This window comes from Pseudonocardia sp. C8 (assembly GCF_014267175.1).
Lineage (GTDB): Bacteria > Actinomycetota > Actinomycetes > Mycobacteriales > Pseudonocardiaceae > Pseudonocardia.
Window position 1 is genome coordinate 373,251 of the sequence record NZ_JACMTR010000002.1, and the last position, 227,177, is coordinate 600,427.

The 227,177-nt window shown below is 73.3% G+C and carries 213 protein-coding genes, 5 tRNA genes and 1 CRISPR repeat array (2 of these 219 cut by a window edge); of the genes, 125 read left to right on the forward strand and 93 right to left on the reverse strand.

All coding sequences use genetic code 11. From position 1 onward, the window contains the following. The 3 genes from H7X46_RS02450 to H7X46_RS02460 form a co-directional block, all read right to left on the reverse strand. Positions 1-917, reverse strand: the 5' portion of a protein-coding gene (locus H7X46_RS02450; RefSeq protein WP_186357844.1) for an amidohydrolase. It extends 307 nt beyond the left edge of the window; 917 of the gene's 1,224 nt are visible here — the first part of the coding sequence; its start codon is at positions 915-917; its stop codon lies beyond the left edge, outside the window. A 118-nt stretch (positions 918-1,035) separates the two neighbouring features. Next, positions 1,036-1,782 (reverse strand): TIGR02206 family membrane protein, encoded by a 747-nt coding sequence (locus H7X46_RS02455; RefSeq protein WP_186357845.1) that lies wholly within the window; start codon positions 1,780-1,782, stop codon positions 1,036-1,038. A gap of 7 nt (positions 1,783-1,789) precedes the next feature. Continuing rightward, positions 1,790-2,746 (reverse strand): DUF808 domain-containing protein, encoded by a 957-nt coding sequence (locus H7X46_RS02460; protein WP_186357846.1) that lies wholly within the window; start codon positions 2,744-2,746, stop codon positions 1,790-1,792. A gap of 169 nt (positions 2,747-2,915) precedes the next feature. Here H7X46_RS02460 and H7X46_RS02465 point away from each other — a divergent pair, with 169 nt between their 5' ends. Beyond that, on the forward strand, positions 2,916-4,265 hold the full coding sequence (locus tag H7X46_RS02465) for a glycoside hydrolase family 140 protein (RefSeq protein ID WP_186357847.1): 1,350 nt from the start codon (positions 2,916-2,918) through the stop codon (positions 4,263-4,265). Between the two features lie 28 nt (positions 4,266-4,293). Here the strand turns inward: H7X46_RS02465 and H7X46_RS02470 are convergent, their stop codons facing one another. Both H7X46_RS02470 and H7X46_RS02475 read right to left on the reverse strand, forming a co-directional pair. After that, positions 4,294-4,905 (reverse strand): protein-L-isoaspartate O-methyltransferase, encoded by a 612-nt coding sequence (locus H7X46_RS02470; protein WP_186357848.1) that lies wholly within the window; start codon positions 4,903-4,905, stop codon positions 4,294-4,296. Beyond that, positions 4,902-5,141: a hypothetical protein gene (locus tag H7X46_RS02475; protein WP_186357849.1), complete on the reverse strand. Its 240-nt coding sequence runs from the start codon at positions 5,139-5,141 to the stop codon at positions 4,902-4,904. Before H7X46_RS02475 ends, H7X46_RS02470 begins: the two co-directional genes overlap by 4 nt. A 144-nt stretch (positions 5,142-5,285) precedes the next feature. On the opposite strand from H7X46_RS02475, the gene H7X46_RS02480 reads away from it, so the two are divergent. Further along, positions 5,286-7,229, forward strand: a complete 1,944-nt coding sequence (locus H7X46_RS02480) for an aconitate hydratase (protein ID WP_186357850.1) — start codon at positions 5,286-5,288, stop codon at positions 7,227-7,229. A 28-nt stretch (positions 7,230-7,257) separates the two neighbouring features. Here H7X46_RS02480 and H7X46_RS02485 read toward each other — a convergent pair whose 3' ends face one another. The 5 genes from H7X46_RS02485 to H7X46_RS02505 are packed head-to-tail and all read right to left on the reverse strand — an operon-like array spanning position 7,258 to position 14,250. Next, positions 7,258-9,033 carry an acyclic terpene utilization AtuA family protein gene (locus tag H7X46_RS02485; protein WP_186357851.1) on the reverse strand — a complete coding sequence of 592 codons (1,776 nt, stop codon included), beginning with the start codon at positions 9,031-9,033 and terminating at the stop codon, positions 7,258-7,260. Next, the gene (locus tag H7X46_RS02490) at positions 9,030-9,842 is read right to left on the reverse strand and encodes a TIGR03084 family metal-binding protein (RefSeq protein WP_186357852.1); all 813 of its coding nucleotides are present in this window, start codon (positions 9,840-9,842) and stop codon (positions 9,030-9,032) included. Before H7X46_RS02490 ends, H7X46_RS02485 begins: the two co-directional genes overlap by 4 nt. Before the next feature lies 1 nt (position 9,843). Beyond that, positions 9,844-10,605 (reverse strand): enoyl-CoA hydratase/isomerase family protein, encoded by a 762-nt coding sequence (locus tag H7X46_RS02495; protein ID WP_186357853.1) that lies wholly within the window; start codon positions 10,603-10,605, stop codon positions 9,844-9,846. A 1-nt stretch (position 10,606) separates the two neighbouring features. Then, positions 10,607-12,640, reverse strand: a complete 2,034-nt coding sequence (locus tag H7X46_RS02500) for a biotin carboxylase N-terminal domain-containing protein (RefSeq protein WP_186357854.1) — start codon at positions 12,638-12,640, stop codon at positions 10,607-10,609. An 8-nt stretch (positions 12,641-12,648) separates the two neighbouring features. Beyond that, positions 12,649-14,250, reverse strand: coding sequence for an acyl-CoA carboxylase subunit beta (locus H7X46_RS02505; RefSeq protein WP_186357855.1), 1,602 nt, complete (start codon positions 14,248-14,250; stop codon positions 12,649-12,651). A gap of 246 nt (positions 14,251-14,496) precedes the next feature. On the opposite strand from H7X46_RS02505, the gene H7X46_RS02510 reads away from it, so the two are divergent. The 6 genes from H7X46_RS02510 (at position 14,497) to H7X46_RS02535 (ending at position 19,203) form a co-directional block, all read left to right on the forward strand. After that, entirely contained in the window at positions 14,497-16,164 is a 1,668-nt protein-coding gene (locus tag H7X46_RS02510) for an AMP-binding protein (protein ID WP_186357856.1), read from the forward strand. A gap of 6 nt (positions 16,165-16,170) precedes the next feature. Further along, positions 16,171-16,749: an ATP-binding protein gene (locus H7X46_RS02515; protein WP_186357857.1), complete on the forward strand. Its 579-nt coding sequence runs from the start codon at positions 16,171-16,173 to the stop codon at positions 16,747-16,749. Between the two features lie 137 nt (positions 16,750-16,886). Then, positions 16,887-17,282: a DUF2267 domain-containing protein gene (locus tag H7X46_RS02520; protein WP_186357858.1), complete on the forward strand. Its 396-nt coding sequence runs from the start codon at positions 16,887-16,889 to the stop codon at positions 17,280-17,282. Between the two features lie 5 nt (positions 17,283-17,287). Then, positions 17,288-17,728: a hypothetical protein gene (locus H7X46_RS02525; RefSeq protein WP_186357859.1), complete on the forward strand. Its 441-nt coding sequence runs from the start codon at positions 17,288-17,290 to the stop codon at positions 17,726-17,728. A 144-nt stretch (positions 17,729-17,872) separates the two neighbouring features. Beyond that, positions 17,873-18,655: a TIGR01458 family HAD-type hydrolase gene (locus H7X46_RS02530; RefSeq protein ID WP_186357860.1), complete on the forward strand. Its 783-nt coding sequence runs from the start codon at positions 17,873-17,875 to the stop codon at positions 18,653-18,655. Between the two features lie 125 nt (positions 18,656-18,780). Next, a complete protein-coding gene (locus H7X46_RS02535; RefSeq protein WP_186357861.1) occupies positions 18,781-19,203 on the forward strand; it encodes a DUF6069 family protein in 423 nt (140 codons plus the stop codon). A 24-nt stretch (positions 19,204-19,227) separates the two neighbouring features. Here H7X46_RS02535 and H7X46_RS02540 read toward each other — a convergent pair whose 3' ends face one another. From H7X46_RS02540 to H7X46_RS02565, 6 genes are all read right to left on the reverse strand, one after another. Further along, on the reverse strand, positions 19,228-21,030 hold the full coding sequence (locus tag H7X46_RS02540) for an FAD-dependent oxidoreductase (protein WP_186357862.1): 1,803 nt from the start codon (positions 21,028-21,030) through the stop codon (positions 19,228-19,230). Continuing rightward, positions 21,027-21,884 carry an NAD(P)-dependent oxidoreductase gene (locus H7X46_RS02545; RefSeq protein ID WP_186357863.1) on the reverse strand — a complete coding sequence of 286 codons (858 nt, stop codon included), beginning with the start codon at positions 21,882-21,884 and terminating at the stop codon, positions 21,027-21,029. Before H7X46_RS02545 ends, H7X46_RS02540 begins: the two co-directional genes overlap by 4 nt. Then, positions 21,881-23,113 carry an acyl-CoA dehydrogenase family protein gene (locus H7X46_RS02550; protein ID WP_186357864.1) on the reverse strand — a complete coding sequence of 411 codons (1,233 nt, stop codon included), beginning with the start codon at positions 23,111-23,113 and terminating at the stop codon, positions 21,881-21,883. Before H7X46_RS02550 ends, H7X46_RS02545 begins: the two co-directional genes overlap by 4 nt. Before the next feature lie 20 nt (positions 23,114-23,133). After that, positions 23,134-24,492: an NAD(P)/FAD-dependent oxidoreductase gene (locus tag H7X46_RS02555; protein ID WP_186357865.1), complete on the reverse strand. Its 1,359-nt coding sequence runs from the start codon at positions 24,490-24,492 to the stop codon at positions 23,134-23,136. A 99-nt stretch (positions 24,493-24,591) separates the two neighbouring features. Continuing rightward, positions 24,592-26,313: an NAD(P)/FAD-dependent oxidoreductase gene (locus H7X46_RS02560; RefSeq protein ID WP_186357866.1), complete on the reverse strand. Its 1,722-nt coding sequence runs from the start codon at positions 26,311-26,313 to the stop codon at positions 24,592-24,594. Positions 26,314-26,455: 142 nt separating this feature from the next. Continuing rightward, positions 26,456-27,421, reverse strand: coding sequence for an alpha/beta hydrolase (locus H7X46_RS02565; protein WP_186357867.1), 966 nt, complete (start codon positions 27,419-27,421; stop codon positions 26,456-26,458). A 173-nt stretch (positions 27,422-27,594) separates the two neighbouring features. Here H7X46_RS02565 and H7X46_RS02570 point away from each other — a divergent pair, with 173 nt between their 5' ends. Genes H7X46_RS02570 through H7X46_RS02605 form a run of 8 tightly spaced genes read left to right on the forward strand, consistent with a single transcriptional unit; the run spans position 27,595 to position 36,350 of the window. Then, positions 27,595-28,257, forward strand: a complete 663-nt coding sequence (locus tag H7X46_RS02570; RefSeq protein ID WP_186357868.1) for a hypothetical protein — start codon at positions 27,595-27,597, stop codon at positions 28,255-28,257. Then, the gene (locus H7X46_RS02575; RefSeq protein WP_186357869.1) at positions 28,250-29,620 is read left to right on the forward strand and encodes a glutamine synthetase family protein; all 1,371 of its coding nucleotides are present in this window, start codon (positions 28,250-28,252) and stop codon (positions 29,618-29,620) included. The genes H7X46_RS02570 and H7X46_RS02575 overlap by 8 nt, the downstream gene beginning before the upstream one ends. Before the next feature lie 23 nt (positions 29,621-29,643). Continuing rightward, positions 29,644-30,426 carry a gamma-glutamyl-gamma-aminobutyrate hydrolase family protein gene (locus H7X46_RS02580; protein ID WP_370588572.1) on the forward strand — a complete coding sequence of 261 codons (783 nt, stop codon included), beginning with the start codon at positions 29,644-29,646 and terminating at the stop codon, positions 30,424-30,426. Continuing rightward, positions 30,423-32,012: an AMP-binding protein gene (locus H7X46_RS29330; protein ID WP_186357870.1), complete on the forward strand. Its 1,590-nt coding sequence runs from the start codon at positions 30,423-30,425 to the stop codon at positions 32,010-32,012. The genes H7X46_RS02580 and H7X46_RS29330 overlap by 4 nt, the downstream gene beginning before the upstream one ends. Continuing rightward, a complete protein-coding gene (locus H7X46_RS29335; protein WP_186357871.1) occupies positions 32,009-32,782 on the forward strand; it encodes an enoyl-CoA hydratase/isomerase family protein in 774 nt (257 codons plus the stop codon). Before H7X46_RS29330 ends, H7X46_RS29335 begins: the two co-directional genes overlap by 4 nt. Continuing rightward, a complete protein-coding gene (locus H7X46_RS02595; RefSeq protein WP_186357872.1) occupies positions 32,779-33,876 on the forward strand; it encodes a Zn-dependent alcohol dehydrogenase in 1,098 nt (365 codons plus the stop codon). Before H7X46_RS29335 ends, H7X46_RS02595 begins: the two co-directional genes overlap by 4 nt. A gap of 38 nt (positions 33,877-33,914) precedes the next feature. After that, entirely contained in the window at positions 33,915-35,378 is a 1,464-nt protein-coding gene (locus H7X46_RS02600) for an aldehyde dehydrogenase (RefSeq protein ID WP_186362397.1), read from the forward strand. A gap of 27 nt (positions 35,379-35,405) precedes the next feature. After that, positions 35,406-36,350 (forward strand): alcohol dehydrogenase catalytic domain-containing protein, encoded by a 945-nt coding sequence (locus H7X46_RS02605; protein ID WP_186357873.1) that lies wholly within the window; start codon positions 35,406-35,408, stop codon positions 36,348-36,350. Between the two features lie 28 nt (positions 36,351-36,378). On the opposite strand, the gene H7X46_RS02610 is transcribed toward H7X46_RS02605, so the two are convergent. Beyond that, entirely contained in the window at positions 36,379-36,990 is a 612-nt protein-coding gene (locus tag H7X46_RS02610) for a TetR/AcrR family transcriptional regulator (RefSeq protein ID WP_186357874.1), read from the reverse strand. Positions 36,991-37,202: 212 nt separating this feature from the next. Here H7X46_RS02610 and H7X46_RS02615 point away from each other — a divergent pair, with 212 nt between their 5' ends. The 8 genes from H7X46_RS02615 (at position 37,203) to H7X46_RS02650 (ending at position 44,147) form a co-directional block, all read left to right on the forward strand. Beyond that, positions 37,203-37,562 (forward strand): hypothetical protein, encoded by a 360-nt coding sequence (locus tag H7X46_RS02615; RefSeq protein WP_186357875.1) that lies wholly within the window; start codon positions 37,203-37,205, stop codon positions 37,560-37,562. 241 nt (positions 37,563-37,803) lie between these two features. After that, positions 37,804-38,808 (forward strand): SIS domain-containing protein, encoded by a 1,005-nt coding sequence (locus H7X46_RS02620; protein ID WP_186357876.1) that lies wholly within the window; start codon positions 37,804-37,806, stop codon positions 38,806-38,808. Continuing rightward, positions 38,808-39,650, forward strand: a complete 843-nt coding sequence (locus H7X46_RS02625) for a PfkB family carbohydrate kinase (RefSeq protein ID WP_186357877.1) — start codon at positions 38,808-38,810, stop codon at positions 39,648-39,650. Before H7X46_RS02620 ends, H7X46_RS02625 begins: the two co-directional genes overlap by 1 nt. Positions 39,651-39,660: 10 nt before the next feature. Beyond that, complete coding sequence (locus H7X46_RS02630) at positions 39,661-40,074, forward strand: pyridoxamine 5'-phosphate oxidase family protein (protein ID WP_186357878.1); 414 nt, start codon at positions 39,661-39,663, stop codon at positions 40,072-40,074. Positions 40,075-40,114: 40 nt separating this feature from the next. Beyond that, positions 40,115-40,735, forward strand: coding sequence for a TetR/AcrR family transcriptional regulator (locus tag H7X46_RS02635; protein ID WP_186357879.1), 621 nt, complete (start codon positions 40,115-40,117; stop codon positions 40,733-40,735). Positions 40,736-41,130: 395 nt separating this feature from the next. Then, complete coding sequence (locus H7X46_RS02640) at positions 41,131-42,030, forward strand: phytanoyl-CoA dioxygenase family protein (RefSeq protein ID WP_186357880.1); 900 nt, start codon at positions 41,131-41,133, stop codon at positions 42,028-42,030. Positions 42,031-42,048: 18 nt separating this feature from the next. Beyond that, complete coding sequence (locus tag H7X46_RS02645) at positions 42,049-42,804, forward strand: transporter (protein ID WP_186357881.1); 756 nt, start codon at positions 42,049-42,051, stop codon at positions 42,802-42,804. Then, complete coding sequence (locus H7X46_RS02650) at positions 42,801-44,147, forward strand: FAD-dependent oxidoreductase (protein ID WP_186357882.1); 1,347 nt, start codon at positions 42,801-42,803, stop codon at positions 44,145-44,147. Before H7X46_RS02645 ends, H7X46_RS02650 begins: the two co-directional genes overlap by 4 nt. A gap of 68 nt (positions 44,148-44,215) precedes the next feature. Here the strand turns inward: H7X46_RS02650 and H7X46_RS02655 are convergent. From H7X46_RS02655 to H7X46_RS02665, 3 genes are all read right to left on the reverse strand, one after another. Further along, a tRNA-OTHER gene (locus H7X46_RS02655) sits at positions 44,216-44,289 on the reverse strand. 95 nt (positions 44,290-44,384) lie between these two features. Continuing rightward, positions 44,385-44,849, reverse strand: a complete 465-nt coding sequence (locus H7X46_RS02660) for an NUDIX hydrolase (RefSeq protein ID WP_186357883.1) — start codon at positions 44,847-44,849, stop codon at positions 44,385-44,387. Between the two features lie 112 nt (positions 44,850-44,961). Then, positions 44,962-45,759 (reverse strand): aminotransferase class IV family protein, encoded by a 798-nt coding sequence (locus H7X46_RS02665; RefSeq protein WP_186357884.1) that lies wholly within the window; start codon positions 45,757-45,759, stop codon positions 44,962-44,964. A 64-nt stretch (positions 45,760-45,823) separates the two neighbouring features. On the opposite strand from H7X46_RS02665, the gene H7X46_RS02670 reads away from it, so the two are divergent. Further along, positions 45,824-46,171: a MerR family transcriptional regulator gene (locus H7X46_RS02670; protein ID WP_186357885.1), complete on the forward strand. Its 348-nt coding sequence runs from the start codon at positions 45,824-45,826 to the stop codon at positions 46,169-46,171. Positions 46,172-46,252: 81 nt separating this feature from the next. Here the strand turns inward: H7X46_RS02670 and H7X46_RS02675 are convergent, their stop codons facing one another. After that, positions 46,253-47,461 (reverse strand): helix-turn-helix domain-containing protein, encoded by a 1,209-nt coding sequence (locus tag H7X46_RS02675; protein ID WP_255426069.1) that lies wholly within the window; start codon positions 47,459-47,461, stop codon positions 46,253-46,255. A 145-nt stretch (positions 47,462-47,606) separates the two neighbouring features. On the opposite strand from H7X46_RS02675, the gene H7X46_RS02680 reads away from it, so the two are divergent. The 11 genes from H7X46_RS02680 (at position 47,607) to H7X46_RS02730 (ending at position 60,293) form a co-directional block, all read left to right on the forward strand. Beyond that, positions 47,607-47,879 carry a helix-turn-helix domain-containing protein gene (locus tag H7X46_RS02680; protein WP_186357887.1) on the forward strand — a complete coding sequence of 91 codons (273 nt, stop codon included), beginning with the start codon at positions 47,607-47,609 and terminating at the stop codon, positions 47,877-47,879. Then, positions 47,879-48,145 (forward strand): hypothetical protein, encoded by a 267-nt coding sequence (locus H7X46_RS02685; protein ID WP_186357888.1) that lies wholly within the window; start codon positions 47,879-47,881, stop codon positions 48,143-48,145. Before H7X46_RS02680 ends, H7X46_RS02685 begins: the two co-directional genes overlap by 1 nt. A gap of 287 nt (positions 48,146-48,432) precedes the next feature. Next, positions 48,433-48,669 (forward strand): hypothetical protein, encoded by a 237-nt coding sequence (locus H7X46_RS02690; protein WP_186357889.1) that lies wholly within the window; start codon positions 48,433-48,435, stop codon positions 48,667-48,669. Continuing rightward, positions 48,666-49,055, forward strand: a complete 390-nt coding sequence (locus H7X46_RS02695; protein ID WP_186357890.1) for a hypothetical protein — start codon at positions 48,666-48,668, stop codon at positions 49,053-49,055. Before H7X46_RS02690 ends, H7X46_RS02695 begins: the two co-directional genes overlap by 4 nt. Then, entirely contained in the window at positions 49,052-49,651 is a 600-nt protein-coding gene (locus tag H7X46_RS30490; protein WP_370588573.1) for a WhiB family transcriptional regulator, read from the forward strand. The genes H7X46_RS02695 and H7X46_RS30490 overlap by 4 nt, the downstream gene beginning before the upstream one ends. Further along, the gene (locus H7X46_RS02705; RefSeq protein WP_186357891.1) at positions 49,648-50,205 is read left to right on the forward strand and encodes a hypothetical protein; all 558 of its coding nucleotides are present in this window, start codon (positions 49,648-49,650) and stop codon (positions 50,203-50,205) included. Before H7X46_RS30490 ends, H7X46_RS02705 begins: the two co-directional genes overlap by 4 nt. Beyond that, on the forward strand, positions 50,202-52,097 hold the full coding sequence (locus H7X46_RS02710; RefSeq protein WP_370588574.1) for a type IV secretory system conjugative DNA transfer family protein: 1,896 nt from the start codon (positions 50,202-50,204) through the stop codon (positions 52,095-52,097). Before H7X46_RS02705 ends, H7X46_RS02710 begins: the two co-directional genes overlap by 4 nt. 44 nt (positions 52,098-52,141) lie before the next feature. Next, positions 52,142-52,738 carry a hypothetical protein gene (locus H7X46_RS02715; protein ID WP_370588576.1) on the forward strand — a complete coding sequence of 199 codons (597 nt, stop codon included), beginning with the start codon at positions 52,142-52,144 and terminating at the stop codon, positions 52,736-52,738. After that, the gene (locus H7X46_RS02720; protein ID WP_186357893.1) at positions 52,735-53,691 is read left to right on the forward strand and encodes a hypothetical protein; all 957 of its coding nucleotides are present in this window, start codon (positions 52,735-52,737) and stop codon (positions 53,689-53,691) included. Before H7X46_RS02715 ends, H7X46_RS02720 begins: the two co-directional genes overlap by 4 nt. A gap of 232 nt (positions 53,692-53,923) precedes the next feature. Then, positions 53,924-58,297, forward strand: coding sequence for a MobF family relaxase (mobF, locus tag H7X46_RS02725; protein WP_370588577.1), 4,374 nt, complete (start codon positions 53,924-53,926; stop codon positions 58,295-58,297). A 655-nt stretch (positions 58,298-58,952) separates the two neighbouring features. Then, entirely contained in the window at positions 58,953-60,293 is a 1,341-nt protein-coding gene (locus H7X46_RS02730) for a pentapeptide repeat-containing protein (RefSeq protein WP_186357895.1), read from the forward strand. Between the two features lie 167 nt (positions 60,294-60,460). Here H7X46_RS02730 and H7X46_RS28995 read toward each other — a convergent pair whose 3' ends face one another. The 3 genes from H7X46_RS28995 to H7X46_RS02740 form a co-directional block, all read right to left on the reverse strand. Beyond that, the gene (locus H7X46_RS28995; protein ID WP_222131175.1) at positions 60,461-60,640 is read right to left on the reverse strand and encodes a hypothetical protein; all 180 of its coding nucleotides are present in this window, start codon (positions 60,638-60,640) and stop codon (positions 60,461-60,463) included. Then, complete coding sequence (locus H7X46_RS02735) at positions 60,637-61,023, reverse strand: hypothetical protein (RefSeq protein WP_186357896.1); 387 nt, start codon at positions 61,021-61,023, stop codon at positions 60,637-60,639. Before H7X46_RS02735 ends, H7X46_RS28995 begins: the two co-directional genes overlap by 4 nt. A 78-nt stretch (positions 61,024-61,101) precedes the next feature. Continuing rightward, complete coding sequence (locus H7X46_RS02740; RefSeq protein WP_186357897.1) at positions 61,102-61,338, reverse strand: hypothetical protein; 237 nt, start codon at positions 61,336-61,338, stop codon at positions 61,102-61,104. Positions 61,339-61,658: 320 nt separating this feature from the next. Between H7X46_RS02740 and H7X46_RS02745 the strand changes: the two genes are divergently transcribed. Next, on the forward strand, positions 61,659-62,048 hold the full coding sequence (locus H7X46_RS02745) for a hypothetical protein (protein ID WP_186357898.1): 390 nt from the start codon (positions 61,659-61,661) through the stop codon (positions 62,046-62,048). A gap of 192 nt (positions 62,049-62,240) precedes the next feature. On the opposite strand, the gene H7X46_RS02750 is transcribed toward H7X46_RS02745, so the two are convergent. Beyond that, the gene (locus tag H7X46_RS02750; RefSeq protein ID WP_186357899.1) at positions 62,241-62,447 is read right to left on the reverse strand and encodes a hypothetical protein; all 207 of its coding nucleotides are present in this window, start codon (positions 62,445-62,447) and stop codon (positions 62,241-62,243) included. Between the two features lie 262 nt (positions 62,448-62,709). Between H7X46_RS02750 and H7X46_RS02755 the strand changes: the two genes are divergently transcribed. The 14 genes from H7X46_RS02755 (at position 62,710) to istB (ending at position 80,356) form a co-directional block, all read left to right on the forward strand. Then, entirely contained in the window at positions 62,710-63,582 is an 873-nt protein-coding gene (locus H7X46_RS02755) for a thermonuclease family protein (protein ID WP_186357900.1), read from the forward strand. Positions 63,583-63,981: 399 nt separating this feature from the next. Further along, positions 63,982-64,401, forward strand: coding sequence for a hypothetical protein (locus H7X46_RS02760; protein WP_186357901.1), 420 nt, complete (start codon positions 63,982-63,984; stop codon positions 64,399-64,401). A gap of 62 nt (positions 64,402-64,463) precedes the next feature. Further along, a complete protein-coding gene (locus H7X46_RS02765) occupies positions 64,464-64,847 on the forward strand; it encodes a hypothetical protein (protein ID WP_186357902.1) in 384 nt (127 codons plus the stop codon). Next, complete coding sequence (locus tag H7X46_RS02770) at positions 64,844-66,463, forward strand: hypothetical protein (RefSeq protein WP_186357903.1); 1,620 nt, start codon at positions 64,844-64,846, stop codon at positions 66,461-66,463. Before H7X46_RS02765 ends, H7X46_RS02770 begins: the two co-directional genes overlap by 4 nt. 337 nt (positions 66,464-66,800) lie before the next feature. Beyond that, positions 66,801-67,364, forward strand: coding sequence for a hypothetical protein (locus H7X46_RS02775; protein WP_186357904.1), 564 nt, complete (start codon positions 66,801-66,803; stop codon positions 67,362-67,364). Positions 67,365-67,430: 66 nt separating this feature from the next. Next, the gene (locus H7X46_RS02780) at positions 67,431-67,691 is read left to right on the forward strand and encodes a hypothetical protein (protein ID WP_186357905.1); all 261 of its coding nucleotides are present in this window, start codon (positions 67,431-67,433) and stop codon (positions 67,689-67,691) included. Between the two features lie 409 nt (positions 67,692-68,100). Beyond that, the gene (gene cas7u, locus H7X46_RS02785) at positions 68,101-69,339 is read left to right on the forward strand and encodes a type I-U CRISPR-associated RAMP protein Csb1/Cas7u (protein ID WP_222131176.1); all 1,239 of its coding nucleotides are present in this window, start codon (positions 68,101-68,103) and stop codon (positions 69,337-69,339) included. 4 nt (positions 69,340-69,343) lie between these two features. Further along, positions 69,344-70,900 carry a type I-U CRISPR-associated protein Csb2 gene (csb2, locus tag H7X46_RS02790; protein WP_370589045.1) on the forward strand — a complete coding sequence of 519 codons (1,557 nt, stop codon included), beginning with the start codon at positions 69,344-69,346 and terminating at the stop codon, positions 70,898-70,900. Further along, positions 70,897-73,713, forward strand: a complete 2,817-nt coding sequence (locus H7X46_RS02795; protein ID WP_186357907.1) for a type I-U CRISPR-associated helicase/endonuclease Cas3 — start codon at positions 70,897-70,899, stop codon at positions 73,711-73,713. Before csb2 ends, H7X46_RS02795 begins: the two co-directional genes overlap by 4 nt. Then, entirely contained in the window at positions 73,710-74,717 is a 1,008-nt protein-coding gene (locus H7X46_RS02800) for a hypothetical protein (RefSeq protein ID WP_186357908.1), read from the forward strand. Before H7X46_RS02795 ends, H7X46_RS02800 begins: the two co-directional genes overlap by 4 nt. Further along, complete coding sequence (cas1, locus tag H7X46_RS02805; protein ID WP_186357909.1) at positions 74,714-76,309, forward strand: CRISPR-associated endonuclease Cas1; 1,596 nt, start codon at positions 74,714-74,716, stop codon at positions 76,307-76,309. Before H7X46_RS02800 ends, cas1 begins: the two co-directional genes overlap by 4 nt. Next, on the forward strand, positions 76,306-76,605 hold the full coding sequence (gene cas2, locus H7X46_RS02810; RefSeq protein ID WP_186357910.1) for a CRISPR-associated endonuclease Cas2: 300 nt from the start codon (positions 76,306-76,308) through the stop codon (positions 76,603-76,605). Before cas1 ends, cas2 begins: the two co-directional genes overlap by 4 nt. 181 nt (positions 76,606-76,786) lie before the next feature. After that, positions 76,787-77,907: a CRISPR direct-repeat array (repeat unit 36 nt; unit sequence GTCGCCGTCCCTCCGGGGACGGCCCTTCATTGAGGC). 386 nt (positions 77,908-78,293) lie between these two features. After that, positions 78,294-79,547, forward strand: a complete 1,254-nt coding sequence (gene istA / locus H7X46_RS02815) for an IS21 family transposase (protein ID WP_186357911.1) — start codon at positions 78,294-78,296, stop codon at positions 79,545-79,547. Continuing rightward, complete coding sequence (gene istB / locus H7X46_RS02820; protein WP_186357912.1) at positions 79,547-80,356, forward strand: IS21-like element helper ATPase IstB; 810 nt, start codon at positions 79,547-79,549, stop codon at positions 80,354-80,356. The genes istA and istB overlap by 1 nt, the downstream gene beginning before the upstream one ends. Positions 80,357-80,362: 6 nt before the next feature. Here istB and H7X46_RS02825 read toward each other — a convergent pair whose 3' ends face one another. The 3 genes from H7X46_RS02825 to H7X46_RS02835 form a co-directional block, all read right to left on the reverse strand. Continuing rightward, entirely contained in the window at positions 80,363-81,871 is a 1,509-nt protein-coding gene (locus H7X46_RS02825; protein ID WP_370588578.1) for a tyrosine-type recombinase/integrase, read from the reverse strand. 154 nt (positions 81,872-82,025) lie between these two features. Beyond that, a tRNA-Arg gene (locus tag H7X46_RS02830) sits at positions 82,026-82,098 on the reverse strand. Between the two features lie 145 nt (positions 82,099-82,243). Next, positions 82,244-83,038 carry a metalloregulator ArsR/SmtB family transcription factor gene (locus H7X46_RS02835; protein WP_186357914.1) on the reverse strand — a complete coding sequence of 265 codons (795 nt, stop codon included), beginning with the start codon at positions 83,036-83,038 and terminating at the stop codon, positions 82,244-82,246. A 58-nt stretch (positions 83,039-83,096) separates the two neighbouring features. Between H7X46_RS02835 and H7X46_RS02840 the strand changes: the two genes are divergently transcribed. Beyond that, positions 83,097-83,915 carry an SDR family oxidoreductase gene (locus H7X46_RS02840; RefSeq protein ID WP_186357915.1) on the forward strand — a complete coding sequence of 273 codons (819 nt, stop codon included), beginning with the start codon at positions 83,097-83,099 and terminating at the stop codon, positions 83,913-83,915. Positions 83,916-84,231: 316 nt separating this feature from the next. Further along, on the forward strand, positions 84,232-85,179 hold the full coding sequence (gene puuE / locus H7X46_RS02845; protein ID WP_222131178.1) for an allantoinase PuuE: 948 nt from the start codon (positions 84,232-84,234) through the stop codon (positions 85,177-85,179). Between the two features lie 116 nt (positions 85,180-85,295). Here the strand turns inward: puuE and H7X46_RS02850 are convergent, their stop codons facing one another. Next, positions 85,296-85,694, reverse strand: coding sequence for a hypothetical protein (locus H7X46_RS02850; RefSeq protein ID WP_186357917.1), 399 nt, complete (start codon positions 85,692-85,694; stop codon positions 85,296-85,298). 147 nt (positions 85,695-85,841) lie between these two features. Here H7X46_RS02850 and H7X46_RS02855 point away from each other — a divergent pair, with 147 nt between their 5' ends. Then, positions 85,842-87,038, forward strand: coding sequence for an MFS transporter (locus H7X46_RS02855; RefSeq protein ID WP_186357918.1), 1,197 nt, complete (start codon positions 85,842-85,844; stop codon positions 87,036-87,038). Here H7X46_RS02855 and H7X46_RS02860 read toward each other — a convergent pair. Next, complete coding sequence (locus H7X46_RS02860) at positions 87,035-87,721, reverse strand: SGNH/GDSL hydrolase family protein (protein WP_186357919.1); 687 nt, start codon at positions 87,719-87,721, stop codon at positions 87,035-87,037. The two genes, H7X46_RS02855 and H7X46_RS02860, sit on opposite strands and share 4 nt — an antisense overlap. Before the next feature lie 76 nt (positions 87,722-87,797). Here H7X46_RS02860 and H7X46_RS02865 point away from each other — a divergent pair, with 76 nt between their 5' ends. From H7X46_RS02865 to H7X46_RS02880, 4 genes are all read left to right on the forward strand, one after another. Next, positions 87,798-88,496 carry a response regulator transcription factor gene (locus H7X46_RS02865; protein ID WP_186357920.1) on the forward strand — a complete coding sequence of 233 codons (699 nt, stop codon included), beginning with the start codon at positions 87,798-87,800 and terminating at the stop codon, positions 88,494-88,496. Between the two features lie 95 nt (positions 88,497-88,591). Further along, on the forward strand, positions 88,592-89,959 hold the full coding sequence (locus H7X46_RS02870; RefSeq protein WP_186362401.1) for a cell wall metabolism sensor histidine kinase WalK: 1,368 nt from the start codon (positions 88,592-88,594) through the stop codon (positions 89,957-89,959). A gap of 55 nt (positions 89,960-90,014) precedes the next feature. Next, the gene (locus H7X46_RS02875) at positions 90,015-91,568 is read left to right on the forward strand and encodes a S1C family serine protease (protein WP_186357921.1); all 1,554 of its coding nucleotides are present in this window, start codon (positions 90,015-90,017) and stop codon (positions 91,566-91,568) included. Between the two features lie 197 nt (positions 91,569-91,765). Next, complete coding sequence (locus H7X46_RS02880; RefSeq protein ID WP_186362402.1) at positions 91,766-92,257, forward strand: molybdenum cofactor biosynthesis protein B; 492 nt, start codon at positions 91,766-91,768, stop codon at positions 92,255-92,257. A gap of 98 nt (positions 92,258-92,355) precedes the next feature. Here H7X46_RS02880 and H7X46_RS02885 read toward each other — a convergent pair whose 3' ends face one another. Continuing rightward, on the reverse strand, positions 92,356-92,721 hold the full coding sequence (locus H7X46_RS02885) for an antitoxin (RefSeq protein WP_186357922.1): 366 nt from the start codon (positions 92,719-92,721) through the stop codon (positions 92,356-92,358). Positions 92,722-92,813: 92 nt separating this feature from the next. Here H7X46_RS02885 and H7X46_RS02890 point away from each other — a divergent pair, with 92 nt between their 5' ends. Beyond that, a complete protein-coding gene (locus H7X46_RS02890) occupies positions 92,814-92,981 on the forward strand; it encodes a hypothetical protein (RefSeq protein WP_186357923.1) in 168 nt (55 codons plus the stop codon). A 13-nt stretch (positions 92,982-92,994) separates the two neighbouring features. Here H7X46_RS02890 and H7X46_RS02895 read toward each other — a convergent pair whose 3' ends face one another. The 3 genes from H7X46_RS02895 to H7X46_RS02905 form a co-directional block, all read right to left on the reverse strand. Then, positions 92,995-93,648 (reverse strand): SAF domain-containing protein, encoded by a 654-nt coding sequence (locus tag H7X46_RS02895; RefSeq protein ID WP_186357924.1) that lies wholly within the window; start codon positions 93,646-93,648, stop codon positions 92,995-92,997. Positions 93,649-93,758: 110 nt separating this feature from the next. Further along, positions 93,759-94,106 (reverse strand): FmdB family zinc ribbon protein, encoded by a 348-nt coding sequence (locus H7X46_RS02900; RefSeq protein WP_186362403.1) that lies wholly within the window; start codon positions 94,104-94,106, stop codon positions 93,759-93,761. Between the two features lie 118 nt (positions 94,107-94,224). After that, entirely contained in the window at positions 94,225-94,872 is a 648-nt protein-coding gene (locus H7X46_RS02905) for a 5-formyltetrahydrofolate cyclo-ligase (protein WP_186357925.1), read from the reverse strand. Between the two features lie 36 nt (positions 94,873-94,908). Between H7X46_RS02905 and H7X46_RS02910 the strand changes: the two genes are divergently transcribed. From H7X46_RS02910 to H7X46_RS02930, 5 genes are all read left to right on the forward strand, one after another. Next, positions 94,909-95,811 carry a UTP--glucose-1-phosphate uridylyltransferase gene (locus H7X46_RS02910; RefSeq protein ID WP_186357926.1) on the forward strand — a complete coding sequence of 301 codons (903 nt, stop codon included), beginning with the start codon at positions 94,909-94,911 and terminating at the stop codon, positions 95,809-95,811. Position 95,812: 1 nt separating this feature from the next. Continuing rightward, entirely contained in the window at positions 95,813-97,033 is a 1,221-nt protein-coding gene (gene glp, locus H7X46_RS02915) for a gephyrin-like molybdotransferase Glp (protein WP_186357927.1), read from the forward strand. Between the two features lie 5 nt (positions 97,034-97,038). Then, positions 97,039-97,704 carry a GNAT family N-acetyltransferase gene (locus H7X46_RS02920; RefSeq protein ID WP_370588579.1) on the forward strand — a complete coding sequence of 222 codons (666 nt, stop codon included), beginning with the start codon at positions 97,039-97,041 and terminating at the stop codon, positions 97,702-97,704. Between the two features lie 191 nt (positions 97,705-97,895). Then, the gene (gene glpR, locus H7X46_RS02925) at positions 97,896-99,263 is read left to right on the forward strand and encodes a gephyrin-like molybdotransferase receptor GlpR (RefSeq protein ID WP_186357928.1); all 1,368 of its coding nucleotides are present in this window, start codon (positions 97,896-97,898) and stop codon (positions 99,261-99,263) included. Positions 99,264-99,307: 44 nt separating this feature from the next. Further along, positions 99,308-99,380: transfer RNA gene (locus H7X46_RS02930), tRNA-Ala, on the forward strand. A 178-nt stretch (positions 99,381-99,558) separates the two neighbouring features. Here H7X46_RS02930 and H7X46_RS02935 read toward each other — a convergent pair. Next, complete coding sequence (locus H7X46_RS02935; RefSeq protein WP_186362405.1) at positions 99,559-100,113, reverse strand: TetR/AcrR family transcriptional regulator; 555 nt, start codon at positions 100,111-100,113, stop codon at positions 99,559-99,561. A 186-nt stretch (positions 100,114-100,299) separates the two neighbouring features. On the opposite strand from H7X46_RS02935, the gene H7X46_RS02940 reads away from it, so the two are divergent. Further along, positions 100,300-102,084, forward strand: a complete 1,785-nt coding sequence (locus tag H7X46_RS02940; RefSeq protein WP_370588580.1) for a BCCT family transporter — start codon at positions 100,300-100,302, stop codon at positions 102,082-102,084. A gap of 129 nt (positions 102,085-102,213) precedes the next feature. Continuing rightward, on the forward strand, positions 102,214-102,831 hold the full coding sequence (locus H7X46_RS02945) for a DUF5701 family protein (RefSeq protein WP_186357929.1): 618 nt from the start codon (positions 102,214-102,216) through the stop codon (positions 102,829-102,831). Here the strand turns inward: H7X46_RS02945 and H7X46_RS30495 are convergent. The 4 genes from H7X46_RS30495 to H7X46_RS02965 form a co-directional block, all read right to left on the reverse strand. After that, the gene (locus tag H7X46_RS30495; protein WP_186357930.1) at positions 102,828-103,841 is read right to left on the reverse strand and encodes a CopD family protein; all 1,014 of its coding nucleotides are present in this window, start codon (positions 103,839-103,841) and stop codon (positions 102,828-102,830) included. The two genes, H7X46_RS02945 and H7X46_RS30495, sit on opposite strands and share 4 nt — an antisense overlap. Positions 103,842-103,960: 119 nt before the next feature. Beyond that, positions 103,961-104,611, reverse strand: coding sequence for a copper resistance protein CopC (locus H7X46_RS02955; RefSeq protein ID WP_370588581.1), 651 nt, complete (start codon positions 104,609-104,611; stop codon positions 103,961-103,963). A gap of 50 nt (positions 104,612-104,661) precedes the next feature. Continuing rightward, entirely contained in the window at positions 104,662-106,083 is a 1,422-nt protein-coding gene (locus H7X46_RS02960; RefSeq protein ID WP_186357931.1) for an NAD(P)/FAD-dependent oxidoreductase, read from the reverse strand. After that, entirely contained in the window at positions 106,074-107,669 is a 1,596-nt protein-coding gene (locus H7X46_RS02965; protein ID WP_186357932.1) for a dolichyl-phosphate-mannose--protein mannosyltransferase, read from the reverse strand. Before H7X46_RS02965 ends, H7X46_RS02960 begins: the two co-directional genes overlap by 10 nt. 16 nt (positions 107,670-107,685) lie before the next feature. Between H7X46_RS02965 and rsmI the strand changes: the two genes are divergently transcribed. Then, the gene (gene rsmI / locus H7X46_RS02970; protein WP_255426297.1) at positions 107,686-108,540 is read left to right on the forward strand and encodes a 16S rRNA (cytidine(1402)-2'-O)-methyltransferase; all 855 of its coding nucleotides are present in this window, start codon (positions 107,686-107,688) and stop codon (positions 108,538-108,540) included. Between the two features lie 11 nt (positions 108,541-108,551). On the opposite strand, the gene H7X46_RS02975 is transcribed toward rsmI, so the two are convergent. Beyond that, positions 108,552-109,727: a cation:proton antiporter gene (locus H7X46_RS02975; RefSeq protein ID WP_186357934.1), complete on the reverse strand. Its 1,176-nt coding sequence runs from the start codon at positions 109,725-109,727 to the stop codon at positions 108,552-108,554. Positions 109,728-109,745: 18 nt separating this feature from the next. Next, a complete protein-coding gene (locus tag H7X46_RS02980; RefSeq protein ID WP_186357935.1) occupies positions 109,746-110,228 on the reverse strand; it encodes a cation:proton antiporter regulatory subunit in 483 nt (160 codons plus the stop codon). A 111-nt stretch (positions 110,229-110,339) separates the two neighbouring features. On the opposite strand from H7X46_RS02980, the gene metG reads away from it, so the two are divergent. From metG to H7X46_RS03020, 8 genes are all read left to right on the forward strand, one after another. Then, positions 110,340-112,130 carry a methionine--tRNA ligase gene (gene metG, locus H7X46_RS02985; protein ID WP_186357936.1) on the forward strand — a complete coding sequence of 597 codons (1,791 nt, stop codon included), beginning with the start codon at positions 110,340-110,342 and terminating at the stop codon, positions 112,128-112,130. 14 nt (positions 112,131-112,144) lie between these two features. Next, on the forward strand, positions 112,145-112,972 hold the full coding sequence (locus H7X46_RS02990; protein WP_186362408.1) for a TatD family hydrolase: 828 nt from the start codon (positions 112,145-112,147) through the stop codon (positions 112,970-112,972). Between the two features lie 266 nt (positions 112,973-113,238). Next, entirely contained in the window at positions 113,239-114,168 is a 930-nt protein-coding gene (locus tag H7X46_RS30340) for a resuscitation-promoting factor (protein ID WP_222131180.1), read from the forward strand. A gap of 44 nt (positions 114,169-114,212) precedes the next feature. Further along, the gene (gene rsmA, locus H7X46_RS03000; protein WP_186357937.1) at positions 114,213-115,121 is read left to right on the forward strand and encodes a 16S rRNA (adenine(1518)-N(6)/adenine(1519)-N(6))-dimethyltransferase RsmA; all 909 of its coding nucleotides are present in this window, start codon (positions 114,213-114,215) and stop codon (positions 115,119-115,121) included. A gap of 51 nt (positions 115,122-115,172) precedes the next feature. Beyond that, positions 115,173-116,735, forward strand: a complete 1,563-nt coding sequence (locus H7X46_RS03005; RefSeq protein WP_370588582.1) for a DHA2 family efflux MFS transporter permease subunit — start codon at positions 115,173-115,175, stop codon at positions 116,733-116,735. A 362-nt stretch (positions 116,736-117,097) separates the two neighbouring features. Beyond that, a complete protein-coding gene (locus H7X46_RS03010; RefSeq protein WP_186357938.1) occupies positions 117,098-118,075 on the forward strand; it encodes a 4-(cytidine 5'-diphospho)-2-C-methyl-D-erythritol kinase in 978 nt (325 codons plus the stop codon). A gap of 17 nt (positions 118,076-118,092) precedes the next feature. Next, entirely contained in the window at positions 118,093-119,919 is a 1,827-nt protein-coding gene (locus H7X46_RS03015) for an ABC-F family ATP-binding cassette domain-containing protein (protein WP_186357939.1), read from the forward strand. A gap of 226 nt (positions 119,920-120,145) precedes the next feature. Then, a complete protein-coding gene (locus tag H7X46_RS03020; protein WP_186357940.1) occupies positions 120,146-120,973 on the forward strand; it encodes an alpha/beta fold hydrolase in 828 nt (275 codons plus the stop codon). On the opposite strand, the gene H7X46_RS03025 is transcribed toward H7X46_RS03020, so the two are convergent. Further along, positions 120,945-121,775, reverse strand: a complete 831-nt coding sequence (locus H7X46_RS03025; protein WP_186357941.1) for an LLM class F420-dependent oxidoreductase — start codon at positions 121,773-121,775, stop codon at positions 120,945-120,947. The genes H7X46_RS03020 and H7X46_RS03025 overlap by 29 nt on opposite strands. Before the next feature lie 23 nt (positions 121,776-121,798). Next, positions 121,799-123,166 carry a M20/M25/M40 family metallo-hydrolase gene (locus tag H7X46_RS03030; RefSeq protein ID WP_186357942.1) on the reverse strand — a complete coding sequence of 456 codons (1,368 nt, stop codon included), beginning with the start codon at positions 123,164-123,166 and terminating at the stop codon, positions 121,799-121,801. A gap of 67 nt (positions 123,167-123,233) precedes the next feature. On the opposite strand from H7X46_RS03030, the gene H7X46_RS03035 reads away from it, so the two are divergent. After that, complete coding sequence (locus H7X46_RS03035; RefSeq protein ID WP_186357943.1) at positions 123,234-124,922, forward strand: fatty acyl-AMP ligase; 1,689 nt, start codon at positions 123,234-123,236, stop codon at positions 124,920-124,922. Between the two features lie 226 nt (positions 124,923-125,148). Here the strand turns inward: H7X46_RS03035 and pth are convergent, their stop codons facing one another. The 4 genes from pth to glmU form a co-directional block, all read right to left on the reverse strand. Continuing rightward, on the reverse strand, positions 125,149-125,742 hold the full coding sequence (gene pth / locus H7X46_RS03040) for an aminoacyl-tRNA hydrolase (RefSeq protein ID WP_186357944.1): 594 nt from the start codon (positions 125,740-125,742) through the stop codon (positions 125,149-125,151). Next, the gene (locus H7X46_RS03045) at positions 125,739-126,401 is read right to left on the reverse strand and encodes a 50S ribosomal protein L25/general stress protein Ctc (RefSeq protein ID WP_186357945.1); all 663 of its coding nucleotides are present in this window, start codon (positions 126,399-126,401) and stop codon (positions 125,739-125,741) included. Before H7X46_RS03045 ends, pth begins: the two co-directional genes overlap by 4 nt. An 813-nt stretch (positions 126,402-127,214) precedes the next feature. After that, positions 127,215-128,195, reverse strand: a complete 981-nt coding sequence (locus tag H7X46_RS03050; RefSeq protein ID WP_186357946.1) for a ribose-phosphate diphosphokinase — start codon at positions 128,193-128,195, stop codon at positions 127,215-127,217. Further along, positions 128,192-129,676 (reverse strand): bifunctional UDP-N-acetylglucosamine diphosphorylase/glucosamine-1-phosphate N-acetyltransferase GlmU, encoded by a 1,485-nt coding sequence (glmU, locus tag H7X46_RS03055; protein ID WP_370589046.1) that lies wholly within the window; start codon positions 129,674-129,676, stop codon positions 128,192-128,194. Before glmU ends, H7X46_RS03050 begins: the two co-directional genes overlap by 4 nt. Before the next feature lie 387 nt (positions 129,677-130,063). On the opposite strand from glmU, the gene H7X46_RS03060 reads away from it, so the two are divergent. From H7X46_RS03060 to H7X46_RS03075, 4 genes are all read left to right on the forward strand, one after another. Next, positions 130,064-130,507 (forward strand): OsmC family peroxiredoxin, encoded by a 444-nt coding sequence (locus H7X46_RS03060; protein ID WP_186357948.1) that lies wholly within the window; start codon positions 130,064-130,066, stop codon positions 130,505-130,507. 35 nt (positions 130,508-130,542) lie between these two features. Then, complete coding sequence (locus H7X46_RS03065) at positions 130,543-131,481, forward strand: cyclase family protein (RefSeq protein WP_186357949.1); 939 nt, start codon at positions 130,543-130,545, stop codon at positions 131,479-131,481. A 252-nt stretch (positions 131,482-131,733) separates the two neighbouring features. Beyond that, positions 131,734-132,810, forward strand: coding sequence for an acyltransferase family protein (locus H7X46_RS03070; RefSeq protein ID WP_186357950.1), 1,077 nt, complete (start codon positions 131,734-131,736; stop codon positions 132,808-132,810). A gap of 151 nt (positions 132,811-132,961) precedes the next feature. Further along, positions 132,962-134,137 (forward strand): acyltransferase family protein, encoded by a 1,176-nt coding sequence (locus tag H7X46_RS03075; RefSeq protein WP_186357951.1) that lies wholly within the window; start codon positions 132,962-132,964, stop codon positions 134,135-134,137. 41 nt (positions 134,138-134,178) lie between these two features. Here H7X46_RS03075 and H7X46_RS03080 read toward each other — a convergent pair whose 3' ends face one another. The 4 genes from H7X46_RS03080 to H7X46_RS03095 form a co-directional block, all read right to left on the reverse strand. Continuing rightward, a complete protein-coding gene (locus H7X46_RS03080) occupies positions 134,179-134,613 on the reverse strand; it encodes a MerR family transcriptional regulator (RefSeq protein ID WP_186357952.1) in 435 nt (144 codons plus the stop codon). Positions 134,614-134,720: 107 nt separating this feature from the next. After that, positions 134,721-136,208 carry a SulP family inorganic anion transporter gene (locus tag H7X46_RS03085; protein ID WP_186357953.1) on the reverse strand — a complete coding sequence of 496 codons (1,488 nt, stop codon included), beginning with the start codon at positions 136,206-136,208 and terminating at the stop codon, positions 134,721-134,723. Between the two features lie 259 nt (positions 136,209-136,467). Further along, positions 136,468-136,647: a hypothetical protein gene (locus H7X46_RS03090; protein ID WP_186357954.1), complete on the reverse strand. Its 180-nt coding sequence runs from the start codon at positions 136,645-136,647 to the stop codon at positions 136,468-136,470. 108 nt (positions 136,648-136,755) lie between these two features. After that, a tRNA-Gln gene (locus tag H7X46_RS03095) sits at positions 136,756-136,826 on the reverse strand. A 201-nt stretch (positions 136,827-137,027) separates the two neighbouring features. On the opposite strand from H7X46_RS03095, the gene H7X46_RS03100 reads away from it, so the two are divergent. The 5 genes from H7X46_RS03100 to H7X46_RS03120 are packed head-to-tail and all read left to right on the forward strand — an operon-like array spanning position 137,028 to position 141,197. Beyond that, positions 137,028-138,266: a methyltransferase domain-containing protein gene (locus H7X46_RS03100; protein ID WP_370589047.1), complete on the forward strand. Its 1,239-nt coding sequence runs from the start codon at positions 137,028-137,030 to the stop codon at positions 138,264-138,266. A gap of 1 nt (position 138,267) precedes the next feature. Continuing rightward, positions 138,268-139,107, forward strand: coding sequence for a sugar phosphate nucleotidyltransferase (locus tag H7X46_RS03105; protein WP_186357955.1), 840 nt, complete (start codon positions 138,268-138,270; stop codon positions 139,105-139,107). A gap of 24 nt (positions 139,108-139,131) precedes the next feature. Further along, positions 139,132-139,818 carry a PIG-L family deacetylase gene (locus H7X46_RS03110; RefSeq protein ID WP_186357956.1) on the forward strand — a complete coding sequence of 229 codons (687 nt, stop codon included), beginning with the start codon at positions 139,132-139,134 and terminating at the stop codon, positions 139,816-139,818. A gap of 33 nt (positions 139,819-139,851) precedes the next feature. Beyond that, positions 139,852-140,874, forward strand: coding sequence for an NAD(P)-dependent oxidoreductase (locus tag H7X46_RS03115; RefSeq protein ID WP_186357957.1), 1,023 nt, complete (start codon positions 139,852-139,854; stop codon positions 140,872-140,874). A 53-nt stretch (positions 140,875-140,927) separates the two neighbouring features. Continuing rightward, entirely contained in the window at positions 140,928-141,197 is a 270-nt protein-coding gene (locus H7X46_RS03120) for a DUF2277 domain-containing protein (protein ID WP_186357958.1), read from the forward strand. A 19-nt stretch (positions 141,198-141,216) separates the two neighbouring features. Here H7X46_RS03120 and H7X46_RS03125 read toward each other — a convergent pair whose 3' ends face one another. The 3 genes from H7X46_RS03125 to H7X46_RS03135 are packed head-to-tail and all read right to left on the reverse strand — an operon-like array spanning position 141,217 to position 143,374. Next, complete coding sequence (locus H7X46_RS03125; protein WP_186357959.1) at positions 141,217-141,621, reverse strand: RidA family protein; 405 nt, start codon at positions 141,619-141,621, stop codon at positions 141,217-141,219. After that, the gene (locus H7X46_RS03130) at positions 141,618-142,382 is read right to left on the reverse strand and encodes an IclR family transcriptional regulator (protein WP_186357960.1); all 765 of its coding nucleotides are present in this window, start codon (positions 142,380-142,382) and stop codon (positions 141,618-141,620) included. The genes H7X46_RS03125 and H7X46_RS03130 overlap by 4 nt, the downstream gene beginning before the upstream one ends. Further along, the gene (locus H7X46_RS03135) at positions 142,379-143,374 is read right to left on the reverse strand and encodes a sugar kinase (RefSeq protein WP_222131181.1); all 996 of its coding nucleotides are present in this window, start codon (positions 143,372-143,374) and stop codon (positions 142,379-142,381) included. The genes H7X46_RS03130 and H7X46_RS03135 overlap by 4 nt, the downstream gene beginning before the upstream one ends. Before the next feature lie 120 nt (positions 143,375-143,494). Between H7X46_RS03135 and H7X46_RS03140 the strand changes: the two genes are divergently transcribed. The 3 genes from H7X46_RS03140 to H7X46_RS03150 are packed head-to-tail and all read left to right on the forward strand — an operon-like array spanning position 143,495 to position 147,887. Further along, a complete protein-coding gene (locus H7X46_RS03140) occupies positions 143,495-144,778 on the forward strand; it encodes an alanine racemase (RefSeq protein ID WP_186357961.1) in 1,284 nt (427 codons plus the stop codon). After that, positions 144,778-146,388, forward strand: a complete 1,611-nt coding sequence (locus tag H7X46_RS03145; RefSeq protein WP_186357962.1) for an amidohydrolase family protein — start codon at positions 144,778-144,780, stop codon at positions 146,386-146,388. The genes H7X46_RS03140 and H7X46_RS03145 overlap by 1 nt, the downstream gene beginning before the upstream one ends. Beyond that, positions 146,388-147,887: a GntP family permease gene (locus tag H7X46_RS03150; protein ID WP_186357963.1), complete on the forward strand. Its 1,500-nt coding sequence runs from the start codon at positions 146,388-146,390 to the stop codon at positions 147,885-147,887. The genes H7X46_RS03145 and H7X46_RS03150 overlap by 1 nt, the downstream gene beginning before the upstream one ends. Before the next feature lie 23 nt (positions 147,888-147,910). Here H7X46_RS03150 and H7X46_RS03155 read toward each other — a convergent pair whose 3' ends face one another. Genes H7X46_RS03155 through H7X46_RS03170 form a run of 4 tightly spaced genes read right to left on the reverse strand, consistent with a single transcriptional unit; the run spans position 147,911 to position 150,388 of the window. Further along, on the reverse strand, positions 147,911-148,243 hold the full coding sequence (locus H7X46_RS03155) for a nitrile hydratase accessory protein (RefSeq protein WP_222131182.1): 333 nt from the start codon (positions 148,241-148,243) through the stop codon (positions 147,911-147,913). After that, positions 148,230-148,889, reverse strand: coding sequence for a nitrile hydratase subunit beta (gene nthB / locus H7X46_RS03160; RefSeq protein WP_186357964.1), 660 nt, complete (start codon positions 148,887-148,889; stop codon positions 148,230-148,232). The genes H7X46_RS03155 and nthB overlap by 14 nt, the downstream gene beginning before the upstream one ends. Then, entirely contained in the window at positions 148,886-149,467 is a 582-nt protein-coding gene (nthA, locus tag H7X46_RS03165; protein ID WP_186357965.1) for a nitrile hydratase subunit alpha, read from the reverse strand. Before nthA ends, nthB begins: the two co-directional genes overlap by 4 nt. A 39-nt stretch (positions 149,468-149,506) precedes the next feature. Continuing rightward, positions 149,507-150,388, reverse strand: coding sequence for a hypothetical protein (locus H7X46_RS03170; protein ID WP_186357966.1), 882 nt, complete (start codon positions 150,386-150,388; stop codon positions 149,507-149,509). Between the two features lie 596 nt (positions 150,389-150,984). On the opposite strand from H7X46_RS03170, the gene mfd reads away from it, so the two are divergent. From mfd to H7X46_RS03190, 4 genes are all read left to right on the forward strand, one after another. Next, complete coding sequence (mfd, locus tag H7X46_RS03175; RefSeq protein ID WP_222131567.1) at positions 150,985-154,605, forward strand: transcription-repair coupling factor; 3,621 nt, start codon at positions 150,985-150,987, stop codon at positions 154,603-154,605. 42 nt (positions 154,606-154,647) lie between these two features. Continuing rightward, the gene (locus tag H7X46_RS03180; RefSeq protein ID WP_186357968.1) at positions 154,648-158,130 is read left to right on the forward strand and encodes a S41 family peptidase; all 3,483 of its coding nucleotides are present in this window, start codon (positions 154,648-154,650) and stop codon (positions 158,128-158,130) included. A 72-nt stretch (positions 158,131-158,202) separates the two neighbouring features. Beyond that, entirely contained in the window at positions 158,203-159,105 is a 903-nt protein-coding gene (locus tag H7X46_RS03185; protein WP_186357969.1) for a SurA N-terminal domain-containing protein, read from the forward strand. Further along, a complete protein-coding gene (locus H7X46_RS03190; RefSeq protein WP_186357970.1) occupies positions 159,105-160,031 on the forward strand; it encodes a MazG family protein in 927 nt (308 codons plus the stop codon). Before H7X46_RS03185 ends, H7X46_RS03190 begins: the two co-directional genes overlap by 1 nt. A gap of 128 nt (positions 160,032-160,159) precedes the next feature. Here H7X46_RS03190 and H7X46_RS03195 read toward each other — a convergent pair whose 3' ends face one another. Next, entirely contained in the window at positions 160,160-160,579 is a 420-nt protein-coding gene (locus H7X46_RS03195; protein ID WP_186357971.1) for a tetratricopeptide repeat protein, read from the reverse strand. Between the two features lie 137 nt (positions 160,580-160,716). On the opposite strand from H7X46_RS03195, the gene eno reads away from it, so the two are divergent. The 3 genes from eno (at position 160,717) to H7X46_RS03210 (ending at position 163,334) form a co-directional block, all read left to right on the forward strand. Next, positions 160,717-162,012: a phosphopyruvate hydratase gene (gene eno, locus H7X46_RS03200; RefSeq protein WP_186357972.1), complete on the forward strand. Its 1,296-nt coding sequence runs from the start codon at positions 160,717-160,719 to the stop codon at positions 162,010-162,012. Positions 162,013-162,202: 190 nt separating this feature from the next. Next, positions 162,203-162,805 (forward strand): septum formation initiator family protein, encoded by a 603-nt coding sequence (locus tag H7X46_RS03205; RefSeq protein WP_186357973.1) that lies wholly within the window; start codon positions 162,203-162,205, stop codon positions 162,803-162,805. Positions 162,806-162,809: 4 nt separating this feature from the next. Further along, positions 162,810-163,334: a DUF501 domain-containing protein gene (locus H7X46_RS03210; RefSeq protein ID WP_186357974.1), complete on the forward strand. Its 525-nt coding sequence runs from the start codon at positions 162,810-162,812 to the stop codon at positions 163,332-163,334. A 16-nt stretch (positions 163,335-163,350) separates the two neighbouring features. On the opposite strand, the gene H7X46_RS03215 is transcribed toward H7X46_RS03210, so the two are convergent. Beyond that, entirely contained in the window at positions 163,351-164,958 is a 1,608-nt protein-coding gene (locus tag H7X46_RS03215) for an acyl-CoA dehydrogenase family protein (RefSeq protein ID WP_186362414.1), read from the reverse strand. Positions 164,959-165,102: 144 nt separating this feature from the next. Between H7X46_RS03215 and H7X46_RS03220 the strand changes: the two genes are divergently transcribed. Together H7X46_RS03220 and H7X46_RS03225 are read left to right on the forward strand one after the other, a co-directional pair. Further along, entirely contained in the window at positions 165,103-166,056 is a 954-nt protein-coding gene (locus tag H7X46_RS03220) for a Ppx/GppA phosphatase family protein (RefSeq protein ID WP_222131183.1), read from the forward strand. Beyond that, complete coding sequence (locus H7X46_RS03225) at positions 166,053-166,775, forward strand: uracil-DNA glycosylase (RefSeq protein WP_186357976.1); 723 nt, start codon at positions 166,053-166,055, stop codon at positions 166,773-166,775. Before H7X46_RS03220 ends, H7X46_RS03225 begins: the two co-directional genes overlap by 4 nt. A gap of 179 nt (positions 166,776-166,954) precedes the next feature. Here H7X46_RS03225 and H7X46_RS03230 read toward each other — a convergent pair whose 3' ends face one another. Continuing rightward, positions 166,955-167,773, reverse strand: coding sequence for a class I SAM-dependent methyltransferase (locus H7X46_RS03230; protein ID WP_186357977.1), 819 nt, complete (start codon positions 167,771-167,773; stop codon positions 166,955-166,957). Between the two features lie 32 nt (positions 167,774-167,805). Here H7X46_RS03230 and H7X46_RS03235 point away from each other — a divergent pair. Continuing rightward, positions 167,806-167,878, forward strand: a tRNA-Leu gene (locus H7X46_RS03235). Positions 167,879-168,042: 164 nt separating this feature from the next. After that, positions 168,043-168,339, forward strand: coding sequence for a DUF1905 domain-containing protein (locus tag H7X46_RS03240; protein ID WP_186357978.1), 297 nt, complete (start codon positions 168,043-168,045; stop codon positions 168,337-168,339). Between the two features lie 69 nt (positions 168,340-168,408). On the opposite strand, the gene H7X46_RS03245 is transcribed toward H7X46_RS03240, so the two are convergent. The 3 genes from H7X46_RS03245 to H7X46_RS03255 are packed head-to-tail and all read right to left on the reverse strand — an operon-like array spanning position 168,409 to position 170,325. Then, positions 168,409-168,834, reverse strand: coding sequence for an arsenate reductase ArsC (locus tag H7X46_RS03245; protein ID WP_186357979.1), 426 nt, complete (start codon positions 168,832-168,834; stop codon positions 168,409-168,411). A gap of 19 nt (positions 168,835-168,853) precedes the next feature. Next, complete coding sequence (gene arsB, locus H7X46_RS03250) at positions 168,854-169,951, reverse strand: ACR3 family arsenite efflux transporter (protein WP_186357980.1); 1,098 nt, start codon at positions 169,949-169,951, stop codon at positions 168,854-168,856. Continuing rightward, on the reverse strand, positions 169,948-170,325 hold the full coding sequence (locus tag H7X46_RS03255; RefSeq protein ID WP_186357981.1) for a helix-turn-helix transcriptional regulator: 378 nt from the start codon (positions 170,323-170,325) through the stop codon (positions 169,948-169,950). The genes arsB and H7X46_RS03255 overlap by 4 nt, the downstream gene beginning before the upstream one ends. A 77-nt stretch (positions 170,326-170,402) precedes the next feature. Here H7X46_RS03255 and H7X46_RS03260 point away from each other — a divergent pair, with 77 nt between their 5' ends. Then, the gene (locus tag H7X46_RS03260; protein WP_186357982.1) at positions 170,403-170,849 is read left to right on the forward strand and encodes an ArsI/CadI family heavy metal resistance metalloenzyme; all 447 of its coding nucleotides are present in this window, start codon (positions 170,403-170,405) and stop codon (positions 170,847-170,849) included. 6 nt (positions 170,850-170,855) lie between these two features. Here the strand turns inward: H7X46_RS03260 and H7X46_RS03265 are convergent, their stop codons facing one another. Next, positions 170,856-172,064, reverse strand: a complete 1,209-nt coding sequence (locus H7X46_RS03265; protein WP_370588583.1) for a cation diffusion facilitator family transporter — start codon at positions 172,062-172,064, stop codon at positions 170,856-170,858. Between the two features lie 86 nt (positions 172,065-172,150). On the opposite strand from H7X46_RS03265, the gene H7X46_RS03270 reads away from it, so the two are divergent. Then, positions 172,151-172,465, forward strand: a complete 315-nt coding sequence (locus H7X46_RS03270) for an ArsR/SmtB family transcription factor (RefSeq protein WP_370588584.1) — start codon at positions 172,151-172,153, stop codon at positions 172,463-172,465. Positions 172,466-172,524: 59 nt separating this feature from the next. On the opposite strand, the gene chrA is transcribed toward H7X46_RS03270, so the two are convergent. The 4 genes from chrA to H7X46_RS03290 all read right to left on the reverse strand — a co-directional run bounded on the left by chrA (position 172,525) and on the right by H7X46_RS03290 (position 176,672). After that, entirely contained in the window at positions 172,525-173,964 is a 1,440-nt protein-coding gene (gene chrA, locus H7X46_RS03275; protein WP_186357984.1) for a chromate efflux transporter, read from the reverse strand. Next, the gene (locus H7X46_RS03280; RefSeq protein WP_186357985.1) at positions 173,961-174,425 is read right to left on the reverse strand and encodes a chromate resistance protein ChrB domain-containing protein; all 465 of its coding nucleotides are present in this window, start codon (positions 174,423-174,425) and stop codon (positions 173,961-173,963) included. The genes chrA and H7X46_RS03280 overlap by 4 nt, the downstream gene beginning before the upstream one ends. Then, positions 174,422-174,916 (reverse strand): Chromate resistance protein ChrB, encoded by a 495-nt coding sequence (locus H7X46_RS03285; RefSeq protein ID WP_186357986.1) that lies wholly within the window; start codon positions 174,914-174,916, stop codon positions 174,422-174,424. The genes H7X46_RS03280 and H7X46_RS03285 overlap by 4 nt, the downstream gene beginning before the upstream one ends. Positions 174,917-175,034: 118 nt before the next feature. Beyond that, the gene (locus tag H7X46_RS03290) at positions 175,035-176,672 is read right to left on the reverse strand and encodes a cytosine permease (RefSeq protein ID WP_186357987.1); all 1,638 of its coding nucleotides are present in this window, start codon (positions 176,670-176,672) and stop codon (positions 175,035-175,037) included. A gap of 550 nt (positions 176,673-177,222) precedes the next feature. Here H7X46_RS03290 and H7X46_RS03295 point away from each other — a divergent pair. Beyond that, on the forward strand, positions 177,223-178,410 hold the full coding sequence (locus tag H7X46_RS03295) for a transporter substrate-binding protein (RefSeq protein WP_186357988.1): 1,188 nt from the start codon (positions 177,223-177,225) through the stop codon (positions 178,408-178,410). After that, complete coding sequence (locus H7X46_RS03300; protein WP_186357989.1) at positions 178,407-180,026, forward strand: helix-turn-helix domain-containing protein; 1,620 nt, start codon at positions 178,407-178,409, stop codon at positions 180,024-180,026. Before H7X46_RS03295 ends, H7X46_RS03300 begins: the two co-directional genes overlap by 4 nt. A 68-nt stretch (positions 180,027-180,094) precedes the next feature. On the opposite strand, the gene H7X46_RS03305 is transcribed toward H7X46_RS03300, so the two are convergent. Both H7X46_RS03305 and H7X46_RS03310 read right to left on the reverse strand, forming a co-directional pair. Next, positions 180,095-182,107, reverse strand: coding sequence for a hydantoinase B/oxoprolinase family protein (locus H7X46_RS03305; RefSeq protein WP_186357990.1), 2,013 nt, complete (start codon positions 182,105-182,107; stop codon positions 180,095-180,097). Between the two features lie 24 nt (positions 182,108-182,131). Beyond that, the gene (locus H7X46_RS03310; protein WP_370588585.1) at positions 182,132-184,153 is read right to left on the reverse strand and encodes a hydantoinase/oxoprolinase family protein; all 2,022 of its coding nucleotides are present in this window, start codon (positions 184,151-184,153) and stop codon (positions 182,132-182,134) included. A 235-nt stretch (positions 184,154-184,388) separates the two neighbouring features. Here H7X46_RS03310 and H7X46_RS03315 point away from each other — a divergent pair, with 235 nt between their 5' ends. Continuing rightward, positions 184,389-185,018 carry a histone-like nucleoid-structuring protein Lsr2 gene (locus H7X46_RS03315; RefSeq protein ID WP_186357992.1) on the forward strand — a complete coding sequence of 210 codons (630 nt, stop codon included), beginning with the start codon at positions 184,389-184,391 and terminating at the stop codon, positions 185,016-185,018. A gap of 9 nt (positions 185,019-185,027) precedes the next feature. Here the strand turns inward: H7X46_RS03315 and H7X46_RS03320 are convergent, their stop codons facing one another. Continuing rightward, positions 185,028-185,462, reverse strand: coding sequence for a VOC family protein (locus H7X46_RS03320; RefSeq protein ID WP_186357993.1), 435 nt, complete (start codon positions 185,460-185,462; stop codon positions 185,028-185,030). Between the two features lie 67 nt (positions 185,463-185,529). Beyond that, positions 185,530-186,951 carry a proline--tRNA ligase gene (gene proS, locus H7X46_RS03325; protein WP_186357994.1) on the reverse strand — a complete coding sequence of 474 codons (1,422 nt, stop codon included), beginning with the start codon at positions 186,949-186,951 and terminating at the stop codon, positions 185,530-185,532. A 143-nt stretch (positions 186,952-187,094) separates the two neighbouring features. Between proS and H7X46_RS03330 the strand changes: the two genes are divergently transcribed. Next, positions 187,095-187,493: a VOC family protein gene (locus tag H7X46_RS03330; protein WP_186357995.1), complete on the forward strand. Its 399-nt coding sequence runs from the start codon at positions 187,095-187,097 to the stop codon at positions 187,491-187,493. Between the two features lie 6 nt (positions 187,494-187,499). Here H7X46_RS03330 and H7X46_RS03335 read toward each other — a convergent pair whose 3' ends face one another. Next, a complete protein-coding gene (locus H7X46_RS03335) occupies positions 187,500-188,255 on the reverse strand; it encodes a decarboxylase (RefSeq protein ID WP_186357996.1) in 756 nt (251 codons plus the stop codon). 120 nt (positions 188,256-188,375) lie between these two features. Here H7X46_RS03335 and H7X46_RS03340 point away from each other — a divergent pair, with 120 nt between their 5' ends. Beyond that, on the forward strand, positions 188,376-188,894 hold the full coding sequence (locus H7X46_RS03340) for an SRPBCC family protein (RefSeq protein ID WP_186357997.1): 519 nt from the start codon (positions 188,376-188,378) through the stop codon (positions 188,892-188,894). Positions 188,895-188,933: 39 nt separating this feature from the next. Here H7X46_RS03340 and H7X46_RS03345 read toward each other — a convergent pair whose 3' ends face one another. Further along, on the reverse strand, positions 188,934-191,858 hold the full coding sequence (locus H7X46_RS03345; RefSeq protein ID WP_186357998.1) for a nitroreductase family protein: 2,925 nt from the start codon (positions 191,856-191,858) through the stop codon (positions 188,934-188,936). 170 nt (positions 191,859-192,028) lie between these two features. On the opposite strand from H7X46_RS03345, the gene H7X46_RS03350 reads away from it, so the two are divergent. Further along, positions 192,029-192,619 (forward strand): dihydrofolate reductase family protein, encoded by a 591-nt coding sequence (locus H7X46_RS03350; protein ID WP_370588586.1) that lies wholly within the window; start codon positions 192,029-192,031, stop codon positions 192,617-192,619. Here H7X46_RS03350 and H7X46_RS03355 read toward each other — a convergent pair. Next, complete coding sequence (locus tag H7X46_RS03355) at positions 192,604-193,098, reverse strand: hypothetical protein (protein WP_186357999.1); 495 nt, start codon at positions 193,096-193,098, stop codon at positions 192,604-192,606. The genes H7X46_RS03350 and H7X46_RS03355 overlap by 16 nt on opposite strands. 39 nt (positions 193,099-193,137) lie before the next feature. Between H7X46_RS03355 and H7X46_RS03360 the strand changes: the two genes are divergently transcribed. Beyond that, positions 193,138-194,172, forward strand: a complete 1,035-nt coding sequence (locus tag H7X46_RS03360) for a crosslink repair DNA glycosylase YcaQ family protein (RefSeq protein ID WP_186358000.1) — start codon at positions 193,138-193,140, stop codon at positions 194,170-194,172. 3 nt (positions 194,173-194,175) lie between these two features. Here the strand turns inward: H7X46_RS03360 and prcB are convergent, their stop codons facing one another. Next, complete coding sequence (gene prcB, locus H7X46_RS03365; RefSeq protein WP_186358001.1) at positions 194,176-194,967, reverse strand: proteasome subunit beta; 792 nt, start codon at positions 194,965-194,967, stop codon at positions 194,176-194,178. A gap of 101 nt (positions 194,968-195,068) precedes the next feature. On the opposite strand from prcB, the gene H7X46_RS03370 reads away from it, so the two are divergent. Next, positions 195,069-196,118: a nitronate monooxygenase gene (locus H7X46_RS03370; protein ID WP_186358002.1), complete on the forward strand. Its 1,050-nt coding sequence runs from the start codon at positions 195,069-195,071 to the stop codon at positions 196,116-196,118. Positions 196,119-196,125: 7 nt separating this feature from the next. Here the strand turns inward: H7X46_RS03370 and H7X46_RS03375 are convergent, their stop codons facing one another. Beyond that, entirely contained in the window at positions 196,126-196,359 is a 234-nt protein-coding gene (locus H7X46_RS03375) for a DUF397 domain-containing protein (RefSeq protein WP_186358003.1), read from the reverse strand. 163 nt (positions 196,360-196,522) lie between these two features. On the opposite strand from H7X46_RS03375, the gene H7X46_RS03380 reads away from it, so the two are divergent. Continuing rightward, positions 196,523-196,813, forward strand: coding sequence for a hypothetical protein (locus H7X46_RS03380; RefSeq protein ID WP_186358004.1), 291 nt, complete (start codon positions 196,523-196,525; stop codon positions 196,811-196,813). Positions 196,814-196,827: 14 nt separating this feature from the next. On the opposite strand, the gene H7X46_RS03385 is transcribed toward H7X46_RS03380, so the two are convergent. Then, complete coding sequence (locus tag H7X46_RS03385) at positions 196,828-197,052, reverse strand: hypothetical protein (protein WP_186358005.1); 225 nt, start codon at positions 197,050-197,052, stop codon at positions 196,828-196,830. A 162-nt stretch (positions 197,053-197,214) separates the two neighbouring features. Between H7X46_RS03385 and H7X46_RS03390 the strand changes: the two genes are divergently transcribed. From H7X46_RS03390 to H7X46_RS03400, 3 genes are all read left to right on the forward strand, one after another. Beyond that, the gene (locus tag H7X46_RS03390) at positions 197,215-197,490 is read left to right on the forward strand and encodes a hypothetical protein (RefSeq protein WP_186358006.1); all 276 of its coding nucleotides are present in this window, start codon (positions 197,215-197,217) and stop codon (positions 197,488-197,490) included. 143 nt (positions 197,491-197,633) lie between these two features. Further along, positions 197,634-198,446, forward strand: a complete 813-nt coding sequence (locus H7X46_RS03395) for a Bax inhibitor-1/YccA family protein (protein ID WP_186358007.1) — start codon at positions 197,634-197,636, stop codon at positions 198,444-198,446. A 147-nt stretch (positions 198,447-198,593) separates the two neighbouring features. After that, entirely contained in the window at positions 198,594-199,052 is a 459-nt protein-coding gene (locus tag H7X46_RS03400) for a hypothetical protein (RefSeq protein ID WP_186358008.1), read from the forward strand. Between the two features lie 13 nt (positions 199,053-199,065). Here H7X46_RS03400 and H7X46_RS03405 read toward each other — a convergent pair whose 3' ends face one another. Continuing rightward, the gene (locus H7X46_RS03405; RefSeq protein ID WP_186358009.1) at positions 199,066-200,286 is read right to left on the reverse strand and encodes an acetyl-CoA C-acetyltransferase; all 1,221 of its coding nucleotides are present in this window, start codon (positions 200,284-200,286) and stop codon (positions 199,066-199,068) included. A gap of 109 nt (positions 200,287-200,395) precedes the next feature. Here H7X46_RS03405 and H7X46_RS03410 point away from each other — a divergent pair, with 109 nt between their 5' ends. The 3 genes from H7X46_RS03410 (at position 200,396) to H7X46_RS03420 (ending at position 203,480) form a co-directional block, all read left to right on the forward strand. Further along, positions 200,396-200,857 carry a pyridoxamine 5'-phosphate oxidase family protein gene (locus tag H7X46_RS03410; protein ID WP_186358010.1) on the forward strand — a complete coding sequence of 154 codons (462 nt, stop codon included), beginning with the start codon at positions 200,396-200,398 and terminating at the stop codon, positions 200,855-200,857. Between the two features lie 19 nt (positions 200,858-200,876). Then, positions 200,877-202,244 carry a cystathionine beta-synthase gene (locus tag H7X46_RS03415; protein WP_186358011.1) on the forward strand — a complete coding sequence of 456 codons (1,368 nt, stop codon included), beginning with the start codon at positions 200,877-200,879 and terminating at the stop codon, positions 202,242-202,244. Positions 202,245-202,334: 90 nt separating this feature from the next. After that, the gene (locus tag H7X46_RS03420) at positions 202,335-203,480 is read left to right on the forward strand and encodes a cystathionine gamma-synthase (RefSeq protein WP_186358012.1); all 1,146 of its coding nucleotides are present in this window, start codon (positions 202,335-202,337) and stop codon (positions 203,478-203,480) included. A gap of 138 nt (positions 203,481-203,618) precedes the next feature. Here H7X46_RS03420 and H7X46_RS03425 read toward each other — a convergent pair whose 3' ends face one another. Beyond that, positions 203,619-203,846 (reverse strand): hypothetical protein, encoded by a 228-nt coding sequence (locus H7X46_RS03425; RefSeq protein WP_186358013.1) that lies wholly within the window; start codon positions 203,844-203,846, stop codon positions 203,619-203,621. 97 nt (positions 203,847-203,943) lie between these two features. On the opposite strand from H7X46_RS03425, the gene ilvA reads away from it, so the two are divergent. Further along, complete coding sequence (ilvA, locus tag H7X46_RS03430) at positions 203,944-205,182, forward strand: threonine ammonia-lyase (protein ID WP_186358014.1); 1,239 nt, start codon at positions 203,944-203,946, stop codon at positions 205,180-205,182. Positions 205,183-205,249: 67 nt separating this feature from the next. Here ilvA and greA read toward each other — a convergent pair whose 3' ends face one another. Beyond that, the gene (greA, locus tag H7X46_RS03435; protein WP_186358015.1) at positions 205,250-205,738 is read right to left on the reverse strand and encodes a transcription elongation factor GreA; all 489 of its coding nucleotides are present in this window, start codon (positions 205,736-205,738) and stop codon (positions 205,250-205,252) included. Between the two features lie 474 nt (positions 205,739-206,212). Here greA and mca point away from each other — a divergent pair, with 474 nt between their 5' ends. The 4 genes from mca to H7X46_RS03455 all read left to right on the forward strand — a co-directional run bounded on the left by mca (position 206,213) and on the right by H7X46_RS03455 (position 210,113). Next, positions 206,213-207,136: a mycothiol conjugate amidase Mca gene (mca, locus tag H7X46_RS03440; protein WP_186358016.1), complete on the forward strand. Its 924-nt coding sequence runs from the start codon at positions 206,213-206,215 to the stop codon at positions 207,134-207,136. Positions 207,137-207,199: 63 nt separating this feature from the next. Further along, positions 207,200-207,469, forward strand: a complete 270-nt coding sequence (locus H7X46_RS03445; protein ID WP_186358017.1) for a hypothetical protein — start codon at positions 207,200-207,202, stop codon at positions 207,467-207,469. A gap of 23 nt (positions 207,470-207,492) precedes the next feature. Further along, a complete protein-coding gene (locus H7X46_RS03450; RefSeq protein ID WP_186358018.1) occupies positions 207,493-209,514 on the forward strand; it encodes a thioredoxin domain-containing protein in 2,022 nt (673 codons plus the stop codon). 38 nt (positions 209,515-209,552) lie between these two features. Next, on the forward strand, positions 209,553-210,113 hold the full coding sequence (locus H7X46_RS03455; RefSeq protein WP_186358019.1) for a hypothetical protein: 561 nt from the start codon (positions 209,553-209,555) through the stop codon (positions 210,111-210,113). A gap of 32 nt (positions 210,114-210,145) precedes the next feature. Here the strand turns inward: H7X46_RS03455 and H7X46_RS03460 are convergent, their stop codons facing one another. Next, positions 210,146-210,775 carry a hemolysin III family protein gene (locus H7X46_RS03460; RefSeq protein ID WP_186362417.1) on the reverse strand — a complete coding sequence of 210 codons (630 nt, stop codon included), beginning with the start codon at positions 210,773-210,775 and terminating at the stop codon, positions 210,146-210,148. Positions 210,776-210,908: 133 nt separating this feature from the next. On the opposite strand from H7X46_RS03460, the gene H7X46_RS03465 reads away from it, so the two are divergent. After that, a complete protein-coding gene (locus H7X46_RS03465) occupies positions 210,909-211,679 on the forward strand; it encodes an isoprenyl transferase (protein ID WP_186358020.1) in 771 nt (256 codons plus the stop codon). Between the two features lie 134 nt (positions 211,680-211,813). Here H7X46_RS03465 and H7X46_RS03470 read toward each other — a convergent pair whose 3' ends face one another. Both H7X46_RS03470 and H7X46_RS03475 read right to left on the reverse strand, forming a co-directional pair. Beyond that, positions 211,814-212,254 (reverse strand): hypothetical protein, encoded by a 441-nt coding sequence (locus H7X46_RS03470; RefSeq protein ID WP_186358021.1) that lies wholly within the window; start codon positions 212,252-212,254, stop codon positions 211,814-211,816. A gap of 762 nt (positions 212,255-213,016) precedes the next feature. Further along, positions 213,017-213,406, reverse strand: a complete 390-nt coding sequence (locus tag H7X46_RS03475) for a hypothetical protein (protein WP_186358022.1) — start codon at positions 213,404-213,406, stop codon at positions 213,017-213,019. Between the two features lie 315 nt (positions 213,407-213,721). Here H7X46_RS03475 and H7X46_RS03480 point away from each other — a divergent pair, with 315 nt between their 5' ends. Next, positions 213,722-214,978, forward strand: coding sequence for a DUF885 domain-containing protein (locus H7X46_RS03480; RefSeq protein WP_186358023.1), 1,257 nt, complete (start codon positions 213,722-213,724; stop codon positions 214,976-214,978). A gap of 458 nt (positions 214,979-215,436) precedes the next feature. Next, entirely contained in the window at positions 215,437-216,717 is a 1,281-nt protein-coding gene (locus H7X46_RS03485) for a PhoH family protein (RefSeq protein WP_186362418.1), read from the forward strand. Between the two features lie 75 nt (positions 216,718-216,792). Here the strand turns inward: H7X46_RS03485 and H7X46_RS03490 are convergent, their stop codons facing one another. The 5 genes from H7X46_RS03490 to glpX form a co-directional block, all read right to left on the reverse strand. Then, entirely contained in the window at positions 216,793-218,238 is a 1,446-nt protein-coding gene (locus H7X46_RS03490) for a GuaB1 family IMP dehydrogenase-related protein (protein WP_186358024.1), read from the reverse strand. 31 nt (positions 218,239-218,269) lie between these two features. Next, positions 218,270-219,796 (reverse strand): ATP-dependent DNA ligase, encoded by a 1,527-nt coding sequence (locus H7X46_RS03495; protein WP_186358025.1) that lies wholly within the window; start codon positions 219,794-219,796, stop codon positions 218,270-218,272. A gap of 63 nt (positions 219,797-219,859) precedes the next feature. Next, positions 219,860-221,383: an EAL domain-containing protein gene (locus H7X46_RS03500; protein WP_186358026.1), complete on the reverse strand. Its 1,524-nt coding sequence runs from the start codon at positions 221,381-221,383 to the stop codon at positions 219,860-219,862. Positions 221,384-221,521: 138 nt separating this feature from the next. After that, entirely contained in the window at positions 221,522-222,931 is a 1,410-nt protein-coding gene (locus H7X46_RS03505; protein WP_186358027.1) for an aspartate ammonia-lyase, read from the reverse strand. Positions 222,932-222,993: 62 nt separating this feature from the next. Then, a complete protein-coding gene (glpX, locus tag H7X46_RS03510; RefSeq protein WP_186358028.1) occupies positions 222,994-224,052 on the reverse strand; it encodes a class II fructose-bisphosphatase in 1,059 nt (352 codons plus the stop codon). Between the two features lie 97 nt (positions 224,053-224,149). Here glpX and H7X46_RS03515 point away from each other — a divergent pair, with 97 nt between their 5' ends. Then, entirely contained in the window at positions 224,150-224,827 is a 678-nt protein-coding gene (locus H7X46_RS03515) for a DUF4245 domain-containing protein (protein ID WP_186358029.1), read from the forward strand. A 7-nt stretch (positions 224,828-224,834) separates the two neighbouring features. Here H7X46_RS03515 and H7X46_RS03520 read toward each other — a convergent pair whose 3' ends face one another. From H7X46_RS03520 to H7X46_RS03530, 3 genes are all read right to left on the reverse strand, one after another. Continuing rightward, entirely contained in the window at positions 224,835-226,109 is a 1,275-nt protein-coding gene (locus H7X46_RS03520; protein WP_186358030.1) for an MFS transporter, read from the reverse strand. 81 nt (positions 226,110-226,190) lie between these two features. Then, positions 226,191-226,940 carry an SDR family NAD(P)-dependent oxidoreductase gene (locus H7X46_RS03525; RefSeq protein WP_186358031.1) on the reverse strand — a complete coding sequence of 250 codons (750 nt, stop codon included), beginning with the start codon at positions 226,938-226,940 and terminating at the stop codon, positions 226,191-226,193. After that, positions 226,937-227,177, reverse strand: partial view of a sugar phosphate isomerase/epimerase gene (locus H7X46_RS03530; protein ID WP_186358032.1) — the 3' end only. Its footprint extends 608 nt past the window's final position; the window shows 241 of its 849 coding nt (coding positions 609-849); the start codon falls outside the window, past its right edge — the gene reads right to left on this strand; its stop codon occupies positions 226,937-226,939. Before H7X46_RS03530 ends, H7X46_RS03525 begins: the two co-directional genes overlap by 4 nt.

Consider the following 227,177-nt stretch of genomic DNA (forward strand, 5'->3'; position numbering starts at 1 on the left):
GCGTCGGCGTCGTTGAGCACGGGCGGGAACGACTCGACGATCCGGATCTCCGGTTCCTCCGGCGCCCCGGACGCCGACGCCTCGCCCCGCACGATCCGCTCGATCGCGGCGAGGACCCGGTCCCGGACGGGTGCCGTGTAGCTCCGCACGGTCAGCCCCAGCTCGGCGGAGTCCGGGATGATGTTCTCCTTCGTCCCGGCCCGCAGCAGGCCGACGCTGATCACCGCGGTCTCGGTGGCCGGCACCTCGCGGGAGACCACGGTCTGCAGCCGCAGCACGGTCGCCGCCGCCAGCACCACCGGGTCCACGGTGGTCTCCGGGCGGGACCCGTGCCCGCCGGAGCCGTGCAGGGTCACCCGGATCGTGTCGCTGGCGGCGAACGCCGGCCCGGCGGTCACGGCGAGCATCCCGGCGGGCAGCGGGGCGACGTGCTGGCCGAGCACGACGTCCGGGGTCCCGAACCGGCCGAACAGGTCGTCGTCGAGCATGGCGTCCGCGCCCGCGCCTGCCTCCTCGGCGGGCTGGAACACGACCAGCAGCGTCCCGCGCCAGCGCTCCGGTGTGGACGCCAGCTCGGCCGCGGCCCCGACCAGGCAGGTGACGTGCATGTCGTGCCCGCAGGCGTGCGCGACGGCGGTCTCCTCGCCCTCGCGACCGGTGGCGCGCACGGTGCTGGCGTAGTCGAGGCCGGTGTCCTCGGCGACCGGGAGCGCGTCCATGTCGGCGCGCAGCAGCACCGTCGGGCCGGCACCGTTGCGCAGGACGCCGACGACCCCGGTCCCGCCGACGCCCTCGGTCACCCGGTACCCGGCATCACGCAGCCGGGCGGCGGCGATCGCGGCAGTGCGGGTCTCGGCGAACGACAGCTCGGGGTGGCGGTGCAGGTCGCGGTAGAGGTCCGCGAGATCGGGACTCACCCCTCGAACCTAGGACACGCCCCGGTGCGACGCTGCCGGAGCCGGGTGAGAACCCGGGTGATCGACGGTTGTGGAGTGTGGCGTTCGCGAGGCGAGCGCTGCACTCCACAACCGGCGATCATCGTGGGGTCGGTGGTGCGGGCGGCGTGGCGTCCGCCCGGTCCCGCCGGCGCACCCACGGCCAGGTGATCAGGCTCCAGCCGGCGACGACGAGCACGAACTCCACCGCGACGTACCACGGCCACGGCCCGAGCAGGTCCAGCAGCGACGGGTTGTCCGGCTTCCGGTTGAGGAACCCGTAGTTGGTGCCCGCGACGGCGTTGAACACCACCGTCACCGCCGCCCAGGCCGCCGTGACCCCGAGCGTGGTCCACATCCCGCGCCAGGTCGGGCGGATGCCCGCGCCCCAGGTGAGCACGACGGCCACCCAGGTCAGGAACAGGTGCTGTCCCCAGAAGGAGACGAAGTCGACGTGCGGGAAGTCGGGCGCGTCCAGCGCCGGCGTGAGCATGGCCTGCGGGGTCAGGGTCAGGCCCCAGTAGTAGGTGGCCGCGCACGCCCACCGGCGGCCGGACCACAGCGCGTACGCGGCGACGACCCAGGCGAGATCGGACAGCTGCAGCGGCAGCGAGAACTCGAGGTTCCAGTGCGCGGGGGTCAGGCGCCGGACCTGCAGCGGGATGTGGAAGGCGAGGATCGCGACGGCGAGCCCCCTGGCGAACGTCGTCGCCGCGGGCCGGCCGCGGAGCCGGCGGGCGACCAGGACGAGCAGCACGCCCACGACGGCCCCGACACCGAGCGCCCACCAGTGCGTGGCGCCGTAGGGCACGAAGACGTCCGGCGCGGTACCCCCGGGCACGCTCATCGCCGGGTCAGGCGTGCGCCGTGCCCTTCCGCCGCTTCGGGATCAGGTGCATGAGCGCCACGACGAGCGCACCCACGACGATCCCGAGGATCGCCGAGCCGACCGTGTTCGTCAGCCAGCCGAGGAAGCCGCCGAGCGCGCCGGTGGCGTCGTGCACGAGCACCTCGAGGTGGTGCACGAACGCGTACGGCGGGTGGAAGCCCAGCTCGTCGATGCCGACGAGCAGGATGTGCCCGCCGACCCAGAGCATCGCCGCGATCCCGACGACCGACAGGGTCGTGAGCACGATCGGCATGGCCCGCACCAGCCCGCGTCCGACCGTGCTCACCGCGCCCGTGCCGCGGGCGGCGAGCGCGAGGCCCAGGTCGTCCATCTTCACGATCAGCGCGACCACGCCGTAGACCAGCACCGTGATCGCGACGGCGACGAGCGCCAGGATGAGCGCGCGCGGGACGAAGCCCTGCGAGGCGACCTCGTTCAGCGCGATGACCATGATCTCGGCGGAGAGGATGAAGTCGGTCCGGACCGCCCCGGCGACGACCGTCTTCTCGTGCTCCGCCGGCTCGGTGGCCGCGTGCTCGTCCTGTTCCTCCGGTGCGGGTTCGTGCCCGGCGAGCTTCTCCCAGATCTTCTCCGCGCCCTCGTAACACAGGTAGATGCCGCCCAGCATGAGGATCGGGGTCAGCAGCCACGGGGCGAACTGGCTCAGCAGCAGGGCGACCGGGAGGATGATCAGCAGCTTGTTGCGGAGCGAGCCCTTCGCGATCCGCCAGATGATCGACAGCTCGCGCTCGGGCTTGAGCCCGTGCACGTACCGCGGGGTGACGGCCGCGTCGTCGACGACCACGCCCGCGGCCTTCGTCCCGGCGCGCCCGGCCGCACCGGCGATGTCGTCCAGCGAGGTGGCGGTCAGCCGGACGAGCGCCGCGACGTCGTCGAGCAACGCGAACAGGCCGCCGCTCACCAGGTCACCGTCCGTCGCAGGGCCGAATCCGTGGTCCGCACGGAGGAAAGCCTAGAGGCTGCCCGTCGGGCGCCGACACCACACGGACGAGACGGGCGAAATGTCCGCTCGCGGGTCCGGTGGCCGGTAGCTTCGAGACGATCATGACCGGGAGTCGTACGGAGGGCACATGCCAGGCCCGACACCGAGCCACACCGGACGGACCCTGCGAGCGCTGGGCCTCGCGGCGGCGCTCGCCGTCCTCGCGGCGGCGTGCGTGACCGGGGCCGGCACGCCGGGCCCCGCCGAGCCGCCCGGGCCGGCCGAGCCACCCGCCGTGCCCGCACCGCCGCGGCTGGAGACCGACGGCCGGTTCTTCACCGCAGGCGGGAAGCCGTTCTTCTGGCTGGGCGACACGGCGTGGGCGCTGCTGGGCAAGCTGGACCGCGACGAGACGCTCCGCTACCTCGACGCCCGCCGGGCGCAGGGCTACAACGTGATCCAGACGGTGGCGATCTTCCCGCAGGGCGGGGCACGGCGGCCGGTCAGCGGGGACGTGAGCACCGCCGAGAAGCACGGTGCGTTCTGGGATCACGTCGACTTCGTCATCGACGCCGCCGCACAGCGCGGCATGTACCTGGCGATCCACCCGGTCTGGGGTGACGACCAGACCGGCTCCGTGGTCGACGAGGGCAACGCCGAGGAGTACGGCCGCTTCCTGGGCGAGCGGTTCGGCGGCCGGTCCAACATCACCTGGACCCTCGGCGGGGACCACCCGGCCGACGGCGAGGAACGGCTGTGGGGCAACCTCGCGAAGGGGCTCGACGCCGGCGGCGCCACCCAGCTGAAGACCTACCACCCGCAGGGCGACCAGAGCTCCGCCCAGTGGTTCGCCGGCGCGGAGTGGCTGGACTTCCACATGATCCAGGGCGGGCACTGCCTGCGGTACGCGAGCCGGCAGAAGCTCGTCGACACCACCTACGCCGCGAAGCCGGTCAAGCCGTTCGTCGACGGCGAGCCGATCTACGAGGACCACCCGTACTGCTGGAAGCCGGAGAAGGGCTTCTCCACTGCCCAGGACGTCCGCCGGGACGCCTACTGGGCCGTCCTCGGCGGCGCAGCCGGGCACACCTACGGCGCCCACGCGGTGTGGCAGTTCAACGACGGCGGGAGCGGGGAGCTGGGTGCCCGGGGAAGCTGGACCGACGCCCTGAAGCTCCCGGCGGGCGGCCAGATGGCCCACCTGCGGGACCTGATGACGTCGTTGCCGTTCACCCGGGGGACGCCGGACCAGTCGGCGATCACGTCGGAGGCCGGGTCCGGGAAGGACCGGATCGTGGCCAACCGGGCCTCCGACGGGTCCTACCTGCTGGTGTACACGCCGTCCGGGCGCGGGTTCTCGCTGGCCCCGGCCGCGACCGCGGGCAAGCCGCGGGCCGAGTGGTTCGACCCGCGGACCGGGAAGTCCCGGCCGGCGCCCCCGGCGCAGCGGTACGAGCCGCCGACGGACGAGGACTGGGTGCTCGTGCTGCGGCGGTGACGGCTTACACGGTCCTGCACGGTCCTGCCTAGTCCCGCGTGCCGCGGACCAGCGGCACGAACGTCACCTCCGCCAGCCCCACCGACTCGCCGTGCTGGTAGCGCACCAGCGTGCCGACCCGGTCGTCGCCGACCGGGCAGACCAGCACCCCGTCCGGGGTCAGCGCGCCGACCAGCTCGGTCGGCAGCCTGCTCTGGGCCAGCGCCGTCACGACGATGCCGTCGAACGGGCCGAGCTCCCCGGCCAGCTCGAGGCCGTCCCCGGTGCGGACGTCGACGGTGGGTGCGATCTCGGACAGGATCGTGCCGGCCCGCCGGGCGAGCTCGGCGTCGCGTTCGACGGTGACCACCTGGCCGACGCAGCGGGCGAGCACCGCGGCGGCGTAACCGGAGCCGGTCCCGATCTCCAGCACCCGCCCGTCGGTCAGCGGGCCGAGCGCGGCGATGCTGCGGGCCACGATCCACGGCGAGGAGATGGTCTGGCCGCGGCCGATGGGGAGCGCGATGTCGTGGTAGGCCCGCTCCTCGTCACCGGGGGCGACGAACAGGTGCCGCGGCACCTCGGCGACGGCCGCCAGCACCCGTTCGTCGGTGATGCCCTGGCGCCGCAGGTCGGCGACCAGGTCCGCCTGGACCCTCATGCCCGGTCGACCACCGCCGTCGTCTCGGCCCCGCCCCGGCTCGCGCAGTGCGCGCAGCAGAAGTAGCTGCTGCCGCTCTGCACCCCGTGACCGACGATGGTGCAGCCACAGTGCTCGCAGCGGGGCGCGACCTGGTGGATCGCGCACTCGAAGCTGTCGAACGTGTGCACCCCGCCGTCGAGGCGGACCTCGAAAGCCCGGTCGAAGTCGTTGCCGCAGACCTCGCACACCGCCATCAGTGGACCTCCTTCATCGGGTTGGCGCCACGGGCGGGTACCCGATGCCCGGGCGTTGATGCACGCGCGCGCATGCGTGCGCCCGGGGTAACCGCCGGGCGGGCCGGGTATCCCCCGGGGAGGCACGACGTGGGGAGGGCTCTCATGACGGCACGCACCCTGACCCGCCGGCTCGTCGACGAGCACCTGGTCGGCGGCGAGCCGGTACCCGGCCGGGAGATCGCGCTGCGGATCGACCAGACGCTGACCCAGGACGCCACCGGCACCCTGGTGATGCAGGAGCTGGAGGCGCTGGGGTTGGACCGGGCGCGCACCGGCGTGAGCGTCCAGTACGTCGACCACAACCTGTTGCAGGCCGACGAGCGCAACGCCGAGGACCACGAGTTCCTGCGCACGGCCGCCCGGCGGTTCGGGCTGTGGTACTCCAAACCGGGCAACGGCGTCTCGCACCCCACGCACATGCAGCGGTTCGGGAAGCCGGGCGAGACGATGGTCGGCTCGGACTCGCACACCTGCGCGGCCGGGTCGCTGGGCATGCTCGCGATCGGGGTCGGCGGGCTGGAGGTCGCCCTCGCGATCGCCGGCGAGCCGCTCCACCTGCGGATGCCCGAGGTCTGGGGCGTCCGGCTGACCGGCGAGCTGCCGCCGTGGGTGTCGGCCAAGGACGTGGTGCTGGAGATGCTGCGCCGGCACGGTGTCGGCGGCGGGCGGAACCGGGTGATCGAGTACCACGGTCCCGGCCTGGACGGGCTGACCGCGATGGACCGGCACGTGATCGCGAACATGGGCGCCGAGCTGGGCGCGACCACCAGCGTCTTCCCGGCCGACGACCGGGTGGCGGAGTTCCTGCGCGCCGAGGGCCGCGCCGGTGACCACCGCCCGCTGGCCGCCGACGACGGCGCCACCTACGACGTCACCGACGAGATCGACCTGTCCACGTTGGAGCCGCTGATCGCGCGGCCGTCCTCGCCGGGCAACGTGGTGCCGGTCCGCGAGGTCGCCGGCGAACCCGTCGGGCAGGTCGTGATCGGGTCCTCGGCCAACCCCGGACTGCGCGACTTCGCCGTGGCCGCGGCGATCGTGCGGGGCCGCCAGACCGCGGACGCCGTCAGCTTCGACGTCAACCCGTCGTCGCGGGAGATCCTGTCCGACCTGACCCGGATGGGCGCGACGTTCGACCTGATCGCGGCCGGGGCCCGGATCCACCAGGCCGGATGCATGGGCTGCATCGGCATGGGGCAGGCACCGGCGACCGGTCACAACTCGCTGCGGACCTTCCCGCGCAACTTCCCGGGCCGCTCCGGCACGCGGGAGGACGCGGTCTGGCTCTGCTCACCGGAGACCGCGGCGGCGTCCGCCCTGACCGGGGTGATCACCGACCCGCGCCGGCTCGCCGAGGAGCTCGGCCTCGACCCCCGGCTCGACCTGCCCGCCGACGCGAGCGTGAACACGCAGATGCTCGTCGCGCCACCGCCGCCGGAGGAGGCCCGCCGCCAGGAGCTCGTCCGCGGGCCCAACATCTCGGCGCTGCCGGACCTCCCGCCGCTGCCCGACACGCTGGACCTGCCGGTGCTGCTGGCCATGGGGGACGACGTCTCGACCGACGAGATCTCCCCGGCCGGGGCCGCCGCGCTGCCGTACCGGTCCAACATCCCGGAGCTGGCCGCGTTCACCTTCACCCGGATCGACGAGACCTACCCGCAGCGGGCCCGCGAGACCGGTCCGCACGCCGTCGTCGCCGGGGACAACTACGGGCAGGGTTCGTCCCGCGAGCACGCCGCCATCACCCCGCGCCACCTCGGGCTCGCCGTGGTCGTGGCCCGGTCCTACGCGCGCATCCACTGGCAGAACCTGGCCAACTTCGGCGTGCTGGCGCTCGAGTTCGCCGACCCCGCGGACCGGGACCGGATCGGGCCGGGCACGGTGCTGCACCTGAGCGGGCTGCACGGGCTGGCGGACACCGACCGGATCACCGCCACCGACGACGAGGGCAACCGGTTCGAGCTGACCCACCGGCTGTCCGCGCGGCAGGTCGAGGCCGTCCTCGCCGGCGGCATCATCCCGGAGCTGGCCCGCCCGAAACGATGAACGGGGGCGCCGGGCTACCCGGCGCCGCTCAACCCTCCAGCAGCGCGACCGGCACGTCGACGAGCCTGCTGCGCAGGTACTCGCCCAGCCCCTTGGCCTGCGGGTCCGGCCGGGTCGCGGACGCGACCCCGGCGCCGAGGAGGCCGACCACCACGACGTTCACCGCCCGCAGGTTGGGCAGCTCGTAGCGGCGGATCTCCAGGCCGGCAGCCTCGGGGAGGAGCTCGCGGACCTTCCCGGCGGTGAGCAGGGTGCGCAGCCAGGCGTACTCGGCGTCGGTGCGGGTCCAGAGGCCGATGTTGGCGTTGCCGCCCTTGTCCCCGGAGCGGGCCCCGGCGATCTCGCCGAGCGGCAGCCTGCGGGTCGGGCCGGTCGCCGGGGACGCCGCTGCGGGGTCCGGCTCCGGGGCCGCGGGCAGCGGGGCCGTGACCGGGCCGTGCGGGATCGTCCGCACGGTGCCGTCGGGCAGCGTGACCTGGTGGGTCACCTCCGCGGCCGGGACGAGCGTGGGCCAGTACACCCCGTAGGCGCTCTCGCCCGACGGCGGGGTGGTGGTGTGGAAACCCGGGTAGCCGCCCAGGGCGAGCTCCATGGTGGTGTTGGAGAACGCCCGCCCCACCTTGGACCGGTCGGGATCCTTGACGGTCACCCGGAGGTGCGCGGTGGCCTCGGCGTTGGTGGGGGCGTCGGGGTGGTCGAAGCGCAGCAGCTGGACGTCGAACCCGGCGAAGCGGTCCCGCCCGCCGAGCAGCTCGACGAGCTGCTGCTCGGCCCAGGCGGCCTTCTCCTCGATCCGGGTCCCGGTGAGCACGAGGGTCATCGTGTTGCGGTAGCCGCCCTCGTAGTTGAGCGCGACCTTGAGCTGGTCGGTGGGCGGGCTGCCGCGGGTACCGGAGATCCGGACCCGGTGCGGGCCGTCCTGGTCGAGGGTCACGGTGTCGAAGTGCGCGACCGCGTCCGGGCCCGGGTAGGCGGGTTCGGCGATCTCGTAGAGCAGCTGGGCGGTGACGGTGCCGACCGAGACCAGCCCACCGGTGCCGTCGTGCTTGGTGATCACCGAGGAGCCGTCGGCCTCGACCTCGGCGATCGGGAAGCCGGGGTAGCGGCGGTCGGTGATCTCGTCGAAGAAGGCGTAGTTGCCGCCGGTCGCCTGCGGGCCGCACTCGATGACGTGGCCGGCCGCCATCGCGCCGGCGATCGCGTCGTGGTCGGTCGGGGACCAGCCGTGCCACCAGGCGGCGGGGCCGACGACCACCGACGCGTCGGTGACCCGCCCGGTGACGACGATGTCGGCGCCGGCGCGCAGCGCCTCGGTGATGCCCCACGCGCCGAGGTAGGCGTTCGCGGTGACCGGGGTGACGCCGGCGTCGGCGAGGGGGCGGCCGGTGTCGAGGTGGGCCAGCGGGTGCCCGGCGGCCTGCAGGTCGTCGAGCCGGTCGACGAGGTCGTCGCCGTGCACGTGGGCGATCCGGGGCGCGAGCCCGAGCCGCGCGGCCAGCTTCCCGAGGTCGGTGGCCAGCCCGGCCGGGTTGAGCCCACCGGCGTTGGAGACGATCGTGATGCCGCGGTCCAGGCAGGTGCCGAGGACGTGCTCGACCTGGGTGAGGAAGGTCCGGGCGTAGCCGCCGTCCGGGTCCTTCCGCCGGGCCTTCCACAGGATGAGCATGGTCAGCTCGGCGAGGTAGTCCCCGGTCAGGACGTCGATCGGCCCGCCCTCGACCATCTCCCGGGCGGCGGCGATCCGGTCGCCGTAGAAGCCCGAGCAGTTCCCGATCCGGACGGCGCGGCGGGGCTCGGCGGTCATGTGCGTCCTCCCGCGGGCGGCACGGCACCGGGGGCCCGGCCGGGACCGGGGGTACCGGCGAAGGCCTGGGCGATCGAGATCCACTCGGTGGCGACCGGCCCGGTGACCTGCAACGCCGTGTCGGAGACGTGCCGGCGCTGGGTGACGGTCAGGCAGAAGTCGAGTGCGGGCCCGGTCACCCGGTCGGCCGCGTCCGCGGGTCCCCACTCCCAGCGCGCACCGGAGGGCGCGTCGAGCTCGACCCGCACCGGCGTGTCCGGCACGGGCCGGCCGTTGAGGGTGAAGGCGAAGCCCGCGGTCCGCACGCCCAGGTGGGCGACGTGCCGGAGCCGGTCGGTGGGTTCGCGCAGGATGCCGAGGGCGTCGGCGACGTCCTGGCCGTGCGCCCAGGTCTCCATCAGCCGCGCGGTCACCGAGGACAGCGCGCTCATGTCGGGCCCGTACCAGGGCAGCCGGGTGCGGGGCTCGATCCCGCGGAAGGTGTCGACGAGCGCGGTGCGCGCCCGGGCGAACCAGTCCCGCACCGCCCCGGCCCCCAGCCCGGCGTGCTCGGCGGCCACCTGGTCGGGGAAGTCGTCGCCGCGCCCGGCGAGCGCGGCGGCCTCCCGGCGGAAGGCCTCCGGGTCGGTCGCGGCCAGGGTGGCGGTCTCGTCGAAGTACGCGAGGTGGGTGAGCTGGTCGCGGATGCTCCAGCCCTCCGCCGGGGTGGCCGCCGCGATGCCGGTGTCGTCGAGGCCGGCGACGAGGGCCTGCAGCACCCGGGACTCGGCGACCAGGTCGTCGAGGACCTGGTCCATGGACACGCCCATCTCAGACCCCCTGCCAGACCGGGGTGCGCTTCTCCCGGAAGGCCAGCGGGCCCTCCTGGGCGTCCCGCGACCGGTAGACCGGTTCCCAGATCTCCTCGGCCCGGTCGTAGGCCTCGGCCCGCGGGTGGCTCGCGGACAGGTAGGCGGTCCGCTTCGCGGCGAGCACCGACAGCGGCGCGTTCGCCGCGATCCGCTCGGCCAGTGCCTGGGTGTGCGCGTGCAGCTCGGCGAGCGGGACGACGTCGTTGACGAGGCCGTACCGCCGGGCCCGCTCCGCGTCGACCGGGTCGCCGGTCAGCAGGATCTCCATCGCGATGCGCGGCGGGACCAGCCAGGACAGCGGCGCCGCCCACGGCGCGCCGCGGCCGAGCTTCACCTCGGACACCGCGAACCGGGCGTGGTCGGCGGCGACGACGAGGTCGCACTGCTGGGCGAGCAGGAACCCGCCGCCGTAGGCGATGCCGTTGACGGCGGCGATGGTCGGTTTCGGCACGTCGATGTTGCGGCCCGGCTGGGGCAGGAAGTCCGGCGGCGGCACCTGCAGCGCGGTCTCGTTCATCTCCTTCAGGTCGCCGCCGGCGCAGAACGCCGTGTCCCCGGCGCCGGTGAGCACGAGGACCCGGGCCTCGGCGTCGTCGTTGAACCGGCGGACGCCGTCGAACAGTCCGTCCCGGACGGCCCTGCTCAGCGCGTTGCGCGCCTCCGGACGGTCGATGGTCAGCCAGGCGACGCCGCGGTGCACCTCGTAGGTCACGGGAGTCATCTCAGCCCTCCTGTTCCTCGATGACGGCCAGGACGTCGCCGGTGTCGACGGTCCGGCCCGGGGCCACGGACAGCTCGGCGACGGTGCCGGCGACGGGGGCCCGGACCGCGTGCTCCATCTTCATGGCCTCGAACACGACGATCACCGCGCCCTCCTCGACGTGCTGGCCGGCCTGCGCGGCGACCCGGACGACGGTGCCGGGCATGGGCGCGAGCAACGACCCCGGCGCGGCGTCGAGGCCGGGTTCGGGGAGCCGCGGCCGCTCGACCAGCGCGGTGGCGCCCAGCACGCTGTCGACGTGGAAGGTGTCGCCGACGTGGTGCACCCGGATCGTGCGGCGCACGCCCCCGACGCGCAGGTCGACGCCGTGCGCGTCGGCGCGGAGCACGGCGACGCCGTCCAGGGGGGTGCCGTTCACGGCGGCGTGGACGGTGCCGCGGCCGAACCGGTAGGCCACGTCGACGTCGGTGTCCCCGAGCCGGTACCCGGCGTGCTGGTCCGCGCCCGGCACGTTCCGCCAGCCGGTGGGCACGACCGGCTGGACCCGGGCGGTGGCCCGCCGGGACGCCTGGTCGGCCAGCGCCGCCGCGAGCGCGTGCACGGCGACGGTCGCCTCGTCCGGGGTCCCGACGAGCGCGGCGGGCTCGTGCCGGGTGAGGTAGCCGGTGTCGGTGTGCCCGGCGAGGAACTCCGGCTCCCGCAGGATCGCGACGAGCAGGTCACGGTTCGTGGTGAGGCCGTGGAGCTCGGCCTCGGCCAGCGCGCGGGCCAGCCTGCGGGCCGCCTCGGTCCGGGTGCGGCCGTGCGCGATCACCTTGGCGAGCATCGGGTCGTAGCTGGTGCCGATCACCGAGCCGTCCCGGACACCGGTGTCGACCCGGATCCCGGGCAGGTCCGGGATGTGGAAGCGGTGCAGGGTGCCGGACCCGGGCAGGTAGTCCGCGGCCGGGTCCTCGGCGTAGAGCCGGGCCTCGACGGCGTGCCCGGTGATCCGGGCCTGGCGGACCTCGGCGGGCAGCGGCTCGCCCTCGGCCACCGCGATCTGCAACGCCACCAGGTCGAGCCCGGTGACCTCCTCGGTGACCGGGTGCTCGACCTGCAACCGGGTGTTGACCTCGAGGAAGAAGAACTCGCCGTCGGGTGCCATCACGAACTCGACGGTCCCGGCGCCGGTGTAGCCGATCGCCGCACCGGCGGCGACCGCCGCGTCCCCGAGCCGGCTGCGGAGCGCGTCGTCGACCGCGGGGGAGGGGGCCTCCTCGATGATCTTCTGGTAGCGGCGCTGGATGGAGCACTCGCGTTCGAACAGGTGCACGACCGTGCCGTGGGTGTCGCCGAAGATCTGCACCTCGACGTGGCGCGGGTTCTCCACGAGGCGCTCGAGGAACACCGTGCCGTTGCCGAACGCGGACGCGGCCTCGCGGCGCGCCGCGGTGACCGCGTCGACGATCTCGCCGGCGGAGCGGACGATCCGCATGCCGCGCCCGCCGCCGCCGAAGGCCGCCTTCACCAGCAGCGGGTAGCCGACCCCGTCGGCCATCGCGGTGACAGCAGCGGCGTCGATCTCCCCTGTGCCGATCTCTCCTGTGTCGGTCTCCGCTGTGTCGTCGACGGTCGCGCCGGGGAGCACCGGCACGCCCGCCTTCTCCATCAGCTCCTTCGCGGCGATCTTGGAGCCCATCGCCTCGATGGCGTCGGCGGGCGGGCCGACGAAGACGATCCCGGCCGCGGCGCAGGCCCTGGCGAACTCGGCGCTCTCCGAGAGGAACCCGTATCCGGGGTGGACGGCGTCCGCCCCGGTCAGCCGGGCGGCCTCGATGATCAGGTCGGCCCGCAGGTAGGTGTCCGACGGGGCGGCGCCGGGGAGTCGCACCGCCTCGTCGGCCGCCTCGACGAACGGGGCGTCGGCGTCGGGATCGGAGTGGACGGCGACGGTGGCGATGTCCAGCGCGCGGGCGGAGCGGATGATCCGCTCGGCGATCTCGCCCCGGTTGGCCACCAGGAGCTTGTGGATGGTCGGCTTGTGGGTGGTCACTGTGTCCCTCACATCCGGAAGACGCCGTAGCCGCGCCGGCCGGCGACGGTGTTGGAGTGCGCGGTCGACAGGGCGATCCCGAGCACGGTACGGGTGTCGCGGGGGTCGATCAGGCCGTCGTCGTAGAGCCGGGCAGTGACGAAGAAGGAGTGCGACTCCTCGTCGATCTGGGCCTCGATCGCGGCGCGGGTGCGCTCGTCGGCCTCGGCGTCGAACTCGCGGCCGGCCGCGGCGGCGGACTGCCGGCCGACGATGGACATCACGCCGGCGAGCTGCGCGGCCCCCATCACGGCGAGCCGCGACCCGGGCCAGGCGAACATCAGCCGGGGGTCGTACGCGCGGCCCGACATCCCGTAGTTGCCGGCACCGAACGAGGCGGCGAGGTTGATCGTGATGTGCGGGACCGTGCTGTTGGTCACCGCATTGATCATCTTGGCGCCGTCCTTGATGATCCCGCCCTGCTCGTAGGTCGTGCCGACCATGTACCCGGTGGTGTTCTGCAGGAAGATCAGCGGGGTGTCGGTCTGGTTGGCCAGCTGGATGAACTCCGTGGCCTTCTTCGCCTCCTCGCTGAACAGCACGCCGCGGGCGTTGGCGAGGATGCCGACCGGGTAGCCGTGCACGGACGCCCAGCCGGTGACCAGGCTGGTGCCCCACAGCGGCTTGTACTCGCCGAACCGGGACCCGTCGACCACCCGGGCGATGACCTCGCGGGGGTCGAACGGGACCTTGATGTCCGACGGCGCGATGCCGAGCAGCTCGTCCGGGTCGTACAGCGGCTCGTCGGCGGACAGGGTCGGGCCGGGGCCCAGCTTGTGCCAGTTCAGCTCGGCGACGATCCGGCGGCCGATCCGGATGCAGTCGTGCTCGTCGACGGCGAAGTGGTCGCACAACCCGGAGACCCGGGCGTGCATCGAGGCGCCGCCGAGCTCCTCGTCGTCGGCGTCCTCGCCGGTGGCCATCTTGACCAGCGGGGGCCCGCCGAGGAACACCTTGGCCTGCCGGTCGACCATGACCGCGTAGTCGCACATGCCGGGCACGTACGCGCCGCCTGCCGTGGAGTTGCCGAACACGAGCGCGATCGTCGGGATCGCCATCGACGACAGCTCGGTCAGGTCGTGGAAGATCTTGCCGGCGGGCACGAACAGCTCGGACTGGGTCGGAAGGTCCGCGCCGCCCGACTCCACGAGGTTGATCACGGGGAGCCGGTTGGTGCGGGCGATCTCCAGCGCCCGCAGCACCTTCCGCAGCGAGTACGGGTTCATCGCGCCGCCGCGCACGGTCGGATCGTGCGCGATCAGCATGCACTCGACCCCCGACACCACGCCGATCCCGGTCACCACGGACGCCCCGACCGGGAACTCGGTGCCCCACGCCGCGAGCGTGGAGAGCTCCAGGAAGGCGGCGTCGCGGTCGAGCAGCAGCTCGATCCGCTCCCGGGCGAGCAGCCGTCCGCGGTCGTGGTGGCGCTGCTGGTAGCGCGGGCCGCCGCCGGCGATGGCGGCCCGGACCTGCTCGTCGAGCTCGGCGAGGACCTGCTCGGAGCGCTTCCGGTTGGACAGGTAGGTCTCGTCCGAGGTGTTCAGCGCTGAGCGCAGGACGGTCGGCATGTCGGAACCCTTCGATCGGCTCCAGTGCATCATGGTTCACTAGTGCGGTCCTCGGCAAGAGCATCCTGCCCGGACGTCCGGAGCGGCCCATATCGGGGAAGAATGCACGGGTGGCGGGCTCACGACGAGCGCCGGTCCACCGACCTCCCTCGGCGACAAACGTGAATCGCTGGTGACTAGGGGGTTGTCCTCTGCCCCGCCGCCCGAGATGCTGTGACCCGTCACGCGGACAGCGAGGAGGCTGGTGTGGACGCACTCGGGAACGTCGACGTCACGCGGCTGCGGGGGCGGCGGGCCGTCAACCGCTGGGAGCGAACCTCGGTCGGCGACGTGTTCGAACGGCTGACCTGGAGCTACCCGGACAAGATCGCCATCACCGGCCGCGCCGGCGCGTACGGGGAGGAGCGGTTCGCCTCGGTCACCTACCGGCAGGCCGACGAGATCGCCAACCAGGTCGCGCACGCGCTGGCGGCCCGTGGCCTCGAGCCCGGCGACCGGGTCGTCCTGTTCTGCGAGAACTCCGTGGAGGCGTTCCTCGCGAAGATCGGGATCGCCAAGGCGGGCATGGTGGCCGTGCCGATCAACCCGGCGGTCGCGCCGGACGTCCTGGAGTACCTGATCGACCGGGCCGAGCCCGGGGTGGCGATCGTCGACGCCGAGCTGTGGCCGCGCGCCGAGGCGTCGTTCGCCTCCCGCGGCCTGCCGGTCGCCGCCGCGGTCGCGGTCGGTGGCGTGATTGCGGGCGTCCCGTCGTTCGGCGAGTTCGTCGAGGGCCACGACCGGACCGAACCCGATGTGGAGATCCACGGCGACGACATCTGGCAGCTGCTGTTCACCTCGGGGACCACGGCGATGCCCAAGGGCGTGATGGTCTCCCACAGCGGCAGCCACCTGGCGGCGCTCAACTTCTCGGTCTCGCTGACCCGCCGGCTCCCGGTCGAGGCCGAGCTCGAGGTCGCCACGTTCCTGCCGATGATCTACCACGTCGGTGACCAGATCTTCACGTTCCCGGCGTTCCTCGCGGGTGGCTCGCTGGTCCTCGGGCGCCGGCCCGTCCCGGACCAGGTCGTGGCCGCGGTCGCCGAGGAGCGGCCGACCGCGCTCTGGGCGGGTTCGCCGCAGTTCGTGTCCGCCCTGGTCGGCGAGGCGGACCGGACCGGCGCGGACCTGTCGAGCCTCACCGTGCTCGTGTACGGCTGGGGTGCGCTCGCCCCCGAGGTGTACTCGTCGCTGCAGGACAAGGCGCCCGGGCTCGTCGCGCTCGGCATCTTCGGCCAGACCGAGTCGATCGCCTGCCACCGGTTCTGGCCGCTCGCCTGGCCGGAGGTCCACGAGCGCACCGCGCCCGCGGTCAACTACGTCGGCGTTCCCAGCCCGATGCTGGCCTCCGACGTCGTCGACGAGTCGGGGGCGTCGCTGCGGGACACGCCGCACGTCCCGGGCGAGGCCGTCTACCGGAGCCCGATCGTCACCCCCGGCTACTACCTCGACGAGGAGGCCACGCGCGAGGCCTTCCGCGGCGGCTGGTTCCACTCGGGCGACAGCGTCGCCGTCGACGAGGACGGGCTGCGGATCATGGTCGACCGGTTCAAGGACATCGTGAAGTCCGGCGGGGAGAACGTCTCCAGCCTGCGTGTGGAGTCCGTCCTCCACGGCCATCCCGCCGTCGAGAAGGCCGCGGTCGTCGGCCTGCCGCACGAGCACTGGGGCGAGGCCGTGACCGCCGTCGTGGTGCCGCGGCCCGGTGCCGAACCCGACGAGGCCTCGATCCTCGCGCACTGCCGGGACCGGCTCGGCGGGTACGAGACCCCCAAGGCCGTCGTGTTCACCGACGCCCTTCCCGAGACGGTCGGCGGGAAGGTCCTCAAGTACAAGCTGCGCCAGCGGCACGCGGACCTCTTCGAGAAGGCCTGAGGCGGGGTGGGGCTCGCGGACGCGTGGGTGGTCGCCGGGCCGCCCGGGTCGGGCAAGAGCACCGTCACCGACCACCTGCTGGCGCTGCTCTCGCCGGTGCCGGCGCTGCTGGACAAGGACACCCTCTACGGGTCGTTCGTCGCGGCGACGCTGGCCGCCGCCGGTCGTCACCCCGGTGAGCGGGAGGGCGACTGGTACGACGAGCACGTCAAGCGCCACGAGTACGCGGGCATGACCGCCGTGGCCCGGGAGATCCGCGAGCACGGCTGCCCGGTGCTGCTGACCGCGCCGTTCACCGGCCAGATCCACGATCCCGAGCGCTGGCGGGCGTGGGTCGGGGAGCTGGGCGGCGAGCCGGTCCGGCTGGTCTGGGTGCGCTCGGACGCGGCGACGCTGCGGAGCCGGCTCGAGCGCCGCGGGCTGCCGCGCGACCACGGCAAGCTGGAGGCGTTCGACGCCTTCGTCGGCCGGATGCGCCCGGACGTCGCACCACCGGTGCCGCACCTCGCCGTGGACAACCGGCTCGGCGCCCGGGAACCGCTCGCCGACCAGCTCCGCGCCGGGCTCGCCGCCGTCACCACATGATGATCGACGGTCGTGGAGTGGAACGTTCGCGACGCGAACGCTGCACTCCACGACCGTCGATCACCGAGCTGCATGGTGCGTCCCGCGCCGGGTACGCCTACGGCCACGATGTCGTCGACACAGGCTGGGGAGTCCTGATGCAGGAGCACGAGATCGTCTCGGCGGTACAGCAGAGCGCGGCGATCGCGGAGCCCGGGCAGGCGCAGCAGGCGGTCCGCGCGACGCTGGACGTGCTGGGGCACCGGCTGCGGGGCGGGGAGACCGCAGACCTGGCGTCGCAGCTGCCGGATGCGCTCGCCGACGTGCTGCCCGCGAGCGGGCCCGGTGAGCGATTCGGGATCGAGGAGTTCTACGACCGGGTGCGTGACCGTGAAGGCGGGGACACGACCCCGCAGCAGGCCCGCCAGCACGCGCGGGCCGTCGGGGTCGCGTTGAAGGTCGCGCTGTCGGAGGGCGAGTTCACGCAGCTGGTCGCCCAGCTGCCCGACGAGTACCGCGACCTGTTCGGCACGGAGCCGGTGCAGCACCACTGACCGTGATGCGGGCACGACACGGACGGGTGCTGCGCCGCGCGGCCGGTGCGTGGGCCGGGCTGCGGGTCGGCCTGGGGCTGGCCGCGCTGGCCGCGCCCCGCGCCGCGGGCCGGTTCTGGGTCGGGCCGGTGGCGGAGACGCCGGGCGGTGCGGTGCTCGGCCGCGCACTCGGGGCCCGGGATCTCGCCCTCGGCGCCGGCACGCTGCACGCCGTCCGGTCCGGCGCGCCGCTGCGGACCTGGGTCGTGACGGCGGGGTGCGCCGACGCGCTCGACGCCCTGGTCACCGCCGGTGCACGTCCCGCGCTCCCACCCGGCCGCCGGGACCTGGTCGTGGCCGCGTCCGCCGGTTCGGCGGTGCTGGCGGCCGTGCTGGGCGTGGCCATGGGGCCGGACCGTCGATCGGACGGCCGCGGTGCGTGGACGCCCGCGCGGCGCCGTGGGTGACCCGGTCGCCGTCCGCGACCTCGCACCTGCTCGTGCCGCGGCCGATCGTCGAGAGGACGATGCACTGCGCGCGATCCCGCCATCGGTGCGCTGCTGGCCGGTCCGCCGCGCCCTGTGCTATCTGTTGCGTCGAGGTGAGAACGGGTGGCGACACTGCCGGGACTGCTGGTCGACATCGACGGCGTGCTGACCGTGTCCTGGCAGCCACTGGACGGTGCGACGGAGGCGTTCGCGCAGCTCAGGGCCGCCGGGCACCCGATCAAGCTGGTCACCAACACGACGTCGAGGTCGCGAGCCTGGATCGCCGATGCGCTGCGCCGCGGTGGTTTCGAGGTCGCCGAGGACGACATCGTCACCGCTCCGGTGGCCACCGCCGCCCACGTCGCGCAGCAGTACCCGGACGCCGGGGTGCTGCTGCTCAACAGCGGCGACATCCGTGACGACCTGGGCGACCTCCGGCTGGTCGACGACGAGGCACCGGACGTCGTGGTGGTCGGTGGCGCGGGCCCGGAGTTCGACTACGCCGCGCTGAACCGGGCGTTTGCCCACCTGCAGCGCGGCGTGCCGCTGATCGCGATGCAGCGCAACCTGTTCTGGCGCACCGACGACGGGCTGCAGCTCGACTCGGGCGCGTTCGTCACCGGGCTGGAAGCGGCCGCCGGGGTACGGGCAGAGGTGGTCGGCAAGCCCGCCGAGAGCTTCTTCGCCAGCGCGCTGCGGCTGCTCGGGGTGACGGCCGCCGACGCCGTGATGGTCGGCGACGACGTGGAGTCCGACGTGCTGGCCGCACAGCGGGCCGGCATCACCGGCGTGCTGGTGCGCACCGGGAAGTTCCTCCCGCGCACCCTGGAGGAGGCGTCCGGTACTCCCGACGCGGTGCTGGACTCGTTCGCCGACCTGCCGGCATGGCTGGGGCAGCGGGCGTAACGGGTCGGCTGCCGGCCGCCCGGCCGGCGAATTCCTCGCGGGCACACCGAACAGTTCCGGGCCCGCTCGGGGTCGGAATGGGAGAGACCGGCGCCGGGCCGGTCGGCTCACCACCGGAGGCCACCATGTCCACCACCCACATCACCGCCGCCCCCGCCCGCACGATCGCCGCGCCGTCGGCGGGGTCGTTGCTGCGGGACGGGGCCCTGGCCACCGTCGTCGCCGCGGCCGCCACCGCGGTGGTCGCCGCCGCCGGCCAGGCGGCCGGGATCAGCCTCGCCATCGCCGGCACCCCGATCCCGCCGTCCGGGTTCGCGACGATGACGGTCATCTTCTCGGTCCTCGGGCTGGTCATCGCCCTGGGGCTGCGCCGGTTCGCCCGCAGCCCGCGCACCGCGTGGATCCGCACCACCGTCGTCCTGACCGTGTTGTCGTTCGTGCCCGACGTGATCGCCGACGCCGCCGTGGCCACGAAGGTGTTTCTCATGCTGACCCACGTCGTGGCGGCGGCGATCGTGATTCCCGCGGTCGCCCGCCGGTTGTCCTGAGGCGACCTCGCACGAGGGTCTCCCTCAGACCGGATGTCCGACCGACCCACCGAGCGTCTCGACCGTCTTCCGGAGTTCCACCAGGTGGTCGTCGCAGAGCTCGCTCGGCGTGACGCCGTACTCGAGACAGAGCTTGGCTGCGGCTGCCGTGGCGATCGCGTGCTGGCCCCCGTTGCCCATGAACTTGGTGACGGAACCGGCGATGTGGGTCACGCTGATGTGCTTCCCGGCCATCATCAGGTTGTCGAGGTGGGCCGAGTACAGGCACCGGAAGGGCACCTCGAAGGGCCTGTCGTCGCGGGTGTCCCACGTCCAGTCCCGGAGGCGGAAGTCGTACTTCTCGTGGCCCGGGTGGTGCAGGCAGAACGCGCCGGAGTTCCAGGCGACCGTGTCGTCGAACCGACGGTGTTCCCGGATGTCGTTCTCGGTCAGGACGTAGGCGCCCCTGTATCGACGGAACTCGCCTTGTCCGGGGACGAAGGCGACCCAGTCGAGTGCGAGATTCGCATGGGTCTCGGGTTCGAAGGTCTTGACGTTGGAGAACGTGCCGTAGACCGCCCGCAGGAGGTGGTCACGGATGTGCTCGGCGTCGGTGTACGGGTCGAGGTCCTGGCCGTACTCCCAGAAGTGGGTGAACGGCTTGAGCATCCGCCGGCGGATGCTCGGGTCAGGAGTTCGGGCCGGCCCGGCGACCGGTCCTGCAACGTTGTCGATGCCCGGACGTTCGAGCTGTCCGCCCAGGTCGGCGTAGTCCTGGGCGACCTCGATCGCCCACGGAACATCCGGGAAGCCGCACGGGTGGTTCTCTTCACGGGTCCGGAAGAACAGGGTGTTTCCGTGGTGCGACTCGACACGCTCCTCCGGAGCGAGTGGTTCGCCGAACTCACCCCGGCTCTCGTACCCGAACATCGTCTCGACGCCGGCGAGCAGGCCGAGGATCGCGGTACCGGTGCAGTCGATGAACATCGCGCCACGGAACCGGGTCTCGCGTCCGGAGCGAGTGTCGCGGGCGACGACCGAGACGATCCGGTCGCCGTCACGGGCGACGTCGAAGATCTGGTGCTCGAGGAACACCGACACGGTCGGTTCCGCACGCAGGAGATCGAGAGCCGCAAGATCGCCGTCCGCGGACCGCGCGGAGAGTGCCTTGACGAGTGCCCCCGTCTCCCCGCGGGGAGTGAGCCCGATCTCGGTGCTCGCGTTGCCACCCAGGACCGGGCGGTTCTGGACGAGTGCGACCGTCAGGCCGAGACGACCTGCGGCGAGCGCGGCCGCCGAGCCGGTGACGCCCCCGCCGGCGACCACCACGTCGAACGATCCGCCCTCGACCGGCTGGTCCGGCAGCCCACGGAGCCGTCGTCTCCAGGCACGAGTGCCGGGATCGACCCCGTCGGGTGGCTCGGCGTCGCCGGTGGTCAGGTAGACGGCGTCACATCGGCCGTCGAAACCGGTCAGGTCGGTGAGGACGATCGTGGCTCGGCCTTCGGCCAGGTCGATCCGTCCGGCGTTCTCCCAGGTCCAGTCGCGACCGTTCGCGCCGAACTCGACCGGCAGCCGCTCGCCGTTGATCGACACGGCGAAGCGGCCGGGATGGTGGGAGGGCACCCAGTCCTTGGCACGCACCCAGACGCGATAGGAACCGGCCCGTTCGACGTCGATCGTCGTGGTGGCATCGGCGACGGGGACACCGAGACCGTGGGCGAGGAGGTACGGCGACCCCATCTCCACCTCGAACTGGGAGTCCAGCGTCCACCCACCGAAGTCGTCGAACTCCTCGGCCTCGACGAGGATGTGATGGCCGGCGGCCACGGGCTGGTTCCCTGTCATCCGACTCTCCCTCGTGTGCGGGTCGCGCCTCCCGGGGGCGGGTCGACGAAGATGTCGTAGGCCAGGTCGCCGTTTCCGCCGTACGGCGACAGGTCGGTCGTCCCGGCGTCGCGGAGCACGTCCACGTCGAGGAAGGTGTTGCCGGTGCACTCGCGCGCCGGCCGCTCGAGGATCGCCACGGCGGCATCGGCGACGATCTCGGGCGAGCGTGACCTCTCCATCGCGGCGTCGCCGCCGAGGATGTTCTTCACGGCGTCCGTGGCGATGTAGGTCTCGGGCCACAGGCAGTTGGCGGCGACGCCGTGTTCGGCGAACTCCGCGGCCCACCCGAGCGTCAGGAGGGTCATGCCGTACTTGGCCACCGTGTACGCCGGGTGAGCGCCGAGCCACGCCGGCGACAGGTTGAGGGGCGGGCTGAGCGAGAGGACGTGCGGGTTGCTCCCCTTGCGCAGGTGCGGGAGCGCCTTGCTGGTGAGCAGGTACGTGCCGCGCAGCTGGATCGCGGTCATCAGGTCGAACCGCTTCATGGGCAGCGTGTCGGTGCCGTCGACGGCCAGTGCGGAGGCGTTGTTGACGACGACGTCGATGCCGCCGAACCTCTCCACCGCCTGCTCGACGGCGCGCTCCACCGAGGCTTCGTCGCGGACGTCGCCCACCACGGGCAGCGCGTTGCCGCCGGCGGCCTCGATCTCGGCTGCGGCGGTGTGGATGGTGCCCGAGAGCCGCGGGTCGGGCGTGCCGGTCTTCGCCAGCAGGACGACGTCGGCGCCGCGCCGGGCGGCCGCGACCGCGATGGACAGCCCGATGCCGCGGCTGCCGCCGGACATGAGCAGGGTGCGCCCGGCGAGGCTCATCCGGTGAGGTCCTTCCCGAAGATGGTGCGGGCGACGACCCACTTGAGGATCTCGTTGGCGCCCTCGTAGATCTCGCCGATCTTGCTGTCGCGGTAGATCGCCTCGACCGGCCCGGGCGTGCCGTCGGCGCTGAGCTCGCGTGCGAAGCCGAGGCCGCCGAACGCCTGCACGGCGTCACGGGCCATGTCGACCGCCAGCCGGCTGCCGTAGAACTTCGCCATCGAGGCCTCGGGCTCGGGGAAGGTCTCGCCGGCGTCGCGCCGCAGGGCCGCCTTGAGGTAGAGGGTGCGCGCGTTCTCGATCTCGGTCGCCCGCTCGGCCATGAGGAACTGCCAGTGCTGGTTGGCGGCCAGCGTGCGGCCGAACGCCTCGCGGGTCGAGAGGTGCGCGACCGCGTGGTCGAACGCGGCCTGCGCCATGCCGACGCCCGCGGCCGCGATGCCGACGCGGCCCAGGGTGAGGGTGGCGAGCGCGTGGCGAAGTCCCTGCCCGTGGTCACCGCCGAGCAGCGCGTCGTCGGTCAGCTCGACGTCGTCGAACCAGACGTCGGCGGTGAGCTGGCCCCGGTTGCCCATCTTCCGGTCGGGCTCGCCCACGCGAACGCCCGGCAGGGAGGTGTCGACGATGAACATCGACAGCCGGTCCTCGGTGCGGGCGAGCGTGACGATGAAGCCGGCGACCGGCGAGTTGGAGATCCAGCGCTTGCGGCCGTTGAGCACCCAGGTGTCGCCGTGCCGGACGGCCACGGTCCGCACGGCCTGCGGGCTCAGGTCGGAGGAGGCCTCCGGCTCGGTGGTGGCGAAGGCCCCGACCAGGCTGCCCTTGGCCACTGGTCGCAGCCAACGCTGCTGCTGGGCCTCGGTGCCGTGCGTGAGCACGTTGCCGGCGAGGATGCAGTGCACGTCGAAGACCGCCGCGACGCTGCTGGAGTGGTAGGCGAGCTCCTCGATCGCGACCGCGGTGGCGGTGACCGGGTGGGCCAGCCCGTCGCCGCCCACCTCGGCGGCGAAGGGCACGCGGAAGAGGCCCGCGGTGGCGAGGCCGTCGAAGACGTCGCGGGGGAAGCCGTCGACGCGCTCGTCGCCGTTCGCGATCCGGCGGGCCGCCGGCGCCACCACGTCGGCGGCGATCTTCCGCGCCCGCTCCCGGACCTCGACGGTCTCGGCGGGGGACAGCAGGTCGTGGTAGAGCCGATCGGCCTGACGCGTGGGGGTTCGTGCGTGGGACATGGGGACCTTTCGTCGAGGGATCAGGTGTCCAGGCCGGCCAGGACGCGGTGGGCGGCCTGCTCACCGGAGGCCGCGGCGTCGGCGAGCGAGGGCATGTCGAGCTGGTAGTCGCCGGCGAGGTGGACGGGTCCGAGTGGGGTGCGCAGTGTCGGCAGGGTGGCGCGGCCACCGGGGGCCCAGAACGGCACCACCCGAGGGTGGCGGCGGAGGATGCCGTTGTCGAGCTTCCCGTCGAGCTCGGGGTAGAGCCCGAGGAGGTCGGCGGTGAAGCGGGCGACGATCTCCTCGTCGGTGAGCCGGAACAGCTCGTCCGCCTCGGCTCCGCCGGCGAAGCAGGCCAGCGCTCCACCGGGCTTGCGCGGGCCGCCTCGCCGCAGCGCTGCCGCGTGGTTGAACACCGCCTGGAACGACAGCCCGGGGGTGGACACCGCGAGGTGGTCGTCCCACCGCTGGGGGCCGTCCTCGCGGGTGAAGAAGCCGACCACGACGTAGCGGCCGTAGCGGATCGCCTCGAACGCCTTCCGGTGCTCGGGCGGCAGGCCCGGCATGATCCTCAGAGCGATGTCGGCGGGCACCGCCACGATCGCCCGGCGGGCCGTCAGGCGGGCAGGGCCGTCCGCGTCCGCGTAGTCGACGACGACGCCGTCGGCGGTCCACTCCAGGGTGGTCACCGGTGAGTTCAGCCGGATGCGGTCGCCGAGGTCCTCGGCCAGGACGTCGGTGAGGGTCTGGTTGCCGCCCTCGGGCAGGGTCAGGTTGGGCACCTTCTCCGGGTCCGTCAGCAGGATGCCCATGGAGATGACGAACTGCGTGGCGGCCGTCTCCTCCGGCTCGCACCCCATCCACTGGCCGGACCAGGACCGGACCATGTCGCGGGCGAGCTCGGACGACACCCCGCGCAGCACGAAGTCGGCGCGACGGTGGTCGAGCCTCGCGCGCACCGACCGCGCGAGCCGGTTCTCCGGGTTCATCTCCAGGAACGGCACGTTCGCGAGGATGCGGGTCCCGACCGCCGCCAGGCCCAGCCGATCGCGCCACGTCATCGCCGACCGGAACATGAGGCCGAACGGGTTGGAGGTGTCGACCTGCTTCCCGCCGAGCGAGAGGGCGACGGACTTCCCCTCCAGCGTCCCCAGGGGCACCTGGTGCCGGTGCAACGCATCGATCAACGGCCCCGTGCCCTCGGTGAACTGGGTGCCGAGGTTGATCCAGTAATCGCCCTGGCGAACCGAGTCCACGCGTCCCCCGGACCGGCCGGACGCCTCCAGCACGACGACGTCCCGGCCGGCGAGGGTGGTCGCGGCTATCAGGCCGGCCATCCCTGCGCCGACCACGACGACCTCGCAGGTCTCCTCGCGGATGCCGGATGGTGTGGACATGTCGGGCCTACTCCCGTTCCTCGGCGATCCGCGCGGGAACGACACCCGTTCCGCGCGCCCTGGTGGCGACGATGGGCTCGTACCGCTGGTGGACGACCTTCATCCGCCGACGACGGTGGCGACCTCCGCGTGCACCTCCCCGGACGCCGTGGCGATGTCGGTGTGGTCGACCTCCTCGTCGATGCGGCCGATGCGCGGCGCGACGGCCCGTCCGTCGAGGGCGACGCCGGGGTAACCGCGCCGGGCGATCTCCTCGCAGATGCGGCGGTAATGGCCGACGCCGCCGACATAGCCCATGAAGGTCGTCGGCTTGCCGGCGACGTTGGACCCGCGGTACCAGGAGTCGGTGGCGGCGTACAACGTCTGGCCGACCGTCCGCTCGGTGATCTCCACCCAGTCGTCCTGGGCCTCGGGGGTGGTCTCGATGACATCGTGACCGGTTGCGCGGGCGTGGGCGATCAGGTCGGCGATCCAGTCCACGGCCTGCTCGATGGTCATGACGACGTTGCTGGCGAGCGCGGGGCTCTGCGGGCCGGCGATCATGAAGAAGTTGGGGAACCCGGCGGTCATCAGGCCGAGGAACGTCCGGGGTCCCTGAGCCCAGACGTCCTGCAGCCGGCCGTGGTCGGGCGTGGTGACGTTCAGCCCGAAGAGCGGGCCGGTGAAGGCGTCGAAGCCGATCGCGAGCACGATGGCGTCGACCTCGTAGGTGCCGCCCTCGGTGACGATGCCGGTCTCGGTCATCGTGGTGAGCGGCTCCTCGCGCAGCGAGACCAGCGAGACGTTCGGGCGGTTGAACGTCTCGTAGTAGTCGGTGCCGAAACAGCTCCGCTTGGCGCCGAGCGGGAAGCGGGGCTCCAGCAGGGTCGCGGTCCGCTGGTCGTGCACGATCTCGTGGATCTTCCCGCGGAAGAACTCGGCGGCCGTCTCGTTGGCCTCGAGGTCGAACAGCAGGTCGGCGAACTCGGCTCCGACCCCCAGGAAACCGCTCCTCTCGTACGCCGCCTCGTAGCGACGGCGGCGCTCCTCGTCGTCGACGTCGAACGCCCGGTCGGTCACCGGTCGGTCCGGGATCCCGCCGGGGGAGTACCGGCACTCCTCGCGGATGTCCGGGTACCTGCTCTTGACCTCGTCGACGACCTCGGGAGCCAACGGGGCGTTGCGCGCCGGGAAGACGTAGTTGGGGGTCCGCTGGAAGACCGTGAGGTGGTCGGCCACCTCGGCGATCAACGGGATGCACTGCACCCCCGACGATCCGGTCCCGATCACGGCGACGCGCTTGCCGGTGAGGTCGTCCAGCGAGATGTTCCACCGGCTCGTCGACACGGTCGTTCCGGTGAAGTTCTCCAGGCCGGGAACGTCGACCTCCTTGGGTGTCGACAGGCCGCCCGAGCCGGCCAGCAGGTAGCGACCGCGCCGGGTCTCACCGGAGTCGAGCGTCAGTTCCCAGACCTGCTCGTCCGGGAGCCAGGTCGAGGCCACCACGGTGCTGGTGAACCGGAAGTACCGACGGAGGTCGAAGCGGTCGGCGACGTGGTTGATGTAGCGGAGGATCTCGGCCTGGGGCGCGAAGCGCTCGCTCCAGGTCCATTCCTTCTGGAGCTCCTCGCTGAACGAGTACGAGTAGTAGATGCTCTCGACGTCGCAGCGCGCGCCCGGGTAGGTGTTCCAGTACCAGGTGCCACCGACGTCCGGGGCCTTCTCGAAGCCTGCGAACGTCCAACCTCGCTCGCGAGCCTGGTAGGCGGTGTACAGGCCGGAGAAGCCGGCCCCGACGCACAGAACGTCGACGACTTCGCGGGGTGAGTTCGGGTCGGTCATGTCCCTGCCTTCTCGTCTCGCTTCGTCGAGGTGAGCGCCCGATCTCTTGATCAGACGACTGAGGCGAATGACTAAGAAGGTATCCCCGGATGTGACCTGCGTCAATGCCTCAGTGGTGATCAGCTGGGAGGGCCGCCGTCGTCTACCGGCCGATGGCCCGGAGGTACCGGACCACGTCGGTGATCGCCGCCTCGGTCTTCGCGAAGGTGCCGATCTCGGTGAAGAAGCCGTGGAAGACGCCCAGGTGCCGGACCGAGGTGACGGGGACACCGTCGTGGCGCAGGCGGTCGGCATAGGCTTCGGCGTCGTCCCGCACGGGGTCGACCTCGGCGGTGAGGATCAGAGCCGGCGGCAGGCCGCGCAGGGACCTGGCGTTGAGGGGTGCTGCGTACTCGTCGCTGCCGGGCTGGTGACCGGTGCCCACGTACTGCTCCCAGAGCCAGCGCGCGTCCGCCGCGGTCAGCAACGGGGCATCGGCGAACTCGCGCCACGACGGTGTCGAGAACTGGTCGTCGACCGCCGGGTAGACCAGGACCTGGGCGACCGGCAACGGACGTCCGTGGTTCCGGCGGTGCAGGCAGATGGCGGCGGCGAGGTTGCCGCCGGCGGAGTCGCCGCCGACGGCGATCCTGCCCGCGTCGATCCCCAGGTCGCCTGCCGACCGGCGGAGCCAGGCGAGCGCGTCGAGCGCGTCCTCGAGCGCTGCCGGGTAGGGGTGCTCCGGTGCGAGCCGGTACTCCAGGGACAGCACGTCCCAGCCCGAACGAGTGGCGAGGGCGCGGCAGGCCTCGTCCACCCCGTCGAGGGTCCCGAGCACGAAACCGCCCCCGTGCAGGTACAGGAGGGCGGGTCTCGGGATCGCGCCGGCCGGTTCCCGCGCGTGGTAGCGCCGCACGCGGAGCCCTCCGGCGCGGGTCGGGACGACGAGCTCCTCCACCCGGCGCAGTGGGGTGAGGGGGCGATCGGACGGTGGGGTCGCCAGGAGCTCCCGAGCCCGTGCGGCACCCAGTTCACGAACGGGAACGGGCATCGACCCGGCGATCAGCTGTGCGACCTGCAGGGCGTCGCTGTCGAGGCGGTCCCAGCAGCGCGGGACGGGTGCGGTCATGTGCGGGCGCCTTTCGGGGTGGTTCCGCGTCAGGTGTTGACACGGTGTGACCTGGGCCGCACTATCATAGTCATGCGTTTGAGTCAGTCGACTAAGAAGCGCCCGGGGCCACTGACAACGAGGTGTGGCGCCACCGTGTCGCGCGAAGGCGCGCAAGCCGAAAGGACCGAACGATGACCGAGACCATGACGGCCGCCGCGCCGACGTCCGCCGGTGCTGCGGACGTCGACGTCCGGATCGAGGACGATGCGACACCCCTCGTTCGGTTGCTCGGCCGCACGCTGCGTGACGCCGTCCGCGCCGGACATGCGCTCGAGACCCTGACCAGGTCGAGCGGCGCGGTCGCCGTGCGCTCCCACGACACCCCGCAGGCCGCGACCATCCGCTTCGGCGAGACCGGCGTCGACATCTCGGACGGGGTCCTGGTCGAGCCGGATGCCGTGGTCACGGTCGACCTCCACGCACGCTTCGCGTCGACCACGGAGCCTGACGGTGACGCCGATCTGGCCGCAGGAGTCCTGCATGCGCTCACCCCGCCGGTGCCCTGGTGGCGCGAGGCGGCCCAGCGGTTCTGGGACCTGACCCGGACGCTGCCCGGCATGCCCGAGACGCTCGTCGTCGTCACCGAGGGGCCGGAGGGCGTCGAGCAGCTCGTCCTCGGCGAGGGGCCCTCGCAGTACCTGGTCGCCTCGGACCCCGACTCGCTCGCGGGCATCTTCTCCGGCGCCGACGACCTCTTCGCAGTTCTGTCCTCCGGTGCGCTGGGCCTCCAGGGCACCCTCTCCCAGCTGTCGGTCATGACCGGCGCCTCCTGGAAGGTTCGCTTCGATGCCTGAACCCACCACCGTCACGAGCACCCCCGGCGGACGCTCCGTCAGGCTCGAGGCGACGAACCCCGAGGGGTGCTTCCTCGGCAAGAACGTGTCGCAGAAGAAGTTCGAGTCCGGTAACGCCGACGCCGGGTTCCCCGGGTTTCCCTTCGCCGACCTTCTCTTCGGGCTCGACCTCGGCAACGCCCCCGTCCTCGGAGCGCCCTACCCCGCCTGGCGCGGACACCTCGACGACGTCTACCTGCGCCCCGACATGTCGACCCTCGTCGAGTGGGAGCCCGGCCTGGACTCGGTGATCGGCGACTACTGGCTCAAGGACGGCACACCGGTGCCGCTGTGTCCGCGCAACCTGGTCCGCAAGATGGTCGAGCGCCTCGCCGCGCACGGATACACCGCGACCGTGGCCGTCGAGATCGAGGCCACCGTCTTCGAGGAGTCCATCCACGAGGCCCGTGCCCGCGGATACCGGGACCTCACGCCACTGGGCGGCACGGCGGGGACGGCCTACCACCTCGCCAAGTCCAAGGACTGGGTCTCCTACATGAAGGCCGTGGCCCACCGCCTCGACGAGGTCGGCATCGAGTGGGACGCGTGGAGCGACGAGGACGCCGCGGGTCAGATCGAGCTCAACCTCGCGATGGGTGACCCGATCAAGGTCGGCGACGACTGGGCGCGCACGCGCCAGGTGATGCGCGAAGTGGCCTTCGAGCTCGGGCACAGCGTGACGTTCATGGCCAAGCCCACCGCCGGCTACGGGCAGGCCTCCCACATCAACATCTCGCTGCAACGCGACGGGGCCAACGCCTTCCACGCCGAGCACGGCCCCTCGGAGACGATGCTGCACGCCATCGGCGGGCTGCTGGCGACGCTCGCGGGCACCACCTCGATCGTGCTGCCGCAGATCACCTCCTACCGGCGGCTGGTGGACCTCAGCGGCCCGCCGGTCACCATCAGCTGGGGGATCAGCAACAAGACCACCGCGGTGCGTGCGGTCGTCGGCCACCCGAAGTACTCGCGTCTGGAGTACCGCCTCCCCGGCGCGGACGCCAACCTCTACCTCGCGCTGGCCGGTGTGCTCGCCGGGATCATCGCGGGCCTCGAGCACAAGATCGATCCGCCGGAGCCGGTCAGCGACATGGCGTGGTGCATGCCGCCCGGCCTCGGGATCGAGCGCATCCCCGACAGCATCACGAAGGCGGCGGCGGCCCTGGACGCCGACCCGCTGCTGCGGGAACTTCTCGGTGACGAGTTCGTCGACTGCTGGATCGCCTCGCGCAAGTGGGAGTGGATGCAGTTCCACACCGCCGGGGGCGACCGGTACGCCGAGCTCTCCGAGTGGGAGTCGGCCCGCTACTTCGAGCTGCCGTGACGGCCGGTGCGGAGGGCGTTCCGGTGCGACCGCTGGTCGGCATCACCGGACGGCGCTACCGGCTGGGGCTGCTGCAGGGAGCCGACGAGCGGTACGGCGACCGTTGCCTGGACAGCTACATGTCCGACTTCGCGACCCGGGTCGCGGAGGCCGGCGGGCTGCCGGTGCACCTGTCCTACGACACCGACGCGTCGTCCGTCTGCGACTGGCTGGCCGGCGTCGTGATCACCGGTGGGCAGGACGTGCATCCGTCCTGCTGGGGCGGCGATCCCGGCGTGGTCCGCGACGTCGACCCCCGGACCGATCCCATGGTCCACGACCTCGCCCGGGACGAGTACGAGATCGCGCTGGTGCGGGCCGCCCTGGACCGGGGCATCCCCGTGCTCGGTGTCTGCCGGGGGTTGCAGGTGCTCAACGTCGCCCTCGGCGGCACCCTCGTCGCCCATCTCGAGCCCGGCACCGTGAGCCATCTGTCCGCCGAGACCGCGCCCACCGACGGCACCGCCGACCACCTCGTCACCTTCGAGCAGGGGTCGCTCGCGGCCGAGCTCCTCGGCCCGAGCGCGACGACCAACTCCTGGCACCACCAGGCGGTCGACCGCTGCGGCGCCGGGCTGGTCGTGACCGGCCGGACGAGTGACGGCGTGATCGAGGCCGTCGAGCTCCCCGGCGCCCAGGTGCTCGGGGTCCAGTGGCACCCCGAGTGGATGAAGGGCGCGGACCCGACGCTGGCGTGGATCGTGCACGCCGCCAGGTCCTACCTGGCGGCCACGCGTCACGCCGAGACCGCGAGGAGCATGTCGTGACTCCGACCGTGACGCACGAGCAGGCCGGCGAAGCGCCGACCGTCCGCACCCTGACCGCGCTGCTGGCGCAGCGAGCCCGGGACTCGGCGGACCGCGAGTTCCTGCGCTTCGGCGAGACCTCCTGGACCTTCGGCCAGGTCGACGCGTGGACCTCCCGGCTCGCCCACCGGTTCGTCGAGGTCGACGGCATCGCGCCGGGCGACCGGGTGGCGATCATGCTGCCGAACGTCGTGCACTGGCCGGTGACCTGGCTCGCCGCCCAGAAGGCGGGCGCGACCGTGGTCCCGGTCAACTCCTCCTACCGGCGCGCCGATCTCGCGTTCGTCCTGCGTGACTCGGGTGCGCACGTCGTCGTCACCGACGGCGAGCACGCCGGGTTGGTCACCGACGTCCTGGAGGCCGAGGACCGGCTCGGCGACGTCCGCGTCGTCGACGTCGCCGACGACGGGTCGGAGCCCTTCCCGGGCACCGCTCCGGCCGTGCGGGTCGACGCCACCACGCTGGCGAACCTGCAGTACACCTCGGGCACCACCGGGTTCCCGAAGGCCTGCATGCTCACCCACGACTACTGGGTCCGGCTCGGGTGGCTGTGCGCCGGCGCCACCGGCCTCGGCGGCGACGACGTCCTGCTCACGGCCCAGCCGTTCTCCTACATGGACCCGCAGTGGAACGTCGCGCTGGCCCTCACGGTCGGCGCCCCGCTCGTGGTACTGCCGCGGTTCTCGGCGTCGACCTTCATGGCCGACGTACGCCGTCACCGCGCCACCTTCTTCTACGTCCTCGGGTCGATGCCGACGCTGCTCGTCAAGCAGCCGCCGGCACCGGACGACCGGGAGAACGCCCTCCGCGTGGTCTTCTGCTCGGGCATCCCGGTCAGCCTGCATGTCCAGCTGGAGGAGCGGTGGGGTGCACCGTGGCGCGAGGTCTACGGGATGACCGAGACCGGGATCGACCTGTTCAGCCCGTTCGGTGACACCGCCGCCGTAGGGAGCGGGAACCTGGGGCACCCGGTCGCCACCAAACGGGTCCGCGTCGTCGCGCCCGATGGAACCGACGTTCCCCACGGCGATCCCGGGGAGCTGGTGGTCTCGGGGGTCCCGATGATGAGCGGTTACTGGAACCGGCCCGAGGCGACGGCCGAGGTGCTGCGCGACGGTTGGCTGCACACCGGCGACCTCGCGGTCCGCCGACCCGACGGCGGCATCCAGCTGGTCGGGCGGATCAAGGACATGGTGCGCCGCGGCGGCGAGAACGTCGCCTGCGTCGAGGTCGAGGCCGCCCTCGAACGTGACGAACGGGTGGTCGGCGCCGCGGTCGTCGCCGAACCCGACGACACCCTCGGCGAGGAGGTCAAGGCGTTCGTCCAGCTGGCTCCCGGTGTACCGGAGGGCCGGGAGACCGCCCGGAGCATCGTCGAGCGGGCCGGCTCGCAGCTGGCCCGGTTCAAGGTGCCCAGGTACGTCGCGTTCGTCGCCGACCTCCCGCGGACCCCTTCCGAGCGGGTCTCCAAGCCCGCCCTCAAGGCCCGGGCGAAGGAGAACCCCGGCGTCACCCACGACTTCGCCGTCCGGAGGAGCCAGGCATGAACGACCCGACGACCGGCCCCGGGGTCATCGACGTCGACATCGACCGGGATGTCGCCGTCCTGACCCTGCGCCGTCCCGACAAGCTCAACGCCCTCGACGTCGCCACCCGGGTCCAGCTCGCGCAGGCACTGCGCGAGCACGGCACGGGCGAGACCGCCCGCGGGATCGTGCTCACCGGCGAGGGCCGCGCCTTCTCGGCGGGGCAGGACCTGCGGCGGACGCCGACCACCGAGGCCGAGTTCCTCGAGGAGTTCGCGAGCTTCCACGACATCACCCGCGCGATCCTGGAGACCCGGGTTCCGGTGGTCGCCGCGGTCAACGGCATCGCGGTCGGGGGAGCCTCCGAGATCACCCTCTGCTGCGACGCGCGCATCGGCACCCCGGCGACCGTGTACTACCAGCCGGAGAACGGCCGGGGCATCACGATCTCCAACGCCTCGAGCGTGCTGCTGCGGCGCCTCGTCGGCAACCATGCGATGCGCATCGTCCTCGGCTCCCCGCGGATCGGTGCCGAGGAGGCGCTCCGTATCGGGCTCATCGACGAGGTGGTCGAGCCCGAGGCCCTGGTCGACCGGGCCATCGAGACGGTCCATGCGTGGACGCCCGAGTCCAACACCACCGCCCTGCACCTCACGCTGCTGCGCCCGCTCGCCGAGGAGGTCGAGGCGGCCTTCGCCCGCGAGGACGTCGCCGCCAAGGCCTCCTGGGAGAGCGGCGTGTTCACGGCCGGTGTCGCCGGCTTCTGGACGACCAAGGAGACGACATCATGATCGAGACCCGAGCCGCCGTACTGACGGAGATCGGCGAGCCGCTCGAGCTCACCACCATCCGGGTCGACGAGCCGGAGCCGCACGAGGTGCGCGTCGCGGTCACCCATGTCGGCCTGTGCCACAGCGACCTCCACTACATGACCGGCACGGTGCCGACCGGCCTCCCCGTCGTGGTCGGCCACGAGGTGGCCGGCGTGGTCGAATCCGTCGGCTCCGACGTCACCTCGCTGCGCCCGGGCGACCGCGTCACGGGCGCGCTGACGCCCTCGTGCGGTCGCTGTTCCTACTGCGAGGCCGGCCGGTCGACGCAGTGCCTGCGCCTGGACGAGGTACGGCGCCGGAACCGCGCCGCCTTCGAGACCACCGACGGGCGGCCCATCGAGCGCCTTGCCGCCATCGGTGCCTTCTCCCGCCACATCCTGCTGCGGGAGAACGCCCTGGTGAAGCTGCCCGACGACGTGCCGCTGCACGTCGGTTGCCTCCTGTCCTGCTGCATCATCACCGGCGTCGGAGCGGTGTTCCGCGGCGCCGAGGTGCGGCCCGGCAGCACCGTCGCGGTCGTCGGATGCGGCGGTGTCGGATCCGCGATCATCCAGGGCGCGCGGCTCGCCGGTGCCTCGGCCATCGTCGCCGTCGACCTGGACGATGACCGGCTCAAAGCCGCCCGCGGCTACGGCGCCACCCACGTCGTCAACGGCGGCGCGGGCGACACCGTCGAGGAGCTCCACCGTCTGCTCGGCGACGGAGTCGACTACGCCTTCGAGGCGGTCGGGTCCGCCCGTACCGCGCAGCTGGCGATGGCACTGGTGCGGCCCGCCGGCACCGCCTGCCTCGTCGGCATCGCGCCGGCCGGCACGGAGCTGAGCGTGCCGGCCCTCGACTTCTTCTTCGCCGAGAAGCGGCTGATCGGCTCCTACATGGGGTCGGGCCAGGCCCGCGAGGACATCGCCCAGTTCGCCCGCCTCTACCAGCAGGGCCGCCTGCTGCTCGACGAGATGGTCACCCGCGTCATCCCGTTCGCCGAGATCAACGAGGGCTTCGAGCTCATGAAGTCCGGCGACGTCACCCGCGTCGTCGTCGACCTCCGGTCCTGACCGTGCCCGACCAACGAGATCCTGCAGAGGTGAGCTCCATGCCCGGCCACGACACCGCAGGGCCGCAGCCGGTGAACTACATCGCCGACGAGTGGTGCGCGTGCGCGACCGTCCCCGACAGCTGGAACCTAAACCCCAACACGCGCGAGCCGGTCCATCGAACGGTGACGACCACGCCCGACGACGTCGAACGAGCGCTCCGGCACGCCGAGCGGTCGTACGACGTGGGCCGCTGGGACGAGGAGTCCCGCCGGGAGCGCGCCGCGATGCTCGACCGCGTCGCGACGCTCCTGGACGGCCGCGCCGAGGACATCGCCCGCACGGACGCCCTCACCAGCGGCACACCCATCGGCGTCACGCGAACGGTCGCGGCGTTCCTGCCTCACCGGATCCGGGCCGCCGCTGCCGACCTGGTCGGCATCCCGCGCGTCACCGCCCTGGACGCCGGCGGCCGCGATGTCCGGCTCTACAAGGTTCCCTGGGGGCCGGCGGCGATCCTCACCCCGTGGAACGGGCCGAGCTTCATCCCCGCCGCCAAGGTGGTCAGCGCGATCGCCGCCGGCTGCCCGGTGATCCTCAAGCCGTCCGAGCACGCGCCCGCCAGCGCGCAGATCGTCGCCGAGTGCTTCGTCGAGGCCGGCCTGCCGAGCGGCGCCCTGCAGCTCGTGCACGGCGCGGGTGACGTCGGCGCGCGCCTGACCTCCGACCCCCGGATCAAGGTCGTCTCGTTCACGGGCGGCCCGGGTGCCGGTCGTGCCATCGCGCGCGCCGGCGCGGAGGACTTCAAGGTCCTGCAGCTCGAGCTCGGCGGGAACAACCCGGTGATCGTGCTCGACGACGCCGACATCGACGTCGCCGCGGACGGGATCCTCGAGGGAATGACCAAGATCAACGGCCAGTGGTGCGAGGGCCCGGGCAAGGTGCTGGCGCCCCGCAGCCTGGTCGACCCGCTGGTCGAGGCACTGACCGAGCGGATCTCGAAGGTCGTCGTGGGTCACTCGCTGGACGAGGACTCGCAGGTCGGGCCGATCTCCAACGCGCCGCACTTCGCGACCCTCCGGAGCCGGCTCGACCGGCTCCGCGAGCTCGGCGCCGTCATCCACCAGCCGGCGCAGCTGCCGGAGCTCGACGGCTTCTTCATGTCGCCGACGGTCGCGGCCGGCGCCGACCCGCGGGAGGCCACCGCGGAGCTCTTCGGTCCGCTCGTCTCGCTGCACGCGGTCGACTCCACGGACGAGGCGCTGCGCATCGCGAACGTCGCCCCGTCCGGTCTCGACGCCTACGTGTTCGGCAGTGACACCGACCGGGCCATCGAGGTCGGCTCGCGGATGGTGGCGGGGGAGGTGCGTGTCAACGGCGCCAAGCTCGCGGACCTCGGCGACGACTCCGCCCAGAGCTTCTGGGGTCCGGCCGGTCTCGGTGGACATGGTCCGGCGGAGTCCGTGCGCGTGTTCTGCGGCGACCGGGTGGTGGGAGTGGACTCGCCCGACCTGCCGCTGTGACACCCCAGGCCAAAGGAGAGTTGGCGCATGAAGGCATGGCAGCTGGTGGGAAAGCGCCGGCCGTTGGTCCTCGACCGGGAGTTGCCGGACCCTGCGCCGACCTGGGGAGAAGTGGTCATCGACGTTCGCGCTGCGGGCCTGTGTCACTCCGACATCGGCTTCATCGAGCATGACGGGTTCCGGCCGCCGCACCTGCCCTTCATCCTGGGCCACGAGATCGCGGGGGTGATCTCGCAGATCGGACCGGGCGTTGCCGGCTGGTGCCCGGGGGATCGGGTCAGCGTGTCGGGGCCCGGCGATGACTTGCCTGGACTCGACCGTGACGGCGGATACGCCGAGCAGGTCGTCGTCAGAGCGGACCATGTCATGGGTCTGCCGGGCTCGCTACCGTTCGAGCTCGCGGCGGTTGCCATGGACGCGGGCGCCACCTCACATGCGGCTGTGATGACCGGGGCGCAAGCCGCCGCGGGAAAGAAGATCGGAATCATCGGCTTCGGCGGATTGGGACAGTTCGGCGTACGCCTCGCTCGTCATGCCGGTGCCGAGGTGTACGTGTCCGAGATTCGTCAGGACGTGTGGCCGAGCGCGCTGGCGGCAGGTGCCGTGGCAGTCGCTCCACGCATCACCGACTTCGCCGACCGGGATCTCGATGCGATCGTCGATTTCGCCGGGTTCGGCACGACAACGACGGACGCGATGAAAGCGGTGCGTCGTCATGGCCGAGTCGTGCAGGTGGGGCTCGGTGTGACTGAGGCGACGTTGAGCATGCTGGACCTGACGCTGGGCCGGATCACGCTCGTCGGGATCATGGGTGGTGAACGCGAGGACAGTCGGAGAGTCTGCGACCTGCTGGCGACGAGAGACATCCACGTCGATGTTCAGCGCGTTCGCTTCGACGAGATCCCGCGTGCCTTGGACCGATTGCGCCGCGGAGACGTGGTCGGCCGTGTGGTGGCAATGATGGACGGTTGAACGAGTCCCGAGCCTCTCACCGGATCCATCAGGCTGTGACGGCCTCGTGCCGGAGCCGAACCGCGAGCCACGAGGCGAGCACGGACTGGGCGATCTCCATCTGCTGCTGCGCGGCCGCCTTGTCGCTGTAGGTGAGCCAGTTCACGGCGAACCCGTCTGCCAGCGTGGCCACGACGTAGGCGATCTCGTCGACGGTCGACGGCTCGACCGGGTGGTCGGGGTCGGCGGCGGCTCGCAGCGCCCCACGCACCGCGTCGAGGGCTTGGTCGAAGACCGCGATGCCGCGATCTCCGTGCTGGCGTCGCGCCCAGTTGACCAGTTCGACGGTGGCGGCGGTGAAGCTGGGGGAGTCGACGTACCACTGCATCACTCCGTGCAGGATCTGGCGGGCAGCGTCGGCCACGGTCGTGTGCGGATCGCTGCCCTCGACGACCTCTCGGTACTTGCCGGCGACGTACTCGTAGACGTCGGCGAAGAGGTCCTCCTTCGAGTCGTAGCAGTAGTGCAACATTGCCAGGTTGGCCTCGGCCTGGTCCGCGATCCGGCGGGTGGTGGCGCCGTCGATGCCGTGGGTGGCGATCACCTCGACGGCGGCCTGGATGAAGTCACTGCGGCGCTGGGCGGCAGGGATCCGTGGCATGACGCGGTCCTCCCCGATACGGCGTCCCGTTGATTAAGACGTTTGATTAAGTCATCGCCACCCTAGCAGTGGGCACCTCGGCCTGGAAGCCGCGGATACCTGTTGACCAAAGTAGGTCATGTGACTAGGTTTGCTGACCAACACTCAGCACGTCGGCGGCCCCAGCGGCAGCACGTGGTCTGGACGCGCCGATGCGCACGACAAGGAGCACGATGAACCTCGCTCGCAAGGACGTCTTCGCCACGGTCGTGGCTCGCGTCAAGGTCCCGAATGCCGACGACCTGCCCCGATTCCGCAGATTGGTCGCCGAGTACGACGAGGCAGCCGGCCGCTATCCGGAGATGATCCTGTTCACCGCCACCTACGCGGCGACCGACGACGAGTTCCGGTTCCTGGAGGTGCTCGCCCACCGCGATCACTGGCCGCCAGAGGGTACGCCGGAGACCGACGCGATCACCGAGCAGATCATGGCCATCAGCACCTGGCACGACGTCGAGGTGCTCGGTGACGCCGATGCGGAGTACCTCGACGCCTATTCGGAGCTGGCCGCGGTGCACCGTCCCTACCTGTAGCCGCGGATCCGTAGCCCGGCTTCTTCTTCCGGCCCCTGCGCCCGACCGCGATCGTCCTGCTGGCCACCACGGGTGCCCGTCCTCGGAGGAAGGCTCCACGGAGGACCGCGAGAACGCAGAGCGCGCCGAACGTCGCCGACCGGCGATGAATGACCACCAGGCGTCCGTGAGCGACGCCGCCGAATCGAATCGAAGGGTAACCGTCACCATGTCACTCCGGTCAGCCCAAGGAGTCGCGCCGGTGTGGACCGAGCAACGTGAGCAGGTCGCCGCGCACTTGCTCGGACAGTTCCACCGCCTGGCCGAAGAGATCAAGGCGTCCGCCAACGGCGTCTCCAACGTCTTCCTCGTCGCGTCCGGCGGTACTTGGGCAGGGATGATCTCCCTGAAGTACCTGCTCGACCGGCAGAGCCCCGTGCCCGTGTACCACGTTCAGGCCGAGGAGTTCCTGGCCAACGTGCCGCCCCTGGTCGGTCGGGGGAGTCTGGTATTCGTCACCTCCTACGGCGGTACGTCGGCCGGGATCGAGGCGGCACGACACTGCGCCGACGCGGGGGCCACGGTGCTGGGCATGGCCGGGGACGCGTCCAGTCCGCTGTACTCGATCTGTCAGGAGTGCGTCACGATCGACGCCCCGATCGGTGGCTTCCTCATGGATGCCACCGCCTTGGTGTTCAACCTGTTCGGCTACACCTTGCTCGACGCGTTGAACGGCAGCAACGACCATGCACCCCACCTGGATGTCGTCCGCCGCTCGCCGGAGGTGATTCGCCATGTCCGTGAGGAGGCGGACGAGACCGCACGCCAGATCGCCGAGAATGTCGCGGACCTGGACATCGTCTACCTGGTGGCCTCCGGCCCGAACTACGGCGTTGCCTACTCGGGTGCGATGTGCCTGTTCGAGGAGTCCCTCTGGCGTCACGCCTCCAGCCGTCAGGCGGGCGAGTTCTTCCACGGCACGCTGGAGATCGTGACGCCCGACTTCCCGATCTTGACCTTCATCGGCGAGGACGAGACGCGGCCGTTGTCCGAACGAGTGGTGCGGTTCGCCGAGCGCTTCTCGCCGCAGTCCCTCGTCGTCGACACCCGCGATCTGACCCTCCCCGGCGTGCCGCAGGATCTGCGGGCCGTGCTCTCCCCTGCGCTCCTGGGATCGATCATGAGCAGGATCGGCGAGCACCTTGCTTCGTTCACCGGTCACGACCTGCTCGAGCGCCGCTACATGTGGGGCAAGGAGGATTACTGATGTGGATCAACGCTTTCGGAGACTGCTGCGTCGACCGGTATCGCGACATCGGACGGCAGTTCCCGGGCGGAGGCTCTCTCAACGTGGCTCTCCACCTGGCCAGGCTCGGAGCGACGACGCGGTGGATCGGCAGGCTCGGCAACGACGACAACGCCGAGATCGTCGCCCGCGCGTTCGTCGAGCCGCGCCTGGATACCTCACGAGTCCAGCGAGTGAACGGTGAGACGACCGTGGTCGACGTCGACCTGGTCGATGGCGAGCGCACCTTCACCGGCTGGGTCGAGGGCGTCGGCCTCGGCGTCGAGCTCACCGACGAGGATCTCCGCTTCCTGTTCGCCGATGCCGACCTGGTCCACACTGCCTGGTCCGCCGAGTTCAGTACGCAGCCTGTGCCCTGGTGCAGCGGAGGAGCGGGTCTGTCGGTCGACTTCGTCAAGGACCAGTTCGCCGACGCCCGGCCCGTGCTGGAGACCGTGCCGGTCACCGTGGCGACCTTCTCGCGGACCAGCGAGGACCAGCCGAAGCTCGACCGGTTGATCGCCGACGTGCATTCACTCGGCGTGCCGTGGGTCCTCGTCGGGATGGGAGAGTCCGGCGCCGTGGTCTCGCACCGTGGCGCCAGGTGTTTCCAGCCGGCCGAGTCGATCGAGGTCGTCGACACGCTGGGTGCCGGTGACTCCTTCATCGCTGCGGCCCTGACCGAGATCGTCAAAGGCTCGGAACCGCCGACCGTCGCGCGTGTGGCGAGCCAGTACGCGGCGCGAACCTGCCTGAGCTACGGCGGCGGCGCCGAAGGTCTGCCGCTCACCGACGTGAACGAACCGAGGCCGACCGAGCGATGAGGGGAAGGGCATGACCACCGGATCCACCGCCGAAGAGGACTGGGCCTACCTGGCCGAACCACACATCGGGATCCTTTCCATCCACCGCAAGGACAAGCCCCCGCTGACCTCGCCGATCTGGTATCGCGTGGTCGACCGAACCATCGAGTTCACCGTCAAGGAGACCTCGCTCAAGGGCAGGTTGCTCCGCGACGGAGCACCCGTCTCGCTCGCGGTGAACGACGACCACTTCCCCTACCGCTACCTCGTCGCCCAGGGAACAGCCAGGATCGTCGGCGCTCCGGAACCGGACGCCGGTCTCAAGATGTCGGTTCGGTACCTTGGTACGAAGATGGGGGAGAGCTTCGCGCCGACGTTGACGGGCTACGGTGCGCTGGTCCGGCTGGAGGTCGATCGGCTGAACGGCGTGAACTTCCGGTCGTGAGCCCCGCCCACACCGGGCAGGACAGGGAATGCGAGCGGGCATGACGTACATGTCGAGCGGCGAGCGTCGTGCTCGCCTCGTCGAAGCGGCTGTGCTGGTGATCGCTGAGGTCGGCGTCAGCGCTGCGACGACCCGGAAGATCGCCGAGCGTGCAGAGTCGCCGTTGGCGGCAGTGCACTACTGCTTCGGGTCCAAGGCCAACCTGCTCTCAGCTGTTCAGCGACATCTGACCACGACCGGTCTGGCGGACATCTCGGAGTCGGAGGCCGATGCCCCGACGCTCGCCGAGGCAGCCACCGGGATTCTCACCGCGGCCATGCGAAGTGTCGTCGAGTCGCCCGAGCGGACACGAGCGACCATCGCCATCTCGTCGTGGGCCAACCGACACGATCCTGCCCTGGCCGTCCGGCTCGCCGACGACTTCATCAGCCGGTGGCAATCGCAGCTGGCCAGGTCCGCGCCCGAGTTGGCGGCCGATCAGTTGGAATCGACGACCCGTCTGCTGGTGGCGCTCGCTGACGGTCTGGTTGAGCAGTGGCGTGTCTATGACAACGCGGAGCGGCTGCTCCATGACACCGAACGGGCTTGCGAGATGGTGGAGGCGTATCTCTCGAGCCCGGAAGCCTCCGCCTGCAGCGCCGACCGCGCCCGCGACCGTTGAGCCCGTCCCGGTTCCGTCCTATCGGGTGACAAGCGTCGAGTTCGACACCGACACCGACCGTGCCGTCGATGGCGGATGGTGGCGGTGGAGTCCGTGTCGACGGCGCCGAACAGCCGGGCCGATGCCACATCGAGCCCGGGGAGCATGTTCCGGGCCCCCAGCGGTTGGAGGTTGCCCGTGGAGGTCGGGCTGTCGCGCCATGTCGATCGCCTCCGACGGGGCGAGGCGCTGGCAACGGAGGAGCCGGCACCGGGTCGTGCGAGGCGAGGGCGGCAACTTGGTCAAACATCTTGGTCATAAATCTTGATCGGATGACTAAGTTCGGGTTAGCATGACCCGGATCACATGCCTGGGCTCGCGAACGGCGCGACCCAGCAAGTCCTCGGAGGACGAACATGACCCAGAGCCAACTCGCCCGGCTCGCCCCCGACGCCACGCCGGAAGCCGTGGTCGAGGTGATCATGCGGGACGGCGGCGTCGTCATCGAAGGCCTGTTCGGCGACTCGACCATCGAAGGCATCAAGAAGGACCTGGACCCCGTCCTGGACGAGGTCGACAACGGTCACGACGAGGTCTTCGCCGGCAACAGGACCAAGCGTGCGAGCGGCCTGTTCGCGCGCACTGAGCACATGGCGACCATCGCGCTGAATCCGCTGTACCGAAGCGTCGCGGAGCGCATCCTCAACAAGCCGATCAACATCTTCTTCGGTGAGGAGTCGGTCCCCAACCCGACGGGAATGCATGTCGGCGCCACGATGGCGATCAAGATCGGCCCCGGACAGGGTGCGCAGCCGCTCCACCGCGACGACTCGGTCTGGTTGTGGCGACACCCCACCTACCAGCGGGAAGCGCGGGTCCAGATCATGGTGGCGGTCAGTGACTTCACCGCCGGGAACGGCGGCACCCTCGTCATCCCCGGCTCGCACCTGTGGGACGACGAACGACCGCCGCGCCTCGACGAGGCCGTGCCGACCGAGATGAAGGCGGGCTCGGCGCTCATCTGGATCGGGTCCACCTACCACGGTGGCGGTCGGAACACCACCGCAGACCAGTACCGGTTCGGACTGTCGATGGGGTACGACCTGGCCTTCCTGCGCCCCGAGGAGAACCCGTTCCTCACCTACACCCTCGACCAGATCCGGTCGTTCCCCGAGGAGATCCAGCGAGCCCTCGACTGGTCCTCGGAACACTACGTCGGCTGGGTCGAGGTCGACGGGCAGATGTCCGACCCGATGGACCTGCTCGGCCGCGACGACTACACCGCCATCGGCGCCGGGTTGCCCGGTCGCGCCTGAGATCAGGAGAGAACGGACATGAGGGACGACATATACGCGCTGGCGTTCTTGATCGGCGACGTGATCATGATCGTCGGCGGTTACTGGGCCGGCTGGAAGTTCATCAAGCAGTACCGCAACTACCTGCTCGGCATCGAGTGGTTCATCATCGCCACTTCGGGCGTGAACTTCCTCGTCTGGGCGCTCCGATTCCCCGAGGACAAGGAGGCCGGCCAGGCCAGCCTGCAGTACTCGGTCGCCTTCTTCCTCGATGCCTTCTCGCGCTCGGTCGGCATCACCCTGTTGCTCGTCGTCGGGTTCATGGCGGTGACCCACCGCTACAAGTCGAGCATCGCGGTTGACGCCGTCATCTTCACCGTGGGTATCGGCGCGGGCCTCTACCTGGGGCAGTCGAAGTTCCAGGACCATGTCGACGACGCCGGCCACCACATTCTCCACCCCGGTCCGGCAACGATCTATCTCGTCGTCAACCTGCTGACGCTGATCTTCCTGCTGTACCTCACCAAGCGGCTGTGGGACATCGGTGCGACGAAGGTCGGCATCGCCACCCTGCTGGTCAGCCTGGCGGCCACGGGGATCGCTCTGATCTACGACTTCTTCCCGTTCCCGGACGCCGTCGACCCGCTCGAGGATCGTCCGCTGTTCTACGCGCTGGCGCTCACGGTGTGGGGCCTGCAGATGATCACCTATCTGTTCGCCTACCGCGCGTTGCACGACCACAACGTGCGAACCGGTCCGGAGCCGGCCCACCGCGGGGCAGGAGCGGCGAGGTGACGACCGCCAACGTGCAGTACACCGACTTCACCGGATGGGTGGACCCGCCCACCGACCTGCTCCCGGCCCTGGCCGAGGACCTGACGTGTGAGGTCGCGGTCGTCGGAGGTGGACTCAACGGCATGTCCACCGCCCTACGGCTGGCCGAGCGTGGGCAGGACGTGGTGCTCCTGGAAGCCGAGTTCTGCGGACACGGGGCCAGCTCCCGCAACGCGGGTCAGCTGGCGGGCGCGCCGGGCGGTGACCTGCAACTGATCAACCTGCTGTTCCCGAAGAAGATGCCCGGCATGGTGCGGCTGGCCGAGCGTGCCGCGCACTTCGTGGAAGGCCTCATCACGACACACGACATCGACTGCGAGTACGAGCCGACGGGCAACGTCTTCGCGGCGGTGTCGCGCGGGCAGATGGGGCGGGTGCGTCGGGTCGCCAAGATCCTCCGTCGCGTCGGCGGTCACGTCGAGCTCGGCTCGAGCGCGGAGCTCGGCATCCCGCACGGGTTCCTCGGCGGGATGCGCGAGCAGGTCGGGGGCATCATGAACCCGGGTAGGTTCACGCTCGGGCTGCGTCGAGCCATGCTGGCCTCGTCCGCCCGGGTCTTCGAACGGACCCGGATCACCGACATCACGCGCGGGCCGGGCCAGGTCGTCCTGTCCACGTCGCAGGGCGAGGTGCGCGCGGACAAGGTCGTCATCGCCACCAACGCGTTCGCCGGTGAATGGGGGATCACCCCCGACCGGCTCGCCGTGCCGATCTGGGTCGTCGAGGTCGAGACCGAGCCGGTCGACCCGGAGCGCCTGGCGGCACTCGGCTGGACGAGCCGGGCGGGGCTCGTGACCCAGCACAACATCATGGAGAACTACCGGCTGACCTCCCGCAACACGATCGTCTTCGGAGTCCGCCGGCTGGAACGGGGAACCTCGTACCCGCTTCCGCAGAAGCAACCGGACCCGGACCTGGTCGCGGAACTGGCGGAGGCCTTCGCGACCCGGTTCCCCGACCTCGCCGACGTCGCCGTCGAACGCGCCTGGGGTGGCTGGATCGCGATCACGCCGTCATGGCTCCCGGTGGCCGGGCAGATCGGGGACGACGTCTTCTACTCGATCGCGTGCAACGGGCACGGGCTGGCGCAGGCCCCATACGTCGGATCGCTGATCGCCGATCTGGTCGTCGACGGTGAACGCCCCGAGGACCTGGAGGTCCTGTGGGCGAAGGAGCCGCGGTTCCCTCGTCCGATGCTGATGGGGCGGCTGGGACTGCGCTTCATCTGGGCCGTCGACCGGTTCAACGACCGTGTGAACGGAAGCCGGCGCCAGGCCCGGCGAGCGGCGACATCCGCGCACTGAGTCGCCCGGGGATGCGTTCGAGGGCCGGACCCGGAGGTTCGGCCCGTGCCGATGTCCTGAGACATCACTGGTGCCCCCGGCAGGATTCGAACCTGCGACACCCGCTTTAAGGAGTCCTGGTGGAGGTTGGTTCTACGGGGACCTACCAGGGACGGAACTGTCATCAACGGTTCTGACGGTGGCTCCACGGTGCCTGAACTTCTCCAGTTCGCTCCACGACTGGCTCCACGAACAGCCCTACCGCCCGACCCGGGCGACCGCCTGACCGTGTTCGAGGTAACCCGGGCCGTCCTGCGCGGTCGTGCGCAGCCGTCGGGCGAGCCGCGGGATGACGTAGGACTCAAGGTCGTCGAGCGCGACCCACTCCCAGCGATCAAGCTCGTTGGTCGCCAGCCGGATCCGCTCGGCATCGTCGCCGAGCCGGCCGCAGTCGAAGACGAACAGCAGCTTGTCGCCCTCCTTGTCGCTGGGTGCCCAGTCCACGGAGAGCAGTGCCACCGGCGCACGATCGAGGTTGAGCTCCTCAGCAACCTCGCGCCGGCAAGCTGTCGCGGGCGACTCGCCGCGCTCGACGTACCCCCCGGGGATATCCCAGGTGTCCTTGTAGGTGGGGTGCACGAGGAGGATCCGGCCGGCGTCGTCGAGGAAGAGCGCGCCTGCGGCGACGCGGGGGGTGGCGAATGCTTCGCTCGAATCTGGCACATCGCGGAGTTTACGGCCGCGAAGTGGGAGCGAGCGGATCGTGCCCAACCGGCTGCGACCGCCGCATGTCTCAGTCTGGGGCCGAAACCAGCGCGGCGAGAGTGGGAGAGGTTCACAGCTGCTCGGGGGCCTCGACGTCGAAGGCGTTTCGCAGCCGTCGTTCGAACTCCGGGTCGGGGGTGAGGGTCCGGTCCCCGATGCTCGTGACCGGCACGGCGGGTGTCCAGGAGTTCATGAGGACGGCGGACAGGCCGCCGAGGTCCGCCGGACGGACCTCGCGCTCGTCCTGGGGGACGCCGGCGCGGTGCAACTGTCGGCGCACGACCTGCATGGTGGTTCCGGTGAGCAGGTCGGCCCGGGGCCAAATCACGGTGTCGCCGTCGGAGAACGCGAGGTTCCAGATGGTCCCCTCGCTGATCCGGCCGGTCCTGTCGAGGAACACGGCGTCGTCGAACCCGTGGTGCCTCGCCCGTCGCAGGTAGTAGGTCTTCGCGCCTTCCCCCACGTGCTTGACGTGGGGGAGGAACCGTTCGTGCTCGACGACGTCGAGCCGCAGCGGCCCGCTCGGACCGTCCGACGGGGCACCGGTCTGCACGGTCACGTCCAGTGGGCGGCCGACTTCGGCGGGGACGAACTCGCCTTCGGCTGCTCGTATCGTCACCACGAGCGACAGGGACCGGGGACCGGTGGCGGCTGCCTGACGCATCCGGTCGCGGAGCAGTCGGTTGTCGACCTCGCGTCCGAACAGGTCGCGTGAGGCGCTCTGCAAGCGGGTCAGGTGCAGGTCGAGCCCGCGCACCGCGCCGTCGCGGACCTGCATCGCGGTGAAGTGCGCGAACCCGGCGAACGCCAGGTCCCTCGCGTCGTCGGAGGTGAGGGGCTTGCCGTTTCGCCACAGTCTCGATGCCATGGCCTCGACCGTAGAATCTGACATCGTTGTCAGATTCAACCCGGCAGGCGGAGAGGCGAGTCACATGCGGATCGGGGAGCTATCCCGTGTGACCGGGGCCAGTCCCCGGTCACTGCGGTACTACGAGGAGCAGGGACTGTTGCGGGCCCACCGCGACGACTCCGGGCACGGACATCGCCGCTACGACGACGACGCGGTCGACACGGTCCACGCGATCAGGGCCCTCCTCGCAGCAGGGGTGCCGACCGGGTTGATCTACGATCTGTTGCCCTGCGCGCAGGGGCCGGGACCACGGTTGGAGCGCTGCGCCGCGCCGATGTTGCAGGAGCAGCTCGCACGAGTCGACGCCCAGGTCGTGGCCCTGACCGAGGCCCGTGACCGGCTGCGCACGGTCCTCGACATGGTCGGATAGCTCGTCCTCGGAGCACTGCGCGCCGGCAGAGCTCCAACCCCTGGACGCTGACCGGCCATGGTCGTGCGGCCAGGCACCAGTTCACACCAGCCGCAGGCGACCAGCGAGGCCGTCGAGAGCCGGGTCTCGGTGCGAACGGTTGCCCTTGACCCAGCCGAGGACGAGCTGCCGGCTCAGGGCGTGGTGCCGGACCTGCTCCGGAGCGACTTGCTCGGCCTGCAACAGCACTGCCAGAGCTTCATCCCGCCGGTTCCGTGCCGTGTACGCGCGAGCCGTCTCGATGGCGTGGCGAACCTGCCGTTCGACCGGGAGGCCCGAGACGTCGATCGACGGGGCGAGGTCGACCGCTACCTGGACGTCGCCGAGTTCGAGAGCTGTCGTCATGCGGTGCAAGGACACGTTCGTCGGGCCGAAGGCGGTCCACATCGCATTGGTGTCCCGGCCGACCCGGTGCGCACTGTCCTCCGCCTCCCGGAGGAACGTGGTCACTGACGCACGGTCCTCGGCGCGCGCGGCCGCCACCGCCCCGGTGAGGAACAGCGTGCCGTAGACAGCGAGGAACGATTCGTCCGACCGGGTGCTGAGGTGCGTTTCGAGCACGCCGGCCGCTGTCCGCACCAGGTCGACCCCTGCGGCGAATCGGCCGGTCGAGTGCAGCGCGTACGCGACGGATCGGAACAGCGACCCCAGCACCACGGGATTCTCGGACTCCTGCGCAGCGGTCAGACCGCGCTCGGAGGCGATCCAGGCGAGATCGGTCTCTCCGAGCTTGGTGAGGACGGAGACCGCGACCTGGTAGGTCAACGCGAGCAGTGCGAGAGCCCGGTGGCGGTCGCCTGGTCCAGCGTTTCGAGTCGCGTTCAGCGCGTCGGACAGCACGAGCGGTGTCCGACCGGTGACGTAGCCGTAGCGACTCGCCTGGTAGGCCTCGAAGATCGCAGAGACATCCGCTTCCAGTGAGTTGATCTCGACCGCGTCACCGGCGGCCGCGGACGACGCCAGCAGCGGAGTGATCTGCCGATAGTCCATCAGCGCAGCACGGAGCGCCGGGACGGTCTGCACGCCGCTGTCCGCTGTCCACTCCAAGAGCGTCGGCTCGCCGACGAGGTCGCTGATGGTGATGTCCAGGGCCTCGGCGACCCGCCGGATAACCGACAGCCGGTCGAGGTCGATGCGTCCGTTCTCGACCTTGCTGAGCCAGTCCTCGGTCCGGCCGACGAGGCCGGCGAGCACGAGCTGCGACAGTCCACGCCTGCGCCGGTAGAAGGCAATCCGTTCGCCGATGGTCATCGCCGGTGTCATTCCACGCATGACAACCACTCTCCCCGACTGCTCCGTACGTACCCCGGAATTTCCTTCCGGGCTCCTCGTCCGGACTGCACTCAGGCTAGCTGCACTGACCGACAGAGGTCAGTGGTTCCGAGGGGAGAGCGGCATGAACATCTCATCTACCAGGGAAGGCGGCGCCGGTCCGGAGGCGCGCGTTCCGATCTTCTACAGCGTTCCCGAAGCGGCGAAGTTGATCGGGACTTCGTCGGTCACGCTCTACCGCGCAATTCGCGATGGCGAATTCCCGGCCCTCCGAGTCCGTGGTCGACTGATCATTCCTGCACGAGTGCTGGACGAGATGGTGAGCACCGCTGTCGGCCAGCAGAGCGTCGTCGATGTGGCTGCTTGGGTGCCGAGCCCGCGTCGGAGTGCGGACTGATGGGCAGCGTCGGGGTGCTGATTCTTGGGGCGGCGCTCGGGGCGTTCATCTGTGCCAAGGCGCGGTCGGCGGGTGGTGCGGTGGTGTTCTCGCTGCTGGCGTTGGTGTTGTTCCTGACGACGCCGGTTGGGCAGGGGGCGCCGGAGGCGTTCGCCAAGGTCGTGTCGGCGTTCGACCGGGCGGCCACGCCGGCCCTGAACGGCGAGCAACCGGCCGCGGACTCGGGCGAGGGACTGCGGGCCGAGTCGGGTGGTGGTGACCGGTGAGACCGGCCGCCGGCGAGGGCTGTGAGGGGTGTGCGCTCAAGGCCGCGCAGGGCCAAGACCTGGTTGGTCCCGCCTTCGGCGGGGCGGAGGGCCGTCCGGTCCGAGTTTGGCCCGGCCTCACTCCCCATCAAGGGCGCTGCGCGTCGCCTTCGGCGACCGGACTTCGTCCGGCCCTTGACGGCGAGCCTCGGAGGCCGTGCGCGCTGCGCGCGAGGTGGCGGGGCGAGCGCCCGCCACCCGTGGGCCGGACCGGCCGACCCTCCTCTCTATCGATCTCGGAGGCCAGCATGAACGCAAGCGTGGTGCAGGACCCGCCGGTGGTGGATCTGGCGGACGACCAGAGTGATCTCGTCGACGTGACGACCCTGGTGTGCCCGGGGTGCCGGGGCCCGGTGGTGGACGTTCCGCCGTCGGGGTGGCCGGCCCGCGCCGGTGTGGTGCCGGAGTTCTCGCACCCGGACGGGTCGGTGCTGTGCCCGGATGAGCTGGGGCGGGTTCCGGAGCCGGTCGAGGTGCGGTTGTGACCCGGCGGACGGCGGTGGAGTGGAGGGTTCCGGACCGGCGCCCGCAGGCCACCGAGCTGGATGCGCGGCTGTTGGAGCCGACCGGGCGGACGGGCCGGTTACAGGTGCTGGTGGATCACGACTCCCCGGCGGCCGGGCGCTGCCCCGGCTGCGGGTGGGTGTCGACGTCACGCCGGGGGGACTGCCCGTCGCGGGTGATCGCCCTGTCCCTGTTGGAGCGCAAGCCGTTGCCGGCGTGGCTGGCGCACCTGGTCGGGGTGGTGCCGGGGGCGCGGGTCAAGCGCGACAGCGCCGTGGATCGGCGGGCCGAGCGTGAGGCGCTGGACGGGTGGCCGGGGTTGTTCGAGGCCCCGGTGCGGGTCCCGGAGCCGCGGAGGCCGCGATGAGCAGCAAGAACAGCGGGAGCAGCAGCGGGATGGTGCGGCCCGGCGACGGGATCTTGGCGGACACACGACGCCGGGCCGCTCTCCCCACCAACAAGCATGTGGAGGCAGGAGAGATGACGAGGATAGAGCGCCGGCCGCGGGTCGGCGAGGGTCGGGGCTGGCGCGCCGACGCGGCGTGCCGGGGCACCGACCCGGAGACGTTCTTCCCGGTCGCCGAGGCCGGTCCGGCCCGGGAGCGGGCCGAGGCGGCGGCGAAGGCGGTGTGCGCGGGCTGCCCGGTGCGAGCCGAGTGTCTGGCCTGGGCCCTGGAGTCGTTGCCGTTCGGGGTGGCCGGCGGGATGGGCGAGGACGAGCGGGCTGCCCTGCGGCGCCGTCCGCGGGGCGGGCACCGGCCGAGGCCGATGACCCCGGCGCCGGCTCGACGTGGGAGCGGGCCGGTGTCGCCGGCCCGCGACGCCGGCTACGCCGCGCTGGCAGCGGGTCGAGACCGGACGACGATCGCCGCCGAGTGCGGGGTGACCCGGCGGACGGTGGACCGCTGGGCCGCCGACCTGCGCGCCGCCCAGATGCACGCGCCGGTCGGGGGTGCGCGATGAACCGCAGCGAGCAGGACGAGCGTGAGCGGTTGTTCGCGGCGCAGGTGCGTGCCCTGGTGTGGTCCGGTGCGGTGGAGGCGTTCGGCGCGGTCCGCCACGAGGACCCGATCGAGGGCTATCAGGTCCTGACCCGCTCGCGCCTGGATAACCCGCTCGCCGGAGTGACGGCGGCGCTGGTGGCCCGCAACGCCGCGGCCCGCCAGCTCGCAGAGTTCGCGGAGTCAGCGCGTGCGGCGGGTCGGTCGTGGGACGAGATCGGCGCCGCCCTCGGCCTGGACAGCGCGGGCGACGGCGGGGGCCGGTCACGGGCCGAGCTGGCGTTCGAGTGGCTCGTGGAGGGCCGCGAACCCCAGCCGGAGCCGGATCGGTGGCCCTCGTTCCGGGCGCCGACGACGTCGTGGCGGTGCGCCACCTGTGGGCAGCGGGTGACCGACCGGGGCCCGTACGAGTCACACCCCGACGACAACGAGGACGGCCACGCCGAGGCGTGCGCCCGCCACCGCGCCGACGTCAGAGCGTGGGTGCGCCGGACCGGATGGGAGGACGATCAGTGATCACCGTGTTGGCTTCTCTGGGTGCCACGCTGGTGGTGCTGCTGGTGTTCGCCGCCGGCGCCGCGCTGGCCTGGGGGCGCGGGGCCCGTTTCCTCGCGGTCGGGCTCGGGGTGATTGCGGTGTTGCCGGCGGCGACGTTGCTGCAGGCGTTGTCGTGGCCGGCGTTCGCCCTCGCCGCGCTGATCGTGGTGGCGGTGGTGTGGCACCGGTGGTCGCGGTCGTCGGCGACGGTGCACCGGTGGGCGGCCCGTAGCCGTCGCAAGGTCGGCGTTGCCTCGTCGCTGGACATCGTCCGCCACGCCGGCACCCTCGCGGTCCGCCGCAAGGCCACGACGGTGCGTCCGTCGCTGGCTGCGCTGTCGCGGTGGGAGCGTCTGCGGTTGCCGACCGCGGCGGCGGGTACGGAGTTGTGCCGGACCGGTGGGTTGCGGGTGTGGTCCTCCACCGAGGACGTCGTGATCGTGGTCGGCGGGCCGCGGACCGGCAAGACCGGCTGGCTGGCCGGCCGGGTCCTGGACGCGCCGGGCGCGGCGCTGGTGACCTCGACCCGTACCGATCTCGTGGAGCTGTGCGGGCCGTTGCGGGCCGGGCGGGGCTCGGTGTTCGTGTTCAACCCCGCCGGCCTGGGTGGGCGGGCGTCGTCGATCACCTTCGACCCGCTGACTGGCTGCACGGATGCGGTGACCGCGACCGAGCGGGCCACGGACATGATCGCCGCTGTCTCGCGCGGTTCGGGTGGGGATCGGGCGTTCTGGGACGGTCAGGCCCGTCGTGTGCTGGCCGCGTTGCTGCACGCTGCGGCCCTCGGCGACAAGCGGATGCCGGACGTGCTGGGCTGGGTGGCTGACCCGGATCTGGCCGGCCGGGAGGTTCCGGCTCTGCTCCGTAGGTCGGGGGTGGAGGCGTTCGAGCAGGACGCGATGCAGTTCATCACCACCAACGACCGCACCCGCTCGTCGATCACCTCGTCGGTGATGCCCGCGCTCGGGTGGCTGACCCACCCGGCCGCCGCCGCGGCCGCGGAGCCCGGCCAGGGCTTCGACGTCGCCCGCCTGCTCGACCAGCGGGCCACGGTGTTCCTGCTCGGCGCCGAGGAGGCCCAAACCGCACCGCTGGTGTGCGCGCTGACCGGCCACATCGCCCGTGAGGCCCGCCGGCTGGCCGCGTACCAGCCCAAGGGTCGTCTGGATCCGCCGCTGGGGTTGTTCCTTGACGAGGCCGCTCTCATCTCACCCGTGCCGCTCGAGAGCTGGACGGCGGACATGGGTGGTCGGGGTGTGAACATCGTCGCGGCGTTCCAGTCCCGCGCCCAGATCCTGGGGCGGTGGGGTGAGCACGGGGCGGCGACGATCCTGAACAACACCGCCGCCCTGATGATCTTCGGTGGGACCCGCGACAAGGCGGACCTGGAGTTCTGGTCCACCCTGGCCGGGGAGCGGGACGAGCGGATCACCACCACCGACACGAACGGCAAGGTGGCCTCTCGCACTGTGCGCAAGGTTCCCGTTCTGGCTCCGGCGCAGATCGCGAACCTGCCCGCCGGGCGGGTCGTGGTGATCCGCCGCGGGATCGCGCCGGTGATCGGCCGCACCCGCATGGCGTGGCGGCGGCGCGACGTGCGCCGCCGGGTGCGACTGCTCGCGCGGATCGAGGCCGAAACCCGGTGGCGTCGGCGCGTGGATCGGTGGGCGACCTGGCGCGACCACCAGATCGAATGGGTCCTGGTCGTGTTGGCGCGGCGGTGGCCGGCCCGGTTCGCCGAACCCGCCCGGCGAGCCGCGGAGGCCAACGCGATGTTCGCCGAGCTGCGCCGTATCCACACCAGCACCGACCCCACGGTGGCCGCGCTACCGGCCGGCCGGGACGACGTCGCGGGTGGTGAGCCGCGGTGACCGGCCCTATGCACCCGGAACCGCCGGAGGCGACGGATCGGTCGGTGTTGGCGGGACTGGCCCGTGAACTCGACGCCCTGCGCCGTGCGGTGGCCGAGCTGGAACCGGTCCCCGGGCAGGTCGAGGCGCTGGCGAAGCTGGTCGGCGAACTCTCCCAGGCCCTGGCTGCGGTGACCGCGCGCCGGCGGATCCCGGCAGCACCGTCCTGGCTACTGGCCCCCACCGACCCCGACCACGTCGCGCGGCTGCTCGACGAGCTGTGCGCCTGGCTGGAGACGGTTTTCCTCCGGTATCCGGACGGGGCGCAGGTGCTGCCCGAGTGCTGGCTGTGGCACCCCGAGGTCGTCGAGGAACTCCTGTGGCTGATGCACGCCTGGTGCGCCGCCTACCAAGGCCCCGGCGCCTCGGTCGGAGCAGCAGGCGACTGGCACGACCGCCAACGCCCCGGCGTCGTCGCCCGGGTCAAGAAGCAGGCCGGCGGCTGCTCATCCGAGCGACACCAGACCCGCCCGGGCTGGAGCAGCGCCCCGAGCGGCCCGATCGAGGTGCCCGGCCGGGGCGCGGTCGAGGCGATCACCCAGTGGTGGGCCCACGACCGCGACGCCGCCGCGCCCGAGCCGGTCGGAGGTGGCCGGCGATGAGCACCGGGCAGACGACGAACCTGTGGGGCAGCGACGCCCCCGTGACCGAGCCCGCGACGGCGCGGTCGGGGCGGTGGTCGCGGGCCGGGCTGTGGCTACCCGGCCTGGCGGTGGCAGTCGGTGCCGCGGTCGCGACCGCCCACGGCCTCTACGAGGTCGCCGTGGCTGCGCGGGTCCCGGCCGGGATCGCGTGGCTGTACCCGTTGATCACCGATGGGCTCGCGCTGGTCGCCTACACCGCCACAGCGCGGCTGTCCGGTCGGGCGGCGCGCTACGCGTGGGCGGTTGTGATCGTCGCCGCCGGGCTGTCGGGGGTCGCACAGGCGGTGTTCCTAGCCGGGCCGGCGCCGGTGCCGGGTGCGCCAGCGGTAGAGGCGGCGGCGATGCTGCGGTTCGGGGTCGGCGCGTGGCCCGCGATCGCTGCCGCGGTCGTGGCGCACCTGCTCTACCTACTCGCCGCCGACGATCACGCCCGCCGCACCACCACGCCCAGCTCCACGGTCGCCACGCCGGCCTCCTCCGGTGGTCTGGTGCCGGCCGTGGCAGAGGTGGCGCTGCGCAGTCGTGAGCCGGTGGTGTCGGGCCGGGCGGGCTGGGACACGGGACAGCCTGACCGTCCCGCCCTGGACACGCCGGGTGTCCCAGCGCTGTCCCGCCCGGTGTCCCACCCCGGGCCGTCCCAGCGTCCCGAGCTGTCCCAGCCGGTGCCGGACGGCGGCGGGGTGGGGGAGGCCGGGGCGGTCGCCCCGGCTCAGGACCGCGCCCGCGACACCGCCCGCGCCCACCAGCAGCGCCACGGGGACCTACCCACCGTGCGCGAGCTACAGGACCTCGCCGACGTCGGCCGGGGAACCGCAGCACGGGCTCTCCAGCAGCTCCGCGAACAGCCCCAGCAGGCCACCACCGGCCTGCACCTCGTCACCACCGAGCAGACCACCAGGACCCAGACATGACCACCAGCAGCGAGACCACCCAGCAGACCAGCACCACGAGGACCGCGACCGAGCACATCACCAGCAGCGAGAGCGACTACACCGAACAGACCAAGAGCACCCCAAGATCCAAGGCCTCACACCGAGGCATCACGATCCGAGGGGGCGGGCCGGCCTCCGGCCGGCCACGCCGAACCGCCCGCGTTGTCGATCTTGACGGGGCCGGTCGGAAGATCGTTTCGGGGTGGTCGGGGTGTTGAGGATCGCGACGGGCTACTCGCCGGACTACCTGTTGAAGGAGGTCGCGACCGGGCGGGAGAACTACTACACCGGAGCGGTCGCCGAGGGCGAGCCACCGGGCCGGTGGTGGGGTGCCGGCGCCGAGCGGCTCGGTCTGGCCGGTCTGGTCGATGCCCAGGACATGCGCGCGCTCTACGAGCGGTTCCTCGACCCCCGGGACGAGGGGTTCGGTGATCCGTCCCGGTGGGACGAGGTTGGGACGCTGGGACACACCGGACGCAGGTACCTGTCCGAGGACGATCTGTATGTCCAGGCGTTGGAACGGGAGCCGGACGCGGCGGCGGAACGCCGCGCCGAGCTGCGGACCGAGGCCGGGAAGGCGGCCCGGCACAACGTGGCGTTCCTGGACGCCACGTTCAGCGTGCAGAAGTCGGTGACGCTGCTGCACACCGCGTTCGAGGCCCGCGAGGTCGCCGCCCGTAAGGCTGGCGAGGAGGAGACGGCGGCGGCGTGGGGCGAGTTCCGGCAGGCGGTCGAGGACGCGATCTGGGCGGGGAACAACGCCGCGCTTGCCTATCTGGAGGACAAGGCCGGCTACGCCCGTATCGGCCATCATGGCGGTGCGGCGGGGCGGTGGGTGGACGCGCACGCGTTCACCGTGGCGTCGTTTTTCCAGCACGACTCCCGGGATCGGGACCCGCAGCTGCACGTCCACAACGCGATCCTGAACCGGGTGATGGGCCCGGACGGGGTCTGGCGGACCCTGGACTCGCGGGCGATCCACCGCTGGCGGGCGGGTGCGGGGGCGGTGGGGGAGCGCACGACCGAGGAGCGGCTCGCCGCGACGATCGGGGCCCTGGTCGCCACGCGCCCGGACGGGAAGTCCCGCGAGGTCGTCGGCGTGAGCGCCGAGGCGATGTCGCTGGTCAGTACCCGGCGGCATGCGGTGACGGCGAAGGCGGCCGAGCTGATCGGGGCGTTCGAGGCCCGCTACGGCCGCGCCCCGAACGGTGTCGAGCGCGACCGCCTGTCCCAGCAGGCCACCCTCGCCACGCGGGCGGCGAAGTCCCACGACGGCGAGAGCCGCGAGCAGCTCCTCGACCGTGTCGCGGACCGGCTGCAGGCCGACATCGCCGGCGGTCTGGCCGGGATCGCGGACACCGCGCTCGCCGCGCGGCGGGAGGGCGTGGCCCCGCAGGCGTTCAACCCCCAAGCGGTGATCGAGATAGCCCTGGAGGACGTCGCGTCGCGCAAGTCCGGGTGGACCCGCTCGGACCTGGTCCGCGCGGTGAACGCGGCGCTGCCGGACTATCTCGGTTGCCCCGACGGCGGCGACGTCGCGGCGCTGCTCGATCAGCTCACCGACCACGCACTCGAGTACGCGGTCGCGCTGGAGGCCGACAACCCCGCGACGGAGGTGCTGCCCGACGAACTGCGCCGCGCCGATGGCGAGTCGGTGTATTCCGCCCCGGGCGGGAAGGTCTTCTGCACCCCGGAGCAGGTCCGCTCCGAGCGGATCCTGCTCGCCGCCACCCAGTCCCGTGACGGGGCGGCGCTCACCACGGCCCAGGCCGACCGGTTCCTGGGCACGCTTCGGGGCGAGGGGATCGAACTCGGCGTCGACCAGGCGACGGCGGTGCGCGGGATCCTGACCTCCGGCGCGCGGGTCGAGACCCTCGTCGGGCCGGCGGGCACCGGGAAGTCGTTCGTGGTCGGGACCCTCGCCCGCGCCTGGACCGACCCCACCCTGCACCCACCAGGCGGCCCAACAAAGGGACCGGGGCGGGTGTTCGGGCTGGCGACCAGCCAGCAGGCGACCGAGGTCCTGACCGCGGAGGGGCTGGCCGCGTCGAACATCGCCCGGTGGCTCGTCACGCAGGACCGGCTCGCCGCCGCACCCGCCGAGCGGCGGGCAGCCGACGGGGACGAGGCGTGGCGGCTGGGTGAGGGGGACCTGGTGGTGATCGACGAATCCGGCATGACCGACACCGCTGCGCTGGCGGCGATCCACCGACGAGCGGACCAGGCGGGGGCGAAGCTGCTGCTGGTCGGCGACCACCGGCAGCTGTCCGCGGTGGGTGCCGGCGGCGGGATGGACCTGCTCGCCGCGGCCGGGTCACGCTACGAGCTGGCCGACGCCCGCCGGTTCAACGCCGAGTGGGAACGCACCGCGTCGTTGCGGCTGCGTGACGGCGACGAGGCCGTGCTGCGCACGTACCACCAGCAGGGCCGGCTCCTCGACTCCGGCACCCGCGAGGCCGCCGAGGCCTCGGCGGCGCGCGGGTGGCTGGCCGACCACCTCGCCGGGCGTCGGTCGCTGCTGCTGGTCGACACCAACGAGCAGGCCGCCCGCGTCTCGGCCGCGATCCGCACTGAACTCGTCGCGCTCGGCCGGGTCGCCGAGGATGGTGTTCGGCTCGGGTTCGACGGCACCACCGCCGGGATCGGGGACCTGGTCGAGGCCCGGGACAACAACTGGGACCTGGCCGGCTACGAGGGCAACCGCCGCGGCCCGCTCAACCGCGACCTCTACCGGGTCACCGCCGTCCGCGACGACGGCGCCCTGGAGGTCACCACCGACACCCACGGCGAGGGCATCGGCGTCCGGATGGTCCTGCCCGCCTCGTATGTCAGCGAGCACCTGGCCCTCGGTTATGCCGGGACCACCTACGCCGGGCAGGGCGCCACCGTGCACACCACCCACACCGTCGTCACCCCGACGACCCGGGCGAACTCCCTGTATGTCGCCATGTCCCGCGGGCGGGACCGCAACACCGCTCACGTCACGACCCGGGTCGCGCCCGAGGACCCCGCGGACGGCAGCGCCGAGCGGCACGAGCTGCACCGCGACCCGGTCGCGGTACTCGCCGGGATCCTCGACACCGCCGACCTGGCCCTCGACCGGTCGGCGTCGGCGATCGAGGCCGAGTCCGCCGAGTACGCCGGCAGCGCCCGGACGGCGGTCGAGCTGCTCGCCGACGCCGCCCAGCTCGCCGCCACCGAACGCACCGGCGCGTCACTGGACCGCCTCGTGCACGACGGTGCCCTCACGGACGAACAGCGCGCCCGGATCGCCGCCGAGGACGGCACCGCCGCCCTCACCCGGGTCCTGCGCCGCGCCGAGCTGGCCGGGCACGACCCGCACACGGTGCTCACCGAGGCCGTCGAACGCGGCCCCCTGACCGGGGCCCGGAACCTCAGCAACGTCGTCTACTCCCGCATCCGCGACAGCCACCGCCTCGACCCAGTCGGGGAACGGTGGACCGACTGGATCCCACGCACCGACAACCCCGAGTGGAACACCTACCTGCACCGCTTGGCCGAGGCCGCCGACCAGCGCGCCGACCAGCTCGGCACGGCCGCGGCCGACGAGCCGCCCACGTGGGCGATCGAGGCGTTCGGCGCGGTCCCGACCGAACCGCTGGCCCGGCAGCAGTGGTGCGACGACGTCGGGCGGGTCGCCGCCTACCGTGAGGTCCGCGACCACCACGACCAGGCCGACGCGCTGGGCCCAGCGCCGAAGCCCGGGCAGGCGGAGGAGTTCGCGGCTCACCGCGCGGCGTGGCGGGCGCTCGGGCGGCCGGAGATCGACCGCGAGCACCTGGAGCTGTCCAACGGCCAGCTCCGCATGAGGGTGCGCGCCTACGAGCGGGAACTCGCCGCGGCACCGCGCTACGTCGCCAACGAACTCGCCGGCACCCGCCAGGCCGCCGAAGCCCAGCGCCAGAACGCCGCAGTCACCCGCGCCACCATCGACACCACCCCCGACCACGCGGAGCGGGACCGGCTCGCCGAGCAGGCCGCCGACGCCGAGGCAATGGCCACGGTCCTGGAGCAGCGAGCTGCCCAGCTCCAGGAGATCGACGACGCCCGCAGCGCCTGGCTCGCCCACACCGCCCAGACCCGCGTGCAGGCCGAACTGTCCAAGGCCGAGCTGTCCGCCCGCGATGCAGCCGACGACCCCGACGACCGGGTCACCGCCGCGCAGTGGAAGGCCGCCCACGACGCCGCGATGGCTGAGGATGAGCAGCACCGCGAGGTCACAGAGGACGACGTCCACGACGCTCCTGAGGACGTTGAGGCCGTTGGGTGGTGCGAGGACGAGGCCGGCGAGGTGGCCGACAGTCTCCGCGAGGACGTCCGCGGCATCGCTGATAGCCGCCCGGCGCCGGTGCTGGAGGACGCGGTCCGGGTCCCTGAGGCAGCCGAGACGACCGACCACCTCAACCACGCCGGCCGCATCCTCGACGAGATCCGCTACCGCGACACCGCCGTGGACGACCAAGAAGAGCGGGCCGCCGAACTGGCCCGCTGGCACACCGACCAGCACATCGACGTCAACGACACCGCCGACGACTACGACGAACCAGCACTCGCCGACACCTGATCGTGACGGTGGCCGACAGCGGGGCCTACCCCGCCGCCGACCACCCCGAGACATCGACCGGCGGTGGGCCCTCGCGCCGCCAGGCCCACCGCAGCGTCGCCCGCGCCCCATCACCCCAACCCGGAGCACGATCCGCCCTACCGGGGTACAGCTCCTCGAACCGCTCCGCGGCGAGATACTCGGCCTCGATCAGCTCCTCGTACGCCGACGCTCGCGTGCGAGTCACCGGCGCCTCCGCCGGATGCGGCCGGCCCCACGGCGGCCGGTAGATCGCACACGCCATCCAATTGCACGTCGCCACCACCGCCGCGGCGTACCAGTCCAGGAGGCCACGGTCGGACTGCTCGGATGAGCGGCACTCCGCCGCTGCCCAGACCGCGGCGAACTCAGCACGCGGCACCCGAATATTCCCCACTGGAATCCGCGCGACCTGCTCAGCCGTAGTCGCCATGCACCCCAGGGTGACAGCAACCTCCGACAACAACGACGCATGAATCGCCCCGGACTCCGGGCTGACCAGGAAAGCGGCGCGACGAGGGCTCATAGCCAGATGTTGATCGTGGCGCGGTCGGCGGCGTTGAGTCGGTCGTGTCGATCGGGTCCCGCTGCTCGGGACCCGACGGTGGACCGGGTGCCCGTGTCGTCTCGTCACTCGATGTGCAACAAGAAGACGGTGAGGCGCGACGTATCCGGGGTGGGTGATCAGGTGTCGGCACGGGTGACGCGCTGGGTCGCCGTGGCCGGACTCGTGCTGGGCGTGGCGCTGGGGGTGGGCGTGGCGGTGTGGGGGTGGGTATCGGTGCCCGCCCTCTACCCGCCGCTCCCACCGAGCGCGACCGAGTCGGTGGACGCGACTCGGGAGGCGACCCGCTCGCAGGCAATCGTGACCACCCGGGCGAGCGTGCTGGCGGCGTTGGCCGGGCTCGGGGCGCTGGTCACGATCGGGATCAACTACCGGAATTCGCGCACCGCCGCGCAGAGCCTTCAGGTGGCGAACCGGACCTTCGAGATCACCGCACGTGGGCATCTCACCGACCGCTACGCCAAGGCAATCGAACACCTCGGCACGACGGAGGGGGAGGGCTCACTGGCGATCCGGCTCGGCGGGATCTACGCCCTGCAGCAGTTCGCCGTCGAGGCCGCCAACCCCGAGGACCAGACCACCGTAGTCGAGGTGCTCAGCGCGTTCGTGCGCACCAACCTGCCCCGACGCGGCACCCCGCTTGATCCACTGTCCGGCCCGCTGCCGGACGGGACACCGGACGCCCCGTCTGGCAGCGCACCCGCGCCTGCACCACGGCCGGCTGCGGGGGGACCGGTGGAACCGCCCCCGGACGTGCTCGCGGCCGTCTCCGTATTGGCCCAGCTCCCGGACCGGATCGAGCTGCGTGCCGATTTCGCCGGTGTCGATTTCACCGGTCTACATCTGGGCCGGGTCCGCCTGTATGCGGCCAATCTCGGCGGCGTCAACCTCGGCGGCGCCGTCCTCAGCCGTGCCGTCCTCAGCAACGCCGTCCTCCGCGACGCCGTCCTCCGGGACGCCGACCTCGGCCTCGCCAACCTCAACGACGTCACACTCAGCCACGCCGACCTCCGCGGCGCCGACCTCCGCGGTGCCGTCCTCCGCGGCGCCGTCCTCAACGGCGCCAAACTCAGCGGCGCCAAACTCAGCAGCGCCGTCCTCCGCGGAGCCGACCTTCGCCGCGCCGACCTCGGCCTCGCAGACCTCCGCCGCGCCAAACTCCGCGACGCCGACCTCCGCGACGCCGACCTCAGCGGCGCCGACCTCAGCGGCGCTAAACTGAGCGACGCCGACCTCAGCGGCGCCAGACTCAGCGGGGTGCGCGGGCTGGAGACCTCCCAACTCAGCGGCGCCAACCTCAGCGGGGTGCGCGGGCTGGAACCCGCTCAGCTGTCAGAGCTGGCAGAGTTCCAGCGCGCGGCATGGCGAGATGTGCCGGCAGGGTGGGGCAGGCCGGGGCCGGGCGCGGGCTGAGCCGCTCGGGGGCCACCGGCGGGTGCATCAGACACGGGTGCCCCGCAGGCCACCACAGCCCCTCCTCCTGGCTGATCGCCGGGAGCAGAGCCGGGCCGACACACGACCGACCATCGCGGCCCAGCGGTGTCCGGGATTCCGGCGACCACCCCAAGAGGGTGGGTCGATCACTGGCTGGCCGCGATGTGGATCCGGGTGTCGCTCGGGGCCGGTGTCTCGAGATCGGTCATGACCTCGCCGTCGAGCCGGAGCGTGCCTCGCTCCAGATGCTCGGCGAGCCGCTCCTCGGACATGCCGAAGGCGAGAGCGCGGCTCCGAACGGTCGGGGTCGGGTCTTCGGCGGTCACGGGATCAGCCCTTCCGCTGCTTCGGCGTGGGCGGCAGCCCAGCGCAGCGCCTTCGCGTGCAGCTCCCTGGCGTCCCGGCCGAGCGCCAACGGCTGCGGGCGGGTGTAGGGCCGACCCGACCGCGCGGCCTGCTCGTTCCTGTGTCTCTCGTCCCGCGCCGCCTCATCCCGCGGCAGCATCCGCCGCGGTGCGTCGAGCTGATCGGCGTGCTCCGCGCAGGCGAACGCCAGCCACAACATCTGCTTCTGCTCCGTGGCAAACATGACGACGCCGGCGTACGTCGCGCCCCCCGTGCAGCGGCCCGGCGGGCCCCCGAACCCGCTGACCCTCGCACCGCACCCGGAACCTGCGACATAGAACGGCTCGCGTCGCTGCTGGTCCATGTCGACCTCCCGGAAGCGTGTCACGCACGGGCCGATAGCCCGGCCAGCCAGGATAATCGTACAACTGTTCGAGCTGTCCTACAGTCCCAGGTTGGTCGCGGCTTTCTTCCCCCAGGCCGTGGCGACCCGCACGTACCCTCCGACCGAGGCCAAGGAACGGTGCCGGGTCTGGGCGGCGATCTCGCGATCCGACGCTCCGCGCAGATGGGCCCAGGTGACGAAGCCCGCGCGCAGCGAGTGCGGGCTGTAGTTCGGCTTGTTCGGGAGCTGGTCGAGCCCGGCAGCCGACACGAGCGCGGTGATCCGGCGGTGCACGAGGCCCGATGGCGCCCGCCCGGAGTGGCCCGGTTCCCGGTGGAGACCCGGCGCAGCACCGGCCTGTCTGTGACGCCGGCCAGCTCGAGCCACGTGTCGAGAGCCCTCACCGGGCAGGCGTCGGGATGCGTGGCATAGGGCAGGATCGCGGAACTGCTTGAGCTCAGCAAGGAGCCCTGTCGCTCCGGGGGCCGGCGGTCGCACCGCGTGCGGTGTGAGTCGCGTGCGTGGGGCGTTAGGGGCTGTGGTGGTGTTCGCGTTCGCGAATGAGTGGCGGCGATCCGGCCTGTGGATCCGGCGGGGCGCGCATCCTCGCGGACATGCGTGCTGTTCGGTTGTGGTTCGTCGTGGGGGTGACCTGCGTGCTCGTTGTGGTGTTCCCGGCCGGCGTGGCGTGCGCTCAGGAGATCGGGGAGCCCGACCTGGGCAGTCATCCGGGCTGGTATTTGGTCGATTCGGCGATCTATGCCGACTCGGTTGACGGCTGGGGCTGTCATTTTGTCGACGACTGTCGCAGCGATGAGCGGTTCCGTGGTGATCCGTTGCCGATCGCGGAGCCGGCCCGCGGTGAGCGGGTGGAGGTGTCGTGCCGGTTCGGGGCCTACTACCTGGTCACGACCGAGCGTGGGGTGCGCGGCTGGTCCCCGGCCCGCGAGGTCAACTCGCCGTGGCGGCAGTGGACCTGCACCGCTCTCGACTGGATGTGGTGAGACACCCCGGAGGTGCCCGCCCGCGCGCGGCGCGGGGCGGCCATGCACGGGAGCGCCGCGACCGTGACGGCGCCGCCGGTGGCCGGCTCCGGCCGTCCAGCCGGGCGAGGTGTTCTGTCCTGGCGGTACCGACCGGGGCCGAAGAGGCCGGCCGGGAGCGCTGGCGCGCGCGGGCCGGCCGGCCAGGGGGTGTCAGTCGGCGAGCTTGGCGATGGCCTGGGCCCAGAGGAAGTACTTGTTGGTGCCCAGCTCGCGGATGGTGGTGATGTTGAAGGCGTCCTTGAGGTGCTGGGCATCTGAAGCCGAGACGCCCTGGAGCGCGTCCACCGGTGCGTCGGCGAGCTCGGCGAGCGGCTTGTCCTCGTAGGCCTTGTCGAGCTTGCTGGCGATGTCGCCCACTGTGTCTCCTCCGAATCGGGGGCGGCCCCTGCAGGGGTCGCGCCGGGTCGCGTGCGGTCACCACCCTGGCAGGAGCCGGGACGCGAGTCCGGCGGCGACACCCGGGGCTCGGCGAGCGGTCGCGGCCCGGCCGGTGATCGGCCAAGGCCTGGGCGGTGATCACCAGTGTTGACGACGCACCCGGGCCCGACGGTTGTCTAGGCTTGTCGCGGCTGACCACTCATGTGCCTGGTGTTCGGACTCGGGAAAGTCGGTGCCCGCTGTGGCTGAGATCGCGTTCGGTTTCCGGCCCGAGACCCGGCGGGTCTATGACGCGCCGCTGCTGCGCGGCGTCGACGGGGACACGGTCAACATCGACCAGTCGGTGCGGATGGTCTCGATCGACACCCCCGAGACGCATGTCGGCGGCAGCGCACCGACCGCGCAGTCCACCCTCGATCGGTGTCGGCAGCGGCTCGCAGACGGCGTCTACGACGCGATCGGGCCGGGGCTACGCGCGCATCTGCTCAACCGGCTCACTGCGGACGCGGCGGCCCGGCACCTGGGCGCCGGCGCCCGGGCCGGGCAGGAGTTCGCCCGGATGCGCGCCGAACGCCTGACCATCGACCCCGTCAGTGGGGTGGGGAAGGTCGGGATTGTGGTGACCGGGGAGGTCATCGAGGAGAACGGGCGGCTGCTGGCCTACGTGACTCCGTGGCTCACGGCACCGCTGCCACCGCCGGATGACCCGCAGCGGCGAACGTTCAACCTGCAGCTGGTCGAAACCGGCTGGGCGGCATTGTTCCCGATCTACCCGTCGCTGCCGCGCGACGCCGACCTCGCCCGCGCCGTCCACGCCGCCGAGACCGCGTGGGAGCAGAAGCTGGGTGCGTGGGCGGAGTTCGGGGCGGACCTGCTGCTGGGCTACGAGTACCGGGCCTGTATCAAGCTGGGCGCCGCCGACCGGCCGAACGAGGCCCCGGTCCCACCGGGCGAGCGGATCGATCAAGCCTTCCGGCGGGTCTGTATCGACGTCCGCACTCGCACCATCCTGGGGCGCTTCAGCTACCACCAGATCGACCCGCCGTACCGGCTCTGGGTGTGGCAGGACGACCTCGACGAGGCCCGCAGGGTTTTGCAGCTCGTCGACCCCTGAGCGCGCGCCGGAGCCTGACCGACGCGCGCGTGCTGGCGCCGCGACACGCACCGGCGTTAGGTCTCGAGCAACTCCGATGCCTGCGACCGCCCGTGTCCGGGCGACCCGTGCAGCCTCGTCGTCGAGGTTGTCGGCCGGCGCACCGAGCTGGTCGTCGGTAGCACCGGGAGGGCCAGCCGCGCTGGCAGGGCCCCTGCGGCGCGCGCGGGTCGCGATATCCGCGGCGGGGCGCCCTCGACGCCGCCATGGCCAGCGGCGTCGACTACGCACGCGCGTCGACGACTGCGTCCGGCGAGTGGGCCGGCGGGGATGGGTGCCCTGGGTCGACCGCACCCCGCCTGTGTCTGCGATGTCCGCATGTTATTGCGATCATCGCAAATCTGGGTATCGTTCGGAGCCATGAACAACGACGTGTTCGATGCCCTCGCGGCGTTGGCGTGCGCGGACCCGGTCTCGGTGGATCCGCCGGAGGCGTGGGCCGATGTGGCCGACGAGCTGGCTCGGGAGCGGGCCGAGTTGGCCGACGAGCTGCGGCACCAGTGGGAGGTCGCGCCGGAGCCGGAGGATCCGTTGTTGGCCGAGTTGGCGGGGGCGCGGGCGCGGGAGTTGGCGGCGCAGCGGCACAAGCGACGGTTGTTGGCCTATGCGCGGGAGTTCAGTTCGCCGGGCCGGACTCGGCCGTACACGCTCGAGCAGCTCGCCGCCGCGGCCGGGCTGTCGATCTCGGGGGTGCGGACGGCCTACGACGGTGATGACGTCGACACCGTGGCCCGCGCCACCGGGGCCCGGCGGCACCCGAGCGCCCGGGACGGCTCGTGAACCGCGCCCCGTCCGACACGACCAGCCCGCCGGCGCGGCCGGGTTCGTTGACATTGGAGGAGTTGCGGGCTCGGCGTGACCGGCTGCGTGGCGAGCTGGCCGAGGTGATCGCGCGGCGCCGGCAGGCCGAGGCGACCGCGGCGCGTGGGGTGGGGTGGGAGCGGGCGATCGCGGTCGTGCGTCGGGACCGCGATTCGGGCCGGTCGCCGGTGCTGCTGCGGCAGCGCGCGGTGTTCGAGCAGGTCATGGACCAGTTCGAGCAGGTCGACTATTTGATCGCCCGTCTGGCCACCCGCCTCTCCGACGCGGACGCGGACGCGGGGGAGCGGCGCCGTGGTCAGGCGGCGTGCGAGCGCGGCCTGGCCGCGATCCAGGGTCTCGCCGACGCACTCCGCGCCAGCGCGCGCGAGGACGCCGACACCGTGCGGGGGAGGGGTGGGTGGTGAGTCGGGGCAAGCACGCCCGCCGCCGCGTCAACCGGGACCGGGCTGCGCTGGAGGGCGAGATCGCAACGCTGGCGGCACAGCTGGTGCGGGAACGGGACCGCCTGGACCGGGCCCAGGCCGGGGTGCGGCGCGCCGACACCGCACAGGCTCGGCTGGCCGCTGAGACCGCCGCGGCGGCGCGGGTGATGGCCCCGGTCGAGGCTGAGGTCACGCGGGCCGCGGCCGGGTTGGGGGAGGCGTGCGCGGCGTTGACCGAGGCGCAGATCGAGCTGGGCCGCTGTGATGCCCGGCTGTCCCGTATCGCGGGGCGCAGCGCGGACCCGGCGCGGTTGCGCACGGCCCTGAACACGGGGGTGCGCGCGAATCTCGACTCCGTGCACCGCAGCGCGCCGCTGGCGTACCATCACCTGGCGTTTCGGCGCCGGGCAGGCGCCGACACCCCACTGTGTCGCACCCTCGAGGTGGGTGGGTGGATCCCGCCCGAGGTCCCCGCCACCGACCACGACCGGATCGCGGCGCACATGGCGTCGCGGGCCGGCGAGCACAGCCGCGCCGCGCTGTGGTGCTGGGCGGTGCCGCCGTGGATGGGCCTGCCCGACGGCACCGACGCCGCCGAGCTGCGCGCCGAGCTCGGCGCGACCACGACCGGCGCCCCCGACCTCCCGCACGGGGACTTCCCTGCGCGGCCGCGGGCCCACCCGGTGGTGAGTACACCGTGGCGGCACCGCCCCCTGCTCTCCCTGCCCGAGGACGCGGTGGATCTGGCGTACTGGTATCGGCGCAGCGCCTGGACCCAGAACTGGCACTCCGAGAGCCGGGCGGTGCCGTTGTGGCTCGGCAACGAGCACGCGAACGGGTTCCCCCGCTCCCAACCGTTGCCGGCCGGCACCGACCGGCGGCTGCCCTTCCCCACGGTGATCGTGGTCTTCGAGTCCGGGTGGGAGCTTCCCGCCCGACACCCCGACCCGCCCGACACCCGCGCCCCGGTCGAGATCTTCTACGCCCGCGGCCGCGCCACCGCGGCACCGCTGCTGGAGGAACCGCTCTACCGGCTGGCCCCTGGTACCCGCCGCGCCGACCTCGCCACCCCACTGCAGCTCGTCGAGCGCTACGGCGCCACCGTGGAAGGGCTGATCTTTACCGCCGACCCCGACGGCCACCCCGCCGACGAGTTCGCCTGGTGCCTGGCCATCCACCACCCCTGGGGCCTGCCCCTGGGCCGGATCACCGTGCCCGCCTCCCGCTGGGCCACCCACTGGACGACCGCCATCGACAACACCCTCGCCGGGGTGTGCCTGGCCCACTTCCACCCCACCGCGACCAGCACCCGCATTCCCGGCACGGACCCGCGGCCCACCGACGCCGAGCTATCCGAGCATGACGACGCCGGCGTGCACGTCCTCGACATCGCCACCACATCACCCACCACCGGCCCGCACCGGACAACAACACGATCACCGGCCGGGCGGGCGGCCCACCTGCGTCGCGCGACCTGGCGCTACCAGCCGGTCGGCCCCGGCCGGCAGCAACGACGCTGGACCTGGGTCCGCGCCACCATCGTCGGAAACCGATCCACGCCGACCCGCTCGACGGTTTACCGACTCACCGACCAGTAGCTGCCCATCGGCGGCGGTGGGCATCTGCGCCAACAGACTGGGCGGTCGTGGCCTGAACCGGGCCGCGACACGCAAGACCCGCTCAAGGCCGCGCGGCCGAGAACACCAGTGGAGCGCCTTCGGCGCGGCCTGACGGCCCGGTGGCTTCGCACGGCCGGTCTCCCGGTCAAGGGCGCTCCGCTGGCGCTGCGCGTCGCTGCGCGACCGGACTGCGTCCGGCCCTTGACCGCGAGCCTCGCCGGCCGTGCCCGGACGCCTTGCGGCGGCGGGGAACAGCGCCCCGCCACCCCAAAGGGGTACCCGGGCCGACAGGCCCGACGACGATCGGGAGGCCAGCATGGGCACCAGGACCACACCGACCACCGGCACCGGCACGGGCACGGGCACGGCGATGAACCCCATCACCCCGGCCCCCGTCGAGCGGGGGCAGACCGCCTACGGCGCCGCGGCGGTGATGAGCATGGCCGTTCGGGTCGCCGGACAGGTCCCGACCCGCGTCGACCTGCAGAACGCCGGGACGGCCGAGCAGCAGCTCGGGCTGACCCTCGGCGCGGTCCTGGTCTACCTGCGCAGCAGCTTCACCGCCCGCATCGTCGAGCAGGGCTGGGCCCAGGCAGCACCTCTGGCCCGCTCGCTGGTGCCGGTGCTCGGTGGGCGGGCCCGCGGGGTGATGGCGACCGGGCCGTGGTCGGCGACGGCGCTGGTTCGGCTCGGCGGAACGCCGAAGGTCGACATCGCGTTGCTGCCGGTGCGGCCGGGCAGCGACCGGCCGTCGATCCTGCACATCGAGATCGGGCCGATCTCGTGGGAGATGTGCGACGCGAACTCGTACACCGCCCTGCTGCACGGGTGGCGTACCGCGGCGAACCTGCTGACGGTGCAGGAGGCACTCGACAAGTGATCGACTTGTGGATGGATCGGCCCGGCCGCTGGCGCGGCCGGGCCGATCCGCGCCAGTCTCACCGGCATGGGTGTCGCATGGCGCGTCGGTGTCCTCCGCCGGGGGACCGAGAACGTCGCGTGGGAACGGGCGGGCGTCGCCGGTGGGTGGGCCGAGGCGCGCTCTTATGCCGTCGCGGTCCTCACCGACCTCGCCCGGTCGGAGGGGCGGCAGGAGTATCGCGTGGAGGTCGGTGACGTCGTCGGGATCGTCAACCCCGGCCTGGACGAGAACGGCGAGGTCGACACAACCGACCTGGGAAGCGCACTACGGCTGCATCGCGAGTAGATAGAACACCACGCGGTGTTCAGCGTGAGCCGTAGTCAAACGCGCTACCTTGGCTACGCCAGGCTCTTCTGCCGTGCCGACGAGGTTCTGGCGCACAAGCGTCAGGTCACAACGCCTGAGCAGCGGGAGAGTTCGGTCAGCTCGCGTAACGTCGGCGGCGAAATTGTCATCTGTGGATCGGGGCTCCCGGACGATCGGTGCGCCGATGGTGGAGGCGGGCGAGCGTGTTTCCGCTATGCGGCAGGCCAACGATGAGTCCAGGATGAAGGGCCTGCCTCCGAGGGGAGAGTACAGCGCCGCGGGCGACATACCTCATAGTTGGACTGCCTCTACCCGATTTTGACGATGATGTTTCCGAGACCGTATCGGATAGTTGGTGTCTTCACCGTTCACTGGGTTTGGAGTGCAGGTGTCCTCGATCATCGGCTTGGAAGATCTTTTGGCGGCGTGTCGAAGTGGCGGGGCCAGCTGTTTGACGTCGGTCACGGAGTTGGCGCCGGCGGCCGGGTCGCATGCGTCGGTGGCTCCGGCGAAGTTCGCGGTCAGAAATTCGGACGTCGGTACCTACGCGTACGAGACGAGATTCGACGGTGGCGTGGCGGCGGACGCGGTGGTGATCGATTCGAAGCAGTCCCAGAACAATCGTTGTGAGCAGGGGTTGGTTGCTGCGATCGTCGACGGCCACGACGTGCTCTCCCGGTTGCCGCGAGTGGCCGTCAGCTACCGGGTCGGTGATCGGGTCGTGGAGTTGTCGGATCTGGAGCTGCCCCATCGAGTGTTCGACGGGCACATCCGGGCGGCGACCATCAGCGGGGCGCCGCTGACTCAGGACGAGCGGTACCGACGTGTACGCGACGCGCACCCGGGTGACGCGTTCGCTCTGCTGCAGACCAGCCCGGCCAGCCTGGTGTTCGGTTCGTGGGATTCGAGTCGGGCCACCCGGCAGGGGCGCTGGCGCAGCGTCCTGGTGGGGGAGATCGTCGGGTTCTGTTCCGGTCGTCCCGAGCCGGAGGGCCCCGAACCGAAGGGCCCCGAGCTGAAGGGTGGGGCGCGGATCGACCCGCTCGGGATGCGGATCGAGCTGACCGGGCCGGCTTTGAAGGAGCTCGCCGACCGTCAGCGTTCGGAGCTGAGCCGGGGAACCTACGACAAGATCGTGAAGTCTGCTGGTGCGGCGAAGGGGGAGCAGCGGGTCAAGGCGTCACCGGTGGGTTTGGGTGGTATTCCGCCGACGTTGGAGGCTCTCGCCGGTGTGGCCTGCAGCAAGATCGTGCGCTCGCACGTGCTGAGTTTCGCGGCTCTGCGCCAGGTCCGGTTCGGGAAGGGCGCCGAGGGTGATGCGGCGTGCCGGGCGCTGTTGGCGGCGCTGGCGCTGGCTGCGCTGGCACGGTCGGACGGCGAGCTGGTGCTGCGCGCGAACTGTGACCTCGTGGAATCCGGTCCGACCGCGGTGGTTCTGCACGGTCGCGGGGGGACCCAGACGCAGCTGTCCGCGCTGAGCGTTGAGGAAGCCGACGCGCTGCTGGCTGCGGCGTTGACCCGTGCCGAGCAGGAAGCCGGCGTCTCCTGGAACGGGGTCGTGCTCGCGGTCGACGGCGACCCGGCGATCCTGGCCGGCGCCGTCGAGGACGAGGCCGGAGGGAACTGAGGTGGTGTTCACCTTGCGTGCTACTCCGCTACTCGGGACCTACCGGGGCCACCGGCCCGATGCGACCCCGGAGACGATCCCGTCGGTGGCGCGGCTGCATGCTGCGCTGCTGTGCGCGGCCGGGTTTGGTCCCCGGGCGGTGGCCGGAGAGGACGGGTGGGTGCCCTGCGAGGCCGACGAGGCGGCGCTGCGCTGGGTCGAGGAGAACCCGCCGACCGAGATGCGGATCCCGCAGCTTCGGGTGAGCCGGCAGGACGCGGTCGCCTATCGCAACGACGGCACGATCGGGCCGGTCGGCGGCGCACGTGGGATCCGCACCCTGGCCAAGCACGAATCGGTCACCGCGGTGGATGGCCCGTTCACTTGGACCTGGCGGGAGCCGCCACCGGAACCGGTCGCCGAGGCGTTGCGGGCGTTGTGCCCGGACGTGCCGCATCTGGGCACCGCTGAATGCCCGGTGACGATGGAGGCCGCCGAGGACGATCCGGAGCCCACCCACGTTCTCGACCGGGAGGCGATGCCGTTCTCCGGTGGTCCCGGGACGATGCTGGACGTCCCGGCTCCCGGTCGGCTCGACGAGCTCGTCGAGGCCCACCGCCTGCGGCGCACGGGCCGGCTCGGGTCCGATCGCGCCGGTTCGAGCGAGCGCTCGGCCAGCCCGGTACCGCCGCGCGGGGCGGTGCGTCCCGCGATGTATCGGCCGGCCGGCCGCACCGTCGCCGAGGTGCCCTGGCCCGAGGTCCTGCTCGTTCCCCTCGATCGCCGGATCCATGAGCGGGACCGGGTGCGGTGGTGCGTAGCCGCGCACAAGGCGTTGATCAAGATGTTGGATGCGGCGGCGCCTCCGCTGCTGACCGGCGTGTATCCCGACCCGGGTACGCGTCCGGCGAACCGGTTGGCTCTGCAGATTCTCGACCGGGATGTGCCGGCGCGGCTGCCGGCCGGGGCCCGCAGCGCGCTCGCCGTGTTGTTGCCGCCGGCCGCGCCCAGCGAGTTGGAGCTGATCTACCGCGCTGTCGCGGCGTTGCGGAACCTGACTGTCGGGCGCCGCCGTGGCGAGGCGGGCGAGCACGCCCGTCAGGCTCGGGTGTCCGGAGCGGTGGAGGTCGTCCACGGGGACGCGCTGTGGCTGGAGCCGGCACCCGGGACGGTCCGGGTCTGGCGAAGCGACCCGCCGGCGGTACCGGACACCCGGGGGCAGCGAGGTTGGACCTTCACCCACGCCGCGCTGTTGTCGCTGGGGTTCGTCTGGCAGGGCTCGGGCATTGCGCGGGTGCACGGTCGCGGGGCAGAGCGGGACCATGCGCTGGTCGATGCTGTGAATGCGGCCGGGGCGGTCGTGCTGCGCACCGATCCGGTGCGGCGCAGCACCGTCCAGCACTATGCCCATCACGTGCACCACGACGCCGTGGTCCGCCCGTACCGGGTGGCGCTCGGACTCGGTCAGCTCGGCGGACCGTGCACCGTGCAGGCGATCGGGCAGAGCCGCCATCTGGGCGGAGGCCTGCTGGTCCCGCTCGACGTCGCCGAGGGTTCGCCCGTTCCGGAGCACCCGTGGTGAGGCTCAATCGCGGTGACTTCGCCGCCTACTTCGCCGCGCTGCACGAGGGCAGCGCCCCGTATGCCTGGCAGGAACGGCTTCTGGACTCGGTGCTAGACGCCGGCCGCTGGCCCGAGGCCCTCGTGGCTCCGACCGGGGCGGGCAAGACTAGCGTCATCGACGTCCACGTGTTCGCGCACGCTCTCGCGGCCGCGCGGGGCCTGGCACGCCCGCCGCGGCGCCTGGCGATGATCGTCGCACGACGGGTGCTGGTCGACGACCAGTACCGCTACGCGTGCCGGCTCGCCGAGGAGCTCGACTCCGCGCAGGAGGGTGTGCTTGCCGAGGTGGCGCACCGTCTGCGAGCCGGACGGGCCGGGGCGGACCAGGTCCCGCTGCTGGTTGCCCGGCTCCGCGGCGGGGAACCGCCGTCGCGGCGCTGGGTAGACCATCCGACCGCGGTGGCCGTTCTCTGCGCGACACCGGAGATGTGGGGAAGCCGCCTGCTCTTCCGCGGGTACGGCTCCTCCTCGCGTGCCTGGCCGCGCGAGGCCGGCCTGCTGGCCCTCGACACGGTCGCCGTGCTCGACGAGGCCCACCTGTCACGCCAGCTGCTTTGCACCGCCAGACGCGTCGCCCAGCTGGTCCCGGTCGCCGACCACGCATGGGAAGGACCGCCGCCGCTGCAGGTGGTGGAGACGACCGCGACCCCGGCATCGGGGGAGGGGCGTCGTCTCGGGGTCGACGAGACCGATCTGGCTGACGGGTCGTCGCTGCGGGAACGGCTGTGCCGGCCGAAACCGATCTCGCTCGTGCCGCGGAAGGACTGGCGGACGACCCGCCCACGACACACCGTCGTCGACGAGATCGCGCGCCGCGCCGTCGAGCTGATCGCACAGGCAGATCGGGAACACCCGACCGTGGGATGTTTCGTCAACACCGTCGAGCGGGCGGTCGCCCTCACAGCGGCACTGCGCGACAAGCGCATCGGTGAACGCCCGCTGAGGGTCGTCATGCTCTGCGGCCAGGTTCGCCCGGTCGACGTCGAGCTTCTCGAGACCCGCTATCCCCGGTTGCTGACCCCGGCCGGCAATTCCGACGTCGACGTCCTGGTGTCGACCCAGACCCTCGAGGTCGGAGCCGACCTGGACCTGCACGCGATCGTGACCGAACTGGCCAGCGGTACCGCCCTGGTCCAGCGGGCCGGGCGGGCCAACCGGCGTGGACTCGCTGCGGCCGGGCCGGTCGTGGTGATTGTGCCGGACGGGGACGTCTCCGCGCGGGACCGATCGGGTCCCTACGACTCCGACGACCTGAGCAGCGCCCTCGCCTGGCTGACCGGTCGGGCCGAGGATGAGCTGGGTCTGGCCCCGTGGGCCGTCCGGGGTGACCCGCCACCCCAGCAACGCCACACCCGACGACTGCTACAACGCCTCGAGCTCGGCCAGGTCTGGCACTGGGACCGCACGAGCGACCAGCTCGCCGCCGAACCCGAACTGGACCTGTGGCTCTCCGATGACCTCCGGCCCGAGACCTCGATCAGTCTCGTCGTCCGGGACGACCTGCCCACCGACAGCGCGGACGCGGTCGAGCAGATCCGCGTACTTCTCCCGCGCCGGCATGAGGCCTTCGGTGTCCCGATCCAGACCGCGGCCGAGATCCTGTCGGAGGAACTCGCACGCCTGCGCACCCACGACCGGCACGCGCAGCTCCCGGCCGTGCTCGTCCGGGGCGACGACGTCGGGCCGCTGACCTGGACCGGGCCATCGGAGCAGCAACGGGCGCGGATTCGCCCAGGTGACGTGGTCGTCCTCAGCGCGGACCTCGCCCTGTTCACCCCCGGCGAGCAGGGAAGCCCATCCGTCGCCGTGACCGAGTCGAGCGGTATCCGACGTGCTCGGGCGACCGACGTGCTCGAAGCCATCGCCCACCGCGCCGGAGGGCCCCGCACCGGTGAGATCGTCCACCGCGTCACCCTCGCGGACCCGGCACTGATCGACCAACTGGCCCCCATCGACGACCCGGTCGACGACGCAGGCCCACCGGTCGACCCCTGGACGGTCGCCGAGAAATGGCTCACCGACCACCAGACCGACAAGGACCCGATGGCGGCCGCGGCCGCCGGCCTGCTGGCCGCCGGCGACCGGCGTGCCGCCGACGTCGTGGTGCTGCCCAGCCACGGGCCACCGCGACAGCTCGTGGTGATCGACGGTCGCCGACGTGACGCCGACGACAGCATCCGCCAGGAGTGGACCCCGGCCTCGGGGCGGGTCACCCTCGCCGCGCACCAGCGCGACGTCGCCGAGCGTTCCGGGGAGCTCGCAGCAGCGGTCGGCCTGCCTGCGCCGCTGACATCGGCGCTCACCTCCGCGGCGCTCCACCACGACGACGGCAAGGCCGATCCGCGATTCCAGGTCCGCCTCGGTGGCCGGCCCGCGGGCCCGCCACTGGCCAAGAGCCATGGAGGTGTCGGTCCGGAAACCCAGCGACGCCGACAGGACCGCAGCGGCCTGCCGCCACGCTGGCGACACGAACAACGCAGTGTGATCGACGCGTGGCCGCACATCGGCGACACCAACGAACGGGACCTCGTCGCGCGCCTGATCGGATCCACCCACGGGCACGGTCGTACCTCGTTCCCCCACACCGCATCCGAGCTCCTCGGTCCCGGCGCCGGACCGGTCCTCACCCGGCTTGCCGAGGAGCTGTTCGACGCGGGCGGGTGGGACGAGCTGATCGAGCGGACCCGGCTCCGTCACGGCGTCTGGTGCTGCGCCTACGTCGAGGCCTTGTTGCGCGCGGCTGACGGGCAGATCTCCGGGGAGGGGCGATGACCGGGTTCGTCATGGCCGGCTCCGAGCCCTCCGTGCTCCTGCACCATCTCGCCTTCTACGGACTCGCCGACATCCTCGACGACGCCGGCGCCCACGAGGTCCGTCTGACATGGGAGGGATCCCGACCGACGGTGCATGCCGAGGGACTTACCGCCCGCGTCGTCGATGACGCCGTGCGTGCCCACGTCGATGCGCGACGCAGCTGGGTGGACGTGGCTTCCGGCAAGGACCGGCGTGGCGTCATGAGCCCGCGGCTGAGCGCGTTCAAGGACGACGCGTCGTGGACCGCGCTCCAGCGTGCGCGGCACGGCGTCTTCGACGCCCTGATCGATGCACGCGCGTGGCCGGACCTGCGCTATCTGGCCGCGCTCGGTGAGCCCAGCTACTGGAGCTTCAACCAACGTGACGAGCCACTGCAGGACGACGGGGCGAGCCGGTGGGAGATGCAGCCGCGCAACCGCGGATCCGAGTTCGTCGGGAACCGCCTGCGGCCAGTGGCCGAGGCGGTCTCGGCCCGCGGCCCGGGAGGAATCGCTGCGGGAATCGACGGGTCGAAGCCCGTCGACGAGATCGGAGGCCGCTCCGACAGCGTCTCGGCGACCGGGCTCTCCACCCCCGGCCCGGTCGACAACGCCCTGGTGTGGTGCGCGTTGTGGGGACTCGGGTGGTTGCCGACCGCCTTGCGGGTCGCCGAGGCGGCCCTGAGCAGCGGCCACTTCGGCCGCCCGCACCAGGAGTACTTCTTCACCCCGTACTGGACGGGTGCTCTGCGGCCGGCGCGGGTCCGCTCCCTGCTGGCCTCGGAGCACCTGCGGGTCGCGGCCACCGACGGCGTCGAACGGTACGCGGCCGACCCGCTCGTGCGGCAGACCGCGCACACCTGGCTGCGGGCGCGACGGGTCGTCGGAGTGTTGCGCTTTCCCATCGGTCGCTTCGGCAGTGACAACGCTCCCGAGCGCCGCGCCCTGCGCGCGGAGGCCGTACAGATCGGGGACTCACCGTGACCAGCGTCGACGAGCAACCGATTCCGATCCGCCTGGTTGCCCACCATGCTTTCTGCCCACGGAGGGCCTGGTTGGAGGCGTTGGGCGAGACGACTGACACCCACCAGGTCGCCGTGGGCGTCGCCGCGCATCACGCCGTCGACGATCCTGGGCGCTCCCGCGCCCAGGCCATGCGCTCGGTCGACGTGCTCAGCGCCGAACACGGCCTCGTCGGCCGCTGCGATTCAGTGCAGATCGACGACGACGGGCGGACGACGGTCGTCGAGTACAAGTCGACTCCCGTCCGGCGTCGGCCGGCCGTCACCGACGCCATGCGGGTCCAACTGGCGCTCCAGACGATCGCGCTACGAGAACAGGGCCGCACGGTCGACGCCGCCGCGATCTGGTTCGTCGACCACCGGCAGTACGCCGACGTCGCGATCGGACCGGACGAGCTCGACGCCGCACTCGAACAGCTTCGCCGGCTGAGAGCGGTGCTCGACGCGCAGACCGCGCCCGAACCGCTCGTCGACGACCCGCGATGCCGCACCTGCTCGCACGCGGGAGTCTGCCTGCCCGACGAACGGGCGCTGGAACCGGTCACGCGACGCGTGCTCGTCGCCGACCCCGACTCCCAGGTCCTGCACCTCGCCACTCCCGGCGCGCGCGCCGCACTACGGTCCGGCCGCGTCCGGGTCGTCAAGGGCGACGACGAGCTGCGCACGGTACCCATCGAACGGGTACTCGCCCTCGTCGTCCACGGCAACGTCGACGTCTCCAGCGGACTGCTTCGCGAGCTCCTGTGGAGACGATGCCCGACGGTCTGGTGCTCGGGGACCGGCCGGGTGATCGGGTGGGCATCGTCGGCCAACTCGCCGAACGGCGGACCCCGAGTCCACCAGCACGTGGCCTCCGCGAACGGCCACCTCGGGCTCGCCCGCGGATTCGTCGCCGCAAAGATCGGCAACCAGGCGACCATGATCCGGCGACACGGCGAAGGCGACGCCCACGCAACCCTTCGCCGGCTCCAGAGACGCGCCGACGACGCGACGTCCACGGCGGAGCTCTACGGCATCGAAGGTGACGCCGCTGCCAGGTACTTCGAAGCCTTTACGACGATGCTCAGCCCGTCCGTGCGCCAGTGGGCGTCGTTCGCCGGCCGTACCCGCCGACCGGCGAGCGATCCGGTCAACGCTGCGCTCAACCTGACCTATGGTCTGCTCCTCTCTGATGCCATCCGAGCGATCGTCGCCTGCGGGCTCGACCCGCACGCCGGATTCCTCCACTCCAGTGGCCGGAACAAGCCCGCCCTCGCGCTCGATCTCATCGAAGAATTTCGTGCTCCGGTCGCCGACTCGGTCGTGATCGGAACGTTCAACAACGGCGAACTGAAACCTGCCTCGTTCTCGCACGTGACCGGCTCGACCCGGTTGCGTGATTCCGGGCGAGCCGCAGTGATCACAGCCTACGAACGACGGGTCACCACCTCCTTCCGGCACCCGATCTTCGGATACGACGTCACCTGGCGTCGAGCGATGGAGGTCCAGGCCCGGCTCATCCTCGGAGTCCTGGACGGAACCCAGCACCGCTACAAAGGGGTCACTGTCCGATGAGTGACGCCGTTCACCGATACCTGCTGGCCTACGACGTCGGATCCGACATCCGTCGGACACGCGTCGCGAAGCTGCTCGAGGCGCACGGTGATCGGATTCAGTACAGCGTCTTCGTCGTCGACACGAGACCTGCCAAGATGCTCCGTCTCAAGGTGAACGTCGTCGCCCGGCTGCACCTCGACACGGACTCGTTGCTCATCTGTGATCTCGGCCCGCTTGGCGACGAATCCCGCCGACGCCTCGAGCGGGTGGGCGCGAGACGGGTGCTGACAGGCGACAGCGCACTGATCATCTAATCCGCGAGCGCTCCAACGGCTCGAAAACCCGGCGACCGCTCGCACGCGGCGCGAGCTGGGAATCTCTGTCGGTTGAACACAGTGACGGAGGACGATCTTCACCCGATCGGCTACCGGACGAGCAAGGCTTCGCAGAACATGCACGACGACGCAGGTCAAAGGTGGTCAACTTGGCACCCTGGTCGCCGTCCCTCCGGGGACGGCCCTTCATTGAGGCGCCCGCAACGTCCTCGGGCAGTGGGTCGCCGCTGAGGGGTCGCCGTCCCTCCGGGGACGGCCCTTCATTGAGGCGCGCCCCGCAGCCCGGGCGCGAACCCGGCCCACGGTCGCCGTCCCTCCGGGGACGGCCCTTCATTGAGGCAGCGCCACGAACGCGACCGGGACCGGCAGCGACGAGTCGCCGTCCCTCCGGGGACGGCCCTTCATTGAGGCCGGGAGAACCGCGACGTCATCGGGTCTAACCCGCACGTCGCCGTCCCTCCTGGAACGGCCCTTCATTGAGGCTCGTGGACGGCGGTGCGCGACTCCCTGCCCGTCGCCGTCCCTCCGGGGACGGCCCTTCATTGAGGCCCGGTCGACCGGACCCGGCGGTCGTTGACGACGACCGTCGCCGTCCCTCCGGGGACGGCCCTTCATTGAGGCCCGACGGGCACCGCACCACCGTGGTCGCGTTCCACGACGTCGCCGTCCCTCCGGGGACGGCCCTTCATTGAGGCAAGTCGCAGGTGGGTGCGTGGCGCCGGATCCCGTCGATGTCGCCGTCCCTCCGGGGACGGCCCTTCATTGAGGCACGAACGCCCGCTCCGGCTTGATGATCGAGTACCCCGTCGCCGTCCCTCCGGGGACGGCCCTTCATTGAGGCACGAACGCCCGCTCCGGCTTGATGATCGAGTACCCCGTCGCCGTCCCTCCGGGGACGGCCCTTCATTGAGGCCCGCTTCAACGCGAGCTCCCACGAGCTCGCTGCGCCGCGTCGCCGTCCCTCCGGGGACGGCCCTTCATTGAGGCATCCTGGGCGCGACGGAGCAGGACTTCCAGGACGCCGTCGTCGCCGTCCCTCCGGGGACGGCCCTTCATTGAGGCGGCACGAAGACCGGCCGCGTCACGCACAACCTGCGGCGGTCGCCGTCCCTCCGGGGACGGCCCTTCATTGAGGCTAGGACCTGCCGCAGGGTGACTCCGGTCCACTCAGGTCGCCGTCCCTCCGGGGACGGCCTTCATTGAGGCTTCCTGGACGGCGCAGGCGGGGTCAACCCGGTGCTGCCGGTCGCCGTCCCTCCGGGGACGGCCCTTCATTGAGGCGCGCCGAACGCGCCCGGCTGAGCGCCGACACGGGCCTGCAGGCGCTGGTGCAGCACAAGCTCGAGCAGGAGTGGAGCCCGGAGCCCGATCAGTGAGTGGATGCGCCTGAACTTTCCAGACCGGCCCGACTCATGAGCCGGAGCCAACGGGAATGCCAACGCTTACTGCCGGTTTGGGTTGACCTTGGTCGAGCACGGCTCGACATCCACACCGCTCGTGACCAGGATCGATGTCGATAGCTGATCACCGGTGATGGCCATCGTGGAGCCCACCCGGGACCGGTCAGGTTACCGATCCACGCGTTGTGCAGACGGGTGCTGACGGCGCCTGAATCCTGACCCCGTGGCGACGGGTGAACCCGGACCCCCTTCTCGCCATAGTGAGGGGTGCTGAAGGTGGAGGACTGGGCGGAGATCCGTCGGCTTCATCGGGTGGAGCAGATGCCGATCAAGGCTATCGCCCGCAAGCTCGGGATCGGCCGGAACACGGTGCGCCGGGCCCTGGCCAGCGATGAGCCACCGCGCTATCAGCGTCCGGCGAAGGGCTCGATCGTCGACGTCGTGGAGCCGCAGATCCGGGCCCTGCTGGTGGAATGGCCGCAGATGCCGGCGACGGTGATCGCCGAGCGGATCGGCTGGACACGCTCGCTGACGGTGCTCAAGGAGCGGGTCCGTGAGCTGCGCCCGCAGTTTGTCCCGGTCGACCCCGCGTCGCGCATGGACTATCGGCCCGGTGAGCTCGCGCAGTGCGATCTGTGGTTCCCACCGGTCGATGTTCCGCTCGGGGCTGGGCAGCTCGGGCGCCCACCGGTGCTGGTGATGGTGTCGGGCTACTCGCGGGCGATGACCGCCCGGATGCTGCCCTCCCGCCAAGCCCCGGACCTGCTGGCCGGGCACTGGGCCCTGCTGGGCGGGTGGGGACGGGTGCCTCGGGCGCTGGTGTGGGACAACGAGTCCGCCGTCGGGTCCTGGCGCGGCGGGCGTCCGCAGCTGACCGAGGCGATGAACAGCTTCCGCGGCGCGCTCGGCATCCGGGTGATCCAGTGCAAGCCCGGCGACCCCGAGGCCAAGGGGCTGGTCGAGCGCGGGAACCGCTATCTGGAGACCTCGTTCCTGCCCGGCCGCCGTTTCGTCTCTCCGGCGGATTTCAACGCCCAGCTCGGGGTCTGGCTGGCCCGGGCGAACACCCGCCAGCACCGCCGGCTCGGCTGCCGTCCGGTCGACCGGTGGGCAGCCGATCACGGCCACATGCTCGTCCTGCCACCCCTGGCTGCGGGGTCGGCGCTGGTCGGCTGGGCGCACTCGCTGCGGCTGCCCCGCGACCACTACGTCCGCCTCGACGCCAACGACTACTCCGTGCACCCCTGCGCGGTCGGACGCAGGGTCACCGTCACCGCCGACCTCGACCACGTGCTCGTCGTGTCCTGCGACGGCCGCCGCGTCGCCCGCCACCACCGCTGCTGGGCGCGGCATCAGACCCTCACCGACCCGGCCCACGCGGCCGCCGCCGCGGCGATGCGCGCCGCCCGCACCGCCCAGCTCGAGCGAACCCCGACCGGGGTTGAGGTCGAGCAGCGCACCCTGTCCGACTACGACCGCATCCTCGGCCTCGAGGGCCTGGACGAGGAGGTGCCGGCCTGATGGCGGCCAAGAACACCCCCACCACCGCGGCGGGTGGGCGCCACGTCGCCTCGGAGATCGCATTCCTGACCCGGGCGCTCAAGGCGCCGTCGTTGGCGGCGGCGGTCGAGCGGTTGGCCGAGCGGGCCCGCTCCGAAGGATGGACGCATGAGGAGTTCCTGGCCGCCTGCCTGCAACGCGAGGTCGCCGCCCGCGAGGCCCACGGCGGCGAAGGACGGATCCGGGCGGCCCGGTTCCCGGCGCGGAAGTCGTTGGAGGAGTTCGACTTCGACCACCAACGCTCCCTCAAACGCGACGTCATCTCCCACCTCGGCACCCTGGACTTCATCACCGGGAAGGAGAATGTGGTGTTCCTCGGCCCACCCGGCACCGGGAAGACCCACCTGGCGGTCGGGCTCGGGATCCGGGCCTGCCAGGCCGGGCACCGCACCGCGTTCGCCACCGCCGCCGAGTGGGTCGCCCGCCTCGCCGAGGTCCACCACGCCGGACGGCTCCAGCAGGAGCTGGTCAAGCTGGGCCGGGTCCCGCTGCTGATCGTCGACGAGGTCGGCTACATCCCGTTCGAAGCCGAAGCGGCGAACCTGTTCTTCCAGCTCGTCTCGTCCCGCTACGAACGCGCCAGCCTGATCGTCACCTCCAACAAGCCCTTCGGCCGCTGGGGCGAGGTGTTCGGCGACGACGTCGTCGCCGCAGCGATGATCGACCGCCTCGTCCACCACGCCGAGGTCATCTCCCTCAAGGGCGACAGCTACCGACTCAAGGACCGCGACCTCGGCCGCGTCCCCGCCGCCACCAAGACCAACGACTGACAACCATCAACCACAGGGGGTCCGTTTTCGGCCGTCGCACAGGGGTCCAGATTGAGCCGCCGTTGACAACGGGCTGATTCGCTGAGCCACCCGCGCTCGACGGCCCCGGGCCGCTTCCACCAGACCGGCTTCCTTGAGCAGTGCGACCGCTCGGTTCGCTGTCCCGGCAGACACCCCGTAGCGCTGCCGGAGAGCGGCCACGGTCGGTAACTCTTGGCCCGCCTTGAGAACTCCACACGTGATTGCGCCCTGCAGGTCCGAGGCAATCCGCTGGTACGGGCTGTCACCGGAGGGAGGACGCTGGGGAGAAGGGACGAGTTGGCCGCCGTTGTGAACGCCAGTCGGAAGCCCCGGCATCCGGACCCCCGACTTCATCGCACGCTGATCGGCCTCCGCGACCCACGCCGTATACGCACGGAGAGTCAACGAGCCGCCGCCCCCATGGCCGAGACGTCCCGCCACGGTCCGGACATCCACTCCCGCAGAGATCAACTCGGTGGCCGAGTAGTGGCGAAGCTGGTGCAGATGCATGTCCCACCCGAGCTTGGCGCACATCCGCACGTAGCGGTTGGAGACCGACGACGGCCGGCGCCAGGTGCTCCCATCGAAAGCGTCGGAGAAGACCCGTGCCTCGGCCGCCAGCGGGATACCCAGAGCCGCCGCATCGGACTCGCATTGCACCCTGTACGCACGGAGAAGAGCGACGGTGTCAGCGTCGAGCGCGATCCGCCTCTGCTGATGGGTCTTGGTGTCCTTCTCCCATGTCTTCGTGTTGTGCTGCGCAATGCTGGTCCGGATTGTGATGACGGCTCGGTCGAGGTCAACCCGGTCCCAGCGCAGCGCGCACAGTTCGCCACGTCGAGCGCCGGTCGTCATGGCGAGCCAGAGGAAGGTACCCCACCAGGCATCGCGGAACGCCGCGTTGAGGATCGTCGCGGCCTGCTCGGCGGTCGGTGGGTCCGGCTCGTTGCGGGAGCCGCGAGGCGGCTCTGCCTGATCGAGGGGGTTGACCGTGACCCAGCGCCAGCGGACGGCCCGGCTCAAGGCGCCGCTGAGGCAGTAGTGCACCTTCCGGATCGACGACGTCGCGAGCGGCTTGCAGACGTGTGGACGGCAGGCTTCGGAGCAGTCATGCGGGCCTTCAACGGCGTGCGCGATCTTGCGCCGGCCATCGCAGTGGTCCCGGCAGCGGCGGAGGATGGCCTGGTGGCTGTCAAGCGTCTCGCCGTCGAGCTTCGCGACCGTGAGCTCTCCGAGCAGCGGACGGATGTGGCAGCGGATCGTCTGCTCGTAGCGCTGCCAGGTCGTCTCCTCGACGTCGAGCAGCTCCAGATAGCGGTCCATGAGTTGGTTCACGGTCGCCTTGGTCCGGGGGTTGCGCTGCTCGTCGACCTGGTTGATGAACCGCGTGCGGATCCGCTCGGCTTCGGCCCTGGCCTTCGGGCTGGCGGGCACGGTCTCGACGAGGTAGTTCCGCTTGCCACTGAGGGCGTCGATGCCGGCATACACGCGCACCCGCAGCGATCCGCTCGGGAGCGTGTGGATCTCTCCGCGTTGGCGTCGTCGTGCGCTGCGAGGTCCCGCCATGGAGCGAGCCTAACGGCAACTCGCTCCACGTCTAGCTCCACGGGGATGGCCAGGCGGATCGTCGATGTGCCTCTGACCTGCGTGCCCCCGGCAGGATTCGAACCTGCGACACCCGCTTTAGGAGAGCGGTGCTCTATCCCCTGAGCTACGAGGGCCTGCGGCGAGCCTACCTGGGCTTCCCCCGCTCCCGGTCGGCGCCGTCGTCGTCGTGGGGCAGATCCGGGGGCGCATCCCGCAGAGTCCGGTCGGCTGCGGCCCCGGGGGCGCAGCGGCCGCCGGTGACCCTGCGACGCTGCGGGCTCATCGTTCCTGGGCACAGCGCGCGAGCGCGGCCAGGGTGTCGGGCCATCCGGCGGCGTAGCAGTCCCGGTCCTCCTCGCTGACCGCACCGAGGACGCGGTGCTCGACGGTCACCGTCGTGGTGGTGGCGCCGACCGGCTCGAGCTGCAGTCGCCACTGGCCGAGCACGGGGCCGGGCAGGCCCATGGCGCCGTCGACGACGAGTTCTCGGTGCGGTCGCAGCGCGGCGAGCACTCCCCAGAGCTCGCCCTCCGCGCCGGTGTCGAAGCCCCCGGGGTTCGAGCCGGCAGTCGGGCCGAGCCGGCCACCCACCCACGGCTCGAACACGAGGCGCTGGTCCTCGCTCCACCGCCGGGGCCACCACTGCGGCAGGTTCATCACCGTGCGCCAGGTCCGAGCGGGATCGGCCGCCACGTGGTGCTGCGCGCGTACCTCCATCGCCGGTGCCATGCCGATCATCGCGTTCCCTCCGGTCACGAGTGCCTCCTCCAGGCCGAGCACGGTGTCCGCCGCGGTGGACGCCAGCGGCCGGACCCACCGCTCGTAGGCCTGTCGCAACGGCACGGGGTTGAGGTGGTTGAGCCGCTCCCGGCCGCGGCGCTCGACGGTGACCAGCCCGACGTCGACCAGCACGTCGAGGTGGCCCATCACGGTGTAGCGGGTCGTGGGGAACGCCCCGGCCAGCGCCCCGGTGGTGCGGGGTCCGTGGCGCAGCGCGTCCAGGATCGCCCGCCGGGTCGGATCGGCCAGCGCCCGCCACAGCGGCTCGGCATCGGGCACCACACGGCGGCTCATATGTGGTTATATACCCACCTAACTCGGTCCGGGCAAATCGAGCAGAGGAGAGAAGGCGATGAGTGCACCCGCTCGCGTCCAGAACCCGACGAGTCCGGTCGTCGCGGTGGTCACCGGCGCCGCACGCGGTGTGGGCCGCGGCATCGCGCTCGCCCTGGGCGAGATCGGCGCCACGGTCTACGTCGCCGACCGCGAGACGCGGGCCCGTCGCCGGTCCGAGCTGCCCGGCACCGTCGAGGACACCGCCGAGCAGGTCCGATCCCGCGGCGGGCAGGGCGTGCCCGTGGCCGTCGACGTCACCGACGACGCGGGGGTCGCGGCACTGTTCGAGCGGGTCCGGACCGAGCACGCCGGCCTGGACCTGCTCGTCGCGAACGCCTTCGACGGCAACGCGCTCCCGTTCGCCGGCGGCCCGTTCTGGACCCTGCCCTGGGAGCACTGGCACAACATGATCGACGCCGGCGTCCGCGGCCACGCGCTGACCGCGTGGCACGCCGCGCCCCTGCTGATCCGGCGCCGGGGCCTGGCGGTGCTGACCGGCTACACCGACGGCAACGACACCGGCGTCCTCGCCGGGCACCTGTTCTACGACCTCGCGATGACCGGCATCAGCCGCCTCGCCTACGGGCTTGCCCAGGACCTGCGCCCCCACGGGGTCACCGCGCTGGCCCTCGCGCCCGGCCTGACCCGCACCGAAGCGATCACGGCCGCGCTCGGCGACGCACTGCCGCCCGGCTCCGACTCCATCGAGTTCCCGGGCCGGGCGGTCCGCGCTCTCCTGCAGGACTATGACGTCGCCCGCCACGCCGGGCGCACCCTGCCCGTCCACGACCTCGCCGCCGAGTACGGCTTCACCGACGACGACGGTGCCGCCTGAGGCGCCGACGTCCGAGCGCCGCCCGTGGACGCGGCGGCCATGTCGTGTCCGGCAGCGTCACCCGGTCGAACCATGTCCACCAAGCGGAAAAATGATTCCATTACGAGCGGTGCCGGGCCTGGGTCCGGGCTCGACGGGGAGGAGGGCAGCGTGGGCGACCCCCAGCAGGCGCGGCGCGTGACGGTGCCGCGGTCGGTCCGCGCCGCCACCGACCCGCGTCGGCGTGGCACGGCGACCAGAATCATTCACCACGGAGCCGGCGGCCGGTGTCGTCGATGCTCGCCGCGATCGAGAGGTCATGATGTCGTTGCCTTCCGTGTATGACAGCACCGCCGAATACCCCCGGGACCTGGTCGGCTACGGGGAGGACGGCTACGACCCGAAATGGCCGGGCGGTGCACGGATCGCCGTACAGTTCGTCCTGAACTACGAGGAAGGCGGGGAGAACCACGTTCTCCACGGCGACCCGACCGCCGAGACCTTCCTCTCCGAGATGTTCAACCCGACCCCGTACCCGAGCCGCCACATGTCGATGGACGGCATCTACGAGTACGGCTCCCGCCAGGGCGTGTGGCGGATCCTGCGGGAGTTCGACCGGTTCGGCCTGCCGCTGACCGTCTTCGGCGTGGCTACCGCACTGAAGCGCCATCCCGCGGTCACCGAGGCGTTCCTCAAGCGCGGCCACGAGATCGCCTGCCACGGGCTGAAGTGGATCCACTACCAGGAGGTCCCCGAGGACGTCGAGCGCGCCCACATGGAGCAGGCGCTCGAGATCATGCAGGAGATGACCGGTGGCCTGCCGCTGGGCTGGTACACCGGGCGGGACTCGCCCAACACCCGGCGGCTCGTCGTCGACGACGGGCGCCTGCTCTACGACTCCGACTATTACGGCGACGACCTGCCGTTCTGGATGACGGTCGAGAAGTCCGACGGCGAGAAGAAGCCCCACCTGGTCGTGCCGTACACGCTCGACTGCAACGACATGCGATTCTGCCTGCCGCAGGGATACAGCGACGCGGAACCCTTCTACCGTTACCTCCGCGACCAGTTCGACACCCTCTACGAGGAAGGCGACCCGGACGGGTTGGCGCGCCCCAAGATGATGAGCGTGGGGCTCCACTGCCGCATGGTGGGCCGGCCCGGTCGGCTGACGGCGCTCCGTCGGTTCCTGGAACACATCACCAGCAAGGACGGCGTGTGGGTCGCCACCCGGGGAGACATCGCGCAGCACTGGGTGGAGCACCACTCGCTGCCGGGGGCCTGAACCCACCGGTCGACGGCGGCGCCCCGTGGCGGGGGCGCCGCCATCCCGGCCGCCCCGTGAGCGCGGGCCGCGCGAGGTCGTACGCCGCGGCCTTCGGGGCAGCCGGACGAGTGGGGCTACTCCAGCAGACTCGCGGCGTGGTCCGGCACGTCCCGCTGCACCTCGCGCGGTGGCCGCTCGTAGCCCCCGGTCGCGGGCCGCTCCGGGAGCGTCAGCACCCGCCGGTCGACCGGCTGCCACGGGATCGACGCCAGCAGGTGGTGGATCATGAAGTACCACCGGCCGCGCTCGCGTGCACTCGGTGCCGGCAGCGCGACGATCCGGCAGAACCGGGGGTTGAGGTACTGGCTGACCCGCTGGATCGCACCGCCCTTGCCGGCCGCGTCGCGTCCCTCGAGCACGACGACGATCCGGGAGCCGGTCTCCCGGACCCATTCCTGCAGTCGCAACAGCTCGCCCTGCAGCCGCAACAGCTCGGTCTCGTAGACCTTGCGCGGAAGCTTCCCGGTCGCCATCGGAACACCTCACCAGAGACGTGACGCAGAGGACAGCGTTCCCGGTGGCGCCTCCGGATTTCCTCGCCTAACGTGGTTATTCGCGTCAAGGGCGTCGTTCGTCATCTCGGAGACATAACTCCCCGCTCCTCCCAGGAAGGGTCACCGATGCGTGCCGTCACCACGCGCCCCTCGCTCGCGCTCGCCGCTCTCGCGGTCGGCGCCTTCGCGATCGGCACCGGCGAGTTCGTGATCATGGGTCTGCTGCCCGACGTCGCCGGCGGGCTGGGCGTCGACATTCCCGGCGCCGGACGACTGATCTCGGGCTACGCGCTCGGCGTCGTCGTCGGCGCACCGCTGCTCATCGCCGCGGCGAACCGGTTCCCGCGCAAGCACGTGCTCATCGCGTTGATGGGCGGGTACGCCGCGTTCAACGTGCTGTCGGCGATCGTGCCCGGCTACGGCCTCGTGCTCGGCGCCCGCTTCCTCGCCGGCCTGCCGCACGGCGCGTTCTTCGGCATCGGCGCGGTCGTCGCCGGCAGCCTGGTCGCCCCGGACCGCCGGGCCCGAGCGATGGCGACGATGTTCGCCGGGCTCACCCTCGCCAACGTGGCCGGTGTGCCGGTCGGGACACTGCTCGGCCAGCAGATCGGCTGGCGCTGGGTGTTCGCCGTCGTCGGGCTGATCGCCGCGGCCGCCGCGGCCGCGGTCGCCCTCTGCGTGCCGGACGTCCGCAGCGCCGCCGGAGTCCGCATCGGCCAGGAGATGCGCGCGCTGGCCCGCCGCCCCGTGTGGATGGCGCTGCTCGTCGCGACGGTCGGCGGCGCCGTCCTGTTCACCACCTACAGCTACGTCACCCCGATGCTCACCGAGATCGCCGGCTTCACCCCGACCGAGGTGACGCTGCTGCTCGCGCTGTTCGGCGTCGGCATGACCGTCGGGAACATGGTCGGCGCCCGGCTCGCCGACATCGCCACCCTGCCGACGATCTACGCGGCGCTGGTCGCGGACGCCGTCGTCGCGCTGCTCTTCGTGCCCGCCCTGCAGAACCAGGCGACCGCGGTGATCGCGCTGTTCACCTTCGCGGTGACGACGTTCGCGATGGTCCCGGCCGTCCAGCTGCGGATCATCAACGCGGCCGGGGACGCGCCCAACCTCGCCTCGGGGGCGAACCAGGCCGCGTTCAACGTCGCCAACGCGGTCGGCGCGGCGCTCGGTGGTGCGGTGATCGCCGCCGGGTACGGCTACGCGTCGCCGAACGTCGTCGCGGCCGGCCTGGCCGTCGTCGGGCTGGGCCTCGCGGTCCTCGCCGGCCGCTCCGAGAAGGCGACCGCGCGCCGCGAGCTCGCGGCCGTGTCCAGCTAGCGGCCCGCCCGGCGCAGGGCCTCGGTGAACACCTCGGCGATCGCGGCGTGGCCGCGGTCGTTGGGGTGGAACCGGTCCGAGGCCAGCTTGCCGTGCCAGTGCCGCGTCCGCGGGTCCCTGAACTCGGCCAGCACGAGCCCGCGGCACCGCACGGCGTCGTCGATCAGGCCGTTGACCTGCAGCGCCGCCGCGAACGTCCCCGGCTGGTTACCGATCACGGTCCCCGGCGGCAGCCGGTCGAGCAGCACCGCGTACCGGTTCCCCGTGCCGTCCTGGTGCCGGGGCTGCAGGAGGTCGTTCGCGCCGATCAGGCAGAGGAGCAGGTCCGGGCGCAGCCGTTCCGCGGCCGGGAGCTGCTGGGCCAGGACGTCGTCGACCCGGGCGCCGTACTGCGCCAGGTTCACGATCCGGTGCCGGGGCAGCGCGGCGGCCAGGCGGCCGACCCAGCCGCCGTCCGGCGACGCGGCACCGACACCGAGCGCCATCGAGTCGCCGAGCGTGACGCACAGCGGCCCCGTGCGGGCGAGCTCGCCGCGGTTGTGGTCCTCCCAGAACGCGGCGTACGGCTCGATCTGCTCCTGCACCCGGCGGATGCCGGGCAGGAACCGGGACGCGAGCGTGATGTAGCGGCCCGGCGGGCGGCCGGTCCGGTTGGAGAAGCGCACGTCACCCGGATCGGTCACGGCGCCAGTGAACCAGATGTCCGCTGATCAGGGTCCGCTCAGACGCCTCTCAGCCACCTGGGCGAGACTGGGCGGCATGCGCATTCTGGTCGTCGACGACGACAAGGCGGTCCGGGACTCGCTGCGCCGCTCGCTGGCCTTCAACGGCTACCAGGTCGACCTCGCCGAGGACGGCCAGGCCGCGCTGGACAAGATGCTCACCGACCGGCCGGACGCGCTCGTCCTCGACGTGATGATGCCCCGGCTCGACGGGCTCGAGGTCTGCCGGCGGCTGCGCAGCGCCGGTGACGAGCTGCCGATCCTCGTGCTGACCGCGCGGGACGCCGTGTCCGACCGGGTCGCGGGGCTCGACGCCGGCGCCGACGACTACCTGCCCAAACCGTTCGCGCTGGAGGAGCTGCTCGCCCGGCTGCGGGCGCTGCTGCGGCGGCGCACGGTCGAACCTGCCGCCGACGGCGACGGGACGAGCGCGGCGCTCACCTTCGCCGACCTGTCGCTGGACCCGGAGACCCGCGAGGTGTCCCGCGGCGGACGGCCGATCAGCCTGACCCGGACCGAGTTCTCGCTGCTGGAGCTGCTGCTCGCCCATCCGCGCCGGGTGCTGACCCGCGCGCAGATCCTCGAACAGGTGTGGGGCTACGACTTCCCGACCAGCGGCAACGCGCTCGAGGTCTACGTCGGGTACCTGCGCCGCAAGACCGAGGCCGAGGGGGAGCCACGGCTGATCCACACCGTCCGCGGGGTCGGGTACGTGCTGCGGGAGTCACCGCCGTGACCGACCCGCGGCAGCTCAGCCCCACCGAGGAGCGGGTCGAACGGTGGTGGCAGCGGCTGCACGGCGAGCGCGCCCACGACCGCGAACGCTTCACCATGCGCGCCCGGATCGGCGTCCTCGCCGCGCTGGTCGCCGCGACGATGGTGCTGGTCGTGTCGACGGCCGCCTTCCTCGTCGTCCGGCAGAACCTCACCAGCGCGCTCGACGAGACGCTCCGCCAGCGCGCCTACCTCGCCGCGCAGAGCGATCTGATCAAACCGCAGCTGCTGGCGGCGCTGCCACCGGCCGTCCTGGGCGCGGCCGACCTGCACATCGCGCTCGTGTACTCGTCCGGGCTGGCGACGTCGGCCGACCCGTCGTCGATGCCGCCGGTCGGCGAGCCGGAGCTGGCAGTGGCCCAGGGCGGCCCGACCCAGCCGGGGCGGACGGAGGTGATGGCCGGGGTCCCGTACCGGATCGTCGCCGTGCAGGCCGGGGACGGCCGCGCCCTCGTCCTCGCCCAGCGGCTCGACACGATCACCCGGGTGGTGTCGCGGATGGGGACCGCGCTGCCGCTGGTCGGGCTCGGCGGTGTCGTGCTGGCCGGCCTGGCCGGTGCCGCCGTCGCCCGGGCCGGGCTGCGGCCGGTGCAGCGGCTCACCGCGGCGACCGAGCGGGTCGCCACCACGGGGGACCTGCGGCCGATCCCGGTGTCCGGGTCGGACGAGCTGGCCCGGCTGACGATCAGCTTCAACGCGATGCTCGGGGCGCTGGCCGCGTCGCGGGAGCAGCAGCGGCGCCTCGTCGCCGACGCCGGGCACGAGCTGCGGACCCCGCTGACGTCGCTGCGCACCAACCTGGAGCTGCTCGCCGCGGCCGACCGGCCGGACACGCCCGACCTGCCGGCGGAGGACCGGGCGGAGCTGCTCGCCGACGTCCGCGCCCAGGTCGAGGAGCTCTCGCACCTGGTCGGGGACCTGGTCGAGCTGGCCCGCGACGACGCACCCACGATGACCACCGAGGCCCTGGAGCTGAGCGAGATCGTCGAGCGGGCACTGGCCCGGGTACGGCGACGGGCCGGGGAGATCGAGTTCGACGTCCACCTGACGCCCTGGACCCTGGACGGCGACGCCAGCGCCCTCGAGCGGGCGGTGCTGAACCTGCTCGACAACGCCGTGAAGTGGAGCCCGCCCGGCGGCACCGTGCGGCTGTCGATGATCCAGATCGCGCCGGACTGGCTGGTGATCGAGGTCGCCGACGCCGGCGCCGGGATCGCCGCGGAGGACCTGCCGCACGTGTTCGAACGTTTCTACCGGGCCGACACCTCGCGGACGATGCCCGGCTCCGGGCTCGGCCTGTCGATCGTCGCGCAGGCCGCGGCCCGGCACGGCGGGGACGTCCGCGCCGGCCGGGCCCCCGAGGGCGGGGCGCTGCTCGCGATGGCGCTGCCGGGCCGTCACGTCCCGGAGCCCGGCAGCCCATAGCCTGGAGGGGTGGCCCGGGACGGCGGGCCGCGCAGGCGACGACGGACGGTGACGCATGGCCCAGGACAACCCGCCCGACGACGGACCCGGGACGGACCCGAAGGTGTCCGGCGGGGCCGGAGCGGCGGGATCCGCGCCCGAGGACACCGGTGCCTCCGCCACGCGGGAGGACACGGGCCGGGACGGGGCCGGCGGGACGGACCCCGGCGAGGCCGGGACCGCGGACGCGGAGAACGGTGGTGCCGCGACCGGAGACCCGGAGAGCGGTGCCGCCGGGGCGGGGGAGGACGACCGTGGCGGGGCCGGTGACGCGGCGGACACCGCCGGCTCCACCGAGGAACCGCCGACCGACCGCTGGACGGTCCCGGCCAGCCCGTGGGCCCGCCCCGGCTCGAGCACCGACCCCGCCGGCGACCCCGCGACCGGCGGGTACCCGCCGGCACACGGCGGCCCACCCCCGCAGGAACCACCGGTCTGGGCGCACGGTGTGCCGCCGTACCCCGGTTCCGGCCCGTACCCGCAGGCCACCGGGGTGGGCGAGCCCCCACCACCGCGCCGGTCCCGGCGGACGTTCGCGCTCCTGGTCGGGGGGCTGATCCTGGCGCTGGTCGCCGGCGCCGTCGGTGGCGCGATCGGCACCGACATCACCCGCTCCTCGGCGTCCGGTGGCGGGGTGCTCGCCGAGCCGGTCCCCGAGGTCGAGTCCGACCTGCCGGTCACCCCGGTGGAGGCGGTCGCCGCCCGCGTGCTACCCAGCGTGGTGCAGCTGCGGGTCGAGGGCGGGACCGGCAACATGGGCGGCCGCGGCGAGGGATCCGGGATGGTGATCAGCGAGGACGGGCTGATCCTCACCAACAGCCACGTCGTCCAGCCGGCGGCGACCGGCGGGACGCTGCGCGTGGTCCTCCACGACGGCCGGGTCGCGGTCGGGTCCGTCGTCGGGCAGGACCCGGAGTCGGACGTCGCGCTGGTGCGGGTCCAGCTCGGCGGCCTCACCCCGGTGGAGCTCGGCAACTCCGAGGGCGTCCGCGTCGGCCAGCAGGTCACCGCGATCGGCTCGCCGCTCGGGCTGGGCGGGTCGGTCACCTCCGGCATCGTGTCCGCACTGGACCGGGCGGTGAGCGTGGGTGGCGAGGCCGGCAACGCCTCCACCGTGCTCAACGCGATCCAGACCGACGCGGCGATCAACCCCGGGAACTCGGGCGGCCCGCTCGTCGACATGCGGGGCCGGGTCGTCGGCATCAACTCGGCGATCGCCACGGCCGGCCCGGGTGGTGGCTCGATCGGCGTCGGCTTCTCGATCCCGATGAACCAGGCCCGGCGGATCGCCGACCAGCTCCGCACCGGCGGGCCGGCCACCCACGCCGTGCTCGGCGTGGAGGTCACCGACGATCCGCAGCTACGCGGCGCGGTGGTCCGCACCGTCACCCCCGGCGGCGCGGCGGAGCAGGCGGGCCTGCGCCCGAACGACCTGGTGGTCCGGCTCGGTGACCAGCGCATCGCGACCGGCACCGACCTGCAGGCCGCGGTCCGCTCGCAGCCGCCCGGCACCGTCGTCGAGCTCCAGCTGCAGGACCGCACCGTCCGGGTGACCCTCGGCGAGCAGTGAGCGGCGGGGTTCCGGCCGGGTGGACCGGGCCTCAGCTGTTTGACTGGTGAAGGACCTCGTGATGGGCTGTGCCCGTGTTCGGTGGTGCCCCATCGAACGCGTTCCGGAGCGTCGTGCCGGTGCGGGTTCCCCCTCCCCGTGCCGGCACGGCCTCCCCCGGGCGCGATCGGCCCGGCGATAGGGTGACGACCATGGAGATGCCGGATCCGCAGATCGGCCGCGCCCTCGTGGTGATCGTCGACGACCGTGTCAGCGCCGGTGAACGCTCGGACAGCACGGGGCCGCTGGTCACCGAGCTGCTGGAGGAGGCGCACTTCGTCGTCGACGGCGTGGTGACCGCTCCGGGCGACGTGGTCGCGATCCGCAGCGCGCTGAACACGGCCGTGATCGGTGGCGTCGATCTCGTGGTGACCGTCGGCGGCACGGGTGTCTCGCCGCGCGACGTCACGCCGGACGCGACCTCCGGCGTCCTGGACCGGCCCGTGCCGGGCATCGCCGAGGCCATCCGGGCCTCCGGGCTCGCCGCCGGCGCCGTCGACGCCGGCGTGTCCCGTGGGGTGGTGGGAGTGTCCGGCAGCACGCTGGTGGTCAACCTGGCCGCGTCCCGCGCCGCGGTGCGCGACGGCATGGCCACGCTGACCCCGCTGGTCCCGCACGTGATCTCGGAGCTGTCCGGCCTGGACGACTGACGGCGCGGACGCGCGCCGCCCTGGGCACGGACGATCCGGTCCTCGGGCCGGACGGTCCCGGCGGAACGGCTCCGCCGGGACACGCCCGCCGTTGCGGGTCAGCTCGGCGGCGGCACCGGCGGGACGCCACCGTCCTTCCGGTCGTCCGACGGCGGCGTGGGCGGGGTCGCCGGACCACCCGTCGACTCCGCAGCGTTGTCCTGCGGCGCCGGCGGCACCGGCGGGACCGCGTCGCTGCCCGTGCCCCCACCCGGGGTGGTCTCGCCGGGGTGCCCGAGCGCGCTCTCGACCTTGCCCTTCACCCCGCCGATCTGCTCGTGGTACTTGCCGCCGGTGGCGTGGTCGACCTTCTCGGCGGCCTTCTCGACCAGCGGGCCGGCCTTCTCCTTGGCCTTCTCCAGGTGCGGCGCGGCCTTCTCCAGCGCGCTCTCCGCCGCCTCGCGAGCCTTGTCCAGGAATCCCATGACCGGTCTCCCTCCTGTCGTCCTGTGTCCATGGTGGCACCGAACGGAGGCTCCGTGGGGCCCAGCGGTTCCCGGCACGGCACCATGGAGTGATGAGCGAATCCGCGGACCGGCTGCGCCGGCGGATCGAGGAGATCTTCGGCGACGAGCCGACCGTGACCACGGACGAGCGCTCGGACGACGGTGCGGCCGACGAGCGGGACGACCGCGACCCGGACCGCTGGTTCACCGAGAACCGGCCACCGCACCACGGGGGCTGAGCGCGGGCCGGCCTCATCGCAGCGTCACCGTGACCTCGCCGGCGAGGGTGGCGGCGGCGACCGTCGTGGCCTCGCTCTCCGGTAGCGCGACCAGGACCAGCGGTCCCGCCCCGGAGCCGGGGGACGGCCCACCGGCCGGGGACGGCGGCAGCACCGCGACCACCCCGGCGCGCGCGGCCAGCACGCGCGGCCCCTCCGGCCCGCCGGTGATCACGTCGACCCGGGAGCCGGGGGACAGCAGGGCCGCGACGGCCGGGTCGGCGGGCCGCAGCGGCACCGCGGAGGAGCCGGGCCCGCCGGTCCGGGCGGCCAGCTCGGGACCGAGCAGGCGCAGGTCGGTGACCGGCTCGCCGACGCGCACGGGGCCGGCGGGCACGCGGCCACCGGTGTCGGCGACCGACCGCAGCGCACCGGCCGGCACCAGCTCCGGCGGCCAGCCCGCGACCGCGACGTCGCCGGGGTGCAGCGGGACACCGGGGGAGAGGTCCCGGGCCGCGACGACGACCCCGACCCGCTCGTCGGCCGGATCGGGGAGCAGCGCCACGACCAGCGCGGCGATCGCCAGCGCGGCCGCGGCAGCGCGGCGCAGCAGCAGGACGCGGGACCAGGTCGGGGCGCGGAGCAGCCCGTCCCACGGGCGCCGCGCCCGATGACCGTCGTCGTCCATGCCCGCCCTCCGTCGAAGCCGTGACCTCGACGGTAGGGCCGGAAGGCGGGTCCGCCGGCCCGGGTCCCCGGGCCTGTGGACAACTCAGCCGCTTGTGGACAACTCCCGGGTCAGGAGGCGGCGGCCTTCGCCCCGGCGGCCGCGGGGGTGGACGATGACGAGGAGCCTCCGGCCGAGCTCGACCCGCCGGAGGAGGAGCTCGACGAGGTCGAGGACGACGACGAGGAGGTGCTCTCCGACTTCGACGACGAGTCCGAGCTGCCGTTGCCGCTCACCGAGCCGGAACGCGAGTCGGTGCGGTAGAAGCCGCTGCCCTTGAAGACGATGCCGACCGAGGAGAAGACCTTGCGCAGCTTGCCCTCGCAGTTCGGGCAGGTCGTGAGGGCGTCGTCGGAGAACGCCTGAACCGCCTCGAAGCGGTGGTCACACGCCGTGCATGCGTACTGGTAGGTCGGCACAACTTCCTCCGGACGGCTCGGTGCGCTGGAGCAGCCGGGCGCCGCGACGTCCTGGCACTCCAGGGCTGCGAGTGCCAGCATACCTGGTCGCGGCGGAGAGTCCGAGCCGTCCGAGCGGTCAGGTCGAGAGGTGCACCACTCCGGCGCGCGGCAGCACCACCGCCGCCACGGGGACGTCGTGCGGCTCGGCGGGGAGCTCGTCGACGAGCTCGTCGTCGTGCAGCGGGACCACGGTCGGGGTGCCGGGGGACACGAGCGGGAGCGTCCGGTCGTAGTACCCACCGCCCCGGCCGAGCCGCCGCCCCCGGCGGTCGACCGCCAGTGCCGGGACCAGCACCAGCGCCGCGGTGCCGATCGCCGCGGCCCCCAGCCGGGGGCCGACCGGTTCGCGCACGCCGAGCGGTCCGCGCTGCAGGTCGTCCAGCCCGGTGTAGCGGGTCCAGTCCAGCGGTCCCGGCGCGGCCGGCACGACGGGCGCGAGCACCTCGTGGCCGGCGGCCAGCAGGGCGTCCGGGAGCGTGGCCGTCCCGGGGCCGGCCACGCCGGGTTCCGGCCCGATCGGGAGGTAGCACGCGACCGGACCGGACACCCCGGATGCGATAGAGATCACATGCCGGATCAGGTCAGCGGTCGCCGCGGCGCGGTCCTCCGGCGACCGGGCCGCGCGGGCGTCCAGCAGGCGGCGCCGGAGCGAGCGTTTCTCGTCGTCGGGAAATGTGCCCTGATCAGGGGACGATCCGTCGGTGTCGTCAGCGCGAGCCGTCACGGCTCCAGGCTAGTGCGATGGATAGGCTCGCCGACCATGAGCGCGCAGACCTCCAGCACGGCAGGGGCGTTCCGTACCGCCGTGGTCCCCGCGGCCGGCCTCGGCACGCGGTTCCTGCCGGCCACCAAGTCCGTGCCGAAGGAGCTGCTCCCCGTCGTCGACACCCCGGGCATCGAGCTCGTCGCGGCCGAGGCCGCCGAGGCCGGCGCGGAGCGGCTGCTGATCGTCACCTCGCCGGGCAAGGACTCCGTCGCGGCGTACTTCCGCCCGGACGAGGAACTGGTCGAGACCCTGGAGTCCCGGGGGAAGGAGGCGCTCGCGGAGCGCGTCCGCCGCGCGCCCGGCCTCCTCGAGGTCGACTCCGTCTACCAGCACGAACCGAAGGGGCTCGGGCACGCCGTGGCCCAGGCCGCGCCGGCGCTGGCCGAGGGCGAGGAGGCCGTCGCCGTCCTGTTGCCCGACGATCTCGTGTACCCGACCGGGGTGCTCGCGCGGATGGCCGAGGTGCGCGCCGCGCACGGCGGCAGCGTCCTCTGCGCGTTCGACGTGCCGCGCGATCAGATCTCCGCCTACGGCGTCTTCGAGGTCACCGACACCGGGGACGACGACGTCAAGCGCGTGCACGGCATGGTCGAGAAACCGCCGGCCGACCAGGCACCGTCGACCTTCGCCGCCGCCGGCCGCTACCTGCTGGACCGGGCGGTCTTCGACGCGCTGGAGCGGATCGGCCCGGGTGCGGGCGGCGAGCTGCAGCTGACCGACGCCGTCGCGCTGCTCATCGACGAGGGGCACCCGGTGCACGTCGTCGTGCACGAGGGCGGCCGGCACGACCTGGGCAACCCGGCCGGCTACGTCCGCGCCTTCGTGGACCACATGCTGCAGCACCCCGAGTACGGCGAGAGCCTGCGCGGCTGGCTGACCGACCGCCTGAAGGACTGACGTGCGAACGGTCACCGAGCACCTGACCCGGATCCTGGACGTGGCGGTGCGGCCTGCCCCGGTGCGGGTCGCCATCGCGGACGCGCAGGGGCTGCGCAGCGCCGAGGAGGTCGTCGCCGCGCGCCCGCTCCCCGTCTTCGACCAGGCCGCCATCGACGGCTACGCGGTGCGCAGCGTCGACGTCGCCGGGGCCGGCGAGGCCGCCCCGGTCTCCGTCCCGGTGGTCGGCGAGATCGCCGCCGGGTCCCGGCAACCGCTTCGGCTGCAGCCCGGGCAGGCGGTGCGGGTCGCGACCGGGGCGCCGCTGCCGACGCTGGCCGACGCCGTCGTGCCGGCCGGCTGGACCGACGGCGGCACGGCCCGGCTGACGGTGCACCGCAGCGTGCCCTCGGCGGGCTTCGTGCGCCGGATCGGCGAGGACGTGCAGTCCGGTGACGTCGCCGTCCGCGAGGGCGACATCGTCGGGTCGGCGCAGGTCGCGATGCTGGCCGCGGCCGGGCGGGACAAGCTGCTGGTGCACCCGCGGCCGCGGGTGTCGGTCGTCGCGGTCGGCGACGAGCTGGTCGAGGTGAGCCGGTCGGCGTCGGCCGGGCAGGTCGCGGACGTCTGCTCGCACGCCCTCACCGCGGCCGCGCGGGAGGCCGGCGCGGAGACGAACCGGGCGCGCACCGTCGGGAGCAGTGCGGCCGAGATCCGCGGAGCCGTGGAGGACCTGCTGCCGGCCAGCGAGGTCGTCGTCGTCTGCGGGGCAGGCGGCGGGTCCGCGGCGGCCGAGGCCAAGAGCGGCCTGTCCGACTTCGGCGGCATCGACGACACCCGTATCGCCATGCACCCCGGGTCGGCGCAGGGCTACGGCCGGCTCGGACCGGACGCGGTGCCGGTCTTCCTGTTCCCCTCGCACCCGGCGACCGCGCTCGTGCTGTTCGAGGTGTTCGTGCGCCCCCTGATCCGGCTCGCGCTGGGGCAGGAACCGCACCGTCGCACCTGGGTGGCGCAGCTGACCTCGCCGGTGACCTCCCCGGAGGGGCGGCGGTCGTACATCCCGGCCCGGCTGCTCCGCGAGGACGACGGCGGCAGGCTCCTGGCCCAGCCGCTCGGCATGTCGGGCACCCACCTGCTCGCCGTGCTCGCCGAGGTCAACGCGCTCGCCGTCGTCCCGGAGGGGGTCACCGAACTGACCGTCGGCGAGGAGATCGAGCTCGTGACCCGCGGTCGCGGCTGACCGGCGTGCCCCCACCCAGCGTGCCGGAGCCGCCCGGGAGCCACCCGGGGTGGCCGGCACGGCTCGGCCCGCTGCGGGTGGGTGGGCACGAGGTGCGGCTGCGGCCGATCCGGCTGCGCGACGCCGGCGACTGGTCCCGGATCCGGCTGCGTGACGAGGCACGCCTGCGGCCCTGGGAGCCGACCACCCACGGCGGCTGGGCGCGCCGGAACTCCTCGGTCGAGTGGCCCGGCCGCTGGTACGCACTGCGCGCCTCGGCGCGGCGCGGGCTGGCGCTGCCGTTCACGATCGCCGTGGACGGCGAGCTCGCCGGTCACGTCATGGTCGGCAACATCGTGCGGGAGCCGCTGCTCTCGGCGTACGTCGGGTACTGGGTGGACTCGCAGCTCAGCGGGCGCGGGATCACCACGGCCGCGGTCGCGCTGGTTCTCGACCACTGCTTCGGGCCGGTCGGGCTGCACCGGGTGGAGGCCACCGTCCGGCCGGAGAACGAGGCCAGCATCGCCGTGCTGGTCAAGCTCGGGTTCCGGCGGGAGGGGCTGCTGCGCCGCTACCTCGACGTCGACGGCGCCTGGCGCGACCACTACAGCTACGCCGTGACCGCGGAGGAAGCCCCGGTCGGGGGCTTCACCGGCAAGCTGATCCGGGAGGGGCGCGCGGCCCGGTCCTAATCACCAGTAGTCCTGGTAGCACCCACTCGTGTCACACGGGCCCCTCCCGTCCCTGGCTTCGCGCCGTCCGACCGAGCGACGACGGCGCGTCGCGGCCGGATCCCGCGGGGTTCCCCTCTTATGGTGATCTGCGGTGGGCGGGTCGGGGCCGTCGCACCGGGTGGACTGCGCCGGTCGGGGAGGAGGCAGCCGTGCCCAGCTCTCTGATCTTCGTGGGTCTGGTCGTGCTGTGGCTGTTGATCCTCGTGCCGACCGTCGCCCGGCGCCAGCAGGAGGTGGCCCGGCTGAGCCCGGCGCTGCTGTCCGGCCGGGTGCTGGAACGTCCGACGCGGCATCGATACCCGGAGGTGGGCCTGATGGAACGATCCGCTCCGAGCACCGTCGGCGAGCTGGTCGAGGCCCGGGGCGAGGTCCCGGACCCGCGCGGCCGCGACGACGACCGGTACGAGCGGTACGACGGGTTCGACGCCGAGATCGACGACGACGGCCGCGTGCACGGCCTCGACGACGATCTGGACGACGACCTCGACGACCGGTGGGGCGACGACCGGGAGCGCGACCCCCGGTCCGTCGCCCCGTCCGGGGACGGGGCCGGCGATGCGGATCCCGTCGACACCCCGGAGCTCGAGTCCGATCTCGACGACAGCGGGCCGCGGGACGGTGCGGTCGGGGACCGGCGCGGTGCGGGCCCGCGGAGCGGTGAGGACCTGAGCGAGGACGCCCGCGACGGTGCGGACCTCCGCGACGAGGACCTCCGCGACGAGGACCTGCACGAGGACGAGCTCCACGAGGCGGATCTCCACGGGGAGGACCTGCACGGGGACGACCTGCGTGACGAGGACCTGCACGAAAGTGACGTGCGTGACGGGGACCCGGACCCCGACGCCGTCCACGACGACCCGGACGGTCCCGACCTGCACGCCGACGGGGACCGGGAACACCCACCGGCCCGCTACCGCCCCGGCCGGGGCGGGTTCGACCCGGAGGCGGCCGCCGCGGCCGCGCACGCCAAGTACGCGTTCCGACAGCGCGTCGTGCTCGCGCTGCTGGTGCTCCTGCTCGCCGCCGGCGCTGCCGCGTTGCTGGTGTCCGCAGTGTTCTGGTGGGTCGCGGGCGGGCTCGGGCTCGGTCTCGCCGGCTACCTCACCTACCTGCGCCGCCAGGTCCGGATCGAGGAGGCCATCCGCGCCCGCCGCGCTGCCCGCCTGGCCCGGCCACGGCCGGTCGAGGACGAGCCGGAGGAGGCGCGCGTCGCCGAGCCGGCCGTGGACGACGAGGCCACGGAGCAGGACGAGGACGAGGACGACGTCGACTGGACCGCCGACGACGGCGAGCCGACCCGCGTGCGGGGCACCGGCGAGCCGCTCGGGGTCCTCCCGGCCCGCCGCCGCACCGTCGACGAACCGGCCCCGACCGAACACGAGTCGTCCCTGCCCCGGCTCGCGGCGGCCCCGCCACCGCCCGTCCCGGCGGGAACGTCGCTGGTCGACGTGGACACGGAGGAGGAGCCGGACCTCCTCGGGGACCTGACCCCCCACCGGCGTGCGGTGGGCGAATAGGGGTCTGTTAGTGTTCTCCAGGTCAGCCCGAGAGGGCGGGCCACGGGGCTGTAGCGCAGTTGGTAGCGCGTCTCGTTCGCATCGAGAAGGTCAGGGGTTCGATTCCCCTCAGCTCCACCCCCGGTTAGGACCCGTTTCGGGTCCGCCCACCTGCTTCGGGTCGCGATCCGGTCACGAAGCACAGCGGCGACAGTTCGTCATCGGCTTCCACCGTGCCCTTCCTCTTCTCGGCGCGTCGCGAACAGTCGCCTTCGACGAGACGCGGACCGAGCGGGGTGCGCTGCCCGCGGGCGCGTCAGGTGAGGAGGCCGCGAGCGATCTCGCGGGCTTCGGTCAGCAGTCCCTTGCCGTGGATGCCGTGGTGGGCGAAGGCGCCCTCCAGAAGCAGGAACAGGTGCCGGGCCAGCTGTCCCGGGTCGTCCACCGCGGGCCGGTCCTCCGCGATGAGCGTGCAGAGCCGGTGCTCGACGGCCTGCTTGTGGGCCCGGATGATGGCGTAGGCCGGGTGTTCGGTGGACAGCTCCGCCGCCGCGTTGAGGAACGCGCAGCCGCGGGTGATCGTGCGGGCGTCCTCGGCGTAGACGTCGAAGAGGGTCAGTGCGCGCGGCGATCCGGCCGTCGCCACGCGCTCCTCCAGCTCTCGCCACCACACCTCGTGGCGGTTCTTCAGGTACGCGGCGACGAGGGCGTCCTTCGAGCCGAAGTTGTTGTAGAGGGTCCGCTTGGTCACCCCGGACTCCGCGGCGATCGTGTCCACCCCCACCGAGTGGATGCCACGGTCGTAGAACAGCTCGGAGGCGACCTCGAGGACGCGCCGCGCCCTCGGGGTCAGGTCGCGAATGTTCGCCATCTCATGCTTCACGCCCACCACCTTGACTTCACAGACCTGTGAAAATAGCCTCCCGAAACTACACAGGTCAGTATAGATCGCGGCGTCGACGAACGCCCGTGGCGACCCCACGAGCGCGACCCCGCGGCCGAGCACCGGCGCGGCATCGTGAGTCCGGTCGCCGTGCAGGGAGAGTGAGGAGAGTTCGTGGCTTCGCCACCAGAAGCAGCATCGTCGACGACCCTGGCGGCCGCCTGGCGTGGCCTGTCGAAGCCGGTGTTCGTCCCGGCCGTGCTGATCATCAGCGTCGCGCTCGTCGCCGCGACCTGGTACGGCGCCGCATACGGAGAGGACGCCGAGACCGCGTTCACCGACGTCCGGGATGCGATCGGCTCGACCGTCGGGTGGTGGTACGTCCTGGTCGTCACGGCGTTCCTGATCTTCGCGTTCTGGCTGGCGCTGTCGAGGGCGGGCGCCGTCCGACTCGGGCGCGACGACGAGAGGCCGGAGTTCTCCCGGCTCTCCTGGTTCGCCATGCTCTTCTCCGCGGGCATGGGTGTCGGCCTGATCTTCTGGGGTGTGGCCGAGCCGCTCAACCACATGATGTCTCCGCCGGAGATCGCCGGCATCGAACCGGGCAGCAAGGAGGCCAGCCGTGCGGCGATCGGGCAGGCCCTGTTCCACTGGGGCCTGCATGCCTGGGGCATCTACGTCGTCGTCGGCCTCGGGCTCGCCTACATGTCATTCCGCCGGGGCCGCCCGCTGTCGGTCCGGTGGCTGCTCGAGCCGATCTTCGGACGCACGCTCATCGAGTCCTGGGTCGGCCACGCCATCGATGTGTTCGCCATCGTCGGCACGATCTTCGGGGTCGCCACCTCGCTCGGCCAGGGTGTGCTGCAGATCCAGGCCGGGCTGGTGCACCTCGGCTGGTTCGAGCCGTCCCGCGGGCTGCTGCTCGGGCTGGTCGTGCTGATCACCGCAGCCGGGACGCTCTCGGTGGTGTCCGGCCTGAACAAGGGTGTGCTGTGGTTGTCCAACGTCAACATGTCCCTGGCGGCACTGCTGGCCGCCGGCGTCCTGCTGATCGGGCCGACGGTCTTCCTGCTCCAGTCGCTGGTGCAGAACACCGGCGAGTACATGCAGGCCATCCCGCAGCTGATGCTCGTCACCGGAGCCGGCGCCACCGACGGCTGGTCGCTGAGCTGGACCCTGTTCAACCAGGCCTGGTTCCTCAGCTGGGCGCCGTTCGTGGGCATGTTCATCGCCCGGATCTCGCGCGGCCGCACCGTACGTGAGTTCGTCCTCGGCGTGCTGCTGGCGCCCACCGCCATCGCGATCGTGTGGTTCACCGTCTTCGGCAGCACCGCGCTGCACCACCAGCTGCAGTCCGGTTCGATGGTCGGCGCCGGCGGTTCGATCGACAGCGACACGGCGCTGTTCACGCTCTTCGAGCACCTGCAGGTCGGCGGGGTGGGCACCGTCGTGCTCGCGGTCGTCGCGATCATGGTGATTGCGCTGTTCTTCGTGACCTCGTCGGACTCCTGCTCGCTGGTGGTCGACGTCCTCTCGCACGGCGGCAGCACCGAGACCCCGCGGGTGACCCGGCTGTTCTGGGCGGTGGTGATCGGTATCGCCGGTGCGCTGCTGCTGCTCGCGGGGGGTGAGGCCGCCCTGACCGTGCTGCAGGTCAGCTCGATCGCCAGTGCCGCACCGCTGTCGGTGATCTACGCGCTCGCGGTGGTGGTACTGCTGCGGATGTTCCGCCAGGAGATCGCGATCATGCCCCGTTACGTGCGCGTCCGGTCCGGTGCAGATGCGACGTCGACCGTCCTCGCGGTCCACGACATCCCGGCCGAGGAGGCCACCGTGGACGGTGACGGGGCGTTGGTGTGGGCTTCGACCGACACGGTCGAAGGCCCCGCCTCCGGCGCTCCGGAGCTCGAGAGATCCGTGGTCGCAGCCGGATCCGGGGACGACGTCATCCGTCGATGATCGTGGTGTGGGCCGCCACGGGCCGTCCGCGGCGGCCCACATCCGGGCCGGCGCGCACGTGCCTCGGCGTGACGGGGAGGTGTGCGAAAGCCGGTGGTCGTCGTACACCGTACGGTGTACGGTCGAAGGGTGCCTCTTCCCACCCTCCCGCCCGTCCCCGCCCAGGCCGAGCGACTGATCGACCTGGGCGCCACCGGCCCGCTCGAGCCGGACGTCCTGCGCAAGGAAGCCGCCGCGCTGCCCGACCGGCCCGGCCTGCTGGTCGTCGCCGGGGCGGCGCCGTCCGCGCTCGCCCCGCTGCTGCGCCGCGGGGACCGGCCGGGGTTCGTCGTCGAGGACATGACCGACGTCGACGACTTCGCCCCGGTCGCTGACGTCCCGGACGCCCCGGTGTGGCTGCTGGAGCAGCCCGACCGTGGCGACGACCTGCTGAACGCCTCGCCGGCCGAGGCGGAGGTCGAGCTCGCCGGCCGCGGGCGGGTGCCGATGCTGCTCACCGAGGGTGTGCAGTGGGTGCTGCAGGTTCCGGAGGTCCTGGAGCGCAACCGCTGCTTCATGACGACCGGGTCCCGGCTGCGCCGGCCGAACGGCCGGTTCGACGCCCGCACCCCGGCCGTGTGGATCTCCAACGGCACCGGGCGGGACGGCCGCGACCGGCGGGACGCGCCCAAGGTCGGCTGGTGCTGGTGGAACAACCGGCACACCTGGCTGGGCTTCGGGTCCGGGACCGCCCGCACGGTCCCTTAGCCGGTGTGGGTGAGCGTGGCCGCCACTCCGATCGCGGCGGCGAGCACCAGGATCTCCGCCGCCGCCCACGCGAGCAGCGGCAGCCGGCCGGCCCGCAGCCGTCGCCGGGTGAGGCCGCCCAGCGCGGCCGCCCCGGCCAGCAGCGCGACCTTCGCCGCCAGCACACCGCCGTACGGGGTGAGCAGGTCGGCCGGGGCGGCGATCCGTGCGGTGGCGGCGACCAGCCCGGACAGGGTCAGGACCGCGACGCTCCACCCGGCGAGCCGGGAGAACCGTGGCAGCGCGGTGGCGAGGACCGCGCGGTCCCGGGCGAGCACGAGCATCGCGCCGAGCCCGCCGACCCACAGCAGCGCCGCCGCCACGTGGGCCACGACCCCGGGGACGGCGAGCGCCGCCCGCGCCGACGCTGCCGCGTGCCCCGCGGCGGCCGGTGCGGCGGCCGCCGACACCGCGAGGACGAGCACGAGCACCGGCGGTCCGCTGCCCTGTCCGGGCCGCGCGGGCCGGCCGGCGACGGCGCCGGTGAGCAGCAGCACCGCGACCCCGGCCAGCAGCAACCCGGCGCCGGCCCGGAACCCGGTGAGGTAGCCGGCGACGTCGGCGACCCGCACGGACGTGAGCGGCCCGCCGGTGAGGACGGCGCCGCGCACGGTCGCCTCGACGAGCAGCACGGCGAACCAGGCCGGCGCGGCGGCGGCCAGCACCCGGTCCGCGCCGGGGACCCGGCCGGGCGCGAGGACGGCGGCCAGCGCGGCCCCGGCGACGGTGACGACCGCGAGGTCGGCCATGGCCCGGACCAGGGTGCGGGCGAGATCCAGGGGGACGCCGGCCGGGCCGATCCCACCGGCGAGTGCGGCGGTGACGAGGGCGGCGCCCACGACGACCGCGGCCCAGGCGGCGGGGGCGGGCGCCGGCTCCCGGGCTGCGGCTTCGCCGAGGGCGGCCGCGCCGGATGCAGGTTCGGCCGCGGGTGCGGGTTCGGGCGCGCGCTGTTCCCGCGCGCCCGGCACGTCTCCGCCCGGTTCCCGGGCGCGCGGTCCGCGTGCGCCCCGTTCCCGCGCCGCCGATCCGCCCGCGGGGGGCGATCCGCGCGGTGGTGGCTCCTCCTCGCCCGGCACCCGAGCCCGGTTCAGCGCCTCGCCCGGCGCAGCGCCACCGCCGCCCCGGCACCCGCCACGACGACGGCGGCCACCAGCCACGGCCACACCGGTGCGCCACCCTCGCTCGCGGTGCCCGCGACCGGAGCCTCGGTCGCCGCCGCAGGCGCAGGCGGGCCGGCGTGCCCGTGTCCGGCGGAACCCCCGTGCCCACCGGCGCCGTGGTGCCCGGCAGACCCCTCGTGCCCGGCGGCACCCCCGGGCGCAGCGGCACCGCCGGGCGCGGCCGCACCGGGACCCGGGGCGGTCAGCGTGAACGGCACGGTGCCGGAGACCGGATGACCGTCCTCCGAGACGACCCGGTACGCCACCGTGTAGGTGCCGGCGGGACCGAGCGGCCGCAGCGGGACGGTCAGCGTCTTCCCCTGCCCGGTGTCGGGCCCTGCGGCGTAGGCGGCGGCGTCCGGGCCGGTCACCGTCACCTCCGCCCGGTCGGCCGGGATCTCCTCGGAGAACGTGAGGGTCACCTCGGCCGGGGCCTGCGCGACGGCGGAGTCCGCGGCCGGGGTGCTGGACTCCAGCTCGGTGTGCGCCCACGCGGGGGCGGCGCCGAGCAGCAACGCGGCCGCACCGGCGAGCAGGACGACGGTGACGCGGCGGATCGTGGGGAGAGCGGTGCGCACGGGGGAGTGGTCGCCGCCGGCCCGGCCGCGGTTCCGCACCGGCCCGCAGATCACCTGTTCAGCCGAGCCAGCGCCTCGCACGCGGCCAGGTGCCCGGACATGCCGTGCACCCCGCCGCCGGGCGCGGTCGACGCCGAGCACAGGTAGGTCCCCGGCAGCGGGGTGGCGTAGCGCGACCAGCGCGGCACCGGGCCGAGCACCGCGGAGAAGATCCCGGCCATCGCGCCGTTGATGGCCCCGCCGACGTAGTTCTCGTCGTAGCGATGAATATCTGTCGCGGTGCGGACGATCCGGCGTTGCACCAGGTCACGGAAGCCGGGCGCGAACCGCTCGACCTGCTGCTCGATCGCCGGGCTCATGTCCCGGTCCGACCCGTTCGGCACGTGGCAGTACGTCCACAGTGTGTGCCGCCCGGACGGCGCCCGGGTCGGGTCGAACACCGACGACTGGACGGCGAGGACGTACGGCGCCGCCGGATGCCGGCCGGCCTCGGCGTCGGCCTCGGAGCGGGCGATCTCGTCGAGCGTGCCGCCCAGGTGCAGGGTCCCGGCCCGGCGGCAGTCCGGGTTCGTCCACGGCACCGGGCCGGACAGCTCGTAGTCGACCTTGCAGACCCCGGGGCCGTACCGGTGCCGGGCCAGCGCGCGGGCGTACCGGGCGGGCAGCGGGGCCATCGCCCGGAGCTGGCGCGGGGTGACGTCGAGCAGGGTGAGCCGGCGCGGCGGCAGCGCGTCGAGCGTGCCGATCCGGTGCCCGGTCTCCACGGTGCCGCCGAGCCGCTCCAGCTCGCGGACCAGCGCGCCGGCCAGCATCCCCGACCCGCCCTCGACGACCGGCCAGTCGGCCGCGTGCGCCGCGACCACCAGCGCCAGGGCGAACGCCGAGGTCAGCGGCGCGTCGAGCCGGCGGATCGCGTGCGCGCCCGCCCCGGCGAGCAGCGCGCGAGCCTCCTCGGAGGCGAACGCGGCACGGGCCAGCGTCCGGACCGGCAGCGCGCCGGGCAGGCCGAACCGGGCCAGCGTCACCGGGTGGCGCGGCAGGCGGCGCAGGTCGCCGAGCATCTCCGGCCACAGCTGCTCGTGGTGGGCGGTGACCGGTCCGAGCAGCCGCCGCCAGGCGCGGCCGTCGGGGCCGGGCAGCCCGGCCGCCGTCGTCTGCACCGAGCGGTGCGCCAGCGCGGCCCGCCCGCCGTCCAGCGGGTGCGCGAACGCGATCTCCGGGTACCGCATGCGGACCCCGAGCGCGTCCAGGTCGAGGGTCCGGAAGAACGGCGACACCATCGCCAGCGCCTGCACCGTCGAGCAGATGTCGTGGGTGAACCCGTCGCGGACCTCGCTGCGCAACCCGCCACCCGGGACGTCCGCGGCCTCGTACACCCGCACGCCGAGCCCGGCCCGGGCCAGGGTGATCGCCGCGGCGAGGCCATTCGGGCCCGACCCGACGACGGCGGCGTCGACCGCGGTCAGCGCCATGACGGCAGCCAGAGCTGGGCGTGCCAGTGCGCCTCCGTGATCGGGTCACCGACCAGGATCGGCCACAGCCAGATGAAGTTGACCCCGATCAGCGCCACCCACCCGGACACGACCAGCAGGCCGATCCGCCGTCGCCGCTCGGGCAGCCCGGCGTGCCCCAGCAGCTGGCCCATCACCAGCACGACCGCCAGCACCAGGAACGGCGCCACCGGCATCATGTAGAAGAAGTACATCTGCCGGTCCAGGTTGGCGAACCACGGCAGGAAACCGGCGCCGTAGCCGACCAGCACCGCGGCCCAGCGCCAGTCGGTGCGGGTCACCGCCCGCCACAGGCCCCAGGCCAGCACCGGGACCGACGCCCACCACAGCGCCGGGGTGCCGACGAGCATCACCGCCGACACGCAGTCGGACTCCCCGCAGCCGGTCGCGGAGTCCGAGTAGCGGTAGAGCATCGGGCGCAGCCCCATCGGCCACGTCCACGGCTTCGACTCCCACGGGTGCGCCCCGGCCGAGGACGTCGTCAGGTTCTCGTGGAACGCCAGCGCGCGGCCGTGGTAGTACCACAGCGACCGCACCGCGTCCGGCAGCCACGAGAACGCCCCGCCGGTCCCGATCTCCCGGCCGACCTGGTAGCGGTCGACGGCGTTCTCGCTGCCGAACCATGCCCACCAGGACGCGACGTAGGTCAGCATCGGGACCAGGGCCAGTGCCCACAGCGCCGGCGCCAGATCCCGGACGACGGTCCCCGCCCACGGCCGCGCCACCCCGGCGCGGCGGCGCAGCGCGACGTCCCACAGCACGCAGAGCAGCCCGAACGCGGCCACGTAGTACGCGCCGTTCCACTTCACCGCGCAGGCGAGGCCCAGGCAGACCCCGGCCGTCAGCCGCCACCAGCGCACCCCCCAGCGCGGCCCGAACGGGGTGTCGCCGACCCGGTCCTCGGCGACCACCCGGGCCATCCGGGCCCGGACGTCGTCGCGGTCGCAGAGCAGCGCGGCGAACGCGGCCACCACGAAGACGGCCGAGAACGCGTCGAGCATCCCCAGCCGGGACTGCACGTGCGAGAGCCCGTCGGCGCACAGCAGCAGCCCGGCGAGCCCGCCGAGCGCGGTCGAGCGGGTGAGGCGGCGCCCGGCCCGCACCACGAGCAGCACCGTGACCACCCCGGCCAGCGCGGCCGCCGCCCGCCAGCCGACGCCGTCGTAGCCGAACACCAGCTGGCCCAGTGCGATCAGCTGCTTCGCCAGCGGCGGATGGACGATCTTCTCGTAGCCCGGGTTGTTCTCGACGCCGCCGTTGCGGACCATCTCCCAGGCCTGCGGCACGTAGTGCTTCTCGTCGAACACCGGCGTGCCCCGGTCGGTCGGCTCGCCCAGGTCGTAGAACCGCAGCAGCACCGCGATCAGCACGACCCCGGCCGTCACCCACCAGCCGCGCAGCCGGTCGGACGGCGGCGGGACGCCGAGCCCCGCCACCGGTCCGGGATCGGCGCGCCGCAACGGCGGCGGGGTGCCCACGGGGGTCAGGCCCGGTTCCGGGGCGGCCCCGGCGACCCGGCTGCCGGGGTCGGCGGTCGAGGTGGCCATCACCGGCGATCGTAGGCTGGCCGGTGTGTCGCCCGCTCCCGGTGTTCTCGTCCTCGCCGCCACCCCGCTCGGGGACCCGCGGGACGCCTCACCCCGGCTGCGCGAGCTGATCGGCGCCGCGGACGTCATCGCGGCCGAGGACACCCGCCGGTTCCGGAACCTCGCGTCCGCCCTGGACGTCACCTGGACCGGCCGGATCGTCAGCCACTACGACGCCGTCGAGGCCGAGCGGCTGCCCGGGCTGCTCGACGCCGTCCGGGACGGGGCGACCGTGCTGGTGGTGTCGGACGCGGGGATGCCGGCCGTGTCCGACCCCGGCTACCGGCTGGTCGCCGCGGCCGCCGCGGCGGGCCTGCCGGTGACCTGCGCCCCCGGCCCGTCCGCGGTGACGACGGCGCTGGTGCTGTCCGGCCTGCCCTGCGAGCGGTTCTGCTTCGACGGGTTCCCGCCGCGCCGCTCCGGCGAGCGGCGGCGCTGGCTGGAGACGCTGCGCGACGAGCGGCGCGCCGTGGTGTTCTTCGAGTCGCCGCGGCGGACCGCGGACACCCTCGCCGACGCCGTCGCGGTGCTGGGCCCCGACCGGCCGGCGGCGGTGTGCCGGGAGCTGACCAAGACCCACGAGCAGGTCGTGCGGGGCACCCTGGCGTCGGTCCACGAGTGGGCCGCAGGCGGGGACGTGCTCGGCGAGGTGACGGTCGTGCTCGCCGGAGCCGAGGCGCGCGGGGCGCCGCCGGTGGAGAGCCTGGTCGAGGCCGTGCGGGAACGCACCGAGGACGGCGAGCGGCTCAAGGACGCGGTCGCCGCGGTCGCCGAGGCCGCCGGGGTGCCGAAACGCGAGCTCTACAACGCGACCCTCGCCGCCCGGCACTAGCCGGGCGCCGGTCAGGCCACGGCCGGGGCGCGGACCGGGACCGCCCGCATGACCGGCTCGGCGCAGCGGGCCGCGATCGGCCCGAGCACCGCCATGATCAGCACGTAGGCCGTGGCCAGCGCGGACAGCTCGGCGGGGACGGCCGCGTACCCCACCGCCAGCCCGGCGATCACGATCGAGAACTCGCCCCGCGCGACCAGCGCCGCACCGGCCCGGGCCCGGCCCATCCGGCCGATCCGGGCCCGCCGGGCCGCCCACCAACCGGTCGCGATCTTCGTCAGGGTGGTCGCCACGGCCAGCACCAGCGCCCACCCGAGCACCGGCGGGATCGCCCGCGGGTCCGTGGACAGCCCGAACACCACGAAGAACACCGCGGCGAACAGGTCCCGCAGCGGTTCCAGCAGCTTCGTCGCGTTCTCCGCGGTCGACCCGGAGATCGCGATGCCGAGCAGGAACGCGCCGACCGCCGCCGACACCTGCATCGCCTGGGCGAACCCGGCCACCAGCAGCGCGGCGCCGAGCACCTTGAGCAGGAACACCTCGCGGTCGTCGGAGTCGACGATCGCGGACACGTAGCGGCCGTAGCGCAGGGCCACGACCAGCACCACCGAGATCACCGCCAGCGAGATCGCGACCGCGCTGACTCCGCCCCACAGGGTCACGCCGAGCAGCACCGCCGTGAGGATCGGCAGGTAGAGGGCCATCACGAGGTCCTCGAACACCAGCACCGACAGGACCACCGGGGTCTCCCGGTTGCCGAGCCGGCCCAGGTCCGACAGGACCTTCGCGACGATCCCGGACGACGAGATGTAGGTGACGCCGCCGAGCACCATCGCCCCGACCGGTCCCCAGCCCAGGATCAGCGCCACCGCGACGCCCGGGCTCGCGTTGAGCACGATGTCGAGCACGCCCGCGGTCCAGGACCGCCGCAGCCCGGTGACGAGCTCGGCCGCGGTGTACTCCAGCCCGAGCAGCAACAGCAGCAGGACGACGCCGACCTCGCCGGCCAGCGAGGTGAACTCGCCGATGTCGCCGAGCGGGATGATCCCGCCGGAGCCGAAGGCGAGCCCGCCGATCAGGTAGAGCGGGATCGGGGACAGCCCGATCCGCTGGGCCAGCCGGCCGAGCAGGCCGAGCCCGAAGAAGACGGCGCCGAGCTCGAGCAGTTCGAGTGCGGTGTGGTCCAAGGATCCGTCCCGTCCCGCTCAGCCACGGGACAGGACGTCGGCGGCCTGCTCCAGCTTGTCGGCCAGGCCGACGGCGATCACGATGTCGCCGCCCGCGAGGACGAAGTCCGGTGTCGGCGAGGGATGGACCTGCCCGGCACGCATCACCGCGACCACCGAGACCTGGGTCCGGGTCCGCAGCGCGGTGTCGCCGAGCGGGCGGCCGTCGTAGGGGCTGTTCGGCTTGATCGGCAGCTTGCGGGTGGTGATGCCCGGGAGGTCGCGGTGCTCGTCGTTGAGCTGGTTCACCAGCTGCGGCGCCCCGAGGAGGTTCGCCAGCGCGCCCGCCTCCTCGACGGTGAGCGGCAGCGCGGCGACGCACGCGTCCGGATCGTCCGCCCGCGAGAGGATCAGCTCGATCCGGCCGTCCCGGTGCGAGATGACCCCGATCCGGCGCCCGTTGCGCAGCTCGATCTCCTTGCGCACCCCGATGCCGGGCAGCGGTGTCACGTCCACGTTCACACCGCAACGGTACGCCGGGGGCTGCCGTGAGATCCGGCGCGGCACCGGCCCGGGCCGCCGCCGGACCGGGCGCCGCGCGCCCCGTTCGCGCCGGTGAATACGCTGGAGAGCATGAGTAATGCCGTGCTGACCGCCGTGGCGTGGCCCTACGCCAACGGTCCCCGGCACATCGGCCACGTCTCCGGCTTCGGTGTGCCCTCCGACGTGTTCGCCCGGTACCGGCGAATGGTGGGGGACCGGGTGCTGATGGTCTCCGGCACCGACGAGCACGGCACCCCCATCCAGGTCCAGGCCGACGCCGAGGGCCTGACCCCGCGGCAGCTGGCGGACAAGTACAACGACGTGATCACCCGGGACCTGCAGGGCCTGGGCCTGTCCTACGACCTGTTCACCCGCACGACGACGACGAACCACTACGAGGTCGTGCAGCACCTGTTCACGGCCCTGTACAAGAACGGCTACGTCGTCCCGAAGACGCAGCTGGGCGCGATCAGCCCGTCGACCGGGCGCACCCTGCCGGACCGCTACATCGAGGGCACCTGCCCGATCTGCGGCTACGACGGCGCCCGCGGCGACCAGTGCGACAACTGCGGCAACCAGCTCGACCCGGCCGACCTGCGCAACCCGCGGTCGCGGATCAACGGCGAGGTCCCCGAGTTCGTCGAGACCGAGCACTTCTTCCTCGACCTGCCCGCGTTCTCCGACGCGCTCGGCTCCTGGCTGGCCACCCGCACCGACTGGCGGCCGAACGTGCTGCGGTTCTCCGCCAACCTGGTGGAGAACCTCAAGCCGCGGGCGATCACCCGGGACCTCGAGTGGGGCGTCCCGGTGCCGCTGGACGGCTGGTCGGACAACCCGATGAAGAAGATCTACGTCTGGTTCGACGCGGTCATCGGCTACCTGTCCGCGTCGGTGGAGTGGGCCCGCCGCGGGCCCGACCCGGACGCCTGGAAGCAGTGGTGGACCGACCCGGCCGCCCAGGCGTACTACTTCATGGGCAAGGACAACATCACCTTCCACTCGGTGATGTGGCCGGCGATCCTGCTCGGGCACAACGGGCAGGGCGACCGCGGCGGCGAGCCCGGCGCCTACGGGACGCTCGACCTGCCCAGCGAGGTCGTGTCGTCGGAGTACCTGACGATGAGCGGGTCGAAGTTCTCCACCAGCCGCGGCACCGTGATCTACGTCGGCGACTTCCTGCGGGAGTTCGGGCCGGATGCGCTGCGCTACCACATCGCCGTCGCCGGGCCGGAGAACCAGGACGTCGACTTCACCTGGGACGAGTTCGTCCGCCGGATCAACTTCGAGCTGGCCAACGAGTGGGGCAACCTGGTCAACCGGTCCATCTCGATGGCGCACAAGAACGTGGGCGCGGTCCCGGAGCCGAAGGCCCCGGCCCAGGCCGACGCCGAGCTGCTCGCCTACGCCAAGGCCGGGTTCGACACGGTCGGCGGGCTGCTCGCCCGGAACCGGTTCAAGCAGGCCTCGACCGAGGCGATGCGGGTGGTCACCGCCGCCAACCGGTACCTGTCCGACCAGGAGCCGTGGAAGCGCAAGGAGGACCCGGACCGCCGGGACACGATCCTGCACACCGCGCTGCAGGTCGTGCAGGACGCCAACACCCTGCTCACCCCGTTCCTGCCGCACTCGGCGCAGAAGGTGCACGAGGCACTCGGCGGCACCGGGGTGTGGGCGGCGCAGCCGGAGCGCACGGAGGTCGCCGACCTCGGTGACGGCCCCGCGTACCCGGTGCTGACCGGGGACTACGCGGCCGAGCAGGCACACTGGGGGTCCACCCCGATCGAGGTCGGCCGGCCACTGGCCAAGCCGACGCCGATCTTCGCGAAGCTGGCGCCGGAGCTGGGGGAGACGGGCCCCGAGTGGGCCCCGATCGACCGGTGAGCGGGGACGGCGGAGTGTACGGCCGCCGCGCCCGCCCGGACCTGCCGGAGCCGCTCGCGGCCCCCGCGTTCGACAGCCACACCCATCTCGACGCGTGCGGCTGTGAGACCGGCGCCGACGTCACCGCGGCCATGGACCGGGCGGCGGCGGCCGGCGTCGCCGGGGCGGTCACGATCGCCGACGACCTGGCGGCGGCCCGCTGGGCGGTCGGCGCCGCGCACGCCGACCCGCGGGTGTGGGCGGCGGTCGCGTTGCACCCCACCCGGACGGCGTCGGTGACCGCCGCCGACCTCGCGGAGATCGAGCGGCTCGCCGGCGACGAGCGGGTCGTCGCGGTCGGGGAGACCGGCCTGGACTACTACTGGGACCACAGCCCGCCCGCGGCGCAGCAGGAGGCGTTCCGCTGGCACATCGGGCTCGCCAAGCGCACCGGCAAACCGCTGATGATCCACGACCGGGACGCGCACGACGACGTCCTGCGGATCCTGCGCGAGGAGGGCGCCCCGGAGACGGTGGTCTTCCACTGCTTCTCCGGCGACGCCGCGATGGCCCGCGAGTGCGTCGAGGCCGGCTACGTCCTGTCCTTCGCCGGGCCGGTCACGTTCAAGCGCAACGACGAGCTGCGGGCCGCCGCGGCCCTGGTCCCGGAGGCGCAGTACCTGGTGGAGACGGATGCGCCGTTCCTCACCCCGCACCCGCATCGGGGCCGGGCGGGGGAGCCGTACGTGCTGCCGTGGACCGTCCGCGGGATCGCCGCGACGCGCGGGGAGCCGGAGGCACGTGTCGCCGAGACGGCACGCCGCAACGCCGAACGGGTCTTCCGGACGGGCCCGGCCGCATAGCACCGCCCGTCGACGCCGCCCGCCGGGTCGGTGACGCTCGGCGTCGATCACGGGCCGCTCGTCGCGAGTCCCGGACCCGGTTCCCCTCCGGAGGGTCACGGTCCGCTAACGTCCCTCGCCGTACCCGCCGGGATGGGGTCGCTCCCCCGACCCGCGGGACGACGGCCGGTCCGCTCCCCAGCGACGGTTCCGCTCCCCGGCTCCGCGCCGGCCGTCGTCACCGCAGGTCACGCCCCCTGCCCGGACAGCCGAGCCCTCGGGAAGTCATGTTCGAGCGCAGCGTTGGTCACGCCCCCGACGACGACGTCACGCGTCCCCTTCCCCCGTCCGGCGGCGCGCCCGCCGGCCTCGCGGGCCCGGAGACCGGGTACGTCAGCTACGAGGGCCGGCACCGATCCGGCCCGGCCCGTTCGAAGGCCGGTGTCCGCACCGTCGCCGCCGCCGCGCTGTTCTCGGTGCCGACCGGCGGGCTCGCCGTGGCCGTGATGGCGCCGCAGGGCGACCAGGACACCCGGTCGCTGCCCACCGGCCTGGCGTCGAGCATGACCGAGCTCGGCACCGCGTCGATGACGCTCGAGCGGCACTCGTCGCCGGCGTCGTACGCGCCGGTCGCCGCGCCGACGACCGCCCCGACCAACGGTGCGGACATCGTCGACGCGCAGATCGTCGAGTCGCAGAAGCTCCCGGTCCCGGAGCGGGAGGTGCAGGACCCGACCCTCGAGGAGGGCAGCCGCACCGTCGTCGACCCGGGCCGCGCCGGCGAGCGCAGCGTGATCTGGCGGGTCACCTACGACAAGGGCCGCGAGGTCGCCCGCGAGCGGATCGCCGCCGGGCAGGACACCCCCGCCGAGCCGCGCGTGGTGAAGGTCGGCACCAAGAAGAAGGTCGAGGAGGCCGCCCCCGAGCGGGCCACGAAGCCGAAGTCCGCCGCCCCGGCGGTGTCGAACGCCGCCACCTGGGACAAGCTCGCCGAGTGCGAGTCCGGGGGCGACTGGTCGACCAACACCGGCAACGGCTACCAGGGCGGCCTGCAGTTCGACAAGAAGACCTGGCAGGCCTACGGCGGCGACCAGTACGCGCCGACCGCCGACCAGGCGAGCCGCGAGGAGCAGATCGCGGTCGCCGAGAAGGTCAAGGACGACCGCGGCGGTTACAGCGCCTGGCCGTCCTGCTCCAGCAAGCTCGGCCTGAGCTGACCTCCGGTCCCGGCCCGTCCGCGTCGCGCGGGGACAATGGGCCCGTGAGCGAGCATGGCACCGCCCGGCTGCTGGGCCCCGCGGACGTCCGGGCGCTGGCCGACCGGCTGGGGCTGCGCCCCACCAAGAAGCTCGGCCAGAACTTCGTGCACGACGCCAACACGGTCCGCCGGATCGTGAAGGTGGCCGGCATCGGCAGCGACGACGTCGTGCTGGAGGTCGGGCCCGGGCTCGGCTCGCTGACCCTCGCCCTGCTCCCGGTGGCCGCCCGGGTGCACGCGGTCGAGATCGACCCCACGCTCGCCGGGCTGCTCCCGGACACCGTCGCCGACCGGGCACCCGAGCTCGCCGGCCGGCTCACGGTCACCGGGGCGGACGCGCTGCGGGTCACCGCCGCCGATCTCGCGGCCGGCTCGGGCGACGGCCTCCCGGCCCGGCCCGCGGTGTCGACGGGGTCGGCGCTGCCGACGGCAATCGTCGCGAACCTGCCGTACAACGTGGCCGTCCCCGTGTTGCTGCACCTGCTCGCCGAGCTGCCCGGCATCGAACGCGGGCTCGTCATGGTGCAGGCCGAGGTCGCCGACCGGCTCGCCGCCCGCCCCGGCTCGAAGGAGTACGGCGCGCCCAGCGCCAAGCTGGCCTGGTACGCCGACGCCCGCCGCGCCGGCCCCGTCCCGCGGGCCGTGTTCTGGCCGGTTCCCGGTGTGGACTCCGGGCTGCTCGCGTTCACCCGGCACGACCCGCCCGCCGGCGCGGACCGGGCCGCGACGTTCGCGGTGATCGAGGCGGCGTTCGCGCAGCGCCGCAAGTCACTGCGCGGCGCACTCGCCGGCTGGGCGGGCTCCCCGGGCGCGGCCGAGGCGGCGCTGCGCGCGGCCGGGGTCGATCCCACCTCGCGGGCCGAGCGGCTCTCGGTCGCCGACTTCGCCTCCGTGGCGCTGGCGCGCTCGTGAGTGGTTCGGAGGGCTCCGGCCCTCCGAACCACTCACGGGCATCATGAGGTGGTGGCGAGGGAACGAGTGATCAGCGCGGACGGGACCAGTCCGTGGCCGGCGTTGTGGGCGCTGGTCATCGGGTTCTTCATGATCCTGGTCGACGCCACGATCGTCACGGTCGCGACACCCGCGCTGCTCGCGGCGTTCGGCGCGGACGTCAACTCCGTGGTCTGGGTGACCAGCGCCTACCTGCTCGCGTACGCCGTCCCCCTGCTCATCACCGGCCGTCTCGGTGACCGGTTCGGGCCCAAGCACGTCTACCTCGCCGGGCTCGCCGTGTTCACCCTCGCCTCGCTGTGGTGCGGGCTCACGGCGTCGGTCGGGATGCTGATCCTCGCCCGGGTCGCCCAGGGGCTCGGCGCGGCGATGATGACCCCGCAGACGATGGCGGTGATCACGCGGACGTTCCCGGCGGCGCAACGCGGTCGCGCGATGAGCCTGTGGGGTGCGGTCGCCGGCGTCGCCACGCTCGCCGGCCCGATCCTGGGCGGGCTGCTCGTCGGCGGCCTCGGCTGGCAGTGGATCTTCTTCGTGAACGTGCCGTTCGGGGTCGTCGCGTTCGCCGCGGTGTGGTGGCTGGTGCCGTCGCTGGCGACCACGGTCCACCGGTTCGACCTGGTCGGCGTCGTGCTCTCGGCGACCGGGATGTTCCTGCTGGTCTTCGGCATCCAGGAGGGCCAGAAGTACGGCTGGGGCCCGATCGTCGGGCCGGTGCCGGTGTGGGCGATGATCGTCGCCGGTGCCCTGGTGCTCGTGGTGTTCGTGGGATGGCAGGCCGTGCTGGGTCGGCGCGGGGGCGAGCCGCTGGTCGCGCTGCGCCTGTTCCGGGACCGCAACTTCTCCCTGGCCAACATCGCGATCTGTACGGTCGGCTTCGCGATCACCGCGCAGGGCTTCCCGCTGATGATCTACGCGCAGAGCGTGCGCGGGTACTCCCCGACCGAGGCCGCGCTGCTGCTGGCCCCGCTGGCGATCCTCTCCGGCGGGCTGGCCCCGTGGACCGGTCGGCTCACCGACCGGATCCATCCGCGGCTGATCGGCGGCTTCGGGATGACGACGTTCGTGCTCGGCCTGGTGTGGCTGGCGCTGGTCATGGGCCCGGACACCCCGGTCTGGCAGCTGTTGCTGCCGATCGCGCTGCTCGGCGTCTCGAACTCGTGCGTGTGGGCGCCGATCTCCACCAGCGCCACCCGGAACCTGCCGATGGATCTCGCCGGGTCCGGGTCCGGGGTCTACAACACCACCCGGCAGGTCGGGGCGGTGCTGGGCAGCGCGGGCATCGCCGTGCTGATGGAGGCCCGGATCGCGGCGCTCGTCCCCGGCGCGGCCCGCGGGGGATCGGGCTCCCCGGAGACCGCCGCCGCGTCCGGCCCGCTGCCCGGGGCGATCCGCGAGCCGTTCGCGGCGGCGATGGCGCAGTCGGTGCTGCTGCCCGCGGCCGTCCTGGTGATCGGGCTGGTCGCGGTGGCGTGCTTCGCCACGCCGCGCCACCTCCTGCCGCGGCGGGAGGCCGCGGTCGCGGCGGGCGCGGGCGCGGCGCCGCCCGGTGGTGGGGCGGTCCGCGGCGGATGACCCGGGTTCGGTGGCCCGGCGGTGGGACGGTGGCCGCGTGTCGGCCGCGGTGTCCGGGTCGATCTGCACGTTGTCGCCCGTGGCAGGGCGGCATCGTGCGTCTCGGCCCCCACGCCCGGGTCGATCTTCGCGATACGGCCCCGGGCAGGGCGGCAACGTGCATCTCGGAGGCGGCACCGGGATCGATCTGCACGGTTGCACCCGACCGGGGGCGGATGCGTGCCTCCCATCCCGACGATCGGCGGGGACCGGACGGCGGGCGAGCCCGGCGTGGCGGAAGGAGCCGGGCGCGCCGGTGAACCGGCCCACCTCGACCGGGCGGGTGGCGGCGAATCCGGGCGCGGGGCCCGTAGGGTTGAACGGTGCTGTCCGCCGTGCCGCGACCGGTCACCGTCCGGGTGCCCGCGAAGATCAACCTGCACCTCGCCGTGGGCGGGGTGCGGCCGGACGGCTTCCACGACCTGGTCACCGTGTTCCACGCCGTCAGCCTGTTCGACGAGGTGTCCGTGGAGCCCGCCGAGGCGCCGGCCCTGGACGTGCACGGCGACGGGGTGGCCGAGGTCCCGCTGGACGCCACGAACCTGGCCTGGCGGGCCGTCGAGCTGCTGGCGCGGAAGGCCGGCCGCGAGCCGGACGTCCGGGTGACCCTGCGCAAGGGCATCCCGGTCGCAGGGGGGATGGCGGGCGGCTCCGCCGACGCGGCCGGGGCACTCGTCGCGCTGGCCGCGCTGTGGCGGATGGAGCTGGGCCGCGACGAGCTGGCCGCGCTGGCCGCCGAGCTGGGCTCGGACGTCACGTTCGGGCTGCACGGCGGCACCGCGCTCGGCACCGGCCGCGGCGAGCAGATCATCCCGGTGCTGGCCCGGCACAAGCTGCACTGGGTGATCGCGCTGGCCCGCGGCGGGCTGTCCACCCCGGCGGTGTTCGGTGAGCTGGACCGGCTCCGCGGCGACGGCGAGATCACCGAGCGGCCGGTGGAACCGGTGCTGGAGGCGCTCGCCGGCGGCGACCCCCGGCAGCTGGCCCTGAACCTGGGCAACGACCTGCAGGCCGCCGCCGTGTCCATGGCACCGGACCTGCGCCGCACCCTGCGTGCCGGGGTGAACGCCGGTGCACTGGCCGGGCTGGTGTCCGGCTCCGGCCCGACCTGCGCGTTCCTCTGCGCGGACGCCGACTCGGCCGTCGAGGTCGCGACCGAGCTGGCCGGGATGGGCGTCTGCCGCACCGTCCGCGTCGCGCACGGCCCGGTCGCCGGGGCCCGCGTGATCGACGACAACGACCCACCGCCGGACCGCGGCGGGCCCACCGGGTCCGGCGCCTGGCCCCCGGCGCGTGCCTGATGGATGTGACCCGCTGAATGGCCGAGAACCTGCTCAACCTCGAGAACGTCACCGCGCACGTGCCCGGTGACGCCTCCCGCGTGCTGCTCGACGCCGTCTCGCTCGGTGTCGAGCGCGGCGACCGGATCGGCGTCGTCGGGCTGAACGGCGGCGGCAAGACCACCCTGCTCGACGTGATCACCGGTGAGCGGCCGGTCGAGGGCGGCCGTATCAGCCGGGTCGGCGGGCTGCGGATGGCCCACCTGTCCCAGCACGACCGGTTCCCGGCCGGCTCCACGGTCCGCGACATCGTGCTGCGGCACTACGACGCCGACCACGAGTGGGCGTCCGACCCGCGGGTCCGGGACGTCCTCGACGGGCTGGGGGTCGCGCCGCGCAGCGCAGCGGGGGCGGTCAGCGAGTCCGCACTCGACCGGCCGACCGACGGGCTCTCCGGCGGCGAGAAGCGGCGGGTCGCGCTCGCCGCCGCGCTGGTCGGGGACCTCGACCTGGTCGTGCTCGACGAGCCCACCAACCACCTCGACGTCGAGGGGATCAGCTGGCTGGCGCGGCACCTGGTGGACCGGCGTGTCGCGCTCGTCGTCGTCACCCACGACCGCTGGTTCCTCGACACCGTCTGCACCCGCACCTGGGAGGTCGCGAACGGCCGCGTCGAGTCCTACCTCGGCGGCTACGCCGACTGGGTCTACGCCCGTGCCGAGCGCGCCCGCCAGGCCGACGCCGCCGAGCAGCGCCGCCGCAACCTCGCCCGCAAGGAGCTGGCCTGGCTGCGCCGCGGCCCGCCCGCGCGGACGTCGAAGCCGCGGTACCGGATCGAGGCCGCCGAGGCGCTGATCGCCGACGTCCCGGCCCCGCGCAACACCGTCGAGCTGATGCAGTTCGCGACCAACCGGCTCGGCCGCACGGTGCTGGAGCTGGAGGACGCGACCGCCGTGGTCGGCGGCCGCACCCTGCTGGACCGGGTGACCTGGCGGCTCGGTCCGGGGGACCGGGTCGGCATCGTCGGCGTCAACGGGTCCGGCAAGACGACCCTGCTGCGCAGCCTGTCCGGCGAGCGGGAGCTCGACGGCGGCCGGCGGGTGCAGGGCAGCACGGTGAAGCTGGCGCAGCTGACCCAGGAGCTGGTCGACCTGCCCGCCGAGATGCGGGTGCTGGAGGCGACCGAGGCTGTCGCCAAGTACGTGCGGTTCGGCAAGCAGGAGATGACGGCCTCACAGGTGCTGGAGCGGCTCGGGTTCCCCGCGTCGCGGCAGTGGACCCCGGTCGGGCGGCTGTCCGGCGGTGAGCGGCGCCGGCTGCAGCTCACCCGGCTGCTGATGGACGAGCCCAACGTGCTGCTGCTCGACGAGCCGACCAACGACCTCGACGTCGACACCCTCACCGGCCTGGAGGACCTGCTCGACGGCTGGCCGGGCACCCTCGTCGTCGTCAGCCACGACCGGTACCTCACCGAGCGGGTCTGCGACCAGGTGCTCGCGCTGTTCGGGGACGGAAAGCTCACCCACCTGCCCGGCGGGATCCCCGAGTACCTGCAGCGCCGCGCCGCCGCGGGCCAGGGGGCCGGGGTCGCTCCGCCGGTCACGACCGGGACGCCGACGGCCGGGCCGGCCGCGCCGAAGGTCGACGCCGCCGCCCAGCGCGCCGCCCGCAAGGAGGCGCAGCGCCTCGAACGGCGGATGGACCAGCTCACGAGTCGCGAGGAGAAGCTGCACGCCCAGCTGGCCGAGGCGGCGACCGACCCCTCCCGGCTGGTCGAGCTCGACCGGGAGCTCAAGGACGTCGTCGCCGAGCGCGAGTCGGTCGAGGCCGAGTGGCTCGAGGCGGCCGAACGCGCCGAGGGTTAGGGCATCTCCTACTCCGGGAGGACGCTGCCGGCGGCGGATATCAGTAGTTCGACCGATTCGGACGGGCCCGCGCCCGGATAGCGTGGCAGTCGCGTCACGGCGGGCTGGGGAGCGTCGCCGGCGACGCGGGGGGCCGGCCGGCTCCGTCGCCGTTCGTCGGGGGACGGCGACGGGCCGGCCGACGTTCGTGCCCCGGGGTGTCGGGGGTCCGTGTCAGGCTCCGGTCATGGAACTGGACGAGGAGTTCTCCGTCGACGGCCACCGGGTCCGCTGGGCGGCGTGTGGGTCGGGGCCGCCGGTCGTCTTCTGTCACGGGACGCCGTGGTCCTCGCGGCTGTGGGCACCGATCGCGGCCGCGCTGGCGTCGTCGCACCGGGTGGTGCTCTGGGACATGCCGGGATACGGCGTGTCCTCGAAGAGCGCGGAGGTCTCGCTCGGTGTGCAGGGCCGGGTGCTCGCGGCGCTGCTCGACGGGTGGCGCCTCGACGACCCGCCGCACGTCGTCGCGCACGACTACGGTGGCGCCGTCGCCCTGCGGGCGCACCTGGTGCACGGGGCAGCCTACGCCTCGCTGACGCTCGTCGACGTCGTCGCGCTGGCCCCGTGGGGCTCCGAGTTCTTCCGGCTGGTCCGGGAGAACGCCGCGGCGTTCGCGGCCCTCCCGGATCCGCTGCACGAGGCGCTGGTGCGGGCCTACATCCGCGGGGCGGCGTTCCGGCCCCTGCGGCCCGACGACGAGGACGTGCTCGTCCGGCCGTGGCTGGGGGAGTCCGGGCAGGCGGCGTTCTACCGCCAGATCGCCCAGGCCGACCAGCGCTTCACCGACGAGATCGAGCCTCGCTACGGCGAGCTCGACCTGCCCGTGCGGATCGTGTGGGGCACCGAGGACACCTGGATCCCGGTGGACCGGGCCCACCGGCTCGCGGCGGCGATCCCGGGGGCCGAGCTGCACCTGGTCCCCGAGGCCGGGCACCTGATCCAGCTCGACGCCCCCGAGGCGCTCACCGCCCTGGTCGCGAGCGCGGTCAGCGGAACTTCTCGGCCACCTGGCTGAACTCGTCGAGCTTCTCGAGGGTCTCGGACTCCGGGCGGGTCGGGAGCAGGAAGGTCACCCGCTCGACGCCGGCGTCGGCGTAGCCCGCGACCGTCTCCGGATCCGGCCGGGCGGCGAAGACCGTGGTCGGGATGTCCGGCTTCCCGCGGTCGGCGAGGTCCGCGCGCACCCGCCGGATCTCCTCGAACGACGTGTGCCCGCGCGGCAACCAGCCGTCGCCGACCTCGGCCAGCCGGTTCAGCGCGGCCTCGCTCTCGCCGCCCAGGTAGATCGGCGGGTGCGGGCTGCGGACCGGCTTGGGCCAGCAGAAGGAACGCTCGACGTCGAGGTGGTCGCCGTGGAACTCGGCCTCGTCCCGGGTCCACAGCTCCTTCAGCGTGCGCAGCTGCTCGGTCATCAGCGGGCCGCGGGTCCGCGGGTCGACGCCGTGGTTGCGCATCTCCTCGCGGTTCCAGCCCGCGCCGACGCCGAACAGCAGCCGCCCCTCCGACAGCAGGTCCAGGCTGGCGGTCTGCTTCGCGGTGTGGATGACGTCACGCTGGGGCAGCAGCGCGATGCCGGTGCCGAGCAGCAGCCGGGTCGTCGTCCCCGCCATCGCGGTCAGCGCCACGAACGGGTCGAGCGTGCGGTAGTAGACCCGGGGCATGTCCCCGCCGCCCGGGTACGGCGTCTCCCGGCTCGTCGGGATGTGGGAGTGCTCGGCGAGGAACACCGAGTCGAACCCGCGTTCCTCCAGCGCGCGGCCCAGCGGGCCGGGCCGGATGCCCTCGTCGGTCACGAACGTCGCGATGCCGAATTCCATACGACCTGGATACCGTGCCGGGCTCACCCCTGCCCGGCGAGCCTCCGCAGCAGCAGCGCCTCGGCGAGCACACCCTTCCCGAACATCTCCAGGTGCAGGCTCTCGTCGATGCCGTGCCAGCGGCTCGCCGGGTCACCGACCCCGGTCACCAGCACCGCAGCGCCGGGGAACGTCCGCGCGAACTCGGCGATGAACGGGATCGAGCCGCCGATCCCGGTCTCGACGGTCGCGTTCCCGAAGGCCGCCGCGTAGGCAGCCCGCGCGTGGTCGTACACCTCGCCGGTGGAGGACAGGCTGAACGGTTCGGCCACCCCGGTGCCCGGCGTGACGTGCACGTGCGCGCCCCACGGCACGTGCTGCTCCAGGTGCCGCGCCAGTGCCTGCTGGGCCGCGGCCGCGTCCTGCCCGGGGGCGAGCCGCATGCTCACCACCGCCCGCGCCCGCGGGAGCAGCACGTTCGCGGCCTCGGCCACCTTCGGCGCGTCGATGCCGAGTACCGCGACGGCCGGCTTGTGGTTCACCCGGTCCGGGATGCTGCCGGAACCGAGCAGCTCGACGCCCTCGAGCAGCCCGGCGTCGCTGCGGTAGGTCGCCTCGTCCGGGTCCGGCGCGTCCGACCCGCCCCGCACCAGGCCGGGCACGGCCACGTCGCCCTTGTCGTCGTGCAGCGCGGCGAGGGTCCGGCAGAGCGCGGTGAGCGCGTCGCCGACCGGGCCGCCGTACAGGCCCGAGTGCACCGGACGCTCCAACATGGACACCTCGACGACGACGTCGACCAGCCCCCGCAGGCTGGTGGTCAGCGCCGGCACGTCGACGGCCGGGTTCGCGGCGTCGGCGATCACGATGACGTCCGCGGCCAGCGAGGCGTGATGCCGCGCCAGCAGCACCGGCAGGGTGGGGGAGCCGGACTCCTCCTCACCCTCGACGAACAGCGTGACGCCCACCGGCGGCCGCCCGCCGTACGCGCGCAGCACCGCGAGGTGGGTGAGCACGCCGGCCTTGTCGTCGGCGGCGCCGCGGCCGTAGAGCCGGCCGTCACGCTCCGTCGGCTCGAACGGCGGGCTGGTCCAGTGCTCGTCACCACCGGTGGGCTGCACGTCGTGGTGGGCGTAGAGCATCACGGTCGGCATGCCCTCCGGTGCCGGCCAGTGCGCGACGACCGCGGGCGCCCCGCCGTCCGCCGCGAGGATCTCCACGTCCGCGGCGCCGGCGGCCCGGGCCAGGCCGGCGACGGCGTCGGCGCAGCGGCGGGTGTCCTCGGCGTGTGCCGGGTCGGCCCAGATGCTGGGGATGCGGACCAGGGTCTCCAGATCGGTCCGCGCACCGGGCAGGACCCCGACGACGGCGTCGGCGAGCTCGGCGGGCGGCGCGGTGATCTGGCGGTCGGACATGGGCCCGGATGCTACGCCCGGGCCCGGACCGGCCCACCGCTCCCTGATTCGTCGCTAGGGTCGGGGCATGTCCCGATTCCTGGCGACGTTAGTGGACTCCGCGACCGGTCCCGACCGGGACGCCCGCGGGATGACGACGGGGGAACCGCACGAGCCCGTGCGGCGGACCTGGTCGGAGGTGCACCGTGCGGCCCGGGGATGCGCGGACGCGCTGCGCCGGCCCGGTGCGGCGGGGGAACCGGCGTTGCCGCTCGGCGGCGCGGTCGGGGTGCTCGCCGGCGAGCCGGCGGCGATCGCCCCGGCGGCGCAGGCCGTGTGGCTGTGCGGCGGCAGCGTGACGATGCTGCACCAGCCGACGCCGCGGACCGACCTGGGGGTGTGGGCCGCCGACACGGTCGCGACGCTGCAGATGATCGACGCGTCGACGGTGCTGCTCGGGCCGCCGTTCGACGCGCTCGCACCGGTCCTGACGGAGCACGGCATCCCGTTCCGCACCCTGGACACGCTCGACGGGGACGCGGGCGCCTTCACCGCGACCCCGGACGTCGCCGGGGAACACGACACCGCGCTGCTGCAGCTCACCAGCGGCTCGACCGCGGCCCCGAAGGCCGTCCGGATCACCCACGCGAACCTGCACGCGAACATCGGCGCGATGGTCGTCGCGTCCGAACTGGACGTCGCAGCCGACCGGATGGTGTCCTGGCTGCCGCTGTTCCACGACATGGGGATGGTCGGCTTCCTCACCGTCCCGATGACGGTGGGGCTGGAGCTGGTCACCGTCACCCCGGCCGACTTCCTCGGGCGGCCCCGGCTGTGGGCCGAGCTGATCTCGAAGTACCGCGGCACCGTCACCGCCGCTCCGAACTTCGCCTACGCCGTGCTGGCACGCCAGCTCGCCCGGGTCGACGACGGCGCCCTGGACCTGTCGTCGCTGCGGATCGCGCTCAACGGCGCCGAGCCGGTCGACCCGGCGGCGGTCGAGGCGTTCACGAGTGCCGGCGCCCGGTTCGGGCTGCGGCCCGAGTCGGTGCTGTGCGCCTACGGGATGGCCGAGACCGCGCTCGGGGTGTCCTTCGCGCCCGTCCACACCGGACTGACTGTGGACCGGGTGGATGCCGGGGAGCTGGAGGAGCACCGGCGCGCGACACCGGCTGGCTCCGGCCCGGCCCGCGCGTTCCCGGAGCTGGGCCCGCCGCTGCCGGGCATCGAGGTGAAGGCCGTCGGGTCCGGGGGCCGGGAGCTCGGGCCGCGCGAGGTCGGGGTGCTGCACCTGCGCGGGGAGGCGGTGACCCCCGGATACCTGACGCTCGACGGCCCGCAGGCCACCCAGGACGCCGACGGCTGGTTCGACACCGGCGACGAGGGCTACCTGACCCCGGAGGGCGCGGTCGTCGTCTGCGGCCGCACCAAGGACGTGATCATCATGGGGGGCCGCAACATCTACCCGACCGACATCGAGCGGGCGGCCGCCGAGGCGGAGGGTGTGCGCGCAGGGAACGTCGTCGCGGTGCGGATCGCGGCCGGGGAGGACGGGCGGCACCGGGAGTCGTTCGCCGTCGCGGTCGAGGCGAAGGGCGCCGACAGCGACGAGGCCGTCAAGGCGATCCGGGACGACGTGGTCCGGCGCGTCGTATCGGCCGTGGGTGTCCGGCCGGCGGAGGTGGCCGTTCTCGCGCCGGGGAGCCTGCCGAAGACGCCGTCCGGGAAGCTCCGCCGCGCCGCCACCGCCGACCTGATCACTACGCCGGCCCCGTGAGCGCCCGCCGGCCACCCCTCGCCGGACCCCGGCCACCACGCGCACCCTGGCACCCCGGCACCCCCAGGCTCCCACTCATGGAGCTTTAGTCCTGTGCGACAGGACTAAAGCTCCATGAGTGTCACGAGGGGCGGGGATGCCACGCACGAGGGGCGGCGGGTGCCACGCACGAGGGGCGGCAGGCGCCGCGAGGGGTGGCAGGCGCCGCGAGGGAGGGGCGGCGGGGTCAGCCGGACAGCGGGTGGAAGCGGTTCTGGGCCGGTTCCAGACCGTCGGCCAGCAGCGCCTCGGTGGCGTCCGCGGCCAGGTCCAGCCCGAGGTCGAGCTCCTTCTTCTCGGCCCCCGAGAAGCGCTTGAGCACGTAGTCCGCGGGATCCTGCCGACCCGGCGGTCGGCCGATCCCGAACCGGACCCGCAGGTAGTCCTTCGTGCCCAGCGAGCGGCTGATCGAGCGGAGGCCGTTGTGCCCGCCCTCGCCGCCACCGCGCTTGAGCCGGACCACACCGAACTCGAGGTCCAGGTCGTCGTGCACGACGACCAGCTCGGTCGGCGCCACCGAGAAGTACTTCACCAGGCCGGCGACCGGTCCACCGGAGACGTTCATGTACGTCCGCGGGACGGCGACGGTCACCGGCCGGCCGGCGAGCCGGCCCTGGGCGACGTCGGTGTTCGTCCGCTTGTGCACCGAGAACCGGCCCGCGCCGGCCCGCGCCGCCAGCAGGGCGGCGACGCGGGCACCGACGTTGTGCCGGGTCTCGGCGTACTCGGGACCCGGGTTGCCGAGCCCGACGACCACCGCGGGACCCGGCACGGGGCTCACTGCTCGGAGCCGCTCTCGGAGCCCTCGCTGCTCTCGGCGGCCTGCTCCTCGTCGGAGGGCTCCTCGACGACGCCGGCGCCCTCGGTGTCGATCTCGGCCTCGAGGTCGGCCTCGGTCGGCGCCGCGATGACCTGCACGACGAGGTAGTCGGGGTCGGTGCGCAGCTCGACGCCGCGCGGCAGGTCGAGGTCCCTGGCGTAGTAGTGGGTGCCGATCTCGGCGCCCTCGAGCGAGACCTCGACCTGGTCCGGGATGTTCAGCGCGTCGGCCTCGACCACGACCGTGTTCAGGTCCTGGGAGACCAGCGAGCCCGGGGCGGCGTCGCCGGTGACGACGACGTCGAGCTCGACCTCGACCTTCTCGCCGCGCTTGATGACCAGGAGGTCGACGTGCTCGATGTAGGGGCGCAGCGGGTGCACGACGACGGTCTTGGTCAGCGCCAGCTGCGGCTTGCTGCCGGCCACGTCCAGCTCGAGCACGGCGTTGCGGCCCTGCTCGCGGACCACGGCCGCGAACTCCAGCGACGGCAGCGACAGGTGCACCGGGTCGGTGCCGTGCCCGTACAGGACGGCCGGGATCTTGCCGGCCCGGCGGGTGCGGCGGGCGGCGCCCTTGCCGAACTCGGTGCGGGTCTCGGCGGGGATGCGGGTCTGGGCCACGGGAGGCTCCTCGTCAAATCTGCTGCGACAGTGGAAGGCGTGCGCGCGGCGAGGAGCCGACCGGGATCGGCCCACGTCGATCACGGCGGGTCAGCGTGCACCCGCCCTCGCCGCGGAGATGCCGGAAGTCTACGCGACGGCTGCCCTACACCCTCCGGGCCCCCGCCGCAACGGCGGACGGGTGCGCGATCCGGCGTGCCACGGACGGCCTGCGGAGCACCGGGCGGGCAACGCGGCCGGGCTCGGTGGTCGGCGGGCTCCCCGCCGGTGAGGTGCACGTTTCCGTCCTCGCCGGGCCGGAACAGTGTTGATCGACTGGTCCCTGGTGGCTGAGGTGCACGAAGATGCCCTGGATGGGGCGAATCGGTGCTGATCGACTTGTCCCTGGTGGCTGAAGCGCACGCATCCGCCCCGGATGGGGCGAATCGGTGCTGATCGACGGCGGTGTGGTCGGTGAGGTGCGCGCTTTCGCCGTCCGGCGGTGATTTTCGTGCTGATCGACCGGGCCTGGCCTGGTGGGACGCACGTTCCTGCCCTCGCCGGGCCGGAACGGTGCTGATCGACTGGTTCCGGGGTCGGTGAGGCGCACGTCGTCGCCGTCGGCAGGGCGACACCGTGATGATCGACAGCGGTCGGCGGGCGGGGCGCCGGTCGTCCCCGGTAGAGCCGCCGTGGACGCTGGTGGCGACCCGGGCGGGCGGCGCGGCCGGGCACCCGCGGCGGCACCCGGCCCGGGAGCTCGCTCACGACGAGGAGCCGCTCGGTTCGGGAACTCTCGCCGGCCCCGGGCGGCTCGCCGGAGCCGGAGCTCGGTCAGGCGTTGCCGTCGAACAGGCTGGTCACCGAGCCGTCCTCGAAGACCTGGTGGATCGCCTCGGCCAGCAGCGGGGCGATCGGCAGCACGGTCATCTTGCCGAAGCGCTTCTCGGTCGGGATCGGCAGCGAGTCGGTGAAGACCACCTCGTCGGCGCCGCAGGTGGACAGCCGCTCGGTGGCCGGACCGGAGAGCACGCCGTGGGTCGCGGCGACGATCACCTTGGCCGCGCCCTCCTTGAGCAGCACGTCGACCGCCTTGGCCACCGTGCCACCGGTGTCGATCATGTCGTCGATGACCACGCAGCAGCGGCCCTCGATGTCACCGACGACCCGGTTCGCGACGGCCTCGTTGGGCTTGTGCGGGTCCCGGGTCTTGTGGATGAACGCCAGCGGGGTGCCGCCCAGGGTGTCGGCCCAGCGCTCGGCGAGCCGCACGCGTCCGGAGTCGGGGGAGACGACCGCGAAGTTCTCGTCCGGCCGGCTGTCCTTGATGTACTGGGCCAGCACGGGCAGCGCGAACAGGTGGTCCACGGGGCCGTCGAAGAAGCCCTGGATCTGCGCGGTGTGCAGGTCCACGGTGAGGATGCGGTCGGCGCCCGCGGTCTTGAACATGTCCGCGACGAGGCGGGCCGAGATGGGCTCGCGGCCGCGGTGCTTCTTGTCCTGGCGGGCGTAGCCCCAGAACGGCATGACGGCGGTGATCCGCTTGGCCGACCCGCGCTTCAGCGCGTCGACCATGATCAGCTGCTCCATGATCGCGTCGTTGATCGGCGCGGAGTGCGCCTGGATCACGAACGCGTCGCTGCCGCGGACCGACTCCTCGAAGCGGCAGAAGATCTCCCCGTTGGCGAACGAGTACGCCGCCTGCGGGGTGACCGTGACGTCCAGTTCCTTGGCCACGTGCTCGGCCAGCTCCGGGTGCGCCCTCCCCGAGAAGAGCATCATGTTCTTCTTCGGGGTACCTGCGATCGCGCTCACCGTGCGGTGCCTCCTCGGCTGAGGTCCTCGGCCGGTCCGGTGGCGGACCGGGTGTGCGGGGTGGCCGTGCCGTTGCCGGCCGGCCCGTCGTTCCCGGGCGGTCTGGTTCCCGCCCGTTCGGCCGCCTCGGCGGCCGGTGTGCCAGGGCGCTTGCGGGGCACCCAACCCTCGATGGTGCGCTGTGGCCCACCCGACACCGCGAGCGCCCCCGGCGGGACGTCCTCGCGCAGCACCGTCCCGGCGCCGGTGTAGGCGCCGTCCCCGACCGTGACGGGGGCGATGAACATGGTGTCCGAGCCGGTGCGGACGTGCGAACCGACGACCGTGCGCTGCTTGCGCACGCCGTCGTAGTTCACGAACACCGACGACGCGCCGATGTTGCTCATCTCGCCGATCGTGGCGTCCCCGACGTAGGTCAGGTGCGGGACCTTGGTGCCGGTGCCGATGTCGGAGTTCTTCACCTCGACGAACGTGCCGATCTTGCCCGTGGCCCCCAGCCGCGTGTTCGGGCGCAGGTAGGCGAACGGGCCGACCGAGGCGTTCGCCCCGATCTCGGACTCCGACCCGTGCGTGCGGACGACGGTCGCACCCGCCCCGATCACGCAGTCGGTCAGCGTGGTGTCGGGGCCGATCCGGGCCCCGTCGGCGACCGTGCAGCGGCCGTGCAGCTGCGTGCCCGGGTGCAGGACGACGTCGGTCCCGAGCTCCACCTGGACGTCGACCCAGGTGGTGGCCGGGTCGACGACGGTGACGCCGTCGAGCATCCAGCGCCGCAGCAGCCTGCGGTTCAGCTCGGCGCGCAGCTCCGCGAGCTGGACCCGGTCGTTGACCCCGCGCAGCAGCCACTCGTCGGCGCAGCGGACGGCGTGCACCGTGCGACCGGCCGCGACCGCGGCCTCGACCAGGTCGGTCAGGTACAGCTCCTGCTGCTCGTTGTGGGCGGCCAGCCCGGCGATGCCCGCGCGGAGGAACTCCGCGTCGAACGCGTAGACGCCCGAGTTGACCTCGGTGATCGCCCGCTGCGACGCGGTGGCGTCGGAGTGCTCGACGATCGCGGAGACCGCCCCGTCCCGGCGCACGATCCGGCCGTACCCGGTCGGGTCGGCCGGCTCGCCGGTCAGCAGGGTCACCGCGGCGCCGGTCTCCTCGTGCGCCCCGACCAGCGCGGACAGGGTGCCGGTGTCGAGGAGCGGGACGTCGCCGTAGGTGACGAGCACGGTGCCGGTCAGCCCGGGCGGCAGCGCCGCCAGGCCGCAGCGGACGGCGTCGCCGGTGCCCAGGCGTCGTTCCTGGACGGCGGTCGCGACGTCACGTCCGAGCTCGCCGGCCAGCCCGGTGACGGCCTCGGTGACCTGCTCGAGCTGGTGCCCGACGACGGCCACGAGGTGCTCGGGGCCCACGCCGGCGACGGCGTGCAGCGCGTGGCCGAGCATCGGCCGTCCGCCGAGCTCGTGCAGGACCTTCGGTGTCGCCGAGCGCATCCGCGTGCCCGCGCCGGCGGCGAGGACGATCCCCGCGGCGACCCGTCCGCGACCGGCTGCGGGTCGTTCGCCGGTGCTGCCCTGGTGGGCCTCGGGCATGTTCGGCTCCTCCTGCTGGGTTCACCCGCCGCCGGTCCGGGCGGCCCGTGCACGCACGCCCCGTGCGATCGGGTCGTCGTGCACCCTCCGGCCGCGCCGGTACGGCATCGTACGGGCCGGGCCCGGGCGGGTTCGCACCCGTCACCGGGAGCCCGCACGGTCCAGTGTCCCAAGGATGCCGCTCACCGGCCCGGTCCGGGGGGACAACCGGCCCGGGCAGGGCTGGACAGCGGGCCGCCGAGGCGTTGGGATCGGGCGCGACGGATACCGATGTCACTGGAGGCACCGATGCCCACGCGCAGCGCTCGCACCGCCTGGAGCGGCACCCTCGAGCAGGGCTCCGGCCAGGTCGAGCTGAGCAGCTCGAAAGCCGGCACCTACGAGGTCAGCTTCCCGAAGCGCGCCGCCGACGAGGCCGGTGGCACCACCTCGCCCGAGGAGCTGATCGCCGCGGCCCACTCGGCGTGCTTCGCGATGCAGCTGTCGGCCAACATCGCCGAGGCCGGTGGCACCCCGGAGACGCTCGACGTGTCGGCGGACGTCTCGCTGGGCCCGGACAAGGACCGCGGTGGGTTCCACCTGACCGGCATCACCCTGAAGGTCCGCGGCACGGTCTCCGGCCTGGACGAGGACGGCTTCACCAAGGCCGCGCAGGCCGCGAAGCAGGGCTGCCCGGTCTCCAAGGCGCTCTCCGGCGTCGAGATCACCCTGGACGCCGCGCTCGCGGGCTGACCGCGTCCGGCGTGACCGGAGGAGCCGATGTGGGGATGACGCCCACGCAGGACGACGTGCTCGCATACTTCGACACGCTGTCGAACTGGGGGCGGTGGGGCGACGACGACGAGCTCGGAACCCTGAACCACGTCACCGACGACGTCCGGCTGGCGGCGGCGCGGGCCGTGCGCCACGGCAGGAGCGTGTCGTGCGCGTGGGAGATCGCCGTGCCGGGGGAGATGGAGCGGTCGACGACGACGTGCCCGTGCGCCGCCGACATGCCGGGTGCCGAGCACATGCCGGCGGCCTTCCACGCCGACCGGCGCTGGGGCTTCTCGAACGAGCGGCTCGGCATCATGTTCCACAACAACACCGTCACCCACCTCGACGCGCCGTGCCACGTCTACTGGGACGGCACGATGTACAACGGGCGGCCGCACTCGCTGGTCGACGCCGCCACCGGATCGGCGTGGGCGGCCGTCACGGCGGCGGCGAACGGCATCGTCACGCGGGGTGTCCTGCTGGACGTGGCGCGGGCCCGCGACGTGCCGTGGCTGGAGCCGGGGCAGGGCGTCGGCCCCGACGACCTCGAGGAGGCCGAGCGGCGCCAGGGTGTGCGGGTGCGCCCCGGCGACGCGGTGCTCCTGCGCACCGGCCACGGCCGCGCCCGGCACGAGGCCGGCCCGGCCGGCGGGTTCACGCAGGCCGGCTGGCACGCGTCCTGCCTGCCGTGGCTGCACGAACGGGGGGTCGCGCTGATCGGCGCCGACACCCCGCAGGACGTCCAGCCGTCGGGGTACCGGGCCGTGTTGATGCCCGTCCACGCCGTGGGGCTGGTCGCCATGGGCCTGTGGCTGCTCGACAACTGCGACCTGGAGGCGTGCGCGGCGACGGCCGGCGAGCTCGGCCAGTGGGACTTCCACCTCGCCGTCGCTCCGGTCCGCTTCGCCGGCACGTCGGGCAGCCCGGTCAACCCGATCGCCACGTTCTGAGCAAGGCCCGCACCGGCGGTCCCGGGCGGGTCGTCCGGCGCCGGTACGCGCTCCCCGCCCGTGAGGCTACTCACTCATACTTGGTCGTTGCGGAAGAGTTCATCGAGAGCAATCCCCCTTGCGTCGCGTGGGCAACCCCCGTTGCTGGCGCGCTGACCTGCCCTGATTGTCGACGCATGCGCCGTTCGGTCTAGCTGCAACACTTCCCTTACGTCACGGTAGAGTTGCGCGCCGGTGGTCAGGGGGAGTGCCGTGGTCTTGCTGTCGAGCAGGTTCGATCCGCGTCGGAACGGTTTCGACGTCCTGCGGTTGCTGTTCGCGACGCTGGTGGCGGTCACGCACGGCATCGCGATTCACACGGGCAGCCAGCCGATGTGGGGGAACACGCTGCTCGGTGACCTGGCACTGGACGGCTTCTTCATCCTGAGCGGGTTCCTGGTGACGCGGAGCTTCCTGCGCCTCGACTCGCCCGCGCGCTATCTCTGGCACCGCTTCCTGCGGATCATGCCGGGGTTCTGGGTCTGCCTGGTGGTGGTCGCCGTCGTCGTCGCCCCGCTCGCCGCGCTGCTGCGGGGGCTGCCGGCCGGTGTCGCGTTCACCGGGGAGCCGTCGGCACTGCGTTACGTGCTGGCGAACGCGGGCCTGCTGATCGTGCAGTACGACATCGCCGGCATCCTCGACGGAACCCCGGAGGGGCCGAGCTTCAACGGTGCCCTGTGGACGCTGTTCTTCGAGGCCGCGTGCTACGGGCTCGTGCTCGTCCTCGGTGTGCTCGGCGTGCTGCGTCGTCGGCGACGCCGGCTCGCGCTCGTGCTCACCGCGGGATTCGCCCTCCTGACGGTCCTGCAGGAGGCCGGGGTCGACGTCCTGGTCAACGACCGTGCGCTGCGCCTCGGCTTCGTCTTCGTCCTGGGCGCGCTCGGTCACCTGTTCGACGACAGGATCGTGCTGCGCGTGGACCTGCTCCTGGCGGCGGGGGCGCTGTTCGCGGTCAGCCTGTTCGTGTTCGAGGACTACCGGGTGCTCGGTGCCGCACCGCTCGCCTACGTCTTCCTCTGGTTCGGAACGTGGGACCGGGTGTCGTGGTCGATGCGGCACGACCTGTCCTACGGCGTCTACATCTATCACTGGCCGACGCATCAGCTGGTCCACCTGACCGCGCTGAGCGCGCTTCCGACGGCGGTGGCGGTCGCGGCCGGGTTGCTCCTCACGCTGCCGGCTGCGGCGGCGTCCTGGTTCGTCGTCGAGCGCCGGGCGTTGCGCCTGAAGAACGCCGGAGGTCGTGGCCGGCACCGGCGGTGCCGTGGGGTGAACCTGAGCGCGCGGTGAGGCGGGATCGCTCCACCTGCGGAAGGTTCGGCCGAGGGCAACCGGCCCGTGGTGGGAGTCGTTCCTTGACGCCACAGGAGAGTTCTCAGGGTCCCTTCAGCGACGACGTTCTAGCTTCCGTCGTGGACGCAGTCGCAGCCTGGAGGTCACCGTGAGCCAGTCACACCCGGCCGACGCCGTCACCGCGCCGATGCCGGCCGTGACGGCGGGAGGCCGGCTGGACTGGGTCGACGCCGCCAAGGGCATGACGATCCTGCTGGTCGTGGTGCACCACGCCGTGCTGTTCCTGCAGCAGCTCGGTCTGGTGCCGCCCGCCGTGGCCACGGCGAACATGGCACTGGCGTCGTTGCGGATGCCGCTGTTCTTCCTCGTGTCGGGGCTCTTCCTGGCCGGGCCGTTGACCGCGAGCTGGCGCACCATGCTGCACAAGCGGGTCGCCCTGTTCGGCTACCTCTACGTGCTGTGGACCGCGATCCAGTACGCGGTCATGGTCCTGCTCCCGGCGGACCTGATGTTCTCGGAGCGGCTCGCGGGCGATCCGGTCGACCAGCTGCGGACGCTGCTCGTGCCGGCGCCGTCGATGTGGTTCCTGTACGCGCTGGCGCTCTACTCGGTTCTGGCCAAGCTCGTCCGCCGCGTGCCGATGGCAGCGCAGCTGGGAGTCACCGGCGTCCTGTCCGCCGTGGTCGGGGCCGGCCTGCTGGAACCGGACGACACCTGGGGCCTCGCCGCGCGCTACCTGTTCTTCTTCCTGCTCGGGTTCCACGCCCGCACGGTGGTGGAACGGCTCGCCGCCGCGTCCACCCCGGTGCGGGCCGCCCTCGCGGTGCCGGCCACCGGAGCGCTGGCCGCCGTGGCGGTCGTCCTGGACGTGCGGGGAGTGCCCGGGGTCGCGCTCCTGCTCAACGTCGCCGCTGTGGTGTGCGGTGTGCTGGTCGCCGCGCAGCTCGCCCGCTGGGCGGTGGGCCGTCCGCTCGTGCTGCTGGGGCGGCACACGCTGCCTGTCTACCTGGCGAACATGCCCTGGCTCGGTGTGATCGCGCTGGTGCTGCGGGACGTCCCGGTGCCGCCCGCGCTCGGCTACGTGCTGCCGGTGCTCCTGGCCGTGGTCACCACCGGCCTGACCCTGCTCACCTGGCGGGTGCTGCTCACGCTGCGCGCCGGATGGATGTACACCCTTCCCGGCCCGCTGGCCCACCGGCGCCCCGCCGGGTCACCTCGGCGCGCGTTGCCGCCGCCGGCCCCCGTGCGCGCGCCGGCGCCCGGGTGCCCGTCCGGTGTGCCGGGCGCGGGCGTCGTTGCGGGCCCGATGGGCGTCCGCCGGTGAGCCGGTGCACGCTGCCGGAACCGCGGCCTCGACGGCGGGCGTCAGGGCGTCCGCGAGCGGTCCGTGGAGGAGCCTTTCGACCGCGTCGTCGCGTCGAGGTTCTTGAGGTCCCGCGACAGCGACTCGAGATGGTCGACCTGGTAGCGCAGCGCGTCCAGGCGGCTGTCCGCGGCCGCCCGGAACATCGCCAGGCGCCCGAGGAGGTCCTCGACCCGCTGCGGCTCGAGCTCGTCCGCGTGGGTGAGCCCGTCGACCGTCGCGAGGAGTTCCTTGATCTGTTCGAGGCTGAAGTCGAGCGGCTTCAGCCGCTTGATCAGTGCGAGACGCTCGACGTCGGCCTCGGTGTAGAGGCGGAACCCGCCGGCCGAGCGCGCCGACGGGGTCACGAGCCCCACCTCGTCGTAGTGCCGGATGGTTCGCAGGGACAACCCGATGCGCGTCGCTACCTGCCCGATCTGCATCAGCTCGTCGCCCATCGGGTGGCTCACCTCTCGCCGCGCACTACCGGGAACCTCATCCGTCGAGGGTAACCAACGGGCCGTGCCGTGGACCCCGGACACGGCTCCCGGACGCCGTGCGGCCGTCAGTGCCCGCCGGTGAGGTGACCGGCGAGCCGGTCGTGACGGGACCGGCTGTCGGCGTTCATCCCGGTGACGGTCACCTCGGTCCCGCGTGCGGCGTACTTCGTCGTGATCGCGTCGAGCGAGGCGATCGTCGAGGCGTCCCAGACGTGCGCGTCGCTCAGGTCGATGACCACCCGGGACGGGTCGTTCGCGTAGTCGAAGGCGAAGACCAGGTCGTTGCTGCTGGCGAAGAAGAGCTGGCCGCGGACCCGGTAGACCTTGGTGCTCCCGTCCGGGTCGAGGACCGGGTCGACCTCGACGAGATGGGCGACGCGCCGGGCGAACAGGACCATCGCCACCAGGACGCCGACACCGACGCCGTAGGCCAGGTTGTGCGTGCCGACCGTCACCGCGACCGTCGAGATCATCACGGTCGTCTCGCTCTTGGGCATCCGCCGCAGGACGCTGGGCCGGACGCTGTGCCAGTCGAACGTCGCGACGGCCACCATGACCATGACGGCGACGAGGGCCGCCATCGGGATCAGGCCGACGAGCCGTCCCAGGCCGACGACCAGCACCAGCAGGAAGGCCCCGGCGAGGAACGTGGACACCCGGGTCCGGGCACCCGACTTCACGTTGATCATCGTCTGGCCGATCATGGCGCAACCGCCCATGCCACCGAAGAAGCCGGTCACGACGTTGGCGACGCCCTGGCCCCAGGACTCCCGGGTCTTGTCGGAGTGGGTGTCGGTGATGTCGTCGACCAGCTTGGCCGTCATCAGCGACTCGATGAGCCCGACGACGGCGATCGCGACCGCGTACGGCGCGATGATCGTCAATGTCTCGATCGTGAGCGGCGCCGCCGGGATGCCGAGCACGGGCAGCGTGTCCGGCAGGTCGCCCTGGTCCCCGACGGTCGGGACGTCCAGCGTCGCGAACGTCGTGACGGCGGTCAGGGCCACGATCGCGACCAGCGGCGCCGGGACCGTCCTCGTCACCCGTGGCAGGCCGATCATGATCGCGAGCCCGACCACGACGAGCGGGTAGACCTGCCACGGGACGTTCCACAGGTGGGTGAGCTGCGAGGTGAAGATCAGGATCGCGAGCGCGTTGACGAACCCGACCATCACGCTGCGCGGCAGGAACCGCATGAGCCGCGCGACACCGCTCACCGCCAGGGCGATCTGGACGAGCCCGCCCAGGACGACGGCGGCGAGCAGGTACTCGACCCCGTGCTCGGCCGAGAGCGGCGCGACGACCAGTGCGACGGCGCCGGTCGCGGCACTGATCATCGCGGGGCGCCCTCCGCACACCGCGATCACCACGGCCATGGTGAACGAGGCGTAGAGGCCGATCTCGGGATCGACCCCGGCGATGATCGAGAAGGCGATCGCCTCGGGGATCAGCGCGAGGGCGACGACGAGCCCGGCCAGCGCCTCGGTACGCAGGACGCGGGCGGGCAGCAGCCGTGGGACGGGCGGGAACGAGGACCGGGGTGAGCTGGACATCGCCACTCTCTGCAGGGCCGGACGGGGAGGCAGTCACACCGGTGGGACCGCGATCGCGGCGAACCCTACTATCACGTGAGGGAAGGGGCGTCCCGGTTGTGACCAGTGCAACCGCCCAGGTCTCGTGCGAGTTCGGGTAACCCGATGGCACGGCGGGCGACGTCAACACTCACGTGGGGTTAGTGTTGCCGCTCGGTGCCCGGTCGTGCCGCGGCACGCCGGCCCCGGCGCACGGAGGGAACGGACCGGGGACCACGCCTCACCGGACCCGGCCCGCGGTCTGTTGCTCGGCCAGGCGTGCGCGGACGGCCTCGTCCGGTCGTTCGGCGGGCGGCCCGTCGCGCCCGACGAGTGCGACGCCGTCGCCACCGCCGAACCCGTGCAGCACACCACCACCACCGAGTTGGCGCCGGCGATCGCCGACCACCTGGCGAACCACGGTGCCCTCCGTGGGCCGTCGGATTCCGGATGAGCGGCCGCCGGGCGTAGCGCAACCTCGACGGTCTCGCGGGCGGTGCGCGGCCCGTCCCGCACGTGGGCGGTGTTGCTCCGCCGCCAGGATTCGAACCTGGACCATCGGAACCAAAATCCGAGGTGCTGCCGTTACACCACGGCGGATCGTGCCCCTCCATCGTGGCACGCCCGATCCGGCGTCCTCGCAGCGCACCTCCCCTCGGAGGTTGCTTTGCGATGACCCATCTCACGGACAAACACCCAGTACCGGGCAGTGTGACCCCGCGCGCGGTGCCCGCGCGTCGAGTTGACAGACTGCGGTACGTGCTCAACACGGATGCTTCCGGCGAGGCCGGTGGGGTGGAGATTGCGTCCGGTGCCACGGTCACCTGCCGGCTGTGCGGCTCGACCGACCTGCGCAGCTTCTGCGACCTCGGCGCGACACCGCCCTGTGAGCTCTTCCTGACCCCGGAGACCGCCGAGCGGCCGGAGGCCACCTACCCGCTGCACGTGCGGGTCTGCAACGCGTGCCTGCTGGCCCAGCTGCCCCCGGAGATCAGCCCGGAGGAGACGTTCTCCGAGTACGCCTACTTCTCCTCGTTCAGCTCGTCCTGGGTCGCGCACGCGAAGCAGTTCGTCGACGACGCCGTCGAGCGCGCCGGGCTCGGCGAGGACTCGTTCGTCGTCGAGGTCGCCTCCAACGACGGGTACCTGCTGCAGCACGTCGTCGCGCGGGGCATCCGCTGCCTGGGCGTCGAGCCGAGCGTCAACGTCGGCGAGGCCGCCCGGGAGAAGGGCGTCCCGACGCTCACCGCGTTCCTCACCCCGGAGACCGGCGCGCGGGTCCGGGCCGAGCACGGCCCGGCCGACCTGGTCTGCGGCAACAACGTGTTCGCGCACATCCCGGACGTCGTCGGGTTCGCGCAGGGCCTGCGCGCCATGGTCGCGGACGACGGCTGGGTCTCGATCGAGGTCCAGCACCTGCTCACGCTGGTCGAGCGCAGGCAGTTCGACACGATCTACCACGAGCACTTCCAGTACTACACGCTGCTCACCGGGCAGCGGGCGCTGGCCGCCGGCGGGCTGACCCTGGTCGACGTCGAGCTCCTGGACACCCACGGCGGCTCGATCCGGATGTGGGCGCGCCCGTCCGAGGTCGCGGGGGAACCCTCGGAGACGGTGCGCGAGGTGCTCGCCGCCGAGGCGGCGGCCGGGCTGCACACCCCGGAGGGCCACGACGGGTTCGCCGAGGCGGTCTCCACCATCCGCGACGACCTGGTCTCGTTCCTGATCGAGGCCCGGCGGCAGGGCAAGCGGGTCGTCGGCTACGGCGCCCCCGGCAAGGGCAACACCCTGCTCAACTACTGCGGCATCCGGCCCGACCTGCTCGCCTACACGGTGGACCGCAACCCCTACAAGCACGGCAGGCTAACGCCGGGCACCCGGATTCCGATCCACGAACCGGAGCGGATCGCGCAGGACCGCCCCGACTACGTGCTGATCCTGCCCTGGAACCTGCGCAGCGAACTGACCGAGCAGCTGGCCTCCGTCCGGGAGTGGGGCGGCCGGCTGGTCTTCCCGATCCCGTCGCTCGAGGTGGTCTGACGTGAAGGTCGTCCTGTTCTGCGGTGGCTTCGGCATGCGGATGCGCGACGGCGCCTCCGACCTTCCCAAGCCGATGCACCCGGTGGGGCCGCGCCCGCTGATCTGGCACGTGATGCGCTACTACGCGCACTTCGGGCACCGCGACTTCGTCCTGTGCCTGGGCTTCGGCGCGCACCACATCAAGAACTACTTCCTGCACTACGACGAGACCGAGTCCAACGACTTCGTCCTGCACCGGGGCGAGGTCGAGCTGATGGGCAGCGACATCCAGGACTGGAACATCACGTTCGTCCACACCGGCCTCGACTCGCCGATCGGGGAGCGGCTGCGCCGGGTGCGTTCCCTGGTCCAGGACGAGGAGATGTTCCACGCCAACTACGCCGACGTCCTCACCGACGCCCCGCTGGACCGGATGGTCGAGCAGTTCGCCGGCACCGACGCCGTCGGGCAGCTGATGGCGGTGCCGCCGCAGTCGGCGTTCCACTGCGTGGACGTGACCGACGACGGGAAGCTGGACTCGATCACCACCCTGCAGGAGATGCCGCTGTGGGAGAACGGCGGCTACCTGATGTTCCGGCCCGAGGTCTTCGACTACCTGGAGAAGGACTGCGACCTGATCGGTGACGTCTGCGCCCCGCTCGCCCGCAAGGGCCGCATGGCGGCCTACCGGCACCGCGGGTTCTGGCAGCCGGCCGACACCGTCAAGGAGCGCAACGCCCTCGAGGCCGCCTACCAGGGCGGTGCCCGCCCGTGGATGCTGTGGGAGTCGCGCGACGCCGACCGCGACCCGTTGCAGGCGGCGATCGCCGAGATGAACCGCAGCAGCCACCAGCGCGACTGACCGGGGCCGGGGGGATCGAGGACCGTGCTGAACCTGCTGCCCGAGCGGCTGGACCGCATCCTGCTGCTCGGCGCGCACTGTGACGACATCGCGATCGGGGCCGGCGGCTCCCTGCTGGAGCTGTGCCGCGCCTACCCGGGCGTGCACGTGACCGCGCTGGTGCTGACCGGCGCCGGGTCGCTGCGGGAGGAGGAGGAGCGGGCCGCGCTGGCCGCGTTCTGCCCCGGCGCGCACCTCGACGTCGTGGTGATGGACCTGCCCGACGGGCGGGTGCCGCAGCACTGGGAACGGGCCAAGCTGGCGCTCGAGGACCTCCGCACCCGCGGCGAGCCGGACCTCGTCATCGGGCCGTCGCCGCACGACGCGCACCAGGACCACCGGACGCTGGCGCAGATGATCCCCACCGCGTACCGCGACCACCTGACGCTCGGCTACGAGATCCTCAAGTGGGAGGGCGACCTCGACCAGCCGACCGCCTACCTGCCGCTCGCCGAGCCGGTGCTCAGCGAGAAGATCGCGAAGCTGAACGAGCACTACGGTTCGCAGCGCGACCGGACGTGGTTCGACGACGAGACGTTCCGCGGTATCGCCCGGGTGCGTGGCGTGCAGTGCCACGCCCGCTACGCCGAGGCGTTCCACGTGCAGAAGCTGACCCTGTCCGTCGCGCCGATGACCGGTTCCGAGCCTGCCGGCTTCGGCACCGCCCCCTGACCCCCACCACATCCACCTCTCGAAGGGACCACCATGCGGGTACTGCTCACCGGACATCAGGGCTACCTGGGAACGGTGATGGCGCCGATCCTCGCCGCCGCCGGCCACGAGGTCACCGGACTCGACTCCGGGCTGTTCGCCGACTGCGTCCTGGGGCAGCTCGACACCCCGGACGTCGACGGCATGGACACCGACGTCCGCGACGTGACCGTCGAGCAGCTGCAGGGCTTCGACGCCGTCGTGCACATGGCGGCGCTGTCGAACGACCCGCTGGGCGCGCTGGCCCCGGAGATCACCTACGACATCAACCACCACGCCTCGACGCGGCTGGCGACCCTGTCGAAGGAGGCCGGGGTCGGGCGGTTCGTCTACGCCTCCACCTGCTCGGTGTACGGCGCCCAGTCCGGTGACGAGCTCGTCGACGAGGACGCCCCGCTCAAGCCGGTCACCCCGTACGCGATCTCCAAGGTCCGCGTCGAGGACGACCTCGCCGAGCTCGCCGACGCCGACTTCGTGCCGGTCTCGATGCGCAACGCCACCGCGTTCGGCTTCTCGCCGCGGCTGCGCGCCGACATCGTGCTGAACAACCTGGTCGGCCGGGCGATCCTCACCAACGAGGTCACCGTGCTCTCCGACGGCACCCCGTGGCGCCCGCTCGCGCACGCCGACGACATCGCGGGCGCCGTCGTCGCGGCCCTGGACGCCCCGGCGGACGTCGTCCGGGCCCGCGCCTACAACGTCGGCACCGAGAAGAACAACCGGACCGTCGCCGAGATCGCCCAGGCGGTCATCGAGGCCGTCCCGGGTTCGACGCTGAACATCACCGGCGAGGCCGGCAACGATCCGCGGTCGTACCGGGTGGACTTCTCCCGGGCCCGCAAGGAGCTCGGCTTCGAGGCGTCCTGGACGATCCCGGCCGGCGCCGAGCAGCTCGCGACCGAGTACAAGGCCCGGGGCCTCACCCAGGAGGCGTTCGACCAGAAGTTCACCCGGCTCGCCGTGCTCAACGCCCGGCAGCAGGCGGGGGAGCTGGATGGCGGCATGCGCCGCTTGTGAGTGGTTAGGTGGGCCCTGGCCCGCGTAACCACTCACGAGCGCCGGAGGCGCCCATGTGTCGCAACATCCGGACGTTGCACAACTTCGAGCCGCCGGCGACGGCCGACGAGGTCCACGCCGCCGCGTTGCAGTACGTCCGGAAGGTCTCCGGGGCGGCACGGCCCTCGCAGGCGAACGCCGAGGTGTTCGAGCGGGCCGTCGCCGCGGTCGCGGCGGCGACCCGCGAACTCCTCGACGGGCTCACCACCACGGCCCCTCCGAAGGACCGCGAGGTCGAGGCCGCCAAGGCCCGGGCCCGGGCGGAGCTGCGCTACGCCCGGTGAGCCGGGCCGCGGCGGCCGGTCAGGCCGACGGGGCGGCCAGCGCGTCGATCTCGACGAGCATCTCCTCGTGCGGCAGGCCGACGAAGACCGTGGTGCGGGCAGGCAGGTTCCCGTCCGGCACGTGCCGGGCGACGAACTCGCCGTAGGCCTCGTTCATCGCCGTGAAGTGGGAGCGCTCGGTCAGGTAGACCCGGAACATCAGCACGTCGCCGACGGACGCCCCGCCCGCCTCCAGGATCGCCCGCACGTTCTCCAGGGTCCGCAGGGTCTGGGCGTGGACGTCGCCGGGGGCGATGTAGGTCTTCGTCGCCGGGTCCATCGGGCCCTGACCCGAGACCTGCAGCAGGCCTCCCTTGCGCACGCCCTGGCTGAAGGTGTGTGCGGGCGCGGGCGCGTCCGGGGTCGACACGACGCTCGTGCTCATTCGATCGTCCTCTCTCGGTGCGGTCGCCAGCCGTGGTCGCGGGAGATCGCCCCGGCCACGTCCAGCAGTGACGGGACCAGCTCGATCAGCTGGTCGTAGGTGGCGACGATGCTCGGTACCGAGACCGACACCGCCGCCACCGCGTTTCCGGCCGGTCCGCGGACCGGTGCCCCGATGCAGTTGATCGAGGGCTCGTTCTCCTCCCGGTCCTGCGCCCAGCCCTGCTCGCGGACCCGGTCCAGCTCGGCCAGGTAGGCGCCGCGGTCGGTGATCGTGTTCGGGGTGCGGGCGCGGAGGTGGGCACCGTCCAGCACCCGGTCGCGCGCGGCGGGGGGCAGGTCGGCGAGCAGGACCTTCCCGGCGGCGGTCGAGTGCACCGGCCCGCGCAGCCCGACCCGGGACGCCATCCGCACGTGGTCGTGCGACTCCAGCTTGTCGATGTAGACGATCTCGCTGCCGACCAGCTCGGACAGGTGCGTGGTGTGGCCGTGGGCCCGGTTGAACGCGAGCAGGTGCGGGGCCGCGATCGACCGCACCTCCCGCTGGTCGAGGCCGAGCGACGACAGCTCGAACACCCGCGCCCCGAGGTGGTAGCGGAACTGCCCGTCGCGGTGCACGAAGTGCTCGTCGGCGAGGGTGCGCAGCAGTCGCAGCACCGTCGTCTTGTGCACGTCGAGCCGGCCGGCGAGCTCGTCCAGCGACGCCGGGCCCTCGCCGAGGAGGGTCAGGATCCGCAGGGCCTTGCCGACGCTGCCGCTCATGCCGGCACCCCGTGCACGACGCCGTCCCGGCCGACGCGCAGGCCCGCCCATCCGGCGTCGTCCAGGTCGAGCAGCTCGGCCGGCAGCGGCGGCGCCGAGTCGCCGGGCACGACGAGGACCGCGGCCGCACCGAGGTGCCCGCGCCGCAGGCAGCGGCCGACCGGCTCGCCGCGCACCAGCCCGCCCAGCAGGCCGGCGGCGAACGCGTCGCCCGCGCCCACCGGTTCGACGACGTCGACGGCGAGCGCGGGCTGCGCCGTCGTGCTGCCGTCGGGGTGCACGGCCACCGCGCGGTCGGCCCCGTCCTTGACGACGACGAGGTCCGGGCCGGGCAGCAGCACGCGCAGCCGCGCCGGGTCGTCGGTGCCGAACACCCGGACGGCCTCGTCCGCACCGGCCAGCACCACGTCCGCCCGCGCGGCGAGACCCGCGACGACCGCGGGGTCGCCGTCCGGCCACATCTGCTCCCGCCAGTTGACGTCGAACGTCACCCGGAACGGCCGCGGCCGGGACAGCAGCGCGTCCAGCGCCGCGACGCAGGACGGGGAGACCGCGGCGGTGATCCCGCCGACGTGCACCCAGGTCGCGCTCGCCAGCAGCCGCCGCACGGCAGGCCGCCGCGCGAACCCGGCGTCCGCGGCCGAGGCGGCGGAGCCGGCCCGCCGGTAGTGCATCCGGGTCCGCGGCCCGTCGTCGCCCACCGTCACCGACTTCGCGTAGCGGCCGGTGTGGCGGACCGGGTCGAGCTCGATCCCGCTGGTGTCCACCCCGGCCGCGGCGAGCGTGCGGACGACCAGGTGGCCGTGCGGGTCGTCCCCGACCCGGCCGGCCCACGCGACCGGCACCCCGGCCGCGGCGAGGTCGAGGGCCACGTTCACCTCGGCGCCCGCGGCACCGGCGGCCGCGGCGGGGTCGTCGATCCGGTCGGCGCCGCCGACCAGCGCGAGCGCCTCACCGAAGCACACCACCCGGCCCAGCCCTGTCGTTTCCACTGCTCGCGCGCCTCCAGCCGTTGACCCGATCGTCGTCCCGATGCTAGAACAGCGAGAGCAGAATACGCAACCAGCGCTGCAAAATACGCAATGATGCAGGTCAGACGCTCAGGAGGCGGCATGACGAGGACGGCGAGCGCGGACGGCGCGCTCCGGCTCGATGCGCTCGGCGACGAACGACCCGGCCGGTTCGCCAAGTCCGTTCCGGCGATCACCGGCACGGTGGGCGAGTGGCTCGCGGCGGCCCCGCGGCTGTCCTCGCTGGCCACCCCGGTGCTGACGCTCGACCGCGCGGCACTGGTCGCGAACGCCGAGCGGATGGCCGGCTGGTGCGCCGCGCACGGGGTCGAGCTGGCGCCGCACGGCAAGACGACGATGGCCCCGGCGCTGTGGGAGCTGCAGCTGCGCACCGGCGCCCGGGGCGTCACGGTCGCCACCGGGTGGCAGGCCGCGGTGGCCGTCGAGTTCGGCGTCCGCTGGATCCAGCTCGCGAACGCCCTGGTCGACCCGCGCGCGCTGCGGGAGCTCGCCGTCGCCCGGGACGCCGACCCCGGCCTCGAGGTGGTGAGCTGGGCCGACTCGGTCGAGACGGTCGCGGCGATGGAGGCCGGGGTCGGAGACCCCGTCCGGCCGCTGACCGTCCTCGTCGAGCTCGGGGCGCCCGGCGGGCGGACCGGGGCCCGGTCGGTCGCCGAGGCGGAGCGGGTCGCGGCGGCCGTCGTCGCCAGCCCGGTGCTGCGGCTCGGCGGCGTCGGCGGCTACGAGGGCGCCCTGGCGCACGACCCGGAGCCGGGCTCGCTCGCCCGGGTCCGCGCCTACCTCGACGACCTCGCCGAGCTGCACCGCAGGGTGCGGCCCGGGTACGAGACCGAGGAGGTCGTGGTGACCGCCGGCGGCAGCGCCTACTTCGACCAGGTCGCCGCGGCACTGGCCGGGCTCGCCGACGACCGCACCCGGGTGGTGCTGCGCTCGGGCGCCTACCTGGTACACGACGACGGCTTCTACCGCGGCATCTCCCCGCTGACCCGGGAGGAGGGGGAGCCGTTCCGGTCCGCGATGCACGCCTGGGCGCGGGTCGTCTCCACCCCCGAGCCGGGGCTGGCCCTGCTCGATGCCGGGAAGCGGGACGTGCCCTTCGACGAGGGCCTGCCCGAGCCGCAGCTGCTCGCCGACGACCTCGGTGAACCGGCCCGGCCGCTGGCGGGCACGGTCACGGCCGTCAACGACCAGCACGCCTTCCTGCGCACCGACTCGCCGGTCCGGGTCGGGCAGGTCGTCCGGCTCGGGCTCTCGCACCCGTGCACCGCGTTCGACAAGTGGCGCTGGATCCCGCTGCTCGACGGCTCCGCCGGTACCGACGATCCCGACCCGCGGGTCGCCGACCTGGTCCGGACGTTCTTCTGATGCGCACCCTGCTGACGGGCGGCACGGTCGTCGACGGGACCGGCGCCCCCGGGTTCCGGGCCGACGTCGTGGTCGAGGACGCGCGGATCGCCGTGGTCGGCGACGGGGCCGGGACCCGCCCGGACCGGGTCGTCGACGCCCGCGGGATGGTCGTCGCCCCCGGGTTCGTCGACATGCACGCCCACTCGGACCTGCGGCTGCTCACCGAGCCGGCACATCTGGCGAAGGTCTCCCAGGGGGTGACCACCGAGGTCCTCGGCCAGGACGGGCTGTCCTACGCCCCGGTCGACGACGACGTCCTCGCCGTGCTCCGCCGCAAGATCGCCGGCTGGAACGGCGACCCGGGGGACGAGCTGTTCAGCTGGCGCAGCGTGGCCGGCTACCTGGACCGCCTGGACCGGGGCATCGCCGGCAACGCCGCCTACCTCGTCCCGCACGGGACCGTGCGCGCCCTGGTCTGCGGCTGGGACGACCGGCCCGCCACGACCTCCGAGATCCGGCGGATGCAGGAGCTGGTCCGCACCGGCATGGCCGAGGGCGCGGTCGGGTTGTCCGCCGGTCTCACCTACACCCCCGGGATGTACGCCGACGGCTCCGAGCTGGTCGAGCTGTGCCGCACCGTGGGCGAGCTGGGCGGGTTCTTCGCCCCGCACCACCGCAGCTACGGCGCCGGCGCGCTGGAGGCCTACGCCGAGATGATCGGCGTCGCGGACCTGTCGGGCTGCGCGCTGCACCTGGCGCACGCGACGCTGAACTTCGGCCCGAACCGCGGCCGGGCCGGCGAGCTGATCGCGATGCTGGACGCGGCGATCGCCGGCGGCGCCGACATCACCCTGGACACCTACCCCTACCTGCCCGGCGCGACGACGCTGTCGGCGATCCTGCCGAGCTGGTCGCAGTCCGGCGGGCACCAGGCGACGCTCGAGCGGCTGCAGGACCCCGCCGCCCGCGCCCGGATCCGGGACGACCTGGAGGTCCGCGGCTCCGACGGCTGCCACGGCGTCGTCGCCGAGTGGGACACCATCGAGATCAGCGGAGTCACCAACCCCGAGCTGGCCGGCTACGTCGGCCGGACCATCGCCGAGATCGCCGGGACCGGTGACCCGTTCGCGACCTGCGTCGACATCCTGATCCGGGACGACCTCGGCACCGGGATCCTGCAGCACGTCGGCCACGAGGAGAACGTGCGGGCGATCATGCAGCATCCCCGGCACACCGCGGGCAGCGACGGGCTGCTGGTCGGGGCGAAGCCGCACCCGCGGGCCTGGGGCACGTTCCCGCGCTACCTCGGGCACTACTGCCGCGAGCTGGGTCTGTTCTCGCTGGAGGAGTGCGTCGCGCACCTCACCGGCCGCGCCGCGGCCCGGCTGCGGCTCGCCGACCGGGGGCTGGTCCGGGAGGGACTGGCCGCCGACCTCGTCGTGTTCGACCCGGACGCGGTGACCGACACCGCGACCTTCGCCGAGCCGGCACAGCAGCCGGCCGGCATCCCGTACGTGCTGGTGAACGGCGTCCTCGCGATCGAGGACGGCGAGCGGACCCCGGCACTCGCCGGGCGCGCGCTGCGCCGCCGTGCCGACGGGACGACCGCCCCTCTGGAAGGACTGTGATGACCGCCGTCGTCGACTGGTTACGCCACGACACCGCCGGACTGCTGACGCTGGCCGCGCTCAGCGTGGCCGTACTGCTCCTGCTGATCATGCGGCTGCGCCTGGAGCCGTTCATCGCCCTGATCGTCACCAGCGTGCTGGTCGCCCTCATCGCCGGTGTCTCGGTCACCGACCTGGTCGGATCGCCGCTCTCGGCGTCGGACTCGCTGCTCGAGACCGGGTTCGCCAAGATCCTCGGCCACATCGCACCGATCATCGGGCTCGGCACCGTGCTCGGCGCGATCATGGAACGGTCCGGGGGTGCGGACGCGCTCACCGAACGGCTGCTGCGGCTGTTCGGACCCAAGGGCGCGCCGCTGGCGATGGGCATCACCGGCCTGGTCCTGGGTATCCCGGTCTTCTTCGACATCGGGATCTTCGTGCTCGCCCCGCTGGTCTACGTCGCCGCACGCCGCGGCGGGGGCTCGCTGGTGCGGTACGCGATGCCGATGCTCGCCGGCCTGTCGATGACGCACGCCTTCCTGCCGCCGCATCCCGGCCCGGTCACCGCGGGTGGCCTGCTCGGCGTCGGCATGGGCTGGATCATCGCCATGGGCCTGCTCTGCGGCATCCCGGCCTGGCTGGTCGCCGGTGTGTGGTGGGGCTCGGTGATCGGCAAGCGGGTTCTGGTCGACGTCCCGGAGGACGCGCCCGGCGCGCCGGCGCACTCCGGCGACCCGGGCAGCGCCGGTGGCACGGCCGCCGCGCCCGTCACCGGCCCGGACGGCGGCGCCGAGGCGGGCACGACGACCCGCACCGCCGAGCGTCCGGCGGTCGCGGCGCCACCGCCGCCGTCGGTCACGCTGATCGCGACGATCATCGCCGTGCCGTTGCTCCTGATCCTCGGCGCGACCGTCGGCGCCGTGACCCTGCCCGAGGGAGCCGTGGTCCGGGACGTCCTGGTCCTGCTCGGCACCCCGACCATCGCCCTGACGCTCAGCGTGCTGCTCGCCGCGTACCTGCTGGGCGTCCGGCGGGGGACGAGCATGGCCGAGCTGGGCCGGATCTCCGGCGAGTCGCTGCGCCCGGTCGGGATGATCCTGCTGGTCGTCGGGGCCGGCGCGTTCTTCGGCAAGGTCCTTCAGGAGACCGGCGTGGGCGACGCGCTGGCCGGCTCGATGACCGCGATCGGCCTGCCCGTGATCGCATCGGCCTACCTGATCAGTGCGGCGCTGCGGGTCGCGCAGGGCTCGGCGACGGTCGCGATCGTGACGACGGCGGGCATCATCGGCCCGACCGTCGCGACCGGCGGGTACTCGCAGGCGCAGATCGCGCTCATCGTCGTCGCGGTGTCGGCGGGGTCGATCATCGCCAGCCACGTCAACGACGGCGGGTTCTGGATCGTCGCGAAGTACTTCAACATGTCGGTCTCGGACACGCTGAAGACGTGGACGGTGCTGGAGACCATCCTGTCCGTGGTCGGGTTCGCCGCGGCGGGCCTGGTGTGGGTGCTGGTCTGACCGGGCCGTGGCCCGGTTCCCGGTCAGGGGCGCTGCGGGTCGGCGTCCAGCGTGACCGGCGAGCCGTGCGGGGTGGCGGCCGCGGCCCGCTGCCAGGCGGCGGTGCGCGCGTCGAGCGAACCGGGATCGGTGAGGCCGCGGTCGGTGACCAGCGCCTCCAGGGCGGCCAGCCAGGCGTCCCAGTAGGCCGCGCCGCCGGCCAGCCGGGCGCCCAGTGCCGCGGCGAACTCCGCCCGGTCCAGCAACCCGCGGTCCTGCAGCGCCACCGCGATCGCGAACGCCTCCGCCTGCCACGGTGCGTCGAACACCGGCTCGTGCGGCACCGGCTCGCCGGCGCGCGGGTCAGGCCGGCTCAAGGTAGCTCTCCCAGGCGTCCACCGAGACCGTCGTGGTCGGGTCGGCGTCCGGGCCCCACAGCTCCGGACCGGTGAAGACGACCGTGTAGAGCTGCTCCGGGCACTCCCCGCGGCCGTGTGCGCGGGCGTCGGGCAGCACGTGCGCGCCCCGCCGCGCCTCCACCGTCCCGCACCGGCCGCGGACGTAACGGGGCAGGCGGGTGTGCCCCCGCGGGTGCATCACGCGGGCGCGCACCCGGTCACCGGGCCCGAACCGGGGCGGAGCGGGAGCCTCCCGCTCGGTGGGCGCGCCGGTCGCGAGCACCGCGGCGGCGCCCGCGGCGTCCAGCGGGGCCGGGGCGGGCACGGCGGGGCGCAGCGACCGGCCCGCGGCGAGCTCGTCCGCGCCGACCAGGCCGTGCGCGACCAGCAGCCGCTCGGTCGCCTCCAGCCAGATCTCGTAGTAGCTGAGGTTCAGGTACAGGGGCGGGGGCAGGGACTCGCGGGCGTGCCGGGACTCGTCGATCGACCAGCTGCCGGGGCGGGCCGCGGCCAGGGTCAGCGCCAGCACCAGCTTCTCCCAGTCGGCGTGGAACCGGACCTGCTCGGGTTCCGGCACGACCGGGCCGAATCCCATCGCGCCGCCGAGGTCGTGCGCGCCGTTCACCCCGTCACCAGCCGGGTGCCGATCATCGAGTCCCGGGACACGATCGCGGCCAGCTCGTCGACCGACCAGCCCTCGGTGCCGGCCGGGCGCTGCGGCACGACCAGGTAGCGCAGCTCGGAGGTGGAGTCGTGCACCCGGATCGCGACGTCGTCGCCCAGCACCGTCCCGAACTCGGCGAGCACCCCGCGGGGGTCGAGCACCGCCCGGGAACGGTAGGCGGGGGACTTGTACCAGACCGGGGGCAGGCCCAGGACCGGCCACGGGTAGCAGGAGCACAGCGTGCACACCACGAGGTGGTGCTCCCGGTCGCTGTTGAACACCGCCGCGAGGTGCTCGCCGCCGCGGCCGCCGAACCCGAGCTCGGCCACCGCGGCGGTGGCGTCCGCCGCGAGCCGCTCGGCGTACGCCGGGTCGGTCCAGGCCCGGGCGACCACCTGCGCGCCGTTGCGGGGGCCGACCCGGTGCGCGTAGGTCTCGACGATCTCGTCGAGCGCGGCGGGGTCGACGTGGCCCTTCTCGACCAGGATCGACTCCAGTGCCCGTACCCGGGCCTCCACCGGCCTCGGCTCGCTGCTCACCGGGCCGACGCTAACGACCCGGCCGCCGGGCGTCGAGGCTCAGCGGGTGGCGAGCGCGTCCGCGTAGTCCTCGGCCTGCAGCGGCGTCAGGTCGGAGACCCGCAGGAAGTCGCCGAGGGTGGTGCCGGTGGCGCCGGAGTCGACGTTGCGCGGTCCCCGGCCCTCGCGGACGTCGTCCAGGTTGATGGTGCGCAGGTCGTAGGAGAACCGGGTGACGCCGGAGGTGTTCGGCGCCGACGCGTGCAGGTGGTTCGAGGAGAACATGAACACGTCACCGGACTGCCCGGCGATCCGGATCTCGCCGCGGGAGTCGAACTCCTCCAGCGGCAGCGGGTGCGGACGGGTGTCGGCCTCCTTGTTGTCCGCCGCCGCGGTCCGGTGCTTGGCGACCCACTCGTCGTAGTCGTACTGGTTCGACCCGTTCTTCACCGGCTTGTCGAAGTAGTCGGTGTACATGCTCATGACGTTCTCGCCGACCACCGGGAAGACCGGCGTCCAGTAGTTCACGAGCTGCTGCGGGTGGCCGTACCACATGTCGCGGTGCGCCTTGTAGTTGTAGGACACCCCGGCGGTGAGGAACTGGTCGGCCGGGATGACGCGCAGCCGCGGGATGTCGAAGTAGGTGCGCTCCGGGTCGACGCCGAGGTCGATCGCGAACTGCTGGCACAGCTCCTTGGTGCGCTGCCCGTTGGTGAACTCGCCCTTGAGCGGCTCGACGCGGCGGATGAACTCGTCGACGTCCATCTCGTACTGGGCGCGCTCGGGGTCCAGCCCCTCGAACGCCTGGGAGATCAGGTCCTTGGCGTGGTCGGCGAGCGCGTCCGCACCGGCGATGTCGGTGTAGAGGAAGAAGTTGCCCCGGAACAGGGACTCGCGGCGGTCGTCGTCGCCGATCCGGCGGTTCAGGTAGACCGTGATCAACGCGTGCTCCTCGGTACGGCATCCGGGGCGCAACCCCCGCTGACACCGCCGACGCTAGCGCACCCGTTCGGGTGCCGTTCTACGAAGAAACGTAGTAGTCAGAGGTCTGTGACACGGTGTCCCGATCGTCCGGTTGGCGGCGCCCGCGGGTGGCGGCGCGGGCACGGATGTCCGCGATCAGCCCCGGTGACCCCGCACCGCTACCGCCCGGCTCGGGCGGCCGCCGGTGGAACCGCCTCTGTCGTCGGCGGCCCTGCCTCTGACGGCACGACCGCGCAGGCCGGGACGCAGAGCCCGCCACACGGCCGGCCACCGGGGTGGGGCGGCCGCCCGGAGGCGGCGGTGGGATCGATCAGTCCGGTCAGGGGGACGTGCCAGGAGCCCGGGGCCGGGCTGGGTGTGGTGGTGGACATGCCGGTTCCCTCGTCGCCGGCGTGATGGATGTGACGGGCTGCTCGGGCCGGGCGGAACCCGCCGGGGCAGCGGCGTATCGTCGACGGTCGGCAACCCGCCCGGGCCGTCGCCGCGTCCCGGGCACGCGTGTGTCCCCACCCCGTTCCACCCCACAGCGAGGAGCCAGCGCCGCCGTGGCCATCCTGTCCGGTCTGCTCACCTCCGCGCTGTCCGACGCCGGCCTGCACGCCGCCGTCGACGCCGCGCGCTCCGTGGACCCCCGTACCGCCGAGACCCCCGCCGTCCGGGTCGAGGGACCCGCCGCGCTCCGCCCGCTGCTGGCCGCCGGCCTCGCCGGCGACTCGACCGTGCTGGCCGTGACCGCCACCGACCGCGAGGCGGAGGACCTCGCGGCCGCGGTGTCGGACCTGCTCGGCCACGGCGAGGCGCTCGACGCCGCCGCCGACACCGTCACCGGCGCCGCGAGCGCGCCGGTGGTCGTGCTGCCGTCCTGGGAGACGCTGCCGCACGAGAAGCTGTCCCCGCGCCCGGACACGGTCGCCCGCCGGCTGACGATCTTCCACCGGCTGGCCTCGGTCGACACCGCACCGCGGGTGGTCGTCACGGCTGCCCGGTCGCTGATCCAGCCGGTCGCACCCGGCCTGGGCGAGCTCGCCCCGGTCTCGCTGGGCGTCGGCGAGGAGCACGACTTCGCGGAGCTGCTGGAGCGGCTCGTCGAGCTCGCCTACACCCGCGCCGAGATGGTCACCACCCGCGGCGAGTTCGCCGTGCGCGGCGGCATCCTCGACGTGTTCCCGCCGACCGCCGAGCACCCGGTGCGGGTCGAGTTCTGGGGCGACGAGGTGTCCGAGCTGCGCGCGTTCGCGGTCGCCGACCAGCGCTCGGTGGGCGAGGTGGAGCGGGTCGAGGTCCCGCCGTGCCGGGAGCTGCTGCTCACCGCGCCGGTGCGGGAACGGGCCGCGGCGCTGGCCGCCGAGCAGCCCGAGACGGCCGGGCTGAACCGCAACCCGCTGCGCGAGATGCTGGAGAAGCTCGCCGAGGGCATCCCCGGCGAGGGCATGGAGTCGCTGATCCCGGCCCTGGTGGGGGGCGGGATGCAGCTGCTCACCGACCTGTTCCCGGCCGGCACCCGGGTGCTGCTCGCCGACCCGCAGCGGATCCGCACCCGCTGCGCCGACCTCGTCCGCACCGGGCAGGAGTTCCTGGAGGCGTCCTGGCTGGCGTCCGGGTCCGGCGGGGAGGCGCCGATCGACGTCTCCGGGTCCGCGTACCGGGACCTCACCGCGACCCTCGAGCACGCCACCGCCTGCGGACGACCGGTCGTGTCGCTGTCCCCGCTGGTGTCCGGGTCCGACGAGGTGATCGTCCCGGCGGTGCACGAGATCGAGCCGTACCGCGGCGACACCGACCGCGCGCTGACCGACCTGCGCGCGCACGTCGCCACCGGTGGTGCGGCGGTGCTCGTGCTGGCCGGGCACGGCACCGCGGACCGTTCGATGGAGCAGCTGCGCGAGGCCGAGGTGCCGGCCACCAAGGTCGACACGCTGCCGGATTCGCCGGACAAGGGCGTCGTCACCGTCACCTGCGGCCGGCTGCTGAACGGCTTCACCGCCCCCGAGGTGGGCCTGGTGCTGCTGTCCGAGGCCGACCTCACCGGCAGCCGGGCCGGGCTCGACGCCGCCCCGCGCAAGACCACCCCGCGCCGGCGCAACGCCGTCGACCTGGCCGTGCTCCAGCCGGGCGACTACGTCGTCCACAACCAGCACGGGATCGGGCGCTTCGTCGAGATGCGCGAGCGCACCGTCCAGGGCGCCACCCGCGAGTACCTGGTCCTGGAGTACGCGAGCTCCAAGCGCGGCCAGCCGGCCGACCGGCTGTTCGTGCCCACCGACGCGCTCGACGAGATCAGCCGCTACGTCGGCGGGGAGCAGCCGGCCGTCAACAAGCTGGGCGGCGCGGACTGGGCGAAGACCAAGGGCCGCGCCCGCAAGGCCGTCAAGGACATCGCGGCCGGGCTGGTGCAGCTCTACGCGGCCCGGCAGGCCTCGCCGGGGCACGCGTTCGCCGCGGACACGCCGTGGCAGCGCGAGCTGGAGGACGCGTTCCCCTACACCGAGACCCCCGACCAGCTGTCGGCGATCGACGAGGTGAAGCGGGACATGGAGCGGCCGGTCCCGATGGACCGTGTCATCTCCGGTGACGTCGGCTTCGGCAAGACCGAGATCGCGGTGCGGGCCGCGTTCAAGGCGGTGCAGGACGGCAAGCAGGTCGCCGTGCTCGTCCCGACCACGCTGCTGGCCACCCAGCACCTCAACACGTTCGCCGAGCGGATGCGGGCGTTCCCGGTGACCCTGCGCGGGTTGTCCCGGTTCACCGACCCGGCCGAGGCGAAGGAGACGATCGAGAAGCTCGCCGACGGCACCGTCGACGTCGTCGTCGGCACCCACCGGCTGCTGCAGAACGGGGTCCGGTGGAAGGACCTCGGACTGGTGATCGTCGACGAGGAGCAGCGGTTCGGCGTCGAGCACAAGGAGCACATCACGGCGCTGCGGGCGCACGTCGACGTGCTGACCCTGTCCGCGACGCCGATCCCGCGGACCCTGGAGATGAGCCTCGCCGGTATCCGCGAGATGTCGGCGATCACCACCCCGCCCGAGGACCGGCACCCGACCCTGACCTACGTCGGCGCCTACGACGACAAGCAGGTCGCGGCCGCGATCCGCCGCGAGCTGCTGCGCGACGGCCAGGTGTTCTACGTGCACAACCGGGTGTCGTCGATCGACCGGGCGGCCAAGAAGGTGCAGGACCTGGTGCCCGAGGCCCGGGTCGCCGTCGCGCACGGCCAGATGAACGAGGAGCTGCTCGAACGCACGGTCAACGCGTTCTGGCACCGCGAGTTCGACGTGCTGGTGTGCACGACGATCGTCGAGAACGGCCTGGACATCTCCAACGCCAACACCCTGGTCGTCGAACGCTCCGACACGCTCGGGCTGTCCCAGCTGCACCAGCTGCGCGGGCGGGTCGGCCGGGGCCGGGAGCGGGGCTACGCCTACTTCCTGTTCCCGCCCGAGCACCCGCTCACCGAGACCGCGCACGACCGGCTCGCCACCATCGCCCAGCACTCCGAGCTGGGCTCCGGGGCCGCGGTCGCGATGAAGGACCTGGAGATCCGCGGTGCCGGCAACATCCTCGGCGCCGAGCAGTCCGGGCACATCGCCGGCGTCGGGTTCGACCTCTACATCCGGCTGGTCGGCGAGGCCGTCGCGGCGTTCCGCAAGCAGGCCGGGGACGACGGCGGCGAGCCGGTCGAGGAACTCGTCGAGGTCCGGGTGGACCTGCCGGTCGACGCGCACGTCCCGCACGACTACGTCGACGGCGAGCGCCTGCGCCTCGAGGTCTACCGCAAGATCGCCGAGGCGCCGGACGACGCGGCGCTGGGCGCGATCGTCGAGGAGCTCACCGACCGCTACGGCGAGCCGCCGACCCCGGTGCGGAACCTGCTCGAGGTGGCCCGGTTCCGGCAGCTGTGCCGCCGGCTCGGTGTCCGCGAGGTCGCCTCCGCCGGCACCCAGCTGCGGATCGGCCCGGTGCAGCTGCCCGACTCGGCGCAGCTGAAGCTCAAGCGGCTCTACCCCAAGGCCCAGTACAAGGCCGCCGCCCAGGTCGTCACGGTGCCGAAGCCGGTGCAGGGCGGCCGGATCGGCGGGGCGCCGGTGCGCGACGTCGAGCTGCTCGGCTGGTGCGCGGAGCTGCTGCTGCAGATCGTGCCGTCGTCCACCCCGGTGCACAGCACGTCGGGCTGATCGGCCGCCGGAACCGTCGGGGGCCGGGGTTAGCGTGGTGCCGTGCCCGAATTCCTGCGCCACCCGCACCTCCACGACGACACGCTGGTCCTCGTCGCGGAGGACGACGTGTGGACCGCCCCGGTCGCCGGCGGGCGGGCCTACCGGCTGACCGCTGACGAGGTCCCGGTGACGGCTCCGCGGATCTCGCCGGACGGGGCGGCGGTCGCCTGGGCCTCGCGCCGGGACGGCGGCTGGGAGCTCTACACGACCGGGGTCGAGGGCGGCGGGGTCCGGCGGCTGACCTGGTGGGGCGACCCCACCACCCGGATGGCCGGCTGGACCCCGGGCGGGGACGTGGTGGCGCTGTCCGCGCAGGCCGACGCGACCGCGCGGAGCTGGGCGTACGCCGTCCCGCCCGCGGGCGGGGCGCCGCGGCTGCTGCCGTACGGCGCGCTGACCGCGCTCGCGTACCAGCCCGGCGGTCCCGCGGTGCTCACCCAGGTCGAGGGCGGCCGGGACGCCGCGCACTGGAAGCGGTACCGCGGCGGGCGGGCCGGCCGGCTGTGGCTCGACGCCGCCGGGACCGGCGAGTTCGTCCGGGTCCTGCCCGACGTGGCGGGCCAGCTGGAGTGCCCGATGATCGTCGGCACCGGCGAGGGCCCGCGGCTGGCGTTCGTCTCGGACCACGAGGGCTGGGGCAACGTCTACTCGGTCCCGCTGGCCGGCCCGGCGACCGGGCTGCGCCGGCACACCGACCACGGTGGCGGCGGGGAGGTCCCCGACTTCTACGCCCGGCACGCCAGCACCGACGGCCGCCGGGTCGTCTACGAGTGCGCCGGCGAGATCTTCCTGCTCGACGACCTCGGCCCGGACTCGCGGCCGCGCCGGATCGACGTCCGGCTCGGCGGGCCGCGCCCGGCGCGCGACCCGTTCCGCGCCCACGTCCCCGGTGACCTCGGCCCGGTGCGGCCGGACCGGACCGGGCGGGCCAGCGTCGTCGGGGTGCGCGGCACCGTGCACCGGCTGACCCACCGCGACGGGCCGGCCCGCACGCTGCTCGCCGAGCCCGGGGTGCGGGCCCGGCTCGCGCACCCGCTGGGCGGCCGCCGCGCGGTGTGGGTGGACGACGCGGCCGGTGAGGACGCGGTCTGCGTGGCGCCGCTGGACCCGCACGCGGCCGGTGCACCGGAGCGGGTGCGCCATGCGGCCGGGGCGATCGGCCGGGTGCTGGAGCTCGTCCCCGCCCCGGACGGCACCGCGGTCGCGCTCACCACGCACGACGGGCGGCTGCTGGTGCTGCACACCGGCCCGGACGCGGAACCCGCGGCGGGCGAGGAGGCGGAGGGGGCCGAGGGCAGCGCGGAACGGCCCGCCGGGGACCTGCGCGAGCTCGCCCGGGGCACCGCGGGGGAGCCCTACGACGTGGCCTGGTCGCCGGACTCGGCCTGGCTGGCCTGGTGCGACCCGACCGAGGCCGGCCTGTCCCGGGTCGTGCTGACCCGGGCCGCCGACGGCGCGCACACCGAGGTCACGCCGGCCCGGTTCCACGACAGCGACCCGGTCTTCACCACCGACGGCAAGCACCTGGCGTTCCTGTCCCGGCGGGTGTTCGACCCGTCCTACGACCAGCACGCCTTCGACCTGATCTTCGGCACCGGCTGGAAGCCGTTCCTGGTACCGCTGGCCGCTCGGACGGCGTCGCCGTTCGGGGAGAGCCCCGACGGGCGCCCGGTCGATCCGGGGGAGGCGAGCCCGGACGACCCGCCGGCCGCCCCGCCCGAACCCGGTGACGGCGAGGGCGGCACCGGCCCCGCCGGCACCGGTTCCGCCGGCACCGGTTCCGCCGACACCGGCCCCGGCGGCACCGGCTCCGGCACTGCCGACGGGGCCGGCGGACCGCCGGAGGTCGTCGTGGACGTCGAGGGGCTCGCGGACCGGGTCGTCCCGGTCCCGGTCGACGCCGCCCAGTACCACGACCTGACCCCGGTGACCGGCGGGCTCGCCTGGCTCCGGATGCCGGGCGGGGGCGTGCTGGGCGACAGCCTCGCCGACACCGAGGCCGAGCCGGACCGCGGCGTGCTGGAGCGCTTCGACCTGGCCCGCCGCTCGGTGACGGCGATCGCCGACCCGGCGTCCGGCTTCGCGGTCAGCGGCGACGGCACCCGGATCGTCGTCCGCGACGGCGGCCGGGTCCGGCTGATCCGGGCCGACCGCAGCAGCTCCGCCGCCCCGGACGACGACGCCGGCGGCGACGAGTTCGAGATCGACACCCGGCGGCTGGTCGTCACGATCGACCCGTCCGCCGAGTGGCGGCAGATGTTCGACGAAACCGCCCGCCTGATGCGCGACCACTTCTGGGTCGAGGACATGGCCGGGGTCGACTGGGTGGCCGAGACCGCCCGCTACCGGCCGCTCGTCGACCGGGTCGGCAGCCACGACGACCTGGTCGACCTGCTCTGGGAGCTGCACGGCGAGCTCGGCACCTCGCACGCCTACGTGATCGGCAACCGGCCCGCCGGCGACGGGACGGGCCGCCCCGGCCTGCTCGGCGCCGACCTCGAGCCGGCGACCGGCGGGGCCGGGTGGCGGGTCACCCGGGTCCTGCCGCCGGAGACGTCGGCACCGGCGGCGCGCAGCCCGCTGGCCGCGCCCGGCGTCGACGTCCGGGCGGGGGACGTGCTGCTGGAGGTCAACGGCACCCCGGTCGACCCGCACTGGGGCCCGGCGCCGCTGCTGGTGTCGGCGGCCGGGCGCACCGTCGAGCTCACCGTGCGGTCCGGCCCGGACCGCGCCGACGCGGGCACGGTGCGCCGGGTCGCGGTCCGCCCGCTGCGCTCCGAGGCCGAGCTGCGCTACCAGGACCGGGTGGCCCGCACCCGGGCCGAGGTCGCCGAGCGGTCCGGCGGCCGGCTCGGCTACCTGCACGTCCCGGACATGATGGGCTACGGCTGGGCCCAGCTGCACCGCGACCTGGCCCGCGAGACCGCCAAGGACGGGCTGCTGCTCGACGTCCGCGGCAACCGCGGCGGGCACACCTCGCAGCTCGTGGTGGAGAAGCTGGCCCGGACGGTGATCGGCTGGGACCTGCCGCGGCACCGGGCGCCGTCCACCTACCCGGAGCAGGCACCTCGCGGACCGGTCGTGGCGCTGGCCGACGAGCGCTCCGGATCGGACGGCGACATCGTCACCGCCGCGATCAAACGGCTCGGGATCGGGCCGGTCGTCGGCGTCCGCACCTGGGGCGGCGTCATCGGCATCGACGGGCGGTACGGGCTCGTCGACGGCACCCGCATCACCCAGCCCCGGTACGCGACCTGGTTCGACGACCTGGGCTGGAGCATGGAGAACCACGGCGTCGACCCGGACGTCGAGGTCGTCGTGACCCCGCAGGACCGGGCCGCGGGCCGGGACCCGCAGCTGGACCGGGCCGTCGTGCTGGCACTGGAGCGGCTCGCGGAGCGCCCCCCGGTCCGGCCGCCGGACGTCGCGACCCGGCCGTCGATGGCGCGCTCCCCGCTGCCCGCCCGGCCGGGCCCCGGTTGAGCAGAGGCCCGGGGCGTGCCGGGCCGCGAGTCCTCCGGAGATCGCCGCCACACCGCGTGAGAAGGTGACCGGGTGCGGACACGCAGGATCATCGCCGCCCTGGCGGTCGCCGGGGCACTCGTCGCCGGGTGCGGCAGCGGCCCCGCGCGGGCCGACTCGGCCGCGATCGTCGGGGAGACCTCGATCCCGCTCGCCGAGGCGCAACCGGCGATCACCTCGGTGCTCACCCGGCCCGGGCTCGTCGACGAGCTCCGGGCGCAGGGCGGCACGGAGGCCGACATCGGCCGCGCCGTCGTGTCCCAGCTCGTCATCCGGAACCTGCTGGCCGGTGCCGCCGCCGAACAGGGCGTCCGCGTCACCGAGCAGCAGGTGGACGCCCAGATCGCCGCGGCGGGCGGTCCGGAGGCACTGACGACGCGGTCGCTCGCGGTCGGCGGCCCGCGGGCCTCGGCCCGCGACGACCTGGAGCTCGCCGCGCTGGCCCGCGCCCAGATCGACCGGCTCTCGGTCACCGCCGACGTCGCGGTCACGCGCGGCCGCGACGAGGCCGTCCGGCTGGCCCGCGAGGTCGCGGCCGGCGGCGCCCGCGCCGAGACCGCGCTGGCCGGGGCCAGCACCACCCAGCGCGGCCTCGCGATCCGCCCGGCGGAGACCCCGCAGGCCGCGCTCACCCCGCTGGTCGGCATCCCGGCCGGCTCGGTGGCCGCGTTCCCGCTGGGCAGCGGGCAGGGCTGGGTCGTGGTCCGGGTGACCGGGCGCACGCTGGGGGCACCCGCGCCGGCTCCGGGCGCCGCCGGCGGGCTCGACCAGCAGACGCTCGCCGAGGCCGGGGTCCGGCTGCTCACCCCGGCCGCGCTCCGTACCGGCGTCGAGCTGAACCCCCGCTACGGCGTGTGGGACCCGGTGCGGATGCTCGCCGTGCCGACCGCGGAGGAGGCCTCGGTGCTGTTCCCGACGACCCCGCAGGCGCGCTGATGGCCGCCACGATCGTCGTCTGCCCGCGCCGCGGGGCCGCCCTGCCCGCGGCCGCGCTGCCCGCGTTGCGCTCCGCGACGACCGTGCTCGCCGTCCCCGGGCTGGACGCCGGGCCGGCCGCGGGCGCCGCCGAGTGGGACGGCACCGACCCGGCCACCCTGCCGCAGGACACGGTGCTGCTCGTCCCCGCCGGGCACCCGGTTGCCTCCACCGGGACCGCCGTCGCGCCGCCGGCCGGGCACGCCGTGCTGGACGCGGTCGCCGTGATGGACCGGCTCCGCTCGCCGGGCGGCTGCCCGTGGGACGCCGAGCAGACCCACACCTCGCTGCTGCGCTACCTCGTCGAGGAGTGCTACGAGCTCTACCAGTCGATCGAGGACGGGGACCGCGCCGAGCTGCGCGAGGAGCTCGGTGACGTGCTCCTGCAGGTGCTGTTCCACGCCCGGGTGGCCGCCGAGGACCCGGACCTGCCGTTCGGCATCGACGAGGTCGCGACCGGCCTGGTCGACAAGCTCGTCGCGCGGCACCCGCACGTGTTCGCCGCCGGCGAGCAGGTCGCCACCGCCGCGGACCAGGACCGGCGGTGGGACGAGTTGAAGCGCGCCGAGAAGCAGCGCGACTCCAGCGTGGACGGCGTCGCCACCGCCCAGCCGGCCGTCGCGCTCGCCGCGAAGCTCGTGTCCCGCACCGCGAAGGCCGGGCTGCCGGCCGACCTGCTGCCGGGTGGGGACGACGCCGGGGAGCGCCTGTTCCGGCTGGCCGCGGCGATCCAGCTCGGCGGGGGAGACCCGGAGGCCCGGCTGCGGGCGGTCGCCCGCGGGTTCGACGCCGCCGTCCGCTCCGCCGAGAAGGCCGCCGCCGCGGACGGGAAGGACCCGCACGCGCTCACCGCCGCCGACTGGCGCCGGTACTGGCAGGCGCCCTGACCAGGGCCGGATGCCGCAGCCGATCGCCGTATCTCGCGTCGCCGCATGGGTCCGGTGCCCGCCGCACACGTCGCAGACCGTGCGGTGCCCGGGCAACCTGTGCGGCGGCCCCGCCCGACCCGAGGCGCTTACCGGCGGTCGCCGGTGAGGGCGATCCGGGCCCGTACCTCGCCGAGCGCCTCCTGGTACTCCGGGCGCGGGTCCATCGCCGAGGCCATCTTCAGCTGTGTCTCGGCCTCCGGGAGACGGCCCTGGCGCTGCAACGTCTTGCCGAGCGCGAACCGCGCGTAGTGGTCGGCCGGGTCGATGTCGATGACCCGGACGAACGCGGTCTCGGCCTTCCGCAGCTGCGCGGAGTCCAGGTAGGCGCGACCGGCGAGCAGGTGCACCGAGGCCGACGTCGGGCCGGTCGCGTCCGCGGTGTCCGCGGCGTCCAGCACGGTGCGCAGGGCGTCGAGCGCCTCGAGCGGCCGGCGCCGGGAGAGCAACTCGTCGGCCCGCCGGAACGCGGCGACCGGGTCCGGTGTGTTCGCGCGTCGACTGCTCATGGTCACTCCCACGTTAGGTGCGATCCAGGCCCGGCGCGAGGCTTGACAACGACCGGCCACCGCACGTCGCTCGCGCGTGCAGGCGGGTTGACTACGCTGGCCCCCCGGACGAGACGCCCAGCAGAACAGGAGTCACGGTGGCGGTCATCGAGCAGGTCGGGGCACGCGAGATCCTCGATTCACGGGGCAACCCCACGGTGGAGGTCGAGGTCGCCCTGGACGACGGCACGCTGGCGCGTGCCGCCGTACCGTCGGGCGCCTCGACCGGCGAGCACGAGGCCGTCGAGCTGCGGGACGGCGACCCGAAGCGGTACGGCGGCAAGGGCGTCGAGAAGGCCGTCGCCGCGGTCCTCGACGAGATCGGCCCCGAGCTGGTTGGCGTCGAGGCGGTCGACCAGCGCCTGGTCGACCAGCGTCTGGTCGACCTGGACGGCACCCCGGACAAGTCGAAGTTCGGCGCGAACGCGCTGCTGGGCGTCTCCCTCGCGGTCGCGAAGGCCGGGGCCGAGTCGTCCGGCCTGGAGCTGTTCCGCTACGTCGGCGGCTCCAACGCGCACGTGCTGCCGGTGCCGATGATGAACATCCTCAACGGGGGCGCGCACGCCGACACCTCCGTCGACGTGCAGGAGTTCATGATCGCGCCGATCGGTGCGGAGACCTTCCGGGAGTCGCTGCGCTGGGGCGCCGAGGTGTACCACGCGCTGAAGGCGGAGCTGAAGGACAAGGGCCTGTCGACCGGGCTCGGCGACGAGGGCGGGTTCGCCCCGGACGTCAAGGGCGGCACCCGCGGGGCGCTGGACCTCATCGCCGCCGCCGTGCAGCGGGCCGGCTACACCCTGGGCACCGACGTCGTGCTGGCCCTCGACGTCGCCGCGACCGAGTTCCACGCCGACGGCAAGTACGCCTTCGAGGGCAAGAAGCTGTCCGCCGACAAGCTCGCCGAGGTGTGGAAGGAGCTCGCCGAGGCCTACCCGCTGGTGTCCATCGAGGACCCGCTCGACGAGAACGACTGGGACGGCTGGGTCGCGCTCACCGAGAGCATCGGCGACAAGGTGCAGCTGGTCGGCGACGACCTGTTCGTGACCAACCCGGAGCGGCTCGAGGACGGCATCGCCCGCGGTGCCGCGAACGCGCTGCTGGTCAAGGTCAACCAGATCGGCACGCTGTCCGAGACCCTCGACGCGGTGACGATGGCGCACAACGCCGGCTACCGCTGCATGATGAGCCACCGCTCCGGGGAGACCGAGGACGTCACCATCGCCGACCTCGCCGTCGCCACCGGCTGCGGCCAGATCAAGACCGGCGCACCGGCCCGCTCCGAGCGGGTCGCCAAGTACAACCAGCTCCTGCGCATCGAGGAGCTGCTCGGCGACGCCGCCCGCTACAACGGCGAGCTGGCGTTCCCGCGCTACCAGGTGCCCGGCCAGGGCTGAGCCCCCGTACCGGTCACCGCTCGTGACGGGCGCCGCGCCGATCGTCTCCGGACGGCTCGGCGCGGCGCCCTGACCGACGCCCGATCGGGCGGCATGCTGGAGGCGTCGAACACGAGACCGGTACGGACCGTGCCGCCGCCCGCGGGAGTGCGCACCGGTCGTGCCATCCGGCGAGGACGGGGGAGGACGCATGGCCGAGCGTCGCGGGCGGGCCCGCGAGTCCCGCGCACGTGCGGCCGGCACCGCCCGTGGCCGGGCCGCCGCGAAGCCCCGCCCCGCCCCCGCGCGCTCGACCGGCGGACGCGCGTCCGCGGCCGACGCCTCCGGGTCCCGGTCCCGCCCGGCCGGTCCGCCGCCGGCCCGGCCCCGGCTGACCCGGGCCCGCACCCGGGCCGGCGAGGTGGTCGCCCGCACCACCGGGCTGCTCGGCCTGTCCTCGACGAAGCGGGCCGCGATCCTCGCGATCGTGGTCTGCGTGCTCGCCCTGACGGTCGCGGTGCCGCTGCACAACTTCGTCGCCCAGCGCCAGGAGCTGGCCGCCGTCTCCGAACGCCAGCAGGCCCTCGAGGCCGACGTCGCGCGGCTGTCCGCGGACCGGGCCCGGCTGTCGGACCCGGCCGAGGTCGAGGCACAGGCCCGCGCCCGCCTCGGGATGGTCCGCCCGGGCGAGACCCCCTACATCGTGCAGTTCCCGGTCCCACCCGAGCCCGCGGCGGACGACGGCCAGGCCCAGCCCGGCGTCCCCTGGTTCCACACCCTCTGGGACGACGTCTCCGGCGAACCGCGACGATGAACCGGTGAGCGCAGCACACGACCACCGTCCCCCCGGCCTGGAACCCGGCCCCGTCTCCGCCGGCGACCTCGAGGCCGTCGCCCGGCAGCTCGGGCGGGCCCCGCGGGGGATCCTGGCGATCGCGTACCGCTGCCCGTCCGGGCACCCCACCGTCGTGCAGACCGCGCCGCGCCTGCCCGACGGCACCCCGTTCCCGACGCTGTACTACCTGACCTGCCCCCGGCTGTCGTCCCGGATCGGGACCCTGGAGGCGGCGGGCCGGATGAAGGAGATGCAGGACCGGCTGGCCGTGGACCCGGATCTCGCGCGGCGGTACCGGGCCGCGCACGAGGCCTACCTGGCCGAGCGGGACGCGATCGAGCCGCTGCCCACCCACCCGGACGTGACCGCAGGCGGCATGCCGGACCGGGTCAAGTGCCTGCACGTGCACGTCGCGCACGCCCTCGCGGCCGGGTCCGGGGTGAACCCGTTCGGCGACGAGGCCCTCGCCGAGATCGGGGAGTGGTGGCGCGGCGGGGACTGTGCCTGACCCGGTGGCCTGACGCCTACCCCGCCGGCGTGGCCCGCTCCAGCAGGACGCCGGCCGCGTCCGGGCCCGGGTGGGTGCCGGCGGTCCGCAGCGGCCCGTCCGCGCCGAGGCGGGTCGCGGCGAACACGTCCGCCACCGCGCCCGGCGCGTGCCGGACCAGCAGCGACCCGGCCAGGGCCAGCGCCGCCAGCTCGGCGAGGCGGCGGGCGCGGCGCTCGTCGGGCGCGGCCAGCTCGGCCCGCAGCGCGGCGGTCGTGGCGTCGAGCCGCGGGTCGGCGCCGGCGGCGAGGTCGATCTCGGCGAGCAGGGCGTCCACGGCGTGCGGTTCGCGGGCGATCGCGCGCAGCGCGTCCAGCGCGGTCACGTTGCCCGAACCCTCCCAGATCGAGTTCAGCGGGGCTTCCCGGTAGAGCCGCGGCAGGTCAAACTCCTCGACGTAGCCGTTGCCGCCCAGGCACTCCAGGGCCTCCGCGACGACGGCCGAGGTCCGCTTGCACACCAGGTACTTCGCCACCGGGAGGGCCAGCCGCAGCAGCGCCGTCTCGCCCCGGTCCACCGCGCCCGCGAGCCGCAGGCCGAGCACGGTCGCCGCCTCGCTCTCCGCGGCCAGCTCGGCGAGGACCTCCCGCATCAGGGGTTGATCGGCGAGCCGCGCCCCGAACGCCGACCGGTGCGCGACGTGGTGCGCGGCCTCGGTGACGGCGGCGCGCTGGGTCCCGGCCGCGCCGAGCACGCAGTCGAGCCGGGTCATCGACACCATCTCGATGATCGTCCGGACGCCGCGGCCCTCGTCGCCGACCCGCCAGCCGGCGGCGCCGAGGTACTCGATCTCCGACGACGCGTTCGACCGGTTGCCGAGCTTGTCCTTGAGCCGCTGCAGCCGGATCGCGTTCCGGGACCCGTCCGGCAACACCCGGGGCACGACCAGGCAGGTCAGCCCGCCGGGCGCCTGCGCCAGTGTCAGGAACAGGTCGTTCATCGGGGCCGAGGTGAACCACTTGTGGCCGGTGAGCCGGTAGCTGCCGTCCGGCTGCGGGGCGGCGACGGTGGTGCCGGAACGGACGTCGGAGCCGCCCTGCTTCTCGGTCATCGACATCCCGGCCAGCAGGCCGGCCTTGGCCTCCGGGAGCGCGAGCCCGGGGCTGTAGGCACGGGCGGTGAGGCCCGGCTCGTACGCGGCGGCGAGCTCGGGGGCGTGCCGCAGCGCGGGGATCGACGCGTAGGTCATCGAGATCGGGCAGAGATGGCCCTGCTCGACCTGCGAGGTCAGGTAGAACCCGGCGGCCCGGGTGACGTGTGCGCCGGCGCCGGGGGCCGCCGTCCAGGGCGCGGCGCCGAGACCGTGCTCGACGCTGACCCGCATCAGCTCGTGCCAGGACGGGTGGAACTCCACCTCGTCGATCCGGTGCCCGGCGCGGTCGTGCGTGCGCAGCTCCGGTTCGTGCCGGTTGGCGGCCCGCGCGTGCTCGCGGTGGGCCTCGGTGCCGATCACCCCGGCCAGTGACTCGAGCGCGGCCCGGTCCCCGCCCTCCCGGCCGACCGCGTCGACGACGGCGGGGTCGGCGCCGAGCAGGTCCCCGGCCGGGCGGGGCGGGACCTGGTTGGTGACCTCGTGGGTGCCCAGGTCGGCCAGCGGGGCCGGGCGGGCCGGCGTCCCCGGCCGGGTGTGCGTCGTTGTCACTACCTGAGAGTAACTTGGTCGGGCCGGCCCGCTCCAGGACGCGGCGTACGGTCGTCGCTGTTCGATCGTCCACAGCTAGGAGTGCCGATGTCGCGGGTGGCCGCCATCGACTGCGGGACCAACTCGATCCGACTGCTCGTCGCCGACGTCACCGAGGCCTTCGACGGCCTCAAGGAGCTGCGTGACCTGCATCGCGAGATGCGGATCGTGCGGCTCGGCAAGGGTGTCGACGCGACCGGGCGGCTCGACCCGGAGGCCCTCGAACGCACCCGGGCCGCCCTGGTCGACTACGCCGTCGCCGCCCGCCGCAAGGGTGCCGAACGGGTGCGGATGGTGGCGACGTCGGCGACCCGGGACGCGTCCAACCGGGAGGACTTCTTCGCGATGGTGCGCGAGACCCTCGGCGTCGACGCGGAGATCATCACCGGTGACGAGGAGGCGCGGCTGTCGTTCATCGGCGCGGTCGGTGACCTCGACCCGGACGACGGGCCGTTCGTGGTGACCGACGTCGGCGGCGGCTCCACCGAGGTCGTCGTGGGCGAGCTGCGCGACGGTGTCGCCGAGGTGACGGCCGCCCGCTCGGTGGACATCGGCTCGGTGCGGCTGACCGAGCGGTGCCTGCACTCCGACCCGCCCACCCCGGACGAGGTCGACCAGGCGCGCCGGGTCGCGATCGGTGTGCTCGACGAGGCGTTCGCCTCGGTGCCGGTGGAGCCGGCGCGGACCTGGGTCGGCGTCGCCGGCACGATCACGACCCTGTCCGGGATCGCCCAGGACCTCACGCGCTACGACCCCGAGCAGGTGCACCTGTCGACGCTGCCCCGCACCGAGCTGCACAGGGTCGCCGACCTGCTGATCCGCTCGTCGCGCGCGGAGCGGGAGAAGCACGGCGCGCTGCACCCCGGCCGGGTCGACGTGATCGGCGGCGGCGCGCTCGTCGTGGAGGCACTGGCCGAGGAGCTGCACGCCCGGGCCGGGATCGAGCGCATCGTGGTGTCCGAGCACGACATCCTGGACGGCATCGCCCGCTCGATCGCATGAGCTCCCCGCTCGCCCTGCTGGACCAGGAGATCAGCGCGTGCCGGGCCTGCCCGCGACTGGTCGAGTGGCGGGAGCGGGTCGCGGTCGAGAAGCGGGCCGCGTTCCGCGACCAGACCTACTGGGGACGCCCGGTGCCCGGCTTCGGCCCGGCCGACGCGGCGATGCTGATCGTCGGGCTCGCGCCGGCGGCGCACGGCGCCAACCGGACCGGCCGGATGTTCACCGGCGACCGCAGCGGCGACGTCCTGTACGCGGCCCTGCACGCCGTCGGGCTCGCGTCCCAGCCGACGGCGACGCACATCGGCGACGGCCTCGAGCTCTACGGCGTCCGGATCACCGCGCCGGTGCACTGCGCGCCGCCGGCGAACAAGCCGACCCCGGCCGAACGCGACACCTGCCGCGGCTGGCTGGAACGGGAGCTGGACCTGCTCGCCCCGACCGTCCGGTCGATCATGGTGCTCGGTGCGTTCGGCTGGCAGGCGCTGCTGCCGGTGCTGGCCGGGGCGGGGTGGCGGGTGCCGCGTCCGGCACCGAGGTTCGGGCACGGTGCCTCGGTGACCCTGCACCCCGCGGCCGGGGGACGGGAGCCGCTGGAGCTGTTCGGCTGCTACCACGTGAGCCAGCAGAACACCTTCACCGGCCGGCTCACCCCGGCCATGCTCGAGCAGGTCCTGGCCGACACCGCCCGGGCCGCCGGCCTGTCGCCGACCGGGCCCTGAGCTGCCGTCTGCACCCCCGCTCCCTCGCCGAGATGCAGCGCACGGTTCCGCAGAGATCCACGATTCGCGCTCACCTGCATGTCGGCGGGGGCGGGTCGCGCCGGCCCGTCAGCGGGACGTGCCGTGCCGGCGACGGGCTCCACACCGGGCCCGGCGCACCCGTCAGCCTGCGCACCCGGTCAGTCGGTCGTGAAGCGGTGCAGCCGCATCGCGTCCTGCAGCGCGGGCAGCCGAGCGACCGCGGCGAACAGCGGCCGCACCCAGGGCCGGGGCTCGTGGGCCGCGGCCTCGTCGTAGACCGAGATGTCGTCGAGCTCCCGCAGCGACGGGTGCCGGTGCGCGAACGTGGCGGGCTGCCACGCGGACCGGAACTCGGTGCCGATCGCCCGGAAGGTGGGCGTCCACCGGGACACGGGCACCGTCCACGGGGCGACGGCGTCGAAGGCCAGCACCGCCCGCGGGGTGCCGGTCACGACCCGGTCGACGATCGCGTGCACGTCCTCCGGCGGCAGGTACATGAACAGGCCCTCGGCGACCATCAGCGTCGCCCGGGCCGGGTCGACCGCCTCCCACCAGGCGTCGTCGGTGACCGAGGCGGGGACCTGGACGACGTGCCCGGGGACCGTGTAGAGGCGGCGCCGGACGTCCACCACCTCGGCCTGGTCGACGTCCAGCCAGCGGCTCGACGGCGGCGCGCCGACCCGCAGCGGGCGGCTGTCCAGCCCGCAGCCGAGGTGCAGGACCTGCCCGTCCGGCTCGGCCCGGAGGAACTCCCGGGTCCAGCCGTCGAGGATCGCGGCCCGGCACGCGACCGTGGTGGCGTCCCCGGTGACCTGCCAGAGCCCGTGGACGTCGTGCTCGATGCGGCCGTACACCTCCTCGGCGTACGGGTCCCCGAGGATCGGCCGCGGGGAGCGCGCGTCCTGCCGGCGCAGGTAGAGGGTCATCAGCAGCGTGGCCGCCGCGCCCCGCAGGTCGACCGTCTCGGTGCTCGTCATCGACACCTCCCGCCTGGATAGGCTGGCCGGGCGCCCCCGTAGCCCAACGGCAGAGGCAGGCCCCTTAAAAGGGTCCGAGTGTCGGTTCGAGTCCGACCGGGGGCACCCGCTCCGACCCGACGGTACGCCCGGCCGGCGGGTCCGTCCGGCGTCAGCGGGACGACGACGGCCGGGCCAGGTCGTCGCCGCCGTTTCCGATGACTCCCCGGCGCGCCGCCGGTCTGCCCTGTCGTGCCGGCCCGGCCACCACTCGCCACGAGGAGACCGCCATGAGCGCCACCGCGACCCACACGCTCGACCACACCTTCACCGGCGTCCTGCAGAAGAGCGAGCAGCCGGGCGGCTGGACCTATCTCTGCACCGACTGGTCCGCCGCGTTCTTCGGCACCCGGGGGCTGGTGAAGGTGCGCGGCACGATCGACGGCCACCCGTTCCGGGGCTCGTTCATGGCGCTCGGCGACGGAACGCACAAGCTGCCGGTCACGGCGGCGGTCCGCAAGGCGATCCACAAGCAGGCCGGCGACACCGTCGTCGTGCACCTCGAGGAGCGCCTGGACCGCCGGTGACGGCCGTACCCGGCCGCCGCGCGCGTCCCGGCCGCCGAGATCGTCACCGGTCCGCGCGGCCGGTCACCGTCACGTGGGGATCGCGGGGGCCGTGCCGGTCAGCTCGGCGAGCAGCCGGCGGACCCGGGCGTCGATGTCGTCGCGGATCGGACGGATCTCCGCGGCGCTCTTCCCGGCGGGGTCGGTGAGCTCCCAGTCGAGGTAGCGCTTGCCGGGGAACACCGGGCAGGCGTCCCCGCAGCCCATGGTGATCACGACGTCGGCGGCGCCCACGGCGTCGGTGGTGAGCTTCTTCGGGATCTCCCGGGACAGGTCGATCCCGATCTCCTGCATCACCTCGCGGACCGCGGGGTTGACGGTGTCGGCCGGGGCGGAGCCGGCCGAGCGGACCCGGACCGCGCCGGCGGCGTGGTGGGCGAGCAGCGCGGCGGCCATCTGGGAGCGGCCGGCATTGTGGACGCAGACGAACAGCACTTCGGGGGTGGCATCGGCCATGAGGTCGGTCTCCTTCGGGTCAGGCAGGGGGACGGGCGCCGGTGGGGTCCGGCTGCGGGGCCCCGAACAGGCGTCGGCGCAGCCATAGGGAGACGTAGACCAGGGCGACCAGGACGGGCACCTCGATCAGCGGCCCGACGACACCGGCGAGGGCCTGCCCCGAGGTGACGCCGAAGGTGCCGATGGCGACCGCGATCGCGAGCTCGAAGTTGTTGCCCGCGGCGGTGAACGCCAGCGTGGTGGTGCGTCGGTAGCCCAGCCCGACGGCCCGCCCGAGGGCGTAGGACCCGGCCCACATCAGCGCGAAGTAGACCAGCAGCGGCAGCGCGATCCGCGCGACGTCCAGCGGGTTGCCCGTGATCTGGCGGCCCTGCAGGGCGAACAGCAGCACGATGGTGAACAGCAGCCCGTAGAGCGCCAGCGGGCCCACGCGCGGCAGGAACGTCTCCTCGTACCAGGTGCGGCCCTTCGCCCGTTCCCCGAGGCGACGGGACAGGTAGCCGGCCAGCAGCGGGATCCCGAGGAAGACGAGCACCGACTTCACGATGTCCCACGTCGACACGTTCAGGTCGGCGACCGGCAGGCCGAGCCAGCCGGGCAGGACCTGCAGGTAGAACCAGCCCAGGGCACCGAACGCGATCACCTGGAAGATCGAGTTCAGGGCGACGAGCACGGCCGCGGCCTCCCGGTCCCCGCAGGCCAGGTCGTTCCAGATGATGACCATGGCGATGCAGCGGGCCAGTCCGACGATGATCAGACCGGTGCGGTACTCGGGCAGGTCGGGCAGGAGCAGCCATGCCAGGGCGAACATGACCGCCGGGCCCAGGACCCAGTTCAAGAGCAGCGAGGACACGAGCAGGCGCCGATCGCCGGTGACCGTGTCGAGACGGTCGTAGCGGACCTTGGCCAGCACCGGGTACATCATCACCAGCAGCCCGACCGCGATCGGGAGCGAGACGCCGTCGACGGCCAGCGTGTCCAGGGCCGGGGCCAGCCCGGGGATCAGCCGCCCCAGCAGCAGCCCACCGGCCATGGCCGCGATGATCCAGACGGGCAGGAACCGGTCGAGCGTGGACAGCTTCGCGACGACGGCCGGAGAGTCGGTCTGCACGCTCACGCCTCCACCGCCGGGGCCTCGTCGGGGACCAGGACCGCGGACAGCCGGCCCAGCGCCTCCGGGTGGACCCGGTAGTAGATCCACGTGCCGCGGCGCTCACCGGAGATCAGCCCGGCCTCGCGCAGGACCTTCAGGTGGTGGCTGATCGTCGGCCCGGACAGGTCGAACACGCCGGTCAGGTCGCAGACACACGCCTCGCCCCCGGCGTGCGACGCGATCAGCGACAGCAGCCGCAGCCGTACCGGGTCGCCCATCGCCTTGAACAGCCGCGCCAGCTCCACCGACCGTTCCGCCGACAACGGCTCGCGGACCAGCGGCGAGCAGCAGCCGACCGCGTCCGTGAGCGCGGCGAGCATCCGCTCCTGATTCGACATGCATCTACCTTGACAGGTGTCTAATCCATGCGCAAACCTCTGTATCGACAGTCATCTAAACAAGGAGTGTGGGTGCCATGTCCCGAGTCCAGCTCGCCCTGCGCGTGTCCGACCTCGAGGCCTCGATCGCGTTCTACGGGTCGCTGTTCGGGGTGGAGCCGGCCAAGCGCCGTCCCGGCTACGCCAACTTCGCGATCGCCGAGCCGCCGCTGAAGCTGGTCCTGATCGAGGGGGAGCCCGACCGGCCCACCGTGCTGGACCACCTCGGCGTCGAGGTCGAGACCACGGAGGACGTCGAGAAGGCCACCGAGCGCCTGTCCGCGCTCGGCCTGTTCACCCAGGTCGAAGCCGACACCACCTGCTGCTACGCGCTGCAGGACAAGGTCTGGGTGCACGGCCCCGGCGCCGAGCCGTGGGAGGTCTACACCGTCAAGGCCGACGCTCCCGAGGCGACATCGGTCCATCCGGTGGGCACCGCGCCGACCGCGGCCGGGCCGTGCGTGTGCGGGACACCGCAGGGGTAGCCGGGCTCACGGGGCGACGCGCGGGCGGTGGTGGCGCAGCTCGTCGTGGTGGGCGGCGCCCTCCGGACCGTCCGGGCTCACGTGCACGGTGGCCCCGGCGAGTTTCGGGATCGCGTGGAGCAGGCGGTGGTGCGCGTCGCCGGCGATCGCGTGGGCGTCGACCACGCTGTGCCCACGGTCGACGACGAGACCGGTCTCGGCGTGCAGTCGGTGCCCGATCCAGCGGAGCCGGACCGCCTCGACGTCCAGCACGCCGGGGACCGCGCGCAGGGTGCGGTCGGCCGTGTCCACGAGCGCCGGGTCCACGGCATCCATGAGGCGCCGGTAGACGTCGACCAGGGCACCCCGCAGCACGACGAGGATCGCGATCGTGATCAGGATGCCGACGAGCGGGTCGGCCAGCGGGAAGCCGGCCATGACCCCGAGGGCGCCCAGCACGACGGCCAGCGAGGTGAACCCGTCGGTCCGGGCGTGCAGGCCGTCGGCGACCAGCGCCGCCGAGCCGATGCGGCGGCCGACCCGGATGCGGTAGACCGCCACCGCCTCGTTGCCCACGAAACCGACCACGCCGGCCGCGACCAGAACGCCCAGGTTCTCCAGCGGCCGGGGATCGGCCAGCCGGCGGAGCGACTCGTAGCCGGCGACGACCGCGGACAGCGCGATCATCGCGACGATGAAGATCCCGGCCAGGTCCTCGGCCCGCCCGTAGCCGTAGGTGTAGCGCCGGGTCGGTGCGCGGGCGGCGAGCGCGAACGCGATCCAGAGCGGTACGGCCGTCAGCGCGTCCGAGAAGTTGTGGATCGTGTCGGCGAGGAGGCCGACGGACCCGGTGACCGTCACGACGGCGAGCTGGACCGCGGTCGTCGCCAGCAGCACGACCAAGCTGATCTTGACGGCCCGGATGCCGTCCGCATCGGCCTCCAGCGCGTCGTCGACGGAGTCGGCGGCGTCGTGGCTGTGCGGGCGGAACACCGACGCGATCGCAGTCCGGACACCGGCGGCGCGGCCGTGGCCGCCGTGTCCGTGCCCGTGGCCGTGCGCGTGACCGTGACCGTGCCCGTGCCCGTGCCCGTGCCCGTGCGCGTGACCCGGGCCGTGCCCGCCGTGCCCGGGGCGGCCCGGCGCGGAGGGTGCCGGAGCGTGCGGGTGATCGGGCACCGGGCGGCCGTGCGGCGTCGAGGGCGGGCCGGTCTCCGGGGTCGTCGGGTCGCTCACCCTTGCGAGGATGCCCAGCGCAGCGACATCATGCAACCATGCGCGCGCACATTGAAATGGCTTCTGCGGAGACCGTGCAGGAGCCGGTGACTCGCGATCACCTGACCCGCACGGCGGAGATCCTGCGCCATCTCGCCGACCCGACCCGCCTGCACCTGCTCCGGCTCCTCGTGGCGGGCCCGCGCGACGTCAGCGAGCTCACCGCGCAGGTCGAGGCCTCGCGGTCGTCGGTCTCCCAGCACCTCGGGCGGTTGCGGCTGGCCGGCCTGGTCCGGGCCGGCCGGGACGGCCGGCGCATGGTCTACACCCTGACCAGCGACCACCTGGCGGCGCTCGTCGCGGAGGCGTTCCAGTTCGCGGCGCACGATCTGTACGAGATCCCGCATCACCGGCGATGCTGACGACCGCCGCCGGCTCCACTGGAGCACCGCTCCGCCCCGCCGGCGGGCCGGCCCGATGCTCAGGCGACGGGCAGGCCGGCCACACCGGCGGCGAGCCCGAGGGCCGCGCACACCCCGAGGACCCGCAGGACCGGCCAGCGGGCGGCGAACACCAGCAGCGCGCCGACGACGACGAGCGCGAGCGTCACCGGGCGCAGGGTCGTCAGGTCCGGAAGGTGCAGTGTGAGCGGCCCGTCGTCGACGGTGACCGTGCGGGCGAACAGGGTGGACGTCGCGAAGTAGACGGCCAGGTTCGCGATCACACCGACGACGGCGGCGGTGATGCCGGTCAGCGCTCCCGTGAGTGCCCGGTTGTCGCGGACGCGCTCGATGTAGGGCGCGCCGAGGAAGATGAACAGGAAGCTGGGGACGAACGTGACCCACGCGACCAGCAGCGAGGCGACCACCCCCGCGGTCCAGGGGGAGAGGGGGCCCGGGTCGGCGTACGCCCCGAGGAACGCGACGAACTGCACGACGATGATCAAGGGTCCGGGGGTGGTCTCGGCCAGCGCCAGGCCGCGGACCATGTCCCCGGCGGTGAGCCAGCCGAACGCCTGGACGGCCTGCTGGGCGACGAAGGCGAGCACCGCGTACGCGCCTCCGAAGGTAACCAGTGCGGTCCCGGCGAAGAACAGCCCTTGCGCCGTGTAGACGCTCGCCACCCCGGTGGTGAGGGCTGCCACCGCGACCGGGAGGAGCCACACGACGAGGCCGAGCACGAGCGTGCGCAGCGTCCGCCGGCCCGAGGGTGCCTCGTGGTGGAGTGCCTCGTCGGCGATCAACGGCGCCGGCCCGTCGTCGGTGTCGGAAGGGCGGGAACGGGTCAGCGCGGGGATCCGGCGGGCGGCGAGCCACCCGATCACGGCGGCGACGGCGACGACGACCGGGAACGGGACGCCGAAGACCGCCAGCGCGAGGAACGCGGCCACGGACAGGCCGACGAGCAGGGGGTGGGTGAACGCGCGCGCTGCGATCCGGGTGACCGCCTGAACCACGATGCCGACCACGGCGGCGCCGAGGCCGGCGAACACCGCCGAGACCACGGTCGTGTCCCCGAGCCCGACGTAGACCGCCGACAGCACGAGCAGGGCGACCAGCCCGGGGAGCACGAACAGCACCCCGGCGGCCACGCCACCGCGGAACCCGTTGAGCAACCACCCGACGTAGATGGCCAGCTGGTGGGCTTCGGGCCCGGGCAGCAGCATGCAGTAGTTCAGGGCGTGCTGGAACCGGCGTTGCCCGATCCAGCGGCGCTCGTCGACCAGCGCACGCTGCATGACCGCGATCTGTCCGGCCGGTCCGCCGAAGGTCTGCAGGGAGATGCCGAACCAGGCGCGCACCGCGGTGCGGAACGGGATCACGTCACCGTCGCGCGCCGGCGACGCCCCGTGCCCTGCGTGCGCGTCGGGGTCCGCACCGGCCCGTTCGGACGGCCGGCGGGCACGGTCGTCGGGGGTCATCCTCGTCCTCCGTCCGGGTCGGCCGGGGTGGTGCCGAGCAGGGTGGCCCGGCGGTAGTACTCGTAGAGTCCGTCGAAGAGCGGGCCGGTGACGGCGAGGACCTGATCGTCGTCGAGGGTCATCGACAGCCCCCGCAGGACCGTGTCCAGCCCGGCGGCGTCGGGGGCGTCGAAGCGGTCGTCCTCCAGGTCGGCCTCGTGGACGGCCTCCCCGATCTTCCACAGCACCGGATCGGCCAGCTCGTAGTGGCGGAGGATCGTCTCGAACGTGCAGTCCTCACCCTGGGCGTGGTGCTGGTGTCCGAGTGGCACGCCCCGCATGTCGAACGGGGTGGCGTCCTCGGGGACGTCGCGGGGGTCGGTGACGAAGACGAACTCGGCGTCGCGGTCGACCAGACGGCGGATCAGCCACGCCGACGCCGCACGGTCGATGTGCACCCCGGCCCGGGTCGCCCACCTCATGCGGGCTCCCGGCCGGGCGTTCCGGCCAGGGCCGCGAGCTCGCGCAGCGCCGAGCGGGCCTCCGCTCGCTCCGGTGGGGGGAAGTGGTCCCGGCGCTCGATCCGGCGCTGCTCGGCCCGCAGCCGGCGCAACGCCGCCCGGACGCCGCCCGGGTCCGTGCCGGCGCCGGCCTCCCGTGCCCGGTCCCGCAGCTGCCGGTACTCCCCGGCCCGGGCCTCGGCCATCTCCACCACCATCCGTCGCTCCTGCGCCCGCGACATCGGACGCGCCCGCCACACGCTCGCGGTCCCGCCGGCCTGTTCGACCTCCTCGGCCACCCACTCCAGCTGCTCCTGGGTGCGCGCGTCCGCGGGCAGTGCGATCAACCCGTCGCCGAGCTGCGCCACGCCGAGCCGCTTCAGCCGGCGCCAGATCGCGATCCGCGGCGTCGACGGCTCCCGGGGGACGCGGTAGAGCAACAGCACCCACTCGACACCCGCCGGCCCCGCCACGGAGGGACTGTAACCACGGTTGCACTGAACGGGCAAGGTGCCGTCGCCGGGCACGCCGCGGACCCGGCCGCACGGGCGGTGCGGCCGGGTCCGGGGCGGGATGGGACGGCTCGGTCGGTCAGGAGTCGACGGTGGTGGCCGACCGCTCGTGCGGCCGCGGCACGGCCCGGGCCTCGTCGCGCGCCGCCGCGAGGAACGCGCGGTGGTTCGACGCGCAGGCGAGGCAGATCGGCTGGTGCCCGTTCGCCGGGTCGCGGTCCATCTCGTAGGCGACGTAGGCCCGCGAGCAGTGGAAGCAGCGGATCCGGCTCTCCCAGTGGTCATCGACCTCGTCACGCGGGTCGTGCGGCCGGGCGAGGGTGAACCAGCTCGGCCGGGCGAAGGTCAGCGACAGCCCGTAGCAGGCGACGGCGACGGCGAACGTGATCGGCGGGGCCCAGGTGCCGCCGAACTCGCCGCCGGCCGCCAGCAGGGCGATCCCGACGACCGAGGAGAGCACCCATGCGGTCATCCCGCCGGGGTTGACGAGCGGGACCCGGCCGGGCCGGAACTCGACGCTGTCCGGGCGGATCCGGCGCGCCTTGGACCAGAGGATGTGCGTGAGCACGATGGCCACCCAGGCGACGATCACGACGCCCTGGAACTGCAGGGCCTGCAGCAGGTAGGACAGCACGTTCGTGAGCATCATCAGGTAGACGACGACGGCCACCACGGCGAGCCAGAACGTGCGCGGCAGCACCAGGCGGAAGGCGCGGGCGAAGAAGTTCTGGTAGTTCGACGACGCGAGGTAGAAGTTCGCCGTGTTGATCCTGGTCTGGCTGACGAAGATCCAGAACATGCCCCAGAAACCCATCAGCGCGACCACGCCCAGGATCGCCGTCTCCTCGGACAGGGCACCCGGGATCGGGATCAGGCTGACGATCAGGATGCCGACCGCGGCGTTCACCAGCAGGGTGATGACGTAGAACGGGACCCCGAAGGTGACCCGGCCGTTGAACCCGGCGTCCTCGTTGCGGCCGAACCGGGCGTAGTCCCAGGTCATCATGACCACCACCCAGACGCCCATGTAGACGGTGAACGCGAACCAGGACCCGGAGAGGCTGAACCCGTCGGTCCCGGGCGGGGTGAAGAACAGCCAGTCGTTGCTGTAGCCGTACTTCGCGATCGCCCACACCACCGAGCCGACGAGGCCGAGCAGGTAGAACGGCAGGAGCAGCCCGTTGACCTTGTCCAGCCAGGTCCGGACACCCTTGATGACGAGCGGCGCGTTGTACGCCACGACGATCAGGTACCAGATCTCCAGGGGTGGCCCGCCGAAGTAGGCGTGCAGGGCCACGGCGACGATCGATCCCTCCGCCACCGCGTAGTAGGTGATGGTGATCCCGAACAGGGCCGCGGCGAACGTGGCGCCGATCTGGCCGAACACCGACCGGGAGAACAGGGCGACGTTGGTCCCGCTCAGGTTCGCGTACCGGGAGGCCACGCTGTTGATCAGGCCGTAGACGACGACCGAGGCGCAGATCCCGACGAGCGTGTTGACGGTTCCGATCTTCAAGGTCAACGTGCTGCCGACGACGACCCAGAACATCGCGCTCATCAGCGCGAACCAGGCCATCGACAGCGACAGCCGCGAGCTCCGCCAGGACTTCGGCACGGCGTGCAGGGAGTAGTCCTCGGCGGCGGCCTGGGCCACGACGGCGGGGTCGTCGGAGTACGAGACGTCCAGTGGTGGGACCTGTCGGGCGACGTCGGTCATGCTGCGACTCCTGTCTGGGGGCTCGGTCGATGTCTCTGAATTGCCGGTGCGCGCCGGCGGAAAGGCAGGTGCGAGAAGGCGCCGCCCATTTCGGTCGGGATCGGCCGGACGATGGTGAAACCAGGAGAGAATTGCCCCGGGCCATTCGATGTGTCAACGGTCACACCGTAAAGTCTGGGTAGGTGTACAGGGCGGTGCGGGTCACCGGCGGCAGGCTGTGGGATCTCACACGAGCCGCTGCCGGGACCAGCTTCTGAATGACCCTACAAAGCCGGACGGCGCGCTGGTCGATCGTCCAACCGCGGGCCGCGTAGCGGTGCCGGGATTCCGGCGAATGCGTGGCGCTCACGCGATATGGCGGGTCTTGTGATCGGACTGACAGCCTGTCATCCTCGGTGGCACTAATCGAGAGGCAGGGGAGCTCGGCGGAGTCCGATCCGTCCGGTTCGATCGCGAAGTCCGGCGTGGTCGTCGTCGTGGCGGCACCGAGTAGAGGGCGGTCACCATGCAGGCACGACGGCGCCGGGACACGCATGGTGATCATGAATCGGTGCCCCTGTTGCTGCTCTTCTCGTCCACGGGTGGCCTGGCCGCCGTCGAGCAGTCGATCGCCCAGGGGGCCCTGCTGGCCGTGGACGAGGTCAACGCGGCCGGCGGGGTCGGCGGTCGCGAGCTGGTCGGCCTGCCCACCGACGTGGGGGCCCACCACGCCGCCGCACCGACCAGGATCAGCGGGCTGCTGGAGGAGTCCGGAGCCGTCGCGGCGGTCGGCGGGTACACCTCGTCGAGCCGGGTCGCGATGATTCCGGCGTTCCTCGGCGGCCGGGCGCTCCTGCTCTACAGCACGTATTTCGAAGGGCTCGAGTCCGAGCGGAACGTCTTCTACACGGGTGCGATCCCCAACCAGTTCCTGATCGACTACGTCGACTGGATCATCGAACGGATCGGACGCAAGATCTACGTCCTGGGTTCGGACTACGTCTATCCGCGTTCCCTCGGTGCGATCGTCCGCAAGGTCGTCCGCAGGCGCGGTGGTGAGGTGGTCGGTGGCCGCTACGTCCCGCTCGGTGCCACGAACTTCGACGCCGTGCTGCGGGAGATCGAGGCACTCGCGCCGGACGTGGTGTTCTCGAACCTGGTCGGCACCGATTCGACGTCGTCGTTCTACCGGGCGTTCGCGGCCGCCGGTCACTCGCCCGACACGCTCCCGATCGCGGCCACCGTCACGACCGAGTTCGACGTGGAGCAGATGGGCGCCGAACACGCCGCAGGCCACTACATGACCGCGACCTACTTCGGGTCGCTGCGCAACCCGGCCAACCGCCGGTACGTCACCGCGATGAGGCTCCGGTTCGGGGCCGAGACCGTCGTGCACGCACCCCAGGTCGGCGCCTACAACGCGGTGAGGTTGTTCGCGCTGGCCGCCGACCGCTGCGCCGGCGAGCTGACACCGGAGAACCTGCGCCAGGCGCTGACCGGTCTCACGTTCGACGGGAACCCGGAGGGAGAGGCGATCCGGATCCACCCGAACCACTACACCAGCCACGCGTCCTACGTCGGCTGCGCCCGTGCGGACGGCCAGTACGACATCGTGCACCGGTTCCCGTGCCGGCCGCCCGAGCCGTACCCGTCCATCCTGGTGCCGACGTCCAAGCGGCCGGCGGGGTTCCGGCGCGAACTCGGTGTCGTGGGCGACACCGTGGCCCGGGAATGCCGGCGGTCCGGGACAGCACGGTGATCACCGTTTCCGAGCTGGTCGCCGCCCGGCACCTCAAGCTGAGCGTGCGGGCGTGCCCGGACCGGCTCGGTGAGTGGATCAGACGGGTCCGGGCGGTCGACACGGTCGAGGCCGCCGGCACGCTCACCGGCGGCGAGCTGGTGCTCGCGACCGACCGGTGGAACCACGACCCGCCCGAGATCGACCGGTTCGTCTGCGCGCTGGCCCGCCGGCGGGCCAGCGCGCTGGTCGTGCCGGCGCCGCGGCAGAGCACCACCCCGGACGACGTGATCGGCGCCTGCGAGCGGTGGCGCCTGCCCCTGATCGAGTCACCGGCCGGGACGCAGTGGCAGGACGTCGCGGAGTGCGCGCTGATCCTGGGGATCGACCGGCGCCGGGCCGGCCTGATGCGCACGGTGGAGCGGCATCGCACGCTGCTCGCCGCCGTCGCACCGGAGGGCGAGTTCCGGCCGGTCCTCGACGCGCTGCACGACGAGTGCGCGAGCACGGTCTGGCTGCTGACCGCCGGTGGCGTGTTCACCGCGAGCGGGGCACGCCGGCCGTCGATCGCCGACGTGAGTGCCGTCGTCGGGCGGCGGGAGAGCCCGGAGTCGGGCGCCGAGATCGCGATCACCGGCGGCGACCGGGCCTGGGTGTTCCCGGTCGTCCCGGGCCCGGCCGGCCGGCGCGCGGAGGCGGTGATCTGTGTCGTCACCGACGAGGAACCGTCGACGGAGCTGAGGCTCGCCGTCGACCAGGCGCGTGACTTCCTGGCCGCGGCGCTGGCCGTCACCGCGCGCCGGCGCGGCGAGCGGGTCGCGACGGCGACCGAGTTCCTGGCCAGGCTGAGCGCTCCGGACGCGGCCCCGGACGAGATCGCGGCCTGGTCGCGGGCGCTCGGGGTGGAGCTCCGCGGGCACGTGGTGTGCGTGACCGCGCAGGTTCCGGCGGCCGACCGGCACGTCATCGACCACCTCGTGGTGGCGCTCGACCAGTTCGCGGCGGCGGTCGGCTCGCCGGCGGTCGTCGCCGCCGGCCCGGACGAGGCGAGCGCGTTCGTCTTCCACCGGTCCGCCGACGACGCCGTCGAGCGCGCGCTGGCCGAGCTCGCCGTGCTGCTCGAACCGGACCTCGCGCGGACCGGTGCCGTGCTGGGGACCAGCTCGGCGATCACCGAGGACGCGGCGGGGGTCTACGGGACCCTGCTCGAGGCCCGGCAGGTGTGCCGGTTCAACCGGCTGCACGACCCCGAGGCCGACGACGAGACGACCACCGGCGGCCCGCCGCTGGCGGCGATGCTGCTCGCCGACGACATGCGGGCGAGCCGGTCGCTGGAGTCGGCGATGCTCGCCCCGCTGCTGGCCTACGACCAGAAGCACGACTCGGAGCTCGTCCGGACCCTCGACGTGTTCCTGTCGTCCGCGGGGCAGTGGGCGACCTGCGCGAGCGCGCTGGGGATCCACGTCAACACCGTCCGTTACCGGCTGGGCCGGATCGAGAAGCTGACCGGCCGCAGCATCACCTCGATGGCCGACCGGGTGGACTTCTACCTGGCGCTGCGGACCCGGGAGAAACGGGTCGCCGACCGGTCCGATGCGCGGCGCCCGGTGGCCCGCGCGATCCGCGCGGTGCGCTGACGCTCAGTGCGCCGGCCGGCCCCGCGCGCGGCCCGGACCACGGGCCGCGCGCGGGGCAGTCGCACCGATCAGTGACCGGGGTCCCGGGCCCCGGCTGGGAGGCCGGACTCCCAGAACGGGGCCATCCGCCGCAGCAGCATGCCGCGGAACTGCTCGGTGGTGGTCGCGAGCAGCTCGCCGCTGCCCCAGTCGAGGATCACCCCGTACTGCCGGATGGAGTCCAGCTCGTCGATCTCCCCGGCCCGGTATCGGGCGGCGACCTCCTCCGGGTCGCAGGCCAGCCAGCCGGCCCGGTGCCGGCGGATGTGCTCGCGGGTGGTCGCGGTCGCCTCGAGGTCGGCCTCGTACTCGCAGATCTCCGCGTCGACCTCGGTCACCACGACGCCGTAGTCCTTCGCGGCGCGCTCGACGGTGACGTAGCCGTCGATGACGTCCTCGACGACCTGCTGCACCGGGCGCAGGAGCGGGTCGCCCATGCCACCGCCGCCCGCGGAGGGCCGGGTGAACACGTCACCGGGTTCGATCGGCTCGCCGGAGAAGATCGAGCCCAGGTAGCGCTGCTTGTCGGTGCCCTTGTTGAGCCACACCCCGTGCGGGATGGACGGCAGGCCGCCCCACAGCCCCCACGTGACCGACCGCTCGCGGTCGCAGCAGTAGGACATGACGGTGCGGGTGGCGGCGTAGAGCGTGCCGCCCTTCTCCGCACCGAGGCCGCCGCGCCACGTTCCGGGTCCGCCGGAGTCGGGGACCAGCTCGTGCCCCGTGGTGAGCACGGGTGCGAGGCGTTCCTGGCCCTCGAACGGCTGCGTGCCCAGCTGGACGCCGAACACCGGGCCGGTGGCGCCCCAGCCGTCGCGGCCGTTGCGCGCCCCCCAGCCGCCGACCATCCAGTCGTACCACATGAAGTAGGGCCGGTCCGGATGCCGCTCGTCGCGGCCGCCGACCAGCAGGTACTCCAGGTTGAACGTGCAGGCCATGGCGCGTTCCGGGAGGATCTTCGACCAGATCTCGAAGACCGAGTTCATGATCTTCTCGAAGGGGCCTGAGCAGAACCCGGCGCACGGGGTCGGCCAGACGGCGTTGACGACGCTGCCCTCGTCACCGAGGTCGACGGTGACCACGCGGTAGAACCCCGAGTTGAGCGGGATGTCCGGGAACTGCATCTTGGTGCCGGCCACGATCGCCGCGAACGAGCCCCCGAAGGTGGCGTTGAGCATCGTGGAGATCGACGGGTGCGAGCCGGACAGGTCGTAGTGCACGCTGTCGCCGTCGATCGTCATCTTGATCTTGACCGGGATCATGCCCTCGCCGAGCTGGGGATCCTGGTCGATGTAGTCCTCGGTCTCCCACACCCCGTCGGCCAGCGCGCCGACCCGGGTGCGGGTGACCTCCTCGACGTAGTCCTGGACCTCGGCGAACGCGGCCCGGATGACGTCCACGCCGTACTTGCGGCAGAGCCGCTGGATCTCGCGTTCGGCCAGCCGGGTGGCTTCCGCCTGGGCCTGCATGTCGCCGATGATGTCCCGGGGCGCCCGGGTGTTCTTGGCGATCAGCTGGGCCACGTCGGTGAGGAACCGGTCCTGGCTCCACACCCGGACCGGCGGGATCCGCAGGCCCTCCGCGCAGTGGTCCAGTGCGGTGACGTTGAACGAGCCGGGTACGGCGCCACCCACGTCGGCCCAGTGCCCGTTGGCCTGGGCGTAGCCGAGCAGCTCGCCCTCGAAGAAGATCGGCCGGACGACGCGGGTGTCGTTGAAGTGGGTGCCGCCGACGTAGACGTCGTTGACGACGAAGATGTCGCCGGGGTGGACGTCGTCGCCGAACTCGTTGATCACCGCCTTCGCGGTGTAGTGCAGGGTCCCGACGTGCGCGGCGATGTCGCCGGTGCCCTGCATGACGGTGTTCCCGTGCGGATCGCACAACGCGGACGAGAAGTCCCGCGAGTAGATGACGAACGAGTAGCAGGTCCGGAAGATCTGCTCGGCCATCTGGTCGACGGTGTTGACGAACGCGTTCTTGAGGACCTCGAAGGTCACCGGGTCGAGCGTGTAGCTCGGCTTCTTCTCGGCGGTCTGTGTCATGACTACGCTCCCGCTGGTCGTCGGTCAGGCGGTCGGCCGGGTGAGGGTGATCTGGAGGTTGTGCCACTCGTCGACCCGGGCGCGGGTGCCGGGCGGTACCGCCGTGGTCGAGTCCAGCTGGCCGATGATGCACGGCCCGTCGAGGACCGTTCCCGGCTCCAGGTCGGACCGGTTGTAGATCGCGGTCCGGACGGCCTCGGTCTCGTCGACGAACAGCACCTGCCGGTGCGCGACCGGTTCCGGCCGGCACTCGGCCGGATCCTTGAGGGTGGCCGGGGCCAGATCCGGCTTGGGCGTCACGCCGATGGCCCGCACGGAGAGCCGGTAGATCTCGACCGGGGCGTCGGTGGAGGAGTAGTTGTGCTCCCGGCCGTGCTCGACGTGGAACCGCTCGACGACCGGTGCGAGGACGTCGAACGGGCGGTCGACCTCCACCGCGATGGCCCGCCACTGGCCCGCGTAGCGCATGTCGATGAACCACTGGAAGACCATGTCCTCCGGGTCGACCTTCTCGGCCGCGAGCCGGGCCCGTCCCTCCTCCTCCAGCTCCCGGAACGCGGTCGCGACCTCGGCCGCGTCGACGTCGTCGACCGGGGACAGGTACATCCGGGTCAGGTCGTGCTGGATGTCGACCAGCATGCAGCCCATGGCCGAGGTGACGCCCGGGTGCGGCGGGACGATCACCGCCGGGATGCCGAGGTTCCTGGCCAGGTCCGCGGCGTGCAGCGGGCCGGCACCGCCGAAGCCGACCAGTGCGAAGTCGCGGGGGTCGTGACCCCTGCGGATCGAGATCAGCCGGATCGCGTCGGCCATGTTCGAGTTGGCCACCCGCAGCACCGCCTGCGCGGTCTCCTCGACGTCCATGCCGAGCGGTTCGCCGAGCCGGGTCAGCGCCGCGACCGAGGCCGAGCGGTCCAGCTTCATCCCGCCGCCGACGAGCTCGTCACCGATGATGCCGAGCACCAGGTTGGCGTCGGTGTTCGTGGGGATCTGGTCGCCGCCGCCGTAGCAGGCCGGGCCGGGGTCCGATCCCGCCGACTGCGGGCCGTTGCGCAGCGCGCCGCCGTCGTCGAGCCAGGCGATCGAGCCGCCACCGGCGCCGATGGTCAGGACCTCGATGCTCGGGAAGCAGATCGGGTAGCCGTATTCGACGTACCAGTTCGTCGTGGTGTTCAGGACACCGCGATCGGTCAGTGACACGTCGGTGGAGGTGCCGCCCATGTCGAATCCGATGGAGTTCTCGAACCCGCACATCCGGGCGATGTGCCGGCTCGCGATCGCGCCGGCGGCGATCCCGGACGCGGCGAGCCGGGCCCCGAACCGCTCGGCCATCGACGGGGTCATCACCCCGCCGCCGGAATGCAGCAGCAGGACGTCGCCGTCGTAGCCGGCATCGCTGAGCCGGCCTTCCAGGGTGGAGGCGTACGGCTGGATGATCGGCGCCAGCGCGGCGTTCGCCACCGTGGTGGAGAACCGCTCGTACTCGAAGATCTCCGGCAGCACGTCGCTGGAGGTCGTGATGCTGACCCCGGGCAGCTCCTCGGTGAGGATCTCGGCCAGCCGCACCTCGTTCGCCGGGTTCGCGAACGAGTTCACCAGGCACACCGCGACCGCTTCCACCTGCCGCCTGCGCAGGATCCGCGCCACGTCGCGGGCCTGGTCCTCGTCCAGCGGGGTCACGACGTTGCCGGAGTAGTCGACCCGCTCGGACACGGTCAGCCGGTGCCGGCGGGCCACGTACGGCGGCGCCATCTCCTTGTAGGTGTCCCACAGGTCGTCCCGGTTCCCGCGCCGGATCTCGATGACGTCGCGGAAACCCTCGGTCGTCACGACCGCGATCCGCGGGAACCGGCGGGTGATCAACGCGTTCGTGGCGATCGTCGTCCCGTGCGAGAACAGCGCGACGTCCCGCCAGTCGACGTCCGCCGCCTCCATTCCCATGAGAACACCGTCGATCGGATTCTTCTGCGTGGGGACCTTCGCCGTCCTGATCGAACCACTGCCGTCGTCGACGAACACGTCGGTGAACGTCCCCCCGATGTCCACCGCAGTTCGAATTCTGCTGATTCCGCCGGTTGCTTGCGTCATCGACTCCTCCTGCGATTGAGTAGACCCGGAGACAGTCTGTGACGGGGGTTGTGATCCGCGCAATAAGAGAATGACACAACGGGAGGGGCGGTGTTGTTCCGATTCACAGGGCCCCTGCACCGCACCTGCCGCGCGGGTGACGGGGTGAGCCGGGCGTAGGGTCGTCGTGCCGCTCGTGAGGAGGTGCGCCGGGATGGAGCTGCAGATCGCCCGCAATCCCGACCCGGGCAGCTCGCTGCCGTTCCTGATGCGGGTCCCGCTGGACGAGGGCGTGCTCGTGTTCCGCACGAAGGGCACCTGGCCGCGGACCTCGGCCCTGTACTGCCATCCGGTCCCGCCCGACGAGTGGCCGGGCGACGCGGAGGTCGTCGAGCGGGTGGCGTTGCGCGCGTGCCGTCGCCGGGGCGCGGCGATCGACGTCATCGCCGACCGTGGACGCGAGCAGCGCTCCCAGGTCGTGTTCACCCGCGCCCGCGGCCGGGAGATGGTGTTCTGGCAGTCGCCCCGGACCCGCAAGCAGGCCCGCCCCGACGTGCGGGTCCCCACGGCACGCGCGGCCGGGGTCTCCGGGCTGGAGATCGTGGTGGACGCCCACGAGCGCTACCCGTACACCTTCGCCGACCAGCAGGTCTCCACGGTGCGGCGCGGGCTGCGGTGCGGGGACTACGCCGTCGTCGACGACACCGGCGCCGTGCTGGCCGCCGCGACCCCGGCCGAGATCCGCCGTTGGGCCAGGGCACGGGGGATCGAGGTGTCGGACCGCGGCCGGGTGTCCGGCGAGGTCGTGCAGGCCTTCAAGGACGCGCACCCGGCACCAGGGTGACGGTGTCTCTCAGCTGCCGCCGAAGTCGGGCAGGGTCAGCGAGCCGTCCTCGGCCAGCGTGAACCCGGGGTTGTGGGCGACCTCCCAGGGATGCCCGTCGGGGTCGGTGAAGACCCCGGAGTAGAAACCCAGGGCCGAGGTAGCCGCCGGCTTGGTCACCGTCCCGCCGGCCCGCTCGGCCGCGGCCAGCACCTCGTCGACCTCGCCGTCGGAGCGGACGTTGTGGGCGAGCGCGATCCCGCCGAACCCGCCGGCCCGCTCGTCGGGCAGGCCGCAGTCGGCGGCGAGCTTCCCGCGGTCCCACAGGACGAGCGCGAGCCCGCTGGCCTGGAAGAACACGGTCTCCTCGACCTCCTGGCCGCGCCATCCGAGCGCCTCGTAGAAGGTGCGGGCGCGGTGCAGGTCGGTGACGCCCAGGGTCACGAGGCTGATGCGCTGCTCCACGACCCGCATGCTAGGCGCCCGGCGACCGGAGCAAGAACGTTCCGCGCCGCCCGTCGGAGCGCGCCGCTCAGTAGCTCCGCCCGACCACGGCCAGGACGTCGTCGCCGGAGACGTCGTCCGGGATCCGCCCGTCCGCGGTCTGCAGGCACCGGACGCTGATCGCGTCGCCGGCCAGCGCCCGCTCGCCGTCCTCGCCGAGCACGCGCCACGGGATCCGGGCGAACCCGGTCCGCGCCGCCTCGCGGGCCTCGTCGACGGAGCGGGTGTCGACGGTCCGGCCGGCCCGCGCGGCCTCGGCACCGGCGAGCAGCCCGGCCTGCACGTCCTCCAGCAGGGCGGGGAGCCGCCGGGGAAGCTCGGCGACCGGCACGCGGAGCCGCTCGCCGGTGTCGCGGCGGGCCACCGGCAGCTCCCCGGACCCGAGGTCGCGGGGGCCGACGTCGATGCGCAGGGGGACGCCCTTCAGCTCCCAGTCCGTGGCGCGCCGTCCGAACCCGCGCTCCGTGGAGTCGTCGAGGCGCGCCCGGATGCCGGCCCGGCCCATCGCCTCGACGAGCTCGCGGGCGGTGCCGAGGACGGCGTCGTCGGCCCGGACCGGCAGCACCACCACCTGGACCGGGGCCAGCCGGGGCGGGACGACGAGGCCGTCGTCGTCACCGTGCCCCATGATCAGGGCGCCGACCATACGCGTGCTGCACCCCCAGGACGTCGTCCAGCAGTGCCGGTGCACGCCGCCGGCGTCGGTGAACGTCATGTCGAACGCCCGCGCGAAGTTCTGTCCCAGCTCGTGGCTGGTGGCGCACTGCAGCGCCTTGCCGTCGCCCATCATCGCCTCGCAGGTCAGCGTGTCGACGGCGCCGGCGAACCGCTCGCGGGCGGTCTTGACCCCGACCAGCACCGGCAGCGCGAGGACCGAGCGCAGGAAGTCCCGGTAGACGTCGAGGTGGATCGTCCGGGCGTACCGTGCGGCCTCCTCGGCGGTCGCGTGCGCGGTGTGTCCCTCCTGCCAGAGGAACTCGCTGGTCCGCAGGAAGATCCGGGGGCGCAGCTCCCAGCGGACGACGTTGGCCCACTGGTTGAGCAGCAACGGCAGGTCGCGGTGGCTCTGGATCCACCGGGCCATCAGCTCGCCGAACAGCGTCTCGCTGGTGGGGCGGACGACGATGGGCTCGGTGAGCGGCTTCCCGCCGGCGTGCGTCACGACGGCCAGCTCGGGGTCGAAGCCCTCGACGTGTTCGGCCTCCCGCCGGAGGTGACCCTCGGGGATGAACAGCGGCAGGTAGACGTTCTCCGCGCCGGCCCGCTTGATGCGGGAGTCGACCTCGGCCTGCATCCGCTCCCACAACGCGTAGCCGTACGGCCGGACGACCATCGTGCCCCGGACCGGGCCGTGGTCGGCCAGCTGCGCCTTCTCCAGGACCTCCTGGTACCAGCGAGGGAAGTCGACCGCCCTCGGCGTGAGGACCGCTCCCAGCCGCGCGCCCGCCATGGCGCGGGATGCTACGACCCGTGTCCGGTGGCCGTCCTCGAATTCGTATCCGGTACTCCCCGCTGCCCGACGGCTGTACCGTGCCCGCACGTTCGGGGTGCGCGCCGGCCGTCCACTGCTCGACTGCTCGACGGGGAGGTCCCATGATCAAATACCCGAGGTTCGTGACGATCTGGGTGTCCGACCAGGAGAAGGCCCGGGACTTCTTCACCGAGACGCTCGGCTGCGAGCTGCTGACCGACGTCCCGTACTCGGGGGAGGACCGCTGGATCGAGGTCCGCTGGCCCGGAGCGCAGACCCGGCTCGTGCTGGCCCGCGCCGACACCGAGCTGCGGGCCGTGCTGCGTGAGCGGGTCGGTGCGATGAGCCACGTGTGGTTCGAGTGTGACGACCTGGACGCGACCTACGCGCAGCTGACGGCGAACGGCGTCGAGTTCCCGGTGCCACCGGGCCCGGCGCCCTGGGAACCCGACCGGACCCGGTGGGCCCAGTTCGCGGACCCGGACGGCAACCTGTACGGGATGAGCGAACAGGCCGGGTGAGTCCGGTCAGCGCGCGAACAGCGTGCCGAGGCCGGGGCGCCTGTCGTCCCGGCCGAGCTGCCGGAGCGCCCGCCAGATGGTCACCTGCGTCGCCGTCAGGACCGGCTTGCCGGTGCGGGCCTCCAGCTCGGCCAGCAGGCCGGCCGTGTGCAGCGCCGTCTCCGGGACGAGCACGGCGTCGGCGTCGTCGGAGTCGCCGGCCGCGACCAGCTCGACGATCCGGTCGCGGTCCCACCGGGCCAGGGCCCGGTCCGACGGCGCGTCGAAGGCCACGTGGTGCACCGTGCTGATCCCGGCGGCGCGGAGGAACTCGACGAAGCCCGCGGTGCCCTCCTCGCCGTAGACCGAGGCGACCGACACCCGCTGCGCCCCGAGTGCCTGCGTGGCCGCGACGAACGCCAGCGAGGTGCTGCTCGCGGGGAGCGCCGCCCGCTCGGCCAGGTCCGCCGCCTGGTGGATCGCGCCCTCGTAGCCGCACAGGAAGCTGCAGCTCGAGCACGCCCACGACAGGACCTCCGGGGCGAAGCCGGCCAGCTCGTCGACGGCCTGCTGCAGCCGCCGCGGTTCACCGAGCTCGCGGACGGCGGCGAGCTTGCCCGCGGGATCCAGGTCGGCGACGTCGGACACCGACTCGCCCCACGGCACGTACCCGAACGCCACCTCGATCGCCGGATCGACGAGCGCGGCGAAGCGGACGAAGTCGTCCTCACCGCAGTCCCGGGTCGGGTAGAGCAGGCCGATGCGGCAGGGCGCGGTGTCCATGGTTCCCACCGTGACGCAGATGATCGGCGACGGCTCGTCGGATCAGCTCGCGCGCTTGCCGTATCCGGCTGGGGGACGACAATTCGGGTGTGGCGTGAACAGGACCCGGAAGGAGCCGAGATGGCGCGTGCAGCAGGTAGCAGCGGAGCCGCAGTGATCACCCTGCCGGCCGACGACCAGATCCTGATCACGCGGGACCTCTGTGCTCCCCGGCGCCAGGTGTACCGGGCCTGGACCACGCCCGAACTGGTCGAACGGTGGTGGAGCGGCCACCGGGGCACGATGACGAGCGTCGAGATCGACCTGCGGGTCGGCGGCCGGTGGCGGTACGTGATGATCGTCGGAGACGATCACACGGGCGGGCGCGAGGTCGCGTTCCACGGTGAGTACCGCGAGATCGTCCCCAACCAGCGGATCGTCACGACCGAGGTGTACGAGATGCCGGACGCCCCGGACCCCGGCGGGGACGTGCCGCTGAACACCGTCACCTTCACCGACAACGGCTGGCACACCATCCTCACGCTGCTCACGGAGTGCCCGAGCAACGAGCTCCGTGACGCGATCCTGGAGTCCGGCATGGAGGTCGGCGTCCAGGAACAGATGGATCTCCTGGAGGAGGTCGCGACGTTGCGTCAGTGAAGCCGCCACGGCGGTGGGTGCGGGTTCCCGAGCGGTCGGTCACCGCCACATCAGCACGTCGTCGAGCGGCAACCGCCCGCTCGGCACCGCCGAGCGGCCCACCGGACGCGCACCCGGCCACCCGAGGGAGAAGCACCAGCGGGGATCCCAGCCTTCGGGCGCCTCGAGCAGCCGGGCGGCCTCCCGGACGTTCCCGTCCGGGTAGAGCGTCGCCGGGCAGCAGCCGAGCCCGGCCGCGGTGGCTGCAAGCACGAGCGACTGCGCGGCCCGGCCGACGTCGAACAGGGTGTCCCGGCGGCCGTCGTCCGCGGCCAGCAGGACGATCGCGCACGGCGCCGTCGCGACGTGCTGGGCGTAGGCACCGAGCCGGCTCAGGGCGCGGCGCAGCGGGGCGTCGGTGACCACGACGAAGCGCCACGGCTGCCGGTTGCGGGCCGAGCCGGTCCGGCGGGCCACGTCGACGAGCGCACGCACCGTCTCCGACGGGACCGGCTCGTCGTCGAAGATGCGGACGGCGGGCGCGGCCGTGAGCCGGCGCAGGTCGGTGAGGTCCGGGGTGTCCACTCCGGAATCGTGCCAGGCCGTGCCGGTGCCGGTGGTGGGGGAAGGGACGACCGCGCGGCCGGTGGCCGGCGGCACCGCGGACGCCGAGCACGCCGGCGAACCCCGTGACGTCGTCGGGCAGCACCGTCGACGGTGGCGGGTGAACGTCGGCCCGTCCGGCCGCCGCTCGGAATCAGAACGGCGGAGCGGGGTCGGACCGGGCCGGTGGGGCCCGGTCGGTGGCCGGGGTGCTCGATCGCTGCCGCGGCGCCGGTGGGGGTGCCGTGGGATAGAGGGGTTGCTCGTCGATCTCGCGTTGGGCCGGGATCGGCGGCGCGGGCGGTTGCTCGTCCTCGGCCCGGGAGATGGGGTCGGGGAGCGGGTCGGGCAGGGGCACGCAGACGGGCTCGCCGCGGGTGAGGTAGATGCGGCCGAGCGGGCTGCGCCAGTGGAACACTCCCGGCGCCGGTTGTCGTAGCTGCCAGCGTCCGGCGGTCTTGAGGGCGTGGTGCAGCACGCAGAGCGGGCCGAGGTTGCCGGCGACGGTGTCGCCGCCGTGGCGGTGGTCGTGGGTGTGGTCCTGCTGGGTCTTGCAGGCCGGTCGGCGGCAGCCGGGGAAGCTGCAGGTGCGGTCCCGGACCTCGATGTGGCGGCGCAGCGCGGGGTGCGGGAACCGGTCGCCGGGACGGCTGTCGAGCTCGGCCAGGAGCTGGTCGCGGCGGGCGTTCTGGGCGGCCAGGTCGGCGAGCAGGGGTGCCCAGCCGGTGGCGGGTCGGCGGCGAGTGCGGCCAGCAGATCCGCGGGGATCTGGAGTTCGACGGTGCCGCCGTGGGCCTGCCGGGGCGAGGACGGCCCGCGCCCGGTGGGCGCGGTGGGTGGGCGGCGGCGGGTGGTGCCGGCGAGCAGGAGGTGGCCGTCCGGGTCGGTGATCGCGAACCGCCACTCGGCGTGCCGGTGGCGGGTCACGCAGGCCCGGGCGGTGGGGGCCAGGACCGGGCCGAGACCGGGGATCTCGGCGGGGTGGTCGTCGTGTCCGAGCAGGGTCGCCAGCCGGATCCGGATCTCGATGCCGGGCCGGGCCGGCTCCGGGACCGGTGGGGACGCCGCGGAGCCAGGGCCGTCGGATCCGACGCCACCACCACCTTCACCGCTGCCACCGCTATCGCCGCCGGCGCTGCTGCCGCTGCGGCCGGTGCTGCCGCTGCGCCCGGTGCTGTCGCTGCGGTCGGTGCTGCCGCTGCCCGTGCTGCTGCCGCCCGTGCTGGCAGCGGTGCCGGTGCTGTCGTCGCTCCCGCCGGCGTTCCCGGCGGGGCCGGTGCTGTCGTGCGGGCCCCGATCGCGGGGGCCATCCCCGCCACCACCGTCGCCGCCCCCGCCCTCATCCTCCTCGCCGTCCGCGCCGTCGCCCTCGCCGTCCTCGCCGTCCGCCCCGTCGCCCTCGCCGTCCTCGCCGTCCTCGCCGTGGTCCTCGCCGTCGGCGCCGCCGTGGGCGCGGTCCTCCTCGTCCTCCTCGGCGTCGTCCGCGCCGCCGCCGCCGTCCTTGCCGGTGTCGGGGTCGCTGTCGGTGTCGGCGGCACCCGCGGGGTCGGGGTCGGTGGGGTCGTCGTGCTCGGTGGCGCGGTCGAGCATGGTGGTGATGATCTGGTCCTGGGTCAGGGTGTGCAGGCTGCCGTCCAGCAGCGCGGTGGCCAGGTCGGCCCGGATGCACGACAACGACGCCGGGTGCCCGGCCGCGCGGATCGCGTGGGCCAGTCCGTCGAGGCGTTCGCAGGCGGCCTGGGCGGCGGTGGGGTCGAGCCCGCTGGCTGCGATGGTGGCGGTGCCCTCGGGGTCGAGGTAGCAGATCACCCGCCGCTCGCGCAGGGCGCGGCGGTAGCGGCGGCGGGCGGCGTCGGGGTCGATGGCGATCACCCGTCGCTGCAGCCGGGCCCGTAGCTGTCCGCTGGTCCAGCCCGAGGCCTTGGGCAGCAGGTCGGCCACGATCGTGGCGTTCTGGGTGTCGGTCAGCGGTTCGAGCAGGTCGGCGAACACCGCGGCCCGGCCCTTGTCGATGTCTCCGGCGGCCAGGGCGGCGTGTACGGCGGGTAGGCGGTGGACCAGCATCTCGGCCAGGGCGTGTTCGCGGCAGGCGGTCAGCTCGGTCACGGTGAGCGCGACCGCGATCTCCATCCGGCAGTCCGGGTCCGGCTCCGGTAGCCGGGTGGTCGACCACAGCGGTGCGTCCGGGTCACACCGCCCGACCGCGGCCATCGCGGCCAGCTCGTGGGCGTCGACATACGAGCGCAGCCGCCGCCAGGCCTGCAGCAGTTCCACCATGTCGCCGTTGGCGACCCGGGCGGGATCCAGGTCGGCGAGCACCGCAGCCAGCTCCGGGCGGACGGGCATCCCCGCCAGGCCCTGCGGCATGGTCTCCGACTGCATGGACCGAACATACATTCGACCACCGGCATTCTCGGCCGCCCGGACCTCACGACGTCGACGGCCGGTCCGGCGATGCCGAGGGCGGACCGCGACTGCGAGGCGTGATCAGGGGCGTCCGCGAAGGGTGGGAGTCCCGGTCACCGATCGGCCGGGAGGCGATGAGTCCTCAGGTGCGCACGAGTCATCCCGGTATGGGACGGCTGCGCTACACCGCCATCATGTCGGCCGACGGTTTCCTCACCGACCCCGACGGACGCTACGACTGGGCCGTGCCCGACGACGAGGTGCTCGCGTTCGTCACCGACCGCGAGCGCGGCGCCGACACCCACCTCTACGGCCGCCGCATGTACGAGGAGATGCGGGTCTGGGAGGACGTCTCCTCGGGGTGGCCCGACCTGGAACTCGAGTTCGCGCGGACGTGGCGGGCCGCGACGAAGGTCGTCTACTCCTCGACGCTGCCGGAGGTCGCCACCGCTCGGACCCGGCTGGAACGCGTCTTCGACCCGGTGAGGGTCCGCGCGATCGTCGACGGCGCCCCGCACGACGTCTCGGTCTCCGGTCCCACCCTCGCGGCCGAGGCGTTCCGGCACGACCTCGTCGACGACGTCGAGCTCTACCTCGTGCCGATGCTCGTCGGGGGTGGCCTGCGTGCGCTGCCCGACGGCGTCCGCGCCGGCCTGGAGCTCGCCGGGCAGCACCGCTTCGGCAACGGGTTCGCGTTCCTGCACTACCGCCGCGCCCGCGGTCAGGACGGCCGGTAGCGGTACCGGGTGAGCCACACGCACCAGATCGCCAGCCCGGCCACGAGCAACCCGACGGCCGTCCACACCGGACCAGCCGGAAGCCGGGGCGGCTGCACGCGGGTGGCGTGCACCGCCGACACCGGCACGACCGCCAGGAACGCCAGCAGCACCCCGAAGGTCCACCCCATGTCGTGGACGAGCATGGAACGCAGCCGTGCCACCCGCTGCGGGTGCGTCCAGTACTCCTTGTGCGGGACGTTCAGCGCGGTCAGCGGGCCGCGCGCCGCCAGCAGGCACGTGCCGGCGCCGACCAGCACCATGAGCGTCCCGACGAACGCGCCGAGACCGAGGAAGTCCGCGCGCGTCCCCAGCCGGGTCGGGGTGCCGGCGGCGTCGACGTGCATCGGGACGCCGTCCGGCGGCAGCTCGAGCGCCGCCCACAGCAGGGCGGCCGCGTAGCAGGCCGAACCGGTGAGCAGCGGAACCCACGGACGCATCCTGGTGATCGTGCCAGCGGCCCGGCGACAATGCCCGCCGTGACTCCCGCACCTGCCGTGGACCGGGCGCGCTGGCTCGGCTTCCGCTGGTCCCGGCACGGCCTCGGGGCGGCTCGCCCGGTCGGGGCCCGCACGGACCTGCTGCTGCTCGGTGTCCAGGACGGCCGGCGCGACGGAGCGGCGCACTCCCTCGCCGCCCGGGGGGCCGGCGACGACGGCACCGTGCTGGTCTACTCGGTCCGCGGCGCGCCGCACCGGCACGCGCGTAACCGGCTCGGCACCGTGCGCGCCGCGGTCGCCCCGCTCGACACCGACACCGGCGGGCCGGAGCGCGTGTCCGCGCTCCGGGAGATCGCGGACGCGCTCTGCCGGGTCGTGACCGGCCCGGAGACCAAGGGGGAGATCAGCACCGCGCTGACCGCGCGGGTGGCCCACCGCGCGACCTGGTGTGCCCGCTGCGGCGCCGACCACGTCCCGGACCTGGACTTCCGGATCGCGGCGACGCTCGCCGGGCTCGTGCTCGTCCCGGGACCCGGCACCGTCCTCGAACCCGGCCCGCCGACCCCGGCGGAGTCCACGGTGGACGCGCGGACGGCGCTGCTCGACGCCTGGTTCCGGTTCGACGGCCCGGTCGCCCGGGCGACGGTGACGGACTGGTTCGGTGGCGACCCCGCCGCGATCGGTCCCCTGTGGAAGGCCGGCTCCGGCAGCCGGGTCACCGTCCGGGTCGACGACCGCCGGTGCGAGGTGCCGGGAGCACTGCTGGACGACCTGCGCGCCGCACCCGTCGCCGAAGGGGTCGCGCTCGTCCCTCCGCACGACGCCTGGCTGCGCCGGGTGGACCGCGCCCTGCTGGTCCCGGACCGGGCACGCCGGTCGCGGGTGTGGCAGGCGGTGTCGGCGCCCGGCGCGCTGCTGGCCGGCGGCGAGGTCGCCGGAACCTGGCGGCACCGCCGGGAGGGGACGCTGGTGGAACCGTTCGAGGAGCTGCCCCGGACCGTCGTGGACGCCGTCGTCGCCGAGGCGGAGCGGGTGACCGGTTCCGCGCGGGTCGAGGTGCACGCTCGGCCGTAGGACTCAGCCGCCCGGTCGCGCCGCCCGCGCGGCCAGCATCTCGTCGGTCGCGGATCGGAGCTCGGACTCCGCGATCTCCTCGGTCCCCGCCGCGGTGACCGTCACGACGGTGGGGAACAGCGAACGGGTCAGGTCCGGGCCGGCGGTCGCGGTGTCGTCGTCGGCGGCGTCCCACAGCGCGTTCACCGCGAGCGCGATCGCGCCGTCCCGGTCGAGGTCCGGCCGGTGCCGCTTCTTCAGCGATCCCTCGGCGAACGCGGAACCGGATCCGATGCTCGCGTAGCCGGACCGGTTGCGCGCGACGCTGCCCGAGGGATCGAACGTCACGATCCGGGCCGGGTCGGCGTCGGACGCGTCGTAGCCGGCGTACAGCGGCAACGCCACGAACCCCTGCAGCGCCGCACCCAGGTTCTCCCGCACGATCGTGGACAGCCGGCGGATCTTGCCGTCCTGGCTGATCGGGGCCCCCTCGACCTTCTCGTACTGCTCCACCTCGGCCGCGAACAGCTTGAGCATGAGCACGGCGTGCCCGACCGAGCCGGCGAACCCGGCGGCCGACGTGTCGTCGATCGCCATGACCTTGACCAGGTCCTTCTGGGCGATCAGGTTGCCGGACGTGGCCCGCCGGTCCCCTGCGAGGAGCACGCCGTCGGCCCAGGTGAACGCGATGATCGTCGTGCCGTGCGGGGTGCGCAGGTCGGCGGGCACGCGCTGGGCGGGGTCGCGGGGCAGGGCGGCGGGCAGCACCTCGGGGGCGTGCGCACGCAGCTGGTCCAGGAACGACGGGCCGGTCATGCGGGGAGCGTGCTCCGTTCTGTTCGTGCCGGGGAGATCGGGTCGATCCTTCCCCGCACAGGACGTGTGGTCCAGCCGTGCGCGGTGCAGACTCGGTGATCGTGAACGCACGGAGTCGCGCCGAGAGTTTCTGCACGCGTCACGGGCTCCGGGTGCCCGTCCTGGAAGCACCGATGGCGGGCGCCTGTCCACCGGAACTGGCGGCCGCGGTCGCCGGCGCCGGCGGGATGGGCGCCTCGGGCGTCGTCAACGACCCGCCGGAGAAGATCGCCGGCTGGGTGCGGCGCTACCGCGAGCTCGCCGGTGACGCCCCGCTCCAGCTGAACCTGTGGATCCCGGACCCGCCGGCCCCCGACGACGTCACCGCGCAGGCGGCGTTCCTCGACGCGCTCGGCGGGACCGCCGCCCCCGCGGCCGGGCCCGCCCCGGACTTCGGGGCCCAGTTCGACGCCGTGCTGGCGGCCCGCCCCACCGCCGTCTCGACGATCATGGGGCTGCTGACGCCGGACCAGGTCGCCGCGGCCCGGGACGCGGGTGTCGCGTGGTTCGCCACCGCCACCACCCGTGCGGAGGCGCTGGCCGCCGAGCGGGCGGGCGCGGACGCCGTCGTCGCGCAGGCGATGGAGGCGGGCGGGCACCGCGGCACCGCCGACCCGGACGCCGCCGAGGCCACCGCGGTCGGGCTGTTCGCGCTGATCCCGTGGCTGGCCGACGCGCTGGAGGTTCCGGTCGTCGCGGCCGGGGCGGTTGCCGACGGCCGGTCGCTGGCCGCCGCGCTGACCCTCGGGGCGAGCGCGGTGCAGGTCGGGACGGCACTGCTGCGCACCCCCGAGGCCGGCATCGACGCCGGCTGGGCCGCCACCCTCGATGGCCTGGCCCCGGAGGACACCGTGACCACCCGGGCGTACACCGGGCGGCTGGCCCGCGGCGTCCCGACCGGCTACGTCCGTGCCTGGACCCGGCCGGACGCCCCCGCCCCGGCGCCCTACCCGCACCAGCGACGCCTGGTCGCCCGCTACCGCGCGGGGGAGCCGGGTGGCGTGGACCGGGTCAACCACTGGGCCGGGCAGGCCGCCGCCCGGGCGAGCACCGACCCGGCCGGGGAGGTCGTGGCGCGGATGTGGCGGGAGGCCGACGACCTGCTGCCGTGAGCCCGGCTCACTCGACCATGTCGTCGAACTCGCCCTTCTTCGCCCCGTCGACGAACGCGGCGATCTCCGCCGGGGTGTAGACGAGCACCGGCCCCTCGGGGTCGCGGGCGTTGCGGACGGCGACCTGCCCGTCGTCGAGGACGGCGAACTCGACGCTGTCCCCGTCGGCGGGCGCGCCCGCGGGGCGGCGCCAGGTGACCGGGCCGAGGTCGACCGCGCGGATGCCGTTCGGCTGGGACATGGGACCTCCGAGGGCGTTCGGGCAATTGCGGAGTGTGATGGAGCGTGTGCGTTCGCACTTGCATCCGCAAGGAACATGACCGACGATGGGAACCGAGCCACCGCGAAGGAGTTCGGAAAATGCGCCGGTCGACGCATGGATGCAAGTTCGGATGGTCGTCGCTGTGACCGCCGAACGGGTCAACGACGCGGACATGCCCGAGGTTCTCACGCTGACGTCCGTGATCGACAGTCGAGCACACAAAGTAACCGACTCGGAGCTGTGTGCTCCCCATGCGATGCGCAACGGACGCTACGCGGCACTGTGCGGTCACCTGGTGTCGCCGGCTCCCCTGATCGAGGCCGACGGTGCGCCCTGTGCCCGCTGCGTGCAGCTCGACCCGACACCCCCGGCCACGCCGCCGCGGCGCCCCCGTCGGCGGGGGTGGGGGCTGCGCCGCCTGCTCGCGGTCTGAGCTGACCCGCGCCGTCAGCGCGCGAGCCGGTCCGCGTCGGGATGAGAACGCTTGCGGAGCGGACCGCGCGTCCGGCGCTCCAGGAACCGGCGGCCCTTGTGCGAGAGCGAGCTGAGGGTGTTCGGCCCGCGCCGGCGCTCGATCGCCTCGCCGAGCTTGCCGAGCAGCCAGGCGACCAGCGGCGCACCCACCGCCAGCAGCAGCCACACCCGCAGGTGACGGGAGAACAACGCCCACATCGCCGGCCCCACCTTTCCTCGTCGTGCCCGGTTCCGGGGACCGTAGTACCCGCCACCGACACCCGCCGGGCACGTCACCCGTCCCGGGCCGGATCGTTGATCATGTCGAGGGCGGATCCGGCGGCCCCCGGCCGGATGCCCGGGTATCGAGGAGGTTCACCCGTGTTCGCACCCGGAACCGGCGGCCTCGTGCTGCTCGCCGTCTCCGCGTTGCTGGTCGTCGCGGCCCTGGTCAGCCCGCCCGGGCGCCGGGCAGCCGCGGCGGCGATCGGCTCCGTCGGCCGCTGGCCGGCCCTGATCCGCTCCGAGCTGCGCGGCGACGCCCCGCTCGACGACCGTGGCCACCGGGACGACACCACCCCCGAGCTCCCGGCCGTGCGCGACGAACCGCCGCGCCCGACGCGGGTCTTCCCCCAGGTGGAGCTGCCCGACCGCTGACACCGCGGCGGCGGTGTCGCCGGACGCCCCGGACGCGGTAAATTTTCTTTTACCGACGGGAACCCCCGGCACCCTCCCGGCGTTGTTCGGATGCGAGGGTCGCCGCTGGCGGACCCCGCACACATCCGTCGAGGAGGATCCAGGTGCGCTCCACGAGCAACCCGGCGTTCCGCAACCTGCCCACCCAGCAGGGCGGCTACGCCACGTTCGACCGCTCGGGCGGCGGCATGGCAGGCGCGGGCGCCGCCTACGCCGGCGGCCAGACGTCCTATGTCGACCCGACCCGGGCCGCGGAGGAGGTCGGTCGTCCGATCACGATCGACGACATCGTCCAGAAGACCGCCATCAGTGGTGGCCTCGCCCTGGTGGCCGGGTTCCTGACCGCGTACTCCGGGCTGTGGATCCTGGCGCTTCCGGCGTTCGTCGTCGGCCTGGTCGTGTCGCTGATCGTCATCTTCAAGCAGAAGCCCAGCGCGCCGCTGACGCTGACGTACTCGGTGGCGATGGGCGTCGCCCTCGGCGGCATCACCGGGCCGATCAACCAGCTCTACCCGGGCATCGCGTTCCAGGCGCTGATCGGCACGGCCGGGGTGTTCTTCGGCATGCTGGTCGTCTACAAGACCGGTGCGGTCAAGGTGACACCCCGCTTCACCAAGTGGCTCATGGGCGCGATGATCGGCGTCGTCGTCCTGATGATCGCCAACCTGGTCGCGAGCTTCTTCACCACCGGTGGTCTGGGACTGCGCGACGGTGGCCCGCTCGCGATCCTCTTCAGCCTGGTCGTGATCGGCGTGGCCGCCTTCAGCCTGCTGCTCGACTTCGACGCGGCCGACAACGCCGTCCGCGCCGGGGTGCCGGAGAAGTACTCCTGGTACATCGCCTTCGGCCTGATGACCACCCTGGTCTGGCTCTACATCGAGATCCTGCGCCTGCTGAGCTACCTCCGCCAGGACTGACGCACACCGACGACCCGGCCCGCGCGGGCCGGGAGCGGACCGGAACCGCCCCCTCCGGTCCTGCGCGCCGCGGACGCCCACCGGTGTCCGCGGCGCCGTCGTCTCCGGGGCTGTTCCCGGGACGCGGGCCGCCGTACCGTCGTCCACGTGCCCGGGAACGACCCGGTCGCCACCGGGATCGCCGTCTTCCTGGCGATCTCGTTCGGTCCCGCGGTGCTGCTGTGGCTGCTGTTGCGGGTGCCCACGGTCGTCCGCCGGATCGCGGCGGCGCACCGCCGGCGCCGCTGCCCGCCGCCGACGGGACCACCGCTGGAGCGTCTCGTCGCCGACCTCCGGCGGCTCCACCACCTCGTGCTGGCCGCCCACCCGCCCGCGCCGCCGACCACCCGGGTCCGCCGGCTCGCGGTGCTCGCCGCCTACGACGACGTCCTGCTCGCCACCTGCCGGGCCGTCGGCATCGACGACCCGCCGCTGCGGGCCTGGGTGGAGGACGGCGGGACGGCCGGCGCGCTCGACGCCGGCCGGGACCTGGCCCGGCTCCGGACCGAGGCCGAGCTCGAGACGACCGGGGTGCGGATCGACCCGCCAGGGCCGGCCGCGGCCTGACCGGGTCCCGGTGCTACGCGAGGCGCTCGAGCACCATGGCCATGCCCTGGCCGCCGCCGACGCACATGGTCTCCAGGCCGTAGCGGCCGCCGGTGGCCCGCAGCCCGTTGAGCAGCGTCGTGGTGATCCGGGCACCGGTCATGCCGAACGGGTGACCGAGCGCGATCGCGCCGCCGTGCACGTTCAGCTTCGCCTCGTCGATGCCGAGATCGTGGGCCGACGGCAGGACCTGGGCCGCGAACGCCTCGTTGATCTCGACGAGGTCCATGTCGTCGATCGTGAGCCCGGCCCGCCCGAGCGCCTGCTTCGACGCCTCGACCGGGCCGTAGCCCATGATCTCCGGGGAGAGTCCGGTGACCCCGGTGGACACCACGCGGGCCAGCGGGGTGATCCCGAGCTGCTCGGCCCGGGTGTCGGACATGACGACCAGGGCCGCGGCGCCGTCGTTGAGCGGGCAGGCGTTGCCCGCGGTGATCCGTCCGTCCGGGCGGAAGACCGGCTTGAGCTCGGAGATCTTCTCGTAGGTGGTGCCGGGGCGCGGGCCGTCGTCGGTGCTCACCGTGGTGCCGTCGGGCAGGGTCACCGGGGTGATCTCGCGGGCGAAGAAGCCGTCCGCGATGGCCTTCTCGGCGCGGTTCTGCGACTGCACCGCGAACCGGTCCATCTCCTCGCGGGACACGTCCTTGTACCGGGCCAGGTTCTCCGCCGTCTGCCCCATCGCGATGTAGGCGTCCGGCAGCAGGTTCTGCTCGCGCGGGTCGGTCCAGGAGCCGGCGCCCTTCTCGGCCGTCTCCTTCGTGCGGGCCTCGGCCTCGGCGAACAGCGGGTTGTGCGTGTCCGGCCAGGAGTCCGAGGTGCCCTTGGCGAACCGGGACACCGTCTCCACGCCGGCCGAGACGAACACGTCACCCTCGCCGGCCTTGATCGCGTGCAGGGCCATCCGGGTGGTCTGCAGCGACGAGGAGCAGTAGCGGGTGATCGTGGTGCCCGGCAGCGAGTCGTACCCGAGCTGGACGGCCACCAGGCGGGCCATGTTGTTGCCCTGCTCGCCGCCCGGCAGGCCGCAGCCCAGCATCAGGTCGTCGATCTCGGCCGGGTCCAGCGCGGGGACCTGGTCGAGCGCGGCGCGCACCATCTGCACGGTCAGGTCGTCCGGGCGCATCCCGGCCAGGGAGCCCTTGTTCGCGCGGCCGATCGGGGACCGGGCCGCGGCGACGATCACGGCTTCGGGCATCGTCGTCCTCCTCCATCGCAGGATGTCTCCGCGCCGAGACTACTCAGCGGTAACACCCGCTCCGCCCGGACGTGACGAAACCGTCAGGGGTGACGGGCATCCTCGTGCCATGACGTCGTGGGGAGACTTCCGGGCCGCCGAGCCCGAGTTCGCGGCCCTGGCCGAGCGGATCCTGCAGCGCGGGGTGGCACTCGTCATCGCGACCCTGCGCGCCGACGGGTCGCCGCGGGTGTCCGGCATCGAGGTGGTGCTCGACGACTCGGGCCCCGGGGTCGAGCTCGCGTTCGGCTCGATGCCCGGCGCGCGCAAGGGGGCCGACCTGCGCCGGGACCCGCGGTTCGCGCTGCACGCCGCGCCCGCCGACCAGTCCGGCGGCGACCTGGGGGAGGGCGACCTGAAGGTGGCCGGCCGGGCGATCTGGAACGGGCCGCTGTCCGGCCCCGTCGCGGGCGACGCGTTCCGGGCCGACCTCACCGAGGTGGTGTGGACCGGGCTGAACGACGAGCGGAACCGGCTCGTCGTGCGGTGGTGGACGCCGTCGGCCGGGTTGCGGTCGGTGGAACGGGAGTGAGGGGTGCGAGGATGCGCACATGCGCTACGTCGAGCACGTCGTCGACCTGGTCGGGAACACCCCGCTCGTCCGGCTGGGAGCGGTGGCGGAGGGGATCGCGCCGCCGGTCCTCGCCAAGGTGGAGTACATGAACCCGGGCGGCTCGGTGAAGGACCGGATCGCGCTGCGCATGGTGGAGGCGGCCGAGGCGTCCGGCGAGCTGCGGCCGGGCGGCACGATCGTGGAGCCGACCTCCGGCAACACCGGGGTCGGGCTCGCCATGGTCGCCCAGCGCAAGGGCTACCGCTGCGTGTTCGTCTGCCCGGACAAGGTCGGCGAGGACAAGCGCAACGTGCTCGCGGCCTACGGCGCCGAGGTGGTGGTGTGCCCGACCGCCGTCGACCCGGAGCACCCGGACTCCTACTACCGGACCTCCGACCGGCTCGTCGACGAGATCGACGGCGCCTGGAAGCCCAACCAGTACGCCAACCAGGCCAACCCGGAGTCGCACTACCACGCGACCGGCCCGGAGATCTGGGAGCAGACCGACGGGAAGATCACCCACTTCGTCGCCGGCATCGGCACCGGCGGCACGATCTCCGGTATCGGGCGGTACCTCAAGGAGGTCTCCGGCGGCGCGGTGAAGATCATCGGTGCGGACCCGGAGGGGTCGGTCTACTCCGGCGGGAGCGGGCGGCCCTACCTGGTCGAGGGCGTCGGCGAGGACTTCTGGCCGACCACCTACGACCCCGACATCTGCGACGAGGTCGTCGCCGTCTCGGACGCGGACTCGTTCCACATGACCCGCCGGCTCGCCCGGGAGGAGGCGCTGCTCGTCGGCGGTTCCTGCGGGATGGCCACGGTGGCCGCGCTGCGGGTGGCGGCGGACCTGCCGGCGGACGCGGTGGTCGTCGTCCTGCTGCCGGACGGCGGCCGCGGCTACCTCGGCAAGGTCTTCAACGACGCCTGGATGGCCAGCTACGGCTTCCTGCCGCCGTCGGAGGGCGCCACCATCGGCGACGTGCTCCGCCGCAAGGACGGATCGATCCCCGCGCTGGTGCACGCCCACCCCAACGAGACCGTCGCCGACGCGGCCCTCTACCTGCGCGAGTTCGGCGTCTCGCAGATGCCGGTCGTGAAGGCCGAGCCGCCGGTGATGGCCGCCGAGGTGGCCGGCGCGGTCGTCGAGCGGGACCTGCTGGACGCGTTGTTCACCGGCCGTGCTCAGCTCGCCGACCGGCTGGAGGACCACATGTCCCCGCCACTGCCGACCCTCGGTGCGGGCGAGTCGCTGCAGGACGCGATGAAGGCGTTCGCCCGGGCCGACGCCGCCCTGGTACTGATCGACGGCAAGCCGGCCGGCGTCGTCACCCGGTCGGACGTGATCGCCTTCCTCGGGAACGGCTGACTCCGCGTCCCGGGGCGGGGGCCCGCCCGGCCCGCGCCGGCCCCGGGGGTGCGGCTGCGGGGCCGGCCTGCCGGCGTAACCTCGTCCGGCATGCAGGGCTTCTCGACGCGTGCCATCCATGCCGGGCAGGACCCGGACCCGACGACCGGCGCGGTCACGACCTCCATCCACACCAGCTCCACCTACGCCCAGGACGGCGTCGGCGGCACCCGCGGCGGGTACGAGTACTCGCGCAGCGCCAACCCGACGCGGACCGCCCTGCAGGAGTGCCTGGCCGCGCTCGAGGGCGGCCGGCACGCCGTCGCGTTCGGGTCCGGCATGGGGGCCACCGACACCCTGCTGCGGATCCTGTGCGGGCCCGGCGACCACCTCGTGATCCCGCACGATGCCTACGGCGGCACGTTCCGGCTGATCGACAAGGTGCTGTCCGGGTTCGGTGTCGAGTACACCCCGGTCGACCTGGGTGACCTCGACGCGCTGCGGGCCGCGCTGCGCCCCACCACGAAGGTGGTCTGGTCGGAGACGCCGACGAACCCGCTGCTCGGCATCGCCGACATCGGCGCGCTCGCCACGGTGGCGCACGAGGCCGGGGCCCGGCTCGTCGTCGACAACACCTTCGCCTCGCCGTACCTGCAGACGCCCCTCGCGCTGGGCGCGGACGTCGTCGTCCACTCGACGACCAAGTACATCGGCGGGCACTCCGACGTCGTCGGCGGGGCCCTGGTCACCGACGACGACGAGCTCGCCGAGCGCGCCCTGTTCACCCAGAACTCGGTCGGCTCGGTGCCCGGCCCGTTCGACGCCTGGCTGACGCTGCGCGGAGCCAAGACGCTGGCCGTCCGGATGGAGCGGCACTGCGACAACGCCGAGCGGGTCGCCGAGCTGCTCACCGCGCACCCGGCGGTCTCCTCGGTCCTCTACCCCGGGCTGCCCGGGCACCCCGGCCACGAGATCGCCGCGAAGCAGATGCGCCGGTTCGGCGGCATGGTGTCGTTCCTCGCCGCCGGCGGGCGGGAGGCGGCGTTGCAGATCTGCGCGGGGACGACCCTGTTCACCCTCGCCGAGTCGCTCGGCGGGGTCGAGTCGCTGATCGAGCACCCGGGGCAGATGACGCACGCGTCCACGGCGGGGTCGATGCTGGAGGTGCCGGACAACCTGGTGCGGCTCTCGGTCGGCATCGAGGACGCCGACGACCTGCTCGACGACCTGCGCACCGCCCTCGACGGCCTGAGCTGACCCGCCCACCCGGGGGCGCTCGCCGTCCGCCACCCACCCGCGGAACACACTCATGGAGCTTCAGTCCCGTGCCACGGGACCAAAGCACCATGAGTGTGTGCGGGGGTGGTGCGGATGAGGCCGGTGTGACGGGTGGTGTCAGCTGCGGGACTGCTCCGGGGCCGAGGCCGGTGCGGGGGCGGCCGGCGGCGCCGGGACGACCAGGTCGGCCGGGTCGACACAGCCGCCGACGAGTGACCAGGTCCCGTCGGGGCGCAGCTCGTAGCGGCCCGGGTCGTCGCAGCCGGCGTCGCGCACGGTCGCCACGGCCAGCGCGGCCAGGCCGGCGGCCAGCAGCAGCGGCACCGTGGTGCGCAGCCGGGTCATCTCGCGAGTCCCTCCCGACACCGGACGCACAGCGACAGGGTTATCACGTCCGGTGAGACACCGCCGAGGTTACCGGGGGAGATGCCAGACTGCGCGGATGGTCGCCCCACCGGACGCCGCGCTCACGCCCCCGGTCACCTCCGCGGACGTGGACGCCGCCCGCGAGCTGCTCACCGGCGTGGTCCGGACGACCCCGGTCGCCGGAGCCCGCGCGCTGTCCGACCTCACCGGCACACCCGTCCACCTCAAGTGCGAGAACCTGCAGCGCACCGGCTCCTTCAAGATCCGCGGCGCCTACACCCGGATCGCCCGGCTCACCGCGGCCGAGCGCGCCCGCGGGGTCGTCGCCGCGTCCGCGGGAAACCACGCCCAGGGTGTCGCACTGGCCGCCCGGCTGCTCGGGGTGCGGGCCACCGTGTTCATGCCGGAACGCGCCACGCTGCCCAAGGTCGACGCCACCCGCGGCTACGGCGCCGAGGTCGTCCTCACCGGCCGCAGCGTCGACGACGCGGTGCAGGCCGCCACCGCCGCGGCCCAGGAGTCGGGGGCCGTGCTCGTGCACCCGTTCGACCATCCGGACATCATCGCCGGCCAGGGCACGGTCGGCTGCGAGATCGTCGAGCAGGTCCCGGACGTCGCGACGGTGCTCGTCCCGGCCGGGGGCGGTGGGCTGCTCGGCGGGATCGCCGCGGTGCTGCGGGCGCGGCGGCCCGGTGCGCGGATCGTCGGTGTGCAGGCGGCCGGGGCGGCGGCGTGGCCGCCGTCGCTGGCCGCCGGGCACCCGCAGGCGCTCGACGGGATGCGCACGATGGCCGACGGCATCGCGGTGGGCCGGCCGGGTGACATCACGTTCCCGCAGGTCGCCGGCCTGATCGACGAGCTGGTCACGGTCGGCGAGGACGCGCTCTCCGGGGCGCTGGTGCACTGCCTCGAACGGGCGAAGCTGGTCGTCGAACCCGCCGGAGCGGCACCGGTCGCGGCGCTGCTCGAGCAGCCCGGCCGGTTCGAGGGCCCGGTGGTCGCCGTGCTCTCCGGCGGCAACGTGGACCCGCTGGTGCTGCTGCACGTCATCCGGCACGGCCTGGTCGCGTCGTCGCGCTACCTGAACCTGCACGTGCAGATCCCGGACCGGCCCGGCGCGCTGGCCGAGCTGCTGGCCCGGATCGGCACGCTCGGCGCGAACATCACCGACATCGCCCACTCGCGGATCAGCGGGGCGCTGCCGGTCGGGGAGGTCGACGTCGAGCTGAGCCTGGAGACCCGGGGACCGGACCACCGGGACGCCATCGTGGCCTCGCTCCGCGACGCCGGGCACGCGGTCACCGCGCCGTCGTAGGACCCGCCGCACGACGACGGGGCCCGGCGCCGATCATCCGGCCGGGCCCCGTGGAGTCGTGTCCGGATCAGCCGGTGAAGGCCTCGATCTCGACGAGCGTGACCTTCATGCTGCCGCCGTCCGGCAGCTGGTACTCGCGGGTGTCACCGGGCTTCGCGCCGAGCAGCGCCGCGCCGAGCGGGGAGTTCGGCGAGATGACCTGCAGGTCGCCGTGGCTGCCCTCCTCGCGGGAGCCGAGCAGGACCCGCTCGGCCTCGTCGTCGTCCTCGTACTTGATCGTGAGAACCGTGCCGGGGGCCGCCTCGTCCGCGCTGCTGGGAGCGGTGCCGACCTGGGCCGTACGCAGCAGCTCCTGCAGCTGGCGGATCCGGGCCTCCTGCTGGCCCTGCTCCTCGCGGGCCGCGTGGTAGCCGCCGTTCTCCTTCAGGTCGCCCTCCTCGCGGCGGGCGTTGATCTCGGCGGCGATGACGGGCCGGTTCTCGATCAACCCGTCCAGCTCGGACTTCAGCCGGTCGTAGGCGTCCTGGGTCAGCCAGGTGGCCTGGGTGTCCGTCACCGTCATCAACTCCTCCAGGAAAGCAGGGCGTGTCACCGCCGCACGCCATGCGCCGGCGGGCACACGGGGGTGGCGGCGCTGCGGCGGCACGCCCCGAGTAAGGAAAAACACGACCCGCGGGCGGGCCGTGTGGGAGCCAGTCTAGCACGATGCGTGCCGCTCATCGCAGCTGTCGAGTGAACGCACCGGGGTCCCGGGAAGTTCCCGGCCCCGGCGTCGTCGCAGGTGACGGCGTACGTCTCGGGTCTGAGGAATCGCTTCCGAAGTGGGCGTGAACCGCTCGCCGCAGAGGACCGGTACGGGCGTCCAGCTCGGGGAACAGCCGTGCGGGCGCCGGTGTTGCAGCTCGCGGAGCACGACTCTCGGAGCGTTCACTGTCGGTCCCCTCTGCCAGGATCGCTCCCGAGCACGACATCGCCGCCCGCGCAGCCGGCGCGGGGCCCGAGCCCGGTGACCGTGGAGGAACCCGACCCCATGACCCATACCGAACCCGTCCTCGCCCCCGGCGAGCGTCCTCGGCTGATGACGGTGCACGCGCATCCCGACGACGAGTCGTCGAAGGGCGCGGCGACGACCGCGCGGTACGTCGACGAGGGGCACGACGTGATCGTCGTGACCTGTACCGGCGGCGAGCGCGGCAGCATCCTGAACCCGGCGATGGAGCGGCCGGAGGTCGCCGAGAACCTGACCGCGGTGCGGCAGGCCGAGATGGCGAAGGCGGCCGAGATCCTCGGGGTGCAGCACGTCTGGCTCGGCTTCGTCGACTCCGGCCTGCCCGAGGGCGACCCCAAGCCGCCGCTGCCGGAGGGCTGCTTCGCCGAGGGCGACGTCGAGGAGCAGACCGCGAAGCTCGTGGCGGTGATCCGCGACTTCAAGCCGCACGTGATCGTCACCTACGACGAGAACGGCGGTTACCCGCACCCGGACCACATCCGCACGCACGTCATCTCGATGGCCGCGTGGGAGGCCGCCGGCGACCCGGCGCGGTTCCCGGAGGCCGGCCCGCCGTGGCAGCCGCTGAAGCTGTACTACGGCCACGGCTTCTCCAAGGCCCGCCTGGAGGCGTTCCACAACGCGTTCCTGGAGGCGGGGGAGGAGTCGCCGTACGCCGAGTGGCTCGCCAACTGGCGCTCCGACCGGCCCGACCCCGGGACACGGGTCACCACCCGGGTGCCGTGCGCGGAGTGGTTCTCCCGGAGGGACGACGCGCTGCGCGCGCACGCCACCCAGATCGACCCGAACAGCCGGTTCTTCTTCACCCCGCTCGAGGTCCAGGCCCGGGTGTGGCCGACGGAGGACTACGAGCTCGTGCACTCCCTGGTCGACACGGCCACCCCGGAGGACGACCTGTTCGCCGGGATCCCGTACGAGCGCGGGGAGCAGCGGCGGGCCGGATGACCCACGGGTAGCCTGGGACCGGGCCGGCCGGCGGCCCGCGGGCCACGAGGGAAGGACACGGCGGTGCTGATCGAAGACGTGACGGCTGCGGTGCGGCTGGTCGCGACGCACGGCCTCGTCCCCCTGCAGGACCGCCCGCCGCCGCCCGGCCAGCTGCCCGAGTTCGGCAACGCCGCGCCGGTCGGGCTGGCGGTCGTGCTCCTGCTGCTGCTGGCGACGGTGTTCCTCATCCGCAACATGAGCAAGCGGATCAACCGGCTGCCCGAGTCCTTCGAGCCGGACCCACCGGAGAAGGCGGAGTCCAGCGGCGACGTGGAGCCCCGCGGCACCTGAGGGCGGTCTGCCAGGCTGGGCGGATGCCCAACCGGCTCGCGACGGCCACCAGCCCGTACCTGCTCCAGCACGCCGACAACCCGATCGACTGGTACCCGTGGTCGGCAGCGGCGTTCGCCGAGGCGCGCCGCCGGAACGTCCCGATCCTGCTCTCGATCGGCTACGCCGCCTGCCACTGGTGCCACGTGATGGCGCACGAGTCGTTCTCCGACCCGGAGATCGCCGCCGTCGTCAACCGGGGGTTCGTCGCGATCAAGGTGGACCGCGAGGAACGCCCGGACGTCGACGCCGTCCACATGGCCGCCACCCAGGCGCTCACCGGACAGGGCGGCTGGCCGATGACCTGCTTCCTCACCCCGGACGGCGAGCCGTTCCACTGCGGGACCTACTTCCCGCCCGAGCCCCGGCATGGGCTGCCGTCGTTCCGGCAGCTGCTGGACGCGGTGTCCGCGGCCTGGGCGTCCGACGGCGACCGGGTCCGGTTCGCGGCCGGGCAGATCGCCGGGCAGCTGGCCGAGCAGGCGGCGACCGACCCGGAACCGGTCGCCGTGGGGGAGCAGACCCTCGACGACGTCGTCGAGGAGCTCGCGGCCGGGTACGACCGGGTGCACGGCGGGTTCGGCGGCGCGCCCAAGTTCCCGCCCTCGATGGTGTGCGAGTTCCTGCTCCGCCACCACGAGCGGACCGGCTCGGAAGCGGCGTGGCGGATGGTCACCGGCACCTGCGAGGCGATGGCCCGGGGCGGGATGCACGACCAGCTCGCCGGCGGGTTCGCCCGCTACTCCGTCGACGAGGGCTGGACGGTCCCGCACTTCGAGAAGATGCTCTCCGACAACGCCCTGCTGCTGCGCGCCAACGCGCACCTGGGGCGTCGGGGTTCCGCACTGGGCGAGCGGGTCGCGGCGTCCACGGCCGCGTTCCTGCTCCGGGACCTGCGCACCGCCGAGGGCGGGCTGGCGTCCGCGCTCGACGCGGACACCGACGGTGTCGAGGGACTCACCTACGTGTGGACGCCGGCCCAGCTGCGCGAGGTCCTCGGCGACGCCGACGGCGACCGGGCCGCCGCCCTGCTGGGGGTCACCGAGGCCGGGACCTTCGAGTACGGGGCCTCGACCCTGCAGCTGCGCCAGGACCCGGACGACCCCGCCTGGTGGGAGCGCACCCGGGCCGCGCTGCTCGCGGCCCGCGACCGGCGCCCGCAGCCGGCCCGGGACGACAAGGTGGTGACCGAGTGGAACGCGCTCGCCGCCGTCGCCCTGGCCGAGGCGGGGGCCGCGGCCGGCGACGCGGACTGGGTGCGGGCGGCGGGGGAGATCGTCGACCTGCTGCTGGACGTGCACGTCGTCGAGGGGCGGCTGCGGCGGTCGTCGCGACACGGTGTGGCCGGTGACGCCGACGCCGTGCTCGCCGACCACGCCCTGCTCGCCGCGGCGCTGCTCGCGCTGCACCAGGCCACCGGGGACCCCGCCCGGCTGGCCTCGGCGCTCGACCTGCTGGACACCACGCTCGAGCGGTTCGCGGTCCCCGACCGCCCCGGCACCTACCGGGACACGGCGGCGGACACCGCCGACGCGGCGCTGCTGCCGCACCGGCCGCGGGAGCTGACCGACAACGCGTCGCCGTGCGGGACGTCGGCGCTGGCCGAGGCGCTGGTGACGGCGTCCGTGCTGGCACCGCCGGAGCGGGCGGCCGGGTACCGGGAACGGGCGGAACGGGCGCTGCGCACGGTCGGCACGCTCGTGCCGCGCGCGCCGCGGTTCCTCGGGCACTGGCTAACGGCGGCCGAGGCACTGGTCGCCGGCCCGGCCCAGGTCGCGGTCGTGGGGGAGCCCGGGGGCGGCCCGCTGACCAGCCGGGCGCGCCGGGACGCGCCGGGCGGCGCCGTGGTCGTCGCGGGGGAGCCGGACGCCGCCGGCGTCCCGCTGCTCGCCGGTCGCGGCCCGGTCGAGGGGGCGCCGGCCGCCTACGTCTGCCGCGGGTTCGTCTGCGACGTTCCGGTGACCACCCCGGACGAACTCTCCGCCCTGCTCGCACGCGCGACGTAACTGTGTAATTCTGTAATCATCGAGCACGGAGGTGCGTGATGAGGACAGGACGAGGACGTGGCGGGTGGCAGCAGGCGGAGCTGCCCTCGGCCGACGACGCGGCGGCGTGGTTCTCCGGGCGGCTGCCGGACGGCTGGTTCACCGGCGCGCCGGAGGTCACCTGCGACCGGGACGAGATCGTCGTCGTCGGCGAGCTCCCGCCCCTGGAGGACGAGTACCCGGACACGGACGCCGGCCGGGCCGACGCGGCCGCGGCGGAGGCCGGCCGGATCTCTCGGTTCCGCGAGGACACCCGGGCGAAGCGGATCGAGATCGCCCGCCAGGCCGAGGCCCGCTACCAGCGGAAGGTCGCCTGGGGTGCGCGGATCGGCGGGACCCGCGAGCTGTTCACGACAGCGTCGGTGCCGGTGATGACGAGGCTGCGGCAGTCCGAACGGATCGTGCTGGACACGCTGGTCGACGCCGGCGTCGCCCGGTCCCGGTCGGACGCGCTCGCCTGGTCGGTCCGCCTGGTCGGGGAGCACGCCGACGAGTGGCTCGCCGAGCTGCGGGCGGCGATGGCACGGGTCGACGAGCTGCGGGGCCAGGGGCCCTCGTGAGGGGATAGGAGGGTCGGGGCCCTCCGAACCACTCACGGGCGCAGGAGCACCAGCCAGATCGCGACGTGGTGGCAGGCCCAGGCCAGGACCGTCGCCGCGTGGAAGAACTCGTGGTACCCGAACGTCGCAGGCCACGGGTCCGGGCGGCGCAGCGCGTACATGACCGCGCCCGCGGTGTAGAGCGCCCCGCCGACGAGCAGCAGGACGAGCGCGGCGACCCCGCCGCCGGCCAGCAGCCCCGGCAGGACGAACACCGCGACCCAGCCGAGCGCGACGTAGACCGGGACGCCGACCCACGCGGGGGCGGTCGGCCAGGCCAGCTTCAGGGCGACCCCGGCCAGCGCGCCGCCCCAGACCACGGCCAGCACCCAGGTGGCGGTGCCGGCGGGCAGCGCCAGTGCCGAGACCGGTGTGTACGTCCCGGCGATGAACATGAAGATCATCGAGTGGTCGAGGCGCTTCATCAGCCGGCGGCGGGCCGGGTCGGTCCAGGTGTGCCGGTGGTAGAGCGCGCTGATCCCGAACAGCCCGAACGTCGTCGCCGTGTACACGGCGGTCGCGACGGCCGCGGCCGCGCCGACCAGCGCGCCGGCGACGCCGATGAGCGCCGCGCAGGCGAAGACCGAGGCGACCAGGCTCCACAGGTGCAGCCAGCCGCGCATCCGGGGCCTGACCGGAGCGGGGAGGGCGCTGCTCACCGGGGACACGGCTCGACGCTACGTGCCTCAGCGGCGGGCGTCGCCCGGTCCGGACGAACGCCACAGGCCGCGGGGGACCCGACTAGGCTCCCTCCCCGTGGCCGTCCGAGATCTGCTCTACACGGTGTACGAGCGCAGGATCCTGCGCCAGCTCGACGGAGCCGAGAGTCCGAAGCACGTCGCGCTGATCCTCGACGGCAACCGTCGCTGGGCCCGCGAGGCCGGTCTCGACGATCCGGCCGAGGGACACCGCGCCGGCGCGGCGAAGATCGCCGAGATGCTCGGCTGGTGCTCCGAGGCCGGGGTCGAGGTGGTGACGGTGTTCCTGCTGTCCACCGACAACCTCGGCACCCGGTCCCCGGACGAGCTGAAGGACCTGCTGGAGATCATCGGCGGGGTCGTGGACGACCTCTCCGGCCCGGACACGCCGTGGCGGCTGCGGGTGGTCGGGGCGATGGAGCTGCTGCCGCGCTCGCTCGCGGACCGGTTGACCGCCGCCGTGGCGCGGACCAGCGACCGTGGGGGCCTGCAGCTGAACGTCGCCGTCGGGTACGGCGGACGGCAGGAGATCGCCGACGCCGTCCGGAAGATGCTGCTGACCGAGGCCGAGGCCGGCCGGACCATCGAGGAGCTCGCCGAGAGCCTCGACGTCGACCTCATCGCGGAGCACCTGTACACGTCCGGACAGCCGGATCCGGACCTGGTCATCCGGACCAGCGGGGAGCAGCGTCTGTCGGGCTTCCTGCTCTGGCAGTCGGCGCATTCGGAGTTCTGGTTCTGCGAGGCCTACTGGCCGGAGTTCCGCCGGGTCGATTTCCTCCGCGCGCTGCGGGACTTCGCCGCCCGGCACCGGCGTTTCGGCGGCTGAACGGAATTCGACCGTAACCTCCGGGGTGCTCGCTCGTTAGTGCGCATTCCGGTGCGGTCGGCCCCGTTCCGGGAACGACGAAGGCCCCGGGGTGAATCCCCGGGGCCTTGCGCTGCACGGAGCAGGAGGGCGACCTACTTGGTGCCCTTCTCGCCGTCCTGGTGCGAGCCGCCGTCGTTCGACTGGTTGAACTCGTCCCCGGCGTCGGAGGCGTTGGTGCACTGGACGCTGTTGTCCGAGGTGACGCCGGAGGAGTTCTCGGCCTCCGAGAAGAGGCCGCCCAGGGCGCCCTGGACCACGCTGTTGCCGTTGGCGGCGGTGAAGCAGGTGGTCGGGGACGTGTTCACGTTGTTCCCCGAGATGTTGACCAGGCCACCGTGCGCGGACTTGTCGGCGACGTTGCCACCCTCGTGACCGACGTGGACGTCGTTCTTCTCGACGGTCTTGTTGTGGCTGTCCTTGGTCTTGTTGAAGCTGTCGTTCGCCTCGTACTCCTCGCCCGCGAACGCCAGCGGGCTCACCGCGACGAGCGACGCGGCGCCAGCCGCAGCCACGATCCCAGCCTTCTTCAGCACAGTCCGTCTCCTGTTGAGTAGGAGAGTGCGCGCGGCAGAGCCGCGCACACTCTCGGTACCTGTCGACGCTCGAACCGGGGAGCCCGCGTCGACTGTGCGTCAATCTATCGGAGGGTTTCGAACGGGACAATCTGACCCTCCGTGTTTTTCCCGGGCGATGCCCCGATCCATTCGTGGACCTGCGGATTCGGACGGGTGAGCAGCGGCCGGCTCGGCGTGGCGGACGGGCGTGTCGCGGTAAGGCTGCACGGTGCAACGGTGTGGGCCGGTCGGTCCGGCGACCGGCGCCCGGACGGTGGGGCGGGCGGGCTGAGTGCTGCGGATACGGGCCGCGCTGTGAGTGTTCCGGCTGTCGGTGCCGCACGAGATCGGACGGTGCTCGCGAGATCGGGCGGTGCTCGCGTGTTCGGGCGGTGCTCGCGAGAACGGGTGAGCGTTCGCGAGTTCGGTGAGCGTTCGCCGCCGCCGGTGGCCCTTGCCTCGCATCGGCTCGCCTCCCGCGAGCGCTGGGGTGCGCGACGACGGGCCACGGCCGGCGGCGCACCGCGGCGCCCCCCGAACCTAGTGACTACACAGAGCGATCAGCGCGAAGGAGATCGGGGGAGCGCATCGATGGCCGTCACGCGACCGGGTGACGACATGCGATGCATGCTGACGGTCCGTGCCTGCCGTGCAGAATCCGGCACCCGTCCGGGCGGTCCACCGGAAACGCGAAATGCCCCGGGGTGAACACCCCGGGGCATTTCGGTGATCTGATCGAGATCAGTCGGCGATCGTGTCGCCCGCGCCCGACTCCTGCGCGCAGTTGTCGGACTGGTCGGTGGTCGAGTCGCCCGACTTGGCCTTGGCCTCGCCCAGGATGCCGAGGGCACCGGTGATGCCGTTGAGGGCAGCGCCGTCCTCGACCGGGACCTGGATGCCCAGGGCGTTGACCGGCACGTTGTTGTTGCAGGCCTGGATCGGCACGTTGACGTTGTTGCCGTTCAGGCCGGCGATGAGGCCCTTGGCGTCCTTGTCGATGACGTTCTCGGCGCCGTGGTGCTTGCCACCGTGGCCGTGGTCGTCACCCTTGTCGCCGGCGAAGGCGAGCGGGCTGACGGCGAGCAGGGACGCGGCCGAGGCCGCAACCACGATTCCAGCCTTCTTCAGCACAGTTCTTCTCCTGTTGGATCTCTGAGTCCGCCCGAAGCCGGTCTCACGCCTGCCGGCACGCTGACAGTGGGGGAGCCCGTACCGACTGCGCAACAATCTATCCCCTGGATTCCCGGTCCCACAAACCGCGCAACACCATCGGGGGACCCTATTACTTTCCGTTCGGTTACTCCCCGGATCGGGGAATTCCGGTGGGTCCCGAACGGGATCCGGGGCCCCCAGATCGGACACGCTCGGTGAGGGGATACGTCCGAACGGACGCGTACCCTCGCGCGCGGGGCGTCGTTCGCTCCCCGGGCCGCCTACGCTCCGGGAATGTCCCTGACCGGGTTGCTGCGCGCGGCGACGGAGCTCGCGTTGCGTCTGGAGCGCCTGCGGCCCGGCGTCCTGGACGGCCCCGTCCCGGACCGGGCACTCGCCCGCCGGGTGGACGACGAACCCCGTCCGGAGCCCCGTGACCTCGTCGCCGACGCCCGGCGGCTCCGCCGCGACGTCGCCGTGTCCGGCCTGCCCGACCCGCGGCGGCGCTACCTGGAGGCCGTGCTGTCCGCTCTCGACTGCCACGCGCGGCTGCTGGCGGGCGAGCGGCCCGGCTACGTCGAGGAGGTCCGGGCGCTGTTCGGGGTGGTCCCGCGCCGCGGCGACCCCGACGGGTACCGCGAGGTGCACCGCCGGCTCGGTGCGCTGCTGCCCGGCCACGGACCGGTGGCCGCGCGGATGGGCGCCTACCGGGACGCCGACGTCGTGCCGCCCGGCCGGGTGGGGCAGGCGGTGGCCGCGGTGACCGCGGAGCTGCGCGGCCGGGTGCACGCCGAGCTGGGGCTCCCGGCCGCGGAACGGGCCACCGTCGAGCTCGTCGGCGAGCGTCCGTGGACGGCGTTCACCCGGTACCGCGGCGGCTTCCGGAGCCGGGTGTCGATCACCACGGCGACCCGGTTGCGGGGCGGCTCGCTGCTGCCGCTGCTCGCCCACGAGCTCTATCCCGGCCACCACACCCAGTACTGCCGCGCGGAGCTCGCCGCCCCGCGCCACCCCGAGCTCGCGTTGCGGCTGGTGCACGGCCCGCTGGGCCTGGTCGCGGAGGGTGCGGCCGAGGCGGGCGTGACCGCGCTGCCCGGTCCGGGCTGGGGCGCGCCGGCCGAGAGGGCGCTCGCCCGGGCCGGTGTCCGGATCGACGGCGGGCTCGCCGAGCGGATCGAGGCGGAGCTGGACCTGCTCGGCCGGGTCCGGCAGGACGCCGCGCTCCTGCGGTACGTCGACAATGCCGGCCCGGACGAGGTCACCGGCCACCTGTCCCGCTGGCTGCTGATCCCGGAAGCGCGGGCGCGGCGGATCCTCGCGTTCCTCGACCACCCGCAGTGGCGCGGCTACGCGGTCGCCTACGCCGAGGGCGCGCCCCTGGTCCGGGACTGGCTGGCCCGGTACCCGCACGGCCCGGTCGCCGGCCTGCGCACCCTGCTGGACACGCCGGTCCTGCCCGCGGACCTGCTCACCGTGGGTGGTGGTGCGCCGCGGAAAGGTGCCACAGCGGCAGCAACTGCCGGGCCATCGTCCGCCCGTTCGCATCAGTGACGCTACGACGAACGGAGCGCGGCCCTCCGTGTCTACGCAGGTGGAATCCGCGTCGGACGGTAGTGAGCGTGCGATGAACGGCCGGTAACGGCTGTGCCATCGGGGTTCACCTCACACGTCCGACGGCCGGTCGCTATTGACCGCACGAGGGTGACCACTAGTAGCGTCCGGTTCGACGGGTCGTACCCGATGCGACCCGTCCGGGAGGCCCTGAACGTGGTGTCGAACGCACCCGAGGAGGGCCGGCACCCGGCCCTCGCGGGCGTGCCGGCCGGCGGACCGCACGGTCCACCGGCGCGGTCACGTCCCGCAGCAGGGCCGGCCGGCCCGACGCAGAGCAGGCGTGGTGCCGCGCCTGCGAGGGAGCACCCGTGACCGATCGTCGCCCCGCCCTCACCGACCGGCTTCCGCTCACCGAGGCGGTCGGGGACGCACCGGCAGGCCCCACCCGCTGCTACGTGCTCGACACGTCCGTTCTGCTGTCCGACCCGTGGTCGCTGCTCCGTTTCGACGAGCACCAGGTCGTCCTGCCGCTGGTCGTGATCTCGGAGCTGGAGGCCAAGCGGCACCACCCCGAGCTCGGTTGGTTCGCCCGGACCGCACTGCGCCAGCTCGACGAGATGCGGGTCAAGCACGGCCGCCTCGACGCGCCGATCCCCGTCGGCGACAAGGGCGGGACCCTGCACGTCGAGCTCAACCACTCCGACCCCACGGTCCTGCCGGCCGGGTTCCGCACCGACTCGAACGACTCGCGGATCCTGGCCTGCGCGCTGAACCTGAAGGCCGACGCGGGTTCCCCGTCGGAGGTCACCCTGGTCACCAAGGACATGCCGCTGCGGGTCAAGGCGGCGGCGGTCGGGCTGGACGCCGACGAGTACCACGGCCAGGACGTCCTGTTCTCGGGCTGGACCGGGATGACCGACCTGGAGGTCTCCGCCGACGACGTCGACACCCTGTTCCGGGACGGCGTGCTCGACCACGACGCGGCGCGGGAGCTGCCCTGCAACACCGGGCTGCGGCTGATCGGGGCGTCCAACGCGCTGGGGCGGGTCACCGCCGACAAGCAGGTCAAGCTGGTCCGCGGTGACCGCGAGGCGTTCGGGCTGCACGGGCGCTCCGCCGAGCAGCGGATCGCGCTCGACCTCCTGCTCGACAACGAGGTCGGGATCGTGTCCCTCGGGGGCCGCGCCGGTACCGGCAAGTCGGCGCTCGCCCTGTGCGCCGGGCTGGAGGCGGTGCTGGAGCGCCAGGCGCACCGCAAGATCGTCGTGTTCCGGCCGCTCTACGCCGTCGGCGGGCAGGACCTCGGCTACCTGCCGGGCAACGAGAGCGAGAAGATGCAGCCCTGGGCGCAGGCCGTGTTCGACACGCTCGGCGCGCTGGTCAGCCAGGACGTCATCGACGAGGTCATCGCCCGCGGGATGCTCGAGGTCCTCCCGCTCACCCACATCCGCGGGCGGTCGCTGCACGACACGTTCGTGATCGTCGACGAGGCCCAGTCGCTGGAGCGCAACGTGCTGCTCACGGTGCTGTCCCGGCTCGGCGCCGCGTCCCGGGTGGTGCTCACCCACGACGTCGCCCAGCGCGACAACCTGCGCGTCGGCCGGCACGACGGCGTCAACGCCGTCATCGAGAAGCTGAAGGGCCACCCGCTGTTCGCCCACGTCACGCTGACCCGCAGCGAGCGCTCGCCGATCGCGGCGCTGGTCACCGAGATGCTGGAGGGCCCGAACTCGTAGCGGTCCCGCCGTCCGGAGGCACCGTGGCCCCCGCGCACCGCCGGTGCGCGGGGGCCACGGCCGTGCCGGGGAGCCCTACAGCCCGTGCGGGGTGCCCTCGGTGAACCCGGCGGTGGTCTGCACCCCGACGACGGAGCGCTCGTGCAGCTCGTCCAGGGTCCGGGCGCCGGCGTAGGTGCAGGCCGAGCGGACCCCGGCGCAGATCGCGTCGACGACGTCCTCCACCCCGGGCCGCTCCGGGTCGAGGCGCTGCCGCGACGACGAGATGCCCTCCTCGAACAGGGCCTTGCGGGCCCGCTCGAAGGCGTTGTCCCCGCGGGTCCGGGCACCGACCGCCCGCTTCGAGGCCATGCCGAACGACTCCTTGTACGGCCGGCCCTGCTCGTCGGTCAGCAGGTCGCCGGGGGACTCGTAGGTGCCGGCCAGCCAGGAACCGATCATCACCGACGCGGCGCCCGCGGCGAGCGCCAGCGCGACGTCCCTCGGGTGCCGCACACCGCCGTCGGCCCAGATCACGGCGCCGCGCTCGCGGGCCGCGGCGGCGCACTCGGCGACCGCGGAGAACTGCGGCCGCCCGACCCCGGTCATCATCCGGGTCGTGCACATGGCGCCCGGGCCGACACCGACCTTGACGATGTCCGCGCCGGCGTCGACGAGGTCGGCGACCCCGTCGGCGGTGACCACGTTGCCGGCCGCGACCGGCACCCGGGCGCCGGTCTCGGACACGACCCTGCGCACCGCGCCGAGCGCGTCGAGCATCTTCTCCTGGTGGCCGTGCGCGGTGTCCACCACGAGGACGTCGACGCCGGCGTTGAGCAGCGCCTTCGCCTTCACCGCGACGTCGCCGTTGATCCCGATCGCGGCCGCGGTGCGCAGCCGGCCCGCCCCGTCGAGCGCGGGCGTGTAGATGCCGGCGCGGATCGCGCCGAGCGGGGTGAGCAGGCCGGCGAGGCGGCCGTCGCCGTCGAGACCGAGCGCGACCGTCCCACGGCGGGCGTCGAGCTGCTCGAACACCTCGCGCGGCGCGGTGTCCAGCGCCACGGCGACCGGGTTGGGGTCGAGGACCTCGGCCAGCCGGGTGAACCGGTCGACGCCGGTGCACGCCGCGTCGTTCACCGTGCCGACCGGGCGGCCACCGTCGTCGACGATCACGACGGCGTCGTGGGCCCGCTTGGGCAGCAGGTTCAGCGCGTCCGCGACCGCGTCACCGGGACGCAGCACGAGCGGGGTGTCCCAGACCGGGTGGCGGGACTTCAGCCAGGACACGATCTCCGCGACCGCGTCCGTGGGGACGTCCTGCGGCAGCACGGTCAGCGCGCCGCGGCGGGCGAGCGTCTCGGCCATCCGGCGGCCCGCGACGGCGGTCATGTTCGCGGCCACCACGGGCACGGTGGCGCCGGTACCGTCCGGGGTGCTCAGGTCGACGTCGAACCGGGACGCCACCGAGGACCGTCGCGGGACGAGGAAGACGTCGTCGTAGGTGAGGTCGTGATCCGGCGAGCGGTCGTCGAGGAAGCGCACGGTATCGGAATGGTACGCCTGCCGCGGTGGGTCAGCCGGACAGCAGCGCCCGCACCGCTTCGAGGGTGTCCGCCTCGTCCGGCGTCTTGTCCGGCCGGTACCGCACCACCCGCGCGAACCGGAGGGCGACGCCGCCCGGGTAGCGGGTGCTGCGCTGCGCCCCGTCCAGCGCGATCTCCACGACCAGCTCCGGCCGCAGGTACACCACCCCCGGTTCCTCCGCCCGCGCGTACCGCGGGAACGTCTCGGTCTGCCACGCCAGCAGCTCGTCGGTCATGCCCTTGAACGTCTTGCCGACCATCACCGGCTCGCCGCCGTCCGGGTCGCGGGCACCGAGGTGGATGTTCGACAGCGACCCGGTGCGCCGGCCGTATCCCCACTCGGCGCCGAGCACCACGAGGTCGAGCGTGTGCACCGGCTTGACCTTCTGCCAGGCCTTCCCGCGCCGGCCCGCCGCGTAGGGCGCGGCCAGGTCCTTCACGACGACGCCCTCGTGCCCGGCGCCGAGCGCCGCGTCCAGCACCGCGGCGGCCTCCTCCGCGGACGGCCGCCGCGCGCCCGGCATCCGCAGCGGCGCGTGCTCCCCGGCGGCGAGCAGGTGCCCGAGCGCGTCGAGCCGGGTCTCCAGGGCCTCGTCGACGAGGTCCCGGCCGTCGAGGTGGAGCAGGTCGAAGAAGAACGGGGACAGCAGGACGCCCTCGTCGGCGTCCGACCCGAACCGGCTCATCGTGTCCTGGAACGGGCGGGGGCGGCCGTCGTCGTCCAGGGCGAGGGTCTCGCCGTCGAGCACCGCGGTGTCGCAGGGGAGCCCGCGGACGTGCGCGGCCAGCTCCGGGACCGCGGCGGTGATCTCGCGCAGGGTGCGGGTCCAGACCCGGACGTCGTCGCCGCGGCGGTGCACCTGGATCCGGGCGCCGTCGAGCTTGTGCTCGACGACGACCCCCGGGCCGAGCGCCGCCAGCGCGGCGTCCAGCGAGGCACCGGGGGAGGCGAGCATCGGCCGGATCGGGCGACCGACCTCGAGCCCGATCGCGGCGAGCGCGCCGGTGCCGCCCCCGAGCGCGGTCGCGGCCGTCTCCGGGAGCCGCCCGGACAGCATGAACGCCCGCCGCACCGCTGCCTGGCCCGCCCCGGACGCGGCGGCGACCGCGTCCACCATCAGGCCCTCCAGGGCGCCCTGGCGCAGCTCACCGGTGAGCAGCCGGTGCAGGAACCGTTGCTCGTCGGTGGTCGCCGCCCCGTAGAGCCGCTCCAGGAGCTCCCGGCGGCGCAGCGCGGACCCCTGCCCGGCGGTCCCGGCCAGCTCGTCGAGCAGCCCGTCGACCTGCCCGACCGTCAGCGACGGCGCGCCGGCCGGTGCGACGTCGACCGCGGCGAGGGTCCGCCAGCCGGTGCCGATCCGGCCCTGCCGCGGGAACCCGGACAGCCACGCCACCACCGGCTCGACCTCGCCGGGCGCGGCGGCGCGCAGCAGCTCGGCGAGCGCGGTGGTCTTCTCCGAGCGCGCGCGGGTCGCCCCGACCGCGGCCGAGGTGGTGACGACGTCGGTGAACAGCACGGGGTCATGAAAGCAGCGACCCCCGACAGCCGCGCGCCGCCGCGGCGGGTGACCGGGCGGCGGTCAGGCGCTGCGGGCGGGGCGCTCGCGTCCGTGCTCGGGCCGCGGCGCCGCGGGCCCGTCGGGCACGGCCTCGGACGCCGCACCGGCCGGGCGGCCGGTGGAGGGTGTGCCCTCGGACGCCGCGCCGGCCGAGCGGGCGGTGGACGGCGCGGCCTCGGGTGCCGTGCCGGCCGGGCGGCCGGCGGATGGCGCGGCGGCGGGATGCGCGCCGGTGGCGCGCGCCGTGCCGGGATCCCCACCCGACGGCGGCTGCGGCACGACGATCGGCCGCGGCGGACCGCCCACCGGGCCGGCCCCGGCCGGCCGGATCGCCTGCCGCCACAGCTCGGCGACGGCGACGACCCCGCGGCAGGCCCCGTCCGCGGCGACGACGACCAGGTCGTCGTACCCGCGGGCGGGGTCCCCGGCCAGGCTGAGCTCGAGGGCCCGGGCGAGCGGGGTGCGCTCGTCCATCGTCCGTGGCGGGTCGGCCAGCTCCCGGGCCGGCTTGTCCGCCCAGAGCGCGTGCCCGAACCGGCCGGTCATGGTGAGCAGGAACCGGCTCCGGTCCAGGTAGCCGACCGGACGGTGCTCGTCGTCGACCAGCACGATGCCGACCGTGTCCGGGTGCTCGCGCATCGTCTCGCGGACCGTGTCGCCGGTGACGTCGTCGGGCAGGGTCACCGCGGGTGTCGCGAGACCGCGCACCGGCGGGCCGGCTGCGGCCACCGCGGGCGGAGCCCCGGGCGGGCCCGCGCCGCCGGCTCCGGCGGGCGCCGGGGAGGAGGCGGGGCCGGCCTGCGCCGGGGGGCGCGGCGCAGGTGAGCCGGCACCGACGGGCGTCGTCCGGAGCAGGACCAGCAGCTCGGACGCCGTCACCGGGTCCGGCTCGGGCGCGGCCCGCACCCCGCCCAGCAGCGGCCCCTGCGCGAACGCGACCCCGATCGCGTACAGCCCGGCGAGGCGGCTCCGGTCCCGCACACCGGTCGCGGCCACCGGCACGCCGACCGCGCGGGCGACCTCCAGCACGGCCCGCACGACCGCACCCGTGCCCGCGTCGAGGACCCCGTCGGCGAGGCCCGGCTCGAGCTTCACGACGTCCGGACGGGCGGCGGCGATCACCTCCGGCCCGAACGCGCGGCCCCCGCCGTCGAGCCCGATCCGGAAGCCCCAGCGCCGCAGCTCGGCCAGCGCCGGGACCAGGTGCTCGGCCTGCGCGGCCGCGGCGATCGGCGGCCCGACCTCCAGCAGGGGCGCCACGGCGGTGCCCCCGAGCATGGCCCGCAGCCGCTCGCGGGCGTGGAGGACGGTGTCGGCCGCGACGTCGACCTGCACCGGCACCGACCCGGAGCCCCGCCGTGCCGACGCGACCGCGGACACCGCGGTGCTCGCGTCGAGCTCGGCGATCTGGCGGGCGTCCCAGCCGCGGTCGGCGGCCTGCACGGCGACCGCGTCGTACGGCCGCCGGGGCACCACCTCGACGCCGGCGAAGCGGCCGCTGCGGAGGTCGTGCACCGGCTCGTACGCGAAGCGCTCATCGGTCATGCGACTGGTCCGTCCGGGGGGTGGAGATCGGCAATCGGTCACACGGTGTCACGTTCATATGGACCAAATGGGGAATGGAAGGTGAACAGCAGATGGACTGACGTGATGCGACGGGCCGGTCGCCGTCCGCAGCGGGCCTCAGCTGCGCTTCTCGCCGCGGGTCATCGCCAGCACGTCGAGCGCCCGGTCCAGCTCCTCCTCGGTGAGCGCACCGGACGCCACGTGCCCCCGCTCGATCACCACGTCCCGGATCGTCTTGCGCTCCTTGAGGGCCTGCTTGGCGACCGCGGCCGCCTCCTCGTAACCGATCTTCGAGTTCAGCGGCGTGACGATCGACGGCGAGGACTCGGCGTACTCCCGGGTCCGCTCCAGGTCGGCCTCCATCCCGTCGACGACCTTGTCGGCGAGCAGCCGGGACGCGTTCGTGAGCAGCCGCGCCGACTCCAGCACGTTGCGGGCCATCACCGGCATCATCACGTTCAGCTCCAGGTTGCCCTGGCTGCCGGAGAAGCCCACGGTGGCGTCGTTGCCCATCACCTGCGCGCAGACCATCATCGTGGCCTCGCAGATCACCGGGTTGACCTTGCCCGGCATGATCGAGCTGCCCGGCTGCAGGTCCGGCAGCCGGATCTCGGCGAGGCCGGTCCGCGGGCCCGAGGACAGCCAGCGCAGGTCGTTGGCGATCTTGTACAGGGAGACGGCCACGGTGCGCAGCGCGCCGGAGGCCTCCACGAGCCCGTCCCGGGAGCCCTGGGCCTCGATGTGGTCGGTCGCCTCCGCGAGCTGGTCCAGCCCGGTGGCCTCGCGCAGCTTCGCGACGACGGCCGCGCCGAACCCGGCGGGGGCGTTCAGCCCGGTCCCGACGGCGGTTCCCCCGATCGGCAGCATGGCGAGTCGGGGCAGCACGTCCCGTACCCGGTCGGCGCCGTAGCCGGCCTGGCTGGCCCAGCCGCCCGCCTCCTGCCCGAGGGTGATCGGGACGGCGTCCATCAGGTGCGTCCGGCCCGCCTTCACGACCTCCGCCCAGTCGGCGGCCCGCCGGCGCAGCGCCGCCTCGAGGTGCTCCAGTGCCGGGACGACGCCGGTCACCAGCGCCTCGGTCGCGGCCAGGTGGATCGTCGTGGGGAAGACGTCGTTCGACGACTGGGACGCGTTGACGTGGTCGTTCGGGTGGACGCCGAGGGCACCGTTCCCGGCGCGCTCGGCGAGCGTCGCGATCACCTCGTTGGCGTTCATGTTCGACGACGTGCCGGAGCCGGTCTGGAACACGTCGACCGGGAAGTGGTCGTCGTGGCGGCCCTCGGCGACCTCGTCGGCGGCGGCCGCGATGGCCGCCGCCGTGTCGCCGTCGAGCACGCCCAGCTCGCCGTTCACCCGGGCCGCCGCCGCCTTGACCAGGCCGAGCGCGCGGATCTGGGCGCGTTCGAGCGGGCGGTGAGAGATCGGGAAGTTCTCCACCGCCCGCTGCGTCTGGGCCCGCCAGAGCGCGGCCGCCGGGACCCGGACCTCACCCATGGTGTCGTGCTCGATGCGGTAGTCCTCGCTCATACGCGCAGGTCTACTCCACCGCGGCCGATTCCGCGCGCCCGGGCGAGGGTTGCCTCACCTGGCTACGGGAGGGGCGGTGCCTCGCCCTCCACGCCGTCGAAGTCGACCGAGGAGAACTCGCGCAGCTTGGTCAGCCGGTGGTAGCCGTCGATCAGCCGCACGGTGCCCGACTTCGACCGCATCACGATCGACTGCGTGGTCGCACCGCCGCCCCGGTAGTGGACGCCGCGCAGCAGCGACCCGTCGGTGATGCCGGTGGCGCAGAAGAACACGTTCTCCCCGCGGACGAGCTCCGCGGTGGTGAGCACCTTGTCGAGGTCGTGGCCGGCGGCGAGCGCCTTCTGACGCTCTTCGTCGTCCTTGGGCCACAGCCGGCCCTGGATCTCCCCGCCCATGCACTTCAGGGCGGCCGCGGTGATGATCCCCTCCGGGGTGCCGCCCACGCCGTAGAGCATGTCGACGCCCGAGGTCGGCCGGGCCGCGGCGATCGCGCCCGCGACGTCACCGTCGGAGATGAACGCGATCCGCGCGCCCGCCTCCCGGATCTCCTTGACGATCTGCTCGTGCCGCGGCCGGTCCAGCACGCACACGGTGACGTCGGCGACGTCGATGTGCTTGGCCCGCGCGACCCGCCGGATGTTCTCGGCGACCGGCGCGGTGATGTCGATGGCGTCCGCGGCCTCCGGCCCGACCGCGATCTTCTCCATGTAGAACACGGCGGACGGGTCGAACATGGCGTCCCGCTCGGCGACGGCGAGCACCGCAAGGGCGTTCGGCATGCCCTTGCTCATCAGGGTCGTGCCGTCGATCGGGTCCACGGCGACGTCGCAGAACGGGCCCTCGCCGTTCCCGACCTCCTCGCCGTTGAACAGCATCGGGGCCTCGTCCTTCTCTCCCTCGCCGATCACGACGACGCCGCGCATCGACACCGACGAGATCAGCTGGCGCATGGCGTCGACCGCCGCGCCGTCGCCGCCGTTCTTGTCGCCCTTGCCGACCCAGCGCCCGGCCGCCATCGCCGCGGCCTCGGTGACCCGGACCAGCTCCATCGCCAGGTTGCGGTCGGGCGCCTCACGGCGGCGGGGGGACGGGCTGGTGGACTCGCTCACGGACGTCTCCATTTCACGGCGGCGTGCTCGGTGAGCCCGATCCTCGCACGCGAGCCGGGCCGGGAGGAGGGATGAGCGACCGACGCCATGCCTGAGGGACCATGTGTCCGTGAGTCCGCGACCGGATCCGAGCAGGTCCCCCTCCGACGACGGCGCGCCCGCCCGCCGGGTCGGCCCGCGCCCGCTGCGCAAGCCCGAGCGCGGCGAGACGACGGTCCGCGACATGCTCGGCGCGCTGCTGATCCTCATCCCGGTCGGCCTGCTGCTGTTCTCGGTCGGCAACTCGTGCTCGTTCGCCCCCACCGGGCCGGTCGAGGACGCCGGTGCGGGCCCGCGCGTGAACGTCGACGCCCGGCTGGCCGAGTACGCCCGCGGCTCGGCGTTCCCGCTCCGGCTGCCGGACGTGCCGTTCCGGGCCAACTCCGCCAACCGGGGCCCGGTCGAGGGTGGCGGGACCGCGGTCCGGATCGGCTACGTCACCCCGGACGCCGACTACCTGAGCCTCGTGCAGACCGATGCCTCCACCGAGGGGATCCTCGTCACCGAGTCCGGCGTGTCCGGGCGCGGCGAGGGGCCGCCGCGGATGCAGGGCACCGTCGACGCGGGCGGGCTGACCTGGGAGGTCTACCGGCCCGAGGGCGGGGAGCCGTTCCGGGTCGCGACGCTGCCCGGCGCGCCCGAGGTGCGGGTGCTGGTGACCGGATCGGCGTCGGAGGAACGGTTCCGCACCCTGGCCGGCGCCCTGGTGCGGGCCCGGGTCCTGCCCGGTGGCGGCGCGACGCGCTGAGGACCGGTCAGCGGTCCGCCCGGTCCCGGGTCGGGTCGACCGCCAGCGCGAAGACGAGCCCACCCAGGGCCAGGACGCTGCCGAAGACGAGGAACGCAGCGGTGTAGCCGCTCCCGGGTGCGGCGCCGGCGTCGATCAGGTGACCGGCGACGAGCGGGCTGACGATGCCGGCGGCCGCCGAGGCCACCGTGATCATGGCGAGCGCGCCGGCCCGATGGGCCGTCGCGAACAGCTCCGACACGACGGGGAACGTCACCGTGTTCACCGCGACCGAGAAGCCGTACCCGAGCGTGACGGCGGCGACGGCGAGGATCGGCGCGTCGATGAGCGGGATGGCGGCCAGCACGAGTCCGGAGAGGAGCAGGCAGGTGCCACCGACCCGGCCGCGGCCGACCCGGCTCGACGCCCCGGACCGCATGAGCCGGTCGCCGATCCCGCCGATCAGGAACAGGGCCGCGACACCGACCACGCTGGGCAGGGCGAACAGCGTGCCGGCGGTCGCGGCCGAGAAGCCGAGGCCGTTCTGGAAGTAGGACGGCAACCAGGTGAAGACGACCGCCGCGAGCGCTCCCTGGGTGAACGTCGCGAACAGGCAGGCCAGCATGGTCGGCGTGAGCAGGCCGCGCATCCACCCGCGGTCCGCCGACGGGGCCGCACCGTCCGGACCGGCGTAGGGGCCGGTCCGTCCCACGAGGAACCACACTGCCGTCCAGGCCACGGCGACGACCCCGATCGCGACGAAGCCCGCCCGCCAGCCGAAGGCGACGACGAGCAGCGAGATCACCGGCAGGAGGGCGATCTTGGCGAAGGACGCTCCACTGGTGATCACCGCGGCGGGCAGTCCGCGCCGCCGGGCGGGGAACCAGGAGTACGCGGCGTTGTGCGCCAGGGGCACCGCCGGCCCCTCGGCGGTCCCGACCACGACCCGGCTCAGGACGAGCATGACCGCGCCGGCAGCGAGCGCGGCCGGGATCTGCCCCAGCGCACAGAGCGCTCCGCAGCCGAGCAGGACGACCCGGGTGGAGACGCGCCGGCCGGCCAGGGCGATGGCCAGGCAGCTGAGCATGGTCAGCAGGTAGGTGGCGCTGCTGATCATCCCGAACGTGGTCGCCGACAGGCCGAGCTCTCGCCGGACGGGGGTGGCGACGATGCCGAGCAGCCCCTTGTCGACGAACACCAGGACGTGGGCGCCGGCCGCCGCGCCGGTCACCGCCCACGGCTTCCATCTCGGGACGTCCCGGGCCGGGTCGTCCGCCGGGGTGGAACTGAGATCGGTCGTCATCGGCTCTCCTCGTCGAGCGGCCGCTCCGGTCGGTCCGGAGGCGGGGTGCGGTGCCCGGACCGGGGCCGGGCACGGTGGGGATCAGGGGGACGGGGCCAGCTGGGCGCCGCCGCACACGTGCAGGACCTCGCCGGTGACGAAGCCGGCGTCCTCCGAGGCGAGGTAGCCGACCGCGGTCGCCACGTCCTCCGGGGTCGCGAACCGGCGCAGCGGGGTCATGGCCAGGTGCGTGGCCTCGAACGCGGCGTACTCCTCCGGGCTGCGGCCCGCGCGGGTGAACGGGGTGGTGACCATGCTCGGGGCGACCGCGTTCACGGTGACCCCGAGCGGTGCGAGCTCCAGCGCGAGCGAGCGGGTGAGCCCGACGACCCCCGCCTTGGAGGTCGTGTAGGCGATCGGGCCACCGGACAGCCACGTCCGAGAGGTGATGTTCACGACGCGGCCTCCCGACCCCGCCGCACGCCATCCGGGAACCGCCTGCCGGCACAGCGACGTCGGCCCCCAGACGTTGACGGCCATCACCCGCTCCCAGTCCTCCCGGGTGAGCGCGTCCATGCCGCGCGGCGCGGTGACGGCCGCGTTGTTGACGATCACGTCGAGGCGGCCGAACCGGCGGCCGACCATCTCGATCAGCTCGGCGACGGAGTCGTCGTCGGCGATGTCGAGGTGGCAGGCCTCGAGCACGTCCGAGCCGGCGCATCGCTGCCGGGCCGCGTCGAGGTCGCGGTCGGCGAGGAGCACGACGTCGGCCCGCGTGGCCAGGTGCTCCCCGATCGCGGCGCCGATGGCGCCCGCGCCGCCGGTGACGACGGCGACCCGGCGCGCGGTCATCGGGCCACCGCCGCGGGCCGCCCGGCGCGGAGCGCCTCGACCCCGACCCGCAGCGCGGACGCGGGCGGGAGGTCGGCGGTGAAGTCCTCCAGGGACAGCCACCCCTGGTAGCCCCCGCGGTCCAGGGCGGTCCGGAGCGCGGGCAGGTCGAGCAGGCCGTCGTCCATCCGCGACCATTGCAGCCGCCACGGCCTTCCCGGGGACGAGGGCACCCACCGGGCGTTCTTGAGGTGCACG

Bases quoted from the DNA above. Each gene is read 5' to 3' on its own strand.
- H7X46_RS02455 (WP_186357845.1), bottom strand. From the start codon at position 1,782: ATGAGCGTGCCCGGGGGTACCGCGCCGGACGTCTTCGTGCCCTACGGC.
- H7X46_RS02465 (WP_186357847.1), top strand. From the start codon at position 2,916: ATGCCAGGCCCGACACCGAGCCACACCGGACGGACCCTGCGAGCGCTG.
- H7X46_RS02470 (WP_186357848.1), bottom strand. From the start codon at position 4,905: ATGAGGGTCCAGGCGGACCTGGTCGCCGACCTGCGGCGCCAGGGCATC.
- H7X46_RS02475 (WP_186357849.1), bottom strand. From the start codon at position 5,141: ATGGCGGTGTGCGAGGTCTGCGGCAACGACTTCGACCGGGCTTTCGAG.
- H7X46_RS02480 (WP_186357850.1), top strand. From the start codon at position 5,286: ATGACGGCACGCACCCTGACCCGCCGGCTCGTCGACGAGCACCTGGTC.
- H7X46_RS02485 (WP_186357851.1), bottom strand. From the start codon at position 9,033: ATGACCGCCGAGCCCCGCCGCGCCGTCCGGATCGGGAACTGCTCGGGC.
- H7X46_RS02490 (WP_186357852.1), bottom strand. From the start codon at position 9,842: ATGGGCGTGTCCATGGACCAGGTCCTCGACGACCTGGTCGCCGAGTCC.
- H7X46_RS02495 (WP_186357853.1), bottom strand. From the start codon at position 10,605: ATGACTCCCGTGACCTACGAGGTGCACCGCGGCGTCGCCTGGCTGACC.
- H7X46_RS02505 (WP_186357855.1), bottom strand. From the start codon at position 14,250: ATGCCGACCGTCCTGCGCTCAGCGCTGAACACCTCGGACGAGACCTAC.
- H7X46_RS02520 (WP_186357858.1), top strand. From the start codon at position 16,887: ATGCAGGAGCACGAGATCGTCTCGGCGGTACAGCAGAGCGCGGCGATC.
- H7X46_RS02525 (WP_186357859.1), top strand. From the start codon at position 17,288: ATGCGGGCACGACACGGACGGGTGCTGCGCCGCGCGGCCGGTGCGTGG.
- H7X46_RS02535 (WP_186357861.1), top strand. From the start codon at position 18,781: ATGTCCACCACCCACATCACCGCCGCCCCCGCCCGCACGATCGCCGCG.
- H7X46_RS02540 (WP_186357862.1), bottom strand. From the start codon at position 21,030: ATGACAGGGAACCAGCCCGTGGCCGCCGGCCATCACATCCTCGTCGAG.
- H7X46_RS02545 (WP_186357863.1), bottom strand. From the start codon at position 21,884: ATGAGCCTCGCCGGGCGCACCCTGCTCATGTCCGGCGGCAGCCGCGGC.
- H7X46_RS02550 (WP_186357864.1), bottom strand. From the start codon at position 23,113: ATGTCCCACGCACGAACCCCCACGCGTCAGGCCGATCGGCTCTACCAC.
- H7X46_RS02555 (WP_186357865.1), bottom strand. From the start codon at position 24,492: ATGTCCACACCATCCGGCATCCGCGAGGAGACCTGCGAGGTCGTCGTG.
- H7X46_RS02560 (WP_186357866.1), bottom strand. From the start codon at position 26,313: ATGACCGACCCGAACTCACCCCGCGAAGTCGTCGACGTTCTGTGCGTC.
- H7X46_RS02565 (WP_186357867.1), bottom strand. From the start codon at position 27,421: ATGACCGCACCCGTCCCGCGCTGCTGGGACCGCCTCGACAGCGACGCC.
- H7X46_RS02570 (WP_186357868.1), top strand. From the start codon at position 27,595: ATGACCGAGACCATGACGGCCGCCGCGCCGACGTCCGCCGGTGCTGCG.
- H7X46_RS02575 (WP_186357869.1), top strand. From the start codon at position 28,250: ATGCCTGAACCCACCACCGTCACGAGCACCCCCGGCGGACGCTCCGTC.
- H7X46_RS29335 (WP_186357871.1), top strand. From the start codon at position 32,009: ATGAACGACCCGACGACCGGCCCCGGGGTCATCGACGTCGACATCGAC.
- H7X46_RS02595 (WP_186357872.1), top strand. From the start codon at position 32,779: ATGATCGAGACCCGAGCCGCCGTACTGACGGAGATCGGCGAGCCGCTC.
- H7X46_RS02600 (WP_186362397.1), top strand. From the start codon at position 33,915: ATGCCCGGCCACGACACCGCAGGGCCGCAGCCGGTGAACTACATCGCC.
- H7X46_RS02605 (WP_186357873.1), top strand. From the start codon at position 35,406: ATGAAGGCATGGCAGCTGGTGGGAAAGCGCCGGCCGTTGGTCCTCGAC.
- H7X46_RS02610 (WP_186357874.1), bottom strand. From the start codon at position 36,990: ATGCCACGGATCCCTGCCGCCCAGCGCCGCAGTGACTTCATCCAGGCC.
- H7X46_RS02615 (WP_186357875.1), top strand. From the start codon at position 37,203: ATGAACCTCGCTCGCAAGGACGTCTTCGCCACGGTCGTGGCTCGCGTC.
- H7X46_RS02625 (WP_186357877.1), top strand. From the start codon at position 38,808: ATGTGGATCAACGCTTTCGGAGACTGCTGCGTCGACCGGTATCGCGAC.
- H7X46_RS02630 (WP_186357878.1), top strand. From the start codon at position 39,661: ATGACCACCGGATCCACCGCCGAAGAGGACTGGGCCTACCTGGCCGAA.
- H7X46_RS02635 (WP_186357879.1), top strand. From the start codon at position 40,115: ATGACGTACATGTCGAGCGGCGAGCGTCGTGCTCGCCTCGTCGAAGCG.
- H7X46_RS02640 (WP_186357880.1), top strand. From the start codon at position 41,131: ATGACCCAGAGCCAACTCGCCCGGCTCGCCCCCGACGCCACGCCGGAA.
- H7X46_RS02645 (WP_186357881.1), top strand. From the start codon at position 42,049: ATGAGGGACGACATATACGCGCTGGCGTTCTTGATCGGCGACGTGATC.
- H7X46_RS02665 (WP_186357884.1), bottom strand. From the start codon at position 45,759: ATGGCATCGAGACTGTGGCGAAACGGCAAGCCCCTCACCTCCGACGAC.
- H7X46_RS02670 (WP_186357885.1), top strand. From the start codon at position 45,824: ATGCGGATCGGGGAGCTATCCCGTGTGACCGGGGCCAGTCCCCGGTCA.
- H7X46_RS02675 (WP_255426069.1), bottom strand. From the start codon at position 47,461: ATGACCATCGGCGAACGGATTGCCTTCTACCGGCGCAGGCGTGGACTG.
- H7X46_RS02680 (WP_186357887.1), top strand. From the start codon at position 47,607: ATGAACATCTCATCTACCAGGGAAGGCGGCGCCGGTCCGGAGGCGCGC.
- H7X46_RS02685 (WP_186357888.1), top strand. From the start codon at position 47,879: ATGGGCAGCGTCGGGGTGCTGATTCTTGGGGCGGCGCTCGGGGCGTTC.
- H7X46_RS02690 (WP_186357889.1), top strand. From the start codon at position 48,433: ATGAACGCAAGCGTGGTGCAGGACCCGCCGGTGGTGGATCTGGCGGAC.
- H7X46_RS30490 (WP_370588573.1), top strand. From the start codon at position 49,052: ATGAGCAGCAAGAACAGCGGGAGCAGCAGCGGGATGGTGCGGCCCGGC.
- H7X46_RS02705 (WP_186357891.1), top strand. From the start codon at position 49,648: ATGAACCGCAGCGAGCAGGACGAGCGTGAGCGGTTGTTCGCGGCGCAG.
- H7X46_RS02720 (WP_186357893.1), top strand. From the start codon at position 52,735: ATGAGCACCGGGCAGACGACGAACCTGTGGGGCAGCGACGCCCCCGTG.
- H7X46_RS02730 (WP_186357895.1), top strand. From the start codon at position 58,953: ATGTGCAACAAGAAGACGGTGAGGCGCGACGTATCCGGGGTGGGTGAT.
- H7X46_RS02735 (WP_186357896.1), bottom strand. From the start codon at position 61,023: ATGGACCAGCAGCGACGCGAGCCGTTCTATGTCGCAGGTTCCGGGTGC.
- H7X46_RS02745 (WP_186357898.1), top strand. From the start codon at position 61,659: ATGCGTGCTGTTCGGTTGTGGTTCGTCGTGGGGGTGACCTGCGTGCTC.
- H7X46_RS02760 (WP_186357901.1), top strand. From the start codon at position 63,982: ATGAACAACGACGTGTTCGATGCCCTCGCGGCGTTGGCGTGCGCGGAC.
- H7X46_RS02775 (WP_186357904.1), top strand. From the start codon at position 66,801: ATGGGCACCAGGACCACACCGACCACCGGCACCGGCACGGGCACGGGC.
- H7X46_RS02780 (WP_186357905.1), top strand. From the start codon at position 67,431: ATGGGTGTCGCATGGCGCGTCGGTGTCCTCCGCCGGGGGACCGAGAAC.
- H7X46_RS02800 (WP_186357908.1), top strand. From the start codon at position 73,710: ATGACCGGGTTCGTCATGGCCGGCTCCGAGCCCTCCGTGCTCCTGCAC.
- cas2 (WP_186357910.1), top strand. From the start codon at position 76,306: ATGAGTGACGCCGTTCACCGATACCTGCTGGCCTACGACGTCGGATCC.
- istB (WP_186357912.1), top strand. From the start codon at position 79,547: ATGGCGGCCAAGAACACCCCCACCACCGCGGCGGGTGGGCGCCACGTC.
- H7X46_RS02835 (WP_186357914.1), bottom strand. From the start codon at position 83,038: ATGAGCCGCCGTGTGGTGCCCGATGCCGAGCCGCTGTGGCGGGCGCTG.
- H7X46_RS02840 (WP_186357915.1), top strand. From the start codon at position 83,097: ATGAGTGCACCCGCTCGCGTCCAGAACCCGACGAGTCCGGTCGTCGCG.
- H7X46_RS02850 (WP_186357917.1), bottom strand. From the start codon at position 85,694: ATGGCGACCGGGAAGCTTCCGCGCAAGGTCTACGAGACCGAGCTGTTG.
- H7X46_RS02855 (WP_186357918.1), top strand. From the start codon at position 85,842: ATGCGTGCCGTCACCACGCGCCCCTCGCTCGCGCTCGCCGCTCTCGCG.
- H7X46_RS02865 (WP_186357920.1), top strand. From the start codon at position 87,798: ATGCGCATTCTGGTCGTCGACGACGACAAGGCGGTCCGGGACTCGCTG.
- H7X46_RS02870 (WP_186362401.1), top strand. From the start codon at position 88,592: ATGCGCGCCCGGATCGGCGTCCTCGCCGCGCTGGTCGCCGCGACGATG.
- H7X46_RS02875 (WP_186357921.1), top strand. From the start codon at position 90,015: ATGGCCCAGGACAACCCGCCCGACGACGGACCCGGGACGGACCCGAAG.
- H7X46_RS02880 (WP_186362402.1), top strand. From the start codon at position 91,766: ATGCCGGATCCGCAGATCGGCCGCGCCCTCGTGGTGATCGTCGACGAC.
- H7X46_RS02885 (WP_186357922.1), bottom strand. From the start codon at position 92,721: ATGGGATTCCTGGACAAGGCTCGCGAGGCGGCGGAGAGCGCGCTGGAG.
- H7X46_RS02890 (WP_186357923.1), top strand. From the start codon at position 92,814: ATGAGCGAATCCGCGGACCGGCTGCGCCGGCGGATCGAGGAGATCTTC.
- H7X46_RS02895 (WP_186357924.1), bottom strand. From the start codon at position 93,648: ATGGACGACGACGGTCATCGGGCGCGGCGCCCGTGGGACGGGCTGCTC.
- H7X46_RS02910 (WP_186357926.1), top strand. From the start codon at position 94,909: ATGAGCGCGCAGACCTCCAGCACGGCAGGGGCGTTCCGTACCGCCGTG.
- H7X46_RS02935 (WP_186362405.1), bottom strand. From the start codon at position 100,113: ATGGCGAACATTCGCGACCTGACCCCGAGGGCGCGGCGCGTCCTCGAG.
- H7X46_RS02960 (WP_186357931.1), bottom strand. From the start codon at position 106,083: ATGGCGCTGACCGCGGTCGACGCCGCCGTCGTCGGGTCGGGCCCGAAT.
- H7X46_RS02965 (WP_186357932.1), bottom strand. From the start codon at position 107,669: ATGGCCACCTCGACCGCCGACCCCGGCAGCCGGGTCGCCGGGGCCGCC.
- metG (WP_186357936.1), top strand. From the start codon at position 110,340: ATGAGTAATGCCGTGCTGACCGCCGTGGCGTGGCCCTACGCCAACGGT.
- H7X46_RS30340 (WP_222131180.1), top strand. From the start codon at position 113,239: ATGTTCGAGCGCAGCGTTGGTCACGCCCCCGACGACGACGTCACGCGT.
- H7X46_RS03015 (WP_186357939.1), top strand. From the start codon at position 118,093: ATGGCCGAGAACCTGCTCAACCTCGAGAACGTCACCGCGCACGTGCCC.
- H7X46_RS03020 (WP_186357940.1), top strand. From the start codon at position 120,146: ATGGAACTGGACGAGGAGTTCTCCGTCGACGGCCACCGGGTCCGCTGG.
- H7X46_RS03025 (WP_186357941.1), bottom strand. From the start codon at position 121,775: ATGGAATTCGGCATCGCGACGTTCGTGACCGACGAGGGCATCCGGCCC.
- H7X46_RS03030 (WP_186357942.1), bottom strand. From the start codon at position 123,166: ATGTCCGACCGCCAGATCACCGCGCCGCCCGCCGAGCTCGCCGACGCC.
- H7X46_RS03035 (WP_186357943.1), top strand. From the start codon at position 123,234: ATGTCCCGATTCCTGGCGACGTTAGTGGACTCCGCGACCGGTCCCGAC.
- glmU (WP_370589046.1), bottom strand. From the start codon at position 129,676: ATGCGCTCGGCGACACCGAAGGTCCTGCACGAGCTCGGCGGACGGCCG.
- H7X46_RS03060 (WP_186357948.1), top strand. From the start codon at position 130,064: ATGCCCACGCGCAGCGCTCGCACCGCCTGGAGCGGCACCCTCGAGCAG.
- H7X46_RS03065 (WP_186357949.1), top strand. From the start codon at position 130,543: ATGACGCCCACGCAGGACGACGTGCTCGCATACTTCGACACGCTGTCG.
- H7X46_RS03080 (WP_186357952.1), bottom strand. From the start codon at position 134,613: ATGGGCGACGAGCTGATGCAGATCGGGCAGGTAGCGACGCGCATCGGG.
- H7X46_RS03085 (WP_186357953.1), bottom strand. From the start codon at position 136,208: ATGTCCAGCTCACCCCGGTCCTCGTTCCCGCCCGTCCCACGGCTGCTG.
- H7X46_RS03115 (WP_186357957.1), top strand. From the start codon at position 139,852: ATGCGGGTACTGCTCACCGGACATCAGGGCTACCTGGGAACGGTGATG.
- H7X46_RS03120 (WP_186357958.1), top strand. From the start codon at position 140,928: ATGTGTCGCAACATCCGGACGTTGCACAACTTCGAGCCGCCGGCGACG.
- H7X46_RS03125 (WP_186357959.1), bottom strand. From the start codon at position 141,621: ATGAGCACGAGCGTCGTGTCGACCCCGGACGCGCCCGCGCCCGCACAC.
- H7X46_RS03130 (WP_186357960.1), bottom strand. From the start codon at position 142,382: ATGAGCGGCAGCGTCGGCAAGGCCCTGCGGATCCTGACCCTCCTCGGC.
- H7X46_RS03140 (WP_186357961.1), top strand. From the start codon at position 143,495: ATGACGAGGACGGCGAGCGCGGACGGCGCGCTCCGGCTCGATGCGCTC.
- H7X46_RS03145 (WP_186357962.1), top strand. From the start codon at position 144,778: ATGCGCACCCTGCTGACGGGCGGCACGGTCGTCGACGGGACCGGCGCC.
- H7X46_RS03150 (WP_186357963.1), top strand. From the start codon at position 146,388: ATGACCGCCGTCGTCGACTGGTTACGCCACGACACCGCCGGACTGCTG.
- H7X46_RS03190 (WP_186357970.1), top strand. From the start codon at position 159,105: ATGGCCGCCACGATCGTCGTCTGCCCGCGCCGCGGGGCCGCCCTGCCC.
- H7X46_RS03195 (WP_186357971.1), bottom strand. From the start codon at position 160,579: ATGAGCAGTCGACGCGCGAACACACCGGACCCGGTCGCCGCGTTCCGG.
- H7X46_RS03205 (WP_186357973.1), top strand. From the start codon at position 162,203: ATGGCCGAGCGTCGCGGGCGGGCCCGCGAGTCCCGCGCACGTGCGGCC.
- H7X46_RS03220 (WP_222131183.1), top strand. From the start codon at position 165,103: ATGTCGCGGGTGGCCGCCATCGACTGCGGGACCAACTCGATCCGACTG.
- H7X46_RS03225 (WP_186357976.1), top strand. From the start codon at position 166,053: ATGAGCTCCCCGCTCGCCCTGCTGGACCAGGAGATCAGCGCGTGCCGG.
- H7X46_RS03230 (WP_186357977.1), bottom strand. From the start codon at position 167,773: ATGACGAGCACCGAGACGGTCGACCTGCGGGGCGCGGCGGCCACGCTG.
- H7X46_RS03240 (WP_186357978.1), top strand. From the start codon at position 168,043: ATGAGCGCCACCGCGACCCACACGCTCGACCACACCTTCACCGGCGTC.
- H7X46_RS03245 (WP_186357979.1), bottom strand. From the start codon at position 168,834: ATGGCCGATGCCACCCCCGAAGTGCTGTTCGTCTGCGTCCACAATGCC.
- H7X46_RS03255 (WP_186357981.1), bottom strand. From the start codon at position 170,325: ATGTCGAATCAGGAGCGGATGCTCGCCGCGCTCACGGACGCGGTCGGC.
- H7X46_RS03260 (WP_186357982.1), top strand. From the start codon at position 170,403: ATGTCCCGAGTCCAGCTCGCCCTGCGCGTGTCCGACCTCGAGGCCTCG.
- chrA (WP_186357984.1), bottom strand. From the start codon at position 173,964: ATGACCCCCGACGACCGTGCCCGCCGGCCGTCCGAACGGGCCGGTGCG.
- H7X46_RS03280 (WP_186357985.1), bottom strand. From the start codon at position 174,425: ATGAGGTGGGCGACCCGGGCCGGGGTGCACATCGACCGTGCGGCGTCG.
- H7X46_RS03290 (WP_186357987.1), bottom strand. From the start codon at position 176,672: ATGACCGACGTCGCCCGACAGGTCCCACCACTGGACGTCTCGTACTCC.
- H7X46_RS03305 (WP_186357990.1), bottom strand. From the start codon at position 182,107: ATGACACAGACCGCCGAGAAGAAGCCGAGCTACACGCTCGACCCGGTG.
- H7X46_RS03315 (WP_186357992.1), top strand. From the start codon at position 184,389: ATGGAGCTGCAGATCGCCCGCAATCCCGACCCGGGCAGCTCGCTGCCG.
- proS (WP_186357994.1), bottom strand. From the start codon at position 186,951: ATGGCGGGCGCGCGGCTGGGAGCGGTCCTCACGCCGAGGGCGGTCGAC.
- H7X46_RS03330 (WP_186357995.1), top strand. From the start codon at position 187,095: ATGATCAAATACCCGAGGTTCGTGACGATCTGGGTGTCCGACCAGGAG.
- H7X46_RS03335 (WP_186357996.1), bottom strand. From the start codon at position 188,255: ATGGACACCGCGCCCTGCCGCATCGGCCTGCTCTACCCGACCCGGGAC.
- H7X46_RS03340 (WP_186357997.1), top strand. From the start codon at position 188,376: ATGGCGCGTGCAGCAGGTAGCAGCGGAGCCGCAGTGATCACCCTGCCG.
- H7X46_RS03345 (WP_186357998.1), bottom strand. From the start codon at position 191,858: ATGCAGTCGGAGACCATGCCGCAGGGCCTGGCGGGGATGCCCGTCCGC.
- H7X46_RS03355 (WP_186357999.1), bottom strand. From the start codon at position 193,098: ATGCGTCCGTGGGTTCCGCTGCTCACCGGTTCGGCCTGCTACGCGGCC.
- prcB (WP_186358001.1), bottom strand. From the start codon at position 194,967: ATGACCGGCCCGTCGTTCCTGGACCAGCTGCGTGCGCACGCCCCCGAG.
- H7X46_RS03375 (WP_186358003.1), bottom strand. From the start codon at position 196,359: ATGTCCCAGCCGAACGGCATCCGCGCGGTCGACCTCGGCCCGGTCACC.
- H7X46_RS03385 (WP_186358005.1), bottom strand. From the start codon at position 197,052: ATGTGGGCGTTGTTCTCCCGTCACCTGCGGGTGTGGCTGCTGCTGGCG.
- H7X46_RS03405 (WP_186358009.1), bottom strand. From the start codon at position 200,286: ATGCCCGAAGCCGTGATCGTCGCCGCGGCCCGGTCCCCGATCGGCCGC.
- H7X46_RS03410 (WP_186358010.1), top strand. From the start codon at position 200,396: ATGACGTCGTGGGGAGACTTCCGGGCCGCCGAGCCCGAGTTCGCGGCC.
- H7X46_RS03415 (WP_186358011.1), top strand. From the start codon at position 200,877: ATGCGCTACGTCGAGCACGTCGTCGACCTGGTCGGGAACACCCCGCTC.
- H7X46_RS03420 (WP_186358012.1), top strand. From the start codon at position 202,335: ATGCAGGGCTTCTCGACGCGTGCCATCCATGCCGGGCAGGACCCGGAC.
- H7X46_RS03425 (WP_186358013.1), bottom strand. From the start codon at position 203,846: ATGACCCGGCTGCGCACCACGGTGCCGCTGCTGCTGGCCGCCGGCCTG.
- ilvA (WP_186358014.1), top strand. From the start codon at position 203,944: ATGGTCGCCCCACCGGACGCCGCGCTCACGCCCCCGGTCACCTCCGCG.
- mca (WP_186358016.1), top strand. From the start codon at position 206,213: ATGACCCATACCGAACCCGTCCTCGCCCCCGGCGAGCGTCCTCGGCTG.
- H7X46_RS03450 (WP_186358018.1), top strand. From the start codon at position 207,493: ATGCCCAACCGGCTCGCGACGGCCACCAGCCCGTACCTGCTCCAGCAC.
- H7X46_RS03455 (WP_186358019.1), top strand. From the start codon at position 209,553: ATGAGGACAGGACGAGGACGTGGCGGGTGGCAGCAGGCGGAGCTGCCC.
- H7X46_RS03460 (WP_186362417.1), bottom strand. From the start codon at position 210,775: ATGCGCGGCTGGCTGCACCTGTGGAGCCTGGTCGCCTCGGTCTTCGCC.
- H7X46_RS03480 (WP_186358023.1), top strand. From the start codon at position 213,722: ATGTCCCTGACCGGGTTGCTGCGCGCGGCGACGGAGCTCGCGTTGCGT.
- H7X46_RS03500 (WP_186358026.1), bottom strand. From the start codon at position 221,383: ATGACCGATGAGCGCTTCGCGTACGAGCCGGTGCACGACCTCCGCAGC.
- H7X46_RS03505 (WP_186358027.1), bottom strand. From the start codon at position 222,931: ATGAGCGAGGACTACCGCATCGAGCACGACACCATGGGTGAGGTCCGG.
- glpX (WP_186358028.1), bottom strand. From the start codon at position 224,052: ATGGAGACGTCCGTGAGCGAGTCCACCAGCCCGTCCCCCCGCCGCCGT.
- H7X46_RS03520 (WP_186358030.1), bottom strand. From the start codon at position 226,109: ATGACGACCGATCTCAGTTCCACCCCGGCGGACGACCCGGCCCGGGAC.
- H7X46_RS03525 (WP_186358031.1), bottom strand. From the start codon at position 226,940: ATGACCGCGCGCCGGGTCGCCGTCGTCACCGGCGGCGCGGGCGCCATC.